204 protein-coding genes, 4 tRNA genes and 1 pseudogene (1 of these 209 running past the window's edge) are annotated in these 230686 nt (G+C 60.7%); 86 read left to right on the forward strand and 123 right to left on the reverse strand.

Annotation, left to right across the window (positions count from 1 at the left end):
• From wbpB to rluD, 10 genes are all read right to left on the reverse strand, one after another.
• On the reverse strand, positions 1-738 hold the 5' portion of the coding sequence (gene wbpB, locus ACF6ZU_RS08440; RefSeq protein ID WP_392891506.1) for a UDP-N-acetyl-2-amino-2-deoxy-D-glucuronate oxidase. Its footprint begins 213 nt before the window's first position; 738 of the gene's 951 nt are visible here — the first part of the coding sequence; the start codon lies at positions 736-738; its stop codon lies off the left edge, out of view.
• 17 nt (positions 739-755) lie between these two features.
• Positions 756-2069 carry a UDP-N-acetyl-D-glucosamine 6-dehydrogenase gene (wbpA, locus tag ACF6ZU_RS08445; protein WP_392891508.1) on the reverse strand — a complete coding sequence of 438 codons (1314 nt, stop codon included), beginning with the start codon at positions 2067-2069 and terminating at the stop codon, positions 756-758.
• A gap of 521 nt (positions 2070-2590) precedes the next feature.
• Positions 2591-4216 (reverse strand): methyl-accepting chemotaxis protein, encoded by a 1626-nt coding sequence (locus tag ACF6ZU_RS08450; protein ID WP_392891510.1) that lies wholly within the window; start codon positions 4214-4216, stop codon positions 2591-2593.
• A gap of 157 nt (positions 4217-4373) precedes the next feature.
• Positions 4374-4450, reverse strand: a tRNA-Pro gene (locus tag ACF6ZU_RS08455).
• A gap of 95 nt (positions 4451-4545) precedes the next feature.
• Positions 4546-4621: transfer RNA gene (locus ACF6ZU_RS08460), tRNA-Lys, on the reverse strand.
• 5 nt (positions 4622-4626) lie between these two features.
• Positions 4627-4703, reverse strand: a tRNA-Pro gene (locus tag ACF6ZU_RS08465).
• 9 nt (positions 4704-4712) lie between these two features.
• Positions 4713-4788: transfer RNA gene (locus ACF6ZU_RS08470), tRNA-Asn, on the reverse strand.
• Between the two features lie 403 nt (positions 4789-5191).
• Complete coding sequence (clpB, locus tag ACF6ZU_RS08475) at positions 5192-7756, reverse strand: ATP-dependent chaperone ClpB (RefSeq protein ID WP_392891512.1); 2565 nt, start codon at positions 7754-7756, stop codon at positions 5192-5194.
• Positions 7757-7886: 130 nt separating this feature from the next.
• Complete coding sequence (gene pgeF, locus ACF6ZU_RS08480; RefSeq protein ID WP_392891514.1) at positions 7887-8612, reverse strand: peptidoglycan editing factor PgeF; 726 nt, start codon at positions 8610-8612, stop codon at positions 7887-7889.
• Positions 8609-9571 (reverse strand): 23S rRNA pseudouridine(1911/1915/1917) synthase RluD, encoded by a 963-nt coding sequence (gene rluD, locus ACF6ZU_RS08485; RefSeq protein ID WP_008028788.1) that lies wholly within the window; start codon positions 9569-9571, stop codon positions 8609-8611. Before rluD ends, pgeF begins: the two co-directional genes overlap by 4 nt.
• Positions 9572-9722: 151 nt before the next feature.
• Here rluD and ACF6ZU_RS08490 point away from each other — a divergent pair, with 151 nt between their 5' ends.
• The 4 genes from ACF6ZU_RS08490 to ACF6ZU_RS08505 all read left to right on the forward strand — a co-directional run bounded on the left by ACF6ZU_RS08490 (position 9723) and on the right by ACF6ZU_RS08505 (position 14017).
• Entirely contained in the window at positions 9723-10745 is a 1023-nt protein-coding gene (locus tag ACF6ZU_RS08490) for an outer membrane protein assembly factor BamD (protein WP_392891517.1), read from the forward strand.
• A gap of 125 nt (positions 10746-10870) precedes the next feature.
• A complete protein-coding gene (locus tag ACF6ZU_RS08495; protein ID WP_392891518.1) occupies positions 10871-11104 on the forward strand; it encodes a PP0621 family protein in 234 nt (77 codons plus the stop codon).
• Entirely contained in the window at positions 11094-12683 is a 1590-nt protein-coding gene (locus ACF6ZU_RS08500; protein WP_392891520.1) for an ATP-binding protein, read from the forward strand. Before ACF6ZU_RS08495 ends, ACF6ZU_RS08500 begins: the two co-directional genes overlap by 11 nt.
• Positions 12684-12685: 2 nt before the next feature.
• The gene (locus ACF6ZU_RS08505; RefSeq protein ID WP_392891522.1) at positions 12686-14017 is read left to right on the forward strand and encodes a sigma-54-dependent transcriptional regulator; all 1332 of its coding nucleotides are present in this window, start codon (positions 12686-12688) and stop codon (positions 14015-14017) included.
• Positions 14018-14136: 119 nt separating this feature from the next.
• Here the strand turns inward: ACF6ZU_RS08505 and thiO are convergent, their stop codons facing one another.
• From thiO to ACF6ZU_RS08540, 7 genes are read right to left on the reverse strand one after another with little or no spacing between them, the layout of a single operon-like run.
• Complete coding sequence (gene thiO / locus ACF6ZU_RS08510; protein WP_392891524.1) at positions 14137-15237, reverse strand: glycine oxidase ThiO; 1101 nt, start codon at positions 15235-15237, stop codon at positions 14137-14139.
• 57 nt (positions 15238-15294) lie between these two features.
• Positions 15295-15696 carry a type IV pilin protein gene (locus ACF6ZU_RS08515; RefSeq protein ID WP_392891526.1) on the reverse strand — a complete coding sequence of 134 codons (402 nt, stop codon included), beginning with the start codon at positions 15694-15696 and terminating at the stop codon, positions 15295-15297.
• A 14-nt stretch (positions 15697-15710) separates the two neighbouring features.
• The gene (locus tag ACF6ZU_RS08520) at positions 15711-18824 is read right to left on the reverse strand and encodes a pilus assembly protein (protein WP_392891528.1); all 3114 of its coding nucleotides are present in this window, start codon (positions 18822-18824) and stop codon (positions 15711-15713) included.
• Positions 18811-19293: a PilX N-terminal domain-containing pilus assembly protein gene (locus tag ACF6ZU_RS08525; protein WP_392891529.1), complete on the reverse strand. Its 483-nt coding sequence runs from the start codon at positions 19291-19293 to the stop codon at positions 18811-18813. Before ACF6ZU_RS08525 ends, ACF6ZU_RS08520 begins: the two co-directional genes overlap by 14 nt.
• Positions 19294-19303: 10 nt before the next feature.
• On the reverse strand, positions 19304-20017 hold the full coding sequence (locus tag ACF6ZU_RS08530; RefSeq protein WP_392891531.1) for a PilW family protein: 714 nt from the start codon (positions 20015-20017) through the stop codon (positions 19304-19306).
• Complete coding sequence (pilV, locus tag ACF6ZU_RS08535) at positions 20014-20463, reverse strand: type IV pilus modification protein PilV (protein ID WP_392891533.1); 450 nt, start codon at positions 20461-20463, stop codon at positions 20014-20016. The genes ACF6ZU_RS08530 and pilV overlap by 4 nt, the downstream gene beginning before the upstream one ends.
• On the reverse strand, positions 20460-20933 hold the full coding sequence (locus tag ACF6ZU_RS08540) for a GspH/FimT family pseudopilin (protein ID WP_392891535.1): 474 nt from the start codon (positions 20931-20933) through the stop codon (positions 20460-20462). The genes pilV and ACF6ZU_RS08540 overlap by 4 nt, the downstream gene beginning before the upstream one ends.
• A 131-nt stretch (positions 20934-21064) precedes the next feature.
• On the opposite strand from ACF6ZU_RS08540, the gene ACF6ZU_RS08545 reads away from it, so the two are divergent.
• On the forward strand, positions 21065-21613 hold the full coding sequence (locus tag ACF6ZU_RS08545) for a GspH/FimT family pseudopilin (protein WP_392891537.1): 549 nt from the start codon (positions 21065-21067) through the stop codon (positions 21611-21613).
• On the opposite strand, the gene ispH is transcribed toward ACF6ZU_RS08545, so the two are convergent.
• The 6 genes from ispH to murJ all read right to left on the reverse strand — a co-directional run bounded on the left by ispH (position 21590) and on the right by murJ (position 29099).
• Positions 21590-22537: a 4-hydroxy-3-methylbut-2-enyl diphosphate reductase gene (ispH, locus tag ACF6ZU_RS08550; RefSeq protein WP_392891539.1), complete on the reverse strand. Its 948-nt coding sequence runs from the start codon at positions 22535-22537 to the stop codon at positions 21590-21592. The genes ACF6ZU_RS08545 and ispH overlap by 24 nt on opposite strands.
• A gap of 161 nt (positions 22538-22698) precedes the next feature.
• Positions 22699-23136, reverse strand: a complete 438-nt coding sequence (gene fkpB / locus ACF6ZU_RS08555) for an FKBP-type peptidyl-prolyl cis-trans isomerase (protein ID WP_392893750.1) — start codon at positions 23134-23136, stop codon at positions 22699-22701.
• Between the two features lie 7 nt (positions 23137-23143).
• On the reverse strand, positions 23144-23656 hold the full coding sequence (lspA, locus tag ACF6ZU_RS08560; protein WP_392891541.1) for a signal peptidase II: 513 nt from the start codon (positions 23654-23656) through the stop codon (positions 23144-23146).
• The gene (gene ileS / locus ACF6ZU_RS08565) at positions 23649-26480 is read right to left on the reverse strand and encodes an isoleucine--tRNA ligase (RefSeq protein WP_392891542.1); all 2832 of its coding nucleotides are present in this window, start codon (positions 26478-26480) and stop codon (positions 23649-23651) included. Before ileS ends, lspA begins: the two co-directional genes overlap by 8 nt.
• Positions 26481-27431: a bifunctional riboflavin kinase/FAD synthetase gene (gene ribF / locus ACF6ZU_RS08570; protein WP_392891544.1), complete on the reverse strand. Its 951-nt coding sequence runs from the start codon at positions 27429-27431 to the stop codon at positions 26481-26483. It lies immediately after the preceding gene.
• Positions 27432-27560: 129 nt separating this feature from the next.
• Positions 27561-29099: a murein biosynthesis integral membrane protein MurJ gene (gene murJ, locus ACF6ZU_RS08575; protein ID WP_392891546.1), complete on the reverse strand. Its 1539-nt coding sequence runs from the start codon at positions 29097-29099 to the stop codon at positions 27561-27563.
• A 252-nt stretch (positions 29100-29351) separates the two neighbouring features.
• On the opposite strand from murJ, the gene rpsT reads away from it, so the two are divergent.
• Positions 29352-29630 carry a 30S ribosomal protein S20 gene (gene rpsT, locus ACF6ZU_RS08580; protein ID WP_008154937.1) on the forward strand — a complete coding sequence of 93 codons (279 nt, stop codon included), beginning with the start codon at positions 29352-29354 and terminating at the stop codon, positions 29628-29630.
• Positions 29631-29811: 181 nt separating this feature from the next.
• Here rpsT and ACF6ZU_RS08585 read toward each other — a convergent pair whose 3' ends face one another.
• The 5 genes from ACF6ZU_RS08585 to rplU form a co-directional block, all read right to left on the reverse strand.
• Positions 29812-30276 (reverse strand): CreA family protein, encoded by a 465-nt coding sequence (locus ACF6ZU_RS08585; protein WP_392891549.1) that lies wholly within the window; start codon positions 30274-30276, stop codon positions 29812-29814.
• A 12-nt stretch (positions 30277-30288) separates the two neighbouring features.
• The gene (proB, locus tag ACF6ZU_RS08590; RefSeq protein WP_392893752.1) at positions 30289-31407 is read right to left on the reverse strand and encodes a glutamate 5-kinase; all 1119 of its coding nucleotides are present in this window, start codon (positions 31405-31407) and stop codon (positions 30289-30291) included.
• A 123-nt stretch (positions 31408-31530) separates the two neighbouring features.
• Positions 31531-32754, reverse strand: a complete 1224-nt coding sequence (gene cgtA / locus ACF6ZU_RS08595; protein ID WP_008028831.1) for an Obg family GTPase CgtA — start codon at positions 32752-32754, stop codon at positions 31531-31533.
• 193 nt (positions 32755-32947) lie between these two features.
• Positions 32948-33223, reverse strand: a complete 276-nt coding sequence (gene rpmA / locus ACF6ZU_RS08600; RefSeq protein WP_003215862.1) for a 50S ribosomal protein L27 — start codon at positions 33221-33223, stop codon at positions 32948-32950.
• A 34-nt stretch (positions 33224-33257) separates the two neighbouring features.
• Entirely contained in the window at positions 33258-33572 is a 315-nt protein-coding gene (gene rplU, locus ACF6ZU_RS08605) for a 50S ribosomal protein L21 (RefSeq protein ID WP_003176051.1), read from the reverse strand.
• Positions 33573-33812: 240 nt separating this feature from the next.
• On the opposite strand from rplU, the gene ACF6ZU_RS08610 reads away from it, so the two are divergent.
• The 3 genes from ACF6ZU_RS08610 (at position 33813) to ACF6ZU_RS08620 (ending at position 35753) form a co-directional block, all read left to right on the forward strand.
• The gene (locus tag ACF6ZU_RS08610; protein WP_392891553.1) at positions 33813-34781 is read left to right on the forward strand and encodes a polyprenyl synthetase family protein; all 969 of its coding nucleotides are present in this window, start codon (positions 33813-33815) and stop codon (positions 34779-34781) included.
• 167 nt (positions 34782-34948) lie between these two features.
• Entirely contained in the window at positions 34949-35290 is a 342-nt protein-coding gene (locus ACF6ZU_RS08615; RefSeq protein ID WP_392891555.1) for a zinc ribbon domain-containing protein YjdM, read from the forward strand.
• 205 nt (positions 35291-35495) lie between these two features.
• Entirely contained in the window at positions 35496-35753 is a 258-nt protein-coding gene (locus ACF6ZU_RS08620; RefSeq protein ID WP_392891557.1) for a hypothetical protein, read from the forward strand.
• Positions 35754-35867: 114 nt separating this feature from the next.
• On the opposite strand, the gene ACF6ZU_RS08625 is transcribed toward ACF6ZU_RS08620, so the two are convergent.
• The 3 genes from ACF6ZU_RS08625 to ACF6ZU_RS08635 form a co-directional block, all read right to left on the reverse strand.
• Complete coding sequence (locus tag ACF6ZU_RS08625) at positions 35868-36485, reverse strand: FKBP-type peptidyl-prolyl cis-trans isomerase (protein ID WP_017340863.1); 618 nt, start codon at positions 36483-36485, stop codon at positions 35868-35870.
• Between the two features lie 121 nt (positions 36486-36606).
• Positions 36607-36918 (reverse strand): DUF6482 family protein, encoded by a 312-nt coding sequence (locus tag ACF6ZU_RS08630; RefSeq protein ID WP_392891559.1) that lies wholly within the window; start codon positions 36916-36918, stop codon positions 36607-36609.
• A gap of 215 nt (positions 36919-37133) precedes the next feature.
• Positions 37134-37622, reverse strand: a complete 489-nt coding sequence (locus tag ACF6ZU_RS08635; RefSeq protein WP_392891560.1) for a TIGR00645 family protein — start codon at positions 37620-37622, stop codon at positions 37134-37136.
• A 160-nt stretch (positions 37623-37782) separates the two neighbouring features.
• Between ACF6ZU_RS08635 and ACF6ZU_RS08640 the strand changes: the two genes are divergently transcribed.
• Positions 37783-39612, forward strand: a complete 1830-nt coding sequence (locus ACF6ZU_RS08640) for a hypothetical protein (RefSeq protein WP_392891562.1) — start codon at positions 37783-37785, stop codon at positions 39610-39612.
• Positions 39613-39617: 5 nt separating this feature from the next.
• Here the strand turns inward: ACF6ZU_RS08640 and ACF6ZU_RS08645 are convergent, their stop codons facing one another.
• Both ACF6ZU_RS08645 and ACF6ZU_RS08650 read right to left on the reverse strand, forming a co-directional pair.
• Positions 39618-39959, reverse strand: a complete 342-nt coding sequence (locus tag ACF6ZU_RS08645; RefSeq protein WP_392891564.1) for a hypothetical protein — start codon at positions 39957-39959, stop codon at positions 39618-39620.
• A 317-nt stretch (positions 39960-40276) separates the two neighbouring features.
• Positions 40277-42715 carry a Lon protease family protein gene (locus ACF6ZU_RS08650; RefSeq protein WP_392891566.1) on the reverse strand — a complete coding sequence of 813 codons (2439 nt, stop codon included), beginning with the start codon at positions 42713-42715 and terminating at the stop codon, positions 40277-40279.
• A 274-nt stretch (positions 42716-42989) separates the two neighbouring features.
• Between ACF6ZU_RS08650 and ACF6ZU_RS08655 the strand changes: the two genes are divergently transcribed.
• The 4 genes from ACF6ZU_RS08655 to ACF6ZU_RS08670 all read left to right on the forward strand — a co-directional run bounded on the left by ACF6ZU_RS08655 (position 42990) and on the right by ACF6ZU_RS08670 (position 46764).
• Positions 42990-43478: a DUF3015 domain-containing protein gene (locus tag ACF6ZU_RS08655; protein WP_041065261.1), complete on the forward strand. Its 489-nt coding sequence runs from the start codon at positions 42990-42992 to the stop codon at positions 43476-43478.
• 231 nt (positions 43479-43709) lie between these two features.
• Positions 43710-45563 (forward strand): DUF4105 domain-containing protein, encoded by a 1854-nt coding sequence (locus ACF6ZU_RS08660; protein WP_392891568.1) that lies wholly within the window; start codon positions 43710-43712, stop codon positions 45561-45563.
• A gap of 279 nt (positions 45564-45842) precedes the next feature.
• Positions 45843-46199, forward strand: coding sequence for a hypothetical protein (locus ACF6ZU_RS08665; protein WP_392891570.1), 357 nt, complete (start codon positions 45843-45845; stop codon positions 46197-46199).
• A 70-nt stretch (positions 46200-46269) separates the two neighbouring features.
• On the forward strand, positions 46270-46764 hold the full coding sequence (locus ACF6ZU_RS08670; protein WP_392891572.1) for a GreA/GreB family elongation factor: 495 nt from the start codon (positions 46270-46272) through the stop codon (positions 46762-46764).
• Here ACF6ZU_RS08670 and gdhA read toward each other — a convergent pair.
• Positions 46761-48098, reverse strand: coding sequence for an NADP-specific glutamate dehydrogenase (gene gdhA, locus ACF6ZU_RS08675; protein WP_392891574.1), 1338 nt, complete (start codon positions 48096-48098; stop codon positions 46761-46763). The two genes, ACF6ZU_RS08670 and gdhA, sit on opposite strands and share 4 nt — an antisense overlap.
• 349 nt (positions 48099-48447) lie before the next feature.
• On the reverse strand, positions 48448-50112 hold the full coding sequence (gene ettA, locus ACF6ZU_RS08680; RefSeq protein WP_157712661.1) for an energy-dependent translational throttle protein EttA: 1665 nt from the start codon (positions 50110-50112) through the stop codon (positions 48448-48450).
• Between the two features lie 284 nt (positions 50113-50396).
• On the opposite strand from ettA, the gene ACF6ZU_RS08685 reads away from it, so the two are divergent.
• Both ACF6ZU_RS08685 and glyA read left to right on the forward strand, forming a co-directional pair.
• Positions 50397-54245 carry an EAL domain-containing protein gene (locus tag ACF6ZU_RS08685; protein ID WP_392891576.1) on the forward strand — a complete coding sequence of 1283 codons (3849 nt, stop codon included), beginning with the start codon at positions 50397-50399 and terminating at the stop codon, positions 54243-54245.
• A gap of 247 nt (positions 54246-54492) precedes the next feature.
• Positions 54493-55746, forward strand: coding sequence for a serine hydroxymethyltransferase (glyA, locus tag ACF6ZU_RS08690; protein WP_392891578.1), 1254 nt, complete (start codon positions 54493-54495; stop codon positions 55744-55746).
• Between the two features lie 1031 nt (positions 55747-56777).
• On the opposite strand, the gene lanM is transcribed toward glyA, so the two are convergent.
• Positions 56778-59807: a type 2 lanthipeptide synthetase LanM gene (lanM, locus tag ACF6ZU_RS08695; protein WP_392891580.1), complete on the reverse strand. Its 3030-nt coding sequence runs from the start codon at positions 59805-59807 to the stop codon at positions 56778-56780.
• 81 nt (positions 59808-59888) lie between these two features.
• Complete coding sequence (locus ACF6ZU_RS08700; RefSeq protein WP_392891582.1) at positions 59889-60047, reverse strand: hypothetical protein; 159 nt, start codon at positions 60045-60047, stop codon at positions 59889-59891.
• Between the two features lie 604 nt (positions 60048-60651).
• Between ACF6ZU_RS08700 and ACF6ZU_RS08705 the strand changes: the two genes are divergently transcribed.
• Genes ACF6ZU_RS08705 through ACF6ZU_RS08715 form a run of 3 tightly spaced genes read left to right on the forward strand, consistent with a single transcriptional unit; the run spans position 60652 to position 63440 of the window.
• Positions 60652-61965, forward strand: a complete 1314-nt coding sequence (locus ACF6ZU_RS08705; protein ID WP_192418941.1) for a C4-dicarboxylate transporter DctA — start codon at positions 60652-60654, stop codon at positions 61963-61965.
• Between the two features lie 55 nt (positions 61966-62020).
• Positions 62021-62725, forward strand: coding sequence for a FadR/GntR family transcriptional regulator (locus ACF6ZU_RS08710; protein ID WP_392891584.1), 705 nt, complete (start codon positions 62021-62023; stop codon positions 62723-62725).
• 25 nt (positions 62726-62750) lie between these two features.
• Complete coding sequence (locus tag ACF6ZU_RS08715) at positions 62751-63440, forward strand: GntR family transcriptional regulator (RefSeq protein WP_392891586.1); 690 nt, start codon at positions 62751-62753, stop codon at positions 63438-63440.
• A 121-nt stretch (positions 63441-63561) separates the two neighbouring features.
• On the opposite strand, the gene yjiA is transcribed toward ACF6ZU_RS08715, so the two are convergent.
• From yjiA to ACF6ZU_RS08730, 3 genes are all read right to left on the reverse strand, one after another.
• The gene (gene yjiA / locus ACF6ZU_RS08720) at positions 63562-64533 is read right to left on the reverse strand and encodes a GTPase (protein WP_392891588.1); all 972 of its coding nucleotides are present in this window, start codon (positions 64531-64533) and stop codon (positions 63562-63564) included.
• A 160-nt stretch (positions 64534-64693) separates the two neighbouring features.
• On the reverse strand, positions 64694-64891 hold the full coding sequence (locus tag ACF6ZU_RS08725; RefSeq protein ID WP_042561171.1) for a YbdD/YjiX family protein: 198 nt from the start codon (positions 64889-64891) through the stop codon (positions 64694-64696).
• A gap of 14 nt (positions 64892-64905) precedes the next feature.
• Positions 64906-66972, reverse strand: a complete 2067-nt coding sequence (locus ACF6ZU_RS08730) for a carbon starvation CstA family protein (RefSeq protein WP_392891590.1) — start codon at positions 66970-66972, stop codon at positions 64906-64908.
• 159 nt (positions 66973-67131) lie between these two features.
• Between ACF6ZU_RS08730 and ACF6ZU_RS08735 the strand changes: the two genes are divergently transcribed.
• Positions 67132-67500, forward strand: a complete 369-nt coding sequence (locus ACF6ZU_RS08735) for a PilZ domain-containing protein (RefSeq protein ID WP_392891592.1) — start codon at positions 67132-67134, stop codon at positions 67498-67500.
• Between the two features lie 123 nt (positions 67501-67623).
• On the opposite strand, the gene radA is transcribed toward ACF6ZU_RS08735, so the two are convergent.
• Positions 67624-68991, reverse strand: coding sequence for a DNA repair protein RadA (radA, locus tag ACF6ZU_RS08740; RefSeq protein WP_008040321.1), 1368 nt, complete (start codon positions 68989-68991; stop codon positions 67624-67626).
• A 640-nt stretch (positions 68992-69631) separates the two neighbouring features.
• Here radA and mscL point away from each other — a divergent pair.
• Entirely contained in the window at positions 69632-70048 is a 417-nt protein-coding gene (gene mscL, locus ACF6ZU_RS08745) for a large-conductance mechanosensitive channel protein MscL (protein WP_392891595.1), read from the forward strand.
• Between the two features lie 40 nt (positions 70049-70088).
• On the opposite strand, the gene ACF6ZU_RS08750 is transcribed toward mscL, so the two are convergent.
• The gene (locus ACF6ZU_RS08750) at positions 70089-70865 is read right to left on the reverse strand and encodes a ferredoxin--NADP reductase (RefSeq protein WP_392891597.1); all 777 of its coding nucleotides are present in this window, start codon (positions 70863-70865) and stop codon (positions 70089-70091) included.
• Between the two features lie 334 nt (positions 70866-71199).
• Between ACF6ZU_RS08750 and ACF6ZU_RS08755 the strand changes: the two are divergent.
• Together ACF6ZU_RS08755 and ACF6ZU_RS08760 are read left to right on the forward strand one after the other, a co-directional pair.
• A pseudogene (locus ACF6ZU_RS08755) lies at positions 71200-71930 on the forward strand (autoinducer binding domain-containing protein).
• A 164-nt stretch (positions 71931-72094) separates the two neighbouring features.
• Positions 72095-73219 (forward strand): methyltransferase, encoded by a 1125-nt coding sequence (locus tag ACF6ZU_RS08760; RefSeq protein ID WP_392891598.1) that lies wholly within the window; start codon positions 72095-72097, stop codon positions 73217-73219.
• Between the two features lie 78 nt (positions 73220-73297).
• Here ACF6ZU_RS08760 and ACF6ZU_RS08765 read toward each other — a convergent pair whose 3' ends face one another.
• The 3 genes from ACF6ZU_RS08765 to ACF6ZU_RS08775 are packed head-to-tail and all read right to left on the reverse strand — an operon-like array spanning position 73298 to position 75973.
• A complete protein-coding gene (locus tag ACF6ZU_RS08765) occupies positions 73298-73465 on the reverse strand; it encodes a DUF2474 domain-containing protein (protein ID WP_064680606.1) in 168 nt (55 codons plus the stop codon).
• Positions 73466-73522: 57 nt separating this feature from the next.
• Positions 73523-74530, reverse strand: a complete 1008-nt coding sequence (gene cydB / locus ACF6ZU_RS08770) for a cytochrome d ubiquinol oxidase subunit II (protein WP_392891600.1) — start codon at positions 74528-74530, stop codon at positions 73523-73525.
• A gap of 3 nt (positions 74531-74533) precedes the next feature.
• Complete coding sequence (locus tag ACF6ZU_RS08775; protein ID WP_392891601.1) at positions 74534-75973, reverse strand: cytochrome ubiquinol oxidase subunit I; 1440 nt, start codon at positions 75971-75973, stop codon at positions 74534-74536.
• 376 nt (positions 75974-76349) lie between these two features.
• Between ACF6ZU_RS08775 and ACF6ZU_RS08780 the strand changes: the two genes are divergently transcribed.
• Positions 76350-77588, forward strand: a complete 1239-nt coding sequence (locus ACF6ZU_RS08780; RefSeq protein ID WP_392891603.1) for an MFS transporter — start codon at positions 76350-76352, stop codon at positions 77586-77588.
• On the opposite strand, the gene ACF6ZU_RS08785 is transcribed toward ACF6ZU_RS08780, so the two are convergent.
• The 5 genes from ACF6ZU_RS08785 to ACF6ZU_RS08805 all read right to left on the reverse strand — a co-directional run bounded on the left by ACF6ZU_RS08785 (position 77585) and on the right by ACF6ZU_RS08805 (position 82497).
• Positions 77585-79786 (reverse strand): xanthine dehydrogenase family protein molybdopterin-binding subunit, encoded by a 2202-nt coding sequence (locus tag ACF6ZU_RS08785; protein WP_392891605.1) that lies wholly within the window; start codon positions 79784-79786, stop codon positions 77585-77587. The genes ACF6ZU_RS08780 and ACF6ZU_RS08785 overlap by 4 nt on opposite strands.
• The gene (locus tag ACF6ZU_RS08790; protein ID WP_392891607.1) at positions 79786-80772 is read right to left on the reverse strand and encodes an FAD binding domain-containing protein; all 987 of its coding nucleotides are present in this window, start codon (positions 80770-80772) and stop codon (positions 79786-79788) included. Before ACF6ZU_RS08790 ends, ACF6ZU_RS08785 begins: the two co-directional genes overlap by 1 nt.
• Positions 80769-81302 carry a (2Fe-2S)-binding protein gene (locus tag ACF6ZU_RS08795; protein WP_392891609.1) on the reverse strand — a complete coding sequence of 178 codons (534 nt, stop codon included), beginning with the start codon at positions 81300-81302 and terminating at the stop codon, positions 80769-80771. Before ACF6ZU_RS08795 ends, ACF6ZU_RS08790 begins: the two co-directional genes overlap by 4 nt.
• Before the next feature lie 133 nt (positions 81303-81435).
• Positions 81436-81984, reverse strand: a complete 549-nt coding sequence (locus tag ACF6ZU_RS08800; RefSeq protein WP_392891611.1) for a DJ-1 family glyoxalase III — start codon at positions 81982-81984, stop codon at positions 81436-81438.
• A 66-nt stretch (positions 81985-82050) separates the two neighbouring features.
• Positions 82051-82497 carry a DUF4879 domain-containing protein gene (locus ACF6ZU_RS08805; protein ID WP_392891613.1) on the reverse strand — a complete coding sequence of 149 codons (447 nt, stop codon included), beginning with the start codon at positions 82495-82497 and terminating at the stop codon, positions 82051-82053.
• Positions 82498-82719: 222 nt separating this feature from the next.
• Between ACF6ZU_RS08805 and ACF6ZU_RS08810 the strand changes: the two genes are divergently transcribed.
• A complete protein-coding gene (locus ACF6ZU_RS08810) occupies positions 82720-84015 on the forward strand; it encodes an NCS2 family permease (RefSeq protein ID WP_392891615.1) in 1296 nt (431 codons plus the stop codon).
• Positions 84012-85091 carry a tRNA (uridine(54)-C5)-methyltransferase TrmA gene (gene trmA / locus ACF6ZU_RS08815; protein WP_392891617.1) on the forward strand — a complete coding sequence of 360 codons (1080 nt, stop codon included), beginning with the start codon at positions 84012-84014 and terminating at the stop codon, positions 85089-85091. Before ACF6ZU_RS08810 ends, trmA begins: the two co-directional genes overlap by 4 nt.
• Positions 85092-85145: 54 nt before the next feature.
• Here trmA and ACF6ZU_RS08820 read toward each other — a convergent pair whose 3' ends face one another.
• Positions 85146-85592 (reverse strand): DUF2442 domain-containing protein, encoded by a 447-nt coding sequence (locus ACF6ZU_RS08820; protein WP_392891619.1) that lies wholly within the window; start codon positions 85590-85592, stop codon positions 85146-85148.
• Entirely contained in the window at positions 85589-86017 is a 429-nt protein-coding gene (locus ACF6ZU_RS08825; protein ID WP_392891621.1) for a DUF4160 domain-containing protein, read from the reverse strand. The genes ACF6ZU_RS08820 and ACF6ZU_RS08825 overlap by 4 nt, the downstream gene beginning before the upstream one ends.
• 215 nt (positions 86018-86232) lie before the next feature.
• Here ACF6ZU_RS08825 and ACF6ZU_RS08830 point away from each other — a divergent pair, with 215 nt between their 5' ends.
• From ACF6ZU_RS08830 to ACF6ZU_RS08840, 3 genes are all read left to right on the forward strand, one after another.
• On the forward strand, positions 86233-87144 hold the full coding sequence (locus ACF6ZU_RS08830; protein WP_392891622.1) for a LysR family transcriptional regulator: 912 nt from the start codon (positions 86233-86235) through the stop codon (positions 87142-87144).
• Between the two features lie 139 nt (positions 87145-87283).
• Positions 87284-87724, forward strand: a complete 441-nt coding sequence (gene aroQ, locus ACF6ZU_RS08835) for a type II 3-dehydroquinate dehydratase (RefSeq protein WP_084319573.1) — start codon at positions 87284-87286, stop codon at positions 87722-87724.
• Between the two features lie 5 nt (positions 87725-87729).
• Positions 87730-88584 (forward strand): shikimate dehydrogenase, encoded by an 855-nt coding sequence (locus ACF6ZU_RS08840; protein ID WP_392891625.1) that lies wholly within the window; start codon positions 87730-87732, stop codon positions 88582-88584.
• A 104-nt stretch (positions 88585-88688) separates the two neighbouring features.
• On the opposite strand, the gene ACF6ZU_RS08845 is transcribed toward ACF6ZU_RS08840, so the two are convergent.
• Together ACF6ZU_RS08845 and quiC are read right to left on the reverse strand one after the other, a co-directional pair.
• Entirely contained in the window at positions 88689-89366 is a 678-nt protein-coding gene (locus ACF6ZU_RS08845; protein WP_392891627.1) for a TetR/AcrR family transcriptional regulator, read from the reverse strand.
• A gap of 102 nt (positions 89367-89468) precedes the next feature.
• The gene (gene quiC / locus ACF6ZU_RS08850; protein ID WP_392891629.1) at positions 89469-91370 is read right to left on the reverse strand and encodes a 3-dehydroshikimate dehydratase QuiC; all 1902 of its coding nucleotides are present in this window, start codon (positions 91368-91370) and stop codon (positions 89469-89471) included.
• Between the two features lie 412 nt (positions 91371-91782).
• Between quiC and ACF6ZU_RS08855 the strand changes: the two genes are divergently transcribed.
• Positions 91783-93084 carry an MFS transporter gene (locus ACF6ZU_RS08855; RefSeq protein ID WP_392891631.1) on the forward strand — a complete coding sequence of 434 codons (1302 nt, stop codon included), beginning with the start codon at positions 91783-91785 and terminating at the stop codon, positions 93082-93084.
• Positions 93085-93214: 130 nt separating this feature from the next.
• Here ACF6ZU_RS08855 and ACF6ZU_RS08860 read toward each other — a convergent pair whose 3' ends face one another.
• The 4 genes from ACF6ZU_RS08860 to ACF6ZU_RS08875 all read right to left on the reverse strand — a co-directional run bounded on the left by ACF6ZU_RS08860 (position 93215) and on the right by ACF6ZU_RS08875 (position 96985).
• Positions 93215-94093 (reverse strand): DMT family transporter, encoded by an 879-nt coding sequence (locus tag ACF6ZU_RS08860; RefSeq protein WP_392891633.1) that lies wholly within the window; start codon positions 94091-94093, stop codon positions 93215-93217.
• 78 nt (positions 94094-94171) lie between these two features.
• Positions 94172-94987, reverse strand: coding sequence for a sugar phosphate isomerase/epimerase family protein (locus tag ACF6ZU_RS08865; protein ID WP_392891634.1), 816 nt, complete (start codon positions 94985-94987; stop codon positions 94172-94174).
• Between the two features lie 2 nt (positions 94988-94989).
• On the reverse strand, positions 94990-96045 hold the full coding sequence (locus tag ACF6ZU_RS08870; RefSeq protein ID WP_392891636.1) for a Gfo/Idh/MocA family protein: 1056 nt from the start codon (positions 96043-96045) through the stop codon (positions 94990-94992).
• Positions 96046-96208: 163 nt separating this feature from the next.
• A complete protein-coding gene (locus ACF6ZU_RS08875) occupies positions 96209-96985 on the reverse strand; it encodes an IclR family transcriptional regulator (RefSeq protein ID WP_392891638.1) in 777 nt (258 codons plus the stop codon).
• Between the two features lie 172 nt (positions 96986-97157).
• On the opposite strand from ACF6ZU_RS08875, the gene ACF6ZU_RS08880 reads away from it, so the two are divergent.
• The 4 genes from ACF6ZU_RS08880 (at position 97158) to ACF6ZU_RS08895 (ending at position 101837) form a co-directional block, all read left to right on the forward strand.
• Positions 97158-98906 (forward strand): FAD-dependent oxidoreductase, encoded by a 1749-nt coding sequence (locus tag ACF6ZU_RS08880; RefSeq protein WP_392891640.1) that lies wholly within the window; start codon positions 97158-97160, stop codon positions 98904-98906.
• Positions 98890-99723 carry an aldo/keto reductase gene (locus ACF6ZU_RS08885; protein WP_392891642.1) on the forward strand — a complete coding sequence of 278 codons (834 nt, stop codon included), beginning with the start codon at positions 98890-98892 and terminating at the stop codon, positions 99721-99723. Before ACF6ZU_RS08880 ends, ACF6ZU_RS08885 begins: the two co-directional genes overlap by 17 nt.
• A 260-nt stretch (positions 99724-99983) precedes the next feature.
• Positions 99984-100877 (forward strand): neutral zinc metallopeptidase, encoded by an 894-nt coding sequence (locus ACF6ZU_RS08890; protein ID WP_392891644.1) that lies wholly within the window; start codon positions 99984-99986, stop codon positions 100875-100877.
• A complete protein-coding gene (locus ACF6ZU_RS08895) occupies positions 100878-101837 on the forward strand; it encodes an alpha/beta hydrolase (protein ID WP_392891645.1) in 960 nt (319 codons plus the stop codon). It begins immediately after the preceding gene.
• 94 nt (positions 101838-101931) lie between these two features.
• Here the strand turns inward: ACF6ZU_RS08895 and ACF6ZU_RS08900 are convergent, their stop codons facing one another.
• From ACF6ZU_RS08900 to ACF6ZU_RS08910, 3 genes are all read right to left on the reverse strand, one after another.
• Positions 101932-102525 (reverse strand): HAD family hydrolase, encoded by a 594-nt coding sequence (locus ACF6ZU_RS08900; protein WP_392891647.1) that lies wholly within the window; start codon positions 102523-102525, stop codon positions 101932-101934.
• A complete protein-coding gene (gene tesB / locus ACF6ZU_RS08905; RefSeq protein WP_392891649.1) occupies positions 102522-103391 on the reverse strand; it encodes an acyl-CoA thioesterase II in 870 nt (289 codons plus the stop codon). Before tesB ends, ACF6ZU_RS08900 begins: the two co-directional genes overlap by 4 nt.
• 106 nt (positions 103392-103497) lie before the next feature.
• Complete coding sequence (locus tag ACF6ZU_RS08910; RefSeq protein ID WP_392893754.1) at positions 103498-104067, reverse strand: GNAT family N-acetyltransferase; 570 nt, start codon at positions 104065-104067, stop codon at positions 103498-103500.
• A gap of 87 nt (positions 104068-104154) precedes the next feature.
• On the opposite strand from ACF6ZU_RS08910, the gene ACF6ZU_RS08915 reads away from it, so the two are divergent.
• Positions 104155-105075, forward strand: a complete 921-nt coding sequence (locus ACF6ZU_RS08915) for a histone deacetylase (protein WP_392891651.1) — start codon at positions 104155-104157, stop codon at positions 105073-105075.
• 281 nt (positions 105076-105356) lie between these two features.
• Complete coding sequence (locus ACF6ZU_RS08920) at positions 105357-106598, forward strand: TIGR03862 family flavoprotein (RefSeq protein WP_392891653.1); 1242 nt, start codon at positions 105357-105359, stop codon at positions 106596-106598.
• Between the two features lie 115 nt (positions 106599-106713).
• Here ACF6ZU_RS08920 and ACF6ZU_RS08925 read toward each other — a convergent pair whose 3' ends face one another.
• Positions 106714-108048, reverse strand: coding sequence for a DEAD/DEAH box helicase (locus ACF6ZU_RS08925; RefSeq protein ID WP_392891655.1), 1335 nt, complete (start codon positions 108046-108048; stop codon positions 106714-106716).
• 52 nt (positions 108049-108100) lie between these two features.
• Entirely contained in the window at positions 108101-109027 is a 927-nt protein-coding gene (yedA, locus tag ACF6ZU_RS08930) for a drug/metabolite exporter YedA (RefSeq protein ID WP_392891657.1), read from the reverse strand.
• A gap of 164 nt (positions 109028-109191) precedes the next feature.
• On the opposite strand from yedA, the gene ACF6ZU_RS08935 reads away from it, so the two are divergent.
• Complete coding sequence (locus ACF6ZU_RS08935; protein WP_008031743.1) at positions 109192-109647, forward strand: Lrp/AsnC family transcriptional regulator; 456 nt, start codon at positions 109192-109194, stop codon at positions 109645-109647.
• A 124-nt stretch (positions 109648-109771) separates the two neighbouring features.
• On the opposite strand, the gene ACF6ZU_RS08940 is transcribed toward ACF6ZU_RS08935, so the two are convergent.
• The 3 genes from ACF6ZU_RS08940 to ACF6ZU_RS08950 all read right to left on the reverse strand — a co-directional run bounded on the left by ACF6ZU_RS08940 (position 109772) and on the right by ACF6ZU_RS08950 (position 111756).
• Positions 109772-110383, reverse strand: coding sequence for a PolC-type DNA polymerase III (locus tag ACF6ZU_RS08940; protein ID WP_392891659.1), 612 nt, complete (start codon positions 110381-110383; stop codon positions 109772-109774).
• Between the two features lie 22 nt (positions 110384-110405).
• A complete protein-coding gene (locus tag ACF6ZU_RS08945) occupies positions 110406-110885 on the reverse strand; it encodes an NYN domain-containing protein (RefSeq protein ID WP_064675757.1) in 480 nt (159 codons plus the stop codon).
• 127 nt (positions 110886-111012) lie between these two features.
• A complete protein-coding gene (locus ACF6ZU_RS08950) occupies positions 111013-111756 on the reverse strand; it encodes a DUF2076 domain-containing protein (protein WP_392891661.1) in 744 nt (247 codons plus the stop codon).
• A 180-nt stretch (positions 111757-111936) separates the two neighbouring features.
• On the opposite strand from ACF6ZU_RS08950, the gene ACF6ZU_RS08955 reads away from it, so the two are divergent.
• Together ACF6ZU_RS08955 and ACF6ZU_RS08960 are read left to right on the forward strand one after the other, a co-directional pair.
• Complete coding sequence (locus ACF6ZU_RS08955) at positions 111937-112611, forward strand: YciC family protein (RefSeq protein ID WP_392891663.1); 675 nt, start codon at positions 111937-111939, stop codon at positions 112609-112611.
• Positions 112612-112677: 66 nt separating this feature from the next.
• A complete protein-coding gene (locus ACF6ZU_RS08960; protein ID WP_392891665.1) occupies positions 112678-113757 on the forward strand; it encodes an endonuclease/exonuclease/phosphatase family protein in 1080 nt (359 codons plus the stop codon).
• A gap of 127 nt (positions 113758-113884) precedes the next feature.
• Here ACF6ZU_RS08960 and ACF6ZU_RS08965 read toward each other — a convergent pair whose 3' ends face one another.
• From ACF6ZU_RS08965 to ACF6ZU_RS08985, 5 genes are all read right to left on the reverse strand, one after another.
• Positions 113885-114721, reverse strand: a complete 837-nt coding sequence (locus ACF6ZU_RS08965) for an ABC transporter ATP-binding protein (RefSeq protein WP_392891666.1) — start codon at positions 114719-114721, stop codon at positions 113885-113887.
• Positions 114709-115512, reverse strand: a complete 804-nt coding sequence (locus ACF6ZU_RS08970; RefSeq protein ID WP_392891668.1) for an ABC transporter permease — start codon at positions 115510-115512, stop codon at positions 114709-114711. Before ACF6ZU_RS08970 ends, ACF6ZU_RS08965 begins: the two co-directional genes overlap by 13 nt.
• A gap of 9 nt (positions 115513-115521) precedes the next feature.
• Positions 115522-116508 (reverse strand): ABC transporter substrate-binding protein, encoded by a 987-nt coding sequence (locus ACF6ZU_RS08975; RefSeq protein WP_392891670.1) that lies wholly within the window; start codon positions 116506-116508, stop codon positions 115522-115524.
• 382 nt (positions 116509-116890) lie between these two features.
• Positions 116891-118261, reverse strand: coding sequence for an aspartate aminotransferase family protein (locus ACF6ZU_RS08980; RefSeq protein ID WP_392891672.1), 1371 nt, complete (start codon positions 118259-118261; stop codon positions 116891-116893).
• A gap of 21 nt (positions 118262-118282) precedes the next feature.
• Entirely contained in the window at positions 118283-119773 is a 1491-nt protein-coding gene (locus ACF6ZU_RS08985) for an aldehyde dehydrogenase (RefSeq protein WP_392893756.1), read from the reverse strand.
• Between the two features lie 224 nt (positions 119774-119997).
• Here ACF6ZU_RS08985 and ACF6ZU_RS08990 point away from each other — a divergent pair, with 224 nt between their 5' ends.
• On the forward strand, positions 119998-120927 hold the full coding sequence (locus tag ACF6ZU_RS08990; RefSeq protein WP_392893758.1) for a LysR substrate-binding domain-containing protein: 930 nt from the start codon (positions 119998-120000) through the stop codon (positions 120925-120927).
• A 1198-nt stretch (positions 120928-122125) separates the two neighbouring features.
• On the opposite strand, the gene hrpB is transcribed toward ACF6ZU_RS08990, so the two are convergent.
• Positions 122126-124645 carry an ATP-dependent helicase HrpB gene (gene hrpB, locus ACF6ZU_RS08995; protein ID WP_392891673.1) on the reverse strand — a complete coding sequence of 840 codons (2520 nt, stop codon included), beginning with the start codon at positions 124643-124645 and terminating at the stop codon, positions 122126-122128.
• Between the two features lie 109 nt (positions 124646-124754).
• Between hrpB and ACF6ZU_RS09000 the strand changes: the two genes are divergently transcribed.
• Both ACF6ZU_RS09000 and ACF6ZU_RS09005 read left to right on the forward strand, forming a co-directional pair.
• Positions 124755-125174, forward strand: a complete 420-nt coding sequence (locus ACF6ZU_RS09000) for a polyribonucleotide nucleotidyltransferase (RefSeq protein WP_392891675.1) — start codon at positions 124755-124757, stop codon at positions 125172-125174.
• Positions 125175-125203: 29 nt separating this feature from the next.
• On the forward strand, positions 125204-126112 hold the full coding sequence (locus ACF6ZU_RS09005; protein ID WP_392891677.1) for a cation diffusion facilitator family transporter: 909 nt from the start codon (positions 125204-125206) through the stop codon (positions 126110-126112).
• Here the strand turns inward: ACF6ZU_RS09005 and ACF6ZU_RS09010 are convergent.
• Entirely contained in the window at positions 126097-127176 is a 1080-nt protein-coding gene (locus ACF6ZU_RS09010; RefSeq protein WP_392891679.1) for a DUF6515 family protein, read from the reverse strand. The genes ACF6ZU_RS09005 and ACF6ZU_RS09010 overlap by 16 nt on opposite strands.
• A 435-nt stretch (positions 127177-127611) precedes the next feature.
• Here ACF6ZU_RS09010 and ACF6ZU_RS09015 point away from each other — a divergent pair, with 435 nt between their 5' ends.
• Both ACF6ZU_RS09015 and ACF6ZU_RS09020 read left to right on the forward strand, forming a co-directional pair.
• Positions 127612-128091 carry an Lrp/AsnC family transcriptional regulator gene (locus ACF6ZU_RS09015; protein ID WP_150744035.1) on the forward strand — a complete coding sequence of 160 codons (480 nt, stop codon included), beginning with the start codon at positions 127612-127614 and terminating at the stop codon, positions 128089-128091.
• A 341-nt stretch (positions 128092-128432) separates the two neighbouring features.
• Positions 128433-128642 carry a DUF2788 domain-containing protein gene (locus ACF6ZU_RS09020; protein ID WP_093229943.1) on the forward strand — a complete coding sequence of 70 codons (210 nt, stop codon included), beginning with the start codon at positions 128433-128435 and terminating at the stop codon, positions 128640-128642.
• Here the strand turns inward: ACF6ZU_RS09020 and ACF6ZU_RS09025 are convergent.
• The 4 genes from ACF6ZU_RS09025 to ACF6ZU_RS09040 all read right to left on the reverse strand — a co-directional run bounded on the left by ACF6ZU_RS09025 (position 128637) and on the right by ACF6ZU_RS09040 (position 135124).
• Positions 128637-129272 (reverse strand): pseudouridine synthase, encoded by a 636-nt coding sequence (locus ACF6ZU_RS09025; RefSeq protein ID WP_392891681.1) that lies wholly within the window; start codon positions 129270-129272, stop codon positions 128637-128639. The two genes, ACF6ZU_RS09020 and ACF6ZU_RS09025, sit on opposite strands and share 6 nt — an antisense overlap.
• A gap of 71 nt (positions 129273-129343) precedes the next feature.
• On the reverse strand, positions 129344-130843 hold the full coding sequence (gene amn / locus ACF6ZU_RS09030) for an AMP nucleosidase (protein WP_392891682.1): 1500 nt from the start codon (positions 130841-130843) through the stop codon (positions 129344-129346).
• A gap of 176 nt (positions 130844-131019) precedes the next feature.
• Complete coding sequence (locus ACF6ZU_RS09035; RefSeq protein ID WP_392891684.1) at positions 131020-132666, reverse strand: acyl-CoA dehydrogenase family protein; 1647 nt, start codon at positions 132664-132666, stop codon at positions 131020-131022.
• A gap of 73 nt (positions 132667-132739) precedes the next feature.
• Positions 132740-135124 (reverse strand): 7TM diverse intracellular signaling domain-containing protein, encoded by a 2385-nt coding sequence (locus ACF6ZU_RS09040; protein WP_392891686.1) that lies wholly within the window; start codon positions 135122-135124, stop codon positions 132740-132742.
• Positions 135125-135438: 314 nt separating this feature from the next.
• On the opposite strand from ACF6ZU_RS09040, the gene ACF6ZU_RS09045 reads away from it, so the two are divergent.
• The 4 genes from ACF6ZU_RS09045 to ACF6ZU_RS09060 all read left to right on the forward strand — a co-directional run bounded on the left by ACF6ZU_RS09045 (position 135439) and on the right by ACF6ZU_RS09060 (position 138957).
• Positions 135439-136236: a hydroxymethylpyrimidine/phosphomethylpyrimidine kinase gene (locus ACF6ZU_RS09045; RefSeq protein WP_392891688.1), complete on the forward strand. Its 798-nt coding sequence runs from the start codon at positions 135439-135441 to the stop codon at positions 136234-136236.
• 18 nt (positions 136237-136254) lie between these two features.
• Complete coding sequence (thiE, locus tag ACF6ZU_RS09050) at positions 136255-136878, forward strand: thiamine phosphate synthase (protein WP_392891690.1); 624 nt, start codon at positions 136255-136257, stop codon at positions 136876-136878.
• Positions 136879-136893: 15 nt separating this feature from the next.
• Complete coding sequence (hemL, locus tag ACF6ZU_RS09055; protein ID WP_392891692.1) at positions 136894-138177, forward strand: glutamate-1-semialdehyde 2,1-aminomutase; 1284 nt, start codon at positions 136894-136896, stop codon at positions 138175-138177.
• Between the two features lie 225 nt (positions 138178-138402).
• Entirely contained in the window at positions 138403-138957 is a 555-nt protein-coding gene (locus ACF6ZU_RS09060; RefSeq protein ID WP_392891694.1) for a tetratricopeptide repeat protein, read from the forward strand.
• A gap of 138 nt (positions 138958-139095) precedes the next feature.
• Here ACF6ZU_RS09060 and ACF6ZU_RS09065 read toward each other — a convergent pair whose 3' ends face one another.
• Entirely contained in the window at positions 139096-139425 is a 330-nt protein-coding gene (locus ACF6ZU_RS09065) for a DUF1820 family protein (protein ID WP_007894425.1), read from the reverse strand.
• Positions 139426-139560: 135 nt separating this feature from the next.
• On the opposite strand from ACF6ZU_RS09065, the gene miaB reads away from it, so the two are divergent.
• The 5 genes from miaB (at position 139561) to lnt (ending at position 144954) form a co-directional block, all read left to right on the forward strand.
• The gene (gene miaB, locus ACF6ZU_RS09070) at positions 139561-140889 is read left to right on the forward strand and encodes a tRNA (N6-isopentenyl adenosine(37)-C2)-methylthiotransferase MiaB (protein WP_031319146.1); all 1329 of its coding nucleotides are present in this window, start codon (positions 139561-139563) and stop codon (positions 140887-140889) included.
• Between the two features lie 196 nt (positions 140890-141085).
• Positions 141086-142090: a PhoH family protein gene (locus tag ACF6ZU_RS09075; protein WP_392891697.1), complete on the forward strand. Its 1005-nt coding sequence runs from the start codon at positions 141086-141088 to the stop codon at positions 142088-142090.
• Complete coding sequence (ybeY, locus tag ACF6ZU_RS09080) at positions 142083-142577, forward strand: rRNA maturation RNase YbeY (RefSeq protein ID WP_392891699.1); 495 nt, start codon at positions 142083-142085, stop codon at positions 142575-142577. The genes ACF6ZU_RS09075 and ybeY overlap by 8 nt, the downstream gene beginning before the upstream one ends.
• A gap of 5 nt (positions 142578-142582) precedes the next feature.
• The gene (locus tag ACF6ZU_RS09085) at positions 142583-143422 is read left to right on the forward strand and encodes an HlyC/CorC family transporter (protein ID WP_017340984.1); all 840 of its coding nucleotides are present in this window, start codon (positions 142583-142585) and stop codon (positions 143420-143422) included.
• Between the two features lie 8 nt (positions 143423-143430).
• A complete protein-coding gene (gene lnt / locus ACF6ZU_RS09090; protein ID WP_392891701.1) occupies positions 143431-144954 on the forward strand; it encodes an apolipoprotein N-acyltransferase in 1524 nt (507 codons plus the stop codon).
• Positions 144955-145080: 126 nt separating this feature from the next.
• On the opposite strand, the gene ACF6ZU_RS09095 is transcribed toward lnt, so the two are convergent.
• Together ACF6ZU_RS09095 and ACF6ZU_RS09100 are read right to left on the reverse strand one after the other, a co-directional pair.
• On the reverse strand, positions 145081-145842 hold the full coding sequence (locus ACF6ZU_RS09095; protein ID WP_392891702.1) for a YdcF family protein: 762 nt from the start codon (positions 145840-145842) through the stop codon (positions 145081-145083).
• 108 nt (positions 145843-145950) lie between these two features.
• Positions 145951-146271, reverse strand: coding sequence for a hypothetical protein (locus ACF6ZU_RS09100; protein ID WP_392891703.1), 321 nt, complete (start codon positions 146269-146271; stop codon positions 145951-145953).
• 279 nt (positions 146272-146550) lie between these two features.
• Here ACF6ZU_RS09100 and leuS point away from each other — a divergent pair, with 279 nt between their 5' ends.
• The 5 genes from leuS to ACF6ZU_RS09125 all read left to right on the forward strand — a co-directional run bounded on the left by leuS (position 146551) and on the right by ACF6ZU_RS09125 (position 152692).
• The gene (gene leuS, locus ACF6ZU_RS09105; RefSeq protein ID WP_392891705.1) at positions 146551-149157 is read left to right on the forward strand and encodes a leucine--tRNA ligase; all 2607 of its coding nucleotides are present in this window, start codon (positions 146551-146553) and stop codon (positions 149155-149157) included.
• Between the two features lie 87 nt (positions 149158-149244).
• Positions 149245-149850: an LPS assembly lipoprotein LptE gene (gene lptE / locus ACF6ZU_RS09110; RefSeq protein WP_392891707.1), complete on the forward strand. Its 606-nt coding sequence runs from the start codon at positions 149245-149247 to the stop codon at positions 149848-149850.
• A 39-nt stretch (positions 149851-149889) separates the two neighbouring features.
• Entirely contained in the window at positions 149890-150927 is a 1038-nt protein-coding gene (holA, locus tag ACF6ZU_RS09115; protein WP_392891709.1) for a DNA polymerase III subunit delta, read from the forward strand.
• A 215-nt stretch (positions 150928-151142) separates the two neighbouring features.
• Positions 151143-151307 carry an alternative ribosome rescue factor ArfA gene (gene arfA / locus ACF6ZU_RS09120; RefSeq protein WP_008035105.1) on the forward strand — a complete coding sequence of 55 codons (165 nt, stop codon included), beginning with the start codon at positions 151143-151145 and terminating at the stop codon, positions 151305-151307.
• A 62-nt stretch (positions 151308-151369) separates the two neighbouring features.
• A complete protein-coding gene (locus tag ACF6ZU_RS09125) occupies positions 151370-152692 on the forward strand; it encodes a lytic murein transglycosylase (protein ID WP_392891711.1) in 1323 nt (440 codons plus the stop codon).
• 115 nt (positions 152693-152807) lie between these two features.
• Here ACF6ZU_RS09125 and ACF6ZU_RS09130 read toward each other — a convergent pair whose 3' ends face one another.
• The 13 genes from ACF6ZU_RS09130 to ACF6ZU_RS09190 all read right to left on the reverse strand — a co-directional run bounded on the left by ACF6ZU_RS09130 (position 152808) and on the right by ACF6ZU_RS09190 (position 165386).
• Complete coding sequence (locus tag ACF6ZU_RS09130) at positions 152808-153758, reverse strand: LD-carboxypeptidase (protein WP_392891713.1); 951 nt, start codon at positions 153756-153758, stop codon at positions 152808-152810.
• 162 nt (positions 153759-153920) lie between these two features.
• Complete coding sequence (gene lipA / locus ACF6ZU_RS09135) at positions 153921-154946, reverse strand: lipoyl synthase (RefSeq protein ID WP_392891714.1); 1026 nt, start codon at positions 154944-154946, stop codon at positions 153921-153923.
• Position 154947: 1 nt separating this feature from the next.
• Complete coding sequence (gene lipB / locus ACF6ZU_RS09140) at positions 154948-155595, reverse strand: lipoyl(octanoyl) transferase LipB (protein ID WP_392891716.1); 648 nt, start codon at positions 155593-155595, stop codon at positions 154948-154950.
• Positions 155595-155870, reverse strand: coding sequence for a DUF493 domain-containing protein (locus tag ACF6ZU_RS09145; protein WP_008022933.1), 276 nt, complete (start codon positions 155868-155870; stop codon positions 155595-155597). The genes lipB and ACF6ZU_RS09145 overlap by 1 nt, the downstream gene beginning before the upstream one ends.
• Positions 155871-155954: 84 nt before the next feature.
• On the reverse strand, positions 155955-157112 hold the full coding sequence (locus tag ACF6ZU_RS09150) for a D-alanyl-D-alanine carboxypeptidase family protein (RefSeq protein WP_392891718.1): 1158 nt from the start codon (positions 157110-157112) through the stop codon (positions 155955-155957).
• A 186-nt stretch (positions 157113-157298) separates the two neighbouring features.
• Positions 157299-158312, reverse strand: coding sequence for a septal ring lytic transglycosylase RlpA family protein (locus ACF6ZU_RS09155; RefSeq protein ID WP_392891720.1), 1014 nt, complete (start codon positions 158310-158312; stop codon positions 157299-157301).
• Positions 158312-159322: a lytic murein transglycosylase B gene (gene mltB, locus ACF6ZU_RS09160; RefSeq protein WP_392891722.1), complete on the reverse strand. Its 1011-nt coding sequence runs from the start codon at positions 159320-159322 to the stop codon at positions 158312-158314. The genes ACF6ZU_RS09155 and mltB overlap by 1 nt, the downstream gene beginning before the upstream one ends.
• A gap of 17 nt (positions 159323-159339) precedes the next feature.
• Entirely contained in the window at positions 159340-160443 is a 1104-nt protein-coding gene (gene rodA / locus ACF6ZU_RS09165) for a rod shape-determining protein RodA (protein ID WP_392893760.1), read from the reverse strand.
• A gap of 31 nt (positions 160444-160474) precedes the next feature.
• Positions 160475-162370: a penicillin-binding protein 2 gene (mrdA, locus tag ACF6ZU_RS09170; RefSeq protein WP_392891723.1), complete on the reverse strand. Its 1896-nt coding sequence runs from the start codon at positions 162368-162370 to the stop codon at positions 160475-160477.
• 9 nt (positions 162371-162379) lie between these two features.
• The gene (gene rlmH / locus ACF6ZU_RS09175) at positions 162380-162847 is read right to left on the reverse strand and encodes a 23S rRNA (pseudouridine(1915)-N(3))-methyltransferase RlmH (RefSeq protein WP_007937439.1); all 468 of its coding nucleotides are present in this window, start codon (positions 162845-162847) and stop codon (positions 162380-162382) included.
• A gap of 9 nt (positions 162848-162856) precedes the next feature.
• Complete coding sequence (gene rsfS / locus ACF6ZU_RS09180) at positions 162857-163351, reverse strand: ribosome silencing factor (protein ID WP_392891726.1); 495 nt, start codon at positions 163349-163351, stop codon at positions 162857-162859.
• A gap of 72 nt (positions 163352-163423) precedes the next feature.
• On the reverse strand, positions 163424-164146 hold the full coding sequence (nadD, locus tag ACF6ZU_RS09185) for a nicotinate-nucleotide adenylyltransferase (protein WP_392891728.1): 723 nt from the start codon (positions 164144-164146) through the stop codon (positions 163424-163426).
• Entirely contained in the window at positions 164115-165386 is a 1272-nt protein-coding gene (locus ACF6ZU_RS09190) for a glutamate-5-semialdehyde dehydrogenase (protein ID WP_392891730.1), read from the reverse strand. The genes nadD and ACF6ZU_RS09190 overlap by 32 nt, the downstream gene beginning before the upstream one ends.
• Before the next feature lie 189 nt (positions 165387-165575).
• Between ACF6ZU_RS09190 and ACF6ZU_RS09195 the strand changes: the two genes are divergently transcribed.
• Positions 165576-166274, forward strand: coding sequence for a DNA-3-methyladenine glycosylase (locus ACF6ZU_RS09195; RefSeq protein ID WP_392891731.1), 699 nt, complete (start codon positions 165576-165578; stop codon positions 166272-166274).
• A 187-nt stretch (positions 166275-166461) separates the two neighbouring features.
• Positions 166462-167778: a bifunctional DedA family/phosphatase PAP2 family protein gene (locus ACF6ZU_RS09200; RefSeq protein WP_392891733.1), complete on the forward strand. Its 1317-nt coding sequence runs from the start codon at positions 166462-166464 to the stop codon at positions 167776-167778.
• On the opposite strand, the gene ACF6ZU_RS09205 is transcribed toward ACF6ZU_RS09200, so the two are convergent.
• The 3 genes from ACF6ZU_RS09205 to ACF6ZU_RS09215 are packed head-to-tail and all read right to left on the reverse strand — an operon-like array spanning position 167779 to position 169455.
• Positions 167779-168369, reverse strand: coding sequence for an LON peptidase substrate-binding domain-containing protein (locus ACF6ZU_RS09205; RefSeq protein ID WP_392891734.1), 591 nt, complete (start codon positions 168367-168369; stop codon positions 167779-167781).
• Between the two features lie 10 nt (positions 168370-168379).
• Complete coding sequence (locus tag ACF6ZU_RS09210; protein WP_392891736.1) at positions 168380-169096, reverse strand: LrgB family protein; 717 nt, start codon at positions 169094-169096, stop codon at positions 168380-168382.
• Positions 169093-169455: a CidA/LrgA family protein gene (locus tag ACF6ZU_RS09215; protein ID WP_392891738.1), complete on the reverse strand. Its 363-nt coding sequence runs from the start codon at positions 169453-169455 to the stop codon at positions 169093-169095. The genes ACF6ZU_RS09210 and ACF6ZU_RS09215 overlap by 4 nt, the downstream gene beginning before the upstream one ends.
• 183 nt (positions 169456-169638) lie before the next feature.
• Here ACF6ZU_RS09215 and ACF6ZU_RS09220 point away from each other — a divergent pair, with 183 nt between their 5' ends.
• The 3 genes from ACF6ZU_RS09220 (at position 169639) to ACF6ZU_RS09230 (ending at position 172584) form a co-directional block, all read left to right on the forward strand.
• Positions 169639-170094, forward strand: a complete 456-nt coding sequence (locus ACF6ZU_RS09220) for a MaoC family dehydratase (protein WP_392891739.1) — start codon at positions 169639-169641, stop codon at positions 170092-170094.
• A gap of 102 nt (positions 170095-170196) precedes the next feature.
• Positions 170197-171915, forward strand: coding sequence for a C13 family peptidase (locus ACF6ZU_RS09225; RefSeq protein ID WP_392891741.1), 1719 nt, complete (start codon positions 170197-170199; stop codon positions 171913-171915).
• Between the two features lie 27 nt (positions 171916-171942).
• The gene (locus tag ACF6ZU_RS09230) at positions 171943-172584 is read left to right on the forward strand and encodes an oxidoreductase (RefSeq protein ID WP_392891743.1); all 642 of its coding nucleotides are present in this window, start codon (positions 171943-171945) and stop codon (positions 172582-172584) included.
• Between the two features lie 141 nt (positions 172585-172725).
• Here ACF6ZU_RS09230 and ACF6ZU_RS09235 read toward each other — a convergent pair whose 3' ends face one another.
• From ACF6ZU_RS09235 to ACF6ZU_RS09250, 4 genes are all read right to left on the reverse strand, one after another.
• Complete coding sequence (locus ACF6ZU_RS09235) at positions 172726-173010, reverse strand: YceK/YidQ family lipoprotein (protein ID WP_392891744.1); 285 nt, start codon at positions 173008-173010, stop codon at positions 172726-172728.
• Positions 173003-173635: a flavin prenyltransferase UbiX gene (gene ubiX, locus ACF6ZU_RS09240; protein WP_392891745.1), complete on the reverse strand. Its 633-nt coding sequence runs from the start codon at positions 173633-173635 to the stop codon at positions 173003-173005. The genes ACF6ZU_RS09235 and ubiX overlap by 8 nt, the downstream gene beginning before the upstream one ends.
• Positions 173632-174981 (reverse strand): UDP-N-acetylmuramate:L-alanyl-gamma-D-glutamyl-meso-diaminopimelate ligase, encoded by a 1350-nt coding sequence (mpl, locus tag ACF6ZU_RS09245; protein ID WP_392891747.1) that lies wholly within the window; start codon positions 174979-174981, stop codon positions 173632-173634. Before mpl ends, ubiX begins: the two co-directional genes overlap by 4 nt.
• 256 nt (positions 174982-175237) lie before the next feature.
• Positions 175238-177151 carry a sigma-54-dependent Fis family transcriptional regulator gene (locus ACF6ZU_RS09250; protein ID WP_392891749.1) on the reverse strand — a complete coding sequence of 638 codons (1914 nt, stop codon included), beginning with the start codon at positions 177149-177151 and terminating at the stop codon, positions 175238-175240.
• 300 nt (positions 177152-177451) lie between these two features.
• Between ACF6ZU_RS09250 and ACF6ZU_RS09255 the strand changes: the two genes are divergently transcribed.
• The 9 genes from ACF6ZU_RS09255 (at position 177452) to ACF6ZU_RS09295 (ending at position 186946) form a co-directional block, all read left to right on the forward strand.
• Positions 177452-178972, forward strand: coding sequence for an aldehyde dehydrogenase family protein (locus tag ACF6ZU_RS09255; protein WP_075949046.1), 1521 nt, complete (start codon positions 177452-177454; stop codon positions 178970-178972).
• 217 nt (positions 178973-179189) lie between these two features.
• On the forward strand, positions 179190-180560 hold the full coding sequence (gene eat, locus ACF6ZU_RS09260; protein ID WP_392891752.1) for an ethanolamine permease: 1371 nt from the start codon (positions 179190-179192) through the stop codon (positions 180558-180560).
• A gap of 196 nt (positions 180561-180756) precedes the next feature.
• Positions 180757-182151, forward strand: a complete 1395-nt coding sequence (locus ACF6ZU_RS09265) for an ethanolamine ammonia-lyase subunit EutB (RefSeq protein ID WP_392891753.1) — start codon at positions 180757-180759, stop codon at positions 182149-182151.
• Between the two features lie 8 nt (positions 182152-182159).
• The gene (eutC, locus tag ACF6ZU_RS09270; RefSeq protein ID WP_392891754.1) at positions 182160-182984 is read left to right on the forward strand and encodes an ethanolamine ammonia-lyase subunit EutC; all 825 of its coding nucleotides are present in this window, start codon (positions 182160-182162) and stop codon (positions 182982-182984) included.
• A gap of 119 nt (positions 182985-183103) precedes the next feature.
• Positions 183104-183565, forward strand: coding sequence for a GNAT family N-acetyltransferase (locus ACF6ZU_RS09275; RefSeq protein WP_392891756.1), 462 nt, complete (start codon positions 183104-183106; stop codon positions 183563-183565).
• A 286-nt stretch (positions 183566-183851) separates the two neighbouring features.
• On the forward strand, positions 183852-184508 hold the full coding sequence (locus tag ACF6ZU_RS09280) for a DedA family protein (protein ID WP_392891758.1): 657 nt from the start codon (positions 183852-183854) through the stop codon (positions 184506-184508).
• 3 nt (positions 184509-184511) lie between these two features.
• Positions 184512-185324, forward strand: coding sequence for a zinc-dependent peptidase (locus ACF6ZU_RS09285; protein WP_392891760.1), 813 nt, complete (start codon positions 184512-184514; stop codon positions 185322-185324).
• Between the two features lie 113 nt (positions 185325-185437).
• Positions 185438-185965: an inorganic diphosphatase gene (gene ppa, locus ACF6ZU_RS09290; protein ID WP_007894323.1), complete on the forward strand. Its 528-nt coding sequence runs from the start codon at positions 185438-185440 to the stop codon at positions 185963-185965.
• A gap of 228 nt (positions 185966-186193) precedes the next feature.
• Complete coding sequence (locus tag ACF6ZU_RS09295) at positions 186194-186946, forward strand: S24 family peptidase (protein ID WP_392891762.1); 753 nt, start codon at positions 186194-186196, stop codon at positions 186944-186946.
• A 555-nt stretch (positions 186947-187501) separates the two neighbouring features.
• On the opposite strand, the gene ACF6ZU_RS09300 is transcribed toward ACF6ZU_RS09295, so the two are convergent.
• From ACF6ZU_RS09300 to ACF6ZU_RS09330, 7 genes are all read right to left on the reverse strand, one after another.
• On the reverse strand, positions 187502-188311 hold the full coding sequence (locus ACF6ZU_RS09300; protein ID WP_392891764.1) for a YfaP family protein: 810 nt from the start codon (positions 188309-188311) through the stop codon (positions 187502-187504).
• 3 nt (positions 188312-188314) lie between these two features.
• On the reverse strand, positions 188315-189934 hold the full coding sequence (locus tag ACF6ZU_RS09305; protein ID WP_392891766.1) for a DUF2300 domain-containing protein: 1620 nt from the start codon (positions 189932-189934) through the stop codon (positions 188315-188317).
• A gap of 1 nt (position 189935) precedes the next feature.
• Complete coding sequence (locus ACF6ZU_RS09310; RefSeq protein WP_392891767.1) at positions 189936-194501, reverse strand: alpha-2-macroglobulin; 4566 nt, start codon at positions 194499-194501, stop codon at positions 189936-189938.
• On the reverse strand, positions 194498-195148 hold the full coding sequence (locus ACF6ZU_RS09315) for a DUF1175 domain-containing protein (protein WP_392891769.1): 651 nt from the start codon (positions 195146-195148) through the stop codon (positions 194498-194500). Before ACF6ZU_RS09315 ends, ACF6ZU_RS09310 begins: the two co-directional genes overlap by 4 nt.
• Complete coding sequence (locus tag ACF6ZU_RS09320) at positions 195133-196845, reverse strand: DUF2138 domain-containing protein (protein ID WP_392891771.1); 1713 nt, start codon at positions 196843-196845, stop codon at positions 195133-195135. Before ACF6ZU_RS09320 ends, ACF6ZU_RS09315 begins: the two co-directional genes overlap by 16 nt.
• Positions 196846-196896: 51 nt before the next feature.
• Positions 196897-197688 (reverse strand): YfaP family protein, encoded by a 792-nt coding sequence (locus tag ACF6ZU_RS09325; protein WP_392891773.1) that lies wholly within the window; start codon positions 197686-197688, stop codon positions 196897-196899.
• Between the two features lie 221 nt (positions 197689-197909).
• The gene (locus ACF6ZU_RS09330) at positions 197910-198440 is read right to left on the reverse strand and encodes a hypothetical protein (RefSeq protein WP_392891775.1); all 531 of its coding nucleotides are present in this window, start codon (positions 198438-198440) and stop codon (positions 197910-197912) included.
• A 445-nt stretch (positions 198441-198885) separates the two neighbouring features.
• Here ACF6ZU_RS09330 and ACF6ZU_RS09335 point away from each other — a divergent pair, with 445 nt between their 5' ends.
• The 4 genes from ACF6ZU_RS09335 to ACF6ZU_RS09350 all read left to right on the forward strand — a co-directional run bounded on the left by ACF6ZU_RS09335 (position 198886) and on the right by ACF6ZU_RS09350 (position 204000).
• Complete coding sequence (locus ACF6ZU_RS09335) at positions 198886-199128, forward strand: exodeoxyribonuclease VII small subunit (RefSeq protein WP_007894317.1); 243 nt, start codon at positions 198886-198888, stop codon at positions 199126-199128.
• Positions 199125-200012, forward strand: a complete 888-nt coding sequence (gene ispA / locus ACF6ZU_RS09340; protein WP_392891778.1) for a (2E,6E)-farnesyl diphosphate synthase — start codon at positions 199125-199127, stop codon at positions 200010-200012. The genes ACF6ZU_RS09335 and ispA overlap by 4 nt, the downstream gene beginning before the upstream one ends.
• 91 nt (positions 200013-200103) lie before the next feature.
• On the forward strand, positions 200104-202002 hold the full coding sequence (gene dxs / locus ACF6ZU_RS09345) for a 1-deoxy-D-xylulose-5-phosphate synthase (protein WP_392891780.1): 1899 nt from the start codon (positions 200104-200106) through the stop codon (positions 202000-202002).
• Positions 202003-202116: 114 nt separating this feature from the next.
• The gene (locus ACF6ZU_RS09350; RefSeq protein WP_392891782.1) at positions 202117-204000 is read left to right on the forward strand and encodes a TonB-dependent receptor domain-containing protein; all 1884 of its coding nucleotides are present in this window, start codon (positions 202117-202119) and stop codon (positions 203998-204000) included.
• A gap of 120 nt (positions 204001-204120) precedes the next feature.
• Here the strand turns inward: ACF6ZU_RS09350 and ACF6ZU_RS09355 are convergent, their stop codons facing one another.
• The 12 genes from ACF6ZU_RS09355 to nrdR all read right to left on the reverse strand — a co-directional run bounded on the left by ACF6ZU_RS09355 (position 204121) and on the right by nrdR (position 213077).
• Entirely contained in the window at positions 204121-204921 is an 801-nt protein-coding gene (locus ACF6ZU_RS09355; protein WP_392891783.1) for a cobalamin-binding protein, read from the reverse strand.
• Positions 204921-205340, reverse strand: a complete 420-nt coding sequence (locus ACF6ZU_RS09360; protein ID WP_392891785.1) for an MFS transporter — start codon at positions 205338-205340, stop codon at positions 204921-204923. The genes ACF6ZU_RS09355 and ACF6ZU_RS09360 overlap by 1 nt, the downstream gene beginning before the upstream one ends.
• On the reverse strand, positions 205337-205954 hold the full coding sequence (gene ribA / locus ACF6ZU_RS09365; protein WP_392891787.1) for a GTP cyclohydrolase II: 618 nt from the start codon (positions 205952-205954) through the stop codon (positions 205337-205339). The genes ACF6ZU_RS09360 and ribA overlap by 4 nt, the downstream gene beginning before the upstream one ends.
• 239 nt (positions 205955-206193) lie before the next feature.
• Positions 206194-206934 (reverse strand): substrate-binding periplasmic protein, encoded by a 741-nt coding sequence (locus tag ACF6ZU_RS09370; RefSeq protein WP_392891789.1) that lies wholly within the window; start codon positions 206932-206934, stop codon positions 206194-206196.
• A gap of 21 nt (positions 206935-206955) precedes the next feature.
• Positions 206956-207459: a phosphatidylglycerophosphatase A gene (locus ACF6ZU_RS09375; RefSeq protein WP_008033735.1), complete on the reverse strand. Its 504-nt coding sequence runs from the start codon at positions 207457-207459 to the stop codon at positions 206956-206958.
• On the reverse strand, positions 207456-208421 hold the full coding sequence (gene thiL, locus ACF6ZU_RS09380; protein WP_392891792.1) for a thiamine-phosphate kinase: 966 nt from the start codon (positions 208419-208421) through the stop codon (positions 207456-207458). Before thiL ends, ACF6ZU_RS09375 begins: the two co-directional genes overlap by 4 nt.
• 176 nt (positions 208422-208597) lie before the next feature.
• On the reverse strand, positions 208598-209098 hold the full coding sequence (gene nusB, locus ACF6ZU_RS09385) for a transcription antitermination factor NusB (protein WP_214379096.1): 501 nt from the start codon (positions 209096-209098) through the stop codon (positions 208598-208600).
• A complete protein-coding gene (ribE, locus tag ACF6ZU_RS09390) occupies positions 209095-209571 on the reverse strand; it encodes a 6,7-dimethyl-8-ribityllumazine synthase (RefSeq protein WP_003228649.1) in 477 nt (158 codons plus the stop codon). Before ribE ends, nusB begins: the two co-directional genes overlap by 4 nt.
• A 91-nt stretch (positions 209572-209662) precedes the next feature.
• Complete coding sequence (ribBA, locus tag ACF6ZU_RS09395; protein ID WP_392891796.1) at positions 209663-210754, reverse strand: bifunctional 3,4-dihydroxy-2-butanone-4-phosphate synthase/GTP cyclohydrolase II; 1092 nt, start codon at positions 210752-210754, stop codon at positions 209663-209665.
• Positions 210755-210770: 16 nt separating this feature from the next.
• Positions 210771-211436, reverse strand: coding sequence for a riboflavin synthase (locus ACF6ZU_RS09400; RefSeq protein ID WP_008059524.1), 666 nt, complete (start codon positions 211434-211436; stop codon positions 210771-210773).
• Between the two features lie 46 nt (positions 211437-211482).
• Positions 211483-212616, reverse strand: coding sequence for a bifunctional diaminohydroxyphosphoribosylaminopyrimidine deaminase/5-amino-6-(5-phosphoribosylamino)uracil reductase RibD (gene ribD, locus ACF6ZU_RS09405; protein ID WP_392891798.1), 1134 nt, complete (start codon positions 212614-212616; stop codon positions 211483-211485).
• Positions 212613-213077: a transcriptional regulator NrdR gene (gene nrdR, locus ACF6ZU_RS09410; RefSeq protein ID WP_003228656.1), complete on the reverse strand. Its 465-nt coding sequence runs from the start codon at positions 213075-213077 to the stop codon at positions 212613-212615. The genes ribD and nrdR overlap by 4 nt, the downstream gene beginning before the upstream one ends.
• Positions 213078-213205: 128 nt before the next feature.
• On the opposite strand from nrdR, the gene ACF6ZU_RS09415 reads away from it, so the two are divergent.
• From ACF6ZU_RS09415 to trxA, 3 genes are all read left to right on the forward strand, one after another.
• Positions 213206-213670 (forward strand): YbaY family lipoprotein, encoded by a 465-nt coding sequence (locus ACF6ZU_RS09415; RefSeq protein ID WP_392891800.1) that lies wholly within the window; start codon positions 213206-213208, stop codon positions 213668-213670.
• Entirely contained in the window at positions 213667-214323 is a 657-nt protein-coding gene (locus ACF6ZU_RS09420) for a class I SAM-dependent methyltransferase (RefSeq protein WP_392891802.1), read from the forward strand. Before ACF6ZU_RS09415 ends, ACF6ZU_RS09420 begins: the two co-directional genes overlap by 4 nt.
• 184 nt (positions 214324-214507) lie before the next feature.
• Complete coding sequence (gene trxA, locus ACF6ZU_RS09425; RefSeq protein WP_392891804.1) at positions 214508-215380, forward strand: thioredoxin; 873 nt, start codon at positions 214508-214510, stop codon at positions 215378-215380.
• Between the two features lie 153 nt (positions 215381-215533).
• On the opposite strand, the gene ACF6ZU_RS09430 is transcribed toward trxA, so the two are convergent.
• On the reverse strand, positions 215534-215872 hold the full coding sequence (locus tag ACF6ZU_RS09430; protein ID WP_392891806.1) for a hypothetical protein: 339 nt from the start codon (positions 215870-215872) through the stop codon (positions 215534-215536).
• Positions 215873-216006: 134 nt separating this feature from the next.
• Between ACF6ZU_RS09430 and ACF6ZU_RS09435 the strand changes: the two genes are divergently transcribed.
• From ACF6ZU_RS09435 to ACF6ZU_RS09455, 5 genes are all read left to right on the forward strand, one after another.
• Complete coding sequence (locus tag ACF6ZU_RS09435; protein WP_392891807.1) at positions 216007-216603, forward strand: DUF2796 domain-containing protein; 597 nt, start codon at positions 216007-216009, stop codon at positions 216601-216603.
• A 130-nt stretch (positions 216604-216733) separates the two neighbouring features.
• On the forward strand, positions 216734-217444 hold the full coding sequence (locus ACF6ZU_RS09440) for an ABC transporter ATP-binding protein (RefSeq protein ID WP_392891809.1): 711 nt from the start codon (positions 216734-216736) through the stop codon (positions 217442-217444).
• 1 nt (position 217445) lies between these two features.
• Entirely contained in the window at positions 217446-218711 is a 1266-nt protein-coding gene (locus ACF6ZU_RS09445) for an ABC transporter permease (RefSeq protein ID WP_392891811.1), read from the forward strand.
• 11 nt (positions 218712-218722) lie between these two features.
• Entirely contained in the window at positions 218723-219241 is a 519-nt protein-coding gene (locus ACF6ZU_RS09450; protein ID WP_392891813.1) for a DUF3299 domain-containing protein, read from the forward strand.
• A gap of 221 nt (positions 219242-219462) precedes the next feature.
• Positions 219463-220161 (forward strand): OmpW family protein, encoded by a 699-nt coding sequence (locus ACF6ZU_RS09455; RefSeq protein WP_392891814.1) that lies wholly within the window; start codon positions 219463-219465, stop codon positions 220159-220161.
• 124 nt (positions 220162-220285) lie between these two features.
• On the opposite strand, the gene ACF6ZU_RS09460 is transcribed toward ACF6ZU_RS09455, so the two are convergent.
• Both ACF6ZU_RS09460 and ACF6ZU_RS09465 read right to left on the reverse strand, forming a co-directional pair.
• Positions 220286-221215, reverse strand: a complete 930-nt coding sequence (locus tag ACF6ZU_RS09460) for an NAD-dependent epimerase/dehydratase family protein (protein ID WP_392891815.1) — start codon at positions 221213-221215, stop codon at positions 220286-220288.
• The gene (locus tag ACF6ZU_RS09465; protein ID WP_392891817.1) at positions 221208-222092 is read right to left on the reverse strand and encodes a sugar nucleotide-binding protein; all 885 of its coding nucleotides are present in this window, start codon (positions 222090-222092) and stop codon (positions 221208-221210) included. The genes ACF6ZU_RS09460 and ACF6ZU_RS09465 overlap by 8 nt, the downstream gene beginning before the upstream one ends.
• A 312-nt stretch (positions 222093-222404) precedes the next feature.
• Between ACF6ZU_RS09465 and ACF6ZU_RS09470 the strand changes: the two genes are divergently transcribed.
• Entirely contained in the window at positions 222405-226697 is a 4293-nt protein-coding gene (locus tag ACF6ZU_RS09470; RefSeq protein WP_392891818.1) for a DEAD/DEAH box helicase, read from the forward strand.
• A 107-nt stretch (positions 226698-226804) separates the two neighbouring features.
• On the opposite strand, the gene ACF6ZU_RS09475 is transcribed toward ACF6ZU_RS09470, so the two are convergent.
• The gene (locus tag ACF6ZU_RS09475) at positions 226805-228922 is read right to left on the reverse strand and encodes a mechanosensitive ion channel family protein (protein WP_392891819.1); all 2118 of its coding nucleotides are present in this window, start codon (positions 228920-228922) and stop codon (positions 226805-226807) included.
• A gap of 482 nt (positions 228923-229404) precedes the next feature.
• Here ACF6ZU_RS09475 and ACF6ZU_RS09480 point away from each other — a divergent pair, with 482 nt between their 5' ends.
• Positions 229405-230616, forward strand: coding sequence for an MFS transporter (locus ACF6ZU_RS09480; RefSeq protein WP_392891820.1), 1212 nt, complete (start codon positions 229405-229407; stop codon positions 230614-230616).
• Positions 230617-230686 lie beyond the last annotated feature (70 nt).

Here is a 230686-nt window from a genome sequence, read left to right on the forward strand (position 1 = left end):
ATAGGTCGGTTTCTTGCCCTTGACTGAATCCGGCAGGTCGTCAGCATCGATGGACAGGAACCAGCGTACGCGGGCTTTTTCGTACTCAAGGTAGCCAGCTGCTTTGTAATCGTTGGCGAAGTGCACGACGTTGCGCTGCAGCTTGCCGAAGATGAAATGCAGCATGTCGTAGAAGTGCACGCCGATGTTGGTCGCAACGCCGTAGGACTTGCGCGGGTCACCCTTCCAGCTCTCCATGTACCACTTGCCGCGCGAGGTGATGTAGGTGAGTTCAACATCGTATTTACCGTCGCGGGACTCACGGGCGACTTTCTCTTTGAGATCAAGAATGGCCTGGTGATGACGCAGTTGCAGGATGTTGTAGACGCGTTTGCCCGTCTCGCGCTCGACCAGGGCCAGCTCGTCGAGGATTTCAGGCGTTGGAACCAGCGGCTTTTCGCAAATCACATCGCAGCCAAGGCGCAGGCCGGCCGCGATATGCGAATGGTGCAGATAGTTGGGCGAGCAAACTGCGACGTAGTCCAGGGCCGTGGCCGGATCGCGTTTGAGCTGCCAGGCGTGCTCATTGAAACGCTCGAACTGGGTAAAGAACTCGCTCTGCGGAGACAGGCTGTCGATGATTCCCACAGAGTCATTGATGTCATAAGCCGACACCAGCTCGTTACCGGTGTCTTTGATTGCGCGCATGTGCCGAGGGGCGATGTAACCGGCAGCGCCGATAAGGGCGAAACGTTTCAAAGGGAACACTCCAGCAATCAGGCTTTGATGATATGGGCTTCAGGGGTGCGGTATTTGCCGCGACTGTCGATCACCAACCGAGCGTGCTGGCGAATCAGCTCATAGTCGAACTTGTCGTGATCGGTGGCCAGGACAACGGCATCGAAGCTCACAAGGTTTTCAGCCGTCAGCGCTTCGCTGGACAGATTGAAGTGGTGCTCGCGCATCTTCGGGAACACCGGAACATGCGGGTCGCTGTAAGCCACGACACAGCCCTTGGCTTCGAGCAATTCCATGATCTCGACAGATGGCGACTCACGCATATCGTCGACGTTTTTCTTGTAGGCGATACCGAGCACCAACACCTTGCTGCCGTTCAAGGCCTTGCTGCTGTTGTTGAGGCCGTCCATCAGTTTGCTGACCACGTACTCGGGCATCGCCTTGTTGACTTCGCCGGAGAGCTCGATGAAACGCGTGTGCAAACCGTACTCGCGAGCCTTCCACGTCAGGTAGAACGGGTCGATAGGGATGCAATGGCCGCCGAGGCCGGGGCCTGGGTAGTAAGCGGTGAAACCGAAAGGCTTGGTCGCTGCGGCATCGACCACTTCAAAGATATCGATGCCCATGCGATCGGCGACCACTTTCATTTCGTTGACCAGGCCGATATTCACCGCGCGATGGATGTTTTCCAGCAACTTGGTCATCTCGGCCGCTTTGGTGGAGCTGACAGGTACGACCTGGTCAATCGCCTGCTCGTAAAGGGCGATGCCCACTTCCAGGCAAGCCGGGGTATGCCCGCCGATCACTTTAGGGATGGTGCGGGTTTCAAAGTCAGGATTTCCCGGGTCTTCACGTTCAGGCGAATAGACGAGGAAGATGCTCTCGCCAACCTTTAACCCGGCTTCCTGAACACGCGGCAGCAGTTCTTCTTCCGTTGTTCCCGGATAGGTGGTGCTCTCCAGGGATACAACCTGTCCTTCGCGCAAATAGGGTTTGATCGCTTCAGTGGTGTTGATCACGAAGCTCATGTCCGGTTCACGGTACTTGTTCAACGGCGTTGGCACACACAGGATCAAGGCATCGCATTCGCTCGCCCGGCGGAAATCAGTGGTGGCCTCGAAACCGCTCTGACGGGCGTCGAGTATTTTTTCGGCAGGAATGTGCTCGATGTAGCTTTGCCCTGCATTCAGCCGGGAAACCTTAGCCTCATCGATATCGATGCCCAGGACACGGAAGCCGATAGCGTTGTAACGCAACATCAGAGGCAGACCGACATAACCCAGCCCTACGATACCGATGAGAGCCTCTCTGCTTTTGAACTTGCCAACACTCGCCCGTTTGATGCCCGACATCAGGTAAAACTCCCATTAACTAATTCTTGAGCGGTTAACACTTCAACTAACCGGGGTAATCGCCCGTAGTTGATGTTTTTCTTCGCATATATGTCTTGCCACTTTCGGGCAGGCGCTTGCGCGCCGGATGGCGCGACTCAAATAGAACCCCGCCATCGCGATGGCTGCCCTCTCAGAGTGCTGCACGCCTTCCATTGCGGCATAACCGATTGCAGGGCTATGGCGCTGGATGCCAGGAGGGTATCCCCTTCGCCTCGCAACCAAAAAAAGCGCATTATGCCACTTATCTCCCGGCATGACTTTAAGGTAATTGGCGAGGATGCCAGGTCTCCGACCAGCAAACCCTCCTCACTTGTGCAACTGCCTGAATCAGACAGTTCGGCACTGCAAACCTGAATGGCCGAATCAACTATGAAGCCGACAAGAAGACCTCCCGCACGCGCTTTTGACGTCTCGACCAAGCGCCCAAGAAAAAGCCGCGCTTCCCTATTCGAGAAGCGCGGCTTTTTTATCTATCGGGGTTACACCCGAAAACGCTGCACCATCCCCTGCAACGCATTGGCCAGCTTCGACAACTCATGACTGGACGCACTGGTCTGATCCGCACCGGTAGCGGAACGCACCGACAGATCACGAATATTCACCAGATTGCGATCCACCTCCCGAGCCACCTGAGCCTGCTCTTCCGCAGCACTGGCGATCACCAGGTTGCGCTCATGAATCTCGTGAACCGATGCAGTAATCGTCTGCAATGCGTCGCCCGCCCGCTCCGCCATCACCAGGGTTTCGGCAGCGCGGGAAGCACTGGCATTCATGGAGTCCAGCGCCAGGCTCGAACCGTTGCGCATGCCCTGGACCATTTGCTCGATTTCCTGGGTCGATTGCTGGGTGCGATGCGCCAGTGCACGCACTTCATCAGCCACCACCGCAAAACCGCGGCCGCTTTCCCCCGCGCGCGCCGCTTCAATCGCCGCGTTGAGCGCCAACAGATTGGTCTGCTCGGCGATGGCGCGAATCACATCCAGCACTTTGCCGATGTCCTGGGACTGATTGGCCAGTGACTGCACCAGTTCACCGGTGTGCTGCACATCGTTGGCCAGGGCGCTGATGGCGCTGGCGGTTTCACTGACCCGCTCCTGCCCCAGATGCGCCGACTCGCTGGACTGGCGGGTGGCATCGGAAGTCGACACCGCGTTGCGCGCCACTTCCTCCACGGCAATGGTCATTTCGTTGACCGCGGTGGCCGCCTGTTCGATCTCGTTGTTCTGCTGTTGCAAGCCTTGAGTGCTGTCGAGCGTGACCGCGTTCAACTCGTCTGCCGCCGTGGCCAGTTGCGTTGCCGAACCACTGATGGCTTGCAGGGTTTCCCGCAGATTTTGCTGCATGGTCGCCAGCGCCTTGAGCAGCCGGGTCACTTCATCATTGCCATGGGTGGCGATCGGCCGGGTCAGGTCGCCCTGAGCCACACTTTCCGCCGCTGACAGGGCTTCATTCAAAGGACGGACGATACTGCGTGTCAGCAACATGGCCAGGCCGACCGTCGCCAGCGCTGCGAGGGCGATGAACAGGCTGACGATTGTTCGCGACGTTTCGTAGTGCGCCGACGATTTCTGGCTTTCTATGGCGACCTGCCTGGAGAACAGCTCCGCCAGGTCATTGAGCTGCTTGCCGGAACCGTCGACCACGGTCTTCATGTCGACCAGCAGCAGCTTGGTCAATTCGTCACGACGCCCCTGCTCGGCCAACGTGAATGATTGGGCAATGCCGGTGCGATAGGCGGCGAAGGTGGTCTTGAACTGGTCATACAACGCCCGGCCTTCGGCAGTGTTCACCAACTGGTCATAGGTCGCGATTTTTTCGCTCAGCTCTTTGTCGCGAGTGTCCATCTGGCCACGGTAGGTCGGAATATTCTTCGGATCCTGGTCCAGGGCCATGCGCAGGGAAATCGTACGGATGCGCAGCATCAGTTCGCGGATCTCGTCACCACCGCGGATGCTCGGCAGCCATTGCTTCTCCACCGCCACCTCGCTCTCGCGGATGCTCGACATCTGCCCCAAGGCAAATATGCCGAGCAAGGCCACCAGCACAGCGATCAAGGCAAACCCCAAGGCCGCACGGGGAGCGATATTCAACTGACGAAGCAACATAACGAGCGCCTTTTTCTTGTAGTGGCCGGAATTCGGGGTGGTGTTTGGGCAGTACCCCGTCGCTTCGTTATCGGCAAGTTGTACGATGACTTGAAGTGATTCACTTTTTTGAAGGCAAAAAAAATCCCCGTATCTTTCGATACGAGGATTTTTAATATGGTCGGGGTAAGGGGATTCGAACTCCTGACATCCTGCTCCCAAAGCAGGCGCGCTACCGGACTGCGCTATACCCCGGTAAAAAAAAGGCACCTTTAAAAGGCGCCTTCTGCGAACAGAGCTTTTGGCGTCTGATCTTAAGATTCGATTCCAGCGTTAACTGGTTTCAAAAATGGTGGGTCGTGTGGGATTCGAACCTACGACCAATTGGTTAAAAGCCAACTGCTCTACCAACTGAGCTAACGACCCAAAAATGGTCGGGGTAAGGGGATTCGAACTCCTGACATCCTGCTCCCAAAGCAGGCGCGCTACCGGACTGCGCTATACCCCGGTTTGAAATTGGCTCCGTGACCAGGACTCGAACCTGGGACCCAATGATTAACAGTCATTTGCTCTACCGACTGAGCTATCACGGAACTACATATTTCAATTTACAACTATGAAGCTTTACTGCGCTCTCTTCGACCCGTTCGCATCGCTGCGTTCGTGTGTCTGAGGCGCGCTATTCTACAATCTTAAGCACCTCTGTCAACCCCCTAAATTGCATTCAAGTTAATGATTTGCAACTTATTTCAGATTCCTGCTTGGGGAGCAGAAACCCTTCCGGGTGACTTACTGCGGGGCGCACTTTACAAGCCTTTTCCTTTGAGTTCAACAACCTGACGAAAAAAAGGCCTCGCAATGCGAGGCCTGCAATTCAGTTGAGGATTATGTAGGAGCGAGCTCGCTCGCGAAGACCTCAATGACACCGCGTCAATCCAGAAAGAACGCGGCATCGTTAACGACCATCGCGAGCAAGCTCGCTCCTACAACAGTGGATCAGACGAAGACGATTTCGTCGTTTTCCACGACACCCTTGGCGATATCGCCGGGCATGAAACGACCCGACAGAATCAGCTGCGCCAGCGGGTTTTCGATCCAGCGCTGGATCGCCCGTTTCAGCGGCCGCGCGCCGTACACCGGGTCGTAACCCACCGCTATCAGCTTGTCCATGGCTTCGGGGCTGAGTTCCAGCTTCAGTTCCCGCTCGGTCAGGCGACTGCGCAGACGACCCAACTGGATCTCGGTAATGCCCGCGATCTGATCCCGCGCCAGAGGCTCGAAGATCACCACTTCGTCGACCCGGTTGATGAACTCCGGCCGGAAGTGCGAGGAAATCGCGTCCATCACTGCCGCGCGCTGGGCTTCACGATCGCCGACCAGCTCCTGGATCTGTACCGAGCCCAGGTTCGAAGTCATGACAATCACGGTGTTCTTGAAATCCACCGTGCGGCCATGGCTGTCGGTCAGGCGGCCATCTTCCAGCACTTGCAGCAAGATGTTGAACACATCCGGGTGGGCCTTCTCGACCTCATCCAGCAGGATCACCGAATAAGGTTTGCGGCGTACCGCCTCGGTCAGGTAGCCGCCCTCTTCATAGCCCACGTATCCTGGTGGCGCACCGATCAAACGAGCCACGGAATGTTTCTCCATGAACTCGGACATGTCGATCCGCACCATCGCCTCCTCAGTATCAAAGAGGAACTCGGCCAATGCCTTGCACAGCTCGGTTTTACCGACACCGGTCGGGCCGAGGAACATGAACGAACCGCTCGGGCGATTCGGGTCGGACAACCCGGCCCGCGAACGGCGCACCGCGTTGGAAACCGCGACCACCGCTTCGTCCTGACCGATCACACGCTGGTGCAATAGGCTTTCCATCTTCATCAGCTTGTCGCGCTCGCCTTCGAGCATTTTCGACACCGGAATGCCGGTCCACTTCGAGACGACTTCGGCGATCTCTTCCTCGGTCACCTTGCTGCGCAGCAACTGGTTTTCGCTTTTGCCGTGCTGGTCGACCATTTGCAGGCTGCGCTCCAGGTCAGGGATCACCCCGTATTGCAGCTCGGCCATGCGGTTCAGGTCGCCTTTACGACGGGCAGCCTCCAGTTCCTGACGGGACTGTTCGATTTTCTGCTGGATCTGCGCAGAACCCTGGACTTCGGCTTTTTCCGAGTTCCAGATTTCTTCGAGGTCCGAATACTCGCGTTCGAGACGGACGATTTCTTCCTGCAGTTTTTCCAGGCGCTTGATCGCCGCTTCGTCGCTTTCTTTCTTCAGTGCCTGGGATTCCACCTTCAGCTGAATCAGGCGACGCTCCAGACGGTCCAGTACTTCCGGTTTGGAGTCGATCTCCATGCGGATGCGGCTGGCGGCTTCGTCGATCAGGTCGATGGCCTTGTCCGGCAACTGACGATCGGTAATGTAGCGGTGACTGAGCTTCGCCGCAGCGATGATGGCGCCGTCGGTGATCGCCACTTTGTGGTGAACTTCATAACGCTCTTTCAGGCCACGCAGGATGGCGATGGTGTCTTCTTCGCTCGGCTCGTCCACCAGGACTTTCTGGAAACGCCGCTCAAGCGCCGCGTCCTTCTCTATATATTGGCGGTACTCGTTGAGCGTGGTCGCGCCGACACAGTGCAACTCGCCACGGGCCAACGCAGGCTTGAGCATGTTGCCCGCATCCATCGAACCTTCGCCTTTACCGGCGCCGACCATCGTGTGCAGTTCGTCGATGAACAGAATGATCTGCCCTTCCTGCTTCGACAGTTCGTTGAGCAGGGACTTCAGGCGTTCTTCGAACTCGCCGCGGTATTTGGCACCGGCAATCAGCGCCCCCATGTCCAGGGACAACAGGCGCTTGCCCTTCAGGCCATCCGGCACTTCGCCATTAATGATGCGCTGCGCCAGACCTTCGGCGATCGCGGTTTTACCGACGCCAGGCTCACCGATCAGTACCGGGTTGTTCTTGGTGCGGCGCTGCAGGACCTGAATGGTCCGGCGAATTTCATCGTCACGGCCGATCACCGGGTCGAGCTTGCCGTCTTCGGCACGCTTGGTCAGGTCGACGGTGTATTTATCCAGCGCCTGACGCGACTCTTCGTGGTTGGCGTCGTTGACAGCGTCACCGCCACGCAGGTTGTTGATGGCGTTTTCCAGGGCTTTTTTGCTCACGCCCTGGCCGAGCAACAGCTTGCCGAGCTTACTGTTCTCGTCCATGGCCGCGAGCAGCACCAGCTCACTGGAAATGAACTGATCGCCCTTCTGCTGGGCCAGACGATCCGCCTGATTGAGCAGACGCGCCAAGTCCTGCGACATGTTCACATCGCCGGTGGGGTTCTGGATTTTTGGTAGCTGGTCGAGCTCTTTGGTCAGCTCTTTACGCAGGCTGTTGACGTCAAAGCCCACCTGCATCAACAGGGGCTTGATCGAACCACCCTGCTGTTCAAGCATGGCTTGCATCAAGTGCGCCGGTTCAATACCGGGATGGTCAAGGCCGACGGCCAGCGATTGGGCGTCGGATAGAGCTAACTGCAATTTGCTGGTTAAACGATCTATACGCATGGGTCACCTTCCTTTTGAGCAGGCCGGACCTATAAAACATCCTGAATGAAGAAACCTGCCAGATACCGTTATAGATGCGGTCGATTCTGGGAGTTTCAAGCGTCGTGACGTTGATGCAGATCAGAGAAGTCTAGCGTTCTAACCAGACGAGGGAGGCAAACCGACCGGTGCGAGGACTACGGCGGTAAGAAAAGAAGCGTGGATCGGTCACGGTGCAGAAACCGCCACCGTAGACAGCCGTGACACCACGAGCCGCCAGACGCAAACGCGCCAGCTCATAGATGTCGGCCATGAACTTGCCGGCGTTCTGGCTTGGAACGAAGGCCTTGGCGGACTCGGGCAATTGCTCGACGAAGGTTTCCCGTACTTCCGGGCCGACTTCAAAGGCTTGCGGGCCAATGGCCGGACCGAGCCAGACCAGCACGTCTTCTGCCGGAACGGCCAACGTATCGAGTGTCGCTTCCAGCACACCCGCCGCCAGCCCGCGCCAACCGGCATGGGCCGCCGCGACACGAGTGCCGGCACGGTCGCAGAACAGCGCAGGCAGGCAATCAGCAGTCATTGCCGCACAGGCAATGCCCGGTGTTGCGGTCCAACTGGCGTCGGCAGTCGCTGTAACGCCGGGATCCGCGTGGGCCACGACGATGCCGTGAACCTGCTTTAACCAGGCCGGTTGAATGTCGAAATGATCGGTCAGGCGACGGCGGTTCTCGGCGACAGCTTCAGGGCTGTCATCGACGTGATCGCCGAGGTTGAGGCTGTCGAACGGCGCCAGACTGACGCCGCCCGCACGGGTGGTGACGCAGGCTTTCACCCCGGCAGGCGCGGGCCAGTCGGGAATCAGCCAGTCATTCATCCGATGAACGCCTCGCGGTCTTGCTTGAGCAGCGTCAGCAACCAGACGAAATCGTCCGGCAGTGGCGATTCCCAGCTCATGCGTTTACCGGTGGTCGGGTGATCCAGCTCGAGGAACCGCGCATGCAGGGCCTGACGCGGGAACGTCTTCAAGGAATCGACCATGGTCTGGCTGGCGGCTGGCGGAATACGGAAACGACCGCCGTAGGCAGGATCTCCGACCAACGGGTAGTTGATGTGCGCCATGTGCACGCGAATCTGGTGCGTACGACCGGTTTCCAGCTTGACCCGCACGTGCGTGTGGGAACGGAAACGCTCGAGCACGCGGTAATGGCTGACGGCTTGCTTGCCACCTTCCATCACGGCCATGCGCTGGCGTTGCTGGCCGTGACGACCGATCGGTGCGTTGATCTTGCCGCCCGCGGTCACCACGCCGATCACGATGCACTCGTAGATTCGGCTGACGCTGCGGCTCTGCAACTGTGTTACCAGCTGCGTCTGCGCCTGGATGGTCTTGGCCACCACCATCAAACCGGTGGTGTCCTTGTCCAGGCGATGCACGATGCCGGCGCGGGGCACATTGATGATGTCCGGCACGTGGTGCAGCAAGGCGTTGAGCAAGGTGCCATCGGCGTGGCCGGCAGCCGGGTGCACCACCAGGCCCGCAGGCTTGTTGATCACCAGGATGTCGTCATCTTCATAGACGATGTCCAGCTCGATGTCCTGAGCGATCCATTCGCCCTGAGCTTCCTGCTCGGCAGTCAGTTCAAGAATGGCGCCACCGTGGACGATGTCTCGCGGGCGGATTACCGCCCCATCCACAGTCAGGCGGCCGTCTTTGATCCAGGCGGAAAGGCGCGAGCGCGAGTGCTCAGCGAATAATTGTGCGGCGACTTGATCGAGGCGTTGGCCGCCCAATTCGGACGGCACCTCTGCGCGAAGTTCAATTTTATCGGACATGCTCAGACTAGGCGTCGGCACAGCCTTTGGTTTCGGCTGCGCGCTTGTGGTTAAATACGGCGTCTTTTGCCCCGAGGCTATTCAACGGGGCGCTCATCATAACAGGACGGCCCCGCCCAAGACAGCGGCCGTCATAGGGACGCAAGCCGCCATGCAAGTGAAACACCTGCTGCTGATCGCCATCCTCGCATTGACCGCTGCTTGCTCATCGAAGGAAGTCGTAGACGAAAACCTTAGCGAAGTCGAGCTGTATCAGCAGGCTCAGCAAGATCTGGACAACAACAGCTACACCGCCGCCACAGCCAAGCTGAAGGCGCTGGAGTCGCGTTATCCGTTCGGTCGCTACGCTGATCAGGCTCAACTCGAGCTTATCTATGCCAACTACAAGAACACCGAGCCAGAGGCTGCAAAGTCTGCCGCCGAGCGTTTCATTCGTTTGCACCCACAGCATCCGAACGTGGATTACGCCTACTACCTGAAGGGTTTGACCTCCTTCGACCAGGACGTCGGCCTGCTATCGCGTTTCCTGCCGCTGGACATGACCAAGCGTGACCCGGGCGCTGCCCGCGACTCCTACAACGAGTTCGCCCAGCTGACCAGCCGCTTCCCGAACAGCCGCTACTCGCCGGACGCCAAACAGCGCATGATTTACCTGCGCAACCTGCTGGCGGCCTACGAGATTCACGTTGCCGACTACTACCTGACCCGTCAGGCCTACGTCGCTGCCGCGAACCGTGGTCGTTACGTGGTGGAAAACTTCCAGGAAACCCCATCGGTCGGCGACGGCCTGGCGATAATGACCGAAGCCTACCAGCGTCTGCACCTCGACGATCTGGCCGCCACCAGCCTCGAAACCCTGAAGCTTAACTACCCGAACCACCCAAGCCTGGTGGACGGTCAGTTCGTGCCGTCAGTGGACGAAGCCGACAACCGTTCGTTCCTGAGCAAGGCCACCCTGGGCCTGATCGAATCCCGTCCTCCGCTGCCGCCGGGCGAAACCCGCGCCAACCAGGACGTGCAGAAGCAATTCCAGGACGCCAAGGACGCAATTCCGAACGATCTCAAGCCTAAAGATGAAAATGGCGACGTGATCGAAGAAGAGGAACACGAAGCGGAAGGCAACAACAGCGACCGTTCGTGGTTCAGCTACATGACCTTCGGCGTGTTCGACTGATACGTTGGGTTGTGCACAAAAGGGAGACTCTTGAGTCTCCCTTTTTATTTCTGCGATTTATTCCACTGTGCGCCCGTGATGACCTTGGCTAAACTGCGGAATCACTCGTCATAAAGCAGCTCGCCATGCTTCGTTTATTGTTCTGGATCGCCGTGATTGCCGCTGCCGTATGGTTCTGGCGCAAGTTCAAAGGTCCAGCCGCAGTGCCCAAATCTCCCGCCGAGCTGGAAGCGGCGCCCATGGTTCGTTGTGCCCATTGCGGCGTCCACCTGCCCCGTGACCGCGCGCTGAGCCTTCAACAACAGTGGTATTGCAGCCAGGCTCACCTCGAGCAAGGCCCCGGCACCCGTGATCGCTGAGACGTCCAGTCCCGGCAGCAAACAGGCTCAGCGACTGCTGCGCCTTTATCACCTCTACCGTTTGAGTGTCGGCATCACTCTGGTGCTGTTGATCTCCAGCAACCTCGACAACCAGTTGCTGACGTTCACCAATGACAACCTGCTGCGCAGTGGCAGCTGGTTGTACCTGGTGCTGAATATTCTGTTGGTGGTCTTCCTTGAGAACACCCGGCGCCCGGCACAACTGTTCAGCCTGGCGCTGATCGATGTCCTGCTCCTGTGCAGTCTTTTCTATGCCGCCGGCGGTGTCGCCAGCGCCATCGGCAACCTGCTGGTGGTCTCGGTGGCGATCAGCAGCGCCTTGCTGCGAAGACGAATCGGCTTGTTGATTGCCGCCGTCGGCGCGCTCGGCATCGTCGGATTGAGCTTTCTCCTCAGCTTCAGCCATCCCGCCAGTCCTAACGATTACCTGCAAGTCGGTACGCTCGGGGCGCTGTGCTTTGCGGCGGCCTTGCTGGTGCAAGGCCTGATGCAGCGCGTGGAGGTCAGCGAAACGCTCGCCGAGCAACGGGCCGGTGAAGTCGTAGGCCTCGAAGCCCTCAATGCGCTGATCCTGCAACGCATGCGCACCGGCATCCTGGTGCTGGACGACCAGCGGCAAGTGCAACTGGCCAACCACAGCGCGTTGACGCTGTTGGGCCGGGACACGCTTGAAGGTGAGCGGATCGATGATTGTTCACCGACGCTGGTCGAACGTCTGCAGCTGTGGCTGAACAACCCGACGTTGCGCCCCCAGAGCCTGAAAGTCAGCAGCAGCGGCCTGGAACTGCAACCAAGCTTCATTGCCCTGGACCAGAGCCCGCACCCACAAACCCTGGTGTTTCTCGAGGATCTCGCGCAAATCGCCCAGCAGGCGCAACAACTGAAACTCGCCGCCCTGGGCCGCCTGACCGCAGGCATCGCCCACGAAATTCGCAATCCTTTGGGCGCCATCAGCCACGCTGCGCAGCTATTGCAGGAGTCGGAGGAACTGAACGGCGCGGATCGGCGTCTGACCCAGATTATTCAAGATCACTCTCAGCGCATGAATCGGGTTATCGAAAACGTCCTGCAACTGTCCCGCCGCCAGCAGACCCTGGCGCAACGCCTCGATTTGAAGCCATGGCTGGAGCAATTCGTTGCCGACAGTCGTGAAGGCGCGCTCGATCACCAGCAGATTCACCTGCGCATCGGTTCAGGCGACTTCACCACCCTGATGGACCCGAACCAGCTGACCCAGGTGCTCGACAATCTGCTGCGCAATGCTTGGCGCCACAGCGCTCAACGCCACGACACGGCACAGGTCTGGCTTGATCTGTTCGTCGACCCTGACACTCAGCTGCCGATCATCGAAGTGCTGGACGACGGCGCCGGTGTGGCGCCGGATCAGCAGGTGCACCTGTTCGAACCCTTTTTCACCACCAGCGCCCAAGGCACGGGACTGGGGCTTTATCTGTCCCGTGAACTGTGCGAAAGCAATCAGGCGCGCCTAGACTTCAAACCACGCCACGATGGCGGCTGCTTTCGCATCACCTTTGCTCACGGACGGAAACAAGCTTGAACATGAGCCAACGGCAAAAAGTCCTGATCGTCGACGACGAACCCGACATCCGCGAACTTCTGGAAATCACCCTGGGACGGATGAAACTCGACACCTTCAGCGCTCGCAACCTTGACGAAGCCCAATCCCTGTTGAAACGCGAAACGTTCAACCTGTGCCTGACAGACATGCGCCTGCCGGACGGCACCGGCCTGGAACTGGTGCAACACATTCAACAGCGCTACCCCCAACTCCCGGTAGCCATGATCACCGCCTACGGCAGCCTCGAAACCGCAATCAATGCCCTCAAGGCTGGCGCCTTCGACTTCCTGACCAAACCGGTGGACCTGACACGCTTGCGCGAGCTGGTCACCAGCGCCCTGCGCATGCCGGCGCCAGGTGTCACCATCGATCGCCGCCTGCTGGGTGACTCGTTACCCATGCGCAGCCTGCGCAAGCAAATCGACAAACTGGCGCGCAGTCAGGCGCCGGTGTACATCAGCGGCGAATCCGGTAGTGGCAAGGAACTGGTCGCGCGGTTGATCCATGAACAAGGATCACGCGCACATCAGCCTTTTGTCCCGGTGAACTGCGGGGCGATCCCGTCGGAGCTGATGGAAAGTGAGTTTTTCGGCCATCGCCGGGGCAGCTTCAGCGGCGCCATCGAAGACAAGCCCGGGCTGTTCCAGGCCGCTCATGGCGGCACGTTGTTCCTTGACGAAGTGGCGGACCTGCCACTGGCGATGCAAGTCAAACTGTTGCGGGCGATTCAGGAAAAAGCCGTTCGCAGCGTCGGTGGACAACAGGAAACCGTGGTCGATGTCCGCATTCTCTGCGCCACCCATAAAGACCTCGACGCCGAAGTGGCCGCCGAACGCTTTCGCCAGGATTTGTACTACCGGCTGAATGTCATCGAACTGCGGGTTCCGCCCTTGCGCGAACGCCGCGATGACATCGAATCACTGGCCAGTCATGTGCTCAAGCGCCTGGCAGCAGGCAGCGGCGAGCCCGCCACCAAACTTCACCCGCAGGCCCTTGAAGCACTGAAAGGCTACCGCTTTCCGGGCAACGTGCGGGAACTGGAGAACATGCTAGAGCGGGCACATACCTTGTGCGAAAACCAACAGATCGAAGCCGGCGACCTGCGCCTGGCCGAGGGCAACTGCACGGCAGACACCGGCGTACCGGACCTGACGCAGATCGACAACCTGGAGGACTATCTGGATAACGTCGAACGCAAGCTCATCCTCCAGGCGCTGGAGGAAACCCGCTGGAACCGCACGGCGGCGGCTCAGCGGTTGAATCTGTCGTTTCGGTCGATGCGTTACAGGCTGAAGAAATTCGGGTTGGATTGAGGGACGCCACCGCTGGCAAGCCAGCTCCCACAGGATTTACGTCGATCACAATATTTTCAATCGACACGAATGCTGTGGGAGCTGGCTTGCCAGCGATAGCGATCTGACAGACGCCGGGGTCAGATCCTGCCTGTCGGCGCATATGGCGCTGGATCAATGATCGGTGTCCGCCCCAGCATCACATCAGCAAACAACTGGCACGACGCCGGCGCCAGCACCAACCCGTTGCGGTAATGCCCGCAGTTGAGCCACAAACCGTCAAAGCCCGGCACCCGGCCAATGTAGGGAATCCCCTCTGGCGAGCCTGGCCGCAGCCCGGCCCAATGCCCGACTACCTCGGCATCCGCCAGCGCCGGAAGCAATTCCACCGCCGACGCCTTCAGGCTTTCGAGCGCAGACCCGGTCGGCGTCTTGTCGTAGCCCTCGTGCTCCAGCGTACTGCCAATCAGGATGTGCCCGTCCCGACGCGGGATCGCATAACGCCCCTTGGCCAGCACCATGCTCGGCAGGAAGTCTGACGCGCACTTGTAAAGGATCATTTGCCCTTTCACCGGTTCGACCGGCAGTTCCAGGCCCAGGCTCTTGAGCAAATCACCGCTCCACGCCCCCGCGGTCAGAACCACCTGATCACCGTGGACTGACCCTGTCGAGGTCTGCACACCGACGACGTTATCGCCGTCACGGATAAACCCGCTGACTTCACATTGCTCATGAATCGTCACGTTCGGCAGCGCCAGCAACGCCGCCTTGAGCGATTTCACCAACCGCGGATTTCGCACATTGGCCACATCGGCCATGTAGATCGCCCGGGCAAAACCAGAGCCCAATACCGGCACCGCATCGTTCACGGCCGAGATATCCACAGCCCGCAGCGGACGATTTTCCCGCTCGGCCCACGCCAATGCTTCGGCTTCATCCTCCAGATCCAGCCAGTACAAACCCGTGGTGTGCACTTCGGGGTCCACCCCGGTCGACGCAAACAACCGCTCGCCCAACTGTGGATAAAAATCCTGGGACCAGTGGGCCAGCGCCGTGACCGCCGGGCTGTAGCGCCATGGATAGAGCGGGGAAACGATGCCGCCGCCCGCCCATGACGACTCCTGGCCGACATTCGAGCGATCGAGCAACACAACGCTCTGTACGTGCGACGCGAGATTGAACGCTGTCAGCAGGCCAATCACCCCACCGCCGACAATCACCACTTGCTGTTGCATGGTCATGCTCTGATCCAACCGTTAGATAGACAAAGGACGCAAAAGGCGCCCGAAAAAGGAAACTCAGCGACCCCAACAGTCCTTGGTGGTCAAGCCGGAGGCTGCATTGACCATGCTCCTGACGCCCGTGTTGGTGATGGTGAAATCGCCACACTTGTCCGTCGCCATGGCGCTGCCAGTCTTGCGCGTGGCGGTCAGCAGGAAGGTCTGGTCAGTCAGGGTCGGCGCGATGGTGTAGTAGTCGTTGCCGGCACTCAGGCCGGTGGCGGCGGTATAGGTATTATTTTTCGAATAAAACCGTTCGAGAATTTGTGCCTGCTCGGAAAGTAGCCCGGCCACTTCGGTCCGCCGACCTTTTTTCACGTATTCCGTGAGGCTCGGGTAACCAATGGTGATGACGATCCCGATGATCGCAATCACGATCAGCATTTCGATCAGGGTAAAACCGCGGTTGGATCTGCGCATGCTTCAACTCTCGATTACTGAATTTGTCGCCACATGATGCGACGGCTGCCACCGCCGCCCTTTTCTGTCAGCTTGGTCACCGTTGAACCGGTATCGGTCACGATCTTGCCGGTACCGCCGTTGGTGACGGCACTCAGGAACGGTATCCCGCCAGTGAAAATCACCCCGCTGGATATCGTGTCCGTGCTATCGATCAGGCCATCGCCCGTGGTGTCGAGCACCGCGTAGTTGAGCATCTTACCGCTGAACGCATCCAGTTCGACCAGTTTACCGGTGCCGAAACTGGCACAAGGGTCCGTGGTGTCGACAATAGCCGTCGTAAACACGATCCGCCCTAACACCAGGGCCGCCTGGCTGATAACCCGCTCACCGGTCAGTACGCTGTTGTAGACCAGCGGCAGGTACCAGCCCTTCTCCGCCGGGTAGGTCGTTTCGTTCTGACTGGTGGTGATGAACTGCCCGGTGCTTCCCGAGAAAACACCGGTCACCGACTGGGCCTGCAAACTGGACGTGGTGATCTGCCCCGAGCCGCCGTCCGCGTCCCACACTGCATAAAACGCCTGCAAATCCTTGTTGGTCTTGTCGACTGCCTCATTGAACTTGCCGGTGCCGAAAAATACGACCTTACCGCCCAGCGAATTATCCGCCAGCAAGGGTTGTGCAGTGATCGGCTGGGTCGCACCACCCGCGGTCGTAAACAGCGGCTTGCCGGAAAACGCCACGCCCCAGGTGTCGGTGGTGGTGCCGCTCAGATCAAACTTCCACATCCGCCCTTTCAAGTCTCCGCCATAGGCTGCCTGCACCACATTCTGCGAGTTGACCTTGAGTTCGACCGAGGACAACCCGTTGGTGGTCTCAGTGCTGTCGATGACGATTTTCTTGATCAGCGAGCCATCGCGGAGGTCCACCACGTACAACGCCGCCACCCCCGAATTGCTGCCATACCCGTTGGAAATGAACGCCGCCCAGCGACCATCGGCCAAGCGTGCCACCTCTGGACGGGCATAGGCGTAACCCAGATCATTAAAAACGTTCGCCGTGTTGGCCGTGGCGGGCGCACTGAATTCCCACAACGCCTTGGTCACGTTGCCGGCCGAAGCGTCGAACAGTTGCAGCGCGTAAAAGGTCTTGCCGCCCGCCCCTGTGCCGCCGAGCGCCAGGGTTTTCCAGGCGCTGTTGAGCTGGGCATCGAACACCCCGACCTGACCGTCGACCAGGAACTTGTGGTTGACGCCGTTGATGTAGGCGGTATCGGCGATGATTCGCAGCGAGGGCAGCACGCTGGATGGCATATAGGCAAAGCGCCTGGCGCCGTTACCCGAGTTGATGACGCTGACAAAACCGTCGTTGCCGTTCACCACCAGACTGGCGTTCATGTTGGCGGCTTTGGTGGTCAGGTAGCTGCTGTAGGACGTATCTCCCACCAGATCGGAGGCGGTCTTGTCTGTCGGCGAGGCCAGTACCAACGGCGAGTTGATGATGTCGCCGAGCAATACACTGCGGGCTCTCAACCCGGTTTTATTGGTGCCCTTGCTCCACTCCACCAGGTCGGTACCGGTGATGCCAGTGGGCAGGCCCTGACTCAACACCGTCTGCTGCGCCGGGGCGAAATTGGTGTAAGCGAGGGTGACGGGAGCATTGCTCGCGCTGTTCCAGGATTGATAAATCGGCGCCGTTGCGCCGGGCACGATGGCCGTGTCAGTGGTCCAGAGCACCGTGGATGTATTCACTGAACCCGTGGCGGTGAACCCATAGGACTTGATCGTGCCGCGCCAGTCCTTCGGATCATAACTGGTCTGGTAATACGCGGACCCCAGGCCAACGATCGAGCTGCTGGTCGTGCCACTCCCCCCCGAACCGGCCTTGGACGTAATGTCACTCAGCGCCGAAGCCAGCGCGGAGTTGAGGCCGGCGCTGTCTGTCGCCTGATAATACTTGCCCTGCCCGTAGCTCGCCGCATCCGACAACATCTGATTAGCAGCAGTGAAACCCACGGTATAGGTGTTCATGTTCTGCTTGGGAAAATCCCCGGCGTTCCAGTTCTTGCCGGCGCCATCGGTACCGGTGGTGCGCATGTCGATGTCGAAGGCGAACTTGGCGATGTCGTCGAGGTACAAGGTGTCGCCCTCGCCATCGCCGGAGAGGTTGTCGCCATCGTTCGCACTGTTGCCATCCCAGTTCGGCAAACGCGTGCCGCCGAGCGGATCGTTGGTCGGGAACGTCCGGTCGTATGTCGGCAAGCCATCGGTGATGACCACACCGTAGTTCTTCTGGCAGCGATACTGGATCGGGCTGGTGTAGGCCGATGGCGTCGAGTTGTAGTAAGGCGCCATGCCGCGCATGTAGCGGGTGATCTCGTAGTAGGTTTCTGCCAACGGCGTGTTGGCTATCGCACTCAACGCGTTGATCGAGGAGATCAAGCCGTTGTAGTTGGTGTCTGCCTGGGCCTGGGTCACGCTACCGCTGACAGGCGACAGATCACTCACCGCCCGGGCAATAAAACCACCGGGGCCGGGGTTACCGCTGACAGGCGGGTTGAATGTCGCCAGGCCTATTCGCAATGAGCGGTTGCTGGTGACCAGCGTGGTGGAGACATCCTGCGCCACGCTGATGCGGTAATCGTTGGGGATTGCTCCGGTCCCGGTGGTGAAATCCCTGCTCGAACCGTTGGCCAGTGTGACCAGATAAGACAGATAGTTCGCCGTATAACGGGTGTTTTCATTGCCCACCGGGTCGGGCAGCTTCAGGCATATCGATGACAGGCCCAGGAAGCCCCGGTAAAAGCCGTACCAGTTGCCGTTGGTGGAGCAGCCGCCACGGTTAAGGCTCGACAACGCGATATTGGTATCGTCCATGTTGAGGTTCTGACCACCCAAGCACGAACTGTTCGAATTGCAGTTGGCAATCTGCGGGCGGCTGACCGTCGGATCGAAACCCGACGCCCAGATGATGTTGTTCATGCTTCCCGAATCATCGATCAGCAACATCACGTTTGGCGGTACCGCCGCAGCACTGAGCAGTGGCGAATCCGAAGGCGTGAACGCGTAGGCCGGGGCCGAAAGGTACAAGCCCAATACAACCCCCGAAAGCAGCCGCCATACCCCCATGCACCTATCAATACTTGGCATAGATGCTCTCCACCACACTGCGAACGTTATTGCCCACGATGGCCACTGCCGTGACCCGATACAGCGTCGCAGAGGTGTTGCTCGGCACGTTCACGGCATTCAACGTGGTGCCGATGTTCTGCACTCCGTAGAAGCCGTTGCCGGCCGCAATCCAGGTGACACCCGAGGTGGCGTTGAGCCCGGCGGCGGCGAGAGTAGACGACTCGGCGGGCGGAGCGCATTGCGTGGTGCCGCTGCATACCGGCAGCGTATAGGTACTCAATTGCACCGCACTTTCACCGATGCGCAACGCGGCTTCGGCGATCTGGAACGACTGATTGCGCAGGGTTACGCTGCTGGCCATTTTTTCCTGCAGGGTGGCGTTCTGCATCGACGATATGCCGATCAGCGTCAGCAACAGCAGAAACACCAGGCTGACCAGCAGTGCCATGCCGCGCTGGGCATGAGGGCTCTTGGAGGAAAACTTCATCGGAGCGCCCTCATGGCAAGCGGTTGCGCAAGGCGGCAACCACGCTGAAGGTTTGATCGCTTACTTTTTTGTTCGGATCAATGAGGGTCAGCGTCAGCCGCACGCTGCGGATTCGCGCCGGGTCCGAGGGGTTGCTGCTGTAACTGGAGGCGGACGTATCGGTCGCTGAACTGGCCAGGCCGAAACTCACATCGAACTTGCTGACGTTATCGACAAGCACCGCCTGAGCCGGCGTCCCGATGCCGACGCCCACCGTCAGCTGATTGTTCTTGAGGCTGTAGATCAGCCGGCGAATCGGAAATGCCTGCTGCCCCGTCGCCGGGTCCTGCTTATTGGAGTAAGCCGTGGCCGTATTCCGGCAATCGGACACTATGGTCCAGGTCGGCGTACCGCCGCCCGCGCCGACATCGGCGGTCACCAGCGTCAGCTTGAGATTGGCATTGTCCCAGCTGATCGGCGTTGTCTGGCTGGCAGTGAAACCGACCCCGGAGTTCGCCTCAGTGATCGTTCCCAGGCAACCAAACATCCCCACCATGCGGATTTCCTGAATCATTTTGCTCAGTACAAAACGCGCATCTTCCTGCATGTTTGCCGACGCGTTCTGACTGACAAAAGTATTTTTCGCCGCAATGAAAATCTGCGCCACGCCGAGCACCACGACCAGGCTCAACGCCAGGGCGATCAGCAACTCGATCAGGCCGAAACCTCGATTGGAGCGATTCATGGCGTTGCCACCGGATCGACCGCGGCACGACTGGTCAGCACAAAACTGCGACGGGAGTTCGCGGTGTTGGCCGCCCGCGAGTCGTCCCAGGTGATGGTGATGGTGTACACCCGCTGATTGAGGGTGACGCTGCCCGTTGCGGTGGTGCCGAGAATATTGACGATGTTGGAGGTGAAGTCGTAAAGGTCCTGATCCCGGGCAACGTTGAGATTGCCCGAAGTCGGCGGTGTGACGGTGTAATCGGCGCCGGAGTTCGCGCGGATGCGGTCCATCATGTCGTAGGCGATAAAGCTCGCCTGGCTGGTCAGCCGCGAGCTGTCGGTGTACTTCAGCGCATTGAGCTGGAACGCCGCTGCCCCCAACAGCCCCACACTCAGAATCAACAACGCGACCAGCACCTCGATCAGCGTCGTGCCCTCCTGTGCACGCTTGCTCCATTCCCTCATCCGCAATTTCCACCCAATAGAATTCGTCCGTTCAAACACACCGTCAGCGTCCTGTTCTGCGCCCCCAACACGTAGCTGATCACCACCGCCGCGGGCGGTGCCGACAAACCGCCCAGGTTATTGAAATCAATGGCGGTCACTCCCAAGGGTAGCGTCAGAGTTGCGCCGCTGCTCATCGCGGGAACAACCCGCAATACATTGGCCGGATTGCCAGTACTGTCATAGACCGACAACTCCCCGGTCCAGACACTGCCACCCGCCGTTGGCCGCACACGGGTGGTAATGCCCCGGTCGATGGCTTCAAGCCTGGCGAAGTTCAGGCCGCGCTGCAGGTCGCTGATCTCGGTATCGGCCTTGGTCCCCTGCACCGAACGGGTAAACGCGGGCACCGCCATGGTGATCAGAATCAGAAACACCGCGAGCGCGATCAACAGCTCGATCAGCGTGAAACCTTTTGTACGATGATCCATCGGTGCCCTCCGTTGCCGTCGGCTATACCTGCTGTAACACGCTAGAACATTCGGCCGGCCGATGTTCGGTTGTTTTGCCATTACTCGCGCATGGATTGTGCGGGGGGCCGCATTCCAGGGAGGAAGGTTTCATGCGTCAGCAGGGTTTCAGTCTGGTTGAACTGCTTATGGGACTGATGATTGTCGGGATTGTTCTGCACCTGGTCACTCCAGCGTTCGCAGCGCTTACGGAGTCGAACCATCGAGAGGTCGCAGCGGAGTCGCTGATCAGCGGTATACGCAACGCCAGAACCCTCGCGATTTCGCGCAATCAGAGCGTTGTGATACATGGGATCAATGGCGATTGGGGTCAGGGCTGGCGAATCATTGTCGACGTCAGTGGCAAAGGCCCGGACGATAGCAGCAACCCGATCGTGATCGAACACACCAGCGAAACGCGAGTGCCGATAGCCGGTAATTGGTGGGTCAAGCGGTACATACGCTTTAGCAGTCTGGGTGAACCACTGATGCCGAAAAAAGCCTTTCAAGCCGGAACGTTGCACCTTTGCGATGCCCATGAACCCGTGAGCCAGCTCCAGGTGGTGCTGGCCGCCACCGGTCGCGTCAGCTTGCGCAGCGATAAAGCTGCGCAGGCACTATGCGAGAAAGAGGTTAAATCAAAGCAGCGAACGAACGCGTAGCTCTTTAGGCATGGAGAACGTGATGTTCTCCTCGCGACCGGCCAGCTCGTCGGCACCGGTAGCACCCCAGGCCTGCAATTGCTGGATTACGCCACGCACCAGCACTTCCGGAGCAGAAGCGCCCGCGGTGATGCCGATCCGCTCGACGCCATCGAACCAGCTCTTCTGCAGGTCTTCGGCGCCATCGATCAGGTAAGCCGGCGTGGACATGCGCTCGGCCAGTTCACGCAAGCGATTGGAATTGGAGCTGTTCGGGCTGCCAACCACCAACACCACATCACACTCGTCGGCCAAGGTTTTGACGGCATCCTGGCGGTTTTGCGTGGCGTAGCAGATGTCGTCCTTGCGCGGACCACCGATCGCCGGGAAGCGCGTGCGCAGGGCGTCGATGACGCGACTGGTATCGTCCATGGACAAGGTGGTCTGGGTCACGAACGCGAGTTTTTCAGGGTTGTGGACCTGCAACGCGGCGACGTCTTTCTCGTCCTCGACCAGGTAAATCGCGCCACCATTGCTGCCATCGTACTGGCCCATGGTGCCTTCGACTTCCGGGTGACCGGCGTGGCCGATGAGGATGCATTCACGACCGTCACGGCTGTAACGCGCGACCTCGATGTGCACCTTGGTCACCAGCGGGCAGGTCGCGTCGAACACTTTGAGGCCGCGGCCGGCCGCTTCGGTGCGCACCGCCTGGGAAACGCCGTGGGCACTGAAGATCACGATGACGTCGTCCGGCACCTGATCCAGTTCTTCAACGAAGATCGCCCCGCGCGCGCGCAGGTCTTCGACGACGAATTTGTTGTGGACCACTTCGTGGCGCACATAGATCGGCGGCCCGAAGACTTCCAGGGCGCGGTTGACGATTTCGATCGCCCGGTCCACACCGGCGCAGAAGCCACGGGGGTTGGCGAGTTTGATTTGCATGCTGTGCCTCGTGTCTTGCGCGCAGGAAATAGCGAAACTGTAGAAAGCTTACTGTGGGAGCGAGCCTGCTCGCGAAAGCGGTGTGTCAATCAACAATGATGTTGAATGTGATGACGCTTTCGCGAGCAGGCTCGCTCCCACATTTGACCGAATTCAGTCAGTTACAGCGATTTGACGTCGATGATCTCGACGTCAAAGGTCAATGTCTTGCCAGCCAGCGGATGGTTGAAGTCGATGGTCACTTGCTCGTCATCGAACTCTTTCACCACGCCTGGCAGCTCAGTATTGGCCGCATCGTTGAAGATCACCAGCAAACCCGGCGACAGGTCCATGTCCTTGAACTGCGAACGCGGGATGATCTGTACGTTTTGCGGGTTCGGCTGGCCGAAAGCGTTTTCCGGCTGAATGGTCAGCGTACGCTTGTCGCCCGCCTTGAAGCCGAACAGGGCCGCTTCGAAACCTGGCAACAGGTTACCGTCGCCGACCTTGAAGGTCGCCGGGGCTTTGTCGAAGGTGCTGTCGACGGTGTCGCCGTTCTCCAGGCGCAGTGCAAAGTGCAAGGTGACTTCCGTGTTCTGGCGGATGCGTTGCTCAGCCAATACCTGTTCAGTCATGAACGGCTTCTCCGGTTTTCTTACTTTTGAACATATCCAGTGCCAGCATCACCGCACCTACAGTAATCGCACTGTCGGCGAAGTTGAACGCCGGGAAGTACCAGCGGTTCTGCCAATGCACCAGAATGAAATCGATCACATGGCCCAGGGCGATGCGGTCGTACAGATTGCCCAGCGCGCCGCCGAGCACCAGGGCCAGCGCGACAGCCAGCCAGGTTTCGTTGCGCCCCAGACGCTTGAGCCAGACCACCAGCACGGCGCTGACCACCACCGCGATCAGGGCAAACAGCCAGCGCTGCCAGCCCGAACTGTCGGCCAGGAAGCTGAACGCCGCGCCGGTGTTGTAGGCCAGGGTCCAGCTGAAGTAATCGGGGATCACCACGATTTGCTGGTACATCTTCAGCGAGCCTTCAAAGTAGAACTTGCTGGCCTGGTCGATGACCAGAACCAGCACGCTCAACCAGAGCCAGCCCAGCCGTCCGAAACGGCCAATGGCATTAGGCATAGTGACGAACCTCGCCAGCGCCGCTGATGTTGTCGACGCAACGGCCGCAGATTTCCGGATGCTCCGGGTTCACGCCAACGTCTTCACGGCAGTGCCAGCAACGGGCGCACTTGGCGAAGGCCGACTTGACGATTTTCAGCTTCAGGCCGCTGACTTCAGTCACTACCGCGTCCGCCGGTGCCTGAACAAACGGCGCAACGCTGGCGGTCGAGGTGATCAGGACGAAGCGCAGTTCGTTGCTCAGCTGGGCCAGGTCGGCGCTCAGGGCGTCTTCGGCGAACAGCGTCACTTCGGCCTGCAGGTTGCCACCGACGGCTTTGGCCGCGCGCTGGATTTCCATTTCCTTGTTGACCGCGACCTTGACCGCCATGATCCGCTCCCAGTAGGCGCGACCCAGTTCGACGTTGTCCGGCAGTTCGGTCAGACCTTCGTACCAGGTGTTCAGCATGACCGATTCGTTGCGCTCGCCCGGCAGGTATTCCCACAGTTCGTCGGCGGTGAACGCGAGGATCGGCGCGATCCAGCGCACCAGCGCTTCGGAGATGTGGTACAGCGCGGTTTGCGCCGAACGGCGGGCCTTGCTGTTGGCGCCAGTGGTGTACTGACGGTCCTTGATGATGTCGAGGTAGAAACCGCCCAGCTCCTGCACGCAGAAGTTGTGGATCTTGGAATAGACGTTCCAGAAGCGGTATTCACCGTAGTGCTCTTGCAGCTCGCGTTGCAGCAGCAGCGTACGATCCACAGCCCAACGGTCCAGCGCCAGCATGTCTTCAGCCGGCAGGATGTCGGTGGCCGGGTTGAAACCGGTCAGGTTGGAGAGCAGGAAGCGCGCGGTGTTACGGATACGCCGGTAGGCGTCCGCACTGCGTTGCAGGATCTGCTCGGACACCGCCATTTCGCCCGAATAATCGGTCGAGGCAACCCACAGACGCATGATGTCGGCGCCCAGGGTGTCGTTGACTTTCTGCGGCGCGATGACGTTGCCCAGCGACTTGGACATCTTGCGACCGGACTCGTCGACGGTGAAGCCGTGGGTCAGCAGCTCGCGGTAAGGCGCGTGGTTGTCGATGGCGCAGCCGGTCAGCAGCGACGAGTGGAACCAGCCACGGTGTTGGTCCGAGCCTTCCAGGTACAGGTCGGCACGTGGACCGGTTTCGTGACCCATCGGGTGCGAACCGCGCAGGACGTGCCAGTGCGTGGTGCCCGAATCGAACCAGACGTCGAGGGTGTCGCTGATCTTGTCGTACAGCGGCGCTTCATCACCGAGCAGTTCGGCGGCGTCCATCTTGAACCAGGCTTCGATGCCTTCGACTTCGACGCGCTTGGCCACTTCTTCCATCAGCTCGGCGGTGCGCGGGTGCAGCTCGCCGCTTTCCTTGTTCAGGAAGAACGGGATCGGTACGCCCCAGTTACGCTGACGGGAGATGCACCAGTCCGGACGGTTGGCGATCATCGAGTGCAGGCGCGCCTGGCCCCAGGCCGGGACGAACTTGGTGTCTTCGATGGCTTTGATTGCGCGCTTGCGCAGGGTTTCGCCGGTGGCTGGCTCTTTGTCCATGCCGATGAACCACTGCGCAGTGGCGCGGTAGATCAGCGGAGTCTTGTGACGCCAGCAGTGCATGTAGCTGTGTTCGATGATGGTGGTGTGCAGCAGCGCGCCGACTTCGGTCAGCTTGTTGACGATGGCCGGGTTGGCTTTCCAGATGAACTGGCCGCCAAAGAACTCCAGCGAAGTCGCGTACACGCCGTTGCTTTGTACCGGATTGAGGATGTCGTCGTTGACCATGCCGTATTTCTTGCAGGTCACGAAGTCGTCCACGCCGTAGGCCGGAGCGGAGTGAACCACGCCAGTGCCAGCGCCCAGTTCGACGTAGTCGGCCAGGTAAACCGGCGACAGGCGATCGTAGAACGGGTGACGGAAATTGATCAGTTCCAGCTCTTTACCGGTGGTGGTCGCGATGACCGCGCCTTCCAGGCTGTAACGGGCCAGGCAGGATTCAACCAGCTCTTCCGCCAGGACCAGCAGTTTGTCACCGACATCGACCAGGGCGTAATTGAATTCCGGGTGGACGTTCAGCGCCTGGTTGGCCGGGATGGTCCACGGGGTGGTGGTCCAGATCACGATCGAGGCCGGCTTGGCCAGCGATGCCAGACCGAACGCGGTAGCCAGCTTGGCTTCATCGGCAATCGGGAACGCGACGTCGATGGTCGAGGACTTCTTGTTCTCGTACTCGACTTCCGCTTCGGCCAGGGCCGAACCGCAGTCAAAGCACCAGTTCACCGGCTTCAGGCCTTTGAACACGAAACCGCCCTTGACGATTTCGGCGAGTGCGCGGATTTCACCGGCCTCGTTCTTGAAGTCCATGGTCTTGTACGGGTTGGCGAAATCGCCCAACACGCCCAGACGGATGAATTCGGATTTCTGCCCTTCGATCTGCTCGGTGGCGTAGGCACGGCACAGTTCGCGGGTCTTGTCCGCGCCCAGGTTCTTGCCGTGGGTCACTTCGACTTTGTGCTCGATCGGCAGACCGTGGCAGTCCCAGCCCGGAACATACGGCGCGTCGAAACCCGACAGGGTTTTCGAGCGGATGATCATGTCCTTGAGGATCTTGTTCAGCGCATGACCGATGTGAATCGTGCCGTTGGCGTACGGAGGACCGTCGTGAAGCACGAACTTCGGACGATCCTTGCCAATTTCGCGCAACTTACCGTACAGGCCAATGCTGTCCCAGCGCTGCAGAATCTGCGGTTCGCGCTGAGGCAGGCCGGCCTTCATTGGGAAGGCGGTGTCCGGAAGGTTTAGCGTGGCTTTATAGTCGGTCATTTATGGCTCTTCATTAGCGATTGGCGCTAGGTGCGACAGGGCACGGGCGGCGGCGACATCCGCATTGATCGCCGTCTTAAGCGCCTCCAGAGAGGCGAAACGCTGCTCTTCACGCAGCTTGTGGTGGAAAACCACCGTCAAACGCCGGTCATACAGATCGCCGGCAAAATCTAAAAGATGTATTTCGAGGTGGGCTTTGCCATCCCCCTGAACCGTGGGCCGCACGCCTATGTTGGCGACGCCTGGCCAGGTCTTGCCGTCGATGTCGGCATTGACCAGGTAAACCCCGGTCAGCGGTACGCGACGACGCTTGAGTTGAATATTGGCGGTCGGCGTGCCCAGTTGGCGCGCCAGCTTCTGGCCATGCAAGACCCGCCCGGAAATCTGGAACGGGCGACCGAGCAGGCGCTCCGCCAAGGCAAAATCGGCAGCAGCCAGGGCATTTCGCACTTGAGTACTGCTGACACGAATGCCGTCCAGCTCGACGGTTTGCGCCGCTTCGACGGTGAAGCCCTGCATGACGCCGGCCTGCTGCAGGAAATCGAAATCCCCTACCCGGTCGCAACCGAAACGGAAGTCGTCACCGACCTCCAGGTGCTGCACACCGAGGCCGTCCACCAGGATCGTATCGACGAATTCGCTGGCGCTGAGCTTGCTCAGGCGCTGGTTGAACGCCAGGCACAGAACCCGGTCGACACCTTCGTCAGCCAGCAGCTGCAGCTTGTCGCGCAGACGGGCCAGGCGTGCCGGCGCGGTCTCCGGGGCGAAAAACTCCCGGGGCTGCGGCTCGAAAATCACCACGCAGCTGGGCACGCCCAACTCGATCGCACGCTCACGCAGCCTCGCCAGGATAGCCTGGTGGCCACGGTGAACACCGTCAAAGTTGCCAATAGTGGCGACACAGCCCCGATGCTGGGGGCGCAGGTTGTGGAGGCCTCGAACCAGCTGCATAACGCGCTTCTTGCTCATAAAGTGGTCGATTATAACCACACCCGGCGGCCGACGACAGGCAACACCGTAACCCAAAGTGATCGAGCCGACAAAACTGCCAGCCCGCCCGTGTTTATCGAGGTCAAGACCTCAGCTCAACGCCTTGCGATTGAAGTCGCGCAAACGGAAGCCCATCAACAGCAACATGCCGAAATAAGAGACCACGCCAGCCGCCACCAATGCGCCCAGGCGCAGGAACCGCTCAAGCATGTGGCCCTGATCCCAGGCTGGCATAAAGTGCATCCCCGCCAGCAGCACCGCCGACATCACCAACACCGCGATCACCAGCTTGGCGCCGAACTTCGCCCAACCCGGTTGCGGCTGATACATCTGCTGCTTGCGCAGTTGATAGAACAACAGCCCGGCATTGAGGCACGCACCTGCGCTGATGGCCAGCGCCAGACCGGCGTGAGCCAGCGGCCCGATCAACACCAGGTTGAACAGTTGCGTGACCACCAGGGTGAAAATTGCGATTTTCACCGGCGTACGGATGTTTTGTTGCGCATAAAAGCCCGGCGCCAGCACTTTGATCACGATAATCCCGAGCAATCCGACCGAATAAGCGATCAATGCCCGTTGCGTCATGGACGCATCGAAGGCGTTGAACTGGCCGTACTGAAACAGCGAAACGGTCAACGGCTCAGCCAGGATACCCAGCGCCAGCGAGCACGGCAGCACCAGCACAAAGCACAGGCGCAGGCCCCAATCGAGAATCCGCGAATATTCGGCGCGGTCCTTGCTGGCATAGGTCTTGGCCAGGGTCGGCAGCAAAATCGTGCCCAGGGCCACGCCGAGCACGCCAGACGGCAATTCCATCAAGCGGTCGGCGTAATACATCCACGACACGGAACCGGCGACCAGGAACGACGCGAAAATGGTGTTGATGATCAGCGAAATCTGGCTCACCGACACGCCGAGAATCGCTGGCAGCATCTGCTTCATGACGCGCCAGACGCCGCTGTCGCGCAGGTTCAGGCGCGGTAACACCAGCATGCCGATCTTTTTCAGGTGCGGCAGCTGGTAGAGCAGTTGCGCCAGGCCACCCGCCAGCACCGCCCAACCCAGCGCCATGACCGGCGGATCGAAATACGGCGTCAGGAACACCGCGAAGATGATCATGCTGACATTGAGCAGGGTCGGCACGAAGGCCGGCACCGAGAAACGGTTATAGGTATTGAGGATCGCCCCGGCCAGTGAAGACAGGGAGATCAGCAATATGTAAGGGAACGTCACCCGCAGCAGGCTGGACGTCAGCTCGAATTTTTCCGGGGTGTCGGTGAAACCTGGCGCCGTCGCCCAGATGACCCACGGCGCGGCGAGCATGCCCAACGCAGTGACCGCGGCCAGTACCAGCGTCAGCAAACCCGAGACGTAGGCAATAAAGGTGCGCGTCGCCTCTTCGCCTTTCTGGCTTTTATATTCGGCAAGAATCGGCACGAAGGCTTGGGAAAACGCCCCTTCGGCGAAGATCCGGCGCAGCAGATTGGGCAGTTTGAAGGCGATAAAGAAGGCGTCGGTGGCCATTCCCGCGCCGAATGTCCGCGCAATGAGGGTGTCACGGACGAACCCCAGAATCCGGGAAAGCATCGTGATAGAGCTGACGGCGGCCAACGATTTGAGCAGATTCATTGAAAGAGTTTGTGCCTGTCGATAAACAGCAGGCGAACAACGCGCCTACTTATGCGATACTCCGCGCCGCAACAGCACAGAGCCAAAGCTCGCGAGTTTACAGGTCAAGCGCCGGAAATAAATATCCCGCCTCTTTATACCTACCACTTAGCGGAACGTCTCAACCGCCCTTGACAAGACATCAACTCATCGGCATGATTCGCGGCCTATTTTGTTTGCTATTTCCTAAAAAGTCTTTCGAGGAGCTCGACGGTGGCCAACACACCTTCCGCCAAAAAACGTGCAAAACAGGCTGAGAAGCGTCGCAGCCACAACGCCAGCCTGCGTTCCATGGTTCGTACCTACATCAAGAATGTAGTTAAAGCCATCGACGCAAAAGACGCTGAAAAAGCTCAAGCTGCTTACGTTCTGGCCGTGCCAGTTATCGACCGTATGGCCGATAAAGGCATCATCCACAAGAACAAGGCTGCTCGTCATAAGAGCCGCCTGAACGGTCACGTCAAGGCTCTGAACCTTGCTGTTGCCGCATAAGCGATAAGCTTGTTGAAAAACCGACCCCAGGGTCGGTTTTTTATTGCCTGCGATTTAACAAGCACCGAAAAAAATGTAGGAGCGAGCCTGCTCGCGATCGCGATGTGTCATTCGGCATAAGTGCTAACTGACACACCGCGATCGCGAGCAGGCTCACTCCTACATTTCGAATCGCGCCAGATTATTGAGCCTTCGCCCACGGCAGGATAGGAATCGCCGTCACCGCATTCTGCGGACTGCCCTCGATCAGACGATCGCTGTACACCAGATACACCAGCGTATTGCGCTTCTTGTCGAGGAAACGCACCACCTGCATGGTTTTGAACACCAACGAGGTGCGCTCCTTGAACACCTCCTCGCCATCCTTCAACTCGCCCTTGAAGTTGATCGGACCGACCTGACGACAAGCGATGGACGCTTCAGCGCGATCTTCAGCCAGCCCCAAGCCACCCTTCACACCGCCGGTCTTGGCCCGGGACAGGTAACACGTCACGCCCTCGACTTTCGGATCATCAAACGCCTCGACCACGATACGGTCGTTCGGGCCGACGAACTTGAACACCGTCGACACCTGACCGATCTCCTCGGCCGAGGCCAACAGCGGCATTGCCAACAGCAGGCCCAACAATCCTTTTGCCACGCGCATGCAAATATTCCTTCAGACCAGGATCAGGTTATCGCGGTGAACCAGCTCCGGCTCCGCCATATAACCCAACAGACCGACAATCGCCTCAGACGACTGACCGATGATTTTCTGCGCTTCGAGCGCACTGTAGTTGGCCAGGCCTCGGGCGATCTCACGACCATCCGGCGCCACGCACACGACCATTTCGCCACGCCGGAAGCTGCCCTGGACCAGCTTGACACCGACCGGCAACAAACTCTTGTTGCCCTGGGACAGCGCCGTCACTGCTCCCGCATCCAGCACCAGCGTGCCACGGGTTTGCAGATGCCCGGCCAGCCATTGCTTGCGCGCCGCCAGCATGCCGCGCTCCGGCGACAGCAAGGTGCCAATGCGCTCGCCCGCCTTGAGGCGATCGAGCACGCGCTCCAGGCGCCCGCCGACGATGATGGTGTGCGCACCGGAACGAGCAGCGAGGCGCGCAGCACGCAACTTCGTCTGCATGCCGCCACGTCCCAACGCACCACCCGTACCGCCCGCGACCGCGTCGAGCGCCGGATCATCGGCACGCGCTTCGTGAATCAGCTTGGCATCAGGGTTGTTGCGCGGATCAGCGTCGAACATGCCGTCGCGGTCGGTGAGGATCACCAGCAAGTCAGCTTCGACCAGGTTAGCCACCAGCGCCGCCAGCGTGTCGTTGTCGCCGAAACGGATTTCGTCGGTGACCACGGTGTCGTTTTCGTTGATCACCGGGATCACTTTCAACTCGACCAGCGCACGCAAGGTGCTGCGGGCGTTCAGGTAGCGTTTGCGGTCCGACAGGTCGTCGTGAGTCAGGAGAATCTGCGCAGTGTGCCGGCCATGCTCGGCAAAGCTCGACTCCCAGGCCTGCACCAGGCCCATCTGGCCGATGGCGGCAGCCGCCTGCAGCTCATGCATCGCACTGGGTCGCACGGTCCAGCCCAAACGGCTCATGCCCGCCGCTACCGCCCCGGAGGACACCAGCACCAGCTCGACACCCGCCTCATGCAAGGCCACCATCTGCTCGACCCAGACACCCATTGCCGCGCGATCCAGGCCCTTGCCGTCCGCCGTCAGCAGAGCGCTGCCGATTTTCACGACCCAACGCTGCGCACCTGTCACCTTGCTCCGCATCATCTTCAACCTTAGCTTGAGGGCGGCGCGACCCAGCGCCACCCATAACGTTATTCGTGACTACCGATTTCCAGATACTAAAACGCCGCTCCAGGGAGCGGCGTTCAAGTTTATCGCAACGGATCAGTCACGCACGTAAATGATTTCCGGGCCGTCTTCATCATCCACATCTTCTTCATCCCAATCATCGTCGCCGATGTCGTGGACCGACTTCACGCCGCTGCGACGCAGGGCACGCTGGTCATCCAGCGCCTGCAATTGAGCGCGCGCTTCGTCTTCGATGCGCTGATCGAGATCGGCCAGCTCTTCCTTGTAAGCCGGGTCGTTGGCCAGGCGGTCTGCACGATCTTCCATGTAGCGCATGATGTCGTGGCACAGACGCTCGGTGCCCAGCTTGGAGATCGCGGAGATCACATAGACCGGACCGGTCCACTCCAGGCGATCAACGATTTCCTTGACGCGAGCATCGTGCTCTTCTTCAAGGATCTGGTCGCACTTGTTCAGCACCAACCAACGATCACGCTCAGCCAGGGACGGACTGAACTTGGTCAGTTCGCTGACGATCACTTCTGCGGCATCCGGAGCACTGGTGTCATCCAGCGGCGCCATGTCCACGAGATGCAGCAGCAAGCGGGTACGCGCCAAGTGCTTGAGGAAGCGAATCCCCAGGCCCGCACCATCGGAAGCGCCTTCGATCAGACCCGGAATATCCGCGACCACGAAGCTTTTCCAGCGATCGACGCTGACCACACCCAGGTTCGGCACCAGCGTGGTGAACGGGTAGTCGGCGACTTTCGGCTTGGCGGCCGATACCGAGCGAATGAAGGTACTTTTGCCGGCGTTCGGCAAACCCAGCAGACCCACGTCAGCCAGCACTTTCATTTCCAGCTTGAGATCACGCGCCTCACCCGGCTTACCCGGAGTGGTCTGACGCGGAGCACGGTTGGTACTGGATTTGAAACGAGTGTTACCCAGCCCGTGCCAGCCGCCATGAGCCACCAGCAGCTTCTGACCGGCTTTGGTCAGGTCGCCGATCACTTCCTGAGTGGCAGCGTCGATGACCGTGGTACCGACCGGAACACGCAGTACCAGCTCTTCACCTTTCTTGCCGGTGCAGTCGGTGCTGCCGCCGTTGGAACCGCGCTCGGCATCGAAGTGCCGGGTGTAACGGTAGTCCACCAGGGTGTTGAGGTTTTCGTCGGCGATCATGTAGACCGAGCCGCCATCACCACCGTCGCCGCCGTTCGGGCCGCCGTTTTCGATGAATTTTTCGCGACGGAAGCTCATGCAACCGTTGCCGCCGTCACCGGCCTTTACTCGAATCGATACTTCATCAACAAACTTCATAACAAAACGCCTCTCGCCATACGGACGAGCCGAAAAAATCCAGACATAAGACTCTTGCAAAAATGAGCGCAGCGACCTCAATCAACGACCGCAAATCCAGCGCTGGAGCTCATTACAAACAGCTTTGCAAGAGACTCACCCCACAAACGAAAAAGCCCCGTCGCGAGACAGGGCTTTTCCAGCATCTACGTAATTATGCCGCGACGACTTCAGTCTTCGGGACAATGCTCACGTAACGGCGGTTGAAAGCGCCTTTTACTTCAAACTTGATCACGCCGTCGATTTTAGCGAACAGAGTGTGATCTTTACCCATGCCAACACCGTAACCGGCGTGGAATTGGGTGCCGCGCTGACGCACGATGATGTTGCCCGGAATGATAACCTGGCCGCCATACATCTTCACGCCAAGGCGTTTGGCTTCTGAGTCGCGACCGTTACGGGTACTACCACCAGCTTTTTTGTGTGCCATGAGTCAATTCTCCTAGTGAGGAATTAGGCTGAAATTAAGCCTGAATACCGGTGATTTTGATCTCGGTGTACCACTGGCGGTGGCCCATACGCTTCATGTGGTGCTTACGACGACGGAACTTGATGATGCGGACTTTATCGTGACGACCTTGGGAGATCACTTCAGCCACAACGGTAGCGCCGGCAACAACTGGAGCGCCGATGTTCACGTCATCGCCATTGGCGACCAACAGAACGCGATCAAAAGTCACGGATTCGCCGGTAGCGATTTCCAGTTTTTCAATCTTCAGGTATTCACCTGGGGCGACTTTGTATTGCTTGCCACCAGTAACAATTACTGCGTACGACATGGTATTTCTCCGATAATCCTGCTCACCCAGCTCTTTATAAGAAGAGGTATTGGCTGGCATGGCTGCATAAGGCTGGAAGGCCTGTTTGCAATTGCGTAAGGCAGGTGCTGCCCAGGAAGTTCAGGGTGCGCGATTGTACGCAAGCTGCCGGGGCGATGCAATAGGCCGTCCATCGCGCCTTGACACCCGCCGACGTGGGTCCTAGCATGCCGCGCAACCCTTCTGGAGCAACTGTCGCTGATGCAACCCCAAGCTTTCTACCGCGCGGTGGCGGACGATTTTAGCGCCGTCGACGGCATCATCAAGAAGCAGCTGACTTCCCGAGTGCCGCTGGTATCGAAAATCGGCGACTACATTACCTCGGCTGGCGGTAAACGCCTGCGTCCTTTATTAGTGCTGCTGTGTGGCAAGGCCCTTGGCCGCGAAGGCGACGATCTGCGTCTGCTGGCTGCGACCATCGAGTTCCTGCACACCGCCACCCTGCTGCACGACGATGTGGTCGACATGTCCGGCATGCGCCGTGGCCGCTCGACCGCCAACGCCATGTGGGGCAACGCACCGAGCGTGCTGGTGGGCGACTTCCTGTATTCGCGCTCCTTCGAAATGATGGTCGAGCTGGGCTCCATGCCGGTGATGAAGATCCTTTCGCAAGCCACGCGCATCATCGCTGAAGGCGAAGTGTTGCAGCTGTCGAAGGTCCGCGACGCCAGCACCACCGAAGAAACCTACATGGAAGTCATCCGCGGCAAGACCGCGATGCTGTTCGAAGCCTCGACCCACAGCGCCGCGGCCCTGTGCGAAGCATCGCCGGAACAGGCCGAAGCCTTGCGCACGTTTGGCGACCACCTGGGCGTAGCCTTCCAGCTGGTCGACGACCTGCTGGACTACAAAGGCGATGCCGAGACCCTGGGCAAGAACGTCGGCGACGATCTGGCCGAAGGCAAGCCGACCCTGCCGCTGATCTACACCATGCGCGAAGGCACGCCCGAACAGGCGGCACTGGTGCGCCAGGCGATCCAGAAAGGCGGCATCGAAGACCTGGAGAGCATTCGCGAGGCGGTTGAGGCCTCCGGTTCCCTCGAGTACACCGCACAACTGGCCCGCGACTACGTGGCCCGTGCGATCAAATGCCTCGACGCGCTGCCCGCCAGCGAATACCGCGATGCATTGGTCGAGCTGAGTGAGTTCGCGGTCGCCCGCACGCACTAAGCGCTTTTCTGTAGGAGCGAGCCTGCTCGCGATGGTCGCCAACGAATACGCGGGATTTCTGAATGCCCGCGTTATCGTTAACGTCCATCGCGAGCAGGCTCGCTCCTACAGAGTCAAAACCCTATACAATGTGCGACTTTTAGCGATCCTGAAACCAAGGAGCCTTAGTGAGCACGTTGCCACCCTGCCCGAAATGCAATTCCGAATACACCTACGAAGACGGCGCGCAGCTGATCTGCCCGGAGTGCGCCCACGAATGGTCCGCCACTGGCGAAGCGGAAACGGCATCCGATGACGCCGTGAAAAAGGACTCTGTAGGCAATGTCCTGCAGGATGGCGACACCATCACCGTGATCAAGGACCTCAAGGTCAAGGGCACCTCTCTGGTGGTCAAGGTCGGCACCAAGGTCAAGAACATCCGCCTGTGCGATGGCGACCATGACATCGACTGCAAGATCGACGGCATCGGCCCGATGAAGCTCAAGTCCGAGTTCGTCAGAAAAGTCTGAGCCTGTTGTATTCCATCCCGCGCCCGGCGTGGGATGGTGCTTCGCCCTCCCCGCCTCGCCCTGCATTCCCTCGCGATAGCCAAACGCCAGCCGTTTTGACCTTACGCAATCTTTACCCGGAAAAAATCACAAACCGCCAATAGGTCCTTGCTATTTGATGAATAAGAATTATTCTCATTGAACCCAATCAATGGAGATGAGACCCATGACTTATTTGATCGATGCCTGGCTGGACCGCCCACATCCCTACCTCAGGATCCTGCATCGGGAAACCGGGGAAGTCTGTGCGGTGCTTGAGGAAGAAGCCTTGAACGAACTGCAGGATCAAGGTGATCTGGACCTGAATGGCTTGAATTCCAGCGAGCCGGTGGTGCTCAAGGAAGTGGTGAGAAATCTGTTCCTGTTCTGCTATGCCCGGGCGTTGCGCCCATCGCATGAACTGCAGCACAAGATCGAAATATGAGATCGCTGCGAAACCTTGTAGGAGCCGGCTTGCTGGCGATTGCATCACCGCGGTGCAACTGAAACACCGAGGCGCATGGATCGCCAGCAAGCCGGCTCCTACAGGTTCAAAGGCTTACAGAACGTCGAGCAGCTCGACGTCGAAGACCAGTACGCTGTGCGGCGGAATGCTGCCAACGCCTTGAGCGCCGTAAGCCAGTTCGCTCGGCACGTACAGGCGCCATTTGCTACCGGCGTTCATCAGTTGCAGGGCTTCGGTCCAGCCAGCGATTACGCCGCCCACCGGGAATTCTGCTGGCTGGCCACGATCGTAGGAGCTGTCGAACACAGTGCCGTCGATCAGGGTGCCGTGGTAGTGAGTACGAACGGTGTCTTCACGGGATGGCTTGGCGCCTTCACCGGCGGTCAGCACTTCGAATTGCAGACCGGAAGCCAGGGTGGTGATGCCATCGCGCTTGGCGTTTTCAGCCAGGAAGGCCAGGCCTTCGCCAGCGGCGGCTTCAGCTTTGGCAGCGGCTTCGGCTTGCATGATTTCGCGGATGACCTTGAAGCTCGCGGACATCTCTTCCTGGCCCACACGGCTTGGCTTGCCGGCGAACGCGTCGGTCAGGCCTGCCAGGATCGCGTCCAGGCTAACGCCCGGTGGCGGGTTGTCGCGCAGTTGGTCGCCCAGCTGACGGCCAATGCCGTAGCTGACGCGGGTTTCGTCGGTGGACAGATTTACTTCGGACATGACACTGCTCCGCTGTGCGGACGGCCCTGGAACTTGCCGTGCGTGCACAGCGCGTCCCGGAGCGCCCGGAACCAAAAGGGCGAGCAGACTAGCACAGTTGTCGATGCGCTGATGAGAGGCGTCAGTGCTGCCAGGCAGAACCGAAGGCAATGGGCACCTTCAGACTTTCCCCAACGCTCCCGCCGAGCCCGCACATTTCGTCGTGAACCGAGGCGTGCACAAGGTTGAACGGCAAGGTGGGAAAGTCATGCAGCACTTCACGCGCATGCTCGACCGAGCGCAGGTGCACCATCTGGCCGCGCGCATCACTCAAGGGATAGGCGGCACCGTGCATGCGCGCCTCCAGCAGGTAGATCCCGCCTTCCATGGAGATCAGGTTCAGCTCATCTACCTTCCCGGCGATGGCATAAGCACGTAATTCGACAAAGTTCATGAACGCACCTCACGCAGTGGCGAGCCAGCATCCTTACAGGCATAGGCCCCACAGCTTCAAAGTACAAGCCATAAACGCCACCGCCCGTCTGTTTCACACCCCCCATGTAGGAGCGAGCCTGCTCGCGAAGAACTCCAGAGCTCCGCGTTCATCCAGGATGCACGCGTCATCGTTGACGTTCTTCGCGAGCAGGCTCGCTCCTACAAGGGCAGCACTCAGTGCTTGGTGAGTTTGTCCAGGTAGCCCATGGCAAACGCCGACACCACGAAAGTCATGTGGATGATCACGTACCACTTCAAATGCTCTGGATCGACGTTCTTGGCGTCCATGAAAATCCGCAGCAGGTGGATCGACGAAATCGCCACGATCGATGCCGCGACCTTCATCTTCAACGAAGACGAATCCATGGTGCCCAGCCAGTTGAGCTTTTCCTTGTTGTCGTCGATATCCAGCTGAGAGACGAAGTTCTCGTAACCGGAAATCATCACCATCACCAGCAAACCGCCCACCAGTGCCATGTCGATCAGCGACAGCAGCACCAGGATCACTTCCGACTCAACCATCGAGAAGATGTTGGGGAGAATGTGGAAAACTTCCTGGAAAAATTTCAGCGCCAGGGCCAGCAGACCGAGGGACAGGCCGAAGTAGATCGGCGCCAGCAGCCAGCGGGAGGCGTACATTGCGTTTTCGATAAAGCGTTCCATTGAATCTCACACGTGGGCTTGGAAATGGCCGCGAGTATACCAGCCGCCCGTTACAGCCAGAAACACTCGCAAAATCCGCCACCTGCGCGTGTGTCACAAGGTTTTTCTGCTAGTGTCCAAACCATTGACTGCTCAGTGATATCGGACAGGAAGACGGGAAATGCATGTGCGATTACCTTTGATGAGCACCGCGATTTGTCTGGCTCTGCTGATGAGCGGCTGCTCACCGGACGAGGAAAAACGCCAGGTCAGCCTTGAGGAAAAGACCGCGCAGTTCGAAACCGCCCTGGAGGCCATCCAGGACCCGAAGCTCAAGGACGCCGTGGCCGAACTGGGCGGCTCCCTGTTGTTGCTCGAGCGTGCGCAACTCAAACTGGACAGCAAACCCGTGGAAACCGAATACGGCGAAGACGTACTGGCAGTGCTCAAGCACTACCCCACGCCGCAAGCGCTGGTCGATACCTACATCAACGGTTTGATCGTGCTGCACAAGGATTCAAGCTCCGACTACCTGACCGACCTGCAGCCGGTGTTCCCCTTCAACTTCAGCATTCCGGCCGAGTTTCTCTTTCCCCATGGACTGGAATGGCAGTCGGTGACCCTGAGCAACAAACGCGTGATCCCCTTTCAGCCCGAATGGTCGGAAACCGATCCCGGCATTCAGTTGAGCCCGTCGAGCTCCAACCTGACCAACCCCGACGATCTCACCGTGACCTACCCCTTCATCGACGGTCTGGATGTGGAAAACAAGAACCAGCCGCAGCCGGTCAGCCTGCAAGGCAAGGTCGAAGTCATCGCCCCGCGCAGACTGCACAGCTTTGATCTGACGAAAAAGGACGTGGGCCAGTCGCTCACCGATGGCAACCTGAGCGTTACGCTGCTGACGCTGACAAACAACTACGCCGAAATCGAATACAACAACAGCGCGCCATTAGCTCCGGAAGTCGGTGAGCCCCCTGTCAATCCGGTGATCGTCCAGGCCAGGGACAGCACCGGGCAATTTCTCTCGCGCTCGGGCTCGATCAACCAGACCGCCGCGCAGATTGCCTTCTATCAAAAACAACTGGCGAAAATGCAGCAGCAGAAGGCCTGGAGCGAAGCGTTCGAAAAACAGCTCGAAGAAGAGCAGCGTGCCTTTGAGAAGCAACAGAAAAACCACTACTCCAAAGTGTACTTCAATGGCCCGATCGATCGCCTTGAGGTCAGCCTGCTGGACTTCTCGGCCGCTACCGTGACCCGCAAGGATCTCAACCTGCCGGTCCTGCGCTTCGATCAGCACACCACCGCAAAAGCCATCCAGCCACTGACCCTGCCCGTGGTGGTGTACGACGATCAGGCACCCACCTGGCTCAAAGGCGCGACGCTGACCGAGGAGCAATTGAAAAAGAGCGTCAGCATCCGGCAATCGGTCGATGACCCCAGCGCTGCGCGCATCGAGTTCGATCACACCCGCAGTTTCAATGATGAATTGCTGGGCACCTCTTTCAACCCCGGCGACAGCCCGGTTACCTTCTTTACCGAGGACAGCAGCGGTAAACGCGACGAGCCGATCGAGCTGCCGCCAGAGGCCTATCAGATCGACCCGCTGCGCAGCATCATCACCTATGACCTTAACCTGTTTGCGCAAACGCCGGCCTTCGCGGTGGGCTCGATGCCGCTGTTCCTGGCGACGGTCGACAAGCAAACGGTCGACGCCAGGCAACTGCCCAAGGGCCTGGAATTGAAAGGCAATGCGCTGGTGGTTGATCTGAAGCTGTTTCCCGCCCAGGACTGGCGCTTTTTTGCCCAGGACGACAGTGGAAACTATCTCAAGGAGATTCTTTCGGTCGTACACGATGCGAGCGCGGAAGGCCCGGCGTTATTTGGCGTGCATTACTTCTATGGCCAGCCGACGCGTCTGGAAACCTACCAGCGCACCGACCTCACCACCGTGCAATATGGTTTCGAGGTCAAGCTCGACAAGGCCGATACGTCCAGCCTCGATCAATAGCCCGCTCAGTGGTCGGGACGAAACTCGAAACCGCCCAGGCTGCGGCAACGTCCCCCGTTGATTTCCCGCAGTTGGGCTTGCAGGTGCAGGCACCAGATCTGCGGATCATCGGCCAGCTCATAGCCGTGCAGGGTCAGGCTTTCCACAATGGTGTCGAGGATTGATTCAGCCGCGAAGGGGCCATGAAACGGGCCTTGGGCCTTGATGGCTGACGGTTGCTCGCCGGCCATTCCGGCGGCGAAGAGCAGAGTCCACATGCCCTTGTCACCCGCTAACGGCTTGATGGCGCATTCGATACGGGTCACAAGACCCAGGCATTGACGCGTAAGGCAGAGGTTGCGCGACATGGCGGCGACCCTCGGTAGATCCGGTATTCAGCCCCCACGGGAGAGCTGTTTCGATCCAGTGATTACTGTCGACATCCCTGAGCAGAGAATAGAAGAAAAGTGTGAGCCGTACGGCAACTGAGACCAGAAGGCGCCGAATGGTCATTGTGTGAAGTTTGACGTCAGAGTGATGGCACATTCTCAGGTTTAACCGAATACCAATGTAGGAGCGAGCCTGCTCGCGATAGCGGGCTTCCAGCCAACACATGTGTTGGCTGACAGTCCCTCATCGCGAGCAGGCTCGCTCCTACAGGGGATCGCAGTGTTCCTTAGATTGGTCAGGCCGGCTTGGCTTCCGCCAGTGCTTCCTGCGCCGCTTCCTTTTCGGCTTCCTTCAGGTCTTCTTCGCTGATCATTTCCGCAATGACCCGCAACCGTTCCACCACCCGCGCATTCACGCTGCCTTCAGGGAACTCGCCGTTCTCGTCCGGCGCACCGGCAGGCTCGCCGACCAACAGGCTCAACGCCTCGTCCGCCTGACGCACCGCGTAGACATGGAATTGCCCCGCACGCACCGCCGACAGTACCTTCTCATCCAGCATCAGCGTGGCCACGTTGGCGTGAGGAATGATCGCGCCCTGCTCGCCGGTCAAACCACGGGCTTCACAGAGGCGGAAGAAGCCTTCGATCTTCTCGTTGACCCCGCCCACCGCCTGCACTTCACCGAACTGGTTGATCGAGCCGGTGATCGCAAAGCATTGCTTGAGCGGGGTTTTCGACAAGGCCGAAATCAGCGTGCAGGCCTCGCCCAGCGACGCACTGTCGCCATCGACGTAACCGTAGGACTGCTCCAGGGCGATACTCGCGGAAATCGCCAGCGGGAATTCCTGGGCATAACGGCTGCCCAGATACCCGGTGAGGATCATCACCCCTTTCGAGTGGATCGGCTGACCAAGGTTGACCTCGCGCTCGATGTCGACAATGCCGCTGCCGCCCGGATAGACCGTGGCGGAAATCCGCGCCGGCACACCGAACGCCGAATCGCCGACTTCCAGCACCGTCAGCCCGTTGCACTTGCCGACAGCCGCGCCATCGGTGTCGATCAGGATGATCCCGGCCAGCATGTCATCGAGAATCCGCGCCGAAACGCGCCCGGTACGGGTCGCCTTGGCCTTGAGCGCACGTTCGATGTGCCCGGCGTCGGTCATTTCGTCGCTCGCCAGGTGACGGATGAAATCCGCCTCGCTGACCAATTGGAACAGGTCACCGATCCGCGCCGACAAACGCCCCTGATGCTCGGCCAAGCGCGCGCTGTATGTCGCCAGGCGCGCGACCGCATCGGCCGTCAGCGGCGCCATGCCTTCTTCCGAGGTACGGGTTTTCAACAACTGGGCGAACTGCTCCAGGCTTTCGTCGACCATCGGGATGTCTTCGTCGAAATCCACCAGGACGCGGAACATCTCCTGGAAGTCCGGATCGAGGTCTTGCAGCGTGTAATACAGCTGACGCGCACCGATGATGATGACCTTGACCTGCAACGGGATGTGTTGCGGTGTCAGGGTCACGGTGGCGAACCGGCCCATCTCGCCCAGTGGCGACTCCATTTTCAGCTTGCGCGATTGCAGGGCGCGCTTGAGCGCATCCCACACGAACGGCTCGCCGAGCATTTTTTCCGCTTCAAGAATCAGGAAGCCGCCATTCGCGCGGTGCAATGCCCCCGGACGCAACTGCCGATACGTCGTGTACAGCGCGCCCTGGTCAGTGCTGTATTCGATGCGGCCAAACAGGTTTTCGTAAGTCGGGTGCGGCTCGAACACCACCGGCGCACCACCGCTGGCCGAGTGACCGACCACCAGGCTCGGCGCGTATTGCTCTTCGAGCATCTTGCGGGCGACGGCATCGGCCTTGCTGTCGTCGACCAGTTGCTCGACCACGGTTTTCAGCAGGTAGACCTGCATCGCTTGCAGGTAACCGCATACGGCCGCGTTCTCGGCGTATTTTTCCGACAACGGCGACAGCAAAGGCTGCAATGCCAGGGTGATGGTTTCTTCGTTGAGGTGGCGCAGCTGATTGCTCGACTCGCGCTTCCACTGCGGCAGGCTGGCGAGCTCTTCGTTCAGGCGCTCTTCCAGGCCGGAAATGTCTTCGTGAAAACGCTCGCGCTCGGCTTCCGGCAACTGGGCGAATTCCGCTTCGTCGAGGGCCTTGCCTTCGCTCATCGGGGTGAACGCGATGTTGCTGGCGTCGCGGTACAGCGCGACTTCCTTCTCCAGCGCCAGGCGCTCGATCACGTCCAGCGCCTTGTCGTAGCGCTGGTTGAAGGCGCGGTCGATGGCGCTTTTCTTCTGCTGGTAGGACGGGTGTTCGAACACCGCGGGAAACGTCGCCAGCAGGTTGTCGATCAGGCCGTTGATATCACCGATGAATGCGCCAGCGGTGCCTGATGGCAATTCCAGGGCGCGGGGCTCGCGGGGCTCATCGAAATTGTTGACGTAGACCCAGTCCGCCGGGGTCTGCAGGCGTTTGCCTTCGGCCTTCAGGTAGCGTTTGACGAACGAGAACCGGCCGGTGCCAGGCTCGCCCATGACAAAGACGTTGTAACCGGGGCGTGGCATGGCCACACCGAACTGCAAGGCTTCAACCGCACGTTCCTGGCCAAGCACACCGCGGAAGGGCTCCAGATCATTGGTGGTAGAGAAGCTGAACTGTTCAGCGGAAAACGGACGGGTCAGCGCTTCGGGCGCTAGACGCAAGCTGGCAGCAACAGGATCAGGCATCGGGCTTCCTTACATCAGGCGGGGCAGATAGCGGCATTCTGGCGCTGCCTATACCCCACTTGCAAGGCGCGCCTTGAGTCAAAGCATAGTCAAACCGGCATCCCCAGGCGGGCCGGGTCTAAATCAGGGTTTTCAACGAATATTCCGTAAAAAATCACGGAACCCTTGGAACGTGCCTAAACTCCAAACTGCGCGGCTGGAACAATAACCGGCCCACTGGCGCCAGATCGGGCCAGACCCTGTCCATTGGTATGCACATAAAGAGAACAAAGCTATGAAACGGATTCTTCTCGGTACTCTCTTCACCGTTGTATCCCTCAACGCCATGGCACAAGCGCCAGGCGGCCCGGATTGCGGTTGGGGCAACATGCTGTTCGAAGGTCAGCGTGGCACCCCGGCTCACTTCCTGGCATCCACCACCAACGGCACTTCCGGTAACGCAACTTTCGGTATGACTTCCGGTACCAACGGTTGCTCGACTAACGCGTCGCTGACCTATGGCGGTAAATCCTGGTTTGCCATGAATGGCATGATGAACGAGCTGTCCGAAGACATGGCTAAAGGTAACGGCGAAGCGCTGACTACCTACGCCGTGGTACTGGGCGTGGCGCCGGAAGACCGTGCGCACTTCGCCGCCGTCACTCACGAGCACTTCCAGCAGATCTTCAGCAAGGCTGACGTGACCGCAGAAGATGTGCATACCAACACCCTGGCCGTTCTGAAAAGCGATCCTCGTCTGGCCAAGTACGCGACTCAAGCTTAAGCTCGACCCCGCCCGCTCCTTTCGGGGAGCGGGTTTTATTTTTTGGACCTGCCCCTTTCTGGGTAATGCCGTTCACTGTAGGAGCTGGCTTGCCAGCGATGGTCGTTAACGATGACGCGTGTTTACTGGATAAACGCGGCGCCTTAGAGGCCATCGCTGGCAAGCCAGCTCCTACAGGGGAAAGCATCAACCGCGCTGGGTCTTTATTTATTTCGACTTAAGTTGCCCACTATGCTCAAACGCCTTGCCTGGCTGGCGCTCTGTGTCTGCGCCCCGCTGTCCGCCGCGCCTCACATCGACAATCAACGTTTGCAGCAACTGGCCAATGATCCCTTCTGGATTTCCCTGGGTCATTACGAAACCGCCAAGCTCGGCGGCTGGCGCAGCTACGTCAGCGACAGGAAATTCTTCCTCGCGCCCGACGGCAACGAACACCCCGATCGCGAACTCGCAGCGACCGTCCAGGCGCTGTACGCCCCGGCCAGCGCTGGCGAAAAGCACGCGCAATGCGTCTACCCGGCGCGTACCCGCTGGCTCAAGGCGCAACTGAACCTGACGGATCTGCCCACCCTGGACTGCGCGGAATTCAAGCAATGGTTCAAGGATGTCTCGCCCCACAGCGCGGTGATGATTTTCCCGGCCGCTTACCTGAACAGCCCGTCCTCGATGTTCGGCCACACCCTGTTGCGCATCGATCAGGCGGATGTGCAGAGCGACAAGACGTCGTTGCTCAGCTACGCGATCAACTTCGGCGCCTACATCGAAGGGTCGGACAACAGCATCCTTTACGCCTGGAAAGGCTTGATGGGCGGCTATCCTGGCCTGTTTGCGCTGGTGCCGTACCAGGAAAAACTCTCCGAATACCGCAGCCTCGAAAACCGCGACCTCTGGGAATACCGGCTGAACCTGACCCAGCAGGAAACCGAACGCATGGTCGAGCATGTCTGGGAGCTCAAGCAGATCCAGTTCGACTATTTCTTCTTCGACGAAAACTGCTCCTATCGCCTGCTGGAACTGCTGCAAGTGGCGCGCCCGAGCCTGCGCCTGACCGAACAATTTCCGCTGACCGCCATTCCCACCGACACGGTCAAAGCCGTGAAAGAGGCCGGCCTGGTGGAATCCATTCAATACCGTCCGTCCCGCGAGCGTGAGCTGCTGAGCCGTGCCGAACCGTTGAATCCTGAGGAACAGCAGTGGGTGCTGAAAGTCAGCGCCGACCAGAAACAATTGCAGGAACCGGCGTTCAAGGCGCAACCCCGTGAGCGGCAGGCACTGATCATCGACGCGGCTTACCGACTCGAACGCTACCGAGCCAACGGTCAGGAGCGCGACCCTGCACGGGCCCAGCGCAGCTTTGAACTGTTGCGGGCGATCAACCAGAATCCGGCGCCGGAGCTGGAAATTCCGCAACCCGGCCTGCCCGAGGATGGCCATGAATCACGCACCTGGCAGGCCGGCATCGGCACCCGGGGCGACAAGGCTTTCGGTGAGTACGGCTTGCGCATGGCCTACCACGACCTCAACGACAACTCGGAAAGCTTCCCCCTCGGCGCGCAGATCGAAATCCTGCAAATGAAACTGCGCCAGTACGAAGGCAATCAATGGCAATTGCAGCAACTGGACCTGGCGACCATCCGCTCCCTGACGCCGCGCAATGAGCTGCTGCAACCGCTGTCGTGGCAAGTCACCGGCGGCCTTGAGCGCGTGCCGGGCAAAAATGACGACGAAACCCTGGTCAGCCACGTCAACGGCGGTGGCGGCGGCACCTGGCAGTTGAGCGAGGACATGCTCGGTTTTGCCCTGGGCACCGTGCGCGTCGAGCACAACAACGACTTCGCCGGGTTCATCGCGCCAGCGGCGGGATTCAACAGTGGTGTGTTGTGGAAAAACCCGCTGGGCAACTTCAGCCTGGAGGCCAAGGGGGATTTCTTCACCAATGGTGAAGTGCGTCGTAGCCTGAGCCTGAATCAGCAGTGGGAATTGTCGCGCAACCTGGGGGTACGTTTGAGCGCCCAGCGGGAGTTCAGCCACCTTTCCACTCCTGAAAACGAAGTGATGCTTGAGCTGAAGTGGTATCACTATTGACCTCTGTAGGAGCCGGCTTGCTGGCGATGGCATCACCGCGGTGTAACTGAACGACCGCGTTGATGCCATCGTCGGAACGCCGCCCGCAGCAAGCCGGCTCCTACAAAGCGATGGCACCACCGCAGTGTCACTGAACGACCGTGTCGATGCGATCGCCGGCAAGCCGGCTCCTACAAGGATGTGCGTCGGCCAACGGATTAATCACGGGGTTTTCACAGCGATCTCACGAACCCGCTCCTAGACTTTACCCATAGGCCGATTTGTGGCCGGGAGTCCGAGATGTGGCGTTGTGTGGCTGTGGTGGTTGTGTTGCTGTTGTGCGCGGGTTGCCAGACAACCCACGAAGATCTGATTGCCAAGGGCTATCCGCCTGCTTTCGCGGACGGCTTCGATGACGGTTGCAGCAGTGGCCGGCAGGCGGCCGGGGCCATTACCGGCGAGTTTCGCAAGAACGTTCCCCGCTACCTCAAGGACCAACAATACGCCGAGGGCTGGAGCGATGGCTTCCGCCAGTGCCAGGCCATGCGTGAAAGCGAGGACCGCGACGACTATCGCAGCCGTCACTGGGACGACCGCGAAAAGGCCTGGCAGCAACAGAAGGATCAGGACACCGCCCGTGCGTTTCGCTCGCAATGAGTCGCTGCCAGACATCCATCGAAACTAAAAGCCTGTGACCATGGCCCAAACCCTATAACGGGAGGACACCATGAGTCGCGCTTTCGTCAACGAAGACAACGCCGCAGCACAAGCCGATCAGCCGGTCGAACGGCAGATCAGCGCGCAGCCCAATTACGTCACGCCCGCCGGATTCGCCCAGTTGCAGGCGAAAGTCGCCGAGCTGCAATCCCTGCACGGCGAACAACAGGCGAAAGGTGAACAGGCCGACAAACAGCGCCTGGCCGACCTCGAACGGGATTTGCGGTACTTCAATCAGCGCCTGCAAAGCGCTCAGGTCGTGACCGCCGCCCGTTCAACGCAAAAGGTGCAGATTGGCAGCCGCGTGACCTTCGCCGACGAACACGACACCGAACAAACGGTGCAACTGGTCGGCGAAGACCAGGCCGACGCCTCGGCGGGCCTGATCAATTGGGGCTCGCCGCTGGGTCGGGCGCTGCTCGGGGCGCAACTCGGCGACGAGGTGCTGTGGCAACGCCCGGCGGGCGATCAGACGATCGAAATCATCCGCATCGAACCGGCTTAAACCACACCCTGGGCGAGCATGGCGTCGGCGACCTTGACGAAGCCGGCGATGTTCGCGCCTTTGACGTAGTTGATCCGGCCGTTCTCCTCGCCGTAATGCACGCAAGCGTGGTGGATCGACTGCATGATGGCGTGGAGCTTGCTGTCCACTTCGCCGCCGGTCCACAGCAGACGCATGGCGTTCTGCGACATTTCCAGACCACTCACCGCGACACCGCCGGCGTTGGACGCCTTGCCTGGCGCGAACAGGATGCCGGCCTCGATAAACAGGTCCACGGCCTCCAGGGTGGTCGGCATGTTCGCGCCTTCCGCGACACAGAGGCAGCCATTGCGCAGTAGGGTGCGAGCCGCCTCGGCGTCGAGTTCGTTCTGTGTCGCGCACGGCAACGCGATGTCACAACTCAATGCCCACGGGTGCTGACCCGCCAGGAATTCCAGGCCGAATCGGCCGGCCAGTTCACTGATCCGCCCACGCTGAACGTTTTTCAGCTCCAGCACCGCCAGCCATTGCTCCTCGGTCAATCCGCTTTCGCAGTAGAGCGTGCCTTCGGAGTCGGACAACGAAATCACCTTGCCGCCCAGGTCCATGACCTTGCGCGCCGCGTACTGCGCGACGTTGCCCGAACCCGAGATCGCCACGCGTTTGCCTTCGACGGTTTCACCGCTGCGCTTGAGCATTTCCTCGGCGAAGTACACGCAGCCGAAACCGGTGGCCTCCGGGCGAATCAGGCTGCCGCCGTAGCTCGGGCCCTTGCCGGTCAGCACGCTGGTGAACTGGTTGCTCAGGCGCTTGTACTGGCCGAACAGGAAACCGATTTCCCGGGCGCCCACGCCGATGTCGCCGGCCGGGACGTCAACGTCCGCGCCAATGTGACGGTACAACTCGCTCATGAAGGCCTGGCAGAAGCGCATAACTTCCGCATCGCTTTTGCCTTTCGGGTCGAAGTCCGAACCACCTTTGCCGCCGCCCATGGGCAACGACGTCAGGGAATTCTTGAAGGTCTGTTCGAACGCGAGGAATTTCAGTACGCCGAGGTTCACCGACGGATGGAAGCGCAAACCGCCTTTGTAAGGACCGATGGCGCTGTTCATCTGGATGCGGAAGCCGCGATTGACCTGCACCTTGCCCTGATCATCGACCCAGGAAACCCGAAACACGATTGCCCGCTCAGGCTCGCAGATCCGCTCCAGAATCCCGGACGTCAGGTAATGCGGGTTGGCTTCGAGAAACGGCCACAGGCTGCGCAGGACTTCTTCCACGGCCTGGTGGAATTCGGGCTGGTCAGGGTCGCGTTTTTTCAGGCGGGCCAGGAAGGATTCAACGGATTCGATCATGGAAAAGTCTCGGCAAATTTATTGTCGTTGGAAGAGATTGGGCCGGACTTTAGCAAAGGAAACGCGCACAGCAATAGAGCAAAATGTCGCGTTTATGAAATTAAATGGTGCGCAGGATATAAATAACCCTCATTTTTCGACTATTTCCGCACCGAAAAAGGGATTCAGGATTTCAGTTTCGCACCATTAGTTACACCGCTATCGCGAGCAGGCTCGCTCCTACAATTTGAAATGCATTCCCCTGTAGGAGCGAGCCTGCTCGCGATGAATACACCTCGGTACACCTGAAAAAACGCGAAAAAAAACGGAGCCCGAGGGCTCCGTTTTTTCATGCAACCAACCTGATAAATCAGGCCAGTTTCTTGTGCCGTACACGATGCGGTTGTGCAGCCGCTTCGCCGAGACGCTTTTTGCGATCGGCTTCGTATTCGGTGTAGTTGCCTTCGAAGAACACCGCTTGCGAATCGTCTTCGTACGCCAGGATGTGCGTCGCCACGCGGTCAAGGAACCACCGATCGTGAGAGATCACAATGGCGGCGCCCGGGAAGTCCAGCAGGGCTTCTTCCAGGGAACGCAGGGTTTCGACGTCGAGGTCGTTGGAGGGTTCGTCGAGCAGCAGGACGTTGCCGCCCTCTTTCAGGGTCAGGGCCAGGTGCAAGCGACCGCGCTCACCACCGGACAGGTCCTTGACGAACTTCTGCTGATCGCCGCCCTTGAAGTTGAAGCGACCGACATAAGTACGCGACGGAATCTCGTAGCTGCCGATGCGGATCTGGTCCGAACCGTCGGAGATCTGCTGGAACACGGTCTTGCTGCCGTCCAGGTCTTCGCGGCTCTGGTCGACGCAGGCCAGCTGCACGGTTTCGCCGACTTCGATGCTGCCCGAATCCGGCGTTTCCTTGCCCATCAGCATGCGGAACAGGGTCGACTTACCGGCACCGTTACCGCCGATCACGCCGACGATGGCGCCTTTGGGCATGGAGAACGACAGGTTGTCGATCAGCACGCGGTCGCCGTAGCCCTTGGTGACGTTCTTGAACTCGATGACCTTGTCGCCCAGGCGGGGACCAGCCGGGATGTAGATCTCGTTGGTTTCCGAACGCTTCTGGAATTCCTGCGACTGCATTTCTTCAAAGCGTTGCAGACGAGCCTTGGATTTCGACTGGCGGGCCTTGGCGCCTTTGCGCACCCACTCCAGTTCTTCCTTCATGGCTTTTTCGTGAGCCGACTGCTGCTTGGATTCCTGGGCCAGACGATCGGACTTGGCTTCCAGCCAACCCGAATAGTTGCCCTCGTAAGGAATACCCGCGCCGCGGTCGAGTTCCAGAATCCAGCCAGCGACGTTGTCCAGGAAGTAACGGTCGTGCGTGATCGCTACCACGGTGCCCGGGAAGTCGTGGAGGAAATGCTCCAGCCAGGCAACGGAATCGGCGTCCAGGTGGTTGGTCGGTTCGTCGAGCAGCAGCATGTCCGGGGCGGACAGCAGCAGGCGGCACAGGGCCACACGACGTTTTTCACCACCGGAGAGGAATTCGACCTTGGCATCCCAGGCCGGCAGGCGCAGCGCATCGGCGGCGACTTCCAGTTGGCGATCCAGGTTGTGGCCGTCGCTGGCCTGCAGGATGGCTTCGAGCTTGGCCTGTTCGGCGGCCAGTTTGTCGAAGTCGGCATCTTCTTCAGCGTAGGCCGCGTAGACCTCGTCCAGGCGCGCCTGGGCGTTCTTGATCACGCTGACCGCTTCCTCGACCACTTCACGCACGGTCTTGGTCGGGTCCAGGATCGGTTCCTGTGGCAGGTAGCCGATGTTCAGCTCCGGCATCGGGCGGGCTTCGCCCTCGAATTCGGTGTCGACGCCAGCCATGATTTTCAGCAGCGTGGACTTACCCGAACCGTTGAGGCCCAGCACGCCGATCTTGGCGCCGGGGAAGAAGGACAGCGAAATGTTTTTCAGGATTTCCCGCTTCGGCGGAACAACTTTGCCCAGCCGATGCATGGTGAAGACGTATTGAGCCATGGAGAACCTTGGGTCAGTGACAGATGAATGATTGGAGCGCAGGCGATGCCTGGCCAGACCGTGCGCGTCATCCGCTTGAGGTTATCAATACAGGCGCGCTGAAAAAGTCTGATTCTAGGAGCTGGAACGCTCCCGCGTAACCGGCAAAGCTACCTTAATGACAGATGGCCGTCCAGCCGAGCGGGGCTGGCACTTTGCCACAACTCAAGGCATGCTAGCCGCCCTTCGGGCGTCCGGCTTATAGTGCACGTCGCGCCAGTCCAGCCAATCCGCAGGATTACAGTTTGTCTAATGTCACGCCGCCCCTGACCAACCGTGCACCCACTGTTGCCCCCGGCTCACCCCTGCGTGGAACGCTGAAAGGTGCGTTGGCGACGCTCGTGCTGATGCTGCTCGCCCTGCTGTTCTGGCAGTTGCTGGATCAGCTGCGCGAAACCCAGAAAAACCAGCGTCAGTACACCATCGACTACACCGCCGACCTGGCCGCGCAAGTCAGCCTGAACATGTCGCTCAACGCGCAGATCGCGCTCAACCTGCTACCGATCGTCGAACAGCCGCAAAGCGCCGACGAACAGCGGGAGCTACTGCGCAAGCTGCAAAAATCCCTGCCCGACCTGATCAGCCTCGCGTTGTTGAGCCCTTCGGGAAAGGTCCTCAGCGACAGCGACCCTGACAGCACCGACGCCGATTACCTCGTTGAGCTGGTCCGTCGCAGCCGTACCCAGGCCCACTATTTCAGCAACGCCGATAATGGCTCGATGGTGCACCTGCTACTGCATCAAGCCAGCGGCAGCTCCCGTGGTTATTGGGCGCTGCGTTTGAAGCCGAGCTTTTTCTCGTCCCTGACCAAACAGAACGAGACCGGTCTCCGCCCGCTCTGGCTGGTGGAAAACCGCTTCAACCATCAAGTCATCAGCCGCGACGAATCACGCCCCTCGACCAGGTCAGGCGATCTGACCGAAGACGATGTGGCCAACAGCGTGCTGACGGTTCCCCTGAGCAGCAGCGACTGGCAACTGCGCGGTTTGTTCGACCGCCAGCGCGTGATCGAAGAACTGCTGCCCGCCTTCATCGGTAAATGCCTGTTGGGGCTGGCAATCTCCTTGCTGCCACTGATAGCCCTGCTGAACATACGCCGCCGCCAGCGCCAGGTGACAGAAGGCCGCCGCCGTTATCAGGACATTTTCGAAGGCACCGGCGTCGCGCTGTGTGTACTCGACGTGTCGGGGCTCAAAAACGCTTTCGATAAAACCGGGCTGTACAACGCTGAACAACTGCGTGACTGGCTGCAATCAGCGGAACAGCGGCATCAGCTGTTGCAAGAACTGCGCATCACCGAGGTCAACCAGGTTGCCTTGCAACTGCTCAACGTCAACACCTGCGAACAAGCCTGGCAACTGTTGATCGAGGGCAACCCGCAGGACGGCACCGCCATTGGCGATCAAGTGCTCGAAGCTGTGCTCAACCAGCAGAAACAGCTTGAGCTGGAGATCAAGCTTCCGGACGCCAACGGCCGCGACCAGCACCTGTGGCTGGTGCTGCGCCTGCCGGAAGATCAGGCCGACTATAAAGCAGTGATCCTGAGCATCAGCGACATCACCAGTCGCAAACTCATCGAACTGTCGCTGCTTGAGCGTGAAGGGTTCTGGTCCGACGTGGTCCGCACGGTGCCGGATCATCTGTATGTGCAGGACGTGATCAGCCAACGCATGATCTTCAGCAACCACCACCTGGGCCAGACACTCGGTTACAACCGCACCGAATTGCATCAGATGGGCGAATACTTCTGGGAAATCCTCCTCCACCCCGAAGACGCCGACTACTACCACCGCTCACGCCAGGCCCAGCGCCAGGCGGGCTACACCCAGTTGCTGCAATGCCAGCTGCGCTTCCGTCACCGCGACGGCAAATGGCGGCGATTCGACATTCGCGAGCAGGCACTGGCGCGGGACAAACATGATCAGGTCACGCGGATCATCGGCGTGGCCAAGGACGTCACCGAACAGATCGAAGCCAGCGAGTCCCTGCGCGACAGCGAACAGCGCTACCGGATGCTCGCCGAAAGCATCAGCGACGTGATTTTCTCCACCGACAGCAAGCTCTCGCTCAACTACGTCAGCCCGTCCGTGCAAGCGGTGCTCGGCTACGACGCCGACTGGATCTTCCAGAACGGCTGGCAGACGACCATTGCCAACCCGCAGCAATTGTCCGGCATCTACAGCCTGATGGACCGCGTCAGCAAAGCGCTGGGCAAGCCCGAACAACTGGCGCTGTTGCGCAGCCAGGTCCAGACCCAATTGTTCCTGTTCGATTGCCTGCGGGCGGACGGGCGCAAGATTCCGATCGAATTGCGCCTGGTGCTGGTCTGGGACGAGCACGGCGCGTTCGAAGGCGTGCTGGGTGTCGGCCGCGACATCAGCCAGCAACGCCGCGCCGAAAAAGACCTGCGCATGGCGGCCACGGTATTCGAACACTCGACGTCGGCGATCCTGATCACCGACCCGGCGGGCTACATCGTCCAGGCCAACGAAGCGTTCAGTCGCGTCAGCGGTTATGCGGTGGAGCAAGTGCTCGACCAGTTGCCGAACATGCTCACCGTCGACGAGCAGCAGGATGCGCATCTGCGTTATGTGCTCAAGCAATTGAACCAGCACAGCACCTGGGAAGGCGAAGTCTGGCTCAAGCGCCGCAATGGCGAGCATTACCCGGCCTGGGTCGGCATCACGGCGGTGCTCGACGACGAAGGCGACCTGGCCAGTTACGTGTGTTTCTTCAGTGACATCAGTGAGCGCAAGGCCAGTGAACAGCGAATTCACCGTCTCGCCTATTACGACGCCCTGACCCACCTGCCCAACCGCACGCTGTTCCAGGATCGCCTGCACACCGCGCTGCAATCGGCGGAACGGCAGAAGTCCTGGGTGGTGCTGATGTTCCTCGACCTCGACCGTTTCAAGCCGATCAACGACTCACTGGGCCACGCCGCCGGCGACCGCATGCTCAAGGAAATGGCCACGCGGCTGCTCGGTTGCGTCGACGATGACGACACCGTGGCGCGCATGGGCGGCGATGAATTCACCTTGCTCCTGCAACCGCGCATCAACCGGGAAATCGCCCTGAACCGGGCGATTCACGTGGCGGAGCAAATCCTCGCCAGCCTGGTGAAACCATTCGTGCTCGAAGGCCGCGAGTTCTTCGTCACCGCCAGTATCGGCATCGCCCTGAGCCCGCAGGACGGCAGCGAACTCAGTCAGTTGATGAAGAACGCCGACACCGCGATGTACCACGCCAAGGAGCGCGGCAAGAACAACTTCCAGTTCTATCAGGCAGACATGAACGCCAGCGCCCTGGAGCGACTGGAGCTGGAAAGCGACCTGCGCCATGCCTTGGAACAAGACGAATTCGTCCTGTACTACCAGCCGCAATTCAGCGGCGACGGCAAACGCCTGACCGGTGCCGAAGCCTTGCTGCGCTGGCGTCATCCGCGTCGCGGCCTGGTGCCACCAGCGGATTTCATCCCGGTGCTCGAAGAGCTCGGACTGGTGGTGGATGTCGGCGACTGGGTGCTCACCGAGGCTTGCCGTCAGCTCAAGACCTGGCATCAGGCCAAGGTGCGGGTGCCGAAGGTCTCGGTGAACATCTCCGCCCGGCAGTTCTCCGACGGTCAGCTTGGCACCCGGATCGCCACCATCCTCAAGGAAACCGGCCTGCCGCCGGCGTGCCTGGAACTGGAACTGACCGAAAGTATCCTGATGCGCGAAGTCAGCGAGGCGATGCAGATTCTGGCCGGGTTGAAAAACCTCGGGCTGAGCATTGCAGTCGATGACTTCGGCACCGGTTATTCATCGCTCAATTACCTCAAGCAATTCCCGATCGACGTGCTGAAAATCGACCGGACCTTCGTCGATGGCTTGCCGTCGGGTGAACAGGACGCGCAGATCGCCCGAGCGATCATCGCCATGGCCCACAGCCTGAACCTGGCGGTGATCGCCGAGGGCGTGGAAACCCACGAGCAGCTCGACTTCCTGCGCGAGCATGGCTGTGATGAGGTTCAGGGGTATCTGTTCGGGCGTCCGATGCCGGCGGGCCGGTTTGAAGCACAGTTCAGCAATGATGCGTTGTTCATGTTCGATTGAGGTTTTTCAGTGCGGCAAAGGACGCCATCGCGAGCAAGCTCGCTCCCACAGTTTTTGGGGTGTGCACAAGATTTGTGGCCACTGATAATCCCTGTGGGAGCGGGCTTGCCCGCGAAGAGGCCGGCACGATCACCGCTGATCCCGTCATGAAGCCCACTTGTCTGCGACATGATCTCCTTTCATATGCCATCTAAAACCCATTGGGTTAGAATGCCCCCCTTTTCTGCCCCGATCCTTGAGGACCGCCATGTTCAGCCGTGATTTGACTATTGCCAAGTACGACGCCGATCTCTTTGCCGCCATGGAGCAAGAAGCTCAGCGCCAGGAAGAGCACATTGAGCTGATCGCTTCGGAAAACTACACCAGCCCTGCGGTGATGGAAGCTCAAGGCTCGGTACTGACCAACAAGTACGCCGAAGGCTACCCGGGCAAGCGCTACTACGGTGGTTGCGAGTACGTCGACGTGGTTGAGCAATTGGCCATCGACCGTGCCAAAGAGCTGTTCGGCGCCGATTACGCCAACGTTCAGCCGCACGCCGGTTCGCAAGCCAACAGCGCCGTTTACCTGGCTCTGCTGTCGGCTGGCGACACCATCCTGGGCATGAGCCTGGCCCACGGTGGTCACCTGACCCACGGTGCCAGCGTTTCCTCCTCCGGCAAGCTGTACAACGCCGTTCAGTACGGCATCGACGCCAATGGCCTGATCGACTACGACGAAGTCGAGCGCCTGGCCGTTGAGCACAAGCCGAAAATGATCGTGGCCGGTTTCTCTGCCTACTCGCAGATCCTCGACTTCCCGCGTTTCCGCGCCATCGCTGACAAGGTTGGCGCCTACCTGTTCGTCGACATGGCCCACGTGGCCGGTCTGGTCGCCGCTGGCGTCTACCCGAACCCGGTTCCATTCGCTGACGTCGTGACCACCACCACGCACAAGACCCTGCGCGGCCCACGTGGCGGCCTGATCCTGGCTCGCGCCAACGCCGACATCGAGAAGAAGCTGAACTCCGCGGTATTCCCGGGCGCCCAGGGTGGCCCGCTGGAGCACGTGATCGCTGCCAAGGCGATCTGCTTCAAGGAAGCGCTGCAGCCTGAGTTCAAGGCTTACCAGCAACAAGTGGTGAAAAACGCCCAGGCCATGGCCAGCGTCTTCATCGAGCGCGGTTTCGACGTAGTGTCCGGCGGTACTGAAAACCACCTGTTCCTGCTGTCGCTGATCAAGCAGGAAATCTCCGGTAAAGATGCTGACGCCGCACTGGGCAGAGCCTTCATCACCGTGAACAAGAACTCCGTGCCAAACGATCCACGCTCCCCGTTCGTCACTTCCGGCCTGCGCTTCGGCACCCCGGCTGTGACCACTCGCGGCTTCAAGGAAGCAGAGTGCAAGGAACTGGCCGGCTGGATCTGCGACATCCTGGCAGACCTGAACAACGAAGCGGTGATCGACGCCGTTCGTGAGAAGGTCAAGGCCATCTGCAAGAAGCTGCCGGTTTACGGCGCCTGATTGTAAGTCGCCTGAACAAAAACCCGGCCAAGGTTGTAATGCTGATCACTTAAGCATTTAGATAGGGCCCGGGCTTTTCCGAAAATCCGATGTCAGACTTCTGGCATCGGATTTTTTATGCCTCGAACTTTTCAACTTGCGCGCTAACAGGACATTTACCAAAAACAGTCCCAATAGGGCGCGGCAAAAACCTCTGGATGCCAACAACTGCCACCCAGAAGCATTCATCTACACAATTTACGACACCACGTTACACTATCCCTTCAAAGTTACACTCACAGCAACTTCAAAACAGCCAACCAACTGCAATCAACATAAAATTACAGTGCAGTTAACAGTCCCACATTCAACGATAGTCGTCGCTACAGACTCAACACGAGAATGACCAGCGTTTTGATAACTTTCAAACTCACCATGAAAGTCACCGGACATTTTTAAAATTTGCTCACTCATATCGAATACTCTCAGTTTTATAAGGCGCCGTATTTAGCGCGATTAAAAAATAGCACAAGCCCAGCACCTGCCAAAGCCATGAAGCGTTACGTTAAATGACAACTACAAACCACTAGCTCACGACACCATAAAACATAAAATCAGACAACTAAAGGATGAGCGTAGGCGTACACGACATAACAAAACCACACACATAACAACACTTAGGCAATGGCAATGTTGTATTTCCGACTCGCTCATCGAGAATTGAATTTATATAAAAGCGTGACCACAAAAGCCTTTGCGCCGACACCGCATATTTTAATTATCATTACATAATCTGCCCAAACCACGTTCATCAAGAACTCAGAGCAAATCATCAGCAATAAACAAAATCACACTTCACGAGCACATTTCTGCGATTGATTGGAGTAGTGGCGAAGTAGCAGATCAGTTCCAGTTCCATCGCAAGGCACATAGAAAATCCGATGCCAGTTCAGGCATCGTATTGTGGTTTCTTGCGGCCAAATACTAAGCAAGAAGACTTGAGTGATCGCCTAGCCAGTAATAGCCGATTTTTTTCGTCCAGGTTTTGTTGCTCAGATAGGTATCGGTCTCGCGAAATCCAGCGACAACACATCCGGCAAACCGGCATCCACGGCCTGCAATAGAGCCTGACCGACACCCGTGATGCCGAGCATCAGGCCCAGGTCGGGAATGGTGTGCTCATCCAGGAAATTTTCCTTGAAAAAATTGTGAGCCACTTGGGAGAGTGCGCGGTTTACCTTCGCAATGCCCTGTTCATTGCTTGTGTCGCGATAGAGTTTGAGCAGGCACATCAGATTGCCAAAATCACCATGGCACAGGCTGTAACCAGACCCCAGGCCCTGCTCCCACAAATGGCGCTCGCAGCGTTCGACATCCTGCTCGAGCACTGTTCTGTTTTCGGCGTCCAGCGCGGGCCCCATCGCTTGAGCCAGCCAATGCCGGGAAAGGAGAATACCGCCGTCGCCATGACACCACTTCGAAAGGGACGCCGACTGCGCGTTTTCCCGGAGATCAAGCCAGAAACCATCCACCGTCAGGCGGTTTTCTGCCTGCACCCACTGCGTAATCAACTCGGCAAGCAACGGATCTTTCGTGACCTCCCACGCCTTGCCGATGGCCTGCAAAACCCCGGCGATGCCATGAGAAAAACCAGTCCACAGCGGTTTGGCCGTTGAATTGAGCAGCAGTGTTCCGTTGTCCAGCACCAGTGCCGATTGAATGGCATGGGAGAGCTTTTCAATCAGGGCGCGCAATGCTTCACGCTCTTGGAGCTGATAAAGATTCACCAGAACTGTGAGAGCGCCACACCAGCCCTGAACGAAATCGAACTCGTCGTCTTCGCGTGGAAAATCCGCGAGTTTAACCAGCAATTCTTCGACTGTTGCCTGATAGGTCTTGCGGCCAGTCATCAGCTCATAATTGACCAATACATACAGATAGGACGTCAGACCGAGGTACGCACTGACTGCCAGCTTGTTCGGGAAATGCTCCTGGGACTGGTGTATCGCACCCAGGATTCGCTCGGCTTCATCCCGATAGCGCGTCGCTCCACTGACCCGGAACAGGCTCAGGTAAAAAAGCGCCAGCCCCCCCATTCCGTTGTACAAGCTGTTGCCCATGTGTGTGATGAAATTGCGGCGGGTTCGTGGATGCGTATCCATGAATGTCCAGCCAACATCGCCTGCTTCACCTTCTATGCGGTTTTTTTCAATGACCCGGGCAATGCGCATCGCACCGTCAAGATACTGCTCGCGGCCGAGATCAGGGACGGCTAGCAGATGATGGCTACGATCAAGTGACTCCCTGGCGCCGGGCACCAGACACGCCTGCAATATATGAATCTGAAACGCCTTGTCTTTGGGGGACAGCATTTCCAGCTTGCGTCGGCAGCTCTCGAAGGGCCGCTCGATAGGCAAATGAGTAACGGTCCGCCCATGGGCGTTGAGCAAACAATTGGAGAGCAATGATTGAGTGAAGCTCGGGAAATTTGCCTTCTTCAGGTCGTTGATCTCGTGCCGTGGGATGTCGTGCTCAATGAGCTCGTCGCCGAGATCGGACCATAAGGTTGCCAGCAGAAGATCATGCTTCATCTGGCATTGGGTAAAACGCGGATGACTCATCATTGCGATGAAGTCTGCGTAGCGTTGGGTATTCTTGATCAGCACCCGGGACTTCAACCCTTCGGCATGTTTTTCCAGCAATTCGAGTATTTCGTCGCGGCGGTTAACGACTTCATCGTAACCCTGCTCAAAACCACAGAAAAAAGCGCCGCGGTAGTCTGTGACTGAACGCGTTTCGTCGGCAAAAACAGGCAGGTGTCGCATCATCGGACGGCTGTCGACTTCATGCACCTGCAAGCGATAAAAGCCATCCTGAAGAACCAGCTGTTTTCTGCTGGCGACGAACTGTTGCTGCCGGGTCAGCCCGCTCTGATCGTTCTCCGAACCCGCTGAGTTAGGCACAAAACCGGTGGTAAACACCGACTGGCTGTTGAGTTTGATGATCTGGAACAACGCCCGGCCATGGGGCACATCGACCTTTAAATCGACCATGGCTGGTGTGAACAGGCATTCCAGATCGATCATGACCGGACTGCTGCCACAGGCAATGATGTTTTCGTAATGAAAGTCGATGCCGTTCAAGGCATGGATGACCGCAACCTGAGCCCCAAGACGCTGAAAGAAGAGCGATAACTCACCTTCAGTCTGGCAGGGAACATTTTCAATTTTTTCGATCCAGCAGTGATCATCCAGAGAAACCATCAACGGTGCATGGATGGCGAAGCAGCTGTTGTCAGTCTGCGTCCGCAATTGCTCGAGCAAAGCCGTGTAAAACAACGCTTCACGGTTGCTTCTTGGCTTGAAGATCAGCTCCTGGTTGCCGATCCGCACGCAACAGACGGTTTCGCCGTTGGCGTGGGCATCTCCGAGCCCCAGGGAAATGGCGTCGATGCGCTGGTGCGACAAGGCAAAGGTGTTCTTGAGCGCTGGAAAATCAACGGCCAAACACTTGAGGATTTTGTACAGGTACGCCGCCGTATCCTCGATCCGCGCCACCAGTAAACGTGTCAATACGGGATATGAGTTGAGGAAGGGGCCCAGCCCTTCGCCAGCCAGCTCCTGATCAAGAGTTTCCGGGTCAAGTTCATCGCCATCAGCTATCCGGCTATTCAGATAATGGACCAGCGACTTTTCCGAGAGACTTTTAACCAGTACAGTCACATGAGTGCGAATACTTGATAGGAATGTATCGACATCAATCCAGCTACAGACGGACTCGTATCTGGCATCACTTTCAAAAACATGCTTTAGAAATTCATACCAGCGAGCACAAAATTTGCCAAATGAAACTCGCTCAACCTCATCCCCCGACAACAATGAAACAACTAATTTAACTGCCGCCTGAAACTCGTCACCCACCGCAGAATGCATAGTCTCACCGGAAAACAATGCATTGCGATATTCTTCCAGCAACGTCTTTCTATCGACACCAAAATAATATTGAACAGCTTTATCTTCCTTATGCAGAAGATCGATCATTTTGCTCAATGCGTCATATTCGTGCGCTTTTGCTGCGCTCATGATGTTTACTCGACACTCAGAAAATTGGCCAATACCGGACACTTGCGGGAAGCAGGGCGGGCCAAGGCCCGCCCTTTGTCATTACGGGATGCAGCAGCCGAGGACGGTGCAGCCCAGGGTCGAACAACTAAGAGTGGTTTCACAACCCACTTCCGCTACAACAATCGCGCTACCAGAATTCACATAGGACTGGAAATCCGCACCAAACTCTCCGGACAGATCCATGATTAGTTCTTGCATGTAGTATCTCCTGATAAAAAGTTATTCGCCTTAGGTGGCGAAAATCAAAATTATCATCTACTAGCGACTTTAATCTCCGTTCAAATGAAACAAAATACTAAGAACAACATAAGATAACGACGCTCTGTCGCAACCACATCCAATCACACAAGTCCCTGCCCCCTAAACAACTTGTAAAACTCGAACACACCCACGGCAGGCAAAACCAACAAAACTTAAACTTTCATTGCTTTCTTCATGTTGCAAAAACACGATTTCATAATCAATTCACACACTGCCATTTGATTCAGTTAAAACTTGCGCGAATGCAATTTAATATCCGTTTACAACCTGATGCCCCTGAAAATCAAACGACGCCCACCGGTTGACGTTATTCCGTTGAGGCTTGCATTACTCCATGGCCGCTAGCACCGATAAACCCTATGCCACTCAGGCACCACTGGTCAGACCGGTCATGCCAATTTTTCGATTCCCCCTTGTAAATGCAAAAAAACCGGGCGTAGACTGCGCCTGCACTGGACATACCGGTAAGACCACAATAATTAAGTCCTGAATCTGATGCGCACAGCGCACGGCAGCCAGGACACCGACCAGGATTCCTCCCATGCTCAGATGGTGCTCGCGTTCAATCTTCCTTCAAGTGGTTCTCGGACTGGTGCTCGGCATCGTCTGCGGGCTGACCCTCCCCGAATACTCCGCCCAACTCAAACCCCTCGGTGACGGCTTCATCAAGCTGATCAAGATGCTCATCGGCCTGATCGTGTTCTGCGTGGTGGTCAGCGGCATCAGCGGTGCCGGCGACCTGAAGAAGGTCGGACGCATCGGCTTGAAGTCGGTGATCTATTTCGAAGTGCTGACTACCATCGCACTGGTGATCGGCCTGGTGTTTGCGTTCAGTACCGGCATCGGCAGCGGCGCGAATATTCATCTGGAGCAACTGTCTGCCGCCGACATGGGCGACATTGCCCAGCGCGGCCAGCACATGCACACCACCACGCAGTTCCTGATGGACCTGATTCCGACCTCCGTGATCGGTGCGTTCGCCGACAACAACATCCTGCAAGTGCTGCTGTTTTCCGTGTTGTTCGGCAGCGCGCTGAACCTGGTGGGCGAAGCGGCATCGGGCATTTCCCGGCTGATCAATGAGCTGAGCCACGTGATCTTCCGCATCATGGGCATGATCGTGCGCCTGGCGCCGATCGGCGTGTTCGGCGCAATCGCATTCACCACCAGCAAATATGGCCTCGATTCCCTGCAACACCTGGGCAGCCTGGTCGGCCTGTTTTACCTGACCTGCGTGGCGTTCGTGACACTGATCCTTGGCCTGGTGATGCGCCTGTCCGGCCTGCGCATGTGGCCGCTGCTGAAATACCTGCGCGAAGAACTGATGATCGTCATGGGCACGGCTTCTTCCGATGCGGTGCTGCCACAAATCATGCGCAAGCTCGAACACCTGGGCATCGGCAGTTCGACGGTGGGCCTGGTGATTCCCACCGGTTACTCCTTCAACCTCGACGGTTTCTCGATCTACCTGACCCTCGCGATTGTCTTCATCGCCAATGCCACCGGCACGCCGCTGGCCATGACCGATCTGCTGACGATTTTGCTGGTGTCGTTGATCACCTCCAAAGGCGCCCACGGGATTCCCGGCTCGGCGTTGGTGATTCTGGCGGCGACGCTGACGGCAATCCCGGCGATTCCTGTGGTCGGGCTGGTGCTGGTACTCGCTGTGGACTGGTTCATGGGCATTGGCCGGGCGCTGACCAACCTGATCGGCAACTGCGTCGCCACCGTGGCCATCGCGCGCTGGGAAAAGGACATCGATATCCAACGTGCGAACAAAGTGCTTTCCGGTCAGGTGGGTTATACCTTCCAGCCGAGAAAACCGGTGGCGCCGGCGCACCAGCAGGAATTTTAAAAACAACCTGTGCCTGCCCACGGGCGGGCACATTTATCGCGACTTGGAGCGGACAGTGATTACCTCGTCAACCGTCGTAAATTCAGTGGTAGAAAAACTTCGGGCCGCGCTGGCCCGTGGTCAGTGGCGCTCTGGCGAAATGCTGCCGGGGCAGCGCGAACTGGCCGAACAACTGGGCATCAGCCGCCCGAGCCTGCGCGAAGCGGTGATCGTGCTGGAAACCCTCGGCCTGGTGCGTTCGATGCCCGGCAAAGGCGTGGTGGTGCTCGACGCCCACCTCAGCGACAGTCAAAGCCACGACAGCGCGGTGGCCGGTGCGAGCCTGGAAGATGTGCTGCAACTGCGCTACACCCTTGAGCCATTTATCGTCGGCCTGGTCGCGCAATCGATCAGCAGCAAGGAAGTCGGGCAACTGCGCCTGACCCTCATGGACATGCGCGAAGCCTTGGAGGCCAATGACAGCGAGGCCGGGGCCAACGCCTACATCGCGTTCCACGAAGAACTGTTCGCGCTGACGTCCAACCCGATTTTCCAGAGCGTGGTGCAGCAGACCGGCAACGCCCTCAAGCAAAGTGCCGAGGTGCTGCGCAACTCTCCGGAGCATCTGGCCGAACGCCTTGAAGAAAACGAAGCCGTGGTACGCGCGATCCGCAGCAAGAACAGCGCCCAGGCCAGTGCCGAAATGCGTCGGCACATCCTGCGTGAAGGCCAGCGGATGGGCATCGAATTGAACATCCCGGACGACAACCTCGGCAGTTGAAACCTCTTGCAACCGGAGACAGGCCATGAACAGCTTCGCCTCAGCAAAAACGCTCGTTGCCCTGCCCTTTTCCCCGCTGGCGGAGGATCTCTACTCGCGGGTGTTCGACGCCATTCTCGAACAGCGCCTGCAGGCGAGCAGTCGCTTTACGGAAGACAGCCTGGCGCAACTGTTCGGCGCTCGCCGCAGCGAGATTCGCGGGGTGTTGATGCAACTGTCCCATCAACAGATCATCGTGCTGCGCACCCAACATCGCCCCCGCGTTGCCCTGCTCGATAGCGAACAAACCCGACAGACCCTGCATGCGCGGCGCCTGAGCGAAACCATGGTGCTGCAATTGGCATGTCAGCAATCCCGGCTGCAAAACCTGGAACGTCTGCGCGGGCTGATCGATAGCGAGCGTCGATGCACGACACGTGGCGCGGCGATCCGGTTGGCGGGGATGTTCCATTTGCAGTTGGCGGAGATGGCGGGGAATGCGCCGATGACGCATTTTCTTGGCAGCCTTGTGCCGCTGACCTCACTGGCGATTGCGCAGTTTGATGTGTCGGCGGAGGGTTATTGCGATTGGCGGGTGCATGCCGGAATTCTGGAGGCGGTGGAGCGTGGGGATGCGGTGAGTGCGGTCACATTGCTGAATCGGCATCTGGATGAGCTGGAGGAAGTATTGCTGAACTCAGGACCGCGTCTGAGCCGGAATCGTGTTGCCAGTTGAATAGCCATCGCGGGCAAGCCCGCTCCTACAGTGATCTTTGGTGTTTTTCGGTTCTATTCCCGACCACTAAACCTGTGGGAGCGGGCTTGCCCGCGATGGCGTCATATCTGTCGCCGATGTATTAGTCTGCCGCCACCCGCGCAAACCCCTCGCGAATCTTCTCCTCCGGCAAATCATCGGCAATAAACACGATCACGCTTTCCCGTGTTTCGCCTTCCGCCCACTCCGTATCCCAATCGAAACCGTACAGCTTCAGCACCCCCTGGAACACCATGCGCCGCGGCTCGCCAAGAATGTTCAGCACACCTTTGTAGCGCAGCAATTGCTTGCCGTGGTCTTCCAGCAGTTCGTTCATGAACTCGCTGAGCTTGTCGATATCCAGCGGTTTGTCGGTGCGCAGCACCAGGCTGGAAATGCGGTCGATGGAAGGTGCTTTGCTCACCGGGCGCAAACTCACCCCGCCACCCAGGTCGGCATTCAGGTTGAAACCGCGCACGTCGAGGAGTTCGGCGAGATCGATCTGGCCATGGTCGACCAGGCGAATCGGCGCGCGACGGTTGATGCGGGTCAGGCGTTCGCTCAACGCGGTGAAGGTCGGTTCGTCCACCAGATCGCGCTTGCTCACCAGCAAACGGTCGGCGAAACCGATCTGCGCCTGGGCGATGGTCTGGGTCAGGTGGACGTCGGCGTGCGCCGCATCGACCAGCGTGATGATGCCGTCGAGGATGTAACGTTCGCGCAATTCCTCGTCGATGAAAAAGGTTTGCGCCACCGGGGCCGGATCGGCCAGGCCCGTGCATTCGATCACCAGACGGTCGAAGGCGATTTCGCCGCTGTCCAAGCGCTCGAGCAACAGGTAAAGCGCCTTGGTCAGGTCCGTGTGAATGGTGCAGCAGACGCAGCCGTTGGACAGCGTCATCACTTGCACCGGCTCGTCGCCCAACAGCTGGGTGTCGATACCGGCGTCACTGAATTCGTTTTCGATCACGGCGATTTTCAGGCCGTGCTCGGCTTTGAGCAGGTGGCGCAACAGTGTGGTCTTGCCGGCGCCGAGGAAGCCGCTGAGGATCGTGACCGGGATTGGAGAGGACAACTGGTATCTCCTGTTTCGCAAAATTAGAAATCAACACAAAAACAAATGTGGGAGCGAGCCTGCTCGCGAAGGTCGTGTCAGGCAACATTAATGTCGACTGATACACCGCTTTCGCGAGCAGGCTCGCTCCCACAGGGGATTGCGTCAACCTGACTTCAGGTCAACAGCACTTCGGCCCACCCTTGCCACCGTAACGGGCTTCCTGACGTTCCCGGAAGAACATCTCGTAGCTCATCACCGGTTTGTCCGGGTGCTTGTTTTGCATGTGCTCGACGTAAGTGTCGTAGTCGGGCATGCCGACCATCAGGCGCGCGGCCTGACCGAGGTATTTACCGAGGCGACTCAGGTCATTGAACATGCTGCACTCCTCGATCACGCATCCGGCAGGGCCTGGAATGGCGATTCTTTATCCGTACGCTCTTTTTTACCCCAGGCGGCAATGCCGACCTTGAGCGCATAGAACAGGATACTGAACACCACGAACAGGAACAGCGCCGTCAGCGTTGCGTTGGTGTAGGCGTTGAAGATCACGTGTTGCATCTGAGTGATGTCCTTGGCCGGGGCGAGGATCTGACCGTTGGCCAGCGCATCGCTGTATTTTTTCGCCAGCGACAGGAAGCCGATCGCCGGGTTGGCGTCGAACAGCTTGATGAAGCCGGCGGTGGTGGTGCAAATCAGCAACCAGACCGCAGGCAGCATGGTCACCCAGACGTAGCGCTGGCGTTTCATTTTGATCAGCACAACGGTCGCGAGCATCAGCGCGATACCGGCCAGCATCTGGTTGGAGATGCCGAACAGTGGCCACAAGGTGTTGATGCCACCCAGCGGATCGACCACGCCCTGATACAGCAACCAGCCCCACATCGCCACACAACCGGCGGTGGCGATCAGGTTGGCGGTCCAGGATTCGGTGCGTTTCAGCGCCGGTACGAAGGAGCCGAGCAAATCCTGGAGCATGAAGCGTCCGGCACGGGTGCCGGCATCTACTGCGGTCAGGATGAACAGCGCTTCGAACAGGATCGCGAAGTGGTACCAGAACGCCATGGTGTTTTCACCCGGCAGGACACTGTGCAGGATCTGCGCGATACCGACCGCCAGGGTCGGCGCACCGCCGGCGCGGGCCAGGATGGTGGTTTCACCGATGTCCTTGGCCACCGCTTGCAGTGCTTCCGGGGTAATTGCAAAGCCCCAGCTGCTGACGGTTTGCGCCACAGCCACCACGTCACCACCGACAACGGCAGCCGGGCTGTTCATGGCGAAGTACACGCCCGGCTCGATCACCGAAGCAGCCACCATGGCCATGATCGCCACGAACGACTCCATCAACATGCCGCCGTAACCGATGTAGCGCGCGTTGGTTTCGTTATCCAGCAACTTCGGCGTGGTGCCGGAGGAGATCAGCGCGTGGAAACCCGAGACCGCGCCACAGGCGATGGTGATGAACAGGAACGGGAACAGACCGCCCTTCCATACCGGACCGGTGCCGTCGATGAACTGGGTCAGTGCCGGCATTTTCAGCTCAGGCGTGGTGATCAGGATACCGATCGCCAGCGCAATGATGGTGCCGATTTTCAGGAACGTGGAGAGGTAGTCACGGGGTGCCAGGATCAGCCAGACCGGTAACGAGGCGGCCACGAAACCGTAACCGACCAGCATCCAGGTAATCTGCACGCCATTGAAGGTAAAAGCCTTGGCCCAGACCGGATCAGCGGCAATCTGCCCGCCGAGCCAGATCGAACCGAGCAGCAGCAACACGCCGATCACCGAAATCTCGCCAATGCGGCCCGGGCGGATGTAGCGCATGTAGATGCCCATGAACATCGCGATCGGGATGGTCGCCATCACCGTGAAAATACCCCACGGGCTTTCGGCCAGGGCTTTGACCACGATCAGCGCCAGCACCGCAAGGATGATGATCATGATCAGGAAGCAGCCGAACAGCGCGATGGTGCCGGGGATGCGGCCCATTTCTTCGCGGACCATGTCGCCCAGGGAACGACCGTTGCGGCGGGTGGACATGAACAGGACCATGAAGTCCTGAACCGCACCGGCCAGCACCACGCCGGCAATCAGCCACAGCGTGCCGGGCAGATAGCCCATTTGCGCCGCCAATACCGGACCGACCAGCGGACCCGCGCCGGCGATGGCCGCGAAGTGGTGACCGAAGAGGATGTGTTTGTTGGTGGGGACGTAGTCCAGACCATCGTTGTTGAGCACGGCGGGGGTGGCCCGACGCGGATCGAGTTGCATCACGTTGTTAGCGATGAACAGACTGTAGTAACGGTACGCAACCAGATAAATGGCCACGGCAGCGACCACAATCCACAAGGCGTTGATTGCCTCGCCTCGGCGCAATGCCACTACGCCAAGGGCGCACGCTCCTACGATTGCCAGCAGCAGCCAGGGTAGATGGCGTAGCAGGCTATTATTATTTTTCATTTTTTTATTCCAGCCAGGGTGGACAAGAAAGACAGCCACCCCGAGTTTAGCTCTCCTGACGGCAAAGGCCATACCCCGACATTGGTCTAGGCGCCTGCACCGGCTGGCAGGCATTCACAATGCGGGTCTATAGTCAGCGAACATTCAGAGGATTACGCCATGAGCGAACACCCTGCCGATCGTCGCCGCTTCAAACGTATTGCGTTCGATGCCCGAACCGAGTTGAGCCAGGGGGAGTACATCTGGCCAGTGAAGCTGATTGACCTGTCGCTCAAGGGATTGCTGATCGAGCGGCCCGAGCCATGGCTGGGCGACCCGAAACAGATCTTTTCCGTCGACATTCACCTCAGCAACGATTTTGACATCAAGATGGACGTGCAACTGAAGCACGACGATCCCCGCCATTTGGGTTTCGTTTGCCGATACATAAGCCTGGAATCCATTGAACGGCTGCGGCGGTTGATCGAGCTCAATCTGGGGGATCAGCGGGAGCTGGAGCGCGAGTTGGGTGCGCTGATAGAAGTGTGACCTCACTTGTGTAGGAGCCGGCTTGCTGCGGGCGGCGTTCCGACGATAGCGTCTGTCCAGCCAAAAATTTGGTAGCTGACCCACCGCAATCGCCAGCAAGCCGGCTCCTACAAGGGGTTGTGCTTACTCGAAGAGTGCGTCGAGGGCCTGTTCCAGACGGGTCACTGCGATGATCTGCAACCCCGGCGGCGCCTCTTTCGGGGCGTTGCCCTTCGGCACGATGGCCCGTTTGAAACCGTGCTTGGCGGCCTCCTTCAAGCGCTCCTGACCACTGGGTACCGGGCGCACCTCACCGGACAAACCGACTTCACCAAACACCAGCAAATCGTGGGGCAAAGGGCGGTTGCGCAAGCTGGACATGACTGCGGCCATCAACGCCAGGTCGGAGGCGGTTTCCAGCACCTTCACACCGCCCACCACGTTGAGGAACACGTCCTGGTCGTGAGTCGGAATGCCACCATGCCGGTGCAATACCGCCAGCAACATCGCCAGCCGATTCTGATCCAGCCCCAGCGTGACCCGACGCGGATTGGCCAAGTGGCTGTCATCTACCAGTGCCTGTACTTCCACCAGCATGGGCCGGGTCCCTTCCCACGTCGCCATGACCACACTGCCCGGGACTTCTTCCTGGGCACGGGTCAGAAAAATTGCCGACGGGTTGGACACTTCCTTCAAGCCCTTGTCGGTCATGCCGAACACGCCCAGTTCGTTGACCGCGCCGAAACGGTTCTTCACCGCCCGCAGCAAACGCAAACGACCATCGGACTCGCCTTCGAAATACAGCACGGTGTCGACCATGTGCTCCAGTACTCGCGGTCCGGCCAGTGCGCCCTCTTTCGTTACGTGACCGACCAGGAAAATCGCCGTGCCACTCTGTTTGGCGTAGCGCACCAGCAAAGCTGCGCTCTCGCGAACCTGGGAAACCCCGCCCGGCGCCGACTGCAGTTGTTCGGTGAAGATCGTCTGAATCGAGTCGATCACCATGACCTTGGGTTTTTCCACCCGGGCCGTGGCGATGATGGTTTCGATGCAGGTTTCGGTCATGACGCGCAGCTGATCCTGCGGCAACCCCAGGCGCCGGGCGCGCATGGCCACCTGCTGCTGGGATTCCTCACCGGTGACGTAAAGCGCCGGCATGCTCTTGGCGAGGTTGCACAAGGTTTGCAACAAGATGGTTGATTTACCGATGCCGGGGTCACCGCCGATCAGTACCACCGAGCCATCCACCAACCCGCCTCCCAACACGCGGTCGAGTTCGCTGGAGGCAGTGGAAAAGCGCGGAATTTCTTCGACGCTGACTTCAGCCAGGGTCTTGATCTGTGCCTGCTGCCCCGTCCAGCCGGTGCGACCGCTGGGCGCTGCGGCACCACCGCTCTCGACCATGGTTTCGGTCAAGGTATTCCAGGCCCCGCACTCTCCGCACTGGCCGGCCCACTTGGGGAACGTTGAGCCGCACTCGGTGCAGCCGTACATGCGTTTGGCCTTGGCCATCGGAACTCCCGGCAAAAAACGCGATGATAGCTCAGCTGGGGCGGATCAGCGTAAAGCAGTTACCTGATGAACTTTCCTGTCACCTATGAGATGAGCGGGAAATCCAAAGGTCGAGCGATATCTCACAAACTTGTACAACTTTGCACATTGACATGCCTGTGGACCATCAAAGGTGACCCATCATTTAAACTAGAACTTGTACAAACCCTTTATACTTCCGCTAAAAAACGTACAACTTAACTCATCACGCCACCATTCAAAAAAATAACAGCACTTTGCTACCCCCGTAAGAATGACAACTAATAGCAGGCGATAGAGTTATACATCAGATGTGACAATGTAAAACTCAAGAACAACTATTGCTCATGCAACCACCAACTTTTCCGTTCTGAAATCAAGTGCGCCTCATTTGCAGCTGGCACGTCAAACAAGGACAGAAAGAATGCCCACAAGGATAGGAAGTGCGACTCAAAATGGCCAGATCAGCAGGAGCAATCCGTGCAGAAACGATGGTTTTGTAAACTTTTCTCCGCTGCCCCAGTCGATTGCAGGCAAGCTCCGTAAGCAGTTGTGTCGAGCGAGAAGGCTGTGGCTGACTTACACTGTGTTACCAACCTCATCTGTAACAAGGAAATAACCTATGGGCGTGATCAGTGAGTTCAAGGCCTTCGCGGTCAAAGGCAATGTGGTCGACATGGCCGTCGGTATCATCATCGGTGCCGCCTTCGGCAAGATCGTTTCATCGTTCGTCGGCGACGTAGTCATGCCTCCCATCGGCCTGCTGATCGGCGGGGTGGATTTCAGTGACCTGGCCATCACACTCAAGGCCGCCAGCGGTGACACCCCCGCCGTGGTGCTGGCTTACGGCAAATTCATCCAGAGCATGATCGACTTCATCATCGTCGCGTTTGCGATCTTCATGGGCGTCAAAGCCATTAACCGCTTGAAGCGCGAGGAGGCCGTAGCACCTACCCTGCCGCCTGTTCCAACCAAGGAAGAAGAACTCCTGGGCGAGATCCGCGATCTGCTGAAGGCCCAGAACAATCGGCCTCAGTGACTGGCTGCATGCGAAAACGGCGCCTTCGGGCGCCGTTTTTTTACCAGTAGTTTTCCACCGCTACCTGCCCTGGACGCCGACTGAGGCTCAGGTGCATGTCGCGCTGCTTGAGCAGCTTGCGTGTGTCATCGATCATCTGCGGATTGCCACAGAGCATGACCCGCGAATGCTCGGCCGTCAGCGCTACACCCGCGATTCGCTCGAGTTCGCCCGTCTCGATCAGCGTGGTGATGCGCCCGTTCAACGCCCCCAGATGCGCCTCGCGCGTGACAGCGGGGATAAACTGCAGTTTGTGCGCGTATTCGGCCAGGTAGTCACGTTGCGCCAACCCCGCGATCAGTTCCTGATACGCCAGTTCCCGCACTTCACGGGCGCTGTAGACCAAAATGATTCGTTCAAACCGCTCCCAGACTTCGAAGTCCTGCAGGATCGACAGGAACGGCGCCACGCCGGTGCCTGTGGATAACAACCAGAGATCGCGACCGTCGACAAAACGGTCAAGCGTCAGGTAACCAAAGGCCTGGCGGTCGACCAGCAAGGTATCGCCCACGCCCAGCCGGCTCAGCTCACTGGTGAACTCGCCCCCCGGCACCACAATGGAAAAGAACTCGAGGAACTCGTCGTAAGGTGAGGAGACCATGGAATAGGCACGCCACACTGTACTGCCATCAGCCTTTGTGACTCCCAACCGGGCGAACTGCCCGGCACGAAAACGAAAACCCGGATCCCGTGTCGTGCGCAGGGTGAACAGGCTCGGAGTCAGTGGTTGGACGTCGAGCAGGGTCTGGCGGGTGAATTTTTCTGCGCTGGCAGTCATGGGGCGCTCCATTGAACAGGTGCCTCCAGTGTCCCGCAAAGCTCGCCGGTTAAACACCGACGATTTGTAATGCCTTTAGCGTTAGCCTCTCAACAAGATTAAAAAGCATTAACTATTACATGCACCATTTAGTTAGCACACTTATAAAACACTCAATAACATTAAAGTCGACATATCGTGAACGGTATTTTATTAGAACCGGATATTTAATTTTTAAAGATTAAAACAGCAAAAAAATATCATATCTCCATAGGAATCGTCCTACACTCGACCCCGTGCAGGATCTCGGATCCAACAGGCACCCCCCAAAGAAACAAAATAGTGGAGATACATCATGGAGCCGTGGAAGGAGTCGCAACTTGAACTACTTTCGCGCACGACGGATATTGATTCCGCGTACTCGAACGCTCTTGAATTCGCGAATAATATCGGCTTTAAATTTTTCGCTTTTTCAACTACTTATCAAACAAAAAACAACCACCCCTGCACTATTCGACGTAACAATTTCCCCGCTGAATGGAACAAGGAATATGAACAAAAAAACTGAGCGAAGTGGATCCGGTAGTAGCCCACTGCCATCAAAGCATGATGCCGATTTTGTTGAGCAAGACTGTTTACTCCGAGGTGCCGTGGCTGTGGGATGCACTCGTTGAACAGGGCTTGCAGCACGGCTGGTCACAATCCGTACATGACAACGAAGGTGGCCACTGCAGCATTTTGAGCCTGGCTGGAAGCCGTGAACCACTCACGGCATTGGAGCTGTACGAACACCTCGGGTTCTCGATTTTCATCGCTCATCACTTGCACGCACTGGTCGTACGGTCACTCCCCAAGCCGGCGATGAAACGACCGCCGCCGCATTTGTCGCCTCGCGAAATAGCCGTGCTGGAACTGGCAGCAACGGGCAAGACCGCCGAACAGAGCGCCAGAATTCTCAACCTCAGTCCGCGCACCGTGCATTTCCACACGCAGAGCTGCATAGAGAAACTCGGTGTGTGCAACAAGATTTCGGCGATCATTGCGGCCATCCAGGCCGGCTACCTCAACAGCAACTCGATCCGTTGATCCGTTAAAAGCCACGGGTAATCCAAGAGAAAAAAACGTACCATTTGCAGCCCCTCCTGAGTGATGACGTGTGAAGTTCCACGACGCAGTACACTCGGACGGCCTCGCCCGCTACAACGCCCCTGGGCCGCGGGACACCCGTTGATTACCCAGAGCCCCGCCCCATGCCTTTGCTCGAAACGCCCTTCGCCCGACTCGACCTGATCCGCCAGCCCGAACAGCAGAACGAACCGCTGCAAGCGTTTGATGCCGCCGATGAATACCTGCTCAGCCATCTGGCTGAACAACAACCGTCTGCGGAGACGCGCGTTCTGGTGCTCAATGACAGTTTTGGCGCGCTGGCCGCCAGCCTGGCGGGCAAGGTCCAGGTCACCAGCAGTGGCGACTCGTTCCTGGCGTTGCTGGGCCTGGAAAAGAACCTGATCCGCAATGGCCAGGCATTTGATGCCGTGCCGAGCGTTCCTGCCAGCGAAGCGTTCACCGGCCCGTTTGACCGGGTATTGATCCGGGTGCCGAAAACCCTGGCACTGCTGGAAGAGCAACTGATCCGCCTGCAAGACCAACTGGCACCCGGCGCCCAGGTGATTGCCGGAGCCATGATCAAGCATCTGCCACGGGCGGCCGGGGATTTGCTGGAACGCTACATCGGCCCGGTGCAGGCCTCATTGGCGGTGAAGAAAGCTCGACTGTTGATCGCCACGGCGGAAGCCAAAGCGCCCGCGACGTCGCCCTACCCGACCCGCTATCGACTCGACTCGCCGGCCATCGAACTGCTCAACCACGCCAACGTGTTTTGCCGGGAAGGTCTAGACATCGGCACCCGGGCGTTCCTGCCGCACTTGCCGAAAAACCTCGGCGCGGCGCGGGTCGCCGACCTTGGTTGCGGTAACGGCGTGTTGGCCATCGCCAGCGCCCTGCAAAACCCGGAGGCACACTACACGCTGGTGGACGAATCGTTCATGGCGGTGCAGTCGGCCGCCGAGAACTGGCGCGCGGCGCTGGGGGATCGGGACGTGATCGTACGTGCCGGCGACGGTCTGGCCGGGCAGGACGCACAATCGCTGGACGTGGTGCTGTGCAATCCGCCGTTTCACCAGCAACAAGTGGTGGGCGATTTTCTTGCCTGGCGGATGTTCCAGCAGGCACGGGAAGCGCTGGTGGTGGGCGGTGCGCTGTACATCGTCGGCAATCGCCACCTGGGTTATCACAGCAAGCTGGCGCGGTTGTTCCGTGGTGTCGAACAAGTGACGGCCACGCCGAAGTTCGTGATTCTCAAAGCGCGGAAATAATCCCGGGCAAAAAAAACCCTCCAGCACAGGAGGGTTATGAATCCGTGCCGCGAGGCATCGGGATGGGGTCTTGCGAATTCAGTGGGTCGAGAGGCCTGCGGCATTCATGAACATGCGCATCAGACTCGCGACGATGAACAGCGCCACCACGCTGCCCGTCCAGATCATCGCCAGCCAGCCGAGTCGCTGCCAGAGCGGCTTTTTCTCTGCTGCTTCGATTTCCTGCAAGGAATGTTTGCCAGCCATCATCGTGATCTCCTCTGAAACGGCGCAGGTTTCAGCCGTACGCCGTTGCCGTGTGCGCTAGTGGTAACCATCTTCATGGGTGACCTTGCCGCGGAACACGTAGTAGCTCCAGAAGGTGTAGCCCAGGATGAACGGAATGATGAACAGCGTGCCGACCAGCATGAAGCCCTGGCTTTGCGGCGGTGCAGCGGCGTCCCAGATCGAGATCGACGGCGGCACGATGTTCGGCCACAGGCTGATGCCCAGGCCGCTGTAGCCGAGGAAGATCAGCACCAGCGTCAGCAGGAACGGCGTGTAGTGCGCATTGCGGGCCACGGCGCGGATCAGGCCATACATGGTCACCAACACCAGAATCGGCACCGGCAGGAACCAGAACAGGTTCGGCAGCGTAAACCAGCGAGCGGCGATTTCAGCGTGGGCCAGCGGTGTCCAGATGCTGACGATGCCGATGACGGCCAACACCACGAAAGCCAGTGGCCGCGCCAGATCGTGCATCTGCTCTTGCAGCTTGCCTTCGGTTTTCATGATCAGCCACGTGCAACCGAGCAGCGCATAGGCCACCACCAGCGCCACGCCGCAGAACATCGTGAACGGCGTCAGCCAGTCCAGCGAACCGCCGGCGAACTGCCGGTTGACCACCGGCAAGCCATCAATGAACGCCCCCAGCGCGACGCCTTGGAAGAACGTCGCTGCGACGGAACCACCGATGAACGCCTTGTCCCACAGATGGCGCTTGTCGTCCCTGGCCTTGAAGCGGAACTCGAAAGCCACGCCGCGAAAGATCAGCCCGATCAGCATGAAAATCAGTGGCAAGTACAGCGCCGACAACACCACCGAATACGCCAGAGGGAACGCGCCGAACAACGCTGCGCCGCCCAGTACCAGCCAGGTTTCGTTGCCGTCCCAGACCGGCGCCACGGTGTTCATCATCACGTCACGGTCGGTCTTGCCCGGGATGAACGGGAAGAGAATCCCGATCCCCAGGTCGAAACCGTCCATGACCACGTACATCATGATGCCGAAGATGATGATCACGGCCCAGATCAGCGGAAGATCAATACCCATGACTCAAATCTCCTTTTGCAGGCTGGGGCCGTGATCGGCATCGGCGGAATCGTCGGCGGCGGACAGCGGACGGGCCGGCGTACGTTTCTTGCCTGGACCACCGTCAGGGGTTTCCTTGCCCTCGTCGATCTTCGGCCCTTTGCGTACCAGACGCATCATGTAGCCCAGGCCCGCACCGAACAGCGCGAAATACACCACGACGAACAGGATCAGCGTGATGCTCATCTGCATGAAACTGTGATTGGAGGACGCATCCGCCGTGCGCATCAGGCCGTAGACGACCCACGGCTGGCGGCCGATTTCTGTGGTAAACCAGCCGGCGAGGATCGCGATCAGGCCGGACGGGCCCATCCACAACGCCAGGTACAGGAACGGCCGCGAGGTATACAGCTTGTCGCGTTTGCGCAGCCACAGGCTCCACAACCCGGTGAAGATCATCAGGAAGCCCAGGCCCACCATGATCCGAAACGACCAGAACACGATGGTCGAATTCGGCCGGTCTTCCGGCGGGAACTCCTTGAGCGCCGGCACTTGCTTGTCCAGCGAGTGGGTGAGGATCAGGCTGCCCAGGTATGGAATCTCGACCGCAAATTTGGTCTTCTCGGCTTTCATGTCCGGCCAGCCGAACAGGATCAGCGGCGTGGGTTCATCCCCGACGTTTTCCCAGTGACCTTCGATCGCGGCGATTTTTGCCGGCTGATGCTCCAGCGTATTGAGCCCGTGAAAGTCACCGATGACGGCCTGGATGGGCGCCACGATCAGGGCCATCCACATGGCCATCGAAAGCATCGTGCGAATGGCCGGGTTGTCCTTGCCACGCAGCAAGTGCCAGGCCGCCGAAGAACCGACGAAGAATGCCGTGGCAACGAAGGCGGCGGTGGCCATGTGCGCCAGGCGGTACGGGAACGACGGGTTGAAGATCACTGCCAGCCAGTCCGTCGGGATCACACGACCGTCGATGATTTCAAAGCCCTGGGGCGTTTGCATCCAGCTATTGGAGGCGAGAATCCAGAAGGTCGAAATCAGCGTGCCGACCGCCACCATCACCGTCGAGAAGAAGTGCAGATTGCGGCCGACCTTGTTCCAGCCAAACAGCATGACACCGAGGAAACCCGCTTCGAGGAAGAACGCGGTGAGCACTTCATAGGTCAACAAGGGCCCGGTCACGGCCCCGGCGAAGTCGGAGAAACGGCTCCAGTTGGTGCCGAACTGATAGGCCATGACCAGCCCGGAGACCACGCCCATGCCGAAGTTGACGGCAAAGATCTTCGACCAGAAGTGGTACAGGTCACGGTAGGTATCGTTGTGGGTTTTCAGCCACAGGCCTTCGAGTACCGCCAGGTAACTCGCCAGACCGATCGTGATGGCCGGGAACAGGATGTGGAACGAGATGGTGAACGCAAACTGAATTCGGGCGAGATCAAGCGCCTCCAAACCGAACATAAGTCTTCCTCTGTCAGGTAATACCGGCTGAAGGCTTAAGCCTGCACCCACTGCCCCCACGGATATGGAGTGTGGCGAATTTGCATTCGTTCTTTTTTTACAAACATCACACGTAGGGAATCTGGCCATCTGGCCACCGGATCAATTCCACGAAGGTGTTGATCTGGATCAAGCATGGGTAAAAGAGTAGTCCGGTTTTAGACGATGGACGGTGTGGTCTTTTGCCGCGTGACAGGTTGCCTCACGGGCTTGGCAATCAGCCGCAACACTTTCCCAGAGGGATCGGTGTCTAGCTAACTAAATTTCCCGTCTCTGCAACTTTTGGTTACAGCTTGGTGATAATCTCGACCTTCCCCTCGCTCAAGATCTGCCTCAGATGCCCAGCCAAGCGCCCTTGCTGTTACGTCATCACCGCCCTTTCATTGCGTTCTGGCTGGCCCGGGTGTTTACCGCCAGTGGCTTTCAGATGCTCACCGTCGCCATCGGCTGGAACCTCTATCAGCTGACCGGCAACGTGCTGGACCTGGGGCTGGTCGGCCTGGTGGAATTTGCCCCGCGCGTGCTGTTCATGCTGCACACCGGGCATGTCGCCGACCGCTACGACCGGCGCAAGGTCGCGGCGATCTGCCAGTCGCTGCAAGCCTTGATTGCGCTGACCCTCGCGATTGGCGGCGCCACCGGCCACGTCACCCGGGAAATGATCTTCATCCTCGCGTTCCTGCTCGGCGCCGCACGTTCCTTCGAGATGCCGACCACCCAGGCGTTGCTGCCCAGCATCGTTCCCGCAGCGCTGTTCCCCCGCGCCGTCGCCGCCGCGCAGTCGGCGCAACAATCGGCAACCATCGTCGCTCCGGCACTCGGTGGTTTGCTGTATGCCTTCGGCAGCGTCTGGGTCTACGGGCCGACAGTGATCCTGTATGTGATCGCCTGCGCACTGATGCTCAACCTGCCCGCCCGGCAAACGCCACTGAACAAAGGCAAGGCCACCCTCGATTCGCTGCTGGCCGGCATCCGCTTCATTCGCAGCCGCCCGGACATTCTCGGGGCCATTTCCCTGGACTTGTTCGCCGTGTTGCTCGGCGGCGCGACAGCATTGCTGCCAGTGTTCGCCAAGGACATCCTGCTGACCGGCCCTTGGGGGCTGGGCCTCCTGCGTTCGGCGCCAGCCGTCGGTGCGTTGCTGATGTCGCTGTGGCTGGCGCGGTTTTCCGTGGACCGCAAAGTGGGCCGCGTGATGTTCACCGCGGTCGGCGTGTTTGGCGTCGCGACCATTGCGTTCGGCCTGTCCACGTCGTTCTGGTTCTCTTTGGCCGTACTGGTGGTGTTGGGCGCGGCGGACATGATCAGCATGGTGATTCGCGCGTCGTTCGTGCAACTGGAAACACCGGATGAAATGCGCGGCCGAGTCAGCGCCGTGAACGGCCTGTTCATCGGCGCTTCGAATCAGTTGGGCGAATTCGAATCCGGCCTCACCGCCCACTGGTTCGGCACCGTGCCGGCGGTGGTCATGGGCGGAATCGGCACCCTGGTGGTGACCGGCGTCTGGATCAAACTGTTCCCGACCCTGGCCAATCGCGATCGCATGCATGTGCCGACGGAAGAAGCCAGGGTTTAAAGCAGCTTGTCGAGGGTGATGGGGAAGTCCCGCACCCTTTTTCCCGTGGCGTGGTAGATCGCATTCGCTACTGCTGCCGCTACGCCGACGATACCGATTTCACCCACCCCCTTGGAACCCAGTGCATTGACGATTTCGTCGTGTTCTTCGATGAACAATACGTCAATGTCGCCGATATCCGCGTTCACGGGTATATGGTATTCGGCCAGGCTATGGTTCATGTGCCGCCCCAGTGCGTGGTCGGTTTGCGTCTCTTCATGCAAAGCCATACCAATGCCCCACACCACACCACCGAGAATCTGGCTACGGGCCATTTTCGGATTGACCACCCGCCCCGCCGCAATGGCGCTGACCACGCGACTGACCATCACCGTGCCCAACGCCTCATCAACCAGCACCTCCACGAACACCGCCGAATGCGTCGCGGTGGCGTAGGCCTCACGTTTTTTGTCCGGCTCAGCGTCTACCTGAATTTCCAGCACATCCTCACCGCTGGCCCGGACCAGATCGGCAAGTGATATCCGCTCATCGCCCAACGACAGCCAGCCGTCTTCGAAAATGGCCTGCTCCGGCGTCGTCCCACTAAAGGCCGGAGAAGTTTGCCGCGCCACCGCGAGCAGCCTTTCCTGCAGCGCTTCGCAAGCTTGCTGCACAGCCGTACCCACCGACGACACGGTGAACGATCCGCCTTGCAAAGGCGCGGTGGGTAGCGAGGAATCACCGAGCACAAAAGTGACATCCTTCAAGGAAACGCCTGACGCCTGTGCAGCAATTTGCGTCATCACCGTGTAGGTTCCGGTACCGATGTCCGTGGTCGCGCTGCTGACCGTCAGTTTGCCTTGATGATCGAGCGAGGCTTTGGCACTGGCTTTTTGCTGCATGGCCTCCCACACACCGCCCGCCATGCCCCAGCCCACCAACTGTCGGCCCTGTCGCATGCTGCGCGGTTCGGCATTGCGCTGGTCCCAGCCAAAACGCTTGGCGCCTTGGGCGTAACATTCACGCAACTCTTTACTGGAATAAGGTTTGTCCTCGTTCTGATTGCGCTCGCTGTAGTTGACCAGGCGCAACTGCACCGGATCGATAGCCAGCGCACAGGCCAGCTCGTCCATCGCGCACTCCAGACCGATCAACCCAAGCGCCGCTCCCGGCGCACGCATGTCCAGCGGCGTAAAGACGTCGAGCGGTACCAGCTTGTAGTTCAATTGCACGTTGTCGCAGTGATAAAGCATGCCGCTCCACTCCACCACGTGTTCGGTGAAATCTTCGAAACGCGATGTCTGGCCGATGGCGGTGTGACCGACCGCCAGCAGACGCCCATTGGCTGCCGAGCCCAATTGCAGACGCTGCAAGGTGCGCGGGCGATAACCGAATGTGAACATCTGCTGACGCGTCAGCGTCACCCGCACCGAGCGCTTGAGTTGCAGCGCCGCCATCACCGCCAGCGGCAGTTGATACTGCGGGCGCAACCCCGAGCCGAATGCACCGCCGACATAAGCCGCAAAAACCCTGACTTGCTCTTTCTCAAGCCCGAAGACTTTTTGCACGTAGGACTGGCAGTTTTGCGGGCCTTGGGTTTTATCGTGGATGTGCAGGCTGCCGTCTGCCTGGTACAGCACTGTACTAGCGTGCGGTTCCATCGGATTGTGGTGTTCGATAGGGGTGCTGTAGTTCAGGTCCAGACGGATGGCTGCGCCGGCGTACTCGGCCTGAAAATTCCCACGAGGTTTGGGTAACTCGGCGGGAGCCTGGTGCGCCTCATCTTGCAAACTCAGTAGATCGGTCTGATGGCGCGCTGTTTCGTATTCAAATCTGAGCAACGACCCTGCATGGCGCGCCAGCTCGAGGTTATCGGCGACGACTAGCGCCAACGGCTGCCCGCTGTACAGGACGCGATCGTTGTAAAACGGGCGAAAAGGCGAGCCCTTCGCCGAGTCCGCATCTTCATAGTCTTTGTCGTAGCTGGCGATTGTCGGGCGGTTGCCGTGATGGATGACAGCGAACACCCCCGGCAGCGCCAATGCCTCGGACGCATCAACGCTGATGACACGCCCACAGGCAATCGTACTGGACACAACACTGCCATGAAGCAAGCCATCTTCGGGAAACTCCCCGGCATAACGCGCCTGACCGGTCACTTTTAGATGGCCGTCAACACGGTCGATGGGTTGCCCTACGGGTTTAGTGAAAGTGTTCATCAGGCCTGCCCTCCTTGCGCGGCGTCGCTCAGCGCACGAATGATGGCCCGGTGCGCCAGTTGCACTTTAAAAGCGTTGTGCTCGAGCGGTTCGGCGTTTTGCAGCATGGCGTCAGCGGCGGCAGTGAATGTTTCCACGCTCGCCGCTTTACCCACCAGCCAGGATTCGACGTTCTGGTCACGCCACGGTTTGTGCGCGACACCACCAAGAGCAAGGCGCGCCTCACCAATGATTGGCCCATTCATATCCAGCGCAGCTGCCACCGAAACCAGGGCGAAGGCATAAGAGGCGCGATCTCTAATCTTCAGGTAGTGGCTGTGGGCGCTAAATCCTGCGGCGGGTAATTCAATCGCGGTAATCAGTTCATCGTCCGCCAACTGGTTGTCTTGCTCAGGGGCATCACCGGGCAAACGGTGGAACTCGGCGAACTCGATAATACGGGCACCATCGCGTCCCTGAACATGCACCCGCGCCTCGAGCGCCGCCAACGCCACGCACATGTCAGAGGGATGCGTGGCAACGCACAGTGCGCTGGCACCGAGAATCGCATGGATTCGGTTGAGCCCCTGCCTCGCCGGACAGCCACTGCCGGGCTCACGCTTATTGCATGGCACGCTGGCGTCATAGAAGTAGTAACAGCGGGTGCGTTGCAGCAGGTTGCCACCGGTGCTGGCCATGTTGCGCAGTTGTGGCGAAGCCCCAGCCAGGATCGCCTGGGACAACATCGGATAACGCTGTTCGATCAAGGGGTGCCAGGCCAGATCGGCATTGCTGACCAGCGCGCCGATCATCAGCCCTCCGCTGGCCGTTTCCGAGACTTCACGCAATGGCAATCCGGTGATGTCGATCAGATGCTCCGGTCGGGTGATGTTTTCCTTGATCAAATCCAACAGATTTGTGCCACCTGCGATGAAGCGCGATGCCGGACCGGCAAGATGGACCGCGTCCCGAACTGAATCGGGCTTGGTGTAATGGAAGGGATTCATTGGGCACCTCCTTGCTGGCTGCGCTGACGGCAGTCTGGAAGTGCTTCTTCAATGGCATCACGAATATTGCTGTAGGCGCCGCACCGACACAGGTTACCGCTCATCAGTTCCTTGATCTGATCAGGGGTGCATGCACGGCCGTCATTGGCCAAACCGACTGCCGAGCAAATTTGCCCTGGCGTGCAATAGCCGCACTGGAAGGCATCATGTTTGATGAACGACTGCTGCATCGGGTGTAAATCGTCCCCGCTCGCCAGTCCTTCAATGGTGGTCAGCTCAGCGCCATCGCACATCACTGCCAGTGTCAGACAGGCGTTCACTCGCTTGCCATTCAGCAACACTGTGCAGGCGCCGCATTGGCCATGATCGCAGCCTTTTTTCGTACCGATCAGGTCCAATTGCTCGCGCAGCAGATCAAGCAAGGTGATCCAGGGCAAGACCGCCAACTCTCGCTCCCGGCCATTGAGCGTCAAGTGTATCGGGTGACGAACGAAGGACGGCTGCGCCGCCTCGGAACAGGTCGCGCTCATAAACACCTCACGGTTGGTCGTACACTCGCGGCGTTTTCGCAAACCGCCGTCATTAGGGGTACGACTTCGTGGGTATTTGAGCGTTCAAGAAGATTGATTTGTGAGGAAGGAACGGCGTCTTCGCCGCTCCGGGTCAGACGAATTCCTTCTCCACCGCCGTTCGGGTCGCCTTGCCGCAGAGTTGCTCCACCAGCATCAGGGCGAATGCCAAGGCACCGCCTGAGCCTTGAGCGGTGACGCAGTTGCCATCGACCACCACCGGTTGATCGACAAAGTTGCAACCCGAGAGTTGATGGCTGGCGCTCGGCAGGCACGTCATGCGTCGCTGCCGCAGGACGCCAAAGGCCTGCAATGCCAGCGCCGGGGCTTCGGCTATGCCGGCGAACAGGCGACCGGCGGCCGCCTGGTCCTTGATCAATTGCTGCAACGGTTGATGGCCTGCCAAGTGTTGCGCACCGACGGCACCACCGGGCAGCACGACCAGGTCGAACGGTTGGGCCAGTAAATCCACCATCATCGCATCCGCCGTCACGCGGGTGCCGCGGGCACAGGTGAGCATGCGCCGCCCCTCGATGCTGGCCACTACCACTTCCACTTTGGCGCGGCGCAGTACATCGATCAGCGTCACTGTTTGCAGGTCATCGATGCCCTCGGCGAGGGTAATCAGGGCTCTAAAGGTCATGGGCGCAGTCCGCAGGATGATCCTTAAAGCGTAGTCAGCTTTCCTTACCCTTGTTCGCGCCGGCCGTTACTTGATGTAAAGCTGGGTCGACAGGGTATTGCCCGGTGCGTTGATGGACGTGTTGCTGAAGGTGAACGTGCCTTCCTGTTTGCCGGCCAGGTCGAAGACATACAGGTAGCCGACGGTTTTTCTGCCAACGCTGCATTCGGTCAGGTTACCGTTATCGAACGCACAGACCGGAGTGCGGGTGCCGTTGATCTCGAAACCGTCCAGGCCGACATGGGCCGCTCGGCCGTAACCGACTTCCAGCACGTAGATCTTGATGTTCGGTCCGCTGTGATCGCAGCGGGTCTTTTCCTGGCCTTCGCTGATGTCCTCAAAGCCACAGGCCGGCGACTCGACCTTGAGCACCTTGACCTGACTCAACGGCGCCGCCGAGGCAGCCGAAGCGGTTTGCGCCACGGACAACAGGGCAATAAATGCTGCAAACAGGCAAACCAGACGCTTTTTCATGTAATCCCCGTGTCCCCCAAAACCAGCGCGCAGTATGGCGTACTTGGCTTTAACGCAAAACATCGACGACGATCACCGCCATAAGCAGCCACAGCCCCACGCTGCTGGTATGATGCGCGGCTTTTTCCGACCCACAGAAAATTACCAGGCGCCTGCAGCGGTCTGTGCTTTGCTGTTGAGGTCGATACATTCACGGCGCCGGGCGCGCCACGGGGAGCAGACATGCTGGAAAGGCTGTTTCAACTCAAGGCACACAACACCAACGTGCGGACCGAGATTCTTGCGGGCGTCACGACCTTCCTGGCCATGGCCTACATTCTGTTCGTCAACCCGAGCATCCTCGGCGAGACCGGCATGGACAAGGGCGCGGTGTTCGTCGCGACCTGCCTGGCAGCCGCCATCGGCTCCACGGTGATGGGCCTGATCGCCAACTACCCGATCGCCCTCGCACCGGGCATGGGCCTGAACGCCTTCTTTACCTACACCGTGGTCCTGCACATGGGCCACACCTGGCAAGTGGCGCTGGGCGCGGTGTTCATCTCGGCCGTGTGCTTCTTCCTGCTGTCGATCTTCCGCATCCGGGAATGGATCATCAACAGCATCCCGCTGCCGCTGCGTTCAGCGATTGCTGCCGGTATCGGCCTGTTCCTGGCGTTGATCGCCCTGCACAACGCCGGCATCGTGGTCAGCAATCCGGCGACCATGGTCGGCCTCGGCGACCTGAAACAACCGGCACCGATCCTCGCCACCCTGGGCTTTGCCCTGATCGTCGCCCTGGAAGCGCTCGCCGTACGCGGTGCCGTGCTCATCGGGATTCTGGTGGTGACCATTGCCTCGATTGCCCTCGGCTTCACCCCGTTCGGCGGCGTGATGTCGATGCCGCCTTCGCTGGCGCCGACCTTCCTGCAACTGGACATCAAAGGCGCGCTGGACATCGGTCTGGTCAGCGTGATTTTCGCCTTCCTGTTCGTCGACCTGTTCGACAACTCCGGCACCCTGATCGGCGTCGCCAAGCGCGCCGGCCTGATGGGCAAGGACGGCCACATGCCGAAAATGGGCCGCGCCCTGATCGCCGACAGCACCGCGGCCATGGCCGGTTCGTTGCTCGGCACGTCGACCACCACCAGCTACATCGAATCCGCTGCGGGCGTGAGCGCCGGCGGCCGCACCGGTCTGACGGCCATCGTGGTGGCGATCCTGTTCCTGCTGGCGCTGTTCTTCTCGCCACTGGCGGCCAGCGTTCCAGCCTTTGCCACGGCGCCTGCCCTGCTGTTCGTCGCGGTGCTGATGACGTCTGGCCTGGCTGAAATAGACTGGGACGACATCACCGTTGCCGCACCGGTCGTGGTCACTGCGCTGGCCATGCCATTCACGTATTCCATCGCCAACGGCATCGCCTTCGGTTTCATCTCCTGGACCGCGATCAAGCTGCTGTCCGGTCGCGGCCGTGAGCTGAACCCGGCGCTGGTGATTCTGTCGATTCTGTTCGTGATCAAGTTGGGTTGGTTCAACGCATGACTTTTGATTCCCAGGCCTACACCGTTCAGCTCGAAGAAAAGGTTGCGCGCCTGCGTGACCTGCTGGCCCCGTTCGATGCCCCGGAACCGGCGGTGTTCGACTCGCCGTTGAAGAACTTCCGCTTGCGCGCCGAATTCCGCCTGTGGCGCGAGGCCGGCGAACGTCACTACGCGATGTTTTCCCAGGAAGACAAACGCACGCCGATCCTGATCGAAGAATTTCCGATCGCCAGCCTGCGCATCAATGAGTTGATGCCGCAACTGAAAGCCGCGTGGCAAGCCAGCGCGGCCCTGAGCCACAAGTTGTTCCAGGTGGAGTTCCTCACCACCCTGGCCGGCGATGCGATGATCACCCTGTGCTATCACCGCCCGCTGGATGAACACTGGCACGCGGCGGCATCGAAGCTGGCAGCCGACTTGAACGTCAGCGTGATCGGTCGCTCGAAAGGCAAACGCGAAGTCATCGGTCACGATTACGTCGTCGAAAAACTGCAAGTCGGCGGCCGCACCTTCAGCTACCGCCAACCGGAAGGCGCATTCACCCAACCGAACGGCACCGTGAACCAGAAGATGCTCAACTGGGCTTACGACGCCCTCGGCGATCGCCCGGACGATTTACTGGAGCTGTATTGCGGCAATGGCAACTTCACGCTGCCGCTGGCGACCCGCGTGCGCAAAGTGCTGGCCACCGAGATCAGCAAGACCTCGGTCAACGCCGCGCTGAGCAACCTCAGCGAAAACGCGGTGGATAACGTCACGCTGGTGCGCCTGTCCGCTGAAGAGCTGACCGAAGCCCTGAACGAAGTGCGCCCGTTCCGTCGCCTGCACGGCATCGATCTCAAGAGCTATGAATTCGGCAGCGTCTTCGTCGACCCGCCTCGCGCCGGCATGGACCCGGACACCTGCGAGCTGACCCGGCGCTTCGATAACATCCTGTACATCTCCTGCAACCCGGAAACCCTCGCGGCCAACATCGCCCAGTTGCACGACACCCACTGCATTACCCAATGCGCGATGTTCGACCAGTTCCCATGGACTCACCACATGGAATCCGGGGTCTTGCTGACCCGGCGTTGATCACAGCCGCCCGATACAAAACAGCCGTCAATACGACGGCTTTTTTGTGCGCGCTTATTCGCTGATTTCCGGCTTGCGCGGACGCCCGCCCTTGCGACCATTGGCCCGCGCCGCCTCGGCTTTGGCGGCGCTGCTTTGACGGCCATTGCGCGAGGCGATGACCGACGCGGCCATGTCCATCAGCGGCTTGCTCGCCGAAATCATGCCGGCGATGGACACGTGTAAATCCTTGCCCTCGTGACAGAGCGCGGTTCCGGAAAAGCCGACTTTCAGTCCGGCGAAATCCTCGGCCTCGAAACCATCGAACTCCGGATATTGCTGCACCGGCAGGAGCACGCCACTGCCATCCACGAATCTGAGGGCCAGGCACGGCTCAACATGGGACACGGCCGTCACCTGAAAACCACCTTTGTGGCGCGCTTGCCCTCGCCGGATGGCGGTATCCAGCGCAGCTTCAGTCACAGGCCGATCGGCCGGTGTTTTCGCCTCTATCGTTTTCATAACTTGATCTCCACACCCTCCGAAACGCCAAACAGCGCCAACGAGGTCTTGTTCGTCTCGGGCTCATAGCAAGCCGAATAAATCATGTTGGTTGCACTGGTGATCCTTTTCACCACGGCCACTTCGCTGGTCTGCCAGTCCCATATCTGATGATCAAGACAGACCGTTTGCAGCTTTTCCCACCAGATCCTGCGGGCACGCCGCAAGTGAACAGGCTGTCGAAGCGCGTGACGCAAGCCTTCCAGCACGGCGGCAGGTGGCCGGTTGGAATGAGGCACCACATCCCACAGCTCGACGCCGTTGTGCCAAAAGCAGAACTTGAAGCGGGCGCTCCAGGCTCCGGCGTCTACATGGGTGTGCGGTGGGCAGTGTTCATCGCGCAGCATGATCACCATCGAAAGCCCTTTGTAGCGGAACAGTTTCATGCTAACCCATCCGTTAGGTTAATGAGCCCAATGGCTCGTCATTCCTTTAAAAATCCGATAATCGGTGCAAGCCTTCACGTTATCGCCCGACCTTGAGGCTAGCGTTCCAACTCGCACCGGGCGCGGTGATCAGGGGTAAAAATGGTAAGCAATCCTTTCGGTAATTTGATAAACACTGCTTAAAGCCCTCCATTTGATCCCCGGCGTAATCAATCATGCAGCGAACATTCGACGACCTTCAGCTCGGCAGCATCGAGCTGTTCTGCCTCGCCGCCGAAGCCGGCAGTTTTACTGCCGCTGCGCTGGTCGCTGGCGTGACGCCCGCAGCGGTGAGTCGTTCCGTATCGCGCATGGAAGAGCGCCTGGGCGTCCGGCTGTTCGCGCGCACCACCCGCAGCGTCAAGCTGACCGACAGTGGCCGCCGCTATTACGAAGAATGTCGCCAGGCACTCGCGCAACTGGTCGAGGCCCAGCGTGAAGTCATGGGCCAGCAGCAGGAGCCTTCCGGGACCCTGCGCATCAGTATCCCGACGACGTACGCCCATCACCGGATCCTGCCGCTGCTGCCGGCGTTTCGGGAGCGCTTTCCGCAGGTGAAAGTCGAGTCGCACATCAGTAACCGCAACATCGATTTCGTCGGAGAAGGTTATGACCTGGCGATCCGCGTGCGGGCCATTCCGGATTCCGGGCTGATTGCCCGGCAACTCGAAGACGCGGCGCTGGTGATGATCGCCAGCCCCGATTACCTGAAGCGCGCCGGAACGCCGCAAACCCTCGATGACCTCAAGCAGCACGAATGTATCCAGTACGACTTGCCCAGCAGTGGTCGGCGGATTGCCTGGCTGTTCAATGACGATGGCGTGCAACGCGAAATTCTCGCCGAGGGCGATCTCAGCTGTTCCGACGACGTGCTGGGCGGTGTGACCCTGGCCAAACACGGGGCAGGCCTGTTCCAGACCTATCGGTTCATCGTCGAAAAGGAACTGGCCGATGGCTCGCTGGTGGAAATCCTCAAACCTTATGGCGGGCGTTCGCGGCCGTTCACCCTCCTTTACCCGCAAAGCCGCCATGTGCCGCTGCGACTACGGGCGTTCATTGATTTTCTGCTGGAGCGTTTGCCGCGCTGAAATGCCAAAAGCGTCCGATCACCGCACACAACCCTGTATCTCGGCGCGGCTTCAATTGACCAAATTAACCATCTAGTACAATTTATCTCCACAGGCTGAACATCAGCCAATGCCAAAAATAATAAGTGGAGAGACCCCGATGAATCCTATCGTTCTGGTGCTCAACGGCCCGAACCTGAACCTGCTCGGCACCCGTGAACCGGCGACCTACGGCCATGAAACCCTGGCAGATATCTCGGCCCTGTGCGGCCGCGCCGCCGAAGAGTTCGGCCTGGCGGTGGAATTTCGCCAGACCAACCACGAAGGCGAATTGCTCGACTGGATTCACGCTGCCCGCGGTCGATGTGCCGGGATCGTCATCAATCCCGCCGCCTGGACCCACACTTCGGTCGCCATTCGCGATGCACTGGTTGCCAGCGAGCTGCCGGTGATCGAAGTCCACCTGTCCAACGTCCACGCCCGCGAGCCCTTCCGCCACCACTCCTTCGTCTCAGCCATTGCCACTGCGGTGATGGCCGGTTTCGGCAGCCACGGCTATCGCCTGGCGCTGGAGCATTTCAGCCTGCGCTTGAAGGGGTGAACGCCGTGACTCAGAACAATGCTGTACTGGCCGGGCTGATCGGCGCCGGCATCCAGGCTTCCCGCACCCCTGCGCTGCACGAGCATGAAGGCGATGCCCAGGGCTTGCGCTACCTCTATCGCCTGATCGACCTCGACCAGTTGCAGCTCGACAGCAGCGCCCTGCCCGACCTGCTGATGGCTGCCGAGCAGATGAATTTCACCGGCCTCAACATCACCTTTCCGTGCAAGCAGGCGATCATCCCCTTGCTCGATGAATTATCACCGGAAGCCCGCGGCATCGGCGCGGTGAACACGGTGGTGTTGAAGGACGGCAAACGCATCGGTCACAACACCGATTGCCTGGGTTTTGCCGAAGGCTTTCGACGTGGCTTGCAGGGCGTTGCCGTGGAGCGTGTCGTCCAAATGGGCGCCGGAGGTGCCGGCGCGGCGGTGGCCCACGCGCTATTGAGCGAAGGCGTACGACTGCTGAGTATTTTCGATGTGGAAATCAGCCGCGCCCAGAGCCTGGCGGACAACCTCAACCAGCATTTCGGCGCGGGCCGCGCGGTGGCCGGTCATGATCTGCCGAGCGCGTTGGCCGAGGCTGACGGCCTGGTGAACACCACGCCCATGGGCATGAAAAAACTCCCGGGCATGCCGGTGCCGGTGGAGCTGCTTCGCCCGCAATTGTGGGTGGCGGAAATCGTCTACTTCCCGCTGGAAACCGAGTTGCTGCGCAACGCCCGCGCCCTAGGGTGCCGGACGCTGGATGGCGGCAACATGGCGGTGTTTCAGGCGGTGAAGGCGTTTGAGTTGTTCAGTGGCGTGGTGCCGGATGCGCAGCGAATGCTGGCGCATTTTCAAAGCATGAATGGTTAACGCGACCTGTAGGAGCCGGCTTGCTGGCGATTGCGTTTGTCCAGCCAATAAATAGGTGGCTGACCCACCGCAATCGCCAGCAAGCTGGCTCCTACAAAATCGCGTCAGGCCTGCAGGTAGCGCAAAACCGACTCGCAAATCATCTCCCGATGACGCTGCTTGATGCTTTCGTCCGGCAGGTCAATCTGAAAAATCTCACCGAAGGTATGGCGGTTCGACACGCGATAGAAGCAGAACGAACTGATCAGCAGATGCACATCCAGTGGTTCAAGCCCCGCCCGGAACACACCCTCGTCCGCCCCGCGACGCAAAATCACGCCCAGTGAATCCAGAATCGTATTGTTCATCGCCTTGATCGCATCGGAGCGCTTCACGAACTCGGCGTTGTGAATGTTCTCGATGCTGACGATGCGCACGAAATCGACATTGCGATCATGGTGATCGAAGGTGAACTCCACCAGGCGCCGAATCGCGTCCACTGGCGCCAGCTCGGCCAGGTGCAGACGGTTCTCGGTGCTGCGAATGTCGCCGTAGAGTTTTTCCAGGACCTCGATGTAGAGCTGTTCCTTACTGCCGAAGTAGTAATAGATCATGCGTTTTGAGGTGTGGATGCGCTCGGCGATCGCATCGACGCGAGCACCGGAAAGGCCCTGCTGAACGAACTCGACAATGGCTTCTTGAAGAATGTTCTCGCGGGTCTTTTCCGGGTTGTTCTTACGACTCTTGCGAGGCTCGGCCAAAGGTTCGTCGGGCGCTACGGAGAGTTCTGATGTCATTGTCATTGCGGGCTCACGGCCATCACTGCACAGGCTGGCGATTATGAGCCGCACGGCACAGTGAAGGAAGCCGCGCGGCAGCGGTTTAACCTCGCGTTTACGAAATTGCTACAACTTCGCCTGACGAACGGCGCCGCTGCGGGATTTGGCCATGGCCGCCAACCGCACCGCCACGTTCGCCGCCCCGTAACCGGCATAGCCGTTCTTGCGCTGGATGATCTCAAAGAAGAACCGCCCCTCGAACGGCTCGGTGTAGACGTGGAACAACTCGCCACCCTGGGCGTCACGGTCATACAGCACGTTGTAATAAGCCAGTTCGCTGAGGAACTCATCGTCGAAATCGAACCGTGCAGCGAGGTCATCGTAGTAATTGAGCGGGATGTCCAGCAGCGGCACGCCCGCTTCCTTGGCCCGACTGACTTCGGCAAAGATGTCGTCGCAGTCAAACGCAATGTGATGCACGCCAGAGCCGCGATAACTCGACAGCGCGTGTGAGATCGCGGTGTTTCTGTTTTCGGAAATGTTCAGCGGCAAGCGGATCGAGCTGTCGCGGCTGCGTAGTGCCCGGCTCTTCACCAGACCGTAAGGGTCCGGCAGCACCACTTCGTCGTCGGCTTCGAAATCCAGCAGGCTTTTGTAGAAAAGCACCCAACTGTCGAGGCTGTCGGCCGGCAACGCCATGGCCATGTGGTCGATGCGCTTGAGGCCGCCGCTGGCCGTTGCGGTGGGTTGCAGATTGAAGTCGGTGCCGTAGACATCCGCGTCTTGGTCCACCAGGTAGATCAGGCTGCCATCCGGGGCGCGCACCGCGGCGAGCTCCAGCTCGTTGGGGCCGACCAGTCCGCGATAGGGCTGACCTTTGTAAGCCACGGCCCGGGCCAGCGCGCTGGCGCTGTCCTTGACCCGTACGGCGGTGGCGCACAGCGACGGGCCATGGGCTTCGAAAAAGCTGTGGCCGAACGAGTAAGGCTCGGAGTTGAGGATGAGGTTGATGTCACCTTGGCGCAGCAAACTCACGCTCTTGGAACGATGCTGCCCGGCCTTGACGAACCCCAGGCGCTCCAGCCAGTGGCAGAGCTTGGCGCCGAGGCTTTCATCCACGGCGAACTCGAGGAATTCGATGCCGTTGTATTCACTGGCCTTCGGCGTCTCGAACAGGATGTCGGGGCTGGCCGTCGGCTGGGTTTCCTGCGCCAGTCGCTCGCGGGTTTTCTCTTCCAGATACAACAACGAACGCAAACCGTCGGCGGCGTTGGCCCGTGGCGGTGCAGCACGGAAGCCGTCGTTGAAGATTTCCAGCGACAGCGGGCCGGTGTAGCCGCTCTTGATGATCGGTGCGAGGAAGCCCGGCAAATCGAATTCACCCTGACCCGGGAAGCAGCGGAAATGCCGGCTCCATTCCAGCACGTCCATGGCCAGGATCGGCGCGTCGGCCATTTGCACGAAGAAGATCTTGTCGCCGGGAATCTCGGCGATGGCGCTCGGATCGCCCTTGAGCGACAGAGTGTGGAAACTGTCCAGCAACACGCCCAGACTCGGGTGGTCGGCCTGGCGAACGATGTTCCACACCTGTTGCCAGGTGTTCACATGACGGCCCCAGGCCAATGCTTCGTAACCGATTCGCAGGCCGCGTGCACCGGCGTGTTCGGCCAGCAGGCGCAGATCGTCGACGAGGATCTGTTCATCACCGATGGAGTCCGCCGAAGCGTTGCTGCACACCAGCACCAGGTCGGTGCCCAGCTCCTGCATCAGGTCGAACTTGCGCTCGGCCCGCTCCAGATTGCGCGGCAAACGGTCGCGGCGGCAGCCTTCGAAATCCCGGAACGGCTGAAACAGGGTGATGGCGATCCCGAGATCGGCGCACATCTGTTTAATTTCACGGGGGCTGCCGTCGTAGTAGAGAAGGTCGTTTTCGAAAATCTCCACCCCGTCGAAACCGGCGGCGGCAATGGCTTCGAGTTTTTCCGGCAGGGTACCGCTCAAGGACACGGTGGCAATGGAACGCTGCATATTTCGACTCCCGGTGGTGGAGACTATCTTCTTGTGGGCATAGCACACGCTTTCTGTAGGAGCCGGCTTGCTGGCGATAGCGGTGGGTCAGCCAATTAATAGGTGGCTGACCCACCGCTATCGCCAGCAAGCCGGCTCCTACAAGGGATCGCGTTTTTTCATGGAGTAAATTATTGGCCGTAGGAACGGCCACAGCAATTTAAAGTGTACTACCCGGTTAGTTTTGCGTGCGATTATCGAACACAATGGCCATTGGCGAATTGACGATTTTTCGTCCACTGCCCACCATCCACTACACATTGAGTCCGGTCGCAACCCTCGGTCTCGGTGACCCAAGACTCAGAACACCACATAAAAATAATCGGTGGCCTACATGACTCCTTCCCAAAGTTCTCCCGTGGAGCGCTCCTCCATGACCCCTGCCGTCGGTGGTATCGGCGATAAAATTCGCGGCGCCATGGCCGTCGGCAAAACCCGTTGGGGCATGCTGGCGCTGGTGTTTTTCGCTACCACACTGAACTACATCGACCGCGCCGCACTGGGCGTGATGCAGCCGATCCTGGCCAAGGAAATGAGCTGGACGGCGATGGACTACGCCAACATCAACTTCTGGTTCCAGGTCGGCTACGCCATCGGTTTCGTCCTGCAAGGCCGCTTGATCGACCGGGTCGGCGTGAAGCGCGTGTTCTTCTGCGCAGTGCTGCTCTGGAGCCTGGCGACCGGCGCCCACGGCCTGGCCACCTCGGCGGTCGGCTTCATGGTCTGCCGCTTCATCCTCGGGCTGACCGAAGCCGCCAACTACCCGGCCTGCGTGAAAACCACGCGGTTGTGGTTCCCGGCCGGCGAACGCGCTGTCGCTACCGGCATCTTCAACGCCGGCACCAACGTCGGCGCGATGTTCACCCCGATGCTGCTGCCGCTGATCCTGCACGTGTGGGGCTGGCAAGCCGCGTTCCTGTGCATGTCGGCACTGGGCGGTATCTGGCTGCTGTTCTGGGGCCTGAAGTACTTCAACCCGGAAGATCATCCGAGCGTGAAACAATCGGAACTGGACTACATCCAGAACGAAGTCGAACCGGAACAAGCCCGCGTACCGTTCTCGAAAATCCTGCGCATGCGTGGCACCTGGGCCTTCGCCCTCGCCTACTCGATCACCGCGCCGGTGTTCTGGTTCTATCTGTACTGGCTGCCGCCGTTCCTGAATCAGCAATACAACCTGGGCATCAACGTGACCCAGATGGGCATCCCGCTGATCATCATCTACCTCACCGCCGACTTCGGCAGCGTGGGCGGCGGCATCCTGTCCTCGTTCCTGATCGGCCGCGGGGTCAACCCGATCAAGGCGCGCCTGATGTCGATGTTCCTGTTCGCCTGCTGCATCATCGGCGTGGTCATGGCCGCCGGTTCGAGCAGCCTGTGGGTCGCGGTGTTCGCCATCTCCCTGGCCATCGGCGCGCACCAGGCCTGGACCGCGAACATCTGGAGTCTGGTGATGGACTACACGCCTAAACACATGATGAGCACGGTGTTCGGCTTCGGCGGCATGTGCGCGGCCATTGGCGGGATGTTCATGACGCAGTTGGTCGGCCACATTCTGACCGTGACCAACAACAACTACACCGTGTTGTTCACCCTGATCCCGGCGATGTACTTCATCGCACTGACCTGGATGTACTTCATGGCGCCACGCAAGATTCCTACGGTCACCGAGTAAAACCCCGACGCAATACCCCTGTAGGAGCGAGCCTGCTCGCGAAAGCGGTGTATCAGTCAACGTCAGAGTTGAATGATCGTCCGCTATCGCGAGCAGGCTCGCTCCTACAGTTCGTTTATTGCGGGAGTATTCATCGGCGGCTTTGCTGCCACGCCGCCGCCAGGCCGCTGCAGCAAATCACCGCGATCCCGATCACCGTGGTCAGGGTCGGCGTGTGGGCAAACAGCAACCAGCCCAGCAAACCGGCGAAGACAATCTGGCAATAGCCGAACGGCGCCAGCAACGCCGGGGCCGCGTAACGGAACGCCTGGGTAAGAAACAAGTGTGCGGTCATCCCGCAGGCACCCAGCGCCACCATCATCAATCCATGCCCAAGGCTTGGCACTTGCCAGAAGAACGGCACCAGCGCGCTCATCACCAGGGTGTTGCACAGCCCGGCGAAAAAGTTGCTGGTGGTGGGGCTGTCGACGCTGCTGAGCTTGCGGGTGAGCAATTGATAGAAGCAGAAAAACAGTGCCGAGCAGAGCGGCAGCAGCACCGCTGGCGTGAACAGATCGCCGCCCGGGTGGACGATGATCAATACGCCGATGAATCCACAAATCACCGCGATCCATTGGCCCCGCGTGACGCGCTCACGCAGCAGCGGAACCGACAGCGCAGTCACCAGCACCGGAGCCAGAAAGTTGACCGCCGTGGCTTCGGCCAACGGGATGTACTGCAAGCCGGTGGTGAAAAACAGACTGGTGCCCAGCAGGCACAACGCCCTCAACAACTGCAGCAACGGCTTTTTGGTGCGCAAGACACGCAACCCGGATTGCGGCAGGAAAATCCCGGCCATCAACAAGGTGTGAACCACATAACGCGCCCACACCACCATGACGATCGGGTAGAACCCCGAGAGGTATTTCGACAAGGCGTCATGGCTGGAGAAGAGAAACGTGGCGAAGACAATCAGCAAAATCCCTTTGAAGGGTTGGTTTACGCCGGAGAGCGGGGTGCTGACGGTCATAGCGATCCTTTATTTCACATCGAAAGTCAAAAGCTTCGCGGGCGACCCGACTTGCCCGCGACAGGTGCGTAGCACCGCTTAAAGTCGCGCCAACAATTCCCGGGTTTTATCCAGCGCCATCTGCGCCCGTTGCAACCCGCTCACGCCCTGTTCCAGCAACTTCACGGTGGGAATTTCCAGGCTCAACGGAATGTTGGCCGGCAAACACTGCAACAACCCCGCCAGGTCACAATCGCCATCCCCCGGAAAACGTCGCTCGTTGCGGGCCTGACGCAAAATCTCCGCCATGTCCGTCGGACGCGGCCCCGCCACATCGCACAACTGCGCATACCGTAACCGTGACGGGGCGACTTTGGCCAGATCTTCCAGCCGTGATCCCGAGCGGTCGAAGTGGAACGCATCGACCAGCACCGCGCCGTTTTCACGACCAGCGCTTTCGACGATGCGCACCGCTTGTTCAAGATTGCGCGCATCGGTCCAGGGCATGAACTCCAGGTGCGGGTGCAGTCCGTAAGTCGCCGCCAGATCACAGAGCCGGGCGAAGTTGTCCGTCAGCCGCTGCTCGTCGGAATCGTTACCCGCCACCAGTAATTCACTGGCACCAAACTCTGCACCGACGGCCAGAATTTTCTCGAAATCGGCGACGACGGTCTGCGGTTTTAGCCGCAGGATTTCAACATCCAGCACACGGACGCCGGTGTCTCGCAGCCGGGCCAACGTCTCACGCCGCAGTCCGACATCGGCTACCAGGGCAAAGTGATGTTCTTCAGGCGTCGCCGGTTCAAGGCGTAGTCCCACGTGGCTGTAACCGGCCCGTGCCGCGACGTCCACCATCTGCGGCGGCGACAATTCCAGTACCGTCAGACTGGCCAGGGAAAAGATCCGTTCACTCATGTTCATTCCTCGATCGACATCGGCGTGCAGGCACGACCGGATTCGGCGGCTTCACGAATGGCTTCGACCAACGCCAGCGTGCGCGCAGCATCGGCGGCGCTGACCAACGGCTCGACTTCCCGCCGCACCACCTGCACGAAATGCTGCAACTGCAAACGCAGGGCTTCATCGGCGCTGAAGCTTTCCTGCACCGGCAACAACGGTTGATGCCATCCCCCGTCAACCTCGGCGTAATGCCAGCGCTTGAGCTGCGGAATGCTCAAGGCGCCGCCGGTGCCGGCCAGCAAGTAACACGGTTGGTCCGACTGACGCGGATACACCGGGTTCTCCCCGGAATCCAGCTCCCAACTCCAGGGTGCCGCCACCGCATCGGAACCGGTCAGGCTGCCCAGCACACCGCTGTCGAATTGCAGCAGCACCGCCGCGCAATCCTCATTGGCAAACCCGCGCACCGCATGGCTGGTGATCGCCTGAACCTGGCGCACTTCGCCGCACAGATGCCGCAGCAGATCGAGGTCGTGGATCAGGTTGGTGAGCAACATCCCTGCCCCCGGTTCGCGGCGCCACGGCACTTCGAAATAACTGTCGGGTTTGCGCAATTGCCAGAGCGCCGTCACCGTCGTCAACCGCCCCAAGGCACCGCCGTGCACCAGTTCGTGGGCGCGAACGATCAGTGGATTGTGCCGGCGGTGATGGCCGACCAACACCGGGACGCCGGTGGCTTTCGAGGCGGCCACCAACTCACGCGCTTCATCCAGGTGCACGCCGACCGGTTTTTCCAGCAGCACCGGCACACCGGCCGCGAGGCAGTCGAGTGCCGTGCTGACATGCAGGTTATTCGGATTGGCCACGATCACTGCGTCTGGCTTCATCTGCTCCAGCATCTGACGGTGATCGGCGAAATACCTCACACCCCACTCGGCAGCCAGGCCTGCCGCTTGCGGGCCCGGGTCGGCCACTGCGCACAAAGTCGCTTCCGTCAGGGTTTTCAGATGCCGGTAATGCTGCTGGCCCATGTTGCCGGCACCGATCAGGGCGATGCGAACGGGGGAAGGCATGGTGCGGTCCTCTTGTGCTTATTGTTGGTTGGCCCCCCAACAATTTAGAACCTGGTTCCAGATTCTTACACAAGCGATCTGCGAAAGCGTGCGAACAACGCACAACTTTCCCGGCCAGACAACGATCCCTTGTGGGAGCGAGCCTGGTCGCGAAAGCTGTTTATTAACTGAAGAGTTCCGAAGCCAGACTCGCCGCCGACAATTCCTCGGTGAATTTCAACAGCACCGGCGCCAACTCATGCAGCCGCGCGCCCGGCATCCGCGCACTGGGGCCAGCAATACTCAACACACCAATCACTCGCCCGTCGCTCGGATGACGCACCACCGCCGCAATCGCCGACGTACCCACCGCCGAGCTCTCCTCGACCCAAGCGTAACCCTGTTCCCGCGCCAGGCGCAGGCGCTCGAGCAATTCAATATTGGAGCGTGGTGCGTTCGGCCCGAGGTCTTTGGGCCGCTCGCCGCCCTGCCGTTCCACCAGCGACAACGCTTCGGCATCGCTCATGCACGCCAGCCACGCATGGCCCGACGCCGTGTAAAACAGCGGCGCATCACGGCCCATGTCCGGGTCGTAACGCAACCCCGCGCGGGCGCCCTGGGACTTGGCGATCCAGGTCTGGCGCTCGCCTTCGATGACCCCGAGGCGCACCAGTTCGCCGGTTTCCTGGGCCAGGCGATCCAGCACCGGCTGCACGATATCTGCACCGCTGCTCGACAGGTAACGGAAACCCATGGCCACCAGTTTGGTCGACAGGTGATAGCGCAGGTTGTCCGGGTTCTGCCGCACATATCCCAGCCGAATCAGCTCGGCGAGCAGCCGGTGGGTGGCACTTTTAGGGATGTCCAGTTGCTCCGCCAGCGTCTGCATCGGCAGGCCGCGAGGGTCACTGGTGAGGCATTCCAGCACGCTGAAAACACGTTCGATCTGACTGCCGGCCATGGAAGGTTCCGCCTGAAATTTTGCCGATTCTAGAAGACAAACCGCGCAATGCGAAATCCGGAACCCAATGTCCGATAACCGCCCGATTTATCGTAGAAGCGGTTGCCGAGTGTTGTCGCATCGCTATATTTTCTGGAATCAAATTCTAAAAATATAGCTGGAGTTTCAGACCATGCCTGCCGAGCCGCACACTCTTCCGGACATCGATTGTGATGTGCTGATCGTGGGATCCGGCGCTGCCGGACTATCAGCCGCGGTCACCGCGGCATGGCATGGATTGAAGGTGATCGTGGCAGAGAAAGACCCGGTGTTCGGCGGTGCCACGGCGTGGTCCGGCGGTTGGGCCTGGGTGCCGTGCAATCCGCTGGCCCGCCGCGCCGGCATCGTCGAAGACATCGAGCTGCCGCGCACCTACCTCAAACATGAACTCGGCGAGCGCTACGATCCGGCGATGATCAATGCGTTTCTCGAAGCAGGCCCGCGCATGGTCGCGTTCTTCGAGCAACACACCTCACTGCAATTCGCCGACGGTAACGCCATCGCCGATATTCATGGCGACACACCCGGCGCCGGGACGGGCGGGCGCTCGGTGATCGCGGCGCCTTATGACGGGCGAAAAGTCGGCAAACTGCTTCAGCGTCTTCGCAAAACCATGCGGGAAACTTCGTTCATGGGCATGCCGATCATGGCCGGGGTGGACCTGACCGCGTTTCTCAACCTGACCCGTTCGGTGCCGGCCGCGTGGCACGTCACCCGGCGTTTCACCCGGCACCTGCTCGACCTCGTGCTGCATGGCCGGGCGATGCAACTGGTCAACGGCGTCGCGCTGGTCGCACGGCTGGCGAAATCTGCCGAAGACCTGGGTGTCCTGCTGTGGGAATCGGCCCCCGTCAGTGAGCTGCTTCGCGAGGGCGACCAAGTCCGGGGCGCGGTGATCAGCACTGCCAAAGGCAAGGTTCGCGTCCACGCACGCAAGGCCGTAGTGCTCGCCGCCGGCGGGTTCGCCAATGACATCGAACGTCGCAAGGCACTGTTCCCGCGCACGCCGACCGGCCACGAACACTGGGCGCTGCCACCCCTCGGCGTGTCCGGTGACGGCTTGCGCCTGGGCGAAAGCGCCGGGGCCCGGGTGAACAGCGACATGGCCTCCCCCGTGGCCTGGGCGCCAGTCTCGCAAGTGCCGCACAGCGATGGCCGCATCGGCCACTTTCCGCACATCATCGAACGCGGCAAACCCGGCATCATCGGCGTGCTGAGCAACGGCCGACGCTTCGTCAACGAAGCCAACGGCTATTACGACTACGTGACGGCCATGGTCGCCGCCGCCCCTCAGGACGAGGAAGTGGCCTCGTGGCTCATTTGCACCCATGGTTTTCAACGACGCTATGGACTGGGCATCTCTCGGCCGTTTCCGGTGCCGCTGTCGTCCTTTATCCGCAGCGGCTATCTGAAAACCGGCAACACGCTTGAGGAGTTGGCCCGTGCCTGCGGGATCGACGCGAACGGTCTGTGCAGCACTGTGTCGGAATACAACCGGCATGCGCGTCACGGTGAAGATCCGTTGTTCGGCCGCGGCTCGACGCCCTACAACCGTAAACAGGGTGATGCCTTGCAGCAACCCAACCCGTGCGTCGCGCCCATCGAACAAGGCCCGTTCTATGCGGTGAAGGTCCAGCCGGGATGTTTTGGCACCTTTGCCGGTCTCAAGGTCAACGAGCATGCCCAGGTCCTCGACGACTCAGGACAAGCCATCGCCGGGCTGTACGCGGCGGGCGGCGACATGGCCAGCATCATGGGCGGGCACTACCCCGCGGGCGGCATCAATCTGGGCCCGGCATTGACCTTCGGCTACATCGCCGCACGGCACATCGCAGGAATCACGGTTCACGAACAGGAGATCGACCATGCAGCGCATCGTTAACGCACACGGCTTGAACATGCCCAAACTCGGCCTCGGTACCTGGCCGATGCTCGGCGAAGAATGCACCCGCGCCGTTGAACAGGCGTTGAAGCTGGGTTATCGGCACATCGACACCGCCGCCGCCTACAACAACGAAGACGCAGTCGGTCAGGCGCTGGTGAACAGTCCTACGCCTCGCGAGCAGATTCATGTCACCACCAAGGTCTGGTGGGACCAGTTGCAACCCGACGCCATGCGCCACTCCATGGATCGCAGCCTCAAGGCCTTGCGCAGTGATTACGTCGATCTGTTCATGATCCACTGGCCGACCACCGATTGGGACCTGCCCCGCACGATAGAAACCCTGGTGTCGTTCAAGGAGCAAGGCCTGGCGCGCAACATTGGCGTGGCGAATTTTCCGTTGCCGCTGCTGCGCAAAGTCGTCGAAGAACTGGGCGCGCCGCTGTCTGCCATCCAGGTCGAATACCACGTGCTGCTCGGACAAAACGCACTGCTGGACTACGCACTTCAACATGACCTGGCGCTGACGGCCTACACGCCGCTGGCCCGCAACAAGGTATCGGACGTGCCGCAGATCCAGCAGATCGCGGCCAAACACGGGGTTCTGCCGACGCAGGTCGCGCTCAAATGGTTGCTGGACCAACCGAACGTTGCGGCGATTCCCAAGGCCAGCAGCGAGGCCAATCAACTGGCCAACCTCGCCGCGCTCGACGTGCAACTGGATGACGAAGACCGCGCATTGATTGCGGGCTTGTCCAAGCGCGAGCGACAGGTCAGCCCGGACTTTGCGCCGGTGTGGGATGCGTTCGACCGTTAATCACAGAACCGCTTTTCGTAGGAGCCGGCTTGCCGGCGATAGCGATCTTACGGACGCCATCGCCGGCAAGCCGGCTCCTACAGGTCATCGGGCGTTCGCCCTGACATCATAAAAACCCATCGTCTGACGGAATTCGATGGGTTATCCATGTTCAATACACTCAGTAATGTTCCCGCCCGTATAAAAGCCGGACGACCGGACTGGCGCCGCTCCCACTCACCAGCAACACTCATCCCCACGGATAATCAGAGGATTCCCACATGCTATGGAAAAAAGGCCGACGCAGCGACAACGTGGTCGATGCCCGTGGCGATGATGTCGGCGGTGGTGGCGGCGGGATGCGCTTCGGGGGTGGCAAGGGCCTGAGCCTCACCGCGATCATTCTGATTGTCGGGATCGGCTGGATCACCGGCCAGGACCCTTTGCAGATCCTCGGCCAGCTGACCGGCCAGATGACCGAGCAATCGGCACCGGCCTCGACGCAAACCCGCAAGGCACCACCGGCCAACGATGAAGGGGCGGAGTTCGTCCGTTCGATCCTCGGTGACACCGAAGACACCTGGGGCCAGATTTTTCAGCAGGCCGGCCGCCAGTACAAAAACCCGACACTGGTGCTGTTCAGCAACCGGGTCAATTCGGCGTGTGGCCTCGCCACCTCGGCGACCGGGCCGTTCTATTGCCCGGCGGACCAGAAGGTCTACCTGGACATGGCGTTCTTCCAGGAGATGTCGCAACGCTTTTCCGCCGCGGGCGACTTCGCCCAGGCCTACGTGATCGCTCACGAAGTCGGACACCATGTTCAGACCTTGCTCGGCGTTTCCGCGAAAATTCAGGCGGCCCGCCAGCAAGGCCGGCAAATGGAAGGCGACGGTGGTTTGCTGGTGCGCCAGGAACTTCAGGCGGATTGCCTGGCCGGGGTCTGGGCCAACAACGCGCAAAAACGCCTGAACTGGCTGGAACCGGGCGACATCGAAGAAGCCTTGAACGCGGCCAACGCCATCGGCGACGACCGCTTGCAACAGCAGGGTCAGGGCCGCGTGGTGCCGGACTCGTTCACCCATGGCACGTCAGCGCAAAGGGTGCGCTGGTTCAAAACCGGATTTGCGCAAGGCCAGGTGGGCCAGTGCGATACCTTTGCGGCGAAAAATTTGTAAATGAATAAGTGGCTGTTGGCGTTGTTGTTAACCTGCGCAAGTACCCAGGCGGCCGAGCATGGGGTCAAGGAGATCAGCCCCGGCCGACTCTTGTTGAAAGAAGGTGAGATGGCGGTGGGCATCGGCCCTGCGCCGGCGAAAATCGAACGCGTGTTGATCATCATCCATGGCCGGTTGCGCAATGCCGAAACCTATCGCCAGAGCGCCGAGCGGGCGGCGGATCTCGCCGGGCAAAGCGCGAACACCCTGGTGATCGCCCCGCAATTTCTCAATGAAACCGACGTGGCTCTTCACCCAGTCGCCGACACCGTGTTGCGCTGGCAGGGCAATGACTGGATGGCCGGCGGGCTGTCCACCGCGCCGTTTGCGCTGAGTTCCTACGCGGCACTCGACCAGATCATCGCCCGCCTGGGCGATCGTCGACAGTTTCCGGATGTGAAAGACGTCGTCATCGCGGGCCACTCGGGCGGGGCTCAGGTGGTTCAGCGGTATGCGTTGTTGAGTCACGAACAACCGGAACTCGAGGCGGCCGGCGTGCACGTGCGCTACGTCATCGCCAACCCGTCCTCCTACGCGTATTTCGATGAGCGGCGGCCAGTGGCGTTCAGTCATGCCGGTTGCCCGGCGTTCAATCGCTGGAAGTACGGCCTGTCGGACTTGCCCGCTTACGCCGAAGGACGAACGCCCGCGCAGTTGGAGGAAAACTACGTTCAGCGCGACATCGTTTATCTACTGGGGCAACAGGACATCGACCCCAATCATCCGGCGCTGGATAAAAGTTGCGAGGCGAAAGCCCAAGGCGCCAATCGATTGGTTCGCGGGCGCAATTATTTTGAGTTTTTGAAGCGTAGCCATCCGCAAGGATTGAATCAGCAACTGGTTGAAGTGCCCGGGGTTGGGCATAACGGCGATGGGATGTTTACGTCGCCGGAGGGGCAGAAGGTTTTGTTTGGGCAGTGAGTTTTGTGTTGCCTGATCTGACGCCATCGCGAGCAGGCTCGCTCCCACATTAGAACGGACAACTATGGGAGCGAGCCTGCTCGCGATGAGGCCCTCAAGCCGAAAGCATTTCCCGCAGCGCAATACAATCCACCGCATGCCAATCCGTCAGCCCAGGCCACGGATTATCCGGCAGGTTCACCAACACCGTCCGCGCCCCCGCCGCCCGTCCGCAATCCAGATCGAAGCGGTAGTCACCGACCATCACCATCTCGCTCGTCGGCACGTTCCAGGCCTCGGCCAATTTCAGCAAACCACCAGGATGCGGCTTCGGCGGCGCTTCATCGCGGCCCAGCACATCCTCCACCGCGAAGCAGTCGGCCAGGCCGATCGCCTCCAGCGTCACATGCGCCAACTCCCGGGCGTTGCGTGTCAGAATGCCCAGGCGATAACCACGCCCGGCCAGCTCGCGCACCAGTTCCACCGCGCCCGGCGCCGCTGTCGAACCGAGCGCCAGATCGCGCTCATGCTCCAGCAGCCACGCATGTTTGGCCGCGGCCTCATCGGCCGGCAGCGCGGCGAGGTGGGTCAGGATGTCGTCTTCGGCCGGGATCGCCAGCGCCACGCGAATCGCCGCGAAATCATGCACGGCCACCGTCAGGGTGCCGTCCATGTCGAACACCCAATGCCGCACCTCAGCCAGGCTCATGCCCAATCCTTGCGATGACGAATCAGGCCTTCCTGAGTGACCGACGCCACCAGTTGCCCGGCGCGATTGAACACGCTGCCCCGGCTGAACCCACGGGAATTACCGGCCCACGGGCTGTCCATGGCGTAGAGCAACCAGTCATCGGCACGCAGGTCCGCATGGAACCACAGCGCGTGATCGAGACTGGCGACCTGCATGTCTTTCTGCCAGACCGACTTGCCGTGGGGCTGCATCGAGGTAGTCAGCAAATTGAAATCCGAGGCGTAGGCCAACAGGTATTTGTGCAGCGCCGGGGTGTCGGCCAACGCACCGTCGGCGCGAAACCAGACGTATTTGATCGGTTCCGATGGCTGCGGGTTGTAGGGATCTTTCTCGGTGACCGGTCGGAATTCGATCGGCTTCGGGCACAGCAGCTTTTCACGCATGTGCTCGGGAATCAGGTGCGCGCGCTGCTGGGTCAGTTCCAGCTCCGAGGGCAGGTTTTCCGGACCGACCACGGTCGGCATTTCGATCTGGTGCTGGAAGCCTACTTCGTCGTACTGGAACGAGGCGCTGCAAGTAAAAATCGGGTTGCCCTTCTGGATCGCCGTCACCCGTCGCGTGCTGAAACTGCCGCCGTCGCGCACGCGATCAACCTGATACACCACCGGCAACCCGGCATCGCCCGGACGCAGGAAGTAACCGTGCATCGAATGCACATGGCGCGTTTCTTCGACCGTCTGACTGGCTGCCGACAAGGACTGGCCGATCACCTGGCCGCCGAACAACTGGCGAAAACCCAGGTCCTGGCTGCGACCACGGAACAGGTTTTCCTCGATCGGTTCCAGGGTCAGCAAGTCGACCAGATCATCCAACACTTGGCTCATTCAAACTCTCCTCACACAACGCAATGCCGCGCAGTCTTGGCTGCGGCGGTCGGTTCAGTTTCCGGCCAGGGCCATCATTGGCGCCATTGTAAACGTCCGGGCCGTCTTATCCATGCAAGGTTTGCAGCCATTGCTCGCGGCTGATGCGGTACAACACATGGTGGCGCAGGGGATGCCCGACGGCGAGCTTCGGGTGCTCGAAGTCATCGGCTGAATCATGGTGCATGCCGATGGCCTGCATGACTTTCTGCGACGGCGTGTTGCTGTCGCTGGTGAAAGACACGATCTCTTGCAGCGCCAGCCGGTCAAACCCGCAGCGCAGAGCAGTCCATGCCGCCTCGCTGGCATACCCCAGGCCCCAGTGCTCGCGCGCCAGGCGCCAGCCGATTTCGATGGCCGGGGTGAAAGGCGCATCGAAACCGACCACACCGAGCCCGGTAAACCCGATAAAGGCGCCGGTGTCCTTGCGCTCCAACGCCCAGAGGCCGAAGCCATGCTCGGCGAAGTGGCCGCGAATCCGCCCGATCAGCGAAGCACTTTCCAGTCGGCTCAAGGGCGCCGGAAAATAACGCATCACCTGCGGGTCGGCGCACATGGCCGCAAACGCCGGCAAATCCTCATCACGCCACTGCCGCAAGAGCAATCGCGCGCTTTCGAGTTCGAGTATCGGCTCCATCATGTCCCCCCTTTCCATGCCGCGAGTCTACATCGCTGGTAGGATCCTTCACTCATTCCTACACGCCGTACTTGATAAAAGCCCGCCATGCCGCTGCCACTGATCTACCACGAAGACTACAGCCCCGAGTTCCCGGCGGAACACCGCTTCCCCATGGACAAGTTTCGCCTGCTGCGCGATCACCTGGTGGACAGCGGGCTGACCCGGGACGCCGACCTGCTGCGCCCGGAAATCTGCCCGCCGGAAATTCTCGCCCTCGCCCATGACGCTGCCTATATCGAACGCTACATGAGCGGCGAGTTGTCCCGCGAAGACCAGCGGCGCCTCGGCTTGCCGTGGAACGAAGCCCTGGCCCGGCGCACGGTGCGCGCGGTCGGCGGCTCATTGCTGGCGGCGGAACAGGCGCTGGAACACGGGCTGGCCTGCCACCTGGCGGGCGGCACGCACCACGCCCATTACGACTACCCGGCGGGGTTCTGCATCTTCAACGACCTGGCGGTGATCAGCCATTACCTGCTGGAAAGCGGTCGAGTGAATCGGGTGCTGATCTTTGATTGCGACGTGCATCAGGGCGACTGGACTGCACGGATTCTGCACAACACCCCGGACGCGATCACCGTTTCCCTGCACTGCGAGAAGAATTTTCCTGCACGCAAGGCCGAAAGTGACTGGGACATCCCGCTGCCCAAGGGCATGGGCGATGCCGATTACCTGAAGGTCGTCGACGACGCGCTGAACTATTTGCTGCCGCTCTACCAGCCGGACCTGGTGCTGTACGACGCTGGCGTCGATGTGCACAAGGACGACGCGCTGGGTTACCTGAAGCTGACAGACGAAGGCGTGGCCGCTCGCGATGAAAGCGTGATGCGCCACTGCCTGGGGCGCGATATCCCGGTGGTCGGGGTGATCGGCGGCGGCTACAGCAAGGACCGCCAGGCGCTGGCACGACGTCATGGCATCCTGCATCACAGCGCGCAGCGGGTCTGGACGTCATCAGGTTGTCATTGAGGTGTGAGCCTTTACCCACAATGCCTGTGGAACTGCCTGTGGATAACCTGAGTGAAAGGGCCTACAGGCCATGCAGCGTATAGCCTGCAGAGGTGTGGTTGTTTTTTGATCAACTCTTGAACCCACCCTAAATCCCCTGTGGGAGCGAGCCTGCTCGCGAAAGCGATTTAGCAGTCACCATTGATGTCGACTGAACCACCGCTTTCGCGAGCAGGCTCGCTCCCACAGGGATCTGGGCTGCTAGAATGCCCGGCTTATTCCGCCGAACCGCAGCGCATTCCATGACCCAATCTTCCGCCCCCCTCCCCCCTCAAGTCGCCATCATCGGCGGTGGCCCCGCCGGCCTGATGGCCGCTGAAGTGTTGAGCCAGGCCGGGGTCAAGGTCGATCTGTACGACGGCATGCCTTCGGTAGGTCGGAAGTTTCTCCTGGCGGGCGTGGGCGGCATGAACATCACCCATTCCGAAGCCTACCCGGCTTTTCTCTCCCGCTACGCCGAGCGCGCACCGCAGATTGCGCCGCTGCTGCGCGCCTTTGGTGCCGAAGCGCTGTGCCAGTGGATTCACGACCTGGGCATCGAAACCTTTGTCGGCAGCTCCGGCCGGGTCTTTCCGACCGACATGAAGGCCGCGCCACTGCTGCGCGCCTGGCTCAAACGGTTGCGGGAGGCTGGCGTAGTTATCCACACCCGCCATCGTTGGCTCGGCTTTGATGACAACGGTGGCTTGCGTGTTGAAAGTCCTGATGGCGAAAAAACCCTGCAATCTGACGCGACCCTGCTGGCCCTCGGCGGCGGCAGTTGGTCACGCCTCGGTTCCGATGGCGCATGGATGCTGCCACTGGAGCAACGCGGTGTAGGACTAAGCCCGCTGCAACCGAGTAATTGCGGCTTCGAGGTGCAGACCTGGAGCGAGTTGATGGTCAGCAAATTCGCCGGCGCCCCGCTGAAAAACATCGCCATCGGTCTCAATGACGATGTGCCGAGGCTCGGGGAATGTGTGATCACGGCCACCGGAATTGAAGGCGGTTTGATCTATGCCCTGTCCGCCCCCATCCGCGAAGCGATCAATCAGCACGGTTCGGCGACGATTCACTTCGACCTGTTGCCGGGCCGACCTGTGGATAAAGTTCAGGCGGCGCTGAGCAAACCGCGCGGATCTCGTTCAATGTCCAAACATCTGCACAGTCAGCTCGGGATAGATGGCGTGAAAGCGGCGCTGCTGCGGGAGCTGACGCCGGCAGAATGCTTCGCCGATCCGGCGTTGCTGGCCAAAGCGATCAAGGCGCTGCCGCTGACATTGGTGAAAACCCGTCCACTGGACGAGGCCATCAGCACGGCCGGTGGCGTGATGTTCGAGTCGATGGATGAACGTTTGATGCTCAAGCAACTGCCTGGCGTGTTCTGCGCGGGGGAAATGCTGGATTGGGAAGCGCCGACGGGCGGCTATCTGCTGACCGCGTGCTTCGCCAGTGGACGTGCGGCGGGGTTGGGGATGGTGGAGTGGCTCAAGCGCAAGTCTTGAGACCGAGCTGAACCCATCGCGAGCAGGCTCGCTCCCACAGGGGATCTGTGTCGGTCACAAATACCCTGTGGGAGCGAGCCTGCTCGCGATGGCGGCTTAACGGACGCAGCGAATTCTAAGGCTTCTTCTTGCGCGGCCCAGTGTTGAACACCGGCACCTTACGCACAGGCTTGATCGAAGGCTCAGGCGCCGAAGCATCGCCACTCTCAACCCATTTACCCAAATTGCGCTTACCGCCACTGGACGTCTTCGGCTTCTTCGGTTTTTTCGGCTTCTTCACCACCTGACCACTGGCATCGGTCTCCGGCACGCGGTGCTCAGGTTCAAAATCGTGTTCGATCTGGCGAGGCAACGTCTGACGCGTCAACGTCTCGATGGCCGACAGCAGATTCACTTCATCCGCGCACACCAGCGAAATAGCCTGCCCGGTGGCGCCCGCACGACCGGTACGACCGATGCGGTGGATGTAGTCCTCAGCGACGATCGGCAGGTCGAAATTGACCACCAGCGGCAAATCTTCGATATCCAGACCACGGGCCGCGACGTCAGTGGCCACCAAAATCTGCACTTCGCTGGCCTTGAAACGGTCCAGCGCACGCTGACGGGTAGCCTGGGGTTTGTCGCCATGGATGCCGTCGGCGTTGATGCCCAGGCCCTGGAGTTTTTCCACCAGCGCATCCACACCGTTACGGGTCTTGGCGAACACCAGCACCTGCTTCCACTTGCCCTTGCGCAGCAGATGGATGAACAGTTCCGGCTTGCGCTTCTTGTCCACCGTCACCACCCATTGCTTGACGGTGTTGGCGGCCACGTTACGCGGGCTGACTTCGATGCTCAGCGGATCGTTGAGCATCTGCCCGGCCAGCAGGCGTATCGCGTCGGAGAAGGTCGCGGAGAACAACAGCGTCTGACGTTTCTTCGGCAGCACGCGGTAAATGTTCCCCAGCTCTTCGGAAAAGCCCAGGTCGAGCATGCGGTCGGCTTCGTCCAGCACCAGGGTTTGCAGCTGGTTGAATTTCAGCGCGTTCTGGCGGAACAGGTCGAGCAGACGGCCCGGTGTCGCGACCAACAGGTCAACGCCTTTGCGCAGCTTCATCATCTGCGGGTTGATGCTGACACCGCCGTACACCGCGTAAGTGCTCAGCGGCAGGTTCTCGGCGTACTGGCGCACGGCTTCGTGAACCTGCTCGGCCAGCTCGCGGGTCGGCACCAGGATCAGCGCGCGCACCGAGTTGGCGGTGACTTTCGGCCCTTCCATGGCCAGCAATTGCAGCAGCGGCAGCGCGAAACCGGCGGTCTTGCCGGTGCCGGTCTGGGCGGCGGCCATCAGGTCGCGACCGGCCAGCACCGCCGGAATGGCTTGCGCCTGAACCGGCGTCGGGGTCTGGTAGCCGAGCGTCTCGAGAGAGCGCAGCAAGGGTTCGATCAGGCCAAGGGTGGCGAAAGTCATGGGATTACCGTAGGAAAAATCAGAGCGGGCATGCAATGGCGCGCAGTTTACCCTAATTCACACGGGATTCTGTCGGCACCGCTACGGCCGGCTGCACAGGCGTCCGGCGCCACTGCGGCAAACCGATCAACACCACGGCGCTGATGATCACCAGCATGGCCAGCGCTTCTTCGATGCCGATGGTCTCGCCGACAAACACGATCCCCAGCAACACCGCCACCGCCGGGTTGACGTAGGCATAACTGGTGGCCGCCGCCGGACGTACGTTTTTCAACAGGTACATGTAGGCGTTAAAGGCGATGATCGAACCGAAGAAGGTCAGGTAGGCCAGCGCCGCCCACCCTTCAATCGGTGGCATGGCCTCCAGATGTTCACCGCTCATCGCACTGCCGATCAGCAGCGCCACGCCGCCCACCAGCATTTCCACGGCACTGGCCATCGCGCCCTGGGGCAACGGCAAGTGTTTGCTCCAGACTGAACCGAACGCCCAGGCCGCTGCCGCAAAGATCAGCAACATCGCACCCAGCGGGCTCGATTGCAGGTTGGAACCCAGGTTGAGCATGGCGATGCCGATCATCCCGAGCACAATCCCGGCCCATTCGAGACGGGTATTACGGGCTCCCCAGAAATATCCACAGAGCAAGGTAAACAGCGGTACCGTCGCCACCGCCAAGGCAGCAACCCCCGATGCCACGCCAGTGTGCTCAGCCACGCTCACCGCTCCGTTGCCGAAGCTGAGCAGCAAAATCCCGATGATGCCCGCGGCTTTCCACTGCGTCCATGTCGGTGCCGGCGCCCCGCGCCAGCGCAGGAACGCGTACATCAACGTTCCGGCAATCACGAAACGGATACCGGCAAGCAACAGCGGCGGCCAGTATTCGATACCGATGCGGATCACCAGATAGGTCGAGCCCCAAATCACGTACAAGGCGAAAAAGGCGGCGATCAAGGGCAAGGGAAAACGGCGCAGGCCAGGCATTGGGAAGCTCGCAGGCAAGGACAAATGAACCGCTATTCTAGAAAGGCCAACCGCGGAAAATAAGTTACAAAACCTGTTTATAGCGACGGTACACTTTTCAAATCACGGAGATCGGCGCTATAAACCGTGCTTTCGAAAGTCAGTCATTTTTCAGGAAAATCACCATGGACAAATACGACCGCATGCTCCTCAGCGCCCTGCTGGAAAACGGTCGCGCGTCCTACGCCGACCTTGCGCGCAAGGTCAACCTGTCCGCCCCGGCCGTGGCCGAACGCGTGGCCAAGCTTGAGGCCAGCGGGGTGATCACCGGCTACCAGGCAAAAGTCGACATGGCCAAGCTGGGCTTGCCGATCCAGTGCGTGATCGAACTGCGGCTGAACCAGCACGGCAATCAAAAGGCCTACGACGACCTGATCAAAATCCCACAGCTGACCGAATGCCACCGGGTAACAGGTGATCCGTGCGTGATCATGCAAGCGGCGGTGGGTTCGATGCCGGAGCTGGAAGAGCTGATCAACCGGATTGCCACGTTCGGGTTCAGCAAGACGTCGATCGTGCTGTCGAGCGCGATAGAGAAGCGCGTGCCGCTGGGACAGCTGGAAGCCAATGGAAAGCCCTGAGACAACACAAACCCTGTAGGAGCGAGCCTGCTCGCGATAGCGATTTATCATTCAACATTGATGTCGACTGATACACCGCTATCGCGAGCAGGCTCGCTCCCACAGGGGTTCACCGGTGTTTCTGTCAAAACCCGCGATGGCGCTTGAGGTGTTCGTTGATTTTGGCCGCCGGCACTTTCTGCAAACTGACCAACAAATCATGGGACAACTCGCGCAGCCCGTGCTTCTGCCGCAACTCTTGCGCCAGATGCGCCGTCAGGTTGGCCGCCATCTCGGCGTCGGCCATGGCCCGGTGAGCTTTACCGGTGTTGGGCAGGCACGCGAAAGTGGTGAGGGTGCCGAGTTTGTGATTCGGCGCAGCCGGCATCAATCGACGGGCCAGTAGCAGCGAACAGGCAAAGTTCTGCAACCGCGTGCGTTTGATCCGCCCCAATTCAAAATCCCAGAACTTCTGGTCGAACGCCGCGTTGTGCGCCAGCAGTGGCGTGGTGCCGACGAATTCGTTGACCTCGTTCATCACCTGCTCGGCCGAGGGCGCGGTGCGCAGCATGGCGTTGCTGATGCCGGTGAGTTGTTCGATGAAGGCCGGGACGCGCACGCCGGCGTTCATCAGGCTCTGGTAACGCTCGACGATGCGCCCCTGTTCAAGGATCACCACGGCAATTTCCGTGGCCCGGCAGCTGCTGCTCGGGGAGATCCCGGTGGTTTCAAAGTCGATGACTGCTATGCGTTCCAAACCTGTTTCAACTCCGTAAAAATCAATTCTTGAGCAGCAACGCGCCTTCGATCGGCACATAACGACTGGCGGCGCGGATCAGCGAGTTGGCGGTCAGGCCCGGTACGCCGTAGGCCACGGCTTGCACGCCGTGCTTGGCGATGATGCGTTCCAGCAGCATGTCGAAATCACCGTCACCGGAGGCCAGCACCACTTCGTCGACGTGATCGGCAGCGTCCATGATGTCGAGGGTGATGCCCACGTCCCAGTCGCCCTTGGCCGAGCCGTCGCTGCGCTGGATGTAGGGTTTGAGCTTCACGGTGAAGCCGAGGTTGCGCAGGATCTGCTGGAACTGCTGCTGTTTGCTGTCGCCGCGATCGATCGCGTAGGCGTAAGCCTCGACGATCTCGCCCTGCTTGCTGATGTCAGCCCACAGAGCGGCGTAGTTGAAGTGGCAACCATAGGCCTGGCGCACGGTGTAATAGAGGTTCTGGACATCGGCGAACACTGCAATTTTTTTCACCGTGCATCCTCTTTCGCGCAGGCGGGATCAGGCACCGGGCCCGAAAAGTTGCCCAGTATGCCAGTCCGGAGGATTGTTCCGCGAATAATCGGCCCGGAGCGCCGCAGCGCTCCGGACGAATGGCGTGTCAGACGAAGGAATCGTCGTCGCCGCCGAAAAACGATGAACTGTCATCGTTGTAGTCAGCGTCGGCGTAACCGCCCTGATCATTGGAATTGTCAGCCATGCGCCGGTCATCGCCCCAGCCGTTGTCACCGCTCTGATCGTTGACCTGGGCCGGTTCTTCCTTGATCACTTCAACCACTTCCGGTTGCTGGTTGTGATGAAACAGGCTGCTGATGCCCTGTGCCAGCATCACGCCACCCGCCACGCCGGCGGCGGTTTTCAGCGCGCCACCGAGAAAGCCACTGCCGGCCGGCTGTTGCGGCGCGTAATTCTGCTGCGGTGGCGGTGCACCGAAATTCTGCTGCGGTGGCTGGGCGTTGAACGACGGGCGGCCCGGTTCACGCCAGCCACCGTTGGAGGGCGGCGCGCTTGGCGCAGGCGCTTCACGGGAACTGCCGCCGAAGATACTCGACAGGAAACCACCACCGCTCGGTGCCGGCGCGGCGGTCTGCGCCTTGGCCGATTGCAGTTCAGCCTGCAATTGCTGGATTTGCTCGGTGAGTTGCTTGTTCTGTTGGTCGAGGCTCTTGATCGCAGCCTCTTGCACCAGAATGGCCTGGGTCATGAAGTAGCCCGCCGCGGGTTGGCGAGCCAGATGCTCCTTGATCCGCGCCTCGGCCAGGGCGTCGCGCGGGGCTGCGTCCGTTTCGGCCTGTTGCAGCCGGGAAAACAGTCCATCGATCAGGGTTTGTTCTTCGGTGTTCATGGCGACCTCGTAGATTGCCGGAAAATCGGTGACCTTCTCCAAAGAGGATACGGCGCTCGACCTTAATGGAGGCTGAAACAAGTTGTTTCAACGGCCTTTACCGAACGTTTACGTTTGCGCCCCGACGCGTTGCATCGGTTAAAGTGGGCCACTGCTTTCCACCACCTGCGATACCGACTGATGAATCCGTTCGATGTACTGCGTGACTCGCTGTATTTCTTCAAGCGCAATCTGGGCCAGATTGTGCGGCTGTGCCTGCCGCTGGTGATTTTCGAAGCGCTGCTGCAACAAGTGGTCGACCACAACACCGTGCCGGACAGTTTTCCCGGCATCAGCGTGATCGTCGGCCTGCTGGTGTATCCGCTGTACACCGCCGCGCTGATCCTGTTTCTCGACGCGCGCAGCCGTGGCGAATCGCCGCGCAACCGTGACCTGCTGTCGAGAGCCGCCTACCTGTGGCCGCGCTTCGCCCTCCTCACGGCGCTCAATACCCTGCTGATCCTGCTCGGCCTGTCGTTGTACTTCCTGCCGGGCATCTGGCTGATGGTGACCCTGGCGTTCGGCGAATACCTGCTGGTGCTGCGCGGCCTGGCGCCACTGGCGGCGATGAAGGAAAGCCTGCGCCTGACCCGCGGTCATTTCCTGCGCATCCTGGTGTGCATCCTGTGTGTGATGGGCCCGTTGTGGCTGCTCAAGGGGGTGACGCTCAACGTTTATCCCGAGCCGCAGAACCCGGTGATTTCGCTGGTGATCGACAGCGCCCACAGCTTTTTGCAGCTGTTCACCAGCGTGGTGTTGTTCCGTTTGTTCATGCTGATCAGCGACGTTCCCGAGAAAATCGACCGGCCGCTCTGACCGTGGGCTTCGGTCCGACAGTCGGTTATGCTCGGGGCCATCTTTTGTAACGCGATAAGCCGTGCCATGACCCGACTGCTGCGCTACACCCTGCTGGGCCTGTTGATGTTCGTCGGCCTGATGGCCTTGCTGATCTACAACCTGACCTGGCGCCCCGACGCCAGGGAAACGTTGCCGGTCAGTTGCAACTCACAGGCACCGACGCTGGTGCCCGGGCAGGCGCTGAAGGTCATGACCTGGAACGTCCAGTACCTGGCGGGCAAGCGCTATGTGTTCTGGAATGACCTCGCCGCCGGCACCGACGAAAACCCTACCCCCGAAGACATGGCCTTCAGCCTCGACGAAGTGGCGCGGGTGATTCGCGACGAGCAACCGGACATCGTGTTGCTGCAAGAACTCGACGATGGCGCCAAGGCCAGCGACTACCAGAACCAGTTCAAACTGCTTCAGGAGCGCGTCGCCGACCTGTACCCCTGCAGTGCCCACGCCTTCGACTGGAAAGCCGATTTCGTCCCGCAGCCGCACATCTTTGGCAGCGTCGGCCGGCAACTGGCAACCCTCAGCCGCTTCCAGATCGAACACGCCGAACGCCTGCAACTGCCGGTCGAGCCGGTCAACTTCATCAGCCGCCAGTTCAAACCGAAAAACGCCTTGCTGGTGACTTACCTGCCCCTGAGCGACGGCGGCCAGATCGCGGTGCTCAACACCCACCTGGACCGTGTCCTCCAGCCTGACGACACGTTGCAGGCCCAGGTGACCGCCGTCGCCAAAGTCCTCGACAAGTACGAAAGCCGTGGCACACCGTGGCTGATCGGCGGGGATTTCAATCTGTTGCCGCTGGGACAATACCGACGCCTGCCCACTGAGCAACGCACGCCCTACTCCGCCGACAGCGCGCTGCATCTGTTGTGGGACAAGTACCCGATGATTCCGACCAACAACGAAGCCAGCGGCATCGACCGGGCACGGTGGCTGACTCATTACCCGAATGATCCGGGGCTGAACGGCCCGGACCGGACCGTTGACTACCTGTTCTACAGCCCGCGGATCAAGCGGGTCGAGGCGATGGTGCGGCAGGACGATACGTTGCGCATTTCCGATCATTTGCCGGTGATTGCGCGGTTCCTCCTGCCGGCTGCGCCGTAGCCCCGGCCAAACACAAAACCTTGTAGGAGCCGGCTTGCTGGCGATAGCGGTGTGTCAGGCAACATCATCGTTGAAGGTACCGACGCCATCGCCAGCAAGCCGGCTCCTACAGGGGATTGCGGGACACTCAATGGACCTCCTCCAGGTCGTCATGCAGCAACCCGAAAATATCGCGTTTCATCTCGATGAACGAGCGTTCCATGACCATGTCCAGGGTCCGCGGACGTTCGATCGGCACGTCGAGAATCTGCTTGATCCGCCCCGGCCGCGCGCCCATCACATAGACCCGGTCACCCAGCAGAATCGCCTCGTCGATGTCGTGGGTCACGAACAACACGGTCTTCTTGCTGTTGCCCCAGACACGCAGTAGCAGCTGCTGCATTTGCAGGCGCGTCTGGCTGTCGAGGGCGCCGAAGGGTTCGTCCATCAGCAGGATCTGCGGGTCGTTGGCCAACGCGCGGGCAATCGCCACACGCTGCATCATGCCGCCCGACAACTGCTTGGCGTAGTTGTCGGCGAACCCGCTGAGGCCGACTTCGTTGACGTAGTAATCGACGATGTCCTTGCGCTGCGCCGCCGCCATGCCGCGACGCTTGAGGCCGAACTCGACGTTCTGTCGCACGGTCAGCCACGGAAACAGCGTGTAGCTCTGGAACACCATGCCGCGGTCCGCGCCAGGCCCCTGAACTTGCTGACCGCCGACATAAATCTCGCCTTCCGTAGGCTCGTTCAGCCCGGCAGTGAGGTACAGCAAACTCGACTTGCCGCAACCCGACGGCCCGACCAGCACGGCGAATTGCTGGTCCGGGACTTCGAACGAAACCTGATCCAGCGCGGTGAACACGCCGCCATCGGGCTTTTGATAGCGCAGGCTGACCTTGTCCACTTGCAGACGTGGCGCGGCGTGCGTCGGGGTAGCCATCGGAATGACAAGACGCGGGTTGACGGCGGTTACTGAGCCCATGCGGCAATCCTCAGGCGAAGGAAACGGAACAGTTGATCGGTGACCAGGCCGAGCAGGCCGATGATCGCGATGGCGAGGAAAATCACATCCACCTGAAAGCCGCGCATGGCTTTGAGGCTCAGGTAACCCAGGCCACTGGAAGCGGCGACCAGTTCGGCGACCACCAGGTATGTCCAGGCCCAGCCCATGGTCACGCGCAAGGTGTCGAGCACGCCCGGCAACGAGGCCGGTGCGATCACATGCAACACCGCATCGCGACGGTTCGAACCCAGGGTGTAAGAGGCGTTGATCAGGTCCTTGGAAATGCCTTTGGACACGTCCGCGATCATCACCAGTTGCTGGAAAAACACACCGAAGATGATCACCGAGACCCGCTGCTCCAGGCCGATGCCGATCCACAGAATGAACAACGGCACAAACGAGGTCACCGGCAGGTAACGGATGAAATTCACCATCGGCTCGAGGAACGCCTGGACGATGCGGAAGCTGCCCATCAGTAACCCCAGCGGCACTGCCACCAGCGACGAAACGACGAAACCGACCACCACCACTTCGAGGCTGGCCCACACATGCAGACCGAGGGTGCCGTCGCGGCCCAGGCGCACGGCGGCTTCGACCACCGCGCCCGGTGTCGGCAGGAACATGCCCGGCACGATGCCGCCGTAAGACAACCCGGCCCACAGCCCCACCAACAACACCCAGGCCAGGCCGCTCGCGCTCCAGATCACCGACACCGGCAAACCGGTCTTGGGCGTGATGGCGCGGCTCAGCCATGAATTGCGCTTGAACATGGGAACCTCCTACAGCGGGCTGACGAAACGGTTGTCGATCAAATCGTCATTGCTGACGTTGTAGGGTTTGCCCTGCAATTCACTGGCGGTTTCGTTGGCCAGTTTGATCAACGGCTCGCTGTCGCCCGGCTTGCCCGGTGCGCCCAGTAGTTTTTCGCTCATGGCCTGATCGTAGAAGCGCACACCTTGCGCGGCGGCGGCCAGTTCCTTCGGATCGGCGAGGTAACCGCCGACGCCCTTGGCCATGATTTTGTAGGCTTCTTCAGGATGATCCTTGGTGTACTGCACCGCCTTGTACAGACCGGCGACCAACGCCTTGACGTCTTCCGGCTGCTTCTCGATGACCGTGCAGTTGAGTGCGACCACATCGACAATCACGCCCGGTGTGCTGCTGCTGTCGATCAAGACTTTGCCTTGCTTCTTGTCACGGACCATCGACAGGTGCGGTTCCCAGGTCACGGCAGCCGGCACGCGACCGGCAATGAACGCGGTGGCGGCGTCATCGGCCGTCATGTTCTGCACGGTGATGTCGCTCATGGTCATGCCGTGTTTCTTCAGCAGGTATGAGAGCCAGAACTGTGAAGTCGAACCTTCGTTCACCGCCACAGCCTTGCCTTTCAGCTCCTGCAGACTCTTGACGTCCTTGCCCACCAGAACACCGTCGCCACCATGGCTGTCATCGAGCGCGGCGACCGCCTTGAAGCAGAACTGCGGACGGTATTTCAGCACTTCGTCGATGGTCGAGGCCGAGCCGGACAACTCGCCCGACGCCTGCGCGGCCATGTACATCGAGGCTTCTTCGACGACGGGCAACTCGACGGTCAAACCGCCTTCCTTGAAGTAGCCCAGGTCCTGAGCGAGGTAGAGGGTGCCGTAACCGACCCACGTGGTATGGCCGATAGAGAGGGTGCCGGCCTGGGCGCTGGTGGCGACCGTGGCAGCGATGGCGGTGACCGCCAGTGGATGAACGACGCGAGTAAGCAAGGACTTGATCATGGAGCACTCCCAAAGCTGTTGATTTAGTTTTGTCATGGGCAGTACGGCCAGCAGCCTTGAGGAGCGCTGCCATTTTTGGTCTCTGATGGACCGGTTGGCGGGCAGCGTTCGGCTGACTGGCGAGGTCGATGTTGGACCAAGGTGGGGATTAGGAAAATTAGGAAATATGTCGGTGGGAGTGATGAAAAAACTGGGTAGCGTGCGCGGAAAAAGGGCGGTGTTGGCGGGGGTGCACGGGGTGGGTGCAAAACCTGAGAGGTGTGTTGAATCGGCAATAGCAATCGCGAGCAGGCTCGCTCCTACAGGGGATTTGTGATCGACACAGATCCAATGTAGGAGCGAGCCTGCTCGCGATTAAGGTCCGAAGGACCTTCCGGCTACATCAGAGCCGGCCGTATTCCTGAGCCGTACGATCAACCGCTTTCAGGGTCTTGCCCACCAGCTCATCAACCTCTTCCCGACTGGCAATCAACGCCGGCGCCATGATCATCCGCCCCAGCGTCGAACGAATGATCACGCCCTCCTCAAAGCCAATCGTGCGGCAGCGCCAGGCAATGTCGTTCTCGTTGGCGAAACGCTTGCGACTGGTTTTGTCCTCCGCCAACTGCAACGCCGCAACCATCCCGACGCCCTGGATATCCCCCACCAACGGGTGATTGCCGAACACCTCGCGCAGGCACTGTTGCAGGTACGGCCCGATGTCATCCTTGACCCGCGTCACCACCCCTTCATCGCGCAACGCCTTGAGGTTGGCGATGGCCACCGCCGCCGCTACCGGGTGCCCGGAGTACGTCAGGCCGTGGGCAAACACGCCGCCCTGCTCGACCAACACCTGCGCCATTTTCTTCGACAGAATCAGCCCGCCCATGGGGATGTAGCCGGAGGTCAGGCCCTTGGCGATCGACAACGTGTCCGGCTCGAAACCGAAGTGCTCGTGGGCGAACCATTCGCCGGTGCGACCGAAGCCGCCGATCACTTCGTCGGCGCACAACAGCACGTCGTACTTGCGGCAGATCCGCTGGATTTCCGGCCAGTAGCTTTCTGGCGGGAAGATCATCCCGCCCGCGCCCTGGAACGGTTCGGCGATGAACCCGGCGACCTTGTCCGCGCCCAGCTCGAGAATCTTCGCTTCGAGTTGCTGCGCCGCCCGCAGGCCGAATTCGGCCGGGGTCAGGTTGCCTTCGTGGGCGAAAAAATACGGCTCGTCGATGTGCTCGATGTCCGGCAGCATGCCGCCCATTTCGTGCATGAACTTCATGCCGCCGAGCGCCGTCGCCGCCAGCGTCGAACCGTGATAACCGTTCCAGCGACCGATCATGATTTTCTTCTCGGGCTTGCCGAGAATCGTCCAGTAACGGCGCACGGTACGGATCAGCACCTCGTTGGCTTCCGAGCCGGAGTTGGTGTAGATCGCGTGGCTGTAGTGCCCCGGCAACAGGCTGAACAACAGCTCCGAAAGCTCGATCACCTGCGGGTGGGTGGTGTGGAAAAACATGTTGTAGTACGGCAGTTGCTCAAGCTGCTGAGCCGCCGCAGCCGCCAGGTCCTTGCGGCCGTAACCGAGGTTGGTGCACCACAGCCCGGACATGCCGTCGAGGTAGCGCCGACCATCGTTGTCCCACAGGTGCAGGCGTTCGCCGCGGACCATCACGCGCGGTCCTTCGTCGTTGAGCGCCTTCTGATCGACGAATGCATGGATGTGGTGCGCAGCGTCGGCGGCCTGGTAGTCGCGGGTTTCACGTGGTGTGGTCATCGCCAGTTCTCCGTTTTGTTTTTAGCGCAGCTGAAACCAGGTGGTCTTCAACTGGGTGTATTTATCGAATGAGTGCAGCGACAGGTCACGGCCGAAACCGGACTGCTTGCCGCCGCCGAATGGCACCGTCACGTCGAGTGCATCGACGCTGTTCACCGACACCGTGCCGGCGCGCAATTGCCGCGCCACGCGGTGCGCGCGATTGAGGTCGTCGGTCCACAGCGAAGCGGCCAGACCGTAAACGCTGTCGTTGGCCAGTTGCAAGGCGTGTGCCTCGTCATCGAACGCCGTCACTGCCAGCACCGGCCCGAATACTTCATCGCGAAACAGCGGCATGTCCGGGGTCACACCGGTGAAGATCGTCGGCTGAATGAAGTTGTCGGAACCGTTGAAAATCGACTGCCGACCGCCGCACACCCGGGTGGCGCCCTGACGCTCGGCCTGCTCGATGAACTTCATGATGCGCGCGGTCTGGCGGCTGTCGACGATCGCCCCGGCGCTGCTCGACGGGTCCAGCGGATCGCCCGGCAGCCAGCGTTCGGCCTGGGCCTTGAGGCGCTCGACGAACTCATCGTGAATCGAACGCTGCACCAGCAACCGTGAGTTGGCGGAGCACACTTCGCCCTGATTGAAGAAGATGCCGAACGCGGCTTTCTCGGCGGCGAGGTCCAGGTCCTGGCAATCGGCGAACACCAGGTTGGCGCTCTTGCCACCGCATTCCAGCCACACCTGTTTCAGGTTCGATTGCGCGGAATACTGCATGAAATATTTGCCGACTTCGGTGGAGCCGGTGAACACCAGGCAATCGACGTCCGGGTGCAAGCCGAGGGCTTTGCCGGTCTGCTCGCCAAGCCCGGGCAGCACGTTCAGTACGCCGGCGGGAAGACCGGCTTCCAGCGCCAGCTCGGCCAGGCGCAGGGCGGAAAACGGTGATTGCTCGGCGGGTTTGAGGATCACCGAATTGCCGGCGGCCAGGGCCGGGGCGAGTTTCCACGCGGCCATGTCCAGCGGGAAATTCCACGGCACCACGGCGGCGACCACGCCCAGCGCTTCGCGGGTAATTGTCGCCAACACGTTCTTAGCGCTCGGGGCGATCTGGTCGTAGAGTTTGTCGAGGCTTTCGGCGTACCAGCGAAACACCCCGGCAGCGCCCGGCACGTCGATGTTGTAGGCATCCATCACCGGTTTGCCCATGTTCAGCGAATCCAGCAGCGCCAGTTCTTCGCGATGGGTCAGGATCAGGTCGGCGAGGCGCAGCAGCACTTGCTTGCGTTCAGCCGGTGAACGCGCCGACCAGGTGCCGGCCTCGAACACCTGCTGTGCATTTTTCACCGCTGCGTCCACGTCTTCGGCGCCGCAGGCCGCCACGTGGGCCAGGACCTGGCCGGTGGCCGGGTTGATGGCGGTGAAGGTCTGGCCGGACAGCGCCGAACGGTGTTTACCGTCGATCATCGCCTGGTCGGGGAAAGACAGTACTGCCGCCTTTTTTTGCCAATCTGCAAGCTCGAACACGTTCAAATGCTCCATGGGCTTTTCTTGTGCTTGGATGGTGGCTCAGGCCCGTGTCGAGGAAAAATAGTAAAAATGTCATCGCAGACCATGAAAAAACTGTTCAGCCCATCTCCACGGTGGCGCGGGATGTGGTTATTGTTCAGGCACAACAACACCGTCGTCAGAACGGACGCAGTCGGCGCAAAAATTGCTGGATGTCGAGTCCATCCACCCCGAGGTTTGCCGTGGCTGCCTACAACCTGCGTCAATTGAAATACTTCATCACCACCGTCGAATGCGGCAGCGTCGCCGAGGCTTCGCGCAAGCTGTACATCGCCCAGCCGGCGATCTCCACGGCGATCAAAGGCCTGGAAGACAGTTTCGGCGTGCAACTGCTGATCCGTCATCACGCACAGGGCGTGTCCCTGACCCCGAGCGGTGCACGCTTCTACCGCAAGGCCCAGGAACTGCTGCGCATGGCCAAGGAGTTCGAACAGAACGCCCTGGCCGACAATGACGTGGTGGCCGGGCAGATCGATATCGGCTGCTTCGAAACCGTCGCGCCGCTGTACCTGCCACAGTTGATTGCCGGGTTCTCTGCGCTGTACCCCGGCGTGAAGATCCGCATCCGCGACGGCGAGCAGCAGGAACTGGTGCAAGGCCTGACCTCGGGCACCTTCGACCTGGCGATCCTCTATGAGCACGACCTCGACGCGACCATCGAAACCGAACCGCTGATGCCGGCGCAGCGACCTTACGCGCTGCTGCCAGCGGATCATCGCTTCGCCCAACTCAAGCAAGTTTCGCTACGTGATCTGTGCCTGGAGCCGATGATTCTGCTGGACGTGCAACCGAGCCGGACTTACTTCGTCAGTCTGTTCGAAGAATTGAACCTGTCGCCCAACATCGCCTTCAGCTCACCGTCGATCGAGATGGTCCGGGGCATGGTCGGCCAAGGGTTCGGCTTCTCGATCCTGGTCACCCGGCCACATTCGGAATGCACCTACGACGGCCAGAAAGTGGTGTGCGTGGACATCGTCGAAGACGTCACCGGCTCGGGATTGGTGGCGGCGTGGCTCAAGCGCGGGCAACTGACCAAACCGGCGCAGCTGTTTGCCGACTATTGCCGCGAACAGCTCACCGCCAAGGCCGAAAGATCACACGATCCTCTGTAGGAGCGAGCTTGCTCGCGAAGAACGTTAACGATAACGCGGGCGGCCTGGATGAACGCGTTGTCTGGACGTTTTTCGCGAGCAAGCTCGCTCCTACAACGTTCGTGGATGTTTGAGAAGTTGGGGTAAACCCAATCCTGTAGGAGCCAGCTGGCTGGCGATGGCGTCCGAAAGATCGGTGCAACATCCAAGAACCCCATCGCCGGCAAGCCGGCTCCTACGAGGGATGTGGATGTTTGAGAGGTGGGGTGAAATCAAACCTGTAGGAGCCGGCTTGCTGGCGATCGCGGTGACCCAGTAAACAAATCGGCTGACTGACACACCGCGATCGCCAGCAAGCCGGGTCCTACAGTGGAGTGCGCATTTTACTTGCGGGTTTGATCCGCGCGGTGGCTTCGGCCACCAACGGATCCCACCTCGGCAAGTCTGGAATGCCAAAGGCGTTGATACGTTATCCAGCTGATTCCAAATAGTTATAAAAAACTGTGATTTATCACAGTACTTCCGCATTGAAACTTTCGGTAAAAAACGACTAACCCACGCCTGACAAGTTATCGCGCGTGTCGATATGGGAAATTCTCGCACCAGACTCTTACGGACGCTTGATCGAACCGACCATTAATTAGCAAACGGAGTATTATTGTATGTCCACGATCAATAAAAAAACTCTACTCCCAATCATTCTTGCTTGGGTTGCGTTATTTAGTGCATATCAACAAGTCGCGGCACAGACGCCCGTCGAAGAAGGTGTGACACAAATACCAGTTTCACCACTTATACCGCACCTAAAGCCCCCTCCTCCTGATGCAGTAACGAGACAATATGGATGCGGTTTTGGAGTTAACAATGAGTCCATCACTGCTAAGGTCACAACTTGGTATGCCTCCGGTAAATCCGTTGCGACAGTCACAGACGTTCATCTGACGAGGTACCATTCTGCAGCATCAGCGTCCTTGACTATCGAAGCCACCGGCGCCACAAGTCAGACGCAATCAGGTATACCTATGGACGGACAATGGCATAAATCGACCATTTATGTAGTTGGTAACGCTGGCCCTCGGCTCACTGCTTTGACGGAGAGGCCCTTTGTTGCTGGATGCAATCTATCCGCCATGGAACCGTAATTGAGAAGATGGGCGAAAAGGGAGCGCCGCACTGGATGTTGCAGTATTTCCATTTTTAAACCAGACCGGATACGACGTCAGGACTTTCTCGGTTTCACCCGCGCGGTGGCTTCGGCCACCAGCGGGTCATCCGGCCAGTAATGCTTCGGATACCGCCCCTTCAAATCCTTCTTCACCTCGGCATACGTACTGCGCCAGAAGTTCGCCAGGTCCTGCGTCACCTGCACTGGCCGCCGTGCCGGTGACAACAGATGCAACTTCACCACCTGCCGCCCGCCGGCAATGCGCGGGGTGTCGGCCAGCCCGAACAACTCCTGCAAACGCACCGCCAGAATCGGTGGCTGCTCGCTGTAGTCCAGACGAATCGACGACCCCGACGGCACGCTCAAATGATGCGGCGCCAGTTCATCCAGGCGCTGCGGCAATGGCCACGGCAGCAGGTTATGAACGATGCTCGACAGGTCCAGATTGGCAAAATGACTGAGCCGCGAGACCTTACCCAGGTACGGCATCAACCAGTGTTCAAGGCTGTTGACCAACGCCGCATCGCTGACATCCGGCCACTCACTCTCACCCTTGCCAGCCAGATCCAGCTGCCGCAGCAACGCCACACGCGCCTGCCACTGCCGCAGCTCCGGCGTCCACGGCAACAGCTCCAGCCCTTTGCGTCGCACCAGGTTCACCAGCGCCTGACTGCGCGCGGTTTCATCCAGCCCGGTCAACGGTTCACGGCTGAGGATCAGTTCCCCGACCTTACGCTGCCGCTCGGCCCGCAACACGCCTTCGCGCTCGTCCCAATCCAGCTGATCGACCACCCGCACCTGCTCGGCCAGCACCGAATCGAAAAGCCCCGGATCGAAATCCGTCGCCAGGTAAATCCGCTCTTCACGCTGCCCTTGGCGACTGCCCAGATCGGCGATCACCAGCCACGGTTGCTTCATCAAACTGTCGGCTTCGGCGAACAACGCCGCACGACCGTTGGCCAGTCGATATTCCGCGCCGCCGGCACGCCGCTGCTGCGCCACACGGTCGGGATAAGCCAGCGCCAACAACGCACCGAGCCAACGTGGATGATCCGGATCGCTAACCGGTTCCGACGCCTTGCCTCGCAGATAACCGCGATACTGCCGCGCCAGTTGCCGGGCCCGTTGCACACCGCCCTGAGCGCCGCGCGCCGCCCGTTCTTCACCGGACAACAACACCAGACGGCTGTGCAGATCGGCGCCAGCGCCGCGCAAGATATCCCGCTCGCCGAGCAATGCCGCGACATCGCACGCCATTTCCGCCAAGCCAAGCGCCTGACCGCGCAACAACAAATGCGCGATACGCGGATGCGCCGGCAGTTCGGCCATGGCCTGACCGTGACGGGTCAACGTTTCTCCATCCAGCGCCCCGAGGCGATCCAGCAAGTCCTGAGCCTGTGCATAAGCCGCTGCCGGCGGGATGTCGAGCCACACCAACTGCCCCGGTGTCACACCCCAGCGACCGAGCTGCAAGGCCAGCCCGGCAAGGTCCGCCGAAAGAATTTCCGCACTGGCATACGCCGCCAGTTGCTCGTGCTGATCCTGCGACCACAGGCGATAACACACGCCCGGTTCCAGCCGCCCTGCCCGCCCCGCGCGCTGGGTGGCACTGGCCCGGGAGATGCGCTGCGTGTCGAGGCGGGTCATGCCGCTGCCGGGATCGAAACGCGGCACGCGCGCCAGCCCGGCGTCGATCACCACGCGCACGCCGTCGATGGTCAGGCTGGTTTCGGCGATGTTGGTCGCCAGCACCACTTTGCGTTTGCCTGCCGGTGCCGGATCAATCGCGGCGCGTTGTGCGGCGAGGTCCAGTTCGCCGTGCAACGGGCAGAGCACCACCGATGTGCTGTCGCCCAGCGCATCGGCCAGTTGCTGATGCACGCGGCGGATTTCCGCTTGGCCCGGCAGGAACACCAGGAGGCTGCCGGTTTCGTCATTCAAGGCTTCGAGGATGGTCTGCACCAGGCGCGGCTCGATGAACTCGCCGGGCTGGAACGGCCGACCCCAGCGCATCGCTACCGGATACATGCGACCTTCGCTGCGCAGGATCGGCGCATCGTCGAGCAGCCCGGCGAGGCGTTCGCCTTCCAGGGTGGCCGACATCAACAGGATTTTCAGCGGTTGATCTTCGCGGAACAGCTCCCGACCATTCAGGCTCAGGGCCAGGGCCAGATCGGCGTCGAGACTGCGCTCGTGGAATTCGTCGAAGATCAGCAAGCCCACGCCTTCCAGCGCCGGATCATCCTGCAGGCGCCGGGTGAGAATGCCTTCGGTGACCACTTCGATACGCGTGTTGGGGCCCACCTTGCTATCGAGCCGAATGCGATAGCCGACGGTTTCGCCGACCTTTTCCCCCAGCTCGCTGGCCAGCCGCTCCGCCGCCGCCCGCGCCGCCAACCGGCGCGGTTCGAGCATCAGGATGGTCTGCCCGGCCAGCCACGCCTCGTTGAGCAAGGCCAATGGCACACGGGTGGTTTTACCGGCGCCGGGCGGTGCTTCGAGCACGGCTTCGTGGCGTGTCGCCAAGGCTTCACGCAGAGCGGGTAAAACTTCATCAATCGGCAAAGAAATCATGCTGGCTCCAAAACAGAGCGGCGAGTATAACGGCGAACTGCTCGGCGTTTATCAGGGTCCTAATTCATAGAGACGCCCTTTCGTTTTGAAATTACCCAGGAGATTTCATATGCGTGTTCCCTTTCGCCTGATTGGCGGTGTTTTGGTAGCGACCCTGTTGACCCAGGTGACCGCTTGCGGATCGATCTTCTACCCTGATCGCCGCGGGCAGATCGACGGCAAGATCGACCCGGCCATCGCCGCGCTCGACGCCATAGGCCTGCTGTTCTACATCATCCCTGGCCTGATCGCCTTTGCCGTGGACTTTGCCACCGGGGCGATTTACTACGCACCCGGCGAGACCGCTCACGTGGCGCCGGAAAAACTCAAGGAAGCGATCGGCGCCGACGGCAAGGTCGATACCCACAAATTGCAGACTATTCTTGAAACCGAACTGGGCCGCAGCTTCCCGCTGGACGATCCACGCCTGATCCAGCACAAGGGCAGCACTCAGCAACTGGCCCTGCTCGGCCTGCAACCTGCCGCGTAATCCGTGCCCATAAAGGAATAGCCGCACCTATGATTTCCAGCTCCGAACACGCCCGCCTGCTGCGGCTGGCGACCCGTGCCTCGGTGGCGGTGGCGTGCACGTTGATCGTCGCCAAGGCCATCGCGTGGTGGTTGAGCGGTTCGGTGAGCATGCTCGCCGGGTTGACCGATTCGACACTCGATGGCGTCACCTCGCTGCTCAACCTGCTGGCGGTGCATTACGCGCTGCGCCCCGCCGATGACGATCATCGTTACGGGCACGGCAAGGCCGAATCGCTGGCGGGCATGGCGCAGGCGTTGTTCATTGGGGGCAGTGCGGTGTTGATTGCCTTGCAGGCATTCGACCGACTCAAGCATCCGGAACCGGTGGGGGCGCCGTGGATCAGCATCGGCGTGATCGTGTTTTCCCTGGTGCTGACGCTGGCGTTGCTGATGCTGCAACACCGGGTCGTCAAGGCCACCGGTTCCAACGCGGTGCGCGCCGACTCCCTGCATTACCGGTCGGACATGCTGCTCAATGGCAGCATTCTGGTCGCGCTGGTGCTGGCCGGGTTTGGCTGGCATCAGGTGGATGCGTGGTTTGGCCTGGGGATCGCGGCGTACATTCTCTGGAGCGCCATCCAGATTGCCCGGGAAAGTTTTACCGTGCTGATGGATGAGGAACTGCCGCCGGACGTCAGCCAGCACATGCTCGAACTGGCGTGCAGCGTACCCGGCGTGCTGGGTGCCCATGACCTGCGTACCCGGGTTTCCGGCAACCAGTGGTTCGTGCAATTGCACCTGGAACTGCCGGGGGATCTGACCTTGTCAGTCGCCCACGGCATCAGCGATCAGGCGGCGGATGCGATTCACGCCGCTTACCCGCGAGCCGAAGTGCTGGTGCACGCGGACCCGCAGGAAGTGGTGATGGCCGCCAGGGCGAGTCAGAAACTCACCTGATACCCGCGACTGCTCAGGCAATTGCCCTGGGCCTGACGGTAGGCTTGCACTACCGACGGGTCTGGTTGATAGGTGGCCGTGCGTGGATCGAAGCCGCTCTGCTGCACTGCGTACTGGTAACACTCGTAGCCGTCCTGATTGACCTGCTCCGACGACTGGCCGTTGGCCGGATAGGCGACCACGTCATAACCGTTGCTGGTCGGCTGCGGCTGCGGCTGCGGTTGCACCGGCGGCTCGACCACCACGTAATCCTGAGTGTTTTCCTGATAGGCGTAATACGAACCCGCCGCCAGGAACAGCAACGCGCCGCCGATCCACACCTCGCGCGCGTAATCCGGCAGGTAACTGACGCGGATCCCCCGAGGCGGCTGCACGACGACATAGCGCGGACCCAGCGGGCGATACCAGTAGCCGCCGGAGTAGAAGTAATCCTGGCCACGATACGGCACGCGATAGTCGCGGTCCGGGAAACGGTCGATCACATGCCCGGGACGATACTGCGGACCCGGGCCCCAGCCGTTACCGTGGCCGTCAGGGCGACCGGCCCAGCGGTGGTCATCGGGACGCGAACCCGGGCCGCCGGCCTGCCAATGCTGGTTGTAACCGTTGTTGTTACGCGGGTTGTCCTGATAGTAACCACGTTGTGGTTGCTGGGTCTGGCGCACGGTATCGGGCCGACCCTGGATTGGCAGGTCGTTGGCCGGCAATTGTGGCGGCGGCGGTGGCGGCCGAACGGGGTTGTTGAAGTCGCGAGGCTGATTGTCCCGTGGCTGATTGTTCTGCCACTGCCCGCCATTGCGCGGCTGGCCGTTGTTCTCGAACTGGCGACTGTTGTCGCCACGAATGATCTCGTTGTTCTGCGGCCGCGGCTGATTGTTCTGCTGCGGATTGTTTTGCGGGCGTGGCTGATTGTTGCCGCCATGCCCCTGATTGTTGCCCTGATGGCCATCACCCCGTTGTCCGTTGTCGGGACCACGGTTCTGCGGCTCATCGGCCAGCGATTGCGCAGTGACACTGACACACAGCAAACCAACACCGGCCAAACGCCAGATGCGCGACTTCATGCTTTTCCTCACTGCGGGTTAGGGCCTGTACGTAAGACTGGGAAAGCACAGGCCGGTTCTGCAACAGGTTATCAGTCGCGCAACTTATTTATTGAGGGCGGGTGAAAAATTGCGGGCAAAAGAAAAGGGAGACCCGTCGGCCTCCCTTTGAGAACTTCGTCCGTGCTCAACGCTTATGACGTCGGCTCACCTCACGCCGTCTTCTGGACAGTGTGCAGCTCGGGGGCCGGCACATCCCCGGTGGGGGTGGCGGCCGCGGCTGGCCTGATTGGGCGAGCCGCTGTGGACTGTTTGTCCGAGCAGTGATTCTGGTGATAAGAATAGGCCTGGGGCGCCAGCAGAGGATTGCGAAGATTGCTCAAATAAACATGACTTGCGCAATTTTTAACCCTGGATAGATAATCTGCCGCAATCGATATGACAAAGGCCTGATTGATGAGCAAACTCGACCGATACGACCTGAGCATTTTGGCGGAATTGCAGCGCGACGCGCGCATCTCCAACCAGGAGCTGGCCGAACGCATCGGCCTGTCACCTTCCCCGTGTTCGCGCCGGGTCAAACAACTGGAAGACGACGGCTACATCTCGCGCCAGGTGGCTTTGCTGGATCGCAAGATGCTCGGTTTGAGCCTGACGGCCTATGTGCTGATCGGCATGGACCGCCACACACCCGAGCGATTCGAGAACTTCGAAGCCGCGATTCGCACCTTGCCGCAAGTGCTGGAGTGCAGCCTGGTGACGGGGATGGATGCGGACTATCAGCTCAAGGTCGTGGTGCCGGACATGGATCACTACCAGAAACTGCTGCTGGGGCACCTGACGCGGATCGACGGGGTGACGAGCGTGCGGTCGAGTTTTGTGTTGAACCAGGTGCTCAACAGCACTGAACTGCCTTTAACCCATCTGCGCAGCTGACACGCTTACCTGTAGGAGCGAGCCTGCTCGCGATGGGCGTTAACAAAAACGCGGGCTGCCTGGATGAATGCGCCGCCTGATAGTTTTTCGCGAGCAGGCTCGCTCCTACAGGAGAACGCATTCCAACTGTAGGAGCCGGCTTGCCGGCGATGGGCGTTAACGATAACGCGTGCCTCCTGGTAAAACGCGCCGCCCTCATGTCCATCGCGAGCAGGCTCGCTCCTACAGGTCTGGGTTGGGCGACGAATAGCTGCGACACGCTGCCGCAGGTCAATGCCGCGCCAATCCCCCATGCCGTATACTCCAGCGCCTTTTAGCCCCGCCCACGCTGGAGATGTCCGATGGATCCTGCAGTATTCGAAGAGTGGATGATGACCGGTCTGGTCAGCATTCTGATCATTTTCATGGGTTTCATCGTCTGGGATCTGGCGAAAAAATCCAAGGCCGGGCGCTTTGGCTCGTTCATCCTGTTCTTCGTGCTCGGCCTCGGTGTGGCCGCGTTCGTGATCAAAAGCGTGGTCATCGGCCTGATCGAATCCGGCAGTTTATAAGCGCGCCGGCACTTCCTTCCACTGGCCCTGATCGAGCCCTTCGATCGACCAGTCGCCGATCCTGACCCGCACCAGGCGCAACGTCGGCAAGCCGACCGCCGCCGTCATCCGCCGCACCTGACGGTTACGCCCCTCGCGTATCACCAGCTCCAGCCAGCTGGTCGGCACGCTTTTGCGAAAGCGCACCGGCGGGTTGCGCGGCCACAATTCGGGCTCATCCAACTGCCGCGCTTCAGCAGGCAAAGTCATGCCGTCATTCAACTCAACGCCATCGCGCAGACGCTGCAACTGTTCGGCACTCGGCTCACCTTCCACTTGCACCCAATACGTCTTGGCCAGCTTGTGCTTGGGGTCAGCGATCCGCGCCTGGAGCTGACCGTCGTTGGTCAACAGCAGCAATCCTTCGCTGTCGCGGTCCAGCCGGCCGGCCGGATAAATGCCCGGGATCTCGATGTAATCCTTGAGCGTCGCCCGCCCTTCGCCGTCGCTGAATTGCGTCAGCACATCGAACGGCTTGTTGAACAGGATCAGCTTCGGCTCGGCCGGAGGCGCCTTGGCGACACGGCGCGGGGCTGATGACGGGGCGTTCGCGCCGGGGCGGCGGGACACGGGACGTTGGGGACGGGACATGGCGAAGAGTACATCTAACGGTCAGGGCTGCTAATGCTAGTGCCCTGACCGTCAAATGACCATGACAACTGTTACCGGAACGGCGGCTCGTCGAAGCTGCGCAGTTTGCGCGAGTGCAACGAGTTGAGTTCGGTGCGCAACAGGTCCACCGCCTCGATACCGATCTTCAAGTGCTGGCTGACGGCGCGTTCATAGAAGGCGTTGGCCGAACCCGGCAGCTTGATTTCGCTGTGCAGGGGTTTGTCCGAAACACACAGCAACGTGCCATACGGCACCCGCAGACGATAACCCTGGGCGGCGATGGTGCCACTTTCCATGTCCACCGCCACGGCGCGGGACAGGTTGATCAGCGGACGTTCCTGGGCCCAGCGCAACTCCCAGTTACGGTCGTCGTAGGTCAGCACGGTGCCGGTGCGCAGGCGCTTTTTCAGCTCGTCGCCCTTCTCGCCGGTGATGTTGGCCGCTGCTTGCTGCAAGGCCATCTGCACTTCGGCGAGGGCCGGAATCGGAATGTTCGGTGGCACTACCCGGTCAAGAATCCCGTCGCGGCGCATATAGGCGTGAGCCAGGACGTAATCGCCGATGGTCTGCGACTGACGCAAGCCACCGCAGTGGCCGATCATCAGCCAGCAATGCGGACGCAGCACCGCCAGATGGTCGGTGATGTTCTTCGCGTTGGACGGACCGACGCCAATGTTCACCAGGGTCACGCCATGGCCGTCGCTGGCGATCAGGTGATAGGCCGGCATCTGATAGCGGTGCCAGACCACACCGGCGGCAATCGCCGACGCTTCGCCGTGGTCCATGCTCTTTTCGATGATCACGTTGCCCGGCAGCACCATGCGCACGAAACGCGGATCACTGCGCAATTGTTCCAGGCCATGGACGATGAACTGGTCGACGTAGCGGTGGTAGTTGGTCAGCAGAATCCACGGTTGCACATGACGCCAGTCGCTGCCGGTGTAATGCACGAGGCGACGCAGGGAAAAATCCACCCGCGCCGCGTCGAATAGGGCCAATGGCAGCGGATCGGTGTTTTCCCAATCGTACAGACCGTCGGCGATGCCGTCGGTGGCGGCGGACAGGTCGGTACTCGGGAACACCCGCGCCAGCACGGCGGCGGTGACGCCAGAGCCAGCGAGCTCATCGCCCTGCTCGACCACGTACGGATAAGGGATGTTCTGCTGGCTGATGCCGACTTCCACGGTCACGGTGAAGTCGTGCATCAACGGCACAAGTTGTTCCAGCAAGTATTTACGGAAGGCGGCCGGGTGCGTGACGGTGACGCTGTAGGTCCCCGGCAATTGCACCTTGGCGTAGGCGCGGGTGGTTTGCGGGACTTCGCCCTGGCAGTGATAGGTCAGACGCAGCTCTGGATAACGAAACATCGCACGCTGTTCGGCATCCGGTTCAATACGATCCTTGAGGTAACCCTTGAGCGCCTGGCTCAGCGCGGTCGTTGCACGATTGTGCAAGTACGCAAGCCGGTCGACGGCTTGCTCGGCGGTTTGAACGACAATAAAAGCTTCGGTCACGATCAGCATCCTGTGTTCTGACTTGCAGGCCTTCATCTTGCCTGCATCGTCGCTTCACGGGAACAGTGGCGTGTTGATACACAACCACTCGACACACCAAAATTCCCTGTGGGAGCGAGCCTGCTCGCGATAGCTATTTATCAATCGCCAAATGCACTGACTGATACACCGCTATCGCGAGCAGGCTCGCTCCCACAGGGGATCGGTGTTGGTTATGAGTATGGGGTCGAGCGGGCGACGATCGCTTCCACATCCAGCCCACGCGGCAACGCACCGTATACCCGACCGGCGGAGCCAAGGCGGCTGGCGATGAACGCATCGCTGACCGCCGAATTGCCGGCCTCCAGCAACAATTTGGCCTGCAACCCCAGCGCAATGTCTTCAGTGAGCTGCCGCGCGCGGTATTGAATGTCGCCGGTGTCCTTGAAGGCGGCCTGCAACTGGCTGATGTGCGCCGCCAGGCGTTTGTCGCCATGACCATCACCCAACTCGCTGAACAGCACATCGAGCACACCTGGCTCTTTCGACAAGGCCCGCAGCACGTCGAGGCATTGCACGTTGCCGGAGCCTTCCCACGTCGAATTGACCGGCGCCTCGCGGTACAGCCGCGGCAGGATGCTGTCTTCGACATAACCCGCACCGCCCATGCATTCGGCGGCTTCGTTGATCATCGCGGGGGCGCGCTTGCAGATCCAGTACTTGCCCACGGCGGTCACCAGCCGGGCGAATTTCGCCTCGTGCCCGTCATCCAGGTGATCCAGCGCCTTGCCCATGCGCAGGCTCAACGCCAGGGCCGCTTCGCTTTCCAGCGCGAGGTCGGCCAGCACGTTCTGCATCAACGGTTGTTCGCTGAGCAGCTTGCCGCCAACGCTACGGTGGGCGCAGTGATGGCTGGCTTGGGTCAGCGCCTGGCGCATCAGCGAGCTGGAGCCGACCATGCAATCGAAACGGGTCATGGCGACCATTTCGATGATGGTCGGAACGCCGCGCCCTTCTTCACCGACCATCCACGCCAGCGCACCACGGAACTCGACTTCGCTGGAGGCGTTGGAGCAGTTGCCCAGTTTGTTTTTCAGGCGCTGGATATAGAACTGATTGCGTGTGTCGTCCGGGCGATGGCGCGGCAGCAGGAAGCAGGTCAAACCCTTGTCGGTCTGCGCCAGGGTGAGGAAGGCGTCGCACATCGGCGCGGAACAGAACCACTTGTGGCCCACCAGTTCGTACGCCTGGCCCGGACCGCTGGCGCCCACCGGATATGCCTTGGTGGTGTTGGCGCGCACATCCGTGCCGCCCTGTTTCTCGGTCATTGCCATGCCGATGGTGACACCGGCCTTGTGCGCCATGCCGACGTTGCGTGGGTCGTATTCGGTGGCGAGGATTTTCGGCAGCCACTGCCGGGCGAGATCGGGCTGCAAGCGCAGCGCCGGCACACTGGCGAAGGTCATGGTCAGCGGGCAACCGCTGCCGGCTTCGGCCTGGCTATGCAGGTAGGTCATCGAGGCGCGGGCGACATGGGCGCCGTCCTGTGGATGCGCCCAGGGCAAAGAGGTCAGGCCGTGCTCGACTGCCGTGCGCATCAGCTCGTGATAGGCCGGGTGAAATTCCACCAGATCGATGCGGTGGCCATAGCGGTCATGACTGCTGAACACCGGCTTGTTCTGGTTGGCCAGAAACCCTGCTTCCATCAGCGGCCCGCCGGCCAGTGCGCCGTAAGCGTCGATCCGCGACTCGGCCCAACCGGCCCCGAAACGCCGTGACCACTCTTGCAAAGGCAGGTCGATGCGATAGAGGTTGGCGCCGTCGAGCGACGGCGGCTGATTGGTGACTTCGTGGGTTTCGGCGAACTGATGCAGGTTCATGACGGGGCTCCTTTGGTCAGCCTAGGGGTTCAGTTAATCACCGCCCCGAGGCCGAACAAAGTGGCATATCCGCCTAACTGTCGGCGCTTTCACCCTGTTTCGGACTGAGCACTCGACGATACAGCGCCAGCTGCAGGTCTTCGAATTTCACCGGTTTGCTCAGGCATTCGATCAACGCACCGGTCGGGCAACGCTCCCGGTCAGCACTCAAGGCGATCACGAACAGCGGCAATTCCCCGCAGCCTGGCAACTCGCGAATCTGGCAGCACAGCGACACGCCATCCAGCGGCGGCAACTGACAATCGAGCAGCGCGGCGTCGAAGGTCTCGCGCTGCAACAGGTCCAGCGCGGCAAGCCCGCTGTCGGCGGTGCGAACCCGGAACCCGAGCTTGAGCAACATGCCGCGCATCACCAATTGATTGATGCTGTTGTCGTCCACCAGCAGCACGGTGCAATCCTGCGGCAGGCGCTGGCGTGGAACCTGCCGCGTCATCATGGGGGTCAAGGCTGGCTCGATCACGGGCAACTCAAACTCGACATCGAGCTGGAAGCGGCTGCCACGACCGGGTTCGGAACGGTGAGTGAGTTTGCCGCCGAGCAATTCGACCAACTGCCGACAGATCGCCAGGCCGACGCCGAGGCCGCCATATTCGCGAGTCATCGAACCGTCGAGCTGGAAGAAGCGCTGATACAGCGTCGCTTCGCCCAGATCGGTGAAGCCGATGCCGGTGTCGATCACCGCAAAGGACAGGGCCAATCGCCCAGGCTCCACGGGTTTACCCGTGACCCGCAGCGCCACGCCACCGACCCGGGTGAACTTGATCGCGTTGTCCAGCAGGCATTCCAGGCATTGCGCGAGCTTGGTGTTGTCGCCTTGCACGCGGTCCGGCAGACCGGGGGTGACGTCCACCTTGAAGTCCAGCGACTTGCCCGACGCATTGCCTTCGAACTGCAGGCGCAAGGCATCGACCACGCTGCGCAGGCTGAAGGTCGACGCGTTGGCCTTGAGCTTGCCGGCCTGCAATTCGGTGAGGGTGAGAATGCCGTTGACCATGCGCATCATGTCGCGCGCCGAGCCGGCGGCGGTCTGCTGGTACTGCTCGAGCTCCGGGTCCATCTCCATGGTTTGCATCAATTCCAGCGAACCGATCACCCCGTTCATGGGCGTGCGCAGTTCGTGGGTCAGCGTGGCGAGGAATTCGTCTTTGAGCTGGTTACTGTGGGCCAGTTGCTGGTTGAGCACTTCGAGTTTCTGACCGGCATCGAACAGGGTCTGCGCCTGTTGTTCGCGCATGGCGTTGATGCGGTCGGCCAGGGCCAGGGACAGCAATGCCACTTCGATAGCCGAACCGATCTGGCTGGAATACATGGTCAGGAACACGTTCGGCAGGTAACCCAGGACCATCAGGGTATTGATGATGCCGCCGAGCAAAAACGCCGACCAGGCGATGATGAAATACCGCGCCACGCGCAGGCCACGCCACCAGGCAAAAAACCCGGCGGCGAAAATCACTACAGTGAACGTCAGCGCCAGCGTCGTCGCCAGACGCAAGGCCAGGGCGTAACTGGTCATCAACGACAACCCGACCACCACCGCCCCGAACGCAATCAACGCCAGCAGCAAGCGATCGAGCCAGTGGTTCAGGGTCGCGGTCTGCAGGAAGCTGCGGGCGAACTGGCTGCCGAACAGCCCTGCGCAGCCAATGAAGAACGGCGTGGCGGCGTTGGCCCACCAGGGATTGTCCGGCCAGAAATATTGCACGGCCGCGCCGTTCACCGACAGCTGATACAGGCCGAACGAAGCAATGTAGAAGATGTAATAGAGGTAACTGGTGTCACGCACGCTGAGGTAGATGAACAGGTTGTAGACCAGCATTCCCAGCAACACGCCATAGATCAGGCCCAACACATAGAGGCGGACCGGCTGCTCTTCGAGAAAAGCCGTGCTCGACCACAACGTCACCGGGGCCTGGATCGACCCTTGGCTTTGCAGGCGCAGGTACACGGTTTGCGCTTGATCCGGCGTGAAGTTCAGATCGAACAGGTAGTTGTTCTGGCGGATTTCGCGGCTGGCGAACGGCAAGGCATCGCCGGTCTGGCGGACCAATTGATAGGCGCCGGCGGCATCGGGCAGGTACAGGTCGAGGTGATCGAGGGGCGGATAGGCCAGTTCCAGCAACCAAGTGCGTTGCGCGGCCGGATTCGTCGGGCGGTAATGCAGGTCGATTTTCAGCCAGAACACCGAGCGCGAATAACCCGCGTTGAGGGTGGCTTTATCGTGAGGCTTGAAATGTCCGGCCTCGGCTTGGGCACGGATATCGACGATGGTCGCCTGACCACCGGCATCTTCGAACACTTGCAGGGTTCGGCCCAGGGGAAGGCTTTGAGTGAACTCATCGAACTCGACTGCGTTCGCCATCAGGGGCAAGCAAAACAGCAACATCAGCAAATAGCGCATTTAAGCCCCAGCGTGGCCTGTCCGGTTATCTCAGGAAGCCCCTCATTCCCTTTGAGTAGACGTAAAACCGGTATTACCTGTTATTGGTTTGGATCCACTCTAGCATAGCCGTTGATGGCCATTGAGCACCATTGAAATTTTTATTCGAAAGGCTCTAGCACGGGCGTTCCAGCGAAGAACACCGAGCCAGAGTTGTTTGCTCGGTCAGATAATGACAATTACGGCAAGCTGTAATACCGGCCCATGACTCTCTATCGGCAGACCTGGCGGGCACTGCACCCGAAAAACGCTGTTTGGTGGTAAGCTCGCGCACCATGAATATCTACAGCTCTCGCCCCGTTGTCCTCTGTCTCTCCGGCCACGACCCAAGTGGTGGCGCCGGCTTGCAGGCAGATATCGAAGCCCTGCTCGCCCAGGGCTGTCATGCGGCTCCGGCCGTCACCGCCCTGACCGTGCAAGACACGGTCAACGTCACTGACTTCCGCGTCCTCGACCGTGAGTGGGTACTGGCCCAGGCCAACGCCGTGCTCAACGATTCCGAAGTCGCGGCCGTCAAACTGGGCATGCTCGGTTCCCTGGAAATGGTCGACACCGTTGTCGAACTGCTTCAGGCGCACCCGCATTTGCCGATGGTCTGCGACCCGGTACTGCGCGCCGGCGGTGGCGGACGATTGGGCAAGGATGAAGTCGGCTACGCCATGCGCGAACGCCTGCTGCCCCTGGCCATCATTGCCACCCCTAACCTTCCCGAAGCCCGGATCCTCGCCGAACTGCCAGAAGGCACCGCGGACGAGTGCGCTGAAAAACTCCTGCCCTACGTCAAACACCTGCTGATCACCGGCGGCCATGGCGATGAACACGAAATCCACAATCGCCTGTACAGCCGCGACGGCCTGCGCGAAACCTATACCTGCCAACGCTTGCCCGGCAGTTACCACGGTTCCGGCTGCACGCTGGCCAGCGCCCTCGCCGGTCGTCTGGCCCAGGGTGAAAACCTCGTCAGCGCCGTGCAGACCGCGCTTAACTACACGTGGCGCACCCTGCGCGATGCCGAGCATCTGGGCAAAGGCCAGTTCGTGCCGCGCCGCCTGCCGCTGGATTTCTGTTCGTAACGCCATGAGGCTTGCCCGATGAAACTACGTGGCCTTTACGCCATTACCGACAGCCAGTTACTGGCCGGTAAATTTCTGTCGTACGTGGAGGCGGCGCTGGAAGGCGGCGTCACCCTGCTGCAATACCGCGACAAGAGCAGCGACGAGGCCCGCCGTCTGCGCGAGGCCGAAGCGCTGCGCGACTTGTGCGAGCGCTATAAAACCCAGCTGATCATCAATGACGATGCCGAGCTGGCGGCGCGCCTGAACGTCGGCGTGCACCTGGGCCAGACCGACGGCCCGCTGACCCCGGCCCGGGCATTGCTCGGTCGCCAGGCGATCATCGGTTCGACCTGCCACGCGCAACTCGAACTCGCTGAGCAAGCCGCCAAGGAAGGCGCCAGTTATGTCGCTTTCGGCCGCTTCTTCAACTCCAGCACCAAACCCGGCGCACCGACCTGCAGCCTCGAACTGCTCGACCAGGCCCGCAGCAAACTGCACCTGCCGATCTGCGCGATTGGCGGCATCACCCTGGAAAACGCCGCGCCACTGGTGGCCCACGGGGTCGATCTGCTGGCGGTGGTCCACGGGTTGTTTGGTGCCGAGAGCACCGCTGAAGTCACCCGCCGCGCCCGCGCATTCAACGAATTACTTAAAGTCTGATTTGAGAGCCCGACCATGTCTCGTTCCGAAACGCTGTTCGCCAATGCCCAGAAACACATTCCCGGTGGCGTGAACTCGCCAGTTCGCGCATTCAAGAGCGTTGGCGGCACGCCGTTGTTCTTCAAGCACGCTGAAGGTGCCTACGTCACCGACGAAGACGACAAGCGCTATGTCGATTACGTCGGTTCCTGGGGCCCGATGATCCTCGGCCACAGCCACCCGGACGTGCTGGACGCGGTACGCCAGCAACTGCAACACGGCTTGTCCTACGGCGCTCCGACCGCGATGGAAACCGAGATGGCCGACCTGGTCTGCTCGATCGTGCCATCGATGGAAATGGTGCGCATGGTCAGCTCCGGCACCGAAGCGACCATGAGTGCGATTCGCCTGGCCCGTGGTTTCACCGGTCGCGACAGCATCATCAAGTTTGAAGGCTGCTACCACGGTCACTCTGACAGCCTGCTGGTCAAGGCCGGCTCCGGCCTGCTGACCCAGGGCGTACCGAGCTCCGCCGGTGTGCCGGCTGCGTTCGCCAAACACACCCTGACCCTGCCGTTCAACGACATCGACGCCGTGGAAGCCATGCTCGCCGAAGTCGGTCAGGAAGTGGCGTGCATCATCGTCGAGCCTGTGGCCGGCAACATGAACTGCGTTCCACCGGCACCAGGCTTCCTCGAAGGCCTGCGGACCCTGTGCGACAAGCACGGCGTGGTGCTGATTTTCGACGAAGTGATGACCGGTTTCCGCGTTGCCCTCGGCGGTGCGCAGGCGTACTACGGCGTCACCCCGGACCTGAGCACCTTCGGCAAGATCATCGGTGGCGGCATGCCGGTCGGTTGCTTCGGTGGCAAACGCGAAATCATGTCGCACATCGCGCCACTGGGCCCGGTTTACCAGGCGGGCACCCTGTCGGGTAACCCGTTGGCGATGGCCGCGGGCCTGACCACCTTGCGCCTGATCAGCCGCCCAGGCTTCCACGACGAATTGAGCGACTACACCAGCCGCCTGCTCGACGGCCTGCAACAGCGCGCCGACGCTGCCGGCATCCCGTTCGTGACCACACAGGCCGGCGGCATGTTCGGCCTGTACTTCAGCGGCGCCGACGACATCGTGACCTTCGATGACGTGATGGCCAGCGACGCGAACCTGTTCAAGCGCTTCTTCCACCTGATGCTCGAAGGCGGCGTGTACCTGGCGCCGAGCGCATTCGAAGCCGGTTTCACCTCGATCGCCCACGGCGAAGCCGAGCTGAAACTGACGCTGGATGCCGCCGAACGTGCCTTTGCCGCACTGAAGTAACGCTGTGCCGCTGACGTTGGCGATTGCCAGCGTCAGCTTTCACCTACATTCCAGCGTCTTTTCCTACTCATCTGCCAATAATCTCCCGTAAACCGGGCGATATATTCCCCGCGCAGCAGAAAAACGAGTAAAGACTTTGTAAGGTTGGCCCTGCTTATTTCATAATGCGCGCTTATTGGATCCCCTCGTAGGGTCCGCGCGCCCTTCAGAGGTAAGTCGATTCCCATGAACCGCACCGGCCGCGCCCTTGCACTGGGCTGCCTGTTGCTCCTTCAGCCCCTGCTCGCGCTCGCACAAGCAGGCGGCAACTCGTTGTTAATCCCAGCGATGGGTCGCTGCACCCTCAATACCCAGCCGCAAGACCTGGCACAGGCGCTCGCCGCCTGCCAGAAAGCGTCGGATGAAGGGGATGCGCAAGCGCAATACGAGTTGGGTGAGTTCTACTACGACGGCAAAAACGCCCCGCGCGACCTCAAGAAAGCCCTCGACTACTTCGAAAAGGCCTCGCTGCAAGGCCACGCCCAGGCGCAATTCAAGCTCGGCACCATGTTCTTCCACGGTGAAGGCGTACCTGCCAATAACGTTCAGGCGTACATCGTGCTGAAAATGGCGGCGGTGAATGGCGCTGAAGATGCGCTGGATACAGCGGATGAAGTCGCCGAGAAGATGCCGCGTGAAGAGCTTGAGGTTGCGACCCAGGTGCTGGGGCAAATCTTCCGCAAGTACCTGATGGAATTGCAGAGCGCCGATGGGCGTACGCCTTTCTCGCCGCTGCCCTGAATCTGCGTTGTTCTGACTGGCCCCATCGCGAGCAGGCTCGCTCCCACAGTTAATCTCAAGTGTTCACAGGTTGTGTGTTCACTGAAGATCCAATGTGGGAGCGAGCCTGCTCGCGATGGGCGCACTCGGTCTTGAAGACTACTTCTCAGGCATCGGCATCGGAAACGGCATGACATTGCCGACCGCACCACGGGCCTCGCTGATTTTCGGCGTGCCCAGACGCTCGACCTCGTCGATGCGCACGATCGAATGCATCGGCACGAAACTGCGCACCACGCCTTCGAACTGCGCCTTGAGCTTCTCTTCGCTCGGGTCGACGACCACTTGCGTGCGCTCGCCAAAGACGAATTCTTCCACTTCCAGGAAGCCCCACAGATCGCTCTGATAGATCTGCTTGGCGTACATTTCGTACACCTGTCCCTGGTTGAGGAAAATCACCTTGTAGATTGGAGCTTCACGTTTGGTCATGGCGGGCGAGCAACACGTCGGGGGATAAAAATGAGGGCGCGAACTATAGCATAGCCACCAGACGCGCAGCGGTAGGAACCTGGGAACATGTTCCCTATAATGCGCGGTTCTTTGAATCACGTGATGACTGTATCCATGGCCAAGAAGCTTTACATCGAAACCCACGGTTGCCAGATGAACGAGTACGACAGCTCGCGCATGGTGGATCTGTTGGGCGAACATCAGGCCCTGGAAGTCACCGCTCGCGCCGAAGACGCCGACGTGATCCTGCTCAACACCTGTTCGATCCGCGAACGCGCCCAGGACCGGGTGTATTCCCAGCTCGGTCGCTGGCGCGAACTGAAACTGGCCAACCCGGAGATGGTGATCGCCGTCGGCGGCTGTGTCGCCAGCCAGGAAGGCGCCGCCATCCGCGATCGCGCCCCGTACGTCGATGTGGTGTTCGGCCCGCAGACCTTGCACCGCTTGCCGGAAATGATCGACGCCGCTCGCGCCACCAAGCTGCCGCAGGTCGACGTCTCGTTCCCCGAAATCGAAAAATTCGACCACTTGCCGGAGCCGCGCATCGATGGCCCGAGCGCCTACGTGTCGGTGATGGAAGGTTGCAGCAAGTACTGCACGTTCTGCGTGGTGCCCTATACCCGCGGTGAAGAAGTCAGCCGCCCGTTCGACGACGTGATTGCCGAAATCATTCACCTCGCCGAGAACGGCGTGCGCGAAGTGACCTTGCTCGGCCAGAACGTCAACGGCTACCGCGGGACCACTCACGACGGACGCCTGGCGGACCTGGCCGAACTGATTCGCGTGGTTGCGGCTGTCGATGGCATCGACCGGATTCGCTATACCACGTCGCACCCGCTGGAGTTCTCCGACAGCCTGATCCAGGCTCACGCCGAAGTGCCGGAGCTGGTGAAACACCTGCACTTGCCGGTGCAATCGGGTTCGGACCGCATTCTCTCAGCGATGAAGCGCAACCACACCGCCCTGGAATACAAATCCAAACTGCGCAAGCTGCGCGCCGCCGTGCCGGGGATCTGCATCAGTTCGGACTTCATTGTCGGCTTCCCGGGCGAGACCGAGAAAGACTTCGAACAGACGATGAAGCTGATCGAGGACGTCGGTTTCGACTTCTCTTATTCGTTCGTCTACAGCCAGCGCCCGGGTACACCGGCCGCCGATCTGGCCGACGAGACGCCGGAAGAGTTGAAGAAAGAACGCCTGAACGCCCTGCAACATCGCCTGAACCAGCAAGGTTTCGAGATCAGCCGACAAATGGTCGGTTCGATCCAGCGGATCCTGGTGACCGATTACTCGAAAAAAGACCCCGGCGAGCTGCAAGGCCGGACCGAGAATAATCGAATCGTCAACTTCCGCTGCGACAATCCAACCCTGATCGGCCAGTTCGCCGATGTGCATATTGACGCCGCCCAGCCGCACTCGCTGCGCGGTTCGCTGATCCAGTAACGTTAACTGTAGGAGCCAGCTTGCTGGCGATGAACGATGATGCGGTGTATCTGACCCACCGCAGGGCGCCCATCGCCAGCAAGCTGGCTCCTACAGGTCGGTGTTTGGCACTGGACTATTTAAGAGCTTTCGCACCCGCGCCACTGGCGTTATCCTTGATTTCATCTTAATTGCCCCAGGGCGGCTAAATACGACCTTGAACGCACCCATCGAACCACATCGTTTTATCCTCGAGCCCTTTGAGGCTCGCCGCTTCGCCAATCTGTGCGGGATGTTCGACGAGCACCTGCGCCTGATCGAGCAACGCCTGACCATCGAAATCCGCAATCGCGGAAACCAGTTCGAGCTGATCGGCGATCCCAAGCACACCAGTTCCGCGGAAAACCTCCTGCGCCGCCTGTACCGGGAAACCAAGGGTACCGAGCTGTCGCCGGACATGGTTCACCTGTTCCTGCAGGAATCGACCGTCGAGCAGATTGACAATATTTCCCCGTCCGAACCTTCTGTAGCCCTGCGCACCAAGAAAGGCATGATTCGCCCTCGCGGCCTGAATCAGCTGCGCTACGTGAAGGAAATCCTCGGCAACGATATCAACTTCGGCATCGGCCCCGCCGGTACCGGCAAGACCTACCTGGCCGTTGCCTGCGCGGTAGACGCGCTGGAACGCGAGCAGATTCGCCGCATCCTGCTGGTGCGTCCGGCGGTTGAAGCGGGTGAAAAACTCGGCTTCCTGCCCGGCGACCTGTCGCAAAAGATCGACCCGTACCTGCGACCGCTCTACGACGCGCTCTACGAAATGCTTGGTTTCGAATACGTCGCCAAGCTGATCGAGCGCCAGGTGATCGAAGTCGCCCCGCTGGCCTACATGCGCGGCCGCACGCTGAACAACAGCTTCATCATCCTCGACGAAAGCCAGAACACCACCGTCGAGCAGATGAAGATGTTCCTGACCCGGATCGGTTTCGGTTCCACAGCGGTCATCACCGGTGACATCACCCAGGTCGACCTGCCGAAAGGCACCAAGTCCGGGCTGCACCACGTGATCGAGGTGCTGAAAGACGTGCCGGGCATCAGCTTCACCCATTTCATGCCCAAGGACGTTGTGCGCCACCCATTGGTGCAACGGATCGTCGAAGCCTACGAGCGCTTCGAGAATCGCGTGGCCGACGAAACCCCAAAGGACAGTCGCCGCGATGCTTGAGCTTGATCTGCAACTGGCCACCGAAGCCTCTGCACCCAGTGAAGCCGAGTTCCGCCAATGGTGCGAACTGGGTCTGCGCCAGCGCACCGCCGACTCCGAGATGACCATTCGCCTGGTCGACGAGGAAGAAGGTCGCGAGCTGAACCACACCTGGCGGCAAAAAGATTACGCCACCAATGTCCTGTCGTTTCCTGCCGACGTGCCTGACGAGTTTCTCGACATCCCGCTGCTGGGCGACCTGGTGATCTGCGTCGCCGTGGTCGAGCGTGAAGCCGCGGAACAGGGCAAGGATCCCAAGGCCCATTGGGCACATCTGGTCATTCACGGCTGCTTGCATCTGCTCGGTTACGACCATATAGAAGATGACGAAGCCGAAGAAATGGAAGCACTGGAACGGACGTTGCTTGCCGAACTGGGCTATCCCGATCCGTACGCGGACGACGAAATTGAACCATCCACTATCGTGACAACAAAGGATTCAGAGTAATCGCTATGAGCGAAGATCGATCGAGCAACGGGCAAAAGTCATGGCTGGGTAAGCTCACCCAGGCTTTTGCCCACGAGCCGAAGAACCGCCAGGAGCTGCTGGAGCTTCTGCGCGATGCGCATCAAAACAAGTTGCTGGACAGCGAAGCGCTGGCCATCGTCGAAGGCGCCATCCAGGTTGCGGACCTGCAAGTACGGGACATCATGGTCCCGCGTTCGCAGATGATCAGCATCAAGGCGACCCAGACACCCCGCGAGTTCCTGCCCGCAGTGGTCGACTCGGCCCACTCCCGCTACCCGGTCATCGGCGAAAGCCACGATGACGTGATGGGCGTGTTGCTGGCCAAGGACTTGCTGCCGTTGATCCTCAAGGAGAACGGCGACAGCTTCAACATCAAGGACCTGCTGCGCCCGGCCACCTTCGTGCCCGAGTCCAAGCGCCTGAACGTGCTGCTGCGCGAGTTCCGCGCCAACCACAACCACATGGCCATCGTCATCGACGAATACGGCGGCGTGGCGGGTCTGGTGACCATCGAAGACGTGCTGGAACAGATCGTCGGCGATATCGAGGACGAGCATGACGTCGAGGAAGACAGCTACATCAAGCCGCTGCCCAGCGGTGACTTCCTGGTCAAGGCCCTGACGCCGATCGAGAACTTCAACGAGTTTTTCGACAGCGAATTCTCCAACGACGAATTCGACACCGTTGGCGGGCTGGTGATGAGCGCATTTGGGCACTTGCCGAAACGCAACGAAATCACTGAAATCGGCCCTTATCGCTTTCGCATCCTGAACGCCGACAGCCGTCGGATTCACTTGCTGCGCCTGACCCCTATTGCCCGCTAAGGATTGAAATGCATCGTCTGACCCGCCCCGGCTGGCCCGGTAACCTGCTGGCCGTGGCGGCCGGTGCACTCACCACCCTGGCCCTGGCGCCGTTCGATATCTGGCCTCTGGCGTTGCTCGCGGTCGGTTTTTTTTATGCCGGGTTACGCGAACTGAACCCACGCCAGGCCTTGGGCCGTGGCTGGTGCTTCGGTTTCGGTCTGTTTGGCGCCGGCACCAGCTGGATCTACTACAGCATCCATAACTTTGGCGGCGCATCGGTGCTGCTGGCCGGGTTCCTGATGCTGCTGTTCACCGCGGCGATCGCCTGGTTTTTCGCCCTGCCCGCCTGGATCTGGGCGCGCTGGTTGCGTCGTAACGAAGCACCGCTGGCCGATGCGCTGGCATTCGCAGCGCTGTGGGTCGGTCAGGAAGCCTTCCGAGGCTGGTTCCTCACCGGTTTCCCGTGGCTGTATTCCGGTTACAGCCAGCTCGACGGCCCGCTGGCCGGGCTCGCCCCCGTGGGCGGGATGTGGCTGGTGTCCTTCACCCTGGCCTTGACGGCCGCGCTGATCTACAACGCTTCGCGCCTGTTCAAGACTGGCCGCAAAGGCTTTATCGCGGCGGGCGTGCTGCTGTTGCTCGGCCCATGGGTCGCCGGCATCGCGCTCAAGGGCCATGCCTGGACCAGCCCTTCCGGCGCACCGCTGAGCGTCGCGGCAATTCAGGGCAATATCGAACAAAGCATGAAGTGGGACCCGGCGCAGCTCAACGCGCAACTGGCGCTGTACCGCGACATGAGTTTCAGCTCAAAACCGGTGGACCTGCTGATCTGGCCGGAAACGGCGGTCCCGGTGCTCAAGGAGTCCGCCGAGGGCTACCTGAACATGATGGGAAACTTCGCCGCAGAGCGTAAGAGCGCACTGATTACCGGCGTTCCGATCCGCCAGGAAGTCCGTCACGAGAAGCGCTTCTTCAATGGCATCACCGTGGTCGGTGAAGGCGACGGCACTTACCTCAAGCAGAAGCTCGTGCCGTTCGGCGAGTACGTGCCCTTGCAGGATGTGCTGCGCGGCCTGATTGCCTTCTTTGACCTGCCGATGTCCGACTTCGCCCGCGGTCCCGCCGATCAGGCCATGTTGCAAGCCAAGGGCTATCAGATCGCGCCGTTCATCTGCTACGAAGTGGTTTACCCGGAATTTGCCGCCAGCCTCGCGGCTCGTAGCGATCTGTTGCTGACTATCAGCAACGACACCTGGTTCGGCACGTCCATCGGCCCGTTGCAACACTTGCAAATGGCTCAGATGCGCGCGCTGGAAGCCGGCCGCTGGATGATCCGCGCCACCAATAACGGCGTGACCGGGCTGATCAACCCGTTCGGCCAGATCACTGCGCAGATTCCACAGTTCGAACGCGGCATCCTGTACGGCGAAGTGGTGCCAATGCACAACCTGACCCCGTACCTGCAATGGCGCTCTTGGCCGCTGATCATTGTCTGCGTGCTGTTGTTTGGCTGGGCCCTGGTGGCCAACCGGATGGCAAAAACCGTCTAAGCCCCTGTAGGAGCGAGCCCGCTCGCGAAAGTCGTTAACGATAACGCGGACATCCAGGATGCCAGCGGTGTCTTTGCGTCCATCGCGAGCGAGCTCGCTCCTACAGGACATGTGTCAGATTCTGGATTATCGATAGAACAACGAATACCCGATCTGCCCCACCGCCTCGTTCAACAACTGCCCGTTCTGCCAGATCGACTTCAACTCCGGCATCCAGCCGCCCAGCGGTCGGGCATTGTCCACGCCCAGAAAACCAACCGGCGCGGGCACCACCTCAAACCCCGCCTGTTGAAAACTCCACACGGCTCGCGGCATGTGCCACGCCTGACTGACAATGGCCACCCGTTTGATGCCCTCCGGCAACAGCACCTGGGCGCTGAATTGCGCATTCTCCCAAGTGGTTCGGCTGCGACCTTCCTGCCAGCGTACGGTCACGCCAAAGTCATCGAGCAACGAATCCGCCATCAGCTTTGCCTCGGTCGGCGGCGTGCCGAAGTGCAGGCCGCCGCTGGTCAGCACCGGCAGGCCGGACGCCTTGGCCAGTCGCGCCGCATAACGCTCGCGCTCCAGAGCGACACCGGTCGGCTGATCCGCCCCCCAGGCCGGATCTCCCCGCTCTCGTCCCGCACCGAGCACGATGATCGCGTCGGCCCGCTGCCCCAGCGTTGCCCATTCGTCGCGCCCCAGCGGCGGTATTTGCTCAAGGGCCTTGGCGCCCCACTGCACCACCACCGGCAAACTCATCAGCCAGAAACCGCCCGCGCCCAACGCAAAGCACACGCCGGCAAGCCGCGGCCTTGAGCGGCGAAACCACCAGGCGAGCGCCAGCAACAGCAACAAAATGCCGGGCGGCAGCAGAAGTTGTTTAACGAAGTAACGAAAAGGCATCGAGCATCTCCTGAAGATGCCCGAAGCCTAAGTGGGTTGACGCCATGCGACAACAAATGCGGAAGGGTTATGCTTTAAAAAAACCATACGTCCTGGGTTCAAGTGCCCTTACTTGAATTGCAGAGACCGGACCTTTACCGCGTCTCTGCCGGGTGCCTTGTCCTTGAGCCAGATGATCTTGGCCGAACGTGGTGCGTCGAGTTGCTTCACTGCTTCTGACAAGCATCCGTGTGTCTCACGTTCACTGCGATCCAGATACGCCTTGACCAGTGCAAACTCTGCGGGGCTCAGGCCACGCAATTCCAGCTCCAGGGGACGTTCATCACGCAGCCGGCCGGCGGTTTTCGCCGCGTCCAGGGCCATTCCCAGACGATCGATCAGTCTTTCGTACAGCTCCGGTTTTGTAACTTTTTGCTGTGACTCAACCATCCCTCACCTCATTGAAGATAAGACTCGCTCCCCATTTAGAGCTTAGCTTCCATCAACAAACCGGCTGAACGCCGCGACCAACGGCCCTCGCAGCCATTTCGGCAGGATGCGCGGCAGTAATCAGGGTTTCCCTCGGTAGAGTGCGGTCATGTATGCTACGGCGCTTCCTGTAACTCCACTTCCAGCTCGTCTGGGCACCGAAACGCCGATTTGGCGTGATCACCGTCCAGCGTCGCGTTGAAGAGGATTAGGCCACCCCTATTCAGTTCAAAAGTAGCCATGCACGAACAATATCAGCCCCGTGAAATCGAAGCCGCCGCCCAGTCGTTCTGGGACGAGCAAAAGTCCTTTGAAGTCAGTGAACAGCCAGGCAAGGAAACTTACTACTGCCTGTCGATGTTCCCTTACCCCAGCGGCAAGCTACACATGGGGCACGTGCGCAACTACACCATCGGCGACGTGATCTCCCGCTATCAGCGCATGCAAGGCAAGAACGTCCTGCAACCCATGGGTTGGGACGCCTTCGGCATGCCGGCGGAAAATGCCGCGATGAAGAACAACGTAGCGCCTGCCAAGTGGACCTACGAAAACATCGCCTACATGAAAACCCAGCTGCGCAGCCTGGGCCTGGCGGTGGACTGGTCCCGCGAAGTGACCACCTGCAAGCCGGATTACTACCGCTGGGAACAATGGCTGTTCACTCGCCTGTTCGAAAAAGGCGTGATCTACAAGAAGAGCGGCACCGTGAACTGGGACCCGGTCGACCAGACCGTCCTGGCCAACGAACAGGTGATCGACGGTCGCGGCTGGCGTTCCGGCGCGCTGATCGAAAAGCGCGAAATCCCGATGTACTACTTCAAGATCACCGCCTACGCGGATGAACTGCTGGAGAGCCTCGACGATCTGCCGGGCTGGCCTGAACAGGTCAAGACCATGCAGCGCAACTGGATCGGCAAGTCCCGCGGCATGGAAGTGCAGTTCCCGTACAACGTCGACTCCATCGGCGAAAGCGGCACCCTGAAAGTCTTCACCACCCGTCCGGACACCCTGATGGGCGCCACCTACGTCGCCGTGGCCGCCGAGCACCACCTCGCCAGCCTGGCCGCGCAGAACAACCCTGAGCTGCAAGCGTTCATCGCTGAATGCAAGGGCGGCAGCGTTGCCGAAGCCGACGTCGCCACCCAGGAGAAAAAAGGCCTGCCGACCGGCCTGTTCGTCGAGCACCCGCTGACCGGCGAAAAACTGCCGGTGTGGGTCGCCAACTACGTGTTGATGCACTACGGCGATGGCGCGGTAATGGCTGTGCCGGCCCACGACGAGCGCGATTTCGAGTTCGCCCACAAGTACAACCTGCCGATCAAGTCGGTGGTGCGCACCAGTTCCGGCGACACCAACCCGGCTCCGTGGCAGGACGCGTACGGCGAGCACGGCACGCTGATCAACTCCGGCGAGTTCGACGGCCTCGACTTCGCAGGCGCTTTCGACGCCATGGAAGTCGCGCTGATCAAGAAAAACCTGGGCGCCTCGCGTACCCAGTTCCGCCTGCGCGACTGGGGCATCAGCCGTCAGCGCTACTGGGGCTGCCCGATCCCGATCATCCACTGCGACACTTGCGGTGATGTGCCGGTCCCGGAAGATCAACTGCCAGTGGTCCTGCCGGAAGACGTGGTGCCGGATGGCGCCGGTTCGCCACTGGCGCGCATGCCCGAGTTCTACGAGTGCTCGTGCCCGAAATGCGGCGCTCCGGCCAAGCGTGAAACCGACACCATGGACACCTTCGTCGAGTCCTCGTGGTACTACGCCCGTTACGCCTCGCCGCACTATGAGGGCGGCCTGGTGGAAAAATCCGCGGCTGACCACTGGTTGCCGGTGGATCAATACATCGGCGGTATCGAACACGCCATTCTTCACCTGCTCTACGCGCGCTTCTTCCACAAGCTGATGCGCGACGAAGGCCTGGTGAGCTCCAACGAGCCGTTCAAGAACCTGCTGACCCAGGGCATGGTGATCGCCGAGACTTACTATCGTCGCGAAGCCAATGGCGCCTACACCTGGTTCAACCCGGCGGACGTCGAACTCGAGCGCGACAGCAAGGCCAAGGTCATCAGCGCCAAGCTGATCGCCGACGGCCTGCCGGTGGAAATCGGCGGCACCGAGAAGATGGCCAAGTCGAAGAACAACGGCGTTGACCCGCAATCGATGATTGACCAGTTCGGCGCAGACACCTGCCGCCTGTTCATGATGTTCGCTTCGCCACCTGACATGAGCGCCGAATGGTCCGACTCCGGCGTCGAAGGCTCGCACCGCTTCCTCAAGCGCGTCTGGCGCCTGGCTCAGGCCCACGTGAACCAGGGCCTGCCGGGCAAACTGGACGTCGCCGGTCTGAATGACGAGCAGAAAGTCATTCGCCGCGCGATCCACCAGGCCATCAAGCAGGCCAGCCACGACGTGGGCCAGAACCACAAGTTCAACACCGCCATTGCTCAGGTAATGACGCTGATGAACGTACTGGAAAAAGCCGCGCAAGCGACCGAACAGGATCGCGCGCTGCTTCACGAAGGTCTGGAAACCGTGACGCTGCTGCTGGCACCGATCACCCCGCACATCAGCCACGAGCTGTGGAATCAACTGGGTCACGCTGACCCGGTGATCGACGCTGGCTGGCCGGTGCTGGACGAAAGCGCACTGGTGCAGGACAGCCTGACGCTGGTTATCCAGGTCAACGGCAAGCTGCGCGGCCAGATCGAAATGCCGGCCAGCGCGACGCGTGAAGAGATCGAAGCCGCTGCGCGCATCAACGAAAATGTGCTGCGTTTCGTCGATGGCCTGACTATTCGCAAAGTGATCGTAGTGCCCGGGAAACTGGTCAATATCGTCGCCAGCTAATTGGATCAGGCGCCGGGTGAGCCCGGCGCCGAGTAAAACCTTTCGGGCCGCACGGTCGGCCCACATGGTTTCAAGGGGAGCAACAAGATGATCAAACGCAATTTGCTGGTGATGGGCCTCGCGGTCCTGTTGAGCGCCTGCGGTTTCCAGCTGCGCGGCACCGGCACCTATGAAATCGCCCTCAAGGAACTCGACCTGAGCGCGCGTAACTCCTACGGCGAAACTGTCACGATGATGCGCCAGGTTCTGCAAAGCAACGGCGTCAACATCCACGTCGGCGCACCTTACAAACTGGTACTGGCCGACGAGCAGGAAAGCCAGCGCATCCTCAGCTATGCAGGCGCCGGCCGTACTGGCGAGTATCAGCTGACAACCGTACTCAATTACGACATCCGCAGTGGGAGCAATCTGCCGCTGCTGAGCGACAAGATCGAAGTTCAGAAGGTCTTCATCCACGACGGCAACAACCTCGTGGGCTCCGACCAGGAAGCCAACGATGCGCGCAAGGAAATGCGTCGTGAACTGGTTCAGCGCATGGTGTTGCGTCTGCAACAGATCAGCCCGGCCCAGCTGGACCAGCTGACCCAGACCGCCGAAGCCAAGGCCAAGGCTGACGCCGCGGCACTGGAAGCCGCGCGCAAGGCTGAAGCGGAAACCCCGCGTCAGTCGCCTATCGAAATCCCGCAGCAGTAAGACTTACGGGGCGCTCAGGCGCCCCGTTCGCCCTCTCTTATGAAGCTCGCCCCCGCCCAACTCGCCAAGCATCTGCAAGGCGCCCTCGCGCCGGTCTACGTCATCAGTGGCGATGATCCGCTGTTATGCCAGGAAGCCGCCGACGCGATTCGAGCCGCCGCTCGCCAGCAAGGTTTCGACGAACGCCAGGTGTTTGCCGCCGACGCCAGTTTTGACTGGGGTACGCTGCTGCAGGCTGGCGCGAGCATGTCGTTGTTCGCGGAAAAACGTCTGCTGGAGCTGCGTCTGCCGTCCGGCAAACCCGGTGACAAGGGGGCCGCGGCGTTCATCGAATACTGCTCGCGCCCGGCTGAAGACACGGTATTGCTCATCAGCCTGCCAAAGCTCGACGGCAGCGCGCAGAAAACCAAGTGGGGCAAGGCGCTGGTCGAAGGCCCGCACACCCAGTTCGTGCAAATCTGGCCAGTAGACGCCAGCCAGTTGCCGAGCTGGATCCGCCAGCGCCTGTCCCAGGCCGGGCTTTCCGCCAGCCAGGACGCTGTCGAATTGATCGCCGCGCGTGTCGAAGGCAACCTGCTGGCCGCCGCCCAGGAAATCGAAAAGCTCAAGCTGATGGCCGAAGGTGGCCAGATCACCGTCGAGACCGTGCAAGCGGCGGTGGCCGACAGCGCGCGCTTCGACGTCTTCGGGCTGACGGATGCGATTCTCAATGGCGAGGCGGCCCATGCCCTGCGCATGCTGGAAGGGTTGCGCGGTGAAGGCGTAGAACCGCCGGTCATTCTCTGGGCCCTGGCCCGTGAATTGCGCCTGCTGGCAAACCTCTCGCTGCAATACAGCCAGGGTGTGCCGCTGGACAAAGCCTTCAGCTCAGCCCGACCGCCGGTCTGGGACAAGCGCAAACCATTGATGAGCAAAGCCCTGCAACGTTACTCGGCGCAACGCTGGGCGCAGTTGTTGCTGGAAGCTCAGCGCATCGACGCCCAGATCAAGGGCCAGGCCGCGGGATCGCCGTGGATGAGCTTGAGCCGGCTGTCGTTGTTGATGGCCGGACAGCGGCTGACATTGCCTGCCGAGTAAGACATCACGCCTATTCCTGTAGGAGCAAGCTTGCTCGCGAAGGACGACAACGATAACGCGGGCATCCAGGATGCCAGTGGTGCCTTTGCGTTCTTCGCGAGCAGGCTCGCTCCTACAGGGATGCGAAAGGTCCTACGCAATGCAGGGTCTAGACAGAACCCCAACTTCGGCAGATTATTTCCCCCGCAAAACCCACTCAATCAAGAGATCCGATCATGAGCAAAAAGCCATCCAAGCATGGCCCCAACAAGGCCAAATCCATCATCGCCCAGCCACTGTTCCGCAGCCGTCAGGAACGAGCCGGCAAAGGCAAAGGCAGCTACCGCCGCGAAGCCTTCCAGTCTGACAACTGGGAGGCTTCTTACTTTCTGGCGGCCTGAAAGGCAAGCCAGCGCTCAACATGTTAAGGTCTGCACCTGATTCGTATTCCCTGGACCCGTGCATGCCCTTTTGTATTTCCCGTCGTTGGCACCTGCGCCAATTGATCGCTGCCTCCAGTCTCGTACTGCTAGTCGCCTGCGCGGAAAAACCGACCGCCGCCGACGCCCAACCGCTTCAGACCCTCCCCGTTGCAACAGCCCCCGCGGTAATTCCGCCCGTGGTGCCGACCGGTGAGAACCTCGACATCCAGCCCACCCAGACCTTCGCCGAATGGCAGGCGGGTTTCCGCAAGGATGCACTGGCCGCCGGTATCCGCGCCGACTTGTTCGATCGCGCCTTCGCCAATGTCAGCCTCGACACCAGCGTGATCCGCGCCGACCGCAGCCAGCCGGAATTTTCCCGTCCGGTGTGGGAATACCTCGATGGTGCCCTGTCGCCGCTGCGCGTGCGCAAAGGCCAGGCGCTGGTCAATCAGTACGCGGACATCCTGCAGAGCATCGAGCAGCGCTACGGCGTCGATCGCCAGGCGCTGGTCGCGGTGTGGGGAATGGAGAGTAACTTCGGGCAGTTTCAGGGCAGCAAGTCGGTGATCAACTCCCTGGCGACCCTGGCCTACGAAGGCCGGCGCCCCGGGTTTGCCCACGCGCAATTGATCGCCGCCCTGCAGATCCTGCAACAGGGCGATATCGAACCTGAGAAGATGCTCGGCTCCTGGGCCGGCGCCATGGGCCAGACCCAGTTCATCCCGACCACTTACAACACCCACGCCGTGGACTTCGATGGCGACGGTCGCCGCGACATCTGGGGCAGCTCCGCCGATGCCCTGGCCTCGACTGCGCATTACCTGCAAAGCTCTGGCTGGCAAAGAGGCCAGCCGTGGGGCTTTGAAGTGCAACTACCGGGCAGCTTCAACTACGTTCTGGCCGATGGCACGATTCGCAAGAGCGTCGCCGAATGGCAGCAATTGGGCGTCACGCTCCCTAACGGTGCACAGGTTCCCGCGGGCTCCGAACACTTGTCGGCGGCGCTGTTGCTGCCGGCCGGTTATCGCGGCCCGGCGTTCCTGGTGCTCGACAACTTCCGCGCGATCCTCAAGTACAACAATTCGTCGTCCTACGCCCTGGCGGTCAGTTTGCTGTCCGAGCGGTTCAACGGTGGTGGCCTGATCAGCGGCACCTGGCCGAAGGATGACCTGCCACTGAGCCGCTCCGAGCGGATCGAGCTGCAGAACCTGCTGAGCGCACAGAAGTACGACGCGGGCACGGCCGACGGCATCATCGGCGCCAATACCCGCAAAGCCATCCGCAGCGCCCAGCAGTCATTTGGCTGGCCGGCGGATGGGTATCCGACGCATAAGCTGCTCGAAGGCCTGCGTAACCGCTAAAAGCATCGCGAGCAGGCTCGCTCCCACATTCGATCACTTTCCAATGAAAGAACGCGGTCACCTGTGGGAGCGAGACCGGCTTGCCGGCGATGACTGACTACCAGGCGCTGTAGATTTACCGCTTGATCACAACATCCTGCTCCAACACCAATTCCTTGCTCCCCGCATCCAGCCTCACCAATGCCCCCATCGGCAACGTCAGGTTCGGATCGCAATGCCCGCTGCGCCACCCCGACAGCACCGGTATCCGCAGCGGTTCAAAGGTCTGCTTGAGCAAACGCTCCAGCGCCACCGTATCCACCCCGGCCACATCCCCCACCAGAACCCCACGCAACTTGCCCAGCGTGCCGGCCAGACGCAGGTGCGTCAGAAGCCGGTCTACGCGATACAACGGCTCGTTGATGTCCTCTATGAACAGGATGATGCCCTCGGCATCGATTTCGTACGGCGTGCCCATGGTCGCGGCGATCATCGACAGATTGCCCCCGAGCAAACGCCCGTGAGCGATGCCTGGCTCGATCGTGGTCAACGGATAGGCCACCGGGTGCGTCAGCACGCTGCCGGCCTTCACCTGCCCCCTGAGCATGTTGAAGAACGAAGCCTCGGTAGGTTTTTGCTTGTCGCCCAGCAGGTCAGCATTGAGCAACGGACCATGAAAGGTCACGAAGCCGGCATAACGGCTGATTGCCAGGTGCAGCGCGGTGATGTCGCTGTAGCCGATGAACGGTTTGGCGTTGTTTTGCAGCAACTCGAAATCGATGCGATCCAGCAAACGCGGGGTGCCATAACCGCCGCGCAGACAAATGATGGCATCGACCTCTTTGTCGGCAAACGCCGCGTGCAGGTCATTGAGGCGCACTTCGTCGCTGCCGGCCAGATAGCCGTCCTGCTCGTAGACACCGGGAAATATTCGCAGCGCATAACCGCGAGCCCGCATCCAGGCAACGGCTTTATCGGTGTCCAGCGCTGCGGGGCCCGCAGGCGCGATCACGCCGATCAGCCCTTGCGAAGGCAAGGCCGGCACCGGTGTATGTGGAAACAGAGTGTGGGTGGGTCGAACGGTCATCCATGAATCTCCCTGCGCAAAAGCTTCAGCACACAGTAGTCAGGAACGGGGATAAACAGAAGAGGGTCAGTCGCCCTGCGGGTTGCAGGAAAAGACTGTAGTTGCCGTAGGCACGGCCAATAAAAAACGCCCGCAAGGTCGAAAGACCTTACGGGCGTTTTGTTACAAGGCAGAGATCAGTTCAGCCTTGACCAGCTTCGCCTGCTCGTCGGCGTGGTACGAGGAACGCACCAGCGGGCCGGAAGCGACGTTCTTGAAGCCCATCTTGTAACCTTCCTCGGCGAACCAGGCGAAGGTGTCCGGGTGCACGAAACGCTGGACCGGCAGGTGGCTGCGGGACGGTTGCAGGTACTGGCCCAGGGTCAGCATGTCGATGTCGTGTTCGCGCATGCGCTTCATGACTTCGATGACTTCTTCGTCGGTCTCGCCCAGACCCAGCATCAGGCCGGACTTGGTCGGAATGTGCGGCATCATCTGCTTGAAGCGTTGCAGCAGGGTCAGCGACCACTGGTAATCCGAACCCGGACGCGCGGCCTTGTACAGACGCGGTACGGTTTCCAGGTTGTGGTTGAACACATCCGGCGGCTCGGCAGCGGTAATTTCCAGTGCGACGTCCATGCGGCCACGGTAGTCCGGGACCAGGGTCTCGAGCTGCACGTTCGGCGACAGCTTGCGGATCTCGCGGATGCAGTCGGCAAAGTGCTGGGCACCGCCGTCACGCAGGTCGTCACGGTCCACCGAGGTGATCACGACGTACTTCAATTTCAGGTCGGCGATGGCGATGGCCAGGCTTTCCGGCTCGTTCACGTCCAGTGGTTTTGGACGGCCGTGACCCACGTCGCAGAACGGGCAGCGACGGGTGCAGATGTCGCCCATGATCATGAAGGTCGCGGTGCCGCCGGAGAAGCACTCGCCCAGGTTCGGGCAGGAAGCTTCTTCGCACACGCTGTGCAGTTTGTGTTTGCGCAGCAGGGCCTTGATGCGGTCGACTTCCGGCGAAACCGGGATGCGCACGCGGATCCAGTCAGGTTTCTTCGGCAGTTCGGTGGTCGGAATGATCTTTACCGGGATGCGTGCAACCTTCTCGGCGCCGCGCAGCTTGACGCCGGCTTCAACCTTGGCACGCGGGGCCGGACGCTCGGTAACATCCAGCGTCGGGATCATGGTTTGCACTGCATCAGTAGTCATATCAGTCGATTCCGCCCGTTAGGGTCGTCTGCTCAGCATAGTCGAGGTGTTTGACGAGCTGCGCGCGCAGCCGGGCACTTACCTCGGCAAATTCAATCGATCCTGCGTGATCGCTCAGCTGGGTCATCGCCAGCCCGGCGTAGCCGCAGGGATTAATTCGTTGAAACGGTTCCAGGTTCATGTCCACGTTCAGGGCCAGGCCATGAAAGGAACAACCGTGGCGGATCCGCAGACCCAGGGACGCTATTTTCGCCCCGTCGACATACACACCCGGCGCATCCGGCTTGGCCGCGGCCGTGACGCCGTAACTGGCCAGCAGCTCGATCAGGCAATGTTCCATGCGGGTGACCAGGTCACGCACGCCGAAACCCAGCTTGCGCACATCGAGCAACAGGTAGGCCACCAACTGACCAGGACCGTGATAAGTCACCTGACCACCACGATCGACCTGCACCACCGGAATGTCTCCCGGCAACAACAAGTGCTCGGCCTTGCCGGCCTGGCCCTGGGTGAACACCGGAGGGTGCTCTACCAGCCAGACCTCGTCGGCGGCATCGCTGCCGCGTTCGTTGGTGAAGCGTTGCATGGCATGCCAGACCGGCTCGTAAGCCATCTGGCCGAGCTCGCGAAAGCCCAGCGTGCCAGACATCACAACACCATGTGCACGAAGCCGGTAGCCCGCAGTTCGCTGTTGATGTTGTACAGCTGGTCCTGGTCGGTGGCGACGATGTGCAATTGAATCGTGGTGTACTTGCCATTGGTGCTTTGGCGTTCATCCACACGGTCGTGATTGATCGTCGCGTGTTTCTTGACGATCTCGATGATCCTGTCTTTGTTGCCTACACCGGTATCGCTGATCACCTTAACCGGGTAATCAACGTTGGGGAATTCGATCTTAGGCGCCTTTACTTCGGTATCGGTCATGGCGTAACGGCCTCGTAAGCGTAAGCCGTGGCGACGGGCATAGCCCCACGCCGAATGAGCGCGGGGCCATGCAGGTGCACACTATCAGTTGAACAAGCCGTAGAAGAATAGACGGATGCTATCCCACATGCGACGGAAGATACCACCCTCCTCGACCGCGTCCAGAGCGATCAGGTCAGCGCTGTGCACCACCTTGTCGTCCAGTTTCACTTCGACTTTACCGATCACGTCGCCTTTGGCGATTGGCGCAACCAGTTGAGGGTTCATGGTCATGCTGGCGGCGAGCTTTTTCAGCTGGCCTTTTGGCAGGGTCATGGTCAGGTCTTCAGCCAGGCCGGCCTTGACTTGATTGGTGCTGCCCTTCCAGACAGGGGCCTGAGCCAGCTCGGCGCCTTTCTGATAGAAGGTCTGGGTTTCGAAGAAACGGAAACCGTAGGTCAGCAGTTTCTGGGTCTCGGCGGCACGAGCCACTTCGCTGTTGGTGCCGAACACCACGGCGATCAGGCGCATGCCATCACGTACAGCCGAGGACACCATGCAGTAGCCGGCTTCGTCGGTGTGACCGGTTTTCAGACCGTCAACGGTCTTGTCGCGCCACAGCAGCAGGTTGCGGTTAGGTTGCTTGATGCCGTTCCAGAAGAACTCTTTCTGCGAGTAGATCGCGTAGTGAGCCGGGTCTTCGTGGATGATCGCGCGAGCCAGCACGGCCATGTCGTGCGCCGACGAGTAGTGCTCAGGGTTCGGCAGACCGGTCGGGTTCATGAAGTGGCTGTTGGTCATGCCCAGGTCGGCCACGGTTTTGTTCATCATGTCGGCGAACGCGTCTTCGCTGCCGGCGATGTGCTCGGAGAGCGCAACACTGGCGTCGTTACCCGACTGGATGATGATGCCGTGCAGCAGATCGCTGACGGTCACTTGCGAACCGACCTTGATGAACATCCGCGAACCGCCGGTGCGCCAGGCGTTTTCGCTGACGGTCACCGGGTCGTTTTCGCCGATCTGGCCACGACGGATTTCCAGGGTCGCGATGTACGCGGTCATCAGCTTGGTCAGGCTGGCTGGCGGCAGACGCTGGTCACCGTTGTTCTCGACCAGCACGTTGCCGCTGCTGGCATCCATGAGCACATAGGCTTTGGCGGCCAGTTGTGGCGGCGACGGCATCATCTCGACCGCGAAGGCGGCTGGCGAGAGGAGCAGCGGGACTAGAAGGCACAGGCGTTTGGCAAAGGTGGTGATGTTCATCCGTCTCTCGAAATCGCTAATGGAAACTTGCCTTGGAAGGCAAAAACTAATCAGACAGCCTTCTAACGGGCCATCGCGTGTTCAGTCGTTCACTCAGAACCCTTGCCGGGCTTTTGTTCTTCAGCGAGCCAACAACCAGGTTCACCCCCCAGAACCGCAAGTGAACCGTCAATCAAGTACTACGTATTACTCGGCGGTGACCACGCTCGGTGAACCGAGATTGGCCAGGCGCACGCTGTTCTGCACTTGCTGGATTTCACCCGGCGAACCGATCGGCCCCAGGCGCACCCGATGCAGTGTCTGTTGGTTGCGCACGATCGAGCTGATGAACACCGGAGCGCTCACCATCCCGCTCAGCTTCGATCTCAGGAGTTCTGCAGCGTCCGGGTTGGCGAACGCGCCCACCTGCAGATACTGGCCAGAGGCTGGTACAGAAGCGTTTTTTTTTGCATCGATCTGCACAGGCACGACAGCGGCGGCGTGTTGCTGCGGCGGTGGCGTCCATTGTTCGACCGTGCCGGCGGATGCGGTAATCGTCGGCGCGGCATTTTGCGCTACTTGCGGCTCGTTGAGCATCAAAGGCGCCGGACGGCCTTTGGCGGCCCACCATTGCTGAGGATCGATGCCCTCGACCTTGACCCGCGCCGTGCCGGTTTCGGCATAACCGAGTTTCTTCGCGGCGGCGTAGGACAAGTCGATGATGCGGTCCGAATAGAACGGGCCACGGTCGTTGACCCGCAGAATCACGGTCTTGTTATTGTCCAGGTTGGTCACCCGAACGTAACTTGGCAGTGGCAATGTCTTGTGAGCGGCACTCATGCCGTACAGGTCATACACCTCGCCATTGGCGGTGTTCTGTCCATGGAACTTGGTGCCGTACCACGACGCCGTGCCCGAGGCGACGTAGGTCTTGGACTCTTGCAACGGGAAATAGGTCTTGCCCAGCACGGTGTAAGGGTTGGCCTTGTAAGGCCCGGTGTGCAGGGTCGGCGTGGCATCCGGGATGCGCGATACGTCAACGTCCCACCACGGCGCGCCATCCTTGTGGGCGCGGTTGATGTCCAGCCCCGGCGCAGAGCGCACAGCGGTGGAGGAAGATTTCTGTGTCGGCGCGCGGCTGGTCGAACAACTGGCGACCAGCACTGCCAACGCGGCGAATGCCATCAGCTTCAGGGGTTTATTCATAGGCAATGCCCGCATTACTTGACGCCCCGTGCTTGGACCAGCTGTTCAGACAGTTGATGTACGGCCATGGCGTACATCACGCTGCGGTTATAACGCGTGATCGCGTAGAAATTCGTCAGGCCCATCCAGTATTCGGGGCCATTGTCACCTTCCAGGCGGAATGCCGTGACCGGCATATCATCGCGCAGCGCATCATGACTTGACCACCCCAGCGCCCGCAACTCCCCGACGGTTTTAGTCGGTTCGATGCCCGTGGTCAAACCTTGGTCGACCTGATCGCCCCGCACATCGGCGCGGCTCACCACCGGTTCGCCGGCCACCCAGCCGTGACGCTTGAAATAGCTGGCGACGCTGCCAATGGCATCGTCCGGGTTGGTCCAGATATTAATGTGGCCGTCACCGTCGAAATCCACCGCATAGGCGCGGAAACTGCTCGGCATGAATTGCGGCAGGCCCATCGCCCCGGCGTAAGAGCCTTTGAGGGTCAATGGATCGACCTGTTCTTCACGGGCCAGCAGCAGGAACTCACGCAATTCCTTGCGGAAGAATTCGGCACGGGGAGGATAGTCGAAACCGAGCGTCGACAAGGCGTCGATCACCCGGTAATTGCCGGTATTACGGCCGAAAAAGGTCTCAACGCCGATGATCGAGACAATCACCTGGGCCGGTACGCCATATTCCTGCTCGGCCCGGGCCAGTACCGCCTCGTGCTGCCGCCAGAAGTCCACACCGCGGGCGATGCGCGCGTCGGTGATGAACATCGGGCGATATTCGTTCCACTGCTTGACCCGCTCGGCCGGCTTGGAGATCGCGTCCAGAATCGCCTGCTTGCGCTCGGCTTCGCGGAACACGCCCATCAGCTGCTCACCGGCGAAACCGTAGTCGCGGGTCATTTCACCGACGAATTCGGCCACCTGGGGCGTGCCTTCGTAATCGCCGGCCAACGCGTCCTGCGCGATGCCAAGGATGCTTACCAGGCCGACCCACGGTGCATTGCGAGTCGCCCAGCCGCGCATTACTTGCATTGAAATCTTCACCTTATTCAAACTTGTGCGATCCACTTACGATGGGTATGGATCGACATCAAAACCCCAAACGCTGACAGCAGCGTAACCAGCGAAGTTCCTCCGTAGCTAATGAACGGCAACGGCACCCCCACAACCGGCAACAGGCCACTGACCATACCGATGTTGACGAAAACGTAAACAAAAAACGTCATGGTCAGGGCGCCCGCGAGCAATTTGCCGAACAATGTCTGGGCCTGGGCGGTAATCACCAGCCCACGTCCGATCAACAGCAGGTAAATCAGCAGCAGTGCGCAGATGCCGACCAGGCCGAATTCCTCGCCCATCACCGCAATAATGAAGTCGGTGTGGCTTTCCGGCAGGAAGTCCAGGTGTGACTGGGTGCCCAGCAGCCAGCCTTTGCCGAAGACACCGCCGGAACCGATGGCGGCTTTTGACTGAATGATGTTCCAGCCGGTGCCCAGCGGATCACTTTCCGGATCGAGGAACGTCAGGATTCGCTGCTTCTGGTAGTCGTGCATGATGAAGAACCACATCCCCACGGCCACCGGCACGGCAGCAGCGAGCACGCTGAGAATCCAGCGCCAGCGCAACCCGCCCATGAACAGCACGAACGCGCCGCCCGCGAGGATCAACAGCGAGGTCCCAAGGTCAGGCTGACGCACGATCAGAATGAACGGCAAACCGATCAGGAACAGACTGACGCCCACATGCTTGAGCTGCGGCGGCAATGTACGCTTGGACAAATACCAGGCAATGGTCGCCGGCATCAGGATCTTCATGAACTCCGACGGCTGGAAGCGGATCACCCCGGGAATGTTGATCCAGCGGGTGGCACCCATGGCGTTGTGGCCCATGACGTCCACCACCACCAGCAACAACACGCCGACCACATAACCGACCGGCACCCAACGGGCCATGAAGCGCGGTTCGAACTGGGCGATGACGATCATCGATACAAGGCCGATGCCGAAAGACGTGGCTTGCTTGGCCAGCAGGTCCCAGCTCTTGCCACTGGCCGAATACAGCACGAACAGGCTGCCGGCGGCGAGGGTCAGCAACAGGATCAGCAACGGGCCGTCGATGTGCAGGCGTTGCAACAGCGTCGCACGGCGACGCATCACATCCTCGCTGGAGAGGATGCGATCGAAATTACTCTTCACGGGCCGTAGCCTCCGCACTGATTGGGCTGGCGTACTCGGCTTTCAGTCGGCCGTCCTGGTCCAGCAGCCATGCATCCATGACCTGGCGTACAACCGGCGCGGCGACACCGGAACCGGACTCGCCGTTCTCGACCATCACCGACACCACGATTTGCGGGTTGTCGGCCGGCGCGAAGCCGACGAACAAGGCGTGGTCGCGATGGCGTTCCTGAACCTTGGAGCGGTCGTACTTCTCGCCCTGCTTGATCGCGACCACCTGGGCCGTACCACTTTTGCCGGCAATCCGGTACTGCGCGCCGATCGAGGCCTTGCGCGCCGTACCACGGGCGCCGTGCATCACTTGCTGCATGCCGTGGTTGACCTTGGTCCAGTCGGACGGATCGCGCAGGACGATGTCCGGCATGGGGTTTTCATCCTTGGGCCGCTCGCCTTCGACGGTCTTGGCCAGGTGCGGACGGTTCCACACGCCTTTATTGGCCACCAGCGCCGTGGCCTGGGCCAGTTGCAGCGGGGTGGATTGCATGTAGCCCTGGCCGATCCCGAGGATCAGCGTTTCACCCGGGAACCAGGCTTGCCGGCGAGTCGCGCGCTTCCACTCGCGGGACGGCATCAGGCCCGGCGACTCCTCGAACATGTCCAGGGAGACCTTCTGGCCGATACCGAACTTGCCCATGTACGCTGACAACCGATCGATCCCCAGCTTGTGCGCCAGGTCATAGAAGTAGGTGTCGTTGGAACGCATGATCGCCGTGTCCAGGTCCACGTAGCCGTCGCCGGTACGGTTCCAGTTGCGATACTTGTGATCGTAGTTGGGCAGCATGTAGTAGCCGGGGTCAAAGACCCGGGTCGACGCAGTGACCACGCCGGAATCCAGCCCCGCGATGGCCACCGCCGGCTTGATGGTCGAGCCCGGCGGATACAGGCCGCGCAGCACGCGGTTGAACAGCGGTCGGTCGATGGAATCGCGCAGTTCGGAATAAGCCTTGAAGCTGATGCCGGTCACGAACAGGTTCGGGTCGAAACTCGGCTGGCTGACCATGGCCAGCACTTCGCCGGTTTTCGGGTCCAGTGCCACCACCGCGCCCCGGCGACCGCCGAGTGCCGCTTCGGCCGCTTCCTGCAATTTGATGTCCAGGCTCAGGACGATGTCCTTGCCGGGAATCGGATCGGTACGCTTGAGCACCCGCAATACGCGGCCTCGTGCGTTGGTTTCGACTTCTTCGTAACCCACCTGGCCGTGCAGCTCGGGCTCGTAGAAACGCTCGATGCCGGTCTTGCCGATGTGGTGGGTGCCGCTGTAATTGACCGGATCGAGGGACTTCAGCTCTTTCTCGTTGATCCGCCCCATGTAACCCACGGAGTGCGCAAAGTGCGCGCCCTGCGGGTAATGCCGCACCAACTGCGCCACCACTTCCACACCCGGAAGGCGGAACTGGTTCACAGCGATACGGGCGATCTGCTCTTCGGTCAACTCGAACAGGATTGGCACCGGCTCGAACGGCCGACGCCCCTGACGCATGCGTTTCTCGAAGATCACCCGATCCTCGGGCGTCAGCTCCAGCACTTCGACAATCACGTCGAGCACTTGCTGCCAGTCGCCGGAGCGCTCGCGGGTCATGCTCAGGCTGAAGCTCGGCCGGTTGTCGGCCACTACCACGCCATTACGGTCGAAGATCAGCCCACGGGTGGGCGGAATCGGCTGCACATGGACGCGGTTGTTTTCCGACAGGGTCGAGTGGTACTCGTACTGGATCACCTGGAGGAAATACAGGCGAGCGATCAGCACGCCAATCAGCGCCACCACCGCAATTGCCCCGAACACGACGCGGCCACGCACCAGACGGGCGTCTTTTTCGTGGTCCTTGATGCGGATCGGCTGAGACATGAGGCAAAACTACTTGTGGTAGGGGTGGCCGGACAGAACTGTCCAGGCACGGTACAGCTGTTCGCCGATCAGAATCCGCACCAGCGGGTGCGGCAACGTCAACGGCGACAACGACCAGCGCTGATCGGCCCGGGCACAGACTTCCGGCGCCAGCCCTTCGGGGCCGCCGACCATGAAATTGACCGTGCGCGAGTCCAGGCGCCAGCGATCGAGTTCGACCGCCAGCTGCTCGGTGCTCCAGGGCTTGCCGTGGACTTCGAGGGTGACAACACGCTCATTAGGCCCGACTTTAGCCAGCATGGCTTCGCCTTCCTGACGGATGAAGCGCGCCACGTCGGCGTTCTTGCCACGGGTATTGAGCGGTATTTCCACCAGTTCCAGCGCCAGCTCGGACGGAAGACGCTTGGCATATTCATGCCAGCCTTCTTCCACCCATTTGGGCATGCGAGAACCGACGGCGATCAGTCGCAGTCGCACAGCGGTCCCTTACTGCTGGTCTTTGTTGAGCTTGGTGAAATGCTCATGGGTGTTTTCCGGGCTGTGGTGCGCGGCGCTGGCCGAACGGCTTTGCTCGGCACCGGCCCACAGGCGCTCCAGGTCGTAGAACTGGCGAGCCGAGGCGGTCATCATGTGCACGATGACGTCGTCCATATCCAGCAGGACCCAGTCGCTGTCGCCCTTGCCTTCTTCACCCAGTGGCTTGACGCCCTGGGCTTTGACGGCTTCACGGACCTTGTCCAGCATGGCGCCGATCTGGCGGTTGGACGTACCGGTGGCGATGATCATGAAGTCAGTGATGCTCTGCTTTTCACGAACGTCGATGACCTGGATGTCCTGGGCCTTCACGTCTTCCAGGGCTGCCACGGCAACCTTGACCAGCGCTTCGCCAGCCAGCTCGGGGCCGGTTGGTGCTTCTACCGGCAGGGGAGCGCTTTTGAATGTGCCTTTGCGCTTAACTTTAGCTACGTCTTTGTCAGTCATATAAAACTCGTTTTGCTCGTATGTTCGGGCGCTTCGCTACACGCATTCACGTGCCTTGAAGCGCACCCTTTTTCAGTTCGACGCACGGTAGAGTCCGTGCGCATCGATGTAGGCCAGGACCGCGTCGGGCACCAGGAAACGTACCGACTTACCGCTGGCCAGCAGTTGACGGATCTGGGTGGCGGATACCGCGAGCGGCGTCTGCCAGACGAATGCAATCTGTCCGCTCGGCCCATTGAGGGCCAGCGGGTCGCTTACCGAGCGCGCTGCCAGCAGGTTGCGCAAGGCATCCGGCGGTTCGCTGTCGGCATCCGGGCGTTGCAGCACCAGGATGTGGCAATGCTGGAGCAACTCTTCCCAGCGGTGCCAAGTGGGCAGGCCGCAAAATGCGTCCCAGCCCAAAAGTAGAAAAACCTGGTCATCTGCGGCCAGTTCGGCACGCATCAGTTCCAGGGTATCAATAGTGTAGGACGGCTTGTCCCGCTGCAATTCGCGGGCGTCCACCACCAACGGGGCCACACCGGCCACCGCGCACTCGACCATCGCCAGACGGTCCTTCGCCGACACCTGCGGCGTACCGCGATGAGGCGGCCTGGCACTGGGTGTCAATCGCAACTCATCGAGCGCCAGCGATTCGGCGACTTCCAGCGCACCGCGCAAATGGCCGATGTGCACCGGGTCGAACGTCCCGCCCAACATGCCAATGCGTCGCGGCGCGGGTTCGCTGGCGGTGACCGGAGCCGACGGATTAAGGTCGCTCAAGTCAGACCGACGCCTGGCCGCGCAACTGGCCATCACCGACCACGATGTACTTCTCGCAGGTCAGACCTTCGAGGCCCACCGGGCCGCGGGCGTGCAGCTTATCAGTAGAAATGCCAATCTCGGCACCCAATCCGTATTCGAAGCCATCGGCGAAGCAGGTCGGGGTATTGATCATCACCGACGACGAATCGACTTCAGCCACAAAACGCCGGGTGTCGCCCTGGCGTTCGCTGACAATCGAATCGGTGTGATGGGAGCCGTACGTATTGATGTGTTCGATGGCCTGATCCAGCCCGTCGACCACGCGGATCGACAGAATCGGCGCCAGGTACTCGGTGTGCCAGTCTTCTTCGGTGGCCACGGCGGCATCGATGATCGCCCGGGTGCGCTCGCAACCGCGCAGCTCGACGCCTTTTTCGCGGAACTGCGCAGCCATCGATGGCAGGAAATCTTTGGCAACGGTTTGATCGACCAGCAACGTCTCCATCGCGCCGCAGATGCCATAACGGTACGTCTTGGCATTGAAAGCGATACGCTGGGCTTTCGGCAGGTCCGCGTGGGCACTGACGTAAACGTGGCAGATGCCGTCCAGGTGCTTGATCACCGGCACGCGTGCGTCGCGGCTGACCCGCTCGATCAGGCCACGGCCGCCACGGGGCACGATGACGTCGACGTATTCAGGCATGGTGATCAGTGCGCCAACCGCGGCACGGTCGGTGGTTTCGACCACTTGAACCACCGCCGCCGGCAGGTCGGCTTCGGCCAGGCCGCGCTGGATGCAGGCAGCAATGGCACGGTTGGAATGGATCGCCTCGGAACCGCCGCGCAGGATGGTCGCGTTGCCGGACTTGAGGCACAGGCTGGCGGCATCGATGGTCACGTTCGGCCGGGACTCGTAGATGATCCCGATCACGCCCAGCGGTACACGCATCTTGCCGACCTGAATCCCCGACGGACGGAAGCTCATGTCGCGGATCGCGCCGACCGGGTCCGGCAATGCGGCGACCTGGCGCAGGCCGACGATCATGCCGTCGATGCGCTCCGGGGTCAGCGCCAGACGTTCCAGCAGCGCAGGTTCAAGACCGCTGGCGCGACCTGCCGCCAAGTCCAGCTCGTTGGCGGCCGTCAGCTCGGCGCGCGCAGCATCCAGCGCATTGGCCGCTGCCTGCAGGGCGCGGTTTTTCTGCGCGGTGCTGGCACGGCCGATGATGCGCGACGCTTCGCGGGCAGCGCGACCCAGGCGGGTCATGTAGTCGAGAACGGACTCAGTCATTGTCTGTGGTGGTCTTTGCTAAGGTCTTGGTAAAGAGTAAAGCGGCAGATTATAGCTGTCGCGTCCATGGACTAACAGCGGTGACGGGCGGATGGTCGAAATGGAGGGCTATTTGCCGACGTTCAGCCGTGATTAAGCTGCAAATTGTTATCATCGCGACTCAATCAGCTTTGATAAATGCCGCTCATCATGTCCAACCTGACTGTTCGTGCGACCGCTGCAGGCCTGCCCACCGGGCTTCCGGACGCATTTTTCGACCGCGACGCGCAAACGCTGGCGCGGGATCTCCTCGGCAAAGTCATCCGTCATCGCGTCGGTGATTTGTGGCTCAGCGCCCGGATCATCGAAACCGAAGCCTATTACTACGAAGAAAAAGGCAGCCATGCCTCTCTCGGCTACACAGAAAAGCGTAAGGCTTTGTTTCTGGATGGCGGCCACATCTACATGTATTACGCCCGTGGCGGCGATTCCCTGAATTTCAGCGCCAAGGGACCGGGCAACGCGGTGCTGATCAAATCGGCCTATCCATGGGTCGATGAGTTGAGCGGACCGGCCAGCCTGGCGCAGATGCTGTTGAACAACCCCGACGCCCAGGGCCGCCCTCGCCCCTCGCAAAAGCTCTGCGCCGGGCAAACGCTGCTGTGCAAGGCGCTGGGCTTGAAGGTGCCGGTCTGGGACGCCAAGCGTTTCGATCATGAAGTGCTGCTGGTGGAGGACGCCGGCCCGACGCCTGGCCACATTATTCAAACCACGCGACTGGGCATCCCCCATGGCCGTGACGAACACTTGATGTACCGCTTCGTCGATGCGGCTTACGCGCCGTATTGCACGCGGAACCCGCTGCGACGGGGGCAGGTCGAAGGTCGCGATTATTTTTTGCTGTCATGAACACGAAAATCCCTTGTGGGAGCGAGCCTGCTCGCGATGGTCGTCAACGATAACGCGTGCTGCCTGGATAAACGCGGCGTCCTGGAGATCATCGCGAGCAGGCTCGCTCCTACAGGAGGTCGGTGGTGTTTTGCAGGTTGTGTTCGCCCGTGGCGGGCGACTATAAAAATTCAATGGAGTTGTTTTTATGGGCCCATGGCTCGATAGCGTGACCGGATGGCTCGCCGCCAACCCGCAATGGCTCGCAGCGGCAGTTTTCATCGTGGCCTTCGTGGAATGCCTGGCGATTGCCGGGCTGATCGTGCCCGGCACGGTGTTGCTGTTTGCCGTCGCGGTGCTGGCGGGCAGCGGTGCGCTGTCGCTGAGCGAAACACTGCTGCTGGGTTTCGTCGCCGGCGTGCTCGGCGATATCGTTTCCTACTTCATCGGGCGACATTTCCATCAGAACATCCGGCGCCTGCCCGGCCTGCGCCATCATCCGGAATGGATCGCCGGCGCCGAGGCCTACTTCCAGCGCTACGGCATCGCCAGCCTGCTGGTCGGGCGCTTTATCGGGCCGCTGCGGCCGATGCTGCCGATGGTCGCCGGGATGTTCGACATGCCCTTCCCGCGTTTCGCCGCGGTCAGCCTGCTCGCGGCCGCCGGCTGGAGCGTCGCCTATCTGCTGCCGGGCTGGGCTACGGGCGCGGCGATCCGCCTGCCATTGCCGGAAGGCTTCTGGCCTGAGGCCGGGATCGTCGCCGGCAGTATCGCGGTCATGGTGGGATTGAGCGTCACCAGCAGCCTGCGTCGCCATCGCAAGGCGACCATCCTGATTGCCGGCATGAGCGTGCTGATTCTGGCCGGACTGTTCATCGGCTACCCGCACCTCACCGCGCTCGATCAGGGCGTGATGACGCTGATCCAGGAACACCGCAGCCCGGCGCTCGATGAAGTGGCCGTGACCTTCACGCTGATCGGCGAATTCCGCAACATGCTGATGTTCAGCGCCCTGCTCACCGTATTGCTGTTGCTGACTCGGCAATGGCGGCAGGCGATTTTCGCTTGCAGTACGCTGCTCGTCACCGCACTCGGCAACACCTTCACCAAACAGTTTTTTGCCCGGGTACGCCCGGAAGTGCTGAGTGATCCGCTGGTCAGCTACAGCATGCCCAGCGGTCACGCGTCGGGTTCGTTCGCGCTGTTCCTGACCCTCGCCGTGCTGGCTGGCCGTGGACAACCACCGCGAATGCGCCTGACCTGGCTGCTGGTCGGCTGTCTGCCGGCACTGGCGATTGCCTTGTCGCGTGTCTACCTGGGTGCGCACTGGCCGACGGATGTGCTGGCTGGCGCGATGCTGGCTGCGTGCGTGTGTGCGGCGAGCCTGGGGCTGATTCAGCGCCAGACGCCCCTCAACCCCCTGCCACCGAAAGTCTGGTGGCTGATCTTGCCGGCCATGGTGGCGCTGTTCGGCTTCTTTGCGTTGCGGCACCTGCCGCACGCGATGCTGCGATACGCCTACTGATCAGGCGAACAATTCGCCCTGCAACTCGTCCAGCAGCGCCTGAATCGCATCCAGTCGCTGCTGCGGATCATCGAGTTGCAGCAGATCAATCTTGTCCACTTCGGCGAACGGCAACAGGTAAGCCAATTGATTGGCCAACGATTGTTGCCCGGTGGCTTCGGTGCCCATGTTCAACGCCTCGACCATCGGGTGTTCGGCCAGGGCCTTGAGCAGCGCCACCAGGTCGGCGTCTTCGTCCTGCAACGGCTGCTCGGGCTCGTCTTCCAGCCACTTGACCTCGGCGATGGTCAGCTGATCGCGTTGCACCTCGGTGCGCAGCACGTGGAAACGCCGCCCACCCTGTACCCGAATCCCCAGCAGGCCGTTGTCCTGCTGCTTGAAATCGGTGATCAGCGCTTCACAGCCGACCAGCGCATAACCCGCCGGGGCGATGCCGACTTCTTCGCCGTCGAGGATGCACACCACGCCGAAGCCGCCGCCCTGCTTCATGCAGCGGCCAATCATGTCCAGGTAGCGCGCCTCGAAAATCTGCAGATCGAGAATGCAGCCGGGAAACAGCACTGTGTTCAGCGGGAAAAGCGGCAAGCTCATAGACATTTCCTTACACCACCATCGACACCGCCAACGGCAGGAGCACCGCCGTGGCCACGCCCATCAGACTCATCGCCAGCGCCGCAAAGGCGCCGCACTCTTCATTTTCCTGCATCGCCACCGCCGTGCCCACCGCGTGAGCGGTCATGCCCAGCGCCATGCCGCGCGCCTCGGGGCTGTGGACGCCGAGTCGGCTGAGCAGGCTCGGTCCAAAGATCGCGCCGATCACGCCGGTGATCAACACAAACACCGCCGCCAGCGCAGCGACACCGCCAATCTGCTCGGCCACCAGCATGGCAATCGGCGAGGTCACCGACTTCGGCGCCATGGTCATCAGGATCATGTGCTCGGCCCCGAACGACCAGCCCAACAACACGCCCATGCCAGTGGCAACCACGCCGCCTATCACCAGCGTAGTAAATATCGGCCAGAACAACTGTCGGATCCGTCGCAGATTGAGGTAAAGCGGCACGGCCAGCGCCACCGTGGCGGGGCCGAGCAGAATACTGAGGATCTCGGTGCTCTTGCGGTACTCGGCGTACGTCAGGCCGCAACCGACCAGCACGCCAATGACCAGCAGCATCGAGACCAGCACCGGCTGCAAGAAAATCCAGCGGGTTTTCTCGAACGCCGCCAGCACCAGCTGATAGGCGCCGAGGGTAATGCCGATGCCGAACAACGGGTGATGAATCACCGATGTCCACGCGCCTTGCCAGTCGAAGATCATTGCGAGTCCTCACGGTGCGCGTGGCGCTTGACCATGCGCTGCATCAGCACACCGGCAAAGGCCATGGACAGCAGCAGCGACAACACCAGCGCGCCGACGATGGCCCAGAAATCCGCGGCAATGTCTTTGGCGTAAACCATCACGCCCACGGCCGGCGGCACCAGCAGCAACGGCAGGTAACGCAACAGACTGCTGGCCGCCAGGTTCAGCGGCTCACCGACCTGTCCACGGCCGATCAGGTACACCAGCAGAAGCAGCAGGCCGATGATCGGCCCCGGCAGCACCGGCAAAAACAAATGGTTGATGGCTGTGCCCAGCAATTGGAACAACACCAGCCAGGTCAGGCCACGTAACAACATCCGTCCTCTCCCCTGCGAATTCGCGCCGGGCATTATAAGCATGCCAGCGCTATAGACCGGCATTCGCCAAAAGCATGGTCGGTTGACCGGAGCAATTTGCCATGTTGATCTAAAGTGGTAATCCGGGAGGTCAAATCCCCCCACCTCAAAACTATAAAACCGATGAACCCAAGGAGAGTCTCAATGCCCTATGTTCCCGTTGCAGAGCTCAAAGATTATGTCGGCAAGGAACTCGGACGTTCCGCATGGCTCACCATCGATCAGGAACGCATCAACCTGTTCGCCGAAGCCACAGGGGACTATCAGTTCATCCACGTCGACCCGGTCAAAGCCGCGCAAACGCCATTTGGCAGCACCATTGCCCACGGTTTCCTGTCGTTGTCGCTGATCCCCAAACTGATGGAAGACATCCTCATCCTGCCTGAAGGCTTGAAGATGGTGGTCAATTACGGCCTCGACAGCGTGCGGTTCATTCAGCCGGTCAAGGTCGATTCGAAAGTGCGACTGAAGGTCGACCTGACCGAAGTCACCGAGAAGAAACCCGGCCAATGGCTGCTCAAGGCCACCGCCACGCTGGAGATCGAAGGTTCGGAAAAACCGGCCTACATCGCCGAGCCGCTGTCCCTCTGCTTCGTGTAAAACCCCGGGATGCGAAGCAGCGCATGCTGTTTCGCGACCTCTCTCTATATATAAGTCACAGAGCTGCGGCATACTCGGTCGCCTAATTGCCCGGATCCCGCTATGCGCTCACTTGCACTCCTTGCCCTGACCCTGATGCTCACCGCGTGCGGTGACGGCGAATCGCTGTTGCCCCCCGACGCGCGCCTGCCCGACGGCGGACGCTATCGCGGTGACCTGGTCAATGGATTGCTGCAAGGCCAGGGCCGCGTCGATTACCCGAACGGCAGCTGGTACGCCGGCAGTTTCGACAAGGGCCAATGGCATGGCCAGGGCGAATGGCACGGCAGTAACGGCGAAGTGTATCGCGGCAACTTCAACCTCGGTCTGTTCGACGGCCAGGGCACGCTGACCACCAGCGGCAGCAGCTACACCGGCGGTTTCAAGGCGGGTCGACGCGACGGTGAAGGCACGCTCAAAGAAAACGGCATGACTTACCGCGGCGAGTTCAAGGCCGATGAGTATTCAGGGCTTGGTCGTCTGGAGCTTGAGGACGGCAGCTCGTATCAAGGTCAGTTTCTGCATGGCAAGCCCAATGGCAACGGCCAGCGCGGCGACGCCAGCGGCAATCAGTTCACCGGGCATTTCAAGGACGGGCAACTGGAAGGCAACGGGACCTTCAACAGCGCGGATGGCGACATCTACGTCGGCGGCTTCAAGAACAACCAGCTGCACGGCAAAGGCCGCTATGAAAACGCCGACGGCGATGTCTGGCTTGGCCAATTCAAGGAAGGCTCGCTGAACGGCAAGGGCGAGTTGATCGGTGCCGACGGCAGCCACTACATCGGCCAGTTCAGCGATTGGCGCTTCACCGGCCAGGGCCGGCTGAACCTGCCCGATGGCAGCTTCTACATCGGCCAGTTCGACGGCGACAGTTATCAGGGTCGCGGCACGCTGGTGCTGACCGACGGCACGGTGCAGAGCGGCACCTGGGCCAATGGCCAGCGCGTGCGCGATGCCGACGGCAAGTTGCTGCCCGACAGCCTCGAACTCGGCCTGCTGGCCCAGGGCCGCTTGCTCGACGACGCATTGGCCAATGTGCCGGCCTCGACCCCGGCGGTCGAGTTGTACACCCTGACCCTCGGCGGGGACGGCAAGCAAAGCGTGTTCCTGCGCGAATCCGATTACGTCAGCAACATGCTCAACAGCCGCTTCGGTGCGTTTGGCCAGATCCGCCTGGTGAACCACCGCGACCACCTCGTCGACCGGCCGATGGCCACCCGGGAAAACCTGCGCCGCGCCGCGCTGACCCTGGCCGAGCGCAGCGGCCCGGAAGACCTGATCTTCATCTACCTGACCAGCCATGGCACCAGCGAACACGAACTGGTGCTCGACCAGCCGCGCATGGAGCTGTCCGACCTGCCCGCCGACGAACTCGCTGCCGTGCTCGCCCCGCTGAAAAACCGCGACAAGATCGTGGTGATTTCGTCCTGCTACTCCGGCGGCTTCATCCCGCCCCTCAAGGACGAACGCACCCTGATCATGACCGCCTCCCGCGCCGACCGCGTGTCGTTCGGTTGCTCGGAAGAAGCCAACTTCACCTACTTCGGCGATGCGCTGTTCGCCCAGGCCCTGAACCAGACCGACGATCTGGAACAGGCCTTCAAGCTGGCCAAGGCCACCGTCGCCGAGCGCGAGCTGGCGGACAGCTTCGAAGCCTCTGAACCGCAGATCTGGGCACCGAAAACAGTCCTCTCGCACTGGCAGCTGTTACGCAAACAGCAGGCGCGAAAAGCACTACAAAGTGTCTCCATCGACAGCAAGGATTCAAAGAGCAACTAAGCTGAACAGTATCAAGGGAGAAACACTATGTACTTGACGCCTCAGCATGTATTGCTTGCCGGAGCCACTGGTTTGACCGGTGAGCATTTGCTTGATCGCCTGCTCAACGAGCCTACGATCACCCGTGTATTGGCCCCTTCACGCCGGCCGCTGGCCAAGCATCCGCATCTGGAGAACCCGGTTGGCGACCCGGAGGCGTTCCTGCCGCAACTGGCCGGGCGCGTCGACATCGCCTATTGCTGCCTCGGCACCACGATCAAACAGGCGGGGTCGGAAGCGGCGTTCCGCGCGGTCGATCTGGACATGGTTGTGGCATTCGCCAAACGCGCACGGGAGATGGGCGCTCGGCACTTGATCGTGATCAGCGCCCTGGGGGCCGATCGCAGATCTTCGGTGTTCTACAACCGGGTCAAGGGCGAGATGGAATATGCGCTGCGTGCGCAGGACTGGCCGCAACTGACCATTTGCCGACCTTCGCTGCTGCTGGGCGACCGTATTGAACCGCGTATCGGCGAGCAATTTGCCGGTCCGTTGTCCCGCTTGATTCCAGGCAAATACCACGGCATCGAAGCCTGCCAACTGGCCCGGGCGATGTGGCGGCTGGCGCTGGAAGAGCAGGATGGGGTGCGGATTGTCGAGTCGGATGAGTTGCGCAAACTCGGCAAATAATTCTGCGGCGTCTTGTAGGACGCCATCGTCGGATCGCCGCCCGGAGCCGGCTCGCTCCCACACTTGATCTGTGTCGTTCACAAATCCCCTGTGGGAGCGAGCCTGCTCGCGAATGAAGCAACGCCGATCTACCGCCGAACGCTACAATCCGCCCGTCGCCTGAAAACTTACGCCGATCACCGTCAGCACCGACAACGGCAACAATAACGTGTCGAGCAACGCGCTGGCCGGCAGGTCAACACCGGGATAACCCGGCGCCTCCGCGCCAAATCGGTCCTTGGCACAGCACCCGCCATTCAACGCATACCAATCCAGCCGCGTCCCCGCATACACCACTGGCGCCCCCGGTTTGGCGGCATCCAGCGTTCGCGCCGTGGCGCAACCTGTCAGTTGCAGCGCCAGCACGACCACCAGAAGCTTATTCATCGCTGTTCAGATGGTGTTCGCCCCAACGGGGCAGCATGTCTTGCGGAATGTTCAGCAGATTGAGGATCCGCGCCACGACGAAGTCGATCAGGTCGTCGATGGTTTGCGGCTGGTGATAGAAGCCCGGCGACGCCGGCAGGATCGTCACGCCCATGTTCGACAACTTGAGCATGTGCTCCAGATGAATGCTCGAATACGGCGCTTCGCGCGGCACCAGGATCAACTGGCGGCGTTCCTTCAGCGTGACGTCGGCCGCGCGCTCGATCAGGTTGTTGCAGGCACCGGTGGCGATCGCCGACAACGTCCCGGTTGAACACGGCACCACCACCATCGCCGCCGGCGCGCCGGAACCCGACGCTACCGGCGACATCCAGTCTTCCTTGCCGTACACCCGAATCTGCCCGGCGGCAGCGCCGGTGTATTCGGTGAGGAAAGCCTGCATCGTCTGGGTTTTCGGTGGCAGCGTCACGTCGGTCTCGGTGGCCATCACCAATTGCGCGGCCTTGGAGATCAGGAAGTGCACCTCGCGGTCTTCGCGAATCAGGCAATCCAGCAGGCGCAAGCCGTACTGGGCGCCCGACGCGCCGGTCATCGCCAGCGTGATGCGTTCCGGACCGTTGTTCATTGCAGCGCCTCGGCGAGTTTGCCGTGCAGGCCGCCGAAGCCGCCGTTGCTCATGATCACCACGTGAGTGCCGGGCTGGGCCTGGCTCTTCACGCGTTCGATGATGCCTTCCAGCGAGTCGCTGACAATCGACGGCACCGTGCACAGCGCCGCCGTTGCGCCCAGGTCCCAGCCGAGGTTGGCCGGTGCATACCAGATCACCTGATCGGCATCGACCACGCTTTCCGGCAAGCCGTCGCGGTGCGCGCCGAGTTTCATGGAGTTGGAGCGCGGCTCGATGATGGCGATCAACGGCGCATCACCAATGCGTTTACGCAGACCGTCGAGGGTCGTGGCGATGGCGGTCGGATGGTGGGCGAAGTCGTCGTAGATGGTGATGCCACGCACTTCTGCGACTTTCTCCATCCGGCGCTTCACGCTTTTGAACGCGCTCAACGCGGCGATGCCCATGGACGGCACGACACCGACGTGGCGCGCCGCTGCCAGGGTGGCCAGGGCGTTGGCGACGTTGTGTTGACCGGTCATGTCCCACTCGACCACGCCTTGGGCGACGCCGTCGAACATCACTTCGAACTTCGAACCGTCTTCACTGAGCAGCTTGACCTGCCACTGACCACCGGCGCCGGTGGTTTGCACCGGGGTCCAGCAACCCATCTCGATCACGCGCTGCAAGGCCGGCTCGGTGGTCGGGTGGATCACCAGGCCTTCGCTCGGGATCGTGCGCACCAAATGGTGGAATTGCCGCTCGATGGCTGGCAAATCGGGGAAGATGTCCGCGTGATCGAATTCCAGATTGTTCAGGATCGCTGTACGCGGGCGGTAGTGGACGAACTTGGAGCGCTTGTCGAAGAACGCACTGTCGTACTCGTCGGCTTCGATGACGAAGAACGGCGTGCCGCCCAGTCGCGCCGACACCGAGAAATTCTGCGGCACGCCGCCGATCAGGAAACCCGGGCTCATGCCCGCGTGCTCCAGCACCCAGGCGAGCATGCTGCTGGTGGTGGTCTTGCCGTGGGTGCCGGCGACGGCCAGCACCCAGCGACCTTGCAGCACATGGTCAGCCAGCCACTGCGGGCCGGAGACGTATGGCAGACCTTTGTTCAGCACGTATTCGACCGCCGGGTTGCCACGGGACATGGCATTGCCGATCACCACCAGGTCCGGCGCCGGATCCAGCTGCGCCGGGTCGTAGCCCTGGGTCAACTCGATGCCTTGTGCCTCAAGCTGAGTGCTCATCGGTGGATAGACGTTGGCATCGGAGCCGGTCACGTGATGGCCCAGCTCTTTGGCCAGAACCGCCATTGAGCCCATGAAAGTGCCGCAGATACCAAGAATATGAATGTGCATAGTCGACCTCGTAAAACATGGCCGCAGGTTAGCCTAGGGAGGCGAAAATCGCACCTTTGTTTCGTGTGGGCCTGTGTAGGTGCCTCGCTCGACGGGGATGGTGGTTTCGAGGACGCCATCGCCAGCAAGCTGGCTCCTACGGATTCGGCGGTTGGCAGAAAATGGCGAGTACCACGACCCTGTAGGAGCCGGCTTGCTGGCGATGGCGTCCTTGAAACCGCTATCGCCGGCACGCCGGCTCCTACAAGTTTTGCATTTACCGGGCTATCCCGTGCTTGCGCAGCTTTCGGTAGAGGGTGTTACGGCTGACGCCAAGTTGCTCGGCGGTATGGGTCATGTGCCAACGGGTCTGGTCCAGCGCGTTGAGCAATGCCAACCGCTCGGCATCATCCAGCGGATGCTCGGAGGGCTCCTCAACCGCGACGACCGGCACCGGTCGCGCCTGGCGGATCATCACCGGCAAATCCTCCAGCCCGATCCGTCCGCCGTCACACAACGCCGCCAACGTGCGCAACACATTGCGCAACTGCCGCACGTTCCCGGGCCAGGCGAAACCCAACAACGCCTGACGCGCTGGCTCATCAATCAACACGGTTTCCCCGCCCGCCTCTTCCGCCAGCAAAAAGTCGAGCAGCTGTGATTTGTCACTGCGCTCGCGCAATGCCGGCAGTGCGATTTCCAGGCCGTTGAGCCGGTAATACAAATCCTCGCGGAAGCTGCCGTCCTGCACCCGCTCCAGCAAATTGCGGTGAGTCGCGCTGATGATCCGCACGTTGACCGATTCCGGCTCGCCGCCAATCGGCACGACTTGCCGGTCTTCCAGCACCCTTAACAGCCGGGTCTGCAAGGCCAGCGGCATGTCGCCGATCTCATCGAGGAACAATGTCCCGCCATCGGCCTGCTGCAACTTGCCGCGCATGCCTTCCTTGCGCGCGCCGGTGAAGCTGCCGCCGCGATAGCCGAACAGTTCGCTCTCGATCAGGCTTTCCGGGATGGCCGCGCAATTGAGTGCGACGAAAGCTTTTTCCGCGCGCTGGCTGGCCTGATGCACGGCTTTGGCGAACGCCTCTTTGCCGGACCCGGTTTCGCCGTTGATCAGCAGCGGCACATCACGCTCGAACACCCGCAGGGATTTGCGGAAATCTTCCTGCAACCCTTTGTCCCCCAGGCAAATGCTCGACAGACGCGAAGACTCCACAACCACCGGGCTTTGCACCACCGGCACCGGAATGCTGCGCGGCTGACCACGCAGCACGGCAAACAGGCTGCGCCCGTCGCGGGTGCGCAGCGGCCAACTGGCGCTGGCATTCACACTTGCGCGGCCCAGCAACTCATCCAGCGAACAATCGAAGAATGCCTCGACCGGTTGCCCCAGCAGCCCGCCGCGAATGTGTCCCAGCAGGTTCAACGCACTCTGATTGACCGCACTGATCCGCCCTTCCCCGTCGAACGCCAGCAACCCTTCGCTGAACAGCCCGACGGATTCGGCCTGCAAGTGAAAGCGCAGCAACCATTGATTGTCGAAGTAACGCAGGAAATAGCAGCTCTCGATCATCTTCGCCGAAAGATTGACCAGGGCCATGGTGTGGAACTGGCTCTGCCGCGAGACATCGTGTCGCGCCGAAGACACGTCGAGCACCGCCAGCAGTTCGCCATGGGGGTCGAACACCGGGCTCGCCGAGCAGGTCAGGCCGGTGTGGCGGCCGCGAAAATGTTCGTCCTGGTGAATCGTCAGCGACTGGCGCTCCACCAGGCAGGTGCCAATGCCGTTGGTGCCTTCGCAGGCTTCGCTCCAGTCGGCGCCGAGCCACAGGCCCGCACGCTCGAAAATCTTCCGTTCGGCGGGGGCGGTGACGCAGTTGAGGATCACGCCGCGCGCATCGGTCAGCAATACCGCATGGCCGGCGCCGGAGAGTTGCTGATGCAGGCTGCTCATTTCGCTGCCGGCGATGTGCAGCACTTGCTGCAGGCGTTCGCGGCTTTCAAGGACGCGGCCATGTTCCAGCACCGTCGGCGCCATGGTCAGGGCCGGGTCGAGGTGATAATCCTCAAGACAGCGCAGCCAGGAGCGGGCGATGGACGGGTCGCTGCCAGGCCCCTGCAGGTGTGATTTCCCTTGGGTCACGGTCAACACTTGCTGGGCATGGCGACTCAAATGGTTGTCGTGCATTTCTTATTATTCTCCCCGGGGCTCGGCGACCCGTACTGAGGTGATGCCCGAGCATCCTCCAGCCTAGCCCGCATTGCAATGCTGGCAAGACCGTTCAGTCACAAGCTGTGCCACAAGCGGTACAAAGTGTCACGGGAGCTGTACCGGAACCGCCACGGACGCCGCCCATCCGTCCGACAAAAACTGCGCAAGACCTTGATTTACCTGACCTGCAGGGCAGTGGCCCGACCTTTGCTCTACGCTTATAGCAAGCGCACATGCGCGACTCCCTATAAGCACAAAAGCAAGGAGAGAACCATCATGCGTTACGCTCACCCCGGTACTGAAGGCGCTATCGTTTCGTTCAAGAGCAAATACGGTAACTACATCGGCGGCGAGTTCGTCGCGCCTGTCAAAGGTCAGTACTTCACCAACACGTCGCCAGTGAATGGCCAACCGATTGCCGAATTCCCGCGTTCCACGGCCGAAGACATCGACAAGGCCCTGGACGCTGCCCACGCCGCTGCCGATGCCTGGGGCGCCACGTCCGCCCAGGCTCGCTCGCTGGTGCTGCTGAAAATCGCCGACCGCATCGAGCAAAATCTGGAACTGCTGGCGATCACCGAATCCTGGGACAACGGTAAAGCCGTTCGCGAAACCCTCAACGCCGACATCCCGCTGGCCGCCGACCACTTCCGCTACTTCGCCGGTTGCATCCGCGCGCAGGAAGGCAGCGCCGCCGAGATCGACGGCAACACCGTGGCCTATCACATCCATGAACCCCTGGGCGTGGTCGGGCAGATCATCCCGTGGAACTTCCCGATCCTGATGGCCGCGTGGAAACTCGCGCCGGCGCTGGCTGCCGGTAACTGCGTGGTGCTCAAGCCCGCCGAACAGACTCCGCTGGGCATTACCGTGCTGGTCGAGCTGATCGGCGACCTGCTGCCACCCGGCGTGCTGAACATTGTGCAAGGTTTCGGCAAAGAAGCCGGCGAAGCCCTGGCCACCAGCAAGCGCATCGCCAAGATTGCCTTCACCGGCTCGACCCCGGTTGGCTCGCACATCATGAAATGCGCTGCCGAAAACATCATTCCGTCCACCGTGGAGCTGGGTGGCAAATCGCCGAACATCTTCTTCGAAGACATCATGAAAGCCGAACCGTCTTTCATCGAGAAAGCCGCTGAAGGTCTGGTGCTGGCATTCTTCAACCAAGGCGAAGTCTGCACCTGCCCATCCCGTGCGCTGGTGCAGGAATCGATCTACGACGACTTCATGAAAGAGGTGATGAAAAAAGTCCTGTCGATCAAACGCGGCGACCCGCTGGACACCGACACCATGGTCGGCGCCCAGGCGTCCGAGCAGCAATTCGACAAAATCCTTTCGTACCTGGAAATCGCCAAGGGCGAAGGCGCCGAGCTGCTGACCGGCGGCAAGGTGGAAAAACTCGAGGGCAACCTGGCCAGCGGGTATTACATCCAGCCGACCCTGCTCAAGGGCACCAACAAAATGCGCGTGTTCCAGGAAGAAATCTTCGGCCCGGTGGTGAGCATCACCACGTTCAAGGACGAAGCCGAAGCCCTGGCCATCGCCAACGACACCGAGTTCGGCCTCGGTGCCGGCCTCTGGACCCGCGACATCAACCGCGCCTACCGCATGGGCCGCGCCATCAAGGCCGGTCGAGTGTGGACCAACTGCTACCACCTGTACCCGGCGCATGCCGCGTTCGGCGGGTACAAAAAATCCGGCGTCGGTCGTGAAACCCACAAAATGATGCTCGATCACTATCAGCAGACCAAAAACCTGCTGGTGAGCTACGACATCAATCCGCTGGGCTTCTTCTAACCCGGCGCGAAACCGCGTAACGGCGGTCGCCAGCAAGCTGGCTCCTACAGGATCACGCAAGACCTGTAGGAGCTGGCTTGCCAGCGATGGCGCCCTCAAACACACCACAAATCACTGCCCTGCCGCTCTGGCACGGGCTTTGCGTGCCCGCTTCACAGCAAAAATGCAGTTCCCGAAAGTCCAACAGATCAAACAATAAAAAAGACAGCGAGGACTTATGACTTCTTCCACACAGCTCAAACCCACACTGGGCACCCTGCATCTATGGGGCATTGCCGTCGGCCTGGTGATTTCCGGCGAATACTTCGGTTGGAGTTACGGCTGGGGCACCGCAGGTACACTGGGTTTTCTCGTCACCGCCCTGATGGTGGCGACGATGTACACCTGCTTCATCTTCAGTTTCACCGAATTGACCACCGCCATTCCCCACGCTGGCGGGCCGTTTGCCTACAGCCGTCGGGCTTTCGGTGAAAAAGGCGGGCTGATTGCCGGCATCGCCACGCTGATCGAATTCGTCTTTGCGCCGCCGGCGATCGCCATGGCCATCGGCGCGTACCTGAACGTGCAATACCCGGAACTTGATCCCAAGATCGCCGCCGTTGGCGCCTATTTTGTCTTCATGACCCTGAATATCCTCGGCGTCAGCATCGCCGCCACCTTCGAACTGGTGGTCACCGTGCTGGCCGTCGCCGAATTGCTGGTGTTCATGGGCGTGGTCGCGCCGGGCTTCAGTTTCAGCAACTTCGTGCTCAACGGCTGGTCGGGCTCCAACGACTTCACCCTGGCCTCGATCCCCGGCATCTTTGCGGCGATTCCGTTTGCGATCTGGTTTTTCCTCGCCATCGAAGGCGCGGCGATGGCAGCGGAAGAAGCCAAGGACCCGAAACGCACGATTCCAAAAGCCTACGTCAGCGGCATTCTGACCCTGGTGTTCCTCGCCATCGGCGTGATGGTGATGGCGGGCGGCGTGGGCGACTGGCGCCAATTGTCGAACATCAACGATCCACTGCCACAGGCGATGAAAGCGGTGGTCGGCAACAATTCGAGCTGGATGCACATGCTGGTCTGGATCGGCCTGTTCGGGCTGGTGGCGAGCTTCCACGGAATCATTCTCGGTTACTCGCGACAGTTCTTCGCCCTCGCCCGGGCCGGTTACCTGCCACGCTCGCTGGCCAAACTGTCGCGTTTCCAGACCCCGCACCGGGCCATCCTGGCGGGCGGCGTGATCGGCATCGCGGCGATCTACAGCGACGGCCTGGTCAACCTGCAAGGCATGACCCTGACGGCAGCGATGATCACCATGTCGGTATTCGGTGCCATTGTGATGTACATCATCAGTATGCTGAGCCTGTTCAAGTTGCGTAAAACCGAGCCGAACCTGGAACGCAGCTTCCGCGCGCCGGGTTACCCGATCGTCCCGGGGATCGCGCTGTTCCTGGCGGTGGTGTGCCTGGTGGCGATGGCGTGGTTCAACCCGCTGATCGGTTGTGTGTTCCTGGGGTTCATGGCGGCCGGTTATCTGTATTTCCAACTGACCGCCAAGCAGCGTTTCGATGCGCCGGCGGATGCGATGCTCGAAGGCGCCTGAGTTGCACCGGCGCCGGGCCCCGTGCCCGGCGCCTGCATTATTGAAGTGCACGCCCCGCACTTGTAGGAGTGAGCCTGCTCGCGATAGCGGTGTTTCCGCTGCAGAGATGTCGTCTGACACTCCGTTATCGCGAGCAGGCTCACTCCCACAAGGGTTGTTCAGTGTTATCACGACTTGTACAGATCAGGAGGACACCGTGGCCACATTCGCCCATTCCATCGGCGCCCAGACCTACCGCTTCGACAGCCTCAAAGAGGTCATGGCCAAGGCCAGCCCGGCGCGTTCCGGGGATTTCCTGGCGGGCGTTGCCGCCCTCAACGATGGCGAACGCGTCGCTGCGCAAATGGCCCTGGCTGACATCCCCCTGACCCATTTCCTACAGGAAGTGCTGATTCCTTACGAGACCGATGAAGTCACCCGACTGATCATCGACACGCACGACAAACACGCCTTCGCCGCCGTCAGCCACCTGACCGTCGGCGGATTCCGCGACTGGCTGCTCAGCGAGGCCGCCGACGAACAGAGCCTGCGCGCCCTCGCCCCGGGCCTGACCCCGGAAATGGCCGCCGCCGTGTCGAAGATCATGCGCGTGCAGGACCTGGTGCTGGTGGCGCAGAAAATCCGCGTGGTCACGCAGTTCCGCGGCACCATGGGCCTGCGCGGACGCCTGTCCACCCGCCTGCAACCCAACCACCCCACCGACGAGCCGGCCGGCATTGCCGCGAGCATTCTCGACGGTCTGCTGTACGGCAACGGCGACGCGATGATCGGCATCAACCCGGCCACCGACAGCATTGCCTCGATTTGCGCGATGCTGGAGATGCTCGATGCGATCATCCAGCGCTACGAAATTCCTACACAAGCCTGCGTACTGACCCACGTCACCACCTCCATCGAGGCGATCAATCGCGGCGTGCCGCTGGATCTGGTGTTCCAGTCGATCGCCGGCACCGAAGCGGCCAATGCCAGTTTCGGCATCAACCTGAACGTGCTTCAGGAAGGGTACGACGCCGGTTTGAGCCTGAATCGCGGCACGCTGGGGCAAAACCTGATGTATTTCGAAACCGGCCAGGGTAGCGCCCTGTCGGCCAACGCCCACCACGGCATCGATCAACAAACCTGCGAAACCCGCGCCTACGCGGTTGCCCGACATTTCAAACCGTTTTTGGTGAACACCGTCGTAGGCTTTATCGGCCCGGAATACCTCTACAACGGCAAACAGATCATCCGCGCCGGCCTCGAAGACCACTTCTGCGGCAAGCTGCTGGGCGTGCCGATGGGCTGCGACATTTGTTACACCAACCATGCCGAAGCCGATCAGGACGACATGGACACCCTGCTGACTCTGCTGGGCGTGGCCGGAATCAACTTCATCATGGGCATCCCCGGTTCCGACGACATCATGCTCAACTACCAGACCACGTCGTTTCACGACGCGCTCTACGCCCGGCAAACCCTCGGGCTGAAACCCGCGCCGGAGTTCGAGCAGTGGCTGGCCAGAATGGGCATCTTCACCCAGGCCGATGGCAAGATTCATTTCGGCGACCGCCTGCCGCCCGCCTTCCGCCAGGCAATGGGGCAACTGGGATGAGTGTCGAGATGGATAAACCGCCTGTCGATCCAGAAAACCCGTTGCTGGAGCTGCGCCGCCTGACCCCGGCGCGAATCGCCCTCGGCCGCACCGGCACCAGCATGCCCACCCGCGCGCAGCTGGATTTCCAATACGCCCACGCCCAGGCCCGCGATGCGGTGCACCTGCCCTTCGACCATGCCGGGCTCAGCGCGGAGTTGACCGAGTGCGGGTACGGAAGCCTGCTCTTGCACAGCGCCGCCACCAATCGCGACAGTTATTTGCAACGCCCTGATCTGGGGCGGAAATTGAGCGATGAGTCGGCGCAGATCCTGCGCAACCATGCTTCAGCCTATCCCGGCGGCGTCGATCTGGTGATTGTCGTGGCCGATGGTTTGTCGGCACTGGCAGTGCACCGCCACACAGTGCCCTTCCTTGCGCGCATGCGAGAGCAGATCGAAATCGATGGCTGGACGGTGTCCCCGGTGATTCTGGTGGAGCAGGGCCGGGTCGCGGTGAGCGACGAGATCGGCGAGTTACTGGGCGCCAAAATGGTGGTAATCCTGATCGGCGAACGCCCTGGCCTCAGCTCTCCAGACAGTCTGGGTTTATATTTCACCTACAATCCCAAAATCGGGCTGACCGACGCTTACCGCAACTGCATCTCCAATGTACGGCTGGAAGGCTTGAGTTACGGGATGGCGGCACACCGTTTGCTGTACCTGATGCGGGAAGCCTGTCGGCGGCAGTTGTCGGGGGTCAACCTGAAGGACGAAGCGCAGGTTCAGACGCTGGAGGCGGACGCAGGTGCGGATATGAAGGGTAATTTCCTACTGACTCCGCCGGATGCCTGAACCGTTTCCGCATTGCGTTTCGCATCCGATTTCAGGCAGGATCGAAACGCGGCTGCCCGAGTGAGAACCGTTCGCCGTCAGAGCACGTGAAGACAGCCACTTGAAGACGAGACCTATTGATGCGGATTATTCAAGCGACCCTCGAACACCTGGACCTGCTGACCCCGTTGTTCGTCAAATATCGCGAGTTTTATGGTTCCCTGCCGTATCCGGACTCGTCCCGGGCGTTCCTCGAGAAACGCCTGCGCCGCAAGGAATCGGTGATCTACCTGGCCCTGGCCGATGACGACGACAACAAACTGATGGGCTTCTGTCAGCTGTACCCGAGCTTTTCGTCGCTTTCGCTGAAACGCGTGTGGATCCTCAACGACATCTATGTCGCCGAAGATGCCCGCCGCCAACTGGTAGCAGACCACCTGATGCGCACCGCGAAGAAAATGGCCAAGGAAACCCACGCCGTGCGCATGCGCGTTTCCACCAGCAGCGACAACAAGATCGCGCAGAAAACCTACGAATCCATCGGGTTCAAGGAAGACACCGAGTTCAAGAACTACGTGTTGCCGATCAGCGACGAGCTCTGACGCCGGATACCTGTCTGCTCGCGATGGTCGTCAACGATAACGTGGGGGAGCCTGACACACTCCGGCGCTCTCAAGTCCATCGCGAGCAGGCTCGCTCCTACAGAAAAGCAGACCGCGCCGCCGGTCTTGCGCGACACTCCTCGCTACAAACTCGACGCTCTTTTCACTTTTCAGTCCGTATAATGCCGACCTTTCCGGCTTGTAAGAAAAACTACATTCGTCTGTAGCCTTACGCGAAGTCATCCGCACAGGCCTGCCGAGTCGGGCCGTCACCACAGGTGCCCCCATGGATTTCAACCCGCTTGACCTTGTCCTGCACCTCGATGTTTACCTCGACTTGCTGGTGAACAACTACGGGCCATGGATCTATGCCATTTTGTTTCTGGTGATCTTCTGCGAGACCGGCCTGGTGGTCATGCCGTTCCTGCCGGGCGATTCCCTGCTCTTCATCGCGGGCGCCGTAGCGGCCGGCGGCGGCATGGACCCGGTGTTGCTGGGCGGCCTGCTGATGCTGGCGGCGATCCTCGGCGACAGCACCAACTACGTCATCGGACGAACGGCCGGCGAACGCCTGTTCAGCAACCCGAACTCGAAAATCTTCCGTCGCGATTACCTGCAACAAACCCACGACTTCTATGACAAGCACGGTGGCAAGACCGTGACCCTGGCGCGCTTCCTGCCGATCATTCGCACCTTTGCACCGTTCGTCGCCGGCGTGGCGAAAATGCCTTACCCACGGTTCTTCTTCTTTAGCGTGCTTGGCACCATTCTCTGGGTCGGTGGCCTGGTGACCCTCGGCTACTTCTTCGGCAACGTGCCGTTCATCAAGAAAAACCTGTCGCTGCTGGTGGTGGGCATCATTCTGCTGTCGCTGGTGCCGATGATCATCGGTGTGGTCCGCAGCCGTTTCGGCAGCGCCGCGTCCAAAGCCGAACCGCGCTGAGCGATGTGGTCCCTCAGCGCCTGGCGTCGCCGGCGCATTCTGGCCAGGCACCCGATTGCCGACGACATGTGGCAGCGGGTGCGCCATCACCTGACTTTTCTCGACGGCATCAGCGCCGCTGAAGACCAGTGGCTGCGCGAAGCCAGCGTGCTGTTTCTCGAAGACAAACACCTGACCGCCCTGCCCGGCGTCGAACTCCATCAGGAACAGCGCCTGCTGCTCGCGGTTCAGGCGCAATTGCCCTTGCTGAACCTGGGCGACCTGAACTGGTATCAGGGCTTCCATGAAATCGTCCTCTACCCCGACGATTTCCTCAGCCCCCAGCGCCATCGCGACGCCAGCGGCGTCGAACACGAGTGGGACGGCGAACACAGCGGTGAAGCCTGGCAGCAAGGTCCGATCATCCTCGCCTGGCCCGGGGTGATGGCCAGTGGTGGCTGGGAAGGCTACAACCTGGTGATCCACGAACTCGCGCACAAGCTCGACATGCTCAACGGCGACGCCAACGGCCTGCCGCCGCTGCACGCCGACATGCGCGTCAGCGACTGGGCCAGGGTCATGCAAGAGGCCTACGACGACCTCGACCAGCAACTGGAGCGCAACCCGGACGCCGAAACCGCCATCGACCCCTACGCCGCGGAAAACCCCGCCGAGTTCTTCGCCGTCACCAGCGAATACTTCTTCAGCGCCCCGGATTTGCTGCACGAGGCTTATCCACAGGTCTACGAACAACTGAGTCTGTTTTACCGGCAGGATCCGTTGGCCCGGCTGCGGCAACTTCTGGCCGAAGACCCGGTCTATCAGGCACGCGACTAAGGTCTACCCGACTTCTGGTCCGTAGCAACGGCTGCGGAATATGCCTATAATCGCCGCCACTTTTTGGTCAATCCGGCCAAGTGTTTTTGGTCAACTAACGGGGGCACCGCCCAATGAGCTACAGCAAGATTCCGGCTGGCAAAGACCTGCCGAACGACATCTACGTCGCGATCGAGATTCCGGCCAACCACGCGCCGATCAAATACGAAATCGACAAAGACAGCGATTGCCTGTTCGTTGACCGTTTCATGGCCACCCCGATGTTCTACCCGGCCAACTACGGTTACATCCCGAACACCCTGGCTGACGACGGTGATCCCCTCGACGTGCTGGTCGTGACGCCTTACCCGGTGGCTCCAGGTTCGGTGATCCGCGCTCGTCCGGTCGGCATCCTGAACATGACCGACGACGGCGGCGGCGATGCCAAAGTCATCGCAGTCCCACACGACAAGCTGTCCCAGCTGTACGTCGACGTAAAGGAATACACCGACCTGCCAGCCCTGCTGATCCAGCAGATCGAGCACTTCTTCGCGAACTACAAAGATCTCGAAAAAGGCAAATGGGTGAAAATCGAAGGCTGGGCCGGTGCAGACGCCGCCCGCGACGCGATCACCAAATCGGTTGCTGCCTATAAAGGCTGAGACGCCACTGGCTTTGCGCCACTGACGACTTGAAAAAAACCCCGGTTGATCCGGGGTTTTTTGTGGGCGTTTGAAAGGTGCATAAACGAGGGGTTTATCAACCGCTCACAGCGGTTTTTCCTTGTTTAATTTTTACCAAAGACGTCTTACATCAGGACTTAAAATTCCCGCGAGTTTTGAACGGTTTGTTGAACAAAAGCCTTATGCACCGCCGTTAGACTCGTGTTTATGAAAAAGACTAAATCCTGCGGTGCACGCTTCAAAATGGTTCTGGAAGAGCTCGACATCACGACCACGGGTTTTGCCGACGTCCTGAACATTTCCAGAGCCCAAAACGTCCATAACTGGTACACCCGCGGAGTGCCCCACTACCGCATGGAGGATATCGCCAGACGACTGTCCGTAAACAGCGAATGGCTGAAAACCGGCGAAGGTCCCAAACACGCCAAGGCGTTGCATCTGGTTGACGATTCAGGCAACACCTTCGATGCCCAGTCGATCCGCGGCACCTACCGGGTCATCGAGCCAATCGATGTCGAATTGCCGTTTTACAAAGAAACGGCCATCACCCCCGGCTCCGACAAAACCCATGTCATCAAGGACCCCAGCGAATCGATCCGCTTGCCACGCAGCAATCTCGACTCCCTGGAAATCATTCACGCCGATGCCATCTGCGCACGCATGGTCGGCAACAGCATGGCCGAAAAAATCGCAGACGGCTCCATCGTCGCGATTGATCGCGGCCTAACGCAAATTGTCGACGGCGAGATTTACGCCATAGAGCACGACGGCATGTTGCGCATCAAGTACCTGAGCCGGGTCCCGGGCAATGCGATTCGCATGCGCAGCCACAACAGCGCCGAATACCCGGATGAGGTCTTCAGGCCGGCGCAAATTGAGGCAGAGAACATACGCGTGCTGGGATGGGTGTTCTGGTGGTCGACGTTAAGCAAACGCAGGCCGCCGGTGCCGTTCCTGTAACACCGCGCTGGGAATTCTCCAAAAAAATCAGTATGCTGCGCCCCACATTTGCGCATCACCCCGCTCCGCGGCACTGATCGCACCGACAAGGCAGATGATTTTCTCGCCGAGTCCCACAGCCGGACGCAAGATCCGGGTGTACGTTTTGAAGGCTGGCGCGGTTTACCAAAAATGAACCAAGCCAGTCCCCGAGAAGCCGGCCACAAGCCGGCTTTTTAATGTCTGGAAGATAGCCATTAATCAGAGGTAGTTCCTCATCACCCCCACCAAGCCCTCAGCCGAAGAAGACTCAAAACAACGCTCATCGGTAAAGCAAGAAGCGCTCATCGAAGTGGATGAGGCGTTTGCAGTCATGGTTGTTGACCGGCTTGTAGCGCCGCAACGCATCAAAGTCAGCCTGGACAATCTTGACTGTTTGGCCTCGGCTTTAGAAAACGAATGAACACTCTGAGTCGGTCTGCAAGCAGCTGACTTATTTACGCCAGTGTCATTTCCGCAATTGGGCAGCAAGCTGCTGCACAATTGAAAGTCGCAGCATTCCTCGGCTTTAAGCCCTCACGGATAACTAAACCCCTTAACCAACGTCAACTCCCCCACCGCCCGCATCGGCACCAGAAAAGTCTCCAGCTTCTCGTTCGGTGTCCCTTCCTCGGTAATCACCGTCACCTGCGCGGTCGTCAGCGGCTGAACCGCATCCTCCTGCCCTTCCTCATCACTCCGATACCCACCGCCAAAGTAGTTCACATACACCAGATACTGACCCTTGATCGGCGCCGGCATGGCGAAGATTTCCGGGCCGTAGCCGGTGGTGACGTCGACATCCAGCGCCGCGCCGTTGGGTGCGACACGATCGCCGTACCAGATGTGCGCGCCATCCGGCGTGATCAGGTGCAAGTCCAGGTCTGTCCCGTCGCTGTCCCACGCCAGCAATACCCGCAACTTCGCCGGTGTCGCGCCGCCGCTGGCGTTGAGGAATTGCGTGCGACGGCGTTGCTGGCCATCGGGGCTGCGGACTTCGACGCTGTTGCTGCCGTTGGGAAAGGAGAACGGTCGGTCGAAGCGTCCCGCCGGGTCGATTTTGAGCGGCATGCTGACGCCGTTGACGATCAAGCGTCCCGGTTCGGCGGACTTGGGGGTGGCTTTGATCTGGCCGGTGATGCGTGCGGTGTTGGCCTGGCCCGCCGGGGTGTTCACCGAGGAAGCCGGGTAGTTGACGGTCTGGCGGAAGTTTTCACCTTCGCCCTCGGCCGCGCCGGTGCGCCAGCCGCCGACGGGGGTGTCGAGGTTCACGCCGGCGGCAAAGGTCGGCGGCAACACGCTAAAAGAACAAAGGAACAGGAAGACCTGTGGATAACGGAGTTTCATGACCTATTCCAGCAAGAGGTGGCGGGCGAGCCCTTCGATGTAGGTTTCATCCTGGCCATTGGGGTGTGCTTCGAAGGCCAGGTGCAGGTATTCGTGGGTCAGGTCGAGACGGTCTTGCAGCGAGAGCACGCCGCGCACGTAGATGCGCTGACGCTCGCGGTCGACGTAGGGGCGGCCGAAGGCCAGGCGGCAGACGGCGAAGGTGCTGATTTCGTTGTAGCCGGTTTCGCTTTCGAGGCGTTGGCGCCAGCCGCGGCGCTGGGTTTGCAGCCAGTCTTGCGCGGCGGGCAGCGCCTCGCAGGAGGCGACGGGGTTGTCCCAGCGGCTGAGGCTGGCACGCGGGTAGGCGTGCAGCAGGATGGCGTCGTAGCGTTGACCGGCGTTGGCTTGCTCGACGGCTTGCTGCCAGGAGAGTTTGTCCGGGCCGGGTTGGTCGGAGTGGTAAGTGACGGTGCTGCCGGCGAGGACCAAATCGCTGGTCCACGCGGCGATGTGGCGTGACTCCGTCGTCGCCGGGCGCGGGGCGACGCGCTGGCGGCTGCTGCTGTCGTCGATGCTCAGGCAGTCGCCGTTACGGGTGGCGTTTTGCAGCAGGTAGGTTCTGATCGCGATGGCCAGGGCCTTAGCCGCCTCAATCGGTTCAGGCCTGGCTTCTCGCTGGAGGACGCGGGCGACGTATTCTTCGCGGTCCAGACGGGCGACCAGTTTGTCCTGCAACAAAAACAGCTCGCCGTCGCTGTGGATGTCGAGCTGGTTGCCGTTCAAGAATTCGACGCGAAAATCACCCTGCAACGGACCGGACGCTACCACTCGATCCCCGGAAAGCACCCGTCCGATCGGGTAGTGCGAAAACAATCCAACCTCGACGCAGCGCCCCGCCTCCGCAGGCCATTCAACCGGCAACACAGAGGCCAGCGCCTGACCATAATTGCGCAGAACCATCTGACTGGTCCCGGGTCCACCGGCCCAGATTGGCGTGCCATCGGCCAGCCAACCGGCAAACCCGCCCTGCCGCGACAAGGGGTCCTGATCGCCCAGCCAGCTCCAGGTTTTCACCCGCAACCGGCCACCGAGTTCGCCGACGACATTGCCGTCAGCGGCGTTCAGCACCACGTCCAGCAACACCCGACGCGCCTGATCTTGCGCGGGCATCACCGCCAGCACCTTGAGCAACTCCGCCACCGAAACACGCATGGAAGGCTGCAACGAAGGCAAATTCAGCAACCACTCCGGCGCTTGCCGTGCCTGCCAGTACTGGCGCCAATCGGCGTCGACGATGCCCAGCCGCGCAGGCTCGAAGTACAAGCCGCAAGACTTCGCCAGCGCCTGATCACGCTCGATCTTGCCGCCTGCGGAGCAGCAATAGACTTCCTCTTTCGACTGACCGCGACATTCGTAAGGCGACTCATGGGCGCCGGTATCCACCAGCCAGCCATACACAAACAACTTCCACAGACTGCCCAATGGCGCTTGCACATCCGAAGGCAACGGCTCGCGGGAAATCACCTGGGTCCGGCTGAGCGACAACAACTCACCCTTGAAGCCCAGTCGCAGCGGTTCGTCCTGCGCTGTCGCCAGCGCAGGGATCAAACACAGCAGCCACCCGAGCACACGCCAGGGCATATCAGTTGACCGTGACCTGGCCAAGCGCCGGTTTCTGTTCCTGAGCCTGATGTTGTGGCGCGTAAACCTGGGTGAAGCGCACCGGCGGCAGGTTGAACTGGCCCTTTTGCGAGAAGCGCACCAGGTGACGCAGCCGCAGTTCGCCGCTCAAGGCATCCACCGGAATCGCATACGCCATCTGACCTGGCTCGGAACGCGCCTTCTCCAGCGCGGTCGGTTCAGTGCCCGCCTTGCTCATCAACTTGATGCCCCACGTGGTGCGCTCGACATCGGCGCCCGGCGGCAGCGGCACTTCGATCATGCCGTAGCGCAGCGGCTTGGCGGCTTTACTGGTGATGATCACCTCGTCCAGATACAGGCTGTCGCTGGACAACGGTTTACTGCCGACCGCTTCAAGCTTGAACTCGAACGCTTCATCGCCCGGTACCAGACGCGACAGGCGACGGGTGATGGTCACCGCCATCGGCTCAACCGGCGCCTGTCTGGTCTGGAAGCTCAGCGCGGCACGCAGCGGACGCTCTTGCGTCCCGGTCAGCGACAGCACTGACGGCACCGGCGTCGGCCCCTGCCACGTCCAGAACATTTCACCGGTATCACCGTAGTTTTTCTTCCAGCCTTCACCCGGCGCCAAAGCGATGGTCGGCGAAGCCTGTTCAATGCTGCGTTGCAACCAGGTCAGCGCCAACGCGCGTTCCAGGGTCGATTGTTGTGGCAGCAGACGTTGCAGCAAAGATTGCGCGCGGCTCTGATCGAAGCTTTGCAGCGACAGGTTCAAGGCTTCGGCAAACGGTTGCGAACTGACGGCCAGACGCTGTTGCGCATCGGGCAGCTGGCGGTTGAACGGCTCCGGCAAAGTGACCTTCGATTGCTTCGCCAACGCAGCAGTCAACGTCCGCGCCGCCGCCAGACCGAGCGCCGAATCCGGATCGCTCATGACGAGGCTGTCTTCGCCATCCTCCATCAGGTTCGCGGCGCTGCCCTCGCCGGCTTGCGCCAGGTCGTCCATCAAGCCGCTGAGCAAAGTGTTCACCGGCAATTGCATCTGCTTGGCGAACGACAGGATCAACGCGCGCTGCAACAACGGCGTGTTTTGCGCCTGCTTCGAATACACCTCCAATACCCGCTGCCAATGCTCCGGCGGCAGGCTCAGTTCCAGCGCCTGGCTGGCGTGCCAGTCGGCGTAATAGGCGTAAGCGGTGAGGAACGCGTCCGGCTCGCCGTCCATGCCCCACCAGGTGAAGCTCGCGGATGGCCCGGCCATTTGCACTAGACGCAGACGGCTGTTCTGCATGATCAGGCGCAAGCGATCGCGGATCTGTGGATTCGAGGACAAGGTCGGATAGGCGATGCTCAGCGGCAGCAAACGACTGGCCGTCTGCTCGACGCCGCCGTAGGGATAGCTGAGCAAGTCATCCAGCGCCGAACGGAACAGCGCTTGCGGGCTGTCGTCCAGACGCAGGCGAATATCCGTCGCGTCTGCCGGCAAGGTCAGCGGTGTGTCGCCACTGGCCACGTCCAGGCTTTGGCTTTGCGTGACCTGCCAGCCTTCGCCGGTCGCGGTCAGGCGCACGGCCAATGCGTCAGCGGTCTTGCCGTCCTGCACCAGCTCGGCGGTCCACTCGCCCGAGGCCAGCGCAAACGCCGGCAACGGGATGTAATTGATGCCATTGTTCAGCGTCACGGAAACACGCTGTTCAGCGCCGGCGTAATGAATCACCAGTTCCGCCTTGACCGGTTTTTCGGCCTGGCTGAAGGCGAACACACCGAGGTCCGGTTTGTCGCCGGTGCGGAATCGGGTCGGCCCGCTCCACTTCAGGTACAGCGGTTTTTCCGAGCGCACGAATTGCTTTTTCTGCCCGACCTGACCGTCTTCGGCAATCGCTCGCGCGGTGATGCGCCAGCGGGTCAGCGAGTCCGGCATCTTGAAGGTGAAACGGGTTTTTCCGTTGGCATCGGTGATCAATTCCGGCTGCCATGCGGCGGTGTCGACGTCTTCACGACGCGGACGCTCCAGCACCTTTACCCCGCGCTCGCTACGGTTGGCCTTGCCCGGCGCGCCGGGGCTGCCCGGCAACGCGACGTCGTAGCTGATGAACGACAGACTGGCGCTGGTGCGCACGTTGTTGCGGCGCGGGTGATAGAAGAACTGGTCGATGGTCGGCGCGACTTCCGGTTGCAGCGCGTAGACCATTTCATCCACCACACTGACCGTCAGGTGCGCCGGAATCGGTTTGCCGGCGAACTGCGTGGTCAGGTCCACGGACACGGTATCGCCCGGTTGATAGGCCTCTTTATCGGTGGCGATGGCCACGTCGATCTGCGGCGCAATCACCTTGATCCCGGCGTTCTGGAAGCTGTACTGGCCGCCCTTGGTGTACAGCACCGAGAACGTCAGGTTCGGCGCGAAGTTATCCTTCACCGGGATGCGTGCGCGGTATTGAGTGTCGCTGAGTTTTTCCATCTTCAGCCAGTCGCCGCCCTTGGACATCAGCGCCGTGGCCTCGACCTTGTCGCGCTCCAGCGACAGCAAAGCATCGCTCACCGGCTCCGGGAACGTGATCAGCGCGAGAGCTTCGTCGCCGGCCTTGTATTCGGGTTTGTCGAGGACGATTTCCACGGTACCCGGCACGGCTTTGACGCCATCGCCGGTGACGGAATGCCCGGTGGCACCGACCACGCGACCATGGTTATCCTTCAACGTCAGGTTGTAAGTACCGGGACGTTCGAAGGCCAGCGTGAAGCCTTTGTCACTGACGGCGAGTTTGCCTTCAGCGGTGCTCTGGTCTTCCAGGCGCACCCAGCCGTAGCTGCTTGGCGTGACGGCTTTGCTCTGCTCGCTGCCACCTTCGTTGACGTAGCTGAACGCGACCTTGTCGCCCACCGCACTGAAGCGCTGCGGCGCGCTCAGGCGGAAGCTGGCGGCGCCACGGTCGATGAGGATTTCCTTGGTGGTCTTGACCCGATACGCCGCGCCATCGCTGGCAAACACCGTGAGCATGTAGCGGCTCGGTTTCTCGGCGGCGGGCAGGTCGAGGGTCGCGTTGCCTTTGGAATCGGTGGTCAGTTCGGCGCTGGTCAGCTCCACCGGGAATTGCCCGAGGTATTGCAGCTCGTTGTCGACCATCGACAGTTGCTGGGCGCGCAGACTCAGGCTCAACTTGGCGTTCGCGACGGGTTTGCCGTCCGGGTACAACAACACCAGGCTGCCTTTCACCGGCTCGCCGGTGCGGTAATCCTGCTTGGCCAGGTTCAGCGAGATTTCGAAGTGCGGTTTGATGTATTCGGCGACACGGAAGGCACTGCTGTAGGCCTGGTCCTTGTAGCTGAAGCGCAACTCATAACCGCCCGCCACCGCGTTATCCGGTAACTGGAAACGGCCTTGGGTGCCGGCCTTGGCATCGAGTTTTAGCGCCAGGGATTGCAGCGCGGTGCCAGTGGCATCGAGCACGGTCACGTTGACATCGGCGGCCGTCGGCAACACCGAGTCACGGGCGTTCTTGAACTCGCGCCCGACGATTTTCAGCGACACCCAATCCCCCGGCCGATACAGCGGCCGGTCGGTGAAGGCATAGAGTTTGGTGTCGTAGATTTCACTGTCGTAATAGAAGTTTTCGGAGACGAACACCCCGCCCTCTTCATCCTCGCCGATCACGAACGAACGTTCGGGGCTGACGTGTTTCAGGCGCAGCAAGCCTTCGGCATCGGTGGCACCGCTGCTCATCACGCCAAGGCCGTCGGTCCACAGCACATTCACTTTCGGCACCGAACTGCCTTCGTGTTTGCGCGCCGCCCAAACCAGCAGTTCATCACCAGCAATCTTGCTCACGGCCACGGTGTTGGAAACGAAGACCATGGTGGTCGCGCGGTACTTGCCGATCAGCGCTTCCACCAGATAAAGGCCCGGTTTCAGGTTGCCCAACGGAATGTAGACGTTGCCCGGCGCGACGGAGACGAACTCGCTGGAGGAACCGGCGAGGTTCACGCCCGCAGGCGGCTGGATCGGTTTGGCTTGCCACAGCGGATAACGGAACTGGCTGACCACCGGCAGGCCCGGGATCAGGGCGAATTGCGGCTGCGCATCGTAAGGCGTTGGCGCGGCAATCGCGCTGCCCATCTTCAGCTCGGGCACTTCCTCGGTGACTTGTTTACGGGACTCGTAGGAAAACGCCCGCTGCATGACCCGACGGGATTTGCGGTACCAGTTGTCCCACAGGTACGCGAGGGTATTCGACAGGCCTTCGCCCTTGAACTGGCCATCGCTGACCACCCGGTGCAGGTTCTTCTGGCGCTTGAGGAAATCCAGCGGTTTGTCGATGCGGTACACGCGGATGTCGGCGCCGCCGTAAGGCTCCATGCGAAAACGGCGATAGTCGCGACCCGGTGCTTCGAGTCGCACCATCGCCTGTTCGTCGCTGGCGAAACTGCTGTCGGCCAGCAGGAAAAAGCTTTCACCGGCCACCGGCGTGTAGCCGCTCGGCTCGACGGTGTCTTCGGCATTCACCGCCGAAAATGGCAGGACCAACAGCAACAGTAGAGGCAGTAAACGCAGCATGCGGGCACCGATCATTGGGAGAGAAAGTTCAGTCGATAGACGCCGATGAAGTTGGGGTTGGCTGCGTCGGGTATCCATCGGGTGTCCTTCCATGTCATGAGTTGCTGCAGGCTCGCGGAACGCATGCCGTTGTCAGTGGGGGTGGTGGTGCCGGTGTGATAGGCGATGTAGCGGCCCATCCAGATCATCAGGTGCTGGTCGTCGCCCTGATCGAAAAACATCAGGTCGCCGGGGCGTGCTTGCGCGACGTCGCGACCCACCAGATGGCTGTTGAACTGGATCAGTTTGATCGCGTTGACGTACGGCCCGACCTTGCCGCCGCCCTGCTGCCATTGCTGGGCAAGACCGCGTTGCGCCTCGCTCAGTTGCAGCTCCGGCGGCAGGTAGCGGTTGGACAGGCCATTGCTGCGCAGCCATTTGTCGTCATGGACTTTCAGCGCTTCGTTGGCGGCGAAACGCACCAGGCCCGCGCAGTCCTGCTGATACCAGCGCGGGCTTGGGCCCTGGGTCAGTTGTTCCTGGGCGATGCGCACGAACCAGGCGCGGAACACCTGGGATTGCTGTGGATCGAGTGGCGCGGCTTCGCTGGCGAATGCGCGACTGCCCAGCAACACCGCCAGCAGGCCGAGGCCTCGGATAAGTGCGGTCACAGGGCTTTCCATTCCAGCGGCAGCCATTGCCAGTGGCCGTCGGGCTCGCTGCCTTTGGGCAAGGTCAGCGCGTATTTGCCGTAGCCGCCGAGCTTGCGCAGTTTTGGAATCAGGTAGGTTTGCGCGGCGTTGTAGAACACCGGCTCCATGTCCTGCGGCAGGCTGTCGAGGGTTTCCTGTTGCATGAGTTGCGCCATGGAATCCGGGCCGAAGTAGACCGGCATCAGCAGGTCCTTGGGCACCACGTCGGCCATTGGCGGGAAGCGTTTGTCGAGGGTGCCGAGGGCTTTGTCCACGAGCTTGTCATCGAGGGAAAACAGCAGCGTCGCACCGTGACGCGCCAGGCTGACTTTCATGAAAGCCTTGCCGGTGATGGCGTCCGGGTCTTCCGCGTCCTTAGCCTGGTATGGGCCGAAGTTGGAACTGACCTGGCGCTGCCACTGGTGATTGTCGCCTTCCTGTTTCTCGACCACCGGGAACGCATGTTCTTCGACGTTGCCTTCGTAAGCGCCGACCATCGAGCCGAACAACTTGCCCAGGTCGCCATCCAGCTTGGCGCTGTCACTGTCGTTCAGGCTGGCCACCAGCAGCGGCGTATACAGCCGCGAATCGGCGTACCAGCACAGGCCGGCGGCACCGGCCATGTGTTCGGTCAGCGCCTGGGCCACGGGTTCTTCGGCGCCGAGTTTCACCAGCAGCGGTTTCTGTTGTTCGGCCGCCAGCGGCAGCGCCACGCACGCGCTGGCGCCCATCGGCATGGCTTGCCAGATCGGTTTGAAATCGAAGTCGGGCTGGTTCTCCAGTTCGTCCATGGCAAGGAAGCTGTGCCAGCCCTTGTCGTCCATGTCGAAACGCAGGCCGGCGAAGTTCGGGATGAAGCGCTGGTAACCCATGGCCAGGACACTGGCGTTGACCGACAGGCGTTGTTTCACTTCCGGCGCGCGGGGTGGCAGGCCGAAGGCTTCGGGGAAGAGTTTCTGACCGCCGAGCAATGCTTCCAGCGATTGAGTCGAAACCATTCCAGGCTCATCGATCGGGCCATTACTGTTGTCGTACAGTTTCGAAGGATTGGACAGCACCACCAGCTTGTCGCCATGAGAGGCAAACAGCAGCGCTTTGCTGTTGTTGTAGGTGAGCTGATACAGCGGCACCGTATCGCCGGTGACCTTGATGTCACCGAGTTGTGTCAGCTGCGAATCATCCAGCGCGACTTTGGCCAGCGGCTCCAGCACCTTGGCCAGCCCCCCGCGATCCATCACCAGCAAGAAGTCTTTCAGACGACCATCCGCCCCGCGCCACAACGCGACATCCGCCGGTTGATCGAAGAGCTGTTCGATCAGGCTGTCCTGCAACTTCAGGTCATGCTCGTAAATGATCCGCCGCAGACTGCCGATCAATCCGAGACGATCGACGTGGGTTTCGTAATAGAAGACGAAATCTTCGGTCAGGGTTTCTTTGAGAAACGGCACCGCCAGCAAGTCCTTGGGCAACTGGCTCAAGGAATGGGTTTCGAGCAGACCGTCCGGGCGGCTCATGCCCAGTTTATCGCTGGCCAGCGCAGCCGGCGGCGCCTTGGGTTTGTGCATGAACCAGCCCAGTCCGGCCGCCACGCCAGCCACCAGGATCAGCCCGCCCAACAGCAACGGCCAGCGCCGGGAAGGTTTGGCGGCAGGTGCGTCAGCGGCCGGGGTAACAGTGTTATCGCTCATGTTCACGCTCATGTTCCCAAAGCTCGGCAATTCATCCGTGGAGCGGGATGCTTAATAGTTGAAAGTCTTGACCAGCAGCAGGTCACCGATCGCGCGCATCGGCACGATGAAGGTCTCGCGTTTTTCGTCGACGGTGTTTTCGTTGAGCACCAGGTTGATCTGCGAAGTGATCACTTCGTTCTGGTTGCTGGTCTCATCGAAGTTATAGCCGCCACTGCCGAAGTTGCCCCAATAGTTCACGTAAACCAGATAGGTGCCATGCAGCGGCGCGGTCATGGTGAACATTTCCGGGCCGGGGCCGTCGACGCCGTCCGGATCCAGGCCGCCGCCGTTGGTCAACGCCGTGTGGGCGAAAAACGCGTGCTGGCCGTCGGGGGTGATGATGTGCAGGTCGAGTTCGGCTTTCGGATCGTCCCAGCCCAGCACTACGCGAATCTGCGCCGGGGTGCGATGGTTGTTGGCTTCATAGAACTGGACGCGCTTGAGCGACTGGCCCTCGGCGCTGCGCACTTCGACGCTGTTGGAGCCTGCGCCAAACGCATAGGGCCGGGCGAAACGTCCTTCGTCGTCGGTGTACAGGTTCAGGGGATTGCCGTTGACCGCCAGGGTGTGGGGTCCGCGCTGGGTGCCGATGGCCTTGAGCTGGCCTTCGATCATCGTGCGATTGCGCTGCACGCCCCGGTCGATGGGCGGCGTGGGATAGGCGACTCGCGGGTTTTCGCTGCGATCGAGCAGACCGTTGTAGCGCCAACCGCCCACCGGCTCCGACAGCTCGGCCGTCGGTGCGGCGCAGGCAGAGGTCGCGCAGGCGAGCCCCATCAGCACTAGAAGAAATGAACGCATGTGACGCCTCCTGCCATGCATAACGAAACCTTGCGCCAGATCCTCGGCGCGTTACAGATCCAAATACTGCGTTTCGTCAGAAAGACCCGTGACTGATGGGTCGTAGAAGGCGCGAAGGTTAGCGATTTGGCGGGTTTTTCACAATCAGATACATCTTAAATTGCGGTGGAGGTCACGGTGATGGGTGGACGGTTAGCCGAATAGCGGTCTTATTCGGCTCACTAAATGAGCCGAATAATCCTCATCATTGCAGTACGGCGTACAAGATGGTCTGGCGGATGCCCACGTGCCCCCCTGTGGGAGCGAGCCCTGCTCGCGAAAAACGCCCGGCCACCACGTTCATCCAGACAACCCGCGTCATCGTTGACGTCCATCGCCAGCAAGCTGGCTCCTACAGTTTTGACCGTGTGAACCCGATCCCTTGTAGGAGCGAGCCTGCTCGCGAAAAACGCCCAGACACCGCGCTCCTCCAGACAACCCGCGTCATCGTTGACGTCCATCGCCAGCAAGCTGGCTCCTACAGTTTTGACCGTGTGAACCCAATCCCTTGTAGGAGCGAGCCTGCTCGCGAAAAACGCCCAGACACCGCGCTCCTCCAGACAACCCGCGTCATCGTTGACGTCCATCGCCAGCAAGCTGGCTCCTACAGTTTTGACCGTGTGAACCCAATCCCTTGTAGGAGCGAGCCTGCTCGCGAAAAACGCCCAGACACCGCGCTCCTCCAGACAGCCCGCGTCATCGTTGACGTCCATCGCCAGCAAGCCGGCTCCTACAGGGATCGGTGTGCATATCCAGATGAAGGATCGCGACCACAAAAGAGCCAGGTCGGCTACTAGGCCGCCTCGGCGGCTGTGGCGGTGGGCGCCCCCTCGAGAGGCCGAGTGGAGGTTCTGCGCAGTGGGCAACCCGGCATGGATGCCGGGTTAGCCGCCCCCGGCCGTGGATGGCCGATGGCGGCGGGCCCACGGAGCAGGACCGGAGCGAGGGGATGCCGAGCCTGGGCGAGGCACCGAACGAAAGGGGCAAAAGCGCTTGGTTACTTGGCGCTTTTCCAAGTAACCCGCCGTAAGGGCGGAACCACTATCAGCCATCACCCAAAAAACGGATATACACCCAACCAGACAATGCCCCAATTTGCCCATAACCCCCATGTCTGCTAGTGTCGCGCCGGTTTAACGTCAACCGGAAATCGCCGCCATGGCCCGCAAAAAAGCTGCACTGGATTTCGAACAATCCCTCGCTGACCTGCAAACGCTGGTAGAGCGACTGGAGAACGGCGAACTGTCGCTGGAAGACTCGCTGACGGCTTTCGAGCAAGGCATCGGTCTGACCCGCGATTGCCAGGCGGCGCTGGCCCAGGCCGAGCAGAAGGTTCAAGTGCTGCTCGAGCGTGATGGCGAGCTGGCCGAGGAACCCTTCGACGCGGATCAACCAGAATGATTGCAGCGTATTCGGCGACCAGCCAGGCCCGTGTCAACGCGGCACTGGAAACCCTGTTCAACCCGCCAAGCCCTGAACTGGCGCGTTTGTACGAAGCCATGCGCTACAGCGTGATGAACGGCGGCAAACGCGTCCGTCCGCTGCTGGCCTACGCCGCGTGCGAAGCCCTGGGCGGCAAGCCCGAGCAAGCCAACGGCGCCGCCTGCGCCGTGGAGCTGATCCACGCGTATTCCCTGGTTCACGACGACCTGCCGGCCATGGACGACGATGACCTGCGTCGCGGCCAGCCGACCACCCACAAGAAATTCGATGAAGCCTGCGCGATTCTCGCCGGTGACGGCCTGCAGAGCCTGGCCTTCAGCGCCCTGCTCGATCCGCGCCTGAGCACGTCCGATGCGGAAATCCGCCTGCAGATGGTCAGCGCCCTGGCGTTGGCCGCTGGTCCGGCGGGCATGGTCGGCGGCCAGGCCATCGACCTCGGTTCGGTCGGTCTGAAACTCGATCAAAAAGCCCTCGAATACATGCATCGGCACAAAACCGGCGCGCTGATCGAAGCCAGCGTCAAGCTTGGCGCCCTCGCCAGCGGCCGCGCCGAGAAGGACGAACTGAAGTCCCTGAAAGCGTATGCACAGGCCATCGGCCTGGCGTTCCAGGTGCAGGACGACATTCTCGACGTCGAAAGCGATACCGAAACCCTCGGCAAACGCCAGGGCGCCGACATCGCGCGCGACAAGCCGACCTACCCGGCCCTGCTCGGGCTCGACGCGGCCAAGGCCTACGCGCTGGAACTGCGCGATCAGGCCCTGCACGCGCTGCGACCGTTTGACGCGGCCGCCGAGCCACTTCGCGATCTGGCCCGCTATATCGTCGAACGCCGCAGCTGACAGCGTATCCGCCAAAAAAGAGCAACGCGTGGGCAGGGGCCGATGCATCAGGTAAACTGCCGCATCTTTTATACCTATAACGATTCGCCTGATGCCCACGACGTTTCATGAGATTCCCCGCAAGCGCCCGACCACGCCCCTGCTCGACCGTGCCAACACGCCGGACGGCCTGCGCCGGTTAGGCGAAGCCGAGCTGGAAACCCTGGCCGATGAGTTGCGCCTGGAATTGCTCTACACGGTCGGTCAGACCGGCGGGCATTTCGGTGCCGGCCTGGGCGTCATCGAGCTGACCATCGCGTTGCATTACGTCTTCGACACCCCGGACGACCGGCTGGTGTGGGACGTGGGTCATCAGGCCTATCCGCACAAAATCCTCACCGGCCGTCGCGAGCGCATGGGCACCCTGCGCCAGAAGGACGGCGTCGCCGCGTTCCCGCGTCGCTCCGAGAGCGAGTACGACACCTTTGGCGTCGGCCACTCCAGCACGTCGATCAGCGCAGCGCTGGGCATGGCGATCGCCGCCCGCCTGCAGAACAGCGATCGCAAGGCGATTGCCGTGATCGGCGACGGCGCGCTGACCGCCGGCATGGCGTTCGAGGCGCTGAACCACGCGCCGGAAGTGGACGCTAACATGCTGGTGATCCTCAACGACAACGACATGTCGATCTCGCGCAACGTCGGCGGGCTGTCGAATTACCTGGCGAAAATCCTTTCCAGCCGCACTTACGCAAGCATGCGCGAAGGCAGCAAAAAGGTCCTGTCGCGCCTGCCCGGCGCCTGGGAAATTGCCCGTCGCACCGAAGAATACGCCAAGGGCATGCTGGTTCCCGGCACGCTGTTCGAAGAGCTGGGCTGGAACTACATCGGCCCGATCGATGGCCACGACCTGCCCACCCTGATCGCCACTCTGCGCAACATGCGCGATCTGAAAGGCCCGCAATTCCTCCACGTCGTCACCAAGAAAGGCAAAGGCTTCGCCCCGGCGGAAGTCGACCCGATCGGTTACCACGCGATCACCAAGCTCGAGCCTGTCGATGCTCCGGCCGCAACGCCAAAAAAAGCCAGCGGACCGAAGTATTCGGGTGTGTTCGGTGAATGGCTGTGCGACATGGCCGCTGCGGATACGCGCCTGGTGGGCATCACCCCGGCGATGAAGGAAGGCTCCGACCTGGTAGCGTTCAGCGAGCGCTTCCCGCTGCGCTATTTCGACGTGGCGATTGCCGAGCAACACGCGGTGACCCTCGCGGCCGGCATGGCTTGCGAAGGCGCCAAACCGGTGGTGGCGATCTACTCGACGTTCCTGCAACGCGGCTACGACCAGCTTGTGCATGATGTCGCGGTGCAAAACCTCGACGTGCTGTTCGCCATCGACCGCGCCGGCCTGGTGGGCGAAGACGGCCCGACCCACGCCGGCAGCTTCGACCTGTCGTTCCTGCGCTGCATCCCCGGCATGCTGGTGATGACCCCGAGCGACGAAAACGAACTGCGCAAGATGCTCACCACCGGCCACCTGTACAACGGCCCGGCGGCGGTGCGTTACCCGCGCGGCAACGGCCCGAACGCGACGATCGAAAAAGACCTGCTACCGATCGAAATCGGCAAGGGCGTGGTTCGCCGCCAGGGCAGCAAAGTCGCCCTGCTGGTGTTCGGCGTGCAACTGGCAGAAGCGCTGAAAGTCGCCGAAACGCTGGATGCCACCGTGGTCGACATGCGTTTCGTCAAACCGCTGGATGAAGCGCTGGTTCGCGAGATCGCCGGCAGCCACGAGCTGCTGGTGACCATCGAAGAGAACGCGATCATGGGCGGTGCCGGTGGCGCGGTCAGCGAATTCCTCGCCCGCGAGAACATCCTCAAGTCGATGCTGCACCTGGGCCTGCCGGACAGCTATGTCGAGCACGCCAAGCCTGCGCAAATGCTGGCCGAGTGTGGCCTCGATGAAGCAGGAATCGAAGCCTCGGTCCGCCAGCGCCTGCACCTGCTCAATCTGTAAACCCGATCTCCCCTGTAGGAGCCAGCTTGCTGGCGATGGCGGTCTTGAGGACGCCATCGCCAGCAAGCTGGCTCCTACAGGGGACCGTGTTCCTTCCGTGTCTACGAATAACTCATGAATCTCTCCCGCCTCGCCCTGACGCTGACCCTCCTGCCGTCCGGCCCACTCCTGGCCGACACCTTCGAACGCGATCAAGCCCTGAAACTGCCTGACGTGCTGATCAGCGCCAATCGCCAGGTCGAAGCACGCAACGACAGCAGTGCCGCCAACACCGTGTTCACCCGCGAGGACATCGACCGCCTGCAACCGGGCAGCGTGACGGACCTGCTGCGTCGCGTGCCTGGCGTGCAAGTCGGGCAAACCGGCGGGCGCGGCAGCTTGCCGGGGATTTACATTCGCGGCACCAAATCGGCCCAGAGCCTGGTGTTGGTGGACGGTCAGCGCATCGGCAATTCGACGTCCGGCGACAGCAACCTGCAACACATCAACATCGAACAGGTCGAGCGCGTGGAAGTACTGCGTGGCTCCCGCTCGGTGATTTACGGCAGCGATGCGATTGGCGGGGTGATCCAGATTTTCACCCGTCGCGGTGTCGAGCAAGGCCTGCAACCGCGTCTGCACATAGGTTTTGGCAGCAACCAGACCTGGGAGCGCAGCCTTGGGCTCTCCGGTGGCGACGAGCAAACCCGCTTCAATCTCGGCGCCAGCCTCGATGAAACCGCCGGGATCAATCGCAGCCACACGTCGTATCCCAGCGATGGTGACCACGACGAGTACCGCAACAAATCCGTGAGCCTGAGCCTGAGTCACGCACTCACGGACGACATCGAAATCGGCGCCAATCTGATGGATAACCAGGGCAAAAGCGCGTTCGACAACCCGTTCGGCCGCTTCGACATGACCACCTTCGAATCAGTCCAGCAGCAGCCCTACAACGAATTCACGGTGAGCAGCCTCAGCAGTTACGTCGATGCACAAGTCAACGACGCCTGGAAAACCCGCGTCGAATTCGGCCACAGCGAAAACCGCGAGAAGACCTTCGACAAGCTCAGCGACGAACGCAGCGTGTTCAACACCTACCGCGATTCGCTGAACTGGCAGAACGACCTGACGCTCGATGCGCGCAACAGCCTGATCCTCGGTGGCGACTGGTACGAAGACCGGATCAACAGCAGCACCGCGTTCGACGAGGACAGCCGCTGGAACCGCGCGGCGTTTATCCAGCATCGCTATCAGGCCGACGGTTTCTCCACGGAGCTGGGCCTGCGCCGCGACCAGAACCAGCAGTTCGGCAGCCAGAACAGCTGGAGCGGCACCTTCACCCTACCGCTGAACCCGGACAACGACGTGTTGCTGACCTACAGCGAAGGCTTTCGCGCACCGACCTTCAATGATCTGTACTACCCGGATTTCAGCAACCCGGACCTGAAGCCGGAAACTTCAAAAAGCTATGAGCTGCAATGGCGCAGCCAGCTGACCGATAGCAGCCGCCTCGAAGCCTCGCTGTATCGCACCGACCTCAAGGACGCGATCATCTTCGGCAGCAGCGACCGCCCGGAGAACGTCGCCTCGGCGCGGATCAACGGGTTTGAAGCGGCATTGAAACAGGAGCTGTTCGGCTGGCAGAGCACCCTCGGCGTGGCGATCATCGACCCGCGGGATCGCGACAGCGGCCACACGCTGGCACGGCGTGCGCGGCGGACCTTGAGCCTGGACCTGGATCGGCAGTTTGATCGATTGGGGCTCGGCGCCAGTTGGCAGGCGGTTAGCGGCAGTTATGACGACGAAGACAATCGGCAGCCGTTGGGCGGGTATGCGCTGCTGGGGTTGCGCAGCAGTTGGGAGTTGAATCGAGAGATCAGGCTTGAGCTGAAGGTCGACAACGTGCTGGACAAGGGGTACAGCCGGGCGTTGTACAGCCATGATGGCAGTCAGTATGGGTATCGCGAGGAAGGTCGGGCGTGGATGTTCGGGGTGACCTGGACGCCTGACCTTTGAACTGAAATTTGTGTTGCTTGAACCGGCCTCTTCGCGAGCAGGCTCGCTCCTACATTGGATTTAGGAACGACACAAAACTCTTGTAGGAGCGAGCCTGCTCGCGATAGAGGCGACTCGGTCTCACCTGTCGGGCGCAATCAATTGGCAAAGCTTGGCCGTCGCCTCGATCATCTGCCCGCTCGGCCGCTCCAGCCCCTTGTCCGTCACCAACAACAACCGCCCCTGCGCCACCGCCGCCACCCGCGGCCACGACTTCCACGCCTCCAGCTGCGCCTGTTCACCGGCCAGAATCACCTCGGGATCACGCTGCAACACCGCCTCCACACTGACTTGCGGTGCCGGCAAGGTCAGGTCGGCAAACACATTGCGCGCACCGCACACTTCAAGCGCATCACTGATGATCTGCCCTCCGCCGACGGTGTACAGCGGTCGATCCCAGACCTGATAAAACACCCGCAACGGCTCGTCCCGCCGATAGCGCTGGCGCAGCACAGCCAGGCTTTGACGCAGATCGGCCGCCAGGGAAACGCCGCGCTCGGGCCGGCCGAGCTGCGCGGCAACCGCCTCGATTTGGGTGGTCAGTTGTTCAAGGCTGTGGGAATCAGCGACGTAGGTGGGAATGTTCAAGTGTTTGAGCTGTTCACGCTGCGCCGGGCCGACGCTGCCGGGCCAGAGCAGCAGTAAATCGGGTTTCAGGCTGAGCAAACGCTCCATGTCCAGCTGACCGTAGCGACCCACGGACGGCAGGTTTTGCAGTTCGGCGGGACGGTCGCCGGCATCGAGCACGCCGACCAGCAGGTCCGCCGAACCCAGCTCAACCACGATTTCAGAGAGTGACGGCGCGAGGCTGACGACGCGCTCGACCGCGAACGCCGCGCCGCTGACGGCCAACAGCAAAACCGCCAGCCCGATGCGTCGCATCAGCCGAGTTGACGCGGGATACGGTAGAGGTAGAACAGCACCGTGGTCGATAACGCCAGCAACACCAACGGCACTGCTTCAAGGCCGACGAATACCGCCAGGGCGCCGATCCACGCGGGCAAGCCAGCGGCGAGGAACGCCGCACGACGTTTGGCTGCGAGGGTGATCCACGCGGCTGGCTCTTCAGGGGTATCCAGGGATTTTTGCGTCGCGATCAACGCGTGTTTGTAGCCACCGAAAAACTTCAGGCTGACAAACATCGAGGCCACGCCGGCAATGAACAGCGGCATCGCCAGCACCGGCAGGATCGCCTCGCCCTGGCCAAACACGCCGTTGATCACGAACAGCGGCAACAGGGCCAGCGCCAGGTATTGCCACCAACTGACGGACAGTCGCCGCCGAACCTGACCACGGGTCACGCCCGGTCTACCTCGCCCTGGTGCTCGTTACCCATCATGTGGTCGAGCTTGCTGGCCTTGGTGGCCAGGTAGAGTTTGTTATGCGGGTTGTGGCCGGTGTGCAGCGGCACGCGCTCGGCGACAGTGATGCCCATGTCGGTCAAGGCCTTGACCTTGCGCGGGTTGTTGGTCATCAAGCGCAGGGATTTCACGCCCAGGTGCTCAAGCATCGGCAGGCACATGGCGTAGTCACGCTGGTCGGCGGCAAAGCCCAGGCGCTCGTTGGCTTCAACGGTGTCGGCGCCGCCGTCCTGCAATTCATAGGCGCGGATCTTGTTCAGCAGGCCAATGCCGCGGCCTTCCTGACGCAGGTAGAGCAAGACGCCCCGACCTTCACGAGCGATGGCCTGCAACGCAGCTTCGAGTTGCGAGCCGCAGTCGCAACGCTGGCTGAACAAGGCATCGCCGGTCAGGCATTCGGAGTGCAACCGGCCGAGTACCGGGGCACCGTCATCGAACTCACCGAGGCTGAGCACGACGTGCTCGCGCCCGTTTTCTTCATCGAGAAAGCCGTGCATGGTGAATTGCGCAAAAGGTGTTGGCAGCTTGCAAGCGGCGACAAAAACGACAGGCACCGGTGTGCTCCTGTTCAAAGTACTGGCGATTCGCAGACGCGGCATTGTAACAGCACGTTCCGACAGACGCTTAGGCTGAATTATGGGGCATAACGATCTAAAAGTTTGATCACAGCCCACGCGATAGCCCCTGTAGGAGCCGGCTTGCTGGCGATGACGATGGTTCAGACAACTTATTTGGTGACTGGACTGACGCCATCGCCGGCAAGCCGGCTCCTACAGTGACGCGGGATGTATGGTCAATTCTGGTCGAACGGATACGGTTGTTTCCAGCGTTCGAAGATCGGTTTCAGCCGGCCGTTTTTCACCAGCACCTCCATGCGCTGATCGAAAACCGCCATCAGTTTTCGCGCCTTGGGGTTATTGGCAAAACACAGGTACAGCGGCAGTTCCGCGATGTGGGTGCGGCGGAACTGGGTCGGATCCTTGGCCCGGCGGAGCACGTAATCCACCTCGGTCAGCGCGTCGATGTAATAGTCGGCGCGGTTGTGCATCAGCATCGACAGAATGCCGGTGCGCCGAATGACTTCGTTGTAGCGGGTAACGTTGGGCAGGTAATCCTGGAAGTCGTAGCCGCGCACCCAGGCCAGCCGGTAGTTGCCCAGCGTTTCGGCGGTGGGTACCGGACTGCTGGCCAACCCCAGGGCATAGATGTGATCGGTATCGTAATTCCAGTGCGGGTACAGCAGGTCGCTGACTTCATCGCGATAGCCGCCGACACAGGCGTCCACTTCGCCGCGCTGGGCCAGGCCGATGGAGCGGGTGTAGGGTTCGGTACGAATGTCCAGCTTGATGCCGGCCGGCTCGAAGACTTCGCGCAATACATCCCAGCCCAGGCCATGGCCATCGGCGGCGGTGTAGTCTTCCCAGTCTTCGCTGGCCAGATGGATCACCGACGGCGTCGTCACGGCCTCCCCCGCCTGAGCGAGTGAGCCGAACATTGCCAACAACACCATCACTGCCAACCAGCGTCGAGCCATCCTAGTCCCCTGTTTCGCCACTCAGGCGAAGATCCATACCAGCCCTTGCATCGCCAACCACGCAAACACCCCCGCCAGCACGTCATCGAGCATGATCCCGACGCCACCGTGCACGTGCCGGTCAATCCAGTGAATCGGCCACGGTTTGAGGATGTCGAAGAAACGGAACACCAGAAAACCCGCGAGCAGCCAGTACCAGCCTTCCGGCACCAGCCACAGGGTGATCCACATCCCGACCATCTCATCCCAGACGATGCCTTCGTGGTCGTGCACCCGCAAATCGTCGGCGACTTTGCCGCACAGCCAGAAGCCGAACAGCATGGTGATGCCCAGCATCAGCCAGTAACCCCAGTCGGGCAGCATCTGCCACAACGGGATAAAGGGTAGCGCAACTAACGAGCCCCAGGTGCCCGGCGCCTTTGGCAAGGTGCCCGAACCGAAGCCGAACGCCAGGAAATGCCAGGGATTGCGCCAGACCGACGGCGGTACGAATTCCGCCGGAACCTGTTTGGGATGATCTGTCACGGTGTCTCCCGAAAATGTTGATAGCCCCGTGTTTGCGGGGTGATGTCTTGCCCGGCGGTATCCAGCAGTACAACGCCCTGCCCCGCCACCACGCGCCCGATCACATGGATCGGCCAGCCATTGGCCAGCAACCCCGGTAACTCGACGGACGGTAAAGTGAAGGCCAGCACGTAATCGTCGCCGCCGCTCAACGCAGCGTCTTGCGCGCCCGCTTGGCCGAGGAACGCCACTAAAGCCTTCGACAGCGGGAGCCGGTCCCGTTCAACCTGAATGCCGACGTTAGACGCGAGCGCGATGTGCCCGCAGTCAGCGAGCAGGCCGTCGGAGATGTCCAGCGCCGAAGTCGCCTTGCCGCGCAATGCCTGGCCCAACGCGAGTTGCGGTTGCGGCGACCAGTAATGCGCCAGCAGCGGATCGGCGATGGCGGCTTCAGCGCTGCGCTGACCGAGCACCAGCGGCAAGGCGCCGGCGGCATTGCCCAGCTCACCGCCGACACACAGCAAATCGCCCACCTGCGCGCCGCTGCGGGTCAGCGCTTTACCGGCCGGGACTCGTCCAAACACGGTCATGGTCAGGCTCAACGGCCCGCGGGTGGTATCGCCGCCCACCAGCGCCACGCCACAACTCTGGGCCATGCGGTTCAAACCGCGGGCGTACGCCTCCAGCCAATCGGCGGTCACCGTCGGCAGGGTCAGGGCAAGGGTAAAGGCAACGGGAATGGCGCCCATGGCCGCCAGGTCACTGACGGCCACGGCCAGCGAACGCTGACCGAGCAGAAACGGGTCGCAAGGGTCGGCGAAATGCACGCCGGCCACCAGGGTATCGGTGGAAATTGCCAGCTGCTCCCCGGGGGGAACAGCGAGCAAGGCGCAGTCATCGCCGATCCCGAGAGCAACGCCTTCACCGCCCTGCGCACAAGGCGCGGCGGCGAAGAAATTACGGATCAGCTCAAACTCACCCATTGGGTATCCTGTCTCACCAATACTGTTCATTTTTTAGCGGCGTCTGGTGTCGCCATACTGCGTTGCCGCTCCTCGCCATAGCACGCTATGACTCGTCGCGGCGCCTTGTCTGGCAACACCAGTCACTCGCTAAAAAACGAACGTATCGGCGAGACAGGATACGATTCAAGCGCGAATCAGCGCTTGAACGCCTTGACTTCAGCTTCACGCAGACGCGGGGCCAGCTTGTCGAGTACGCCGTTGACGAACTTGTGGCCGTCGGTGGAACCGAAGACTTTCGCCAGCTCGATACCTTCGTTGATCACAACGCGGTACGGCACGTCGACGCGCTCGAGCAGTTCCCAGGTGGACAGGCGCAATACCGCCAGTTCAACCGGGTCCAGCTCTTCGATGGTGAGGTCGAGGCAAGGCTTGAGCGCGGCGTCGATCTTGTCCTTCTGCGCAGGAACCCCGTGGAGGATCTCGCGGAAGTAGGCACCGTCGACATCGCTGAAATCGTTATCGACCCGGAACTGCGCTTCGATCTCGTTCAGCGACTGCTTGGCCATGTGCCATTGGTACAGCGCCTGGGTCGCGAGCTGACGGGCTTCGCGACGCTTGACGCTTTTCGATGGCTTGCCGGCATCCGCAGGCTTTGGATCGCGCGGGTTGAAACGATCGCTATCGTCGCTAATCACTTGGCCTCCAACTGCGCCAGCAGGCTGACCATTTCCAGAGCGGACAGGGCAGCTTCAGCACCTTTGTTGCCGGCCTTGGTGCCGGAACGTTCGATGGCTTGCTCGATGGAATCAACGGTCAGGACGCCGAAGGCAACCGGTACGCCGAACTCCATGGACACCTGGGCCAGGCCCTTGGTGCATTCGCCAGCCACGTATTCGAAGTGCGGAGTACCGCCACGAATGACCGCGCCCAGGGCGATGATGGCTGCGAACTCGCCTTTCTGAGCGACTTTCTGTGCAACCAGCGGGATTTCGAAGGCGCCAGGCGCACGGATGATGGTGATGTCGCTTTCGCTCACGCCATGGCGAACCAGGGCATCAACTGCACCGCTGACCAGGCTTTCAACAACGAAGCTGTTGAAACGGCCCACTACCAGAGCGTAGCGGCCTTTAGGGGCGATGAAGGTACCTTCGATGGTCTTCAGGGTCATTCGTTAGTTCTCTTAAAGAGCCGGGACGCGTCTTCTACGCGTCCCTCAGTGATATTTGAACCGCGAATACAGGGCCGGGAACAACCGGTCATTATTCGGAGGGCACGTATTCTACAACTTCCAGATCGAAACCGGATATCGCATTAAATTTCATCGGCGAAGACATCAGGCGCATTTTACGCACGCCCAGGTCCCGCAGGATCTGCGAACCGGCACCGACAATGCTGTAGGTGGTCGGTTTTTTCGGGGCGGCGTGTTCGGCAGTTTCGCGGATGTGCGCCAGCAACACGTCGCCATCCAGCGGATGACCGAGCAACAGCACCACGCCGCTGCCAGCCTCGGCAACCGCGGCCATGGCGGCACGCAGGCTCCAGCGGCCCGGTTGCTTGACCATCAACAGGTCGCGCAGCGGGTCCATGTTGTGCACGCGCACCAGGGTCGGTTCTTCGGCGCAGACATTGCCCAGGGTCAGGGCCATGTGCACGTCGCCTTCCACGGAATCACGATAGGTCACCAGGTTGAATTGGCCCAGTTCGCTGTCCAGTGGCTGCTCGGCAATCCGCTGAACGGTACGTTCGTGGATCATCCGGTAGTGGATCAGGTCGGCGATGGTGCCGATCTTGATGTTGTGCTCGGCGGCAAACGCTTCGAGTTCGGCGCGACGGGACATGGTGCCGTCGTCGTTCATCACTTCGCAGATCACGCCGCTCGGCTCGAAACCAGCCATGCGCGCGAGGTCGCAAGCCGCTTCGGTGTGGCCGGCGCGCGCCAGGGTGCCGCCGGCCTGAGCCATCAGCGGGAAGATGTGGCCAGGGCTGACAATGTCTTCAGCCTTGGCGTCTTTCGCGGCAGCGGCCTGCACGGTGCGCGCACGGTCGGCGGCGGAGATCCCGGTGGTCACGCCGGTAGCGGCTTCGATCGACACGGTGAACTTGGTGCCGAAACCGGAACCGTTGCGCGGTGCCATCAACGGCAGCTTCAGTGTTTCGCAGCGCTCACGGCTCATCGGCATGCAGATCAGGCCACGGGCGTGCTTGGCCATGAAATTGATATGTTCGGCCTGGCAGCACTCGGCAGCCATGATCAGGTCGCCTTCGTTCTCGCGATCTTCGTCATCCATGAGGATGACCATCTTGCCTTGGCGGATGTCTTCAACCAGTTCTTCGATGCTATTGAGCGCCACAAGGCACCCCCTTGAGTCAGGATTTGAGGTAGCCGTTGGCGGCCAGAAAGCTTTCAGTAATGGTGCTGCCAGCAGTTGGCTCTGCGGCCTTGTCGCCCAGCAGCAGTCGCTCCAGATAACGTGCCAGCAAGTCCACTTCCAGGTTCACCCGGCGACCTGGCTGGTACGACGCCATGATGGTTTCGCTCAGGGTGTGCGGAATGATCGTCAGCAGGAACTCGGCGCCATCGACCGCGTTCACGGTCAGGCTGGTGCCGTCGACGGTGATCGATCCTTTGTGGGCGATGTACTTGGCCAGTTCTTTCGGCGCGCGAATGCGGAATTCCACGGCGCGGGCGTTCTCGGTGCGGGCAACCACTTCACCCACGCCATCGACGTGGCCGCTGACCAGATGGCCGCCGAGGCGAGTGGTCGGGGTCAGGGCTTTTTCCAGGTTGACCGGGCTGCCGCTTTTCAGATCGTTCATGGCGGTGCAGTCGAGGGTTTCGCGACTGACGTCCGCTGCAAAGCCGTTGCCTGGCAATTCAACCGCTGTCAGGCACACGCCGTTGACCGCGATGCTGTCGCCCAGTTTGACGTCGCTCAGGTCGAGCTTGCCGGTTTCTACATGGACCCGCACATCTCCGCCTTTTGGGGTCAATGCACGAATACTGCCGATGGATTCGATGATGCCGGTAAACATGGAGTCCTCCTCGAGAACAGGGCCGTCGTGTGGCGCAGGCCGGGAATTATACGCTCGCCGCTGACGCAGGAATGGCAATGACTCGCCAGTCATCGCCAACCGCGCGGATTTCAGTGATTTTGAGCTCGGGCGCGTCTTTCATCTGCGCCAGTGGCCAGTCCAGCAACGGGCGCGCAGACGAGCCCAGGAACTTGCCGGCGATGAAAATCTGGAACTCGTCCACCAGACCTTGCTGGGCGAAGGCGCCCGCCAGACGCGGGCCCGCCTCGACCAGGACTTCATTGACGCCGCGATTGGCCAGTTCGACCAGCAACTTGCGCAAGTCGACCAGACCGTCGTCGCCGGCCACGATCAGGCATTCGGGACCGTTGGCGTATTGCTCTTCGATCGCCATGCAGGTCGCGACCAGCGCCGGGCCGGCCTTGAAGAACGGAGCGTCCAGCGGCACCCGCAAGCGGCCGTCGATCAGCACGCGCAGTGGCGGGCGGCTCATCGCCAGGGCGGTTTGCTCGGCGTCCAGGCCCAGTTCGTCAGCGCGCACGGTCAAACGGGCGTTATCCGCCAGCACCGTGTCGGCACCGGTCAGCACCACGCTGGCCTGGGCGCGCAGGCGTTGTACCGCCGAACGTGCGGCCGGGCCGGTGATCCATTGGCTTTCGCCGCTTTCCATCGCCGTGCGGCCGTCGAGGCTCATGGCCAGCTTGACCCGCACGAACGGCAAGCCGTGTTCCATGCGCTTGAGGAAACCTTGATTGAGCTTGCGCGCCTCGCCTTCCAGCACACCGCTTTCGATCGCGATCCCGGCCTGAGCCAGGCGCTGCATGCCACGACCGGCCACCGAAGGGTTCGGGTCCTGCATCGCCGCGACGACGCGGGCGAGGCCGGCATTCACCAGCGCATCGGCGCAGGGCGGCGTGCGACCGTGGTGGCTGCAGGGTTCGAGGGTCACGTAAGCGGTGGCGCCACGGGCCTGGTCGCCGGCGGCGCGCAGGGCGTGGACTTCGGCGTGGGGTTCACCGGTGCGCTCGTGCCAGCCTTCGCCGACAATCTGCCCGTCCTTCACGATCACGCAGCCAACCCGCGGGTTGGGGTGCGTCGTGTAATGGCCTTTGCGCGCCAGTTCGAGGGCGCGGGCCATGTAGTGGGCGTCGAGGATGGCTTGTTCCGGGGAGGTGGTCATTCTTTCACCGGCTCACGGGCCAGGCGATCGATCTCCTCGCGGAACTCGTTGAGGTCCTGGAAGCGGCGATACACCGAGGCGAAACGGATATAGGCGACTTCATCGAGCTTTTGCAGCTCGGCCATCACCAGTTCACCGACCACGAGGGACTTGACCTCGCGCTCGCCGGTGGCGCGCAGCTTGTGTTTGATGTGCACCAGCGACGATTCGAGACGCTCGACACTCACCGGGCGCTTTTCCAGCGCGCGCTGCATGCCGGCGCGGAGTTTTTCTTCGTCGAACGGCTGGCGACTGCCGTCGGTTTTGATCAGGCGCGGCAACACCAGTTCAGCGGTTTCGAACGTCGTGAAACGCTCGCCGCAGGCCAGGCATTCGCGCCGGCGGCGCACCTGTTCGCCCTCGGCGACCAGACGCGAGTCGATGACCTTGGTGTCGTTGGCACCGCAGAAGGGACAGTGCATGGTGGCAGGCAACAAAAAAAGGGAGGGCCATGGTAGCGCATCCCGGTGGCAAGACAAGCCATAGGGTTTGCGGTATACAGACTGGCTATAGAGAACGATCCATGGATTTCACCTTGCTGGAGCCGCAAATGTCCCTAAGACCGCTCGTACTGCTCAGTGTTTTCAGCCTGCTGGTGGCCTGCGGAAGCGATGCGCCCAAACCTCAGCCACCGACGCCAGGGCCCGCCCCGCAAGCGGCGCAGAAGAAAGCCCGCGAATCGGCCGACCTCGGTCCGCTGCCCGCTTATCAACGCGAATTGAGCGGCACCCTGCAAGGCGTGCCGGCCGGTGCCGAGGTCGAGCTGGCGTTGCTGGTGATCGACACACAGGACCGCCCGCAACAATTGCTCGCCAGTTCCAGCCTGATCGGCACCAACCAGGCGCTGCCGTTTCACCTGCGTTTCAACCCGGAATCCTTCCCGGCCGGTGCCCGCGTCGAATTGCGCGGTCGCGCCAGCCAGTCCGGCCAACTGATTTTGCACCTGCCCTCGCAAGTCATCAGCCAGCCGACCACCCAGGCCCTGGGCCAGCTGCAATTCGTCAAAGCGCCATGATTGCACCGCTCGACCTGCAACAGGCCTTGGGTGAATTGCTGGGCGATGCACAGCTTGTACCGGTCGCCTTGCCAGGGACCGAGCTGAATCTCTGGCTGATCGACGGTGACAACATGGACCGCGCCTTCAGCCCGGAAGAAACCCGACGCATACTGCACGAACCACCGTACTGGAGTTTCTGCTGGGCCAGCGGGCTGGCGGTGGCGCGCTACCTCGCCGAGTTCCCCGAGTGGGTCAAGGGCAAGCGTGTGCTGGATTTCGGTGCCGGGTCTGGTGTGGCCGGGATTGCCGCGGTCAAGGCCGGCGCGCTGGAAGTGGTGGCCTGCGACCTCGATCCGCTGGCGATTACCGCGTGCCGTGCGAATGCCGAGCTGAATGATGTCCAGCTCAACTATTCGACGGACTTTTTTGCCGAAACCGACCGGTTTGACCTGGTGCTGGTGGCCGACGTGTTGTACGACCGGGCGAATCTGCCGCTGCTGGATGAATTTTTGAGTCGTGGGCGGGAAGCACTGGTGGCGGACTCGCGGGTTCGGGATTTCCGGCACCCCTTGTATCAGCGGATTGAAATGCTCGAAGCGATGACCTTGCCGGACCTGGCCGAGCCGGAAGAGTTTCGGCATGTGAGCCTGTACCACGCGCGGCGCGGCTAAAAGCATCGCCGACAAGCCGGTCTCGCTCCCACACTGGATCTATGTCACACCGAAAATCCCTGTGGGAGCGAGCCTGCTCGCGATGGCGGTTTGTCAGGCAACGCAAGACCCGTGGCCACCCCGCTTCCGGCCACACCCCACCAAGCCGTATAGTTGCCCCATTCACGCTTCCAAGAGATCACCCATGAGTCAGGAAACGCCGTACATCTTCGACGCCACGACTGCCGATTTCGAACAGTCGGTGATCGAGAACTCTTTTCACAAACCGGTGCTGGTGGATTTCTGGGCCGAATGGTGTGCGCCCTGCAAAGTGCTGATGCCGATGCTGCAGACCATCGCCGAGAGCTATCAGGGCGAATTGCTGCTGGCCAAGGTCAACTGCGATCTGGAACAGGACATCGTCGCCCGCTTCGGCATCCGCAGCCTGCCGACCGTGGTGTTGTTCAAGGATGGTCAGCCGGTCGATGGTTTTGCCGGTGCGCAACCGGAATCCGCCGTGCGGGCGATGCTGGAGCCTCACGTGCAAATGCCGCCGCCGGCAGCGGCCGATCCGTTCGAACAGGCTCAGGCGCTGTTCGACGAGAGTCGTTTTGCCGACGCTGAAGCCGTGCTCGCCGTGCTGCTGGGCGAGGACAACACCAACGCCAAGGCCCTGATTCTGTACGCCCGCTGCCTGACTGAACGCGGTGAACTGGGTGAAGCGCAAACCGTGCTCGACGCGGTGAAAAGCGATGAGCACAAGGCTGCATTGGCGGGGGCGAAGGCGCAGATCCAGTTCCTCGGCCAGGCCAAGGACCTGCCGGATGCCGCCGACCTGAAAGCGCGCCTGGCGAAGAATCCGCAGGATGATGAAGCGGTGTATCAACTGGCGATCCAGCAACTGGCCCGCCAGCAATACGACGCGGCGCTGGATGCATTGCTCAAGCTGTTCGTGCGTAACCGCAGCTACAGCGAAGGCTTGCCGCACAAGACCTTGCTGCAGGTGTTTGAGCTGCTGGGTAATGATCATCCGTTGGTGACCACGTATCGCCGCAAGTTGTTTGCAGCGCTTTATTGATCTGTAGGAGCCGGCTTGCTGGCGATGGCATCGACGCGGTATCACTGACAAACCGCGTTATCGTTCATCGCCGGCAAGCCGGCTCCTACAGGTTCGCGAAAATCCTGTAGGAGCCGGCTTGCCGGCGATGGCGGTTGTAAGACCAGCGCATTTCTAAAGCCAGCGATACAGCGGCGTATCACCGCCACTCTCGACCTTCACTTCCGCGCTATGCCGCAACCGCACCAGCAGCCGCTTGCCCGACGCCGCGCTGCCGGTCAGCCCTTCGAGTTGCTCAAGCAAATCCGGCCCGCTCAATTGTCCGGCCTTGCGCAGCAAATCCTTCGCGATCTGCCACTGCGTATCGTCCTGAGTCACCGGTTTCGCCGGCGCCGCACTGGCTTCAGGCTTGACCACCTGCAACTGCGCGCCGAGCCGTGCCCAGTCGCCATCGTCCATCTCCAGGGTCAAATCCACCGGCCAGTCGCCGATGCTTCCGCGTATCCGCAACATAAGTCTGCTCCTGCACATTTCTGACCCACATGCTCCCATGGGACTTGTGCAACGCCAAGCGGGCGGTCAAACTCTCGGCACTTACGTTATAAGATTACATAACAATTTCTTCACTTTACTTCCGGAGACCCGCCATGCGCCGTCTGCTGCTCGCTTTGCCGTTTGCCCTGTTGCCGCTGGCTGTCGCTCACGCCGCTGAAGAACATGACCATGAGCACGGCAGCCTTGGCGCCCACGAACATGGCGTCGGCCGACTGAACGCGGCACTGGACGGCCAGACCCTGGAACTGGAACTGGAAAGCCCGGCGATGAACCTGGTGGGTTTCGAACACGCCGCCACCACCGACGCCGACAAAGCCAAAGTCGCCGCCGCCCGCGCGCAGCTGGAAAAACCACTGGCCCTGTTCAACCTGCCGAAAGCGGCCGACTGTGTGGTGGCATCCCAGGAACTGGAAAGCCCGTTGTTCGGTGACAAGCCTGCGGCCGACGACCATGACGACGATGATCACGATGAAGACGCCAAGGACGGTCACGAGCATCATCACGATCACAGCGAAATCCATGCCCATTACCAGTTCACTTGCGCGGCTCCAGGTGCGCTGAAAACCCTGGACCTGGCGAACATTTTCAACTCGTTCCCGGCCACGCAGAAAATTCAGGTACAACTGATCAGCCCGAGCGGGCAGCAAGGGGTTGAGGTCACAGCCAAGGCAGCCTCCCTCAAATTCTGAGTTCGCCTCAAATCCAAATGTGGGAGCGAGCCTGCTCGCGATGGAGTGCCAGCCGACATCAACGCAGCTGACACACCCTCGCGAGCAGGCTCGCTCCCACAGGTTTCACCACCAACCTGACCGGTTTCACATGACCCAAGCACTCATCGAATTGTCCGACCTGGGCTTCAGCTGGCCCGGTCACCCGCCGCTGCTGGACATCCCGGCGTTTCGCCTCGAACCGGGTGAAACCCTGTTCCTCAAAGGCCCGAGCGGCAGCGGCAAGACCACCCTCCTCGGCCTGCTCGGCGGCGTGCAAAAGCCGAATCGCGGCAGCATCCGCCTGCTCGGCCAGGAACTGACCGAACTCGGCGCCGGCGCCCGTGATCGCTTCCGCGTCGATCACACCGGCTACATCTTCCAGCAGTTCAACCTGCTGCCGTTTCTCTCGGTGCGCGAGAACGTCGAACTGCCCTGCCACTTTTCCAGACTGCGTGCCGAACGGGCGATCCAGCGCCACGGCAGCGTCGATCAAGCGGCGGCGACCTTGCTCGCCCATCTGGGCTTGAAAGATGAAAGCATCCTCGGCCGACGCGCCGATTCGCTCTCGATTGGCCAACAGCAACGCGTCGCCGCCGCACGCGCCTTGATCGGCCAACCGGAACTGGTGATCGCCGACGAGCCAACGTCCGCCCTGGATTACGACGCTCGCGAAAACTTCATTCGCCTGTTGTTCGCCGAATGCCGTGAAGCCGGGTCGAGCCTGTTGTTCGTCAGCCATGACCAGAGCCTCGCGCCGCTGTTCGATCGCCACCTGTCGCTGGCCGATCTCAATCGCGCCGCCACGCCTGCAGAGGTCTGAGATGTATTTGTTCCGTCTAGCCATGGCCAGCCTGGCTAACCGCCGCTTCACCGCGATCCTGACCGCGTTCGCCATCGCCCTGTCGGTCTGCCTGCTGCTGGCCGTGGAACGTGTTCGCACCGAAGCCAAAGCCAGTTTCGCCAGCACCATCAGCGGCACCGACCTGATCGTCGGCGCCCGTTCCGGCTCGGTGAACCTGCTGCTGTACTCGGTGTTCCGCATCGGCAACGCCACCAACAACATTCGTTGGGACAGCTTCGAGCACTTCGCCAACAACCCGAAAGTGAAGTGGGCGATTCCAATGTCGCTGGGCGATTCCCATCGCGGCTACCGGGTGATGGGCACCACCGAGGCGTACTTCGAGCACTATCAGTACGGCCATCAGCAACACCTGGCACTGGCCGACGGGCGCGCCTTCGCCACCGACCCGTTTGAAGTGGTGCTCGGCGCCGAAGTGGCCGATGCGCTGCACTACAAGCTCGGCGACAAACTGGTGCTGGCCCACGGCGTGGCGGCGATCAGCCTGGTCAAGCACGACGACAAGCCGTTCACCGTGGTCGGCATTCTCAAACGCACCGGCACGCCGGTGGACCGCACGCTGCACATCAGCCTCGGAGGTATGGAGGCGATCCATATCGACTGGCACAACGGCGTGCCGGCCCGGGGCGAAGGCCGCATCAGTGCCGATCAGGCGCGCAACATGGACCTGACGCCGCAAGCGATCACCGCGTTCATGCTCGGCCTCAACAGCAAGATTTCGACCTTTGCCCTGCAACGCGAAATCAACGAATTCCGTGGCGAGCCGATGCTCGCGATCCTCCCGGGCGTGGCGCTGCAAGAGTTGTGGAGTTTGATGAGCACGGCGGAAAAAGCCTTGTTCGTGGTCTCGCTGTTCGTGGTGCTGACCGGGTTGATCGGCATGCTCACGGCGATTCTCACCAGCCTGAATGAGCGCCGGCGCGAGATGGCGATTCTGCGTTCGGTCGGCGCCCGACCGTGGCACATCGCGACGCTGCTGGTGCTGGAGGCATTTGCTTTGGCCTTGTCTGGTGTGATTGCCGGCGTGGCGTTGCTGTATGTGGGCATCGCCGCCGCCCAAGGTTATGTGCAAGCCAATTACGGTCTGTTTTTGCCGCTGACCTGGCCAAGCGAATATGAATGGACGCTGCTCGGTGGCATCCTGATCGCCGCGCTGCTGATGGGCAGCGTGCCGGCCTGGCGCGCGTATCGCCAATCCCTGGCCGATGGCCTGTCGATCCGACTATGAGGACGTTTACGATGCCCCGCGCTCTGCTTGCGCTGTTGATGCTGGTCGCCCTGCCCCTGTGGGCGGCCGAGCCGAAAGAGCTGACCTGGTCGGAAATGATCCCGCCGGACGCCATGCCGGAAGTGCCGAACATGACACCCCTGCATGACCTGTCGCAGATGGGCAGCACGCTGTCAGCGGAATCGGCGCCAGCCGCCAAACAGGACATGCCCAATGCGCCGGTGGTGAAAAGCCTCGACGGGCAGAACATCCGCTTGCCGGGCTACATCGTGCCGCTGGAAGTGAGCGAAGAAGGTCGCACCACCGAGTTTCTGCTGGTGCCGTATTTCGGCGCCTGCATCCATGTACCGCCACCGCCGTCGAATCAAATCGTGCATGTGAAAAGCGAAGTCGGCGTGAAGCTGGATGAGCTGTATCAGCCGTACTGGATCGAGGGTGCGTTGCAGGTCAAGGCATCGACCAGTGAACTGGCGGATGCGGGGTATCAGATGGAGGCGGACAAGATTTATGTGTATGAATTGCCGGAGTGAATCTGACACTTCTGTGCTGTTTGATCGATAGCTATCGCGAGCAGGCTCGCTCCCACAAGGGATCACCTAACTCCTGTAGGAGCGAGCCTGCTCGCGATGAGGCCCTCAAAAACGCCACAAAAACCGGACCATCACTGTTTCGTTGAGCTGAGTCAAAAGACCGGATCGTTAGGCGCCTTACCATTGGACATCGAACATTTTTAACGTCCTCTGGAGCCCCCATGCACAAGTCCTTGCTCAGCGCCTCGCTGTTTGCCCTCGCGCTCGCAGCCCCGCTTGCCCACGCCCACGAAGCTGGTGACATTCTCATTCGTGCCGGCGCCATCACCGTCAACCCGAAAGCCGACAGCTCCAGCGTCAAGGTCGACCAAGGCCCGCTCAAGGGCGCCGACCTGGGTGGCAAGGCCACCATGAGCAGCGACACGCAGCTGGGTTTGAACTTCGCTTACATGCTCAACAGCCACTGGGGGATCGAGCTGCTCGCGGCCACGCCGTTCGAGCATGACGTGAAACTCAAGGGCACTGCCCTCGGCGCGGCCAACGGCAAACTCGGCAGCCTGAAACACCTGCCGCCAACCCTGAGCGTCGTGTACTACCCGCTGGACGGGAAGTCCGCATTCCAGCCCTACGTGGGTGCCGGCATCAACTACACCTGGATCTACGACGAACACGTCGGCAGCGAAGCGCAGGCCAACGGCTTCAGCAACTTCAAGGCCGATAACTCCTGGGGCATGGCGTTTCAGGTCGGTGCCGACTACATGATCACCGACAACATCCTGCTCAACGCCCAGGTGCGCTACGTCGATATCGATACCACCGCGACAGTGGAAAACAACGCCGTGGCACCGGGCACTCGGGCGAAGGTCGATGTGGACGTTGATCCATTCATCTACATGGTGGGTCTGGGCTACAAGTTCTAAATCGCCATCGCGAGCAGGCTCGCTCCCACATTGGACCGCGTTCGTCCTGAACACCTCGGTCAACTGTGGGAGCGAGCCTGCTCGCGAGACGTCAGCCCAGACTCCAACATTTGCGTAGAAAAAATCAGCGCCCCAACAACCGCGCGAGTCCGACACTCATGGGTGTCTGCACTGGAGGCGTAAAGCGCTCCAACAAGCGCTGGTTGTTCGCCCGCGAATGGCGGATGTCACCAGACCGCGCCGGGCCGTAGCTCACGGGCGGCAACTCACCGACCACCACCTTCAACGCTTCAAGCATCTGCTTGAGACTGGTGGCCTGGTTCCAGCCGACATTGACCGCGCCGACTTCGACCTGAGGTTTTTCGATGGCTTGCACCAGCAAATCCACCAAGTCTTCGACGTAAACAAAATCCCGCGTCTGCTCACCGTCGCCAAACACCGTGATCGGCAAGCCCTGCTGCGCTCGCTCACTGAAAATACTGATCACCCCGGAGTACGGCGAGGACGGATCCTGGCGCGGGCCGAAGATGTTGAAGAAGCGGAAAATCACCGGTTCCAGTGCATGTTCGCGACGGTAGAAATCGAAGTAGTACTCGCTGGCCAGCTTGTCCGAAGCATACGGGGTCAACGGTGTCTTGGGCGTGTCTTCGTCAATCGACTCACCTTCGCCGTTGTTGCCATAGACCGCCGCGCTCGACGCAAACAGCACCCGCTTCACACCGCTCTGGCGCATGGCTTCGCAGACATTCAGCGAGCCGATGAAATTGCTCTGGTGGGTCTTCACCGGATCATCCACCGAGGCTTGCACCGACGCGACGGCAGCCAGATGCGCCACCGCACTGCAACCGGCCATCGCCCGGGCCACCAGCGCCGCATCGGCGACGTCGCCGACCATCAACTCTACGCGAGAGTTGTCCAGCGGCAGGTTGCTGCGTTTGCCGGTGGACAGGTCATCGAGAATCCGCACGGAGTGGCCCTTGGCGAGCAAGGCATCGGTCAAATGCGAGCCGATAAAACCGGCGCCGCCCGTGATTAAAACCGGACCGTCAGCCATGGCGATAGAACCTGTCCAGCAAGCCGGGGAGTGCCGCACGCCAGGCGCGGGGCTTGATCCCGAAGGTGTGGAGGATTTTCTTGCAGGCCAGCACCGCGTGCTGCGGTTCTTCGGCAGCGTCCGGCCGCGCGGCGTGGGCCTGGGCAGTCGGCGCTTCGATGGCCAGCGGATGCAGCGCGCGGGCTTCGGTCAGAATCGCCTGCCCCAGCGCCAGTGGCGTGGTCGCCTCATGCCCGGCGTAATGGTAGGTGCCCCACAGCGGCGCCGCGCAATCGAGTTGCTTGAGCACCGAAATGATCACCCGCGCCGCGTCGTCGACCGGCGTCGGGTTGCCCCGGCGGTCGTCGGCCATCAGCAGTTCTTCGGGTTTTTCGGCGCGGGACAGGAAGCGCCCGAGGGTGCCGTCGGGGCTGTCATCGAGCAGCCAGCCAAACCGCAGCAACACGTGTTGCGGGCAGGTCGCGCGCACGCTTTGCTCGATACGCCACAGGGCCTGGCCCCGCAGGCCCAGCGGCACCGGTTCGTCTTTTTCGCTGTAGGCGGTCGCCCGGGAGCCATCAAATACGCGATAGCTCGAAGGTTGCAGCAGAACGATGTTGTGATGCTGGCACAGCTCGGCCAGACGCTCGACCGCGCGCTCCTGCCCGGCCAGACGCTGATCGCTGACTGTCTCCGCCTGGAACCAGTCGAAGTAATAGGCGAGGTTGATCAACGCGTCCGGGCGGGTGTCGTCGAGCAGTTGCGTCAGGCTCGCGGCATCCCAGCCGTCTTGCGGTGGGCGGGGGGCGAGGAAACCGATGTCTTCCTCCGCACCGAGGCGAATCAGCGCCTGCCCAAGGGCATTTCCGCCGCCCAGTAACATAAGGCGCATTCGCATAGAGTCAGCAGGCCCAGTCTGATTGGAACAATGGCTTAATCGACACCGCTCGCAGGCGATGCCGTCGTTAGATGCCGGAATCGTTGCATTTTGCGGGTTTAGTGCGCAACCGTCATCCGTAAAGTGTAGATCCCCAGGTTTTGCAGTGTTGCTACTGGCCCCTTCGCGAGCAAGCCCGCTTCCACAGGGGGACCACGGGGTACGCAAATCCAATGTGGGAGCGAGCCTGCTCGCGATGAGGCCGGCAAGATCACTGGAGATCCCAACCAGTGGTACTTGCATCTTCCCCACCCCGCCCGCATAAATTGCCCCATGAACCTGCCCATCCCCGCAGACAGTGCCCTGAATGGCTTCCACCCCGCCGTCAGCGCCTGGTTCAGCAGCACCTTCCCGACGGTCACCGCCGCCGAGGCCCGGGCGTGGCCGCTGATCCGCCAGCACCGTTCGACGCTGATCGCAGCGCCCACCGGGTCCGGCAAGACCCTCACCGCATTTCTCGCGGTCATCGACGATCTGGTTCATCGCGGGCTGGAAACTCCCGACGGGCTGCCCGACGAAACGCTGGTGATCTATGTCTCGCCGCTCAAGGCCTTGTCCAACGACATTCAGATCAACCTGCAAACCCCGCTGGCCGGCATCACCGAACAGCTGCGCGCGATGGGCCTGCCCGACCTGCGGATCAACACCGCCGTACGCACCGGCGACACGCCGCAAAAAGACCGCTCGGCCATGCGCAAGAGCGCGCCGCACATTCTGGTCACCACCCCGGAATCCCTTTACGTGCTGCTCAGCTCCGACTCCGGGCGCAAAATGCTCGGCACCACGCGCACAGTGATCGTCGATGAAATCCACGCCATCGCCGCGAGCAAACGCGGCAGCCACCTGGCCCTGAGCCTGGAACGCTTGCAGGCGTTGTGCCGCGAGCCGTTGATGCGCATCGGCCTGTCTGCCACACAAAAACCGATCGAGGCGGTCGCACGCTTTCTGGTCGGGCGTGATCGTGACTGCGAAATCATCGACATCGGCCACGCCCGCCCCCGCGACCTGGGCATCGAAGTGCCGCCGGTGCCGTTGTCGGCAGTGATGGCCAATGATGTCTGGGAACTGGTCTACGACCGCCTCGCCGCCCTCGCCCGCGAACACCGCACCACGCTGATTTTCGTCAACACCCGCCGTTTGGCCGAACGCCTGAGCCGGCATTTGAGCGAGCGTCTCGGCAAGGCCGCGGTCGCCGCCCACCACGGCAGCCTGGCCAAGGAATTCCGCCTCGATGCCGAACAGCGGCTCAAGCGCGGCGACCTGCAAGTGCTGATCGCCACGGCGTCGCTGGAACTGGGGATCGACATCGGCGATGTCGACCTGGTCTGCCAGATCGCCTCGCCGCGCTCGATTGCCGGGTTTCTGCAGCGGGTCGGCCGGTCCGGTCACCAGGTGGGTGGCACGCCGAAAGGCCGGTTGTTCGCCACCACCCGCGACGACCTGATCGAATGCACCGCCCTGCTCGACTGCGTGCGTCGCGGTGAACTCGACGTACTGCACATTCCCGTGGCACCGCTGGACGTGCTGGCCCAGCAGATCATTGCCGAAGTCAGTTGCCAGGAATGGCCGGAGCAAGCGCTGCTGGCACTGTTCCGCCAGGCCTCGCCCTACGCCAGCCTCGACGAACAGCATTATCAGGCGCTGCTGCACATGCTCGCCGAAGGCTACAACGGTCGCCAGGGCATTCGCAGCGCCTTCCTCCACCGCGACGCCGTGACCCGCACGTTGCGCGGTCGTCGGGGCAGCAAGCTGACCGCCGTCACCAGCGGCGGCACGATTCCGGACAACGCCGACTACAGCGTATTGTTGGAGCCCCAGGGGCTGAACATCGGCAGCGTCAACGAAGACTTCGCCGTGGAAAGCATCGCCGGCGATATCTTCCAGTTGGGTAATACCTCGTACCGAATCCTGCGCGTGGAAACCGGCAAGGTCCGGGTCGAAGATGCTCAGGGCCAGCCGCCGACCATCCCGTTCTGGCTCGGCGAAGCACCGGGGCGCAGTGCCGAACTGTCGTTCGCCGTGGCGCGCCTGCAAGCGCAACTCGACGACCTGCTCGGCGCCACGCCCGGCAACCTGCAACCCGCCTGCGACTGGCTGACCGACACGCTCGGCCTGGACCTCGCCAGCGCCGAGCAACTGGTGGATTACCTCGCCCGCGCGCGCCTGACGCTGGGCGCCCTGCCGTCCCGGGACACGCTACTGATGGAGCGTTTTTTTGACGAGTCCGGCGGCACGCAACTGATCATCCATACGCCGTTCGGCAGTCGCATCAACCGCGCCTGGGGTCTGGCCCTGCGCAAGCGTTTCTGCCGCACCTTCAACTTCGAATTGCAGGCCGCCGCCAGCGAGGATGCGATCGTGTTGTCGCTGTCCACCAGCCACAGTTTCGAGCTTGATGATGTCTGGCGTTATCTGCACAGCAACAGCGCCGAACACCTGCTGATTCAAGCGGTGCTTGAGGCGCCGCTGTTCGGTGTGCGCTGGCGCTGGAACGCCGGGGTCGCGCTGGCGTTGCCGCGTTACGCCGGCGGACGCAAGGTCGCGCCGCAGATCCAGCGGATGAAAAGTGAAGACCTGATCGCCAGCGTGTTCCCCGACCAGATCGCCTGTGTCGAAAACCTCGCTGGCGAGCGCGAGGTGCCCGAGCATCCGCTGGTGGAACAGACCCTCGATGATTGCCTCCATGACGCCATGGACTGTGAAGGCTGGCTGGCGTTGTTGCGGCGCATGGAGAATGGCGACGTGCGCCTGATCAGTCGCGACCTGCCGGCGCCTTCACCGCTGGCCGCGGAAATCCTCAGCGCCCGGCCCTACACCTTCCTTGACGATGCGCCGCTGGAAGAGCGCCGCACCCAGGCCGTGCTCAACCGGCGCTGGACCGATCCGCAATCCACCGACGACCTCGGCGCGCTGGACGCGGAGGCGATTCAGGCAGTGCGTGATGAAGCCTGGCCAGCACCGACTGGCGTCGATGAAATGCATGAGGCGTTGATGAGCTTGGCGTGCATCAGCGATGCCGAAGCACGCGCCAATCCACAGTGGCTTGATTGGCTGAGCGCGCTGGCCGAGGGTGGTCGCGCCACGCGCTTGCAGATCGATGCGGGAAACTCGTTGTGGCTGGCACTGGAGCGACTGACCTGCCTGCGGGCGATTTATCCACTGGCGAATTTCTTGCCAGCGCTGGAGCCGCTGCCGAGGTTCGATGAAGCCTGGGAGATCGACGAAGCGTTGCTGGAAGTCATCCGTGCGCGGCTCAGTGCGTTTGGTCCGCTGCCCCTTAATGAGATTGCCGAGCCGCTGGGATTACCGCCGCTGCAGGTCGCCCAGGCGCTGGCACAACTGGAGCGCGAAGGTTATGTGTTGCGCGGAAAATTCACGCCCGGCGCAGATCAGGAGCAATGGTGCGAGCGGCACCTGCTGGCGCGGATTCATCGCTACACGGTCAAGCGCCTGCGGCGGGAAATCGAGCCGGTGGCGCTGCAGGATTTCATGCGTTTCCTGTTTGACTGGCAGCACCTTTCGGCGGCGACTCAGGGCCAGGGCAGCGCCGTATTGCCGGCGATAGTCGGGCAGTTCGAAGGCTACCCCGCCGCCGCTTCGGCCTGGGACAGCGACCTGCTGCCTGCGCGGATAAAAGACTACTCGGCGAGTTGGCTGGATGACTTGTGCCGCAGCGGCAAACTGGTCTGGACGCGCCTGACCGCACACAGCGCCAGCACGGCGTTGCGCAGCACACCGATTGTGTTGCTGCCGCGCAGTCAGGTCGGACTGTGGAGCGGGTTGACCGAGCAAACGCCGGTCAGCGAACTGTCGCCGAAAACGCAGAAGGTTCACCAGGCCCTCAGCCAGCACGGCGCGCTGTTTTTCGATGAGCTCATTCATGAGGCGCATCTGCTGCGCACGGAACTGGAAATCGCGTTGCAGGAACTGGTCGGCGCCGGGCTGGTGAATGCCGACAGCTTTGCCGGCTTGCGCGCGCTGATCACCCCGGCAAGCAAACGCCAGGCGCGCAGCAGTCGACGTGGACGCGGGGCGTTTATCGGCGGCATGGACGATGCCGGGCGCTGGGCCCTGCTTCGGCGCGGGCCGCCCGCGCCGGTTGTGGATAAAAAACAGCCGACACCCAGTGACACCCTGGAACACATCGCGATGACCTTGCTACGCCGCTACGGCGTGGTGTTCTGGCGTTTGCTGGAGCGCGAAGCGGATTGGCTGCCGAGCTGGCGCGAGTTGCTGCGCACCTTTCATCGGCTGGAGGCACGGGGCGAGATTCGCGGCGGGCGGTTTGTCAGTGGTCTGGCCGGTGAGCAGTTTGCCTTGCCTGAGGCGATCCCGTTGCTGCGGGAAGTGCGGCGGCGGGCGCATGACGGGAGTCTGATTGCGGTGTGCGGGGTTGATCCGTTGAACCTGGCCGGCACGTTGTTGCCTGGCGCGAAAGTGCCGGCGCTGGCGAGTAATCGGCTGGTGTATCGGGATGGATTGCCGGTGGCGGCCGAGATCGCCGGGAAGCAGGTTTTCTGGGTGGAATCATCGATTGAAATACAAAGCAAATTGATCCGGCATTGAGGGTGTCCCGACCGCCCCCATCGCGAGCAGGCTCGCTCCCACAGGGGAATGCATTCCAAATGTGGGAGCGAGCCTGCTCGCGATGAGGCCGGCAGCATCCACACAAATCATTGGGGTCGCGGCTGATCCGGCAACAACACCGGCGAGTTCTCCGCTGCCAACGCCTCATCCTCCTGCCCGACACCCGCCTGCCGAGGCATCAAAACCTGCTGTGGATAAGTCTGCGCGAAATGCACCCACGGGCTGTTATCCACCAGCTTTTTCAACCGCTGGTTAAACGCCCGGCTCACCGCATATTGCCCACCCGACACCGTACGGAACTGCGCCGTCAGCACTACGCCGTTGAGGTCCATTTTGTCGACGCCAAACACATCCAGCGGCCCTTGCAGGTTGTACTTGAGAAACGCGTCTTCACGGATCGACTCCCCCGCCTCGCGGATCAGCTCGATTGCCTTGTCCACATCCGTGTCATAGGTGAACTGCACTGAGAAAAACGCATACGCAAATTGCCGCGACTGATTGGTGACGGCCTTGATCTGGCCGAACGGCACCGAATGCACAAAGCCCTTGCCGTCACGCAGGCGCAAGGTACGAATGGTCAGCCCTTCGACCGTGCCGGCATGCCCGGAATCGAGCACCACCCAATCACCGATCGACAGCGTGTCTTCGATGATGATGAACAGGCCGGTGATCACGTCCTGCACCAGTTGCTGCGAGCCGAAACCGATGGCCAGGCCGACCACCCCGGCACCCGCCAACAGCGGCGCGACATTGATCCCGAGGTTGGCCATGGTGGTGATCGCGCAGATCACCACGAGGATGATTTTGATCGCGTTGCGCAGCAGCGGAAGAATGGTTTTGACCCGCGTGCTGGGCTGGGTCGTGCGTTTGTTGATCGGTGGTTTCAGCGCTTCCTGAATCGCGGTATCGAGCACCACCCACAGCAACCATGTCACCAGAAAAATCAGGCCCATGCTGCTCAGCGACTCACTGATCGCCCGGCCGACCGAGTTGCGTTCGGCGAACTCGAACAGCGACACGCCCCAGATCCGCCCGAGGATTTCGATGAACGCCACCGCCATGACGATCCGCAACAGCGCATGCAGCAAACTGAGAAAGCGTTCCTTGTAGGCGCTGCTGCGCTGGAGCGCCTGGGCTTTTCGAGACTTGAACAGGTGCTGGAAAATCGTACTGAGGAACACCGTGGCGATCAGCAAAATCGTGGTGAACAACGCGCAGCGCAGCGCTTTCTGATTGTCCTCGCCGACGCCGATCAGGTTGATCGCCGAGACCATCACCATCAACAGAATCGGCCAGTACCAGAGCCCGGAAAAGATCCGCAGGGACTCCTGCAACGAAGGCTGTTTCAAGCGCTGCGCCAGCGAACGGTTGCGGATCAGGTGCGCCACCGGCCGGCGCAGGCGAATCACCAGCAAGCCAAAAATGATCGAGGCAAACAAACCGGTGAACACCGCTATGCTGCTGGTGATATTGCCGCCCAGTTGCCGGGCGATCTGCGGGCTGGTCAACGCGTCGCTGAGCGCGGCGAGGAAGCCGATCAGGAACAGCGGTTTGGGGCAATAGTCGCGGATGATCTGCACCGCCCGGCGCTTGTGGCCGGTGTTGAACATGACGATCACGCACAAGAACATCGACGTGGAAAAGATGCCGCTGCTGGTGGCGTAGGCGAAACACAGCGCCAGCGCCCGGCCCACGGAGTTCGGCAGGAAGTGGCTGACGTACAGGGTGAGCGGCAGGCAGATCATCGCCGGAATCGTGTACGGCAACAGGTAGCCGAGCAGATCCTGGCTGCGTTGATGTTTTCGAAAGAACCGCCCTTCGCTCAAGCGCCTGTCCAGCAGGCCGCCGAGCACCGTGAGCAAGGCAAACACGCCGAGCCAGACGCCGGACAACAACAGGAAATCGCCGGCCACGCTCATCGGTGAGCGAGACGACGGCTGATTCACCAGTTTGTCGACTTCATCCGCAGCCCTATCGGCCCGCAGGCGCCAGGCGTCGACCAGGTTTTCATTGAGATCGAGCTTGTCCTGAACGTCGTCGATGCTGGAACTGATAGCCCCGAGCAGACCGCCCTGGACCAGCGGCTCAGGCTTTGCCGGTTCTTCGGCAGCGGCGGGAACACCCGGCAGCGTGACGGCCTCCAGTTCGTTGCTGCCGAGAAACAGCAACGCCCCCAGTAACATCGCGGTCTTGAACTTGAGCAAAACGGGGAGCTCCTTGGCAAGGGTCTGTTAGGAACTGATTGATAAATGCCCGGCAAGTTCATCCAACGCCGGGATCTGCCCGAAACACCGCGTTGCCTGCATCGTCGGAACGCCGCCCGCAGCAAGCCGGCTCCTACAAAACTCAGATCTTCATACGACGCGGAACTGTAAGAGCCGGCTTGCCGGCGATGAGGCCCTCAAGAAAGGCGCTGCACTCGAGGCAGCCATCGCCGGCAAGCCGGCTCCTACAGGTTTGGTGCCGTACGAAATATCGGGGTTAACCACGTATTTGTAGGAGCCGGCTTGCTGGCGATGGGGCCCTCAAGAACGGCGCTGCACTCAAGGCCGCCATCGCCGGCAAGCCGGCTCCTACAGGGGATATTTGCTCGCAGGGCAAATATCAAATGCCCATACCTCTATTTTTCCGCACAACCCAAACCCCGACACTGCGCTCCATCAATCAACCCACCGGAGTTGCAGCCATGCCCATTGCCTTGCTCGCGCTGACCCTCAGCGCCTTCGCCATCGGGACGACCGAGTTCGTCATCGTTGGCCTGTTACCCACCATCGGCGCCGACCTTGGCGTCAGCCTGCCGTCCGCCGGTCTGCTGGTCAGCCTGTACGCCTTGGGTGTCGCCATCGGCGCGCCGGTGCTGACCGCCCTCACCGGCAAAGTGCCGCGTAAATTGCTGCTGTTGTCGCTGATGGTGCTGTTCACCCTCGGCAACCTGCTGGCGTGGAAAGCACCCAGCTACGAATCGCTGATCATCGCGCGGATCGTCACCGGCCTGGCCCACGGGGTGTTTTTCTCGATCGGTTCAACCATCGCCACCAGCCTGGTGCCGAAGGAAAAAGCCGCCAGCGCGATTGCGATCATGTTCACCGGCCTGACCGTGGCATTGGTCACCGGCGTGCCGCTGGGGACGTTCATCGGTCAGCATTTCGGCTGGCGTGAAACCTTCCTCGCCGTGTCGGCGCTGGGTGTGATCGCCTTCATCGGCAGCCTGCTCTACGTGCCGAAGAACATTGCCCACAGCAAACCGGCTTCGCTATTGCAACAATTGCAGGTGCTCAAGCAACCGCGTTTGTTGCTGGTGTATGCGATGACGGCGGTCGGGTACGGTGGTTCGTTCATCGCCTTCACGTTCCTGGCGCCGATTCTTCAAGACATCTCCGGTTTCAGCGCCAGCACCGTCAGCCTGGTGTTGCTGGTCTACGGCATCTCGGTGGCGGTGGGTAACATCTGGGGCGGCAAACTGGCCGACAAACGCGGCCCGATCAGCGCCCTGAAGATCATCTTCGCCCTGCTCGCCGCCGTACTGTTCGTGCTGACGTTCACCGCTGGCAATCCGTGGCTGGCACTGGCCACCGTGCTGGTCTGGGGCGCCGTTGCGTTCGGCAACGTGCCAGGTCTGCAAGTGTATGTGGTGCGTCAGGCCGAGCATCACACGCCGCAGGCGGTGGACGTGGCGTCCGGCCTGAACATCGCCGCGTTCAACCTCGGGATTGCCGGTGGCGCATGGGGCGGTGGCTTGATCGTCGCCCACATGGGCCTGATCCATACCGCATGGATCGGTGGCCTGGTGGTGCTGGTGGCACTGGCGCTCACCCTGTGGAGCGGTCGCCTCGACCGTCTCGGCCCGGTGTATGGCGAGCCGGCTGAAGGCTCCGCCCGTATCGTCGCCGGTCACTGATCCCCTGTAGGAGCGAGCTTGCTCGCGATGGTCGTTAACGATAACGCGTGTTTACTGACACCCAGCGTCG

It is taken from the genome of Pseudomonas migulae (genome assembly GCF_043225285.1).
GTDB lineage: Bacteria > Pseudomonadota > Gammaproteobacteria > Pseudomonadales > Pseudomonadaceae > Aquipseudomonas > Aquipseudomonas migulae_C.

Bases quoted from the DNA above. Each gene is read 5' to 3' on its own strand.
- ACF6ZU_RS09125 (WP_392891711.1), top strand. From the start codon at position 151,370: ATGCCCTTTTGTATTTCCCGTCGTTGGCACCTGCGCCAATTGATCGCT.
- miaB (WP_031319146.1), top strand. From the start codon at position 139,561: ATGGCCAAGAAGCTTTACATCGAAACCCACGGTTGCCAGATGAACGAG.
- ACF6ZU_RS08950 (WP_392891661.1), bottom strand. From the start codon at position 111,756: ATGAACACCGAAGAACAAACCCTGATCGATGGACTGTTTTCCCGGCTG.
- ACF6ZU_RS08760 (WP_392891598.1), top strand. From the start codon at position 72,095: ATGCCTTTGCTCGAAACGCCCTTCGCCCGACTCGACCTGATCCGCCAG.
- mpl (WP_392891747.1), bottom strand. From the start codon at position 174,981: ATGCACATTCATATTCTTGGTATCTGCGGCACTTTCATGGGCTCAATG.
- dxs (WP_392891780.1), top strand. From the start codon at position 200,104: ATGCCCACGACGTTTCATGAGATTCCCCGCAAGCGCCCGACCACGCCC.
- rsfS (WP_392891726.1), bottom strand. From the start codon at position 163,351: ATGACTGACAAAGACGTAGCTAAAGTTAAGCGCAAAGGCACATTCAAA.
- ACF6ZU_RS08865 (WP_392891634.1), bottom strand. From the start codon at position 94,987: ATGAGTGAACGGATCTTTTCCCTGGCCAGTCTGACGGTACTGGAATTG.
- ACF6ZU_RS09225 (WP_392891741.1), top strand. From the start codon at position 170,197: ATGCGCTCACTTGCACTCCTTGCCCTGACCCTGATGCTCACCGCGTGC.
- ACF6ZU_RS08700 (WP_392891582.1), bottom strand. From the start codon at position 60,047: ATGCAAGAACTAATCATGGATCTGTCCGGAGAGTTTGGTGCGGATTTC.
- ACF6ZU_RS08610 (WP_392891553.1), top strand. From the start codon at position 33,813: ATGCAACCCCAAGCTTTCTACCGCGCGGTGGCGGACGATTTTAGCGCC.
- ACF6ZU_RS09000 (WP_392891675.1), top strand. From the start codon at position 124,755: ATGCGTGTTCCCTTTCGCCTGATTGGCGGTGTTTTGGTAGCGACCCTG.
- ACF6ZU_RS08750 (WP_392891597.1), bottom strand. From the start codon at position 70,865: ATGACTGCCAGCGCAGAAAAATTCACCCGCCAGACCCTGCTCGACGTC.
- ACF6ZU_RS08820 (WP_392891619.1), bottom strand. From the start codon at position 85,592: ATGAAAACGATAGAGGCGAAAACACCGGCCGATCGGCCTGTGACTGAA.
- ACF6ZU_RS09440 (WP_392891809.1), top strand. From the start codon at position 216,734: ATGACCCAAGCACTCATCGAATTGTCCGACCTGGGCTTCAGCTGGCCC.
- ACF6ZU_RS08735 (WP_392891592.1), top strand. From the start codon at position 67,132: ATGAGCGAACACCCTGCCGATCGTCGCCGCTTCAAACGTATTGCGTTC.
- ACF6ZU_RS08965 (WP_392891666.1), bottom strand. From the start codon at position 114,721: ATGGGCTCAGTAACCGCCGTCAACCCGCGTCTTGTCATTCCGATGGCT.
- ACF6ZU_RS09130 (WP_392891713.1), bottom strand. From the start codon at position 153,758: ATGACCGTTCGACCCACCCACACTCTGTTTCCACATACACCGGTGCCG.
- ACF6ZU_RS08450 (WP_392891510.1), bottom strand. From the start codon at position 4,216: ATGTTGCTTCGTCAGTTGAATATCGCTCCCCGTGCGGCCTTGGGGTTT.
- ACF6ZU_RS09215 (WP_392891738.1), bottom strand. From the start codon at position 169,455: ATGTTGTTACGTGGCCTGACCTGGCTGGTGTTGTTCCAATTGCTGGGC.
- ACF6ZU_RS08880 (WP_392891640.1), top strand. From the start codon at position 97,158: ATGCCTGCCGAGCCGCACACTCTTCCGGACATCGATTGTGATGTGCTG.
- ACF6ZU_RS08925 (WP_392891655.1), bottom strand. From the start codon at position 108,048: ATGACTTTCGCCACCCTTGGCCTGATCGAACCCTTGCTGCGCTCTCTC.
- arfA (WP_008035105.1), top strand. From the start codon at position 151,143: ATGAGCAAAAAGCCATCCAAGCATGGCCCCAACAAGGCCAAATCCATC.
- nrdR (WP_003228656.1), bottom strand. From the start codon at position 213,077: ATGCACTGTCCCTTCTGCGGTGCCAACGACACCAAGGTCATCGACTCG.
- ACF6ZU_RS09370 (WP_392891789.1), bottom strand. From the start codon at position 206,934: ATGGCTCGACGCTGGTTGGCAGTGATGGTGTTGTTGGCAATGTTCGGC.
- ACF6ZU_RS08795 (WP_392891609.1), bottom strand. From the start codon at position 81,302: ATGAGCGCGACCTGTTCCGAGGCGGCGCAGCCGTCCTTCGTTCGTCAC.
- ileS (WP_392891542.1), bottom strand. From the start codon at position 26,480: ATGACCGACTATAAAGCCACGCTAAACCTTCCGGACACCGCCTTCCCA.
- ribF (WP_392891544.1), bottom strand. From the start codon at position 27,431: ATGCAGCTGGTTCGAGGCCTCCACAACCTGCGCCCCCAGCATCGGGGC.
- ACF6ZU_RS09465 (WP_392891817.1), bottom strand. From the start codon at position 222,092: ATGCGAATGCGCCTTATGTTACTGGGCGGCGGAAATGCCCTTGGGCAG.
- lptE (WP_392891707.1), top strand. From the start codon at position 149,245: ATGATCAAACGCAATTTGCTGGTGATGGGCCTCGCGGTCCTGTTGAGC.
- radA (WP_008040321.1), bottom strand. From the start codon at position 68,991: ATGGCCAAGGCCAAACGCATGTACGGCTGCACCGAGTGCGGCTCAACG.
- ACF6ZU_RS08670 (WP_392891572.1), top strand. From the start codon at position 46,270: ATGAGTCGCGCTTTCGTCAACGAAGACAACGCCGCAGCACAAGCCGAT.
- cydB (WP_392891600.1), bottom strand. From the start codon at position 74,530: ATGGGTATTGATCTTCCGCTGATCTGGGCCGTGATCATCATCTTCGGC.
- ppa (WP_007894323.1), top strand. From the start codon at position 185,438: ATGAGCTACAGCAAGATTCCGGCTGGCAAAGACCTGCCGAACGACATC.
- ACF6ZU_RS08890 (WP_392891644.1), top strand. From the start codon at position 99,984: ATGCTATGGAAAAAAGGCCGACGCAGCGACAACGTGGTCGATGCCCGT.
- cgtA (WP_008028831.1), bottom strand. From the start codon at position 32,754: ATGAAGTTTGTTGATGAAGTATCGATTCGAGTAAAGGCCGGTGACGGC.
- ACF6ZU_RS08495 (WP_392891518.1), top strand. From the start codon at position 10,871: ATGCTTCGTTTATTGTTCTGGATCGCCGTGATTGCCGCTGCCGTATGG.
- ACF6ZU_RS09230 (WP_392891743.1), top strand. From the start codon at position 171,943: ATGTACTTGACGCCTCAGCATGTATTGCTTGCCGGAGCCACTGGTTTG.
- ACF6ZU_RS08895 (WP_392891645.1), top strand. From the start codon at position 100,878: ATGAATAAGTGGCTGTTGGCGTTGTTGTTAACCTGCGCAAGTACCCAG.
- ACF6ZU_RS08490 (WP_392891517.1), top strand. From the start codon at position 9,723: ATGCAAGTGAAACACCTGCTGCTGATCGCCATCCTCGCATTGACCGCT.
- ACF6ZU_RS08530 (WP_392891531.1), bottom strand. From the start codon at position 20,017: ATGAATCGCTCCAATCGAGGTTTCGGCCTGATCGAGTTGCTGATCGCC.
- ACF6ZU_RS08955 (WP_392891663.1), top strand. From the start codon at position 111,937: ATGAATCCGTTCGATGTACTGCGTGACTCGCTGTATTTCTTCAAGCGC.
- eutC (WP_392891754.1), top strand. From the start codon at position 182,160: ATGGATAAACCGCCTGTCGATCCAGAAAACCCGTTGCTGGAGCTGCGC.
- ACF6ZU_RS08800 (WP_392891611.1), bottom strand. From the start codon at position 81,984: ATGACCTTTAGAGCCCTGATTACCCTCGCCGAGGGCATCGATGACCTG.
- ACF6ZU_RS09145 (WP_008022933.1), bottom strand. From the start codon at position 155,870: ATGACCGATACCGAAGTAAAGGCGCCTAAGATCGAATTCCCCAACGTT.
- pgeF (WP_392891514.1), bottom strand. From the start codon at position 8,612: ATGAATGACTGGCTGATTCCCGACTGGCCCGCGCCTGCCGGGGTGAAA.
- ACF6ZU_RS08705 (WP_192418941.1), top strand. From the start codon at position 60,652: ATGCTCAGATGGTGCTCGCGTTCAATCTTCCTTCAAGTGGTTCTCGGA.
- ACF6ZU_RS08540 (WP_392891535.1), bottom strand. From the start codon at position 20,933: ATGGATCATCGTACAAAAGGTTTCACGCTGATCGAGCTGTTGATCGCG.
- ACF6ZU_RS09150 (WP_392891718.1), bottom strand. From the start codon at position 157,112: ATGAACATCACCACCTTTGCCAAACGCCTGTGCCTTCTAGTCCCGCTG.
- ACF6ZU_RS08715 (WP_392891586.1), top strand. From the start codon at position 62,751: ATGAACAGCTTCGCCTCAGCAAAAACGCTCGTTGCCCTGCCCTTTTCC.
- ACF6ZU_RS09445 (WP_392891811.1), top strand. From the start codon at position 217,446: ATGTATTTGTTCCGTCTAGCCATGGCCAGCCTGGCTAACCGCCGCTTC.
- ACF6ZU_RS08900 (WP_392891647.1), bottom strand. From the start codon at position 102,525: ATGAGCCTGGCTGAGGTGCGGCATTGGGTGTTCGACATGGACGGCACC.
- ACF6ZU_RS09275 (WP_392891756.1), top strand. From the start codon at position 183,104: ATGCGGATTATTCAAGCGACCCTCGAACACCTGGACCTGCTGACCCCG.
- yedA (WP_392891657.1), bottom strand. From the start codon at position 109,027: ATGCCTGGCCTGCGCCGTTTTCCCTTGCCCTTGATCGCCGCCTTTTTC.
- proB (WP_392893752.1), bottom strand. From the start codon at position 31,407: ATGCGGAGCAAGGTGACAGGTGCGCAGCGTTGGGTCGTGAAAATCGGC.
- ACF6ZU_RS08975 (WP_392891670.1), bottom strand. From the start codon at position 116,508: ATGATCAAGTCCTTGCTTACTCGCGTCGTTCATCCACTGGCGGTCACC.
- glyA (WP_392891578.1), top strand. From the start codon at position 54,493: ATGTTCAGCCGTGATTTGACTATTGCCAAGTACGACGCCGATCTCTTT.
- ACF6ZU_RS09280 (WP_392891758.1), top strand. From the start codon at position 183,852: ATGGATTTCAACCCGCTTGACCTTGTCCTGCACCTCGATGTTTACCTC.
- amn (WP_392891682.1), bottom strand. From the start codon at position 130,843: ATGAAGGCCTGCAAGTCAGAACACAGGATGCTGATCGTGACCGAAGCT.
- ribD (WP_392891798.1), bottom strand. From the start codon at position 212,616: ATGACCACCTCCCCGGAACAAGCCATCCTCGACGCCCACTACATGGCC.
- ACF6ZU_RS09330 (WP_392891775.1), bottom strand. From the start codon at position 198,440: ATGGACGTCAACGATGACGCGGGCTGTCTGGAGGAGCGCGGTGTCTGG.
- ACF6ZU_RS09015 (WP_150744035.1), top strand. From the start codon at position 127,612: ATGAGCAAACTCGACCGATACGACCTGAGCATTTTGGCGGAATTGCAG.
- ACF6ZU_RS09005 (WP_392891677.1), top strand. From the start codon at position 125,204: ATGATTTCCAGCTCCGAACACGCCCGCCTGCTGCGGCTGGCGACCCGT.
- ACF6ZU_RS08825 (WP_392891621.1), bottom strand. From the start codon at position 86,017: ATGAAACTGTTCCGCTACAAAGGGCTTTCGATGGTGATCATGCTGCGC.
- thiO (WP_392891524.1), bottom strand. From the start codon at position 15,237: ATGACCATGCAACAGCAAGTGGTGATTGTCGGCGGTGGGGTGATTGGC.
- ACF6ZU_RS08870 (WP_392891636.1), bottom strand. From the start codon at position 96,045: ATGCCTTCCCCCGTTCGCATCGCCCTGATCGGTGCCGGCAACATGGGC.
- aroQ (WP_084319573.1), top strand. From the start codon at position 87,284: ATGAATCCTATCGTTCTGGTGCTCAACGGCCCGAACCTGAACCTGCTC.
- ACF6ZU_RS09195 (WP_392891731.1), top strand. From the start codon at position 165,576: ATGTCCAACCTGACTGTTCGTGCGACCGCTGCAGGCCTGCCCACCGGG.
- ACF6ZU_RS09400 (WP_008059524.1), bottom strand. From the start codon at position 211,436: ATGTTTACCGGCATCATCGAATCCATCGGCAGTATTCGTGCATTGACC.
- ACF6ZU_RS09010 (WP_392891679.1), bottom strand. From the start codon at position 127,176: ATGAAGTCGCGCATCTGGCGTTTGGCCGGTGTTGGTTTGCTGTGTGTC.
- ACF6ZU_RS08805 (WP_392891613.1), bottom strand. From the start codon at position 82,497: ATGAAAAAGCGTCTGGTTTGCCTGTTTGCAGCATTTATTGCCCTGTTG.
- ACF6ZU_RS09025 (WP_392891681.1), bottom strand. From the start codon at position 129,272: ATGTCCCGTCCCCAACGTCCCGTGTCCCGCCGCCCCGGCGCGAACGCC.
- ACF6ZU_RS09065 (WP_007894425.1), bottom strand. From the start codon at position 139,425: ATGACCAAACGTGAAGCTCCAATCTACAAGGTGATTTTCCTCAACCAG.
- ACF6ZU_RS09100 (WP_392891703.1), bottom strand. From the start codon at position 146,271: ATGGTTGAGTCACAGCAAAAAGTTACAAAACCGGAGCTGTACGAAAGA.
- murJ (WP_392891546.1), bottom strand. From the start codon at position 29,099: ATGAATCTGCTCAAATCGTTGGCCGCCGTCAGCTCTATCACGATGCTT.
- rplU (WP_003176051.1), bottom strand. From the start codon at position 33,572: ATGTCGTACGCAGTAATTGTTACTGGTGGCAAGCAATACAAAGTCGCC.
- ispA (WP_392891778.1), top strand. From the start codon at position 199,125: ATGATTGCAGCGTATTCGGCGACCAGCCAGGCCCGTGTCAACGCGGCA.
- ACF6ZU_RS08875 (WP_392891638.1), bottom strand. From the start codon at position 96,985: ATGGCCGGCAGTCAGATCGAACGTGTTTTCAGCGTGCTGGAATGCCTC.
- ACF6ZU_RS08910 (WP_392893754.1), bottom strand. From the start codon at position 104,067: ATGGAGCCGATACTCGAACTCGAAAGCGCGCGATTGCTCTTGCGGCAG.
- ACF6ZU_RS08585 (WP_392891549.1), bottom strand. From the start codon at position 30,276: ATGCGCGTGGCAAAAGGATTGTTGGGCCTGCTGTTGGCAATGCCGCTG.
- ACF6ZU_RS08650 (WP_392891566.1), bottom strand. From the start codon at position 42,715: ATGCCTGATCCTGTTGCTGCCAGCTTGCGTCTAGCGCCCGAAGCGCTG.
- ubiX (WP_392891745.1), bottom strand. From the start codon at position 173,635: ATGAACAACGGTCCGGAACGCATCACGCTGGCGATGACCGGCGCGTCG.
- ACF6ZU_RS08520 (WP_392891528.1), bottom strand. From the start codon at position 18,824: ATGCCAAGTATTGATAGGTGCATGGGGGTATGGCGGCTGCTTTCGGGG.
- ACF6ZU_RS09320 (WP_392891771.1), bottom strand. From the start codon at position 196,845: ATGAGCGATAACACTGTTACCCCGGCCGCTGACGCACCTGCCGCCAAA.
- ACF6ZU_RS08515 (WP_392891526.1), bottom strand. From the start codon at position 15,696: ATGCGCAGATCCAACCGCGGTTTTACCCTGATCGAAATGCTGATCGTG.
- ribE (WP_003228649.1), bottom strand. From the start codon at position 209,571: ATGACCCTGAAGACCATCGAAGGTACCTTCATCGCCCCTAAAGGCCGC.
- ACF6ZU_RS08920 (WP_392891653.1), top strand. From the start codon at position 105,357: ATGACCCAATCTTCCGCCCCCCTCCCCCCTCAAGTCGCCATCATCGGC.
- lanM (WP_392891580.1), bottom strand. From the start codon at position 59,807: ATGAGCGCAGCAAAAGCGCACGAATATGACGCATTGAGCAAAATGATC.
- leuS (WP_392891705.1), top strand. From the start codon at position 146,551: ATGCACGAACAATATCAGCCCCGTGAAATCGAAGCCGCCGCCCAGTCG.
- ettA (WP_157712661.1), bottom strand. From the start codon at position 50,112: ATGGCTCAATACGTCTTCACCATGCATCGGCTGGGCAAAGTTGTTCCG.
- ACF6ZU_RS09300 (WP_392891764.1), bottom strand. From the start codon at position 188,311: ATGAAACTCCGTTATCCACAGGTCTTCCTGTTCCTTTGTTCTTTTAGC.
- ACF6ZU_RS08830 (WP_392891622.1), top strand. From the start codon at position 86,233: ATGCAGCGAACATTCGACGACCTTCAGCTCGGCAGCATCGAGCTGTTC.
- trxA (WP_392891804.1), top strand. From the start codon at position 214,508: ATGAGTCAGGAAACGCCGTACATCTTCGACGCCACGACTGCCGATTTC.
- thiE (WP_392891690.1), top strand. From the start codon at position 136,255: ATGAAACTACGTGGCCTTTACGCCATTACCGACAGCCAGTTACTGGCC.
- ACF6ZU_RS09200 (WP_392891733.1), top strand. From the start codon at position 166,462: ATGGGCCCATGGCTCGATAGCGTGACCGGATGGCTCGCCGCCAACCCG.
- ACF6ZU_RS08885 (WP_392891642.1), top strand. From the start codon at position 98,890: ATGCAGCGCATCGTTAACGCACACGGCTTGAACATGCCCAAACTCGGC.
- ACF6ZU_RS09310 (WP_392891767.1), bottom strand. From the start codon at position 194,501: ATGATCGGTGCCCGCATGCTGCGTTTACTGCCTCTACTGTTGCTGTTG.
- ACF6ZU_RS08775 (WP_392891601.1), bottom strand. From the start codon at position 75,973: ATGTTCGGTTTGGAGGCGCTTGATCTCGCCCGAATTCAGTTTGCGTTC.
- trmA (WP_392891617.1), top strand. From the start codon at position 84,012: ATGACTTTTGATTCCCAGGCCTACACCGTTCAGCTCGAAGAAAAGGTT.
- ACF6ZU_RS09155 (WP_392891720.1), bottom strand. From the start codon at position 158,312: ATGCGGGCATTGCCTATGAATAAACCCCTGAAGCTGATGGCATTCGCC.
- ACF6ZU_RS09460 (WP_392891815.1), bottom strand. From the start codon at position 221,215: ATGGCTGACGGTCCGGTTTTAATCACGGGCGGCGCCGGTTTTATCGGC.
- ACF6ZU_RS09235 (WP_392891744.1), bottom strand. From the start codon at position 173,010: ATGAATAAGCTTCTGGTGGTCGTGCTGGCGCTGCAACTGACAGGTTGC.
- ACF6ZU_RS09190 (WP_392891730.1), bottom strand. From the start codon at position 165,386: ATGACTGAGTCCGTTCTCGACTACATGACCCGCCTGGGTCGCGCTGCC.
- ACF6ZU_RS09355 (WP_392891783.1), bottom strand. From the start codon at position 204,921: ATGCGACGCATCGGGCTGGCGGTTTTGCTGTTGGCCGTCAGCGGCGCG.
- ACF6ZU_RS08960 (WP_392891665.1), top strand. From the start codon at position 112,678: ATGACCCGACTGCTGCGCTACACCCTGCTGGGCCTGTTGATGTTCGTC.
- ACF6ZU_RS09085 (WP_017340984.1), top strand. From the start codon at position 142,583: ATGAGCGAAGATCGATCGAGCAACGGGCAAAAGTCATGGCTGGGTAAG.
- ACF6ZU_RS09430 (WP_392891806.1), bottom strand. From the start codon at position 215,872: ATGTTGCGGATACGCGGAAGCATCGGCGACTGGCCGGTGGATTTGACC.
- ACF6ZU_RS08790 (WP_392891607.1), bottom strand. From the start codon at position 80,772: ATGAATCCCTTCCATTACACCAAGCCCGATTCAGTTCGGGACGCGGTC.
- ACF6ZU_RS08620 (WP_392891557.1), top strand. From the start codon at position 35,496: ATGACTTATTTGATCGATGCCTGGCTGGACCGCCCACATCCCTACCTC.
- ACF6ZU_RS08640 (WP_392891562.1), top strand. From the start codon at position 37,783: ATGCATGTGCGATTACCTTTGATGAGCACCGCGATTTGTCTGGCTCTG.
- ACF6ZU_RS08785 (WP_392891605.1), bottom strand. From the start codon at position 79,786: ATGAACACTTTCACTAAACCCGTAGGGCAACCCATCGACCGTGTTGAC.
- ACF6ZU_RS09220 (WP_392891739.1), top strand. From the start codon at position 169,639: ATGCCCTATGTTCCCGTTGCAGAGCTCAAAGATTATGTCGGCAAGGAA.
- ACF6ZU_RS09210 (WP_392891736.1), bottom strand. From the start codon at position 169,096: ATGATCTTCGACTGGCAAGGCGCGTGGACATCGGTGATTCATCACCCG.
- ACF6ZU_RS08630 (WP_392891559.1), bottom strand. From the start codon at position 36,918: ATGAACTTTGTCGAATTACGTGCTTATGCCATCGCCGGGAAGGTAGAT.
- ACF6ZU_RS09480 (WP_392891820.1), top strand. From the start codon at position 229,405: ATGCCCATTGCCTTGCTCGCGCTGACCCTCAGCGCCTTCGCCATCGGG.
- ACF6ZU_RS09350 (WP_392891782.1), top strand. From the start codon at position 202,117: ATGAATCTCTCCCGCCTCGCCCTGACGCTGACCCTCCTGCCGTCCGGC.
- ACF6ZU_RS09435 (WP_392891807.1), top strand. From the start codon at position 216,007: ATGCGCCGTCTGCTGCTCGCTTTGCCGTTTGCCCTGTTGCCGCTGGCT.
- lnt (WP_392891701.1), top strand. From the start codon at position 143,431: ATGCATCGTCTGACCCGCCCCGGCTGGCCCGGTAACCTGCTGGCCGTG.
- lipB (WP_392891716.1), bottom strand. From the start codon at position 155,595: ATGTCTGGCACGCTGGGCTTTCGCGAGCTCGGCCAGATGGCTTACGAG.
- ACF6ZU_RS09045 (WP_392891688.1), top strand. From the start codon at position 135,439: ATGAATATCTACAGCTCTCGCCCCGTTGTCCTCTGTCTCTCCGGCCAC.
- ACF6ZU_RS08970 (WP_392891668.1), bottom strand. From the start codon at position 115,512: ATGTTCAAGCGCAATTCATGGCTGAGCCGCGCCATCACGCCCAAGACC.
- ACF6ZU_RS09470 (WP_392891818.1), top strand. From the start codon at position 222,405: ATGAACCTGCCCATCCCCGCAGACAGTGCCCTGAATGGCTTCCACCCC.
- rluD (WP_008028788.1), bottom strand. From the start codon at position 9,571: ATGTCCGATAAAATTGAACTTCGCGCAGAGGTGCCGTCCGAATTGGGC.
- lipA (WP_392891714.1), bottom strand. From the start codon at position 154,946: ATGACTACTGATGCAGTGCAAACCATGATCCCGACGCTGGATGTTACC.
- ACF6ZU_RS08915 (WP_392891651.1), top strand. From the start codon at position 104,155: ATGCCGCTGCCACTGATCTACCACGAAGACTACAGCCCCGAGTTCCCG.
- ACF6ZU_RS08665 (WP_392891570.1), top strand. From the start codon at position 45,843: ATGTGGCGTTGTGTGGCTGTGGTGGTTGTGTTGCTGTTGTGCGCGGGT.
- ACF6ZU_RS08780 (WP_392891603.1), top strand. From the start codon at position 76,350: ATGCCCAGCCAAGCGCCCTTGCTGTTACGTCATCACCGCCCTTTCATT.
- mrdA (WP_392891723.1), bottom strand. From the start codon at position 162,370: ATGTCTCAGCCGATCCGCATCAAGGACCACGAAAAAGACGCCCGTCTG.
- ACF6ZU_RS09020 (WP_093229943.1), top strand. From the start codon at position 128,433: ATGGATCCTGCAGTATTCGAAGAGTGGATGATGACCGGTCTGGTCAGC.
- ACF6ZU_RS09040 (WP_392891686.1), bottom strand. From the start codon at position 135,124: ATGCGCTATTTGCTGATGTTGCTGTTTTGCTTGCCCCTGATGGCGAAC.
- ACF6ZU_RS09060 (WP_392891694.1), top strand. From the start codon at position 138,403: ATGAACCGCACCGGCCGCGCCCTTGCACTGGGCTGCCTGTTGCTCCTT.
- thiL (WP_392891792.1), bottom strand. From the start codon at position 208,421: ATGGGTGAGTTTGAGCTGATCCGTAATTTCTTCGCCGCCGCGCCTTGT.
- pilV (WP_392891533.1), bottom strand. From the start codon at position 20,463: ATGAGGGAATGGAGCAAGCGTGCACAGGAGGGCACGACGCTGATCGAG.
- ACF6ZU_RS09420 (WP_392891802.1), top strand. From the start codon at position 213,667: ATGATTGCACCGCTCGACCTGCAACAGGCCTTGGGTGAATTGCTGGGC.
- eat (WP_392891752.1), top strand. From the start codon at position 179,190: ATGACTTCTTCCACACAGCTCAAACCCACACTGGGCACCCTGCATCTA.
- ispH (WP_392891539.1), bottom strand. From the start codon at position 22,537: ATGCAAATCAAACTCGCCAACCCCCGTGGCTTCTGCGCCGGTGTGGAC.
- ACF6ZU_RS09325 (WP_392891773.1), bottom strand. From the start codon at position 197,688: ATGCGTTCATTTCTTCTAGTGCTGATGGGGCTCGCCTGCGCGACCTCT.
- gdhA (WP_392891574.1), bottom strand. From the start codon at position 48,098: ATGATCGAATCCGTTGAATCCTTCCTGGCCCGCCTGAAAAAACGCGAC.
- hemL (WP_392891692.1), top strand. From the start codon at position 136,894: ATGTCTCGTTCCGAAACGCTGTTCGCCAATGCCCAGAAACACATTCCC.
- holA (WP_392891709.1), top strand. From the start codon at position 149,890: ATGAAGCTCGCCCCCGCCCAACTCGCCAAGCATCTGCAAGGCGCCCTC.
- ACF6ZU_RS08980 (WP_392891672.1), bottom strand. From the start codon at position 118,261: ATGACCACACCACGTGAAACCCGCGACTACCAGGCCGCCGACGCTGCG.
- ACF6ZU_RS09450 (WP_392891813.1), top strand. From the start codon at position 218,723: ATGCCCCGCGCTCTGCTTGCGCTGTTGATGCTGGTCGCCCTGCCCCTG.
- ACF6ZU_RS08725 (WP_042561171.1), bottom strand. From the start codon at position 64,891: ATGTTCAATGACCTGAGTCGCCTCGGTAAATACCTCGGTCAGGCCGCG.
- ACF6ZU_RS08505 (WP_392891522.1), top strand. From the start codon at position 12,686: ATGAGCCAACGGCAAAAAGTCCTGATCGTCGACGACGAACCCGACATC.
- ACF6ZU_RS09305 (WP_392891766.1), bottom strand. From the start codon at position 189,934: ATGCCCTGGCGTGTGCTCGGGTGGCTGCTGTGTTTGATCCCTGCGCTG.
- rpmA (WP_003215862.1), bottom strand. From the start codon at position 33,223: ATGGCACACAAAAAAGCTGGTGGTAGTACCCGTAACGGTCGCGACTCA.
- mltB (WP_392891722.1), bottom strand. From the start codon at position 159,322: ATGCAAGTAATGCGCGGCTGGGCGACTCGCAATGCACCGTGGGTCGGC.
- ACF6ZU_RS08810 (WP_392891615.1), top strand. From the start codon at position 82,720: ATGCTGGAAAGGCTGTTTCAACTCAAGGCACACAACACCAACGTGCGG.
- ACF6ZU_RS09255 (WP_075949046.1), top strand. From the start codon at position 177,452: ATGCGTTACGCTCACCCCGGTACTGAAGGCGCTATCGTTTCGTTCAAG.
- ACF6ZU_RS09285 (WP_392891760.1), top strand. From the start codon at position 184,512: ATGTGGTCCCTCAGCGCCTGGCGTCGCCGGCGCATTCTGGCCAGGCAC.
- ACF6ZU_RS09415 (WP_392891800.1), top strand. From the start codon at position 213,206: ATGTCCCTAAGACCGCTCGTACTGCTCAGTGTTTTCAGCCTGCTGGTG.
- ACF6ZU_RS08635 (WP_392891560.1), bottom strand. From the start codon at position 37,622: ATGGAACGCTTTATCGAAAACGCAATGTACGCCTCCCGCTGGCTGCTG.
- quiC (WP_392891629.1), bottom strand. From the start codon at position 91,370: ATGCAGCGTTCCATTGCCACCGTGTCCTTGAGCGGTACCCTGCCGGAA.
- rodA (WP_392893760.1), bottom strand. From the start codon at position 160,443: ATGCGTCGCCGTGCGACGCTGTTGCAACGCCTGCACATCGACGGCCCG.
- ACF6ZU_RS08525 (WP_392891529.1), bottom strand. From the start codon at position 19,293: ATGAAGTTTTCCTCCAAGAGCCCTCATGCCCAGCGCGGCATGGCACTG.
- ACF6ZU_RS08935 (WP_008031743.1), top strand. From the start codon at position 109,192: ATGGACAAATACGACCGCATGCTCCTCAGCGCCCTGCTGGAAAACGGT.
- ACF6ZU_RS08625 (WP_017340863.1), bottom strand. From the start codon at position 36,485: ATGTCCGAAGTAAATCTGTCCACCGACGAAACCCGCGTCAGCTACGGC.
- ACF6ZU_RS08660 (WP_392891568.1), top strand. From the start codon at position 43,710: ATGCTCAAACGCCTTGCCTGGCTGGCGCTCTGTGTCTGCGCCCCGCTG.
- ACF6ZU_RS09315 (WP_392891769.1), bottom strand. From the start codon at position 195,148: ATGGAAAGCCCTGTGACCGCACTTATCCGAGGCCTCGGCCTGCTGGCG.
- tesB (WP_392891649.1), bottom strand. From the start codon at position 103,391: ATGAGCCAAGTGTTGGATGATCTGGTCGACTTGCTGACCCTGGAACCG.
- mscL (WP_392891595.1), top strand. From the start codon at position 69,632: ATGGGCGTGATCAGTGAGTTCAAGGCCTTCGCGGTCAAAGGCAATGTG.
- ACF6ZU_RS09250 (WP_392891749.1), bottom strand. From the start codon at position 177,151: ATGCACGACAACCATTTGAGTCGCCATGCCCAGCAAGTGTTGACCGTG.
- nadD (WP_392891728.1), bottom strand. From the start codon at position 164,146: ATGGCCAGTTGCGCGGCCAGGCGTCGGTCTGACTTGAGCGACCTTAAT.
- ACF6ZU_RS08765 (WP_064680606.1), bottom strand. From the start codon at position 73,465: ATGGCTGGCAAACATTCCTTGCAGGAAATCGAAGCAGCAGAGAAAAAG.
- ACF6ZU_RS08860 (WP_392891633.1), bottom strand. From the start codon at position 94,093: ATGACCGTCAGCACCCCGCTCTCCGGCGTAAACCAACCCTTCAAAGGG.
- ACF6ZU_RS09455 (WP_392891814.1), top strand. From the start codon at position 219,463: ATGCACAAGTCCTTGCTCAGCGCCTCGCTGTTTGCCCTCGCGCTCGCA.
- ACF6ZU_RS08855 (WP_392891631.1), top strand. From the start codon at position 91,783: ATGACCCCTGCCGTCGGTGGTATCGGCGATAAAATTCGCGGCGCCATG.
- ybeY (WP_392891699.1), top strand. From the start codon at position 142,083: ATGCTTGAGCTTGATCTGCAACTGGCCACCGAAGCCTCTGCACCCAGT.
- ACF6ZU_RS09205 (WP_392891734.1), bottom strand. From the start codon at position 168,369: ATGAGCTTGCCGCTTTTCCCGCTGAACACAGTGCTGTTTCCCGGCTGC.
- ACF6ZU_RS08545 (WP_392891537.1), top strand. From the start codon at position 21,065: ATGCGTCAGCAGGGTTTCAGTCTGGTTGAACTGCTTATGGGACTGATG.
- wbpA (WP_392891508.1), bottom strand. From the start codon at position 2,069: ATGTCGGGCATCAAACGGGCGAGTGTTGGCAAGTTCAAAAGCAGAGAG.
- ACF6ZU_RS09295 (WP_392891762.1), top strand. From the start codon at position 186,194: ATGAAAAAGACTAAATCCTGCGGTGCACGCTTCAAAATGGTTCTGGAA.
- ACF6ZU_RS08645 (WP_392891564.1), bottom strand. From the start codon at position 39,959: ATGTCGCGCAACCTCTGCCTTACGCGTCAATGCCTGGGTCTTGTGACC.
- ACF6ZU_RS08655 (WP_041065261.1), top strand. From the start codon at position 42,990: ATGAAACGGATTCTTCTCGGTACTCTCTTCACCGTTGTATCCCTCAAC.
- ACF6ZU_RS09335 (WP_007894317.1), top strand. From the start codon at position 198,886: ATGGCCCGCAAAAAAGCTGCACTGGATTTCGAACAATCCCTCGCTGAC.
- lspA (WP_392891541.1), bottom strand. From the start codon at position 23,656: ATGCCTAATGCCATTGGCCGTTTCGGACGGCTGGGCTGGCTCTGGTTG.
- clpB (WP_392891512.1), bottom strand. From the start codon at position 7,756: ATGCGTATAGATCGTTTAACCAGCAAATTGCAGTTAGCTCTATCCGAC.
- ACF6ZU_RS08730 (WP_392891590.1), bottom strand. From the start codon at position 66,972: ATGAAAAATAATAATAGCCTGCTACGCCATCTACCCTGGCTGCTGCTG.
- ACF6ZU_RS08845 (WP_392891627.1), bottom strand. From the start codon at position 89,366: ATGACAATGACATCAGAACTCTCCGTAGCGCCCGACGAACCTTTGGCC.
- ACF6ZU_RS09095 (WP_392891702.1), bottom strand. From the start codon at position 145,842: ATGCCTTTTCGTTACTTCGTTAAACAACTTCTGCTGCCGCCCGGCATT.
- hrpB (WP_392891673.1), bottom strand. From the start codon at position 124,645: ATGATTTCTTTGCCGATTGATGAAGTTTTACCCGCTCTGCGTGAAGCC.
- ACF6ZU_RS09035 (WP_392891684.1), bottom strand. From the start codon at position 132,666: ATGAACCTGCATCAGTTCGCCGAAACCCACGAAGTCACCAATCAGCCG.